Consider the following 230,686-nt stretch of genomic DNA (forward strand, 5'->3'; position numbering starts at 1 on the left):
CGGGTCAGGCGGCGGCCGAACAGGGCGAACAGCGAGAGCGAGGTCAGGGCCAGGGCCGCGCCGCCGGCGGCCGCGGCCCATGGGGACAGGCCGGGGTCCCACAGGTGCGGGGCCAGTGCCGGGGCCATGAAGGCCACCGTCACCCCGGCCAGGCTCCACCAGGTGAAGCGGCGCAGGCCCCCGGTCCCGGGTCCGTCGTCGGCAGTGTCCACCGGGCCATTGTCGCAGCGGGCCCGGGGCCGCGGCAGGGGGCGCATGACGGATGTCATGCCGGGAGGTGACGCGCGCACGCCGACGCCGGTGGTCCGGCACTACCGGGCGGGGCCCGCCGGGAGGAGTCTGGAGACACGACGGAAGATACCCCCTCCGGGTACCGGGGGGTGACGCAGAGGAGACCTCCCGTGAACGCGTACGAGACCGCACCCGAACCGAACGACACCCGGACCGCCGGGCCCGGGCCCCGGGCCGACCGGTCCGGGGAGGGCGGCCCGCGCCGGGCCGGGCGCTTCCTGCTCGCCCGCTGGCCCACCGCGGTGGCGCTGCTCTCCGCGGCCGTCCTCGGCGGCGGAGGGGGAGGGGAGGCCGACGCCGCGTACGGCTACGCCGAGATCCTCCCGCTGCTGCCCCTGGTCTACCTGCTCATGGCCAAGGTGGGGGAGAAGTACCGGTACCTCACCTGGCCCCTGGTCCTCGCCTCCTTCGTGGTGGTCACGGTCCTGCGGGCCACCGAGATCGCCGCGCCCTCCACGGTCTTCACCGCGCTGGCCCTGCTGGTCCTGGTCTGGTCGGCCCTGGACGGGCACCTGTTCCGCCCCGGCACGTACCGGATCCAGGCGCTGGGCATGCTGTTCTTCGGCGGGCTGGGACTGGTCGGCCTGGCGGTCGACCCCGAGGCCGCCCGCTACCTGATCGCGGCGGGCTGGCTCCTGCACGGGATCTGGGACTTCTACCACCTGTGGAAGGACCGCGCGGTGTCCCGCTCCTTCGCCGAGTGGTGCGGCGTGGTCGACGTCTGGGTCGCCGCCGAGCTGGTCTTCCGCCTCTGAACCGCACCGCCCCGCGCTCCGCGCCCGCCCCGGGCGCGGAGCGCCGTGCGCCCGGAGGGTGCGGCTACGCTCGCGGACATGCGCCTGACCGCCTTCACCGACGTGTCCCTGCGCCTGGTCATGCGGCTCGCCGTGGCCGGGGAGGGCGAGCTCCTCACCACGCGCGCCGTCGCGGACATGACCTCGGTGCCCTACACCCACATGGCCAAGGCGGTGGCGCGCCTGTCCGAGCTGGGCGTGGTGGAGGCCCGCCGGGGCCGGGGCGGCGGCCTGCGGCTCACCGCACGGGGGCGGCGGACCCCGGTCGGCGCGATCGTCCGCGAACTGGAGGGCGCGGGGGACCTTGCCGGGTGCGAGGACGACCCGCCCTGCCCGCTGCGCGCCGCCTGCCGCCTGCGCGGCGCCCTGCACCGGGCCCGCGAGGCGTTCTACGCCTCCCTCGACGAGGTGACGGTGGAGTCCCTGGTGTCGTCCCCGGCCCGGGAGACCCTGGTCCTGCTGCGCCCGGAAGCGCCCGATCGGGACGCCTCCGGAATGTGACCGAGCTCTCCGCGGACCCCCGCCGCGGACCTTTCCCGGCCCCGCCGGGGACCCGCGCCCCACCGCCCGCGGGACCGAAGACCCTGGCCCCGGCGCCGCCCGCCGGGCACCCGGCCCCGCCCGGGGCCCCGCCCGGCCGGGCCCCGGCGGAGGGGGTCGCGGAGCCGCTCTTAATGTGCATTTCAGATGCAAATTAACGAGTGCGAGGAGGTCGCATGCTCTCCGCCGAGTCCGCCGCCACGGTCCGGGCCACCCTGCCCGTCGTCGCGGAACACCTGGACGCCGTCACCGCCCGCTTCTACGACACCATGCTGGGCGAACACCCCGAACTCCTGGACGGCCTCTTCAACCGCGGCAACCAGGCATCGGGCGAGCAGCGCCGCGCCCTGGCCGGGGCCGTGGCCGCCTTCGCCTCCGCCCTGCTCGCCCACCCCGGCGAGCGCCCCGACGCCCTGCTCGGCCGGATCGCCCACAAGCACGCCTCCCTCGGCGTCACCGAGGACCAGTACACCGTCGTCCACAAGTACCTGTTCGGCGCCATCGCCCACGTGCTCGGCGAGGCGGCCACCCCCGAGGTGGTCGCCGCCTGGGACGAGGTCTACTGGCTCATGGCCGGCGCCCTCATCGCCCTGGAGGCGCGCCTGTACGCCGACGCCGGGCACGCCACGGGCCGCGACGTGTGGCGCCCCTGGACCGTCACCGAGCGCAGCGAGCAGACCCCCGACACCGTCAGCCTCACCCTCGAACCCGGGGACGGCGCCGGGGCCCCGCCCGCCCCGCTCCCCGGCCAGTACGTCAGCGTCCGGGTGCGCATGCCCGACGGCGTCCGCCAGGCCCGCCAGTACACCCTCACCGGCTGGGACGGCACCCGCCGCCGCATCACCGTCAAGCGCCTGCGCGCCGGGTCGGCCCCCGCCGGGGAGGTCTCCACCCTCCTGCACGGGACCGCCCGCCCCGGCGACACCCTCATGGTGTCCGCCCCGGCCGGCGACGTGGTCCTGCCCGGCGGCGACCACCCGCTGCTGTTCGCCTCCGCCGGGATCGGCTGCACCCCCGTGGTCGCCCTGCTGCGCGGCCTGGCCGAACGCGGCGACACCCGGCCCGTCCTGGTCCTGCACGCCGACCGCTCGCCCGGGGACCACGCCCACCGCGACGAGGTCGCCGCCCTGGTCGACGCGCTGCCCGGCGCCCGTGCCCTCACCTGGTACGAGACCGGCGGCGGCGACCGCACCGGCCGGATGGACCTGTCCGGGGTGGACGTCCCCGAGGGGGTGGAGGCGTTCCTGTGCGGCCCCCTGCCGTTCATGCGCGGGGTGCGGGCCCGGCTGCTGGACGCCGGGGTCCCCGCCCGGCGTGTCCGCTACGAGGTGTTCGGCCCCGACCTGTGGCAGGGCACCGCCTGACCGCGGCCCGGTGCGGGGCGGTGCGGGACGCCGTACTGTGACGGGATGCAGGACGACTCCCCCCGCCCCGTGTTCATCGGCCGCGACCGCCAGCTCGCCGCCCTGGTCGAGGACGCCCACCGCGTCCGGTCCGAGGGCGCCCGTGCCCTGCTGGTCTGCGGCGACGCCGGGATCGGCAAGACCCGGCTCGTCGACGAGTACCGGGACCGGACGCCGCTGGGCCGCACCGCCGTCGGCGGCTGCCTCGAACTCGGCGGCGACGGCATCCCCTTCGCGCCCTTCACCGCGCTGCTGCGGGACCTGTCCCGCGACGGCGGCGCCGGGCCGGTGCCCGGGGCCGGCCCGGTCCCGGAGGCCGACGGCACCGGCCGGGCGCGGCTGTTCGAGTCCGTCCTCACCTTCCTGGAGGAGCGGGCGCGCGGGGACGGACTCCTCGTCGTCGTGGAGGACCTGCACTGGGCGGACGCCTCCACCCGCGACCTGCTGGTGTTCCTGATGAGCAACCTGGGGGAGGCCCCGGTCCACCTGGTGGCCACCGTGCGCACCGACGACCTGCACCGCACCCACCCGCTGCGCCGCCTGCTGCCCCAGGTCGAACGGCTGCCCCGGGTCTCGCGCCTGGACCTCGAACCGTTCAGCCGGGACGAGGTCGCCGCCCAGGCCACCGCCCTGCGCGGCGCCCCGCCCGCCGACCCCGACCTGCTGCACGAGCGCAGCGGCGGCAACCCCCTGTTCGTGGAGGCGTTCCTGGACGGACCGGGCGGTCCGCTGCCCGACGGGCCCCGCGAGCTGCTGACCTCCGCCGTCGACCGGCTGCCCGACGACGCCCGCCGGGTGGTCGGGCTGATCGCCGCCGCCGGGGACCGCATCGGCCACACCCTCCTGTCCGCGGTGGCCCGCCGGGCCGGGACCGGCGAGGAGGCCCTGGACGCCGCGCTGCGCCCGGCCGTGGACGCGCGGGTGCTGCGCGCCACGGCGGAGGGGTACGTCTTCCGGCACGCCCTGCTCGCCGAGGCCGTCTACACCGACCTGCTGCCCGGCGAGCGCATCCGCGCGCACCGGCGCTACGCCGAAGCGCTCCAGCGGGGGGTGCCGGGACTGGACGAGGCCGGCACCGCCCTGCAACTGGCCCACCACGCTCACGCCGCCGGGGACCAGCCGCTGGCCCTGTCCACCGCCTGGGCCGCGGCCCGGCACGCCGCCGACGCGGCCGCCCACCCCGAGCGGCTGGTCCTGCTCGAACGGGTCCTGGAACTGTGGGACCTCGTCCCCGACGCCGCCGAACGGGTGGGCGCGCCCCGCGCCGAGGTGCTGCGCCTGGCCGCCGCCGTGTGCCTGCTGGCCGGGTCGCTGCGCCGCGCGGTGGACTACGCCACCGAGGGCCTGGAGGAGCTGGGGGTCACCGGCCACCACGACCCGGGCGTCAAGGAGCCCCCGCCGCACCGCGCGCTCATCGCGGGTCTGCGCTACGTCCGCGCCTACGCCTACAAGGACCTGGGCAGCGACGGGGCGCTGGAGGACCTGGCCGACGCGTTCGTGGTGATGGAGAGGGGCGACCCCCACCAGGCCGCGGCCGGGGCGCTGCTGGCGTCCACGTTCATGGTGCGCGGCCACCCCACCCGGGCCCGCCACTCCGCGGAGAGGGCGCTGCGCACGGCCCGCGAGGCCGGCGACCGGGGCAGCGAGGCCGACGTGCTCGTCACCCTGGGCAGCCTGACCGCGCAGGAGGACCCGGACAGGGCTCTGCGGCTGCTCACGGAGGGCATCGCCCTCGCCCGCGCGACCGGGTACGTCCATGCGGAGCTGCGGGGGTGGATCAACCTCTCGGGGGTCCTCTCCGCGGAGGGGAGGGCGGCGGAGTCCTACGACACCGCGCGGCGCGGCCTGGAGCGCACCGGGGAGCTGGGGCTGGCGCGCACCCAGGGCCCGGCGTTCCGCCTGAGCATGGGGTTGAGCCGCTTCTACCAGCTGCGGGTGGAGGAGTGCGAGCGGCTGCTGGACCCGTCAGCGGGCGACCGGCTGATCCGGGCCCGGACGTGGACGCTGATCCAGCAGCTCGCCTTCTACCGGCAGGACGCCGCGGGCGCGGACAGGGCCTTGGAGGAGTTCCGCCGCCTGCTGCCCGAGGAGAGCAGTTCCCCGCCGGAGTACACGCCCATCCGCTTCACGGAGATGATGCGCACGGCGGTCGAGGGGCGGTTCGACACGGCGGCCGATATCGCCCGGCGCCTCCTGGACGAAGGCGACCGGGACGCCCCCCACCTGGACGGCCGGTACATGAGCAATCTCTCCTCCGTGGCCGAGGTGGCGGACATGATGCGCGACGAGCCGGAATGGCGGGAACGGGCGGCCGACCTGACCGCGGTCCTGCGCGAGGCCGCCGCCGCGCTGCCCCGGGACATGACGCACCCGGTGGACCGGCTGGTCCGCGACCAGGTCGCGGCCCAGTCCTCGCAGGACGCGGCCGCGGCCTCGCGGACCCTGGAGGGGCTGCTGCCGCAGGTGCGCGAGCACCGCTTCCACCGTGTGCACCTGCTGCTGGCGGCGGCGCGCGCCGCGGCCCGGGCGGGGGAGCCGGAGCGGGCCGCCGCACACCTGGAGGAGGTGGAGGGGGCCGCCCGGGAGAGCGGCCTGACCCTGTTCGCGGAGCTCGCCGACCGGATCCGCCGCGCACACGGCCTGCCCCGGCCGCGCACGCGGGCCGCGGGGGAGGCCCCGGCGGGGCTGACACAGCGGGAGGCGGAGGTGCTGCGCCTGGCGGCCCTGGGGATGACCAACCGGCAGATCGGGGAGAAGCTGTTCATCTCGGCCAAGACGGTGAGCGTCCACATGTCCAACCTCATGGGCAAGCTCGGGGTGGCCAACCGCGGCGCGGCCGCCGCGAAGGCCCGGGACCTGAACCTGGGCTGATGTCCGATATGTGATCTATGTCGTAAAGGTGGGGGTCGTTTCGCGGCCCGGGCATACTGGCGCCATGGCCCCCACTCCCACGGCGTTCATCGGACGCGGCCCCGACCTGGCACACCTGCTGGCCGAGGGGGACCTCGCCGCCCGCGGGGACGCCCGGGCCACCCTGGTCCTCGGGGACGCCGGGGTCGGCAAGACCCGCCTGCTGGAGGAGTACCTGCGGCGCACGCCCCTGCCCCGCGCGGCGGTCGGCGCCTGCCTGGAGACCAGCGGCGGCACCGTCGCCTTCGCCCCCTTCACCGCCGCCCTGCGCCACCTGGTCCGCGAGGTCCCGCCCTCCCCGGCCCGGGCCGGGGCGCTCGCCCGGCTGCTCCCCGAACTCGGGACCGCCGCCGCGCCCGACGAGGACCGCACCCGGCTGTTCGAGGCCGTCCTGTCCTACCTGGAGGACACCGCCGCCGACGGCGGCGGCCTGGCCCTGGTGGTCGAGGACCTGCACTGGGCCGACGCCTCCACCCGAGACCTCCTGCTCTTCCTGGTGCGCAACCTCGGCCCCGCCCCGGTCCACCTGCTGGCCACCGTCCGCACCGACGACCTGCACCGCGCCCACCCCCTGCGCCGCCTCCTGCCCGACCTGGAGCGCCCGGCCCGGGTCACCCGGCTGGACCTGGGTCCCTTCGGCCGCGAGGAGGTCGCCGCCCAGGCGGCCGCCCTGCGCGGCGGCGCCCGCCCCGAGCCGCGCGCGCTGGACCTGCTCTGCGAGCGCAGCGGCGGAAACCCCCTGTTCGTGGAGGCCCTGGTGTCGTCCCCGGACGACGGGCTCCCCGACACCTCACGCGACCTGCTGCTGCGCGCCGTCGACCGCCTCCCCGACACCGACCGCGCGGTGCTGGGCCTGGCCGCGCTGTCGGGGGTCCGCGTGCACCACGCGCTGCTGGCGGCGGTGGCCGGCGACCTCTCCGAGGACGAGCTGGACGGGGTGCTGCGCCGGGCCGTCGACGCCCGGGTGCTGAGCGTGGTGGGGGAGGACTACCGGTTCCGGCACGCGCTGCTGGCCGAGGCGGTGCGCGAGGACCTGCTGCCGGGGCGGCGGGTGCGCGGCCACCGCCGCTACGTGACCGCACTGGAGGCGGGGGTGCCGGGCCTGGCCGAACCGGAGCGGGTGCTGCGCCTGGCCCACCACGCCGACGCGGTGCACGACCACCCCCGCGCCTTCGCCGCCCTGTGGGCGGCGGCCGGGCACGCGGCGGACGCGTTCGCCCACCCCGAGCACCTGGCCGCGGTGGAGCGGCTGCTGGAGCTGTGGGAACTGCTGCCCGACCCGGAGGCCGCGGCCGCCCCGCTGGGCGTCACGCGCGCACGGCTGCTGCTGGACGCGGCCCGGGCGGCCGTGCAGATCGGCGGCTCCTCCCACGAAGCGCTGCGCTACACCGCCGAGGGGGCGGAGCAGTCCGCGGACCCCGTCTCCCGGGCGGGCTTCCTGCTGCTGCGGTCCCAGGCCCTCAAGGCGCTGCACCGCCGGAACGAGGGCCTGGAGGTACTGGACGAGGCGTCCGTGCTGCTGCCCCGGGGGCACCCGGACCACATCGCGGTCAGCGGCGCCCGGGCGGCGCTGCTCTACCTCGTGGGCCGGGACGCGGAGGCGCGGCGGGCCGCCCGGGACGTCCTGGACCGGGCGCGCGCGGCGGGGGACCGGCGCAGCGAGGCCGAGGCCCTCATCACCCTGGGCAGCACGCTGGAGGTGGGGCGCGCGGACGGCTCGCTGCCCCTGCTCACCGGGGGGATGGGGCTGGCGCGGGAACTGGGGATGGTCGACGCCGAGCTGCGGGCCCGGAACAACATCGCGGTCCACCACCTGTACCGGCTGGAGTGGCACGAGTGCCTGCGGGCGGAGCGGGAGTTCCTGGACCGGTGCGCGGAACTGGGGGTCCTCCGGACCCGCGGGCCCGTCCCCGAGACGGAGAAGGCGGGGGCGCTCCTGGACCTGGGGAGGATGCGCGAGGCCGAGGAGGTGCTGGCCGGGTCCTCCGGGGGCCGGCTCGACGAGGGGACCCGCCGGTTCGTGCTCGCCGAGATCCGGCTGGCCCAGCGGGACACCGCGGGGGCGCGGGAGCACTGGGAGCAGGCGGTCGAGGCGGTCCGGGACACCGACGCCCACCTGTTCGCGGCGGTGGACCAGGTGGGGGTCCGGGTGCTGACCGCGGAGGGGGACCTGGAGGGCGCGCTGGAGACGGCGTACCGGATGGTCGAGCGTGAGGAGGGAGGGCGGCCGACGCAGTCGTCGCTGAACGGGCCGGGGCCGCTGGCCGGACTGGTGCGCGCGCTGCGGCGGGCCGGCCGGGCCGGGGAGGCGGAGGAGCTGGCCGGGCGGGTCGGGGTGTACCTGCGTCCGTCGCAGTGGTGGTCCACCCCGTACGGGGAGCTGCGGCGCGCCCAGGCGCTGGCGCGTCTGACGGCCGACCCCGCCGGGTCCCTGGGGCACTGGGAACGGGCGCTGGAGATGGTGAGAGGCAGGGGTCTCCACGCGGAGGAGTTCCTGCTGCTGGAGGAGGCCTGCCGGGCCGCCGCCGAGGCGGGGGAGGGCGCCCGGGCCCGGGAGCTGTTCGGTCGGCTGGAGGAGGCCGTGGGGCTGCTGGACACCGACGCCCCGCTGCGCGAGCGGTACGTGGAACCGCTGCGCGCGGTGGCCGGGGAGCCGCGCCTCCCGGCGGGGCTGACGCCCCGGGAGGCCGAGGTGCTGGTGCGGGCGGCCGCGGGGCTCAGCAACACCGAGATCGGGGAGAAGCTGTTCATCTCGGCCAAGACGGTGAGCGTGCACATGTCCAACCTGATGGGCAAGCTCGGCGTGACCAACCGCCACGCGGCCGGGGCGCGGGCCCGGGAGCTGGGGCTCATTCCTCCCGCAGGGTGACCACGACCTTGCCGCGGGCGTGGCCCCCGGAGACGTGGGCGAGCGCGTCGGCGGCCTCCTCGAACGGGTGGGTGCGCTCGACCCGGACGCGCAGGCCGCCCCCGGCGATCCGGGCCAGCAGGTCCCCGACGTCCTCCCGGGCCGTCCGGGCCAGGAACGGGCGCAGGCGCTGCCGGGTGAAGGGCGAGGCCAGGGACGCGGCGGCGTTGCGCCACAGCGGGCCCATCATCCGTGTCCCGTTGCCCGAGGACAGCACCAGCGTGCCGTCGGGGGCGAGCGCGCCGCGCAGCTCGCGCAGGGTGCGGTTCCCGGCCAGGTCGATGACGGCGTCGTAGGGCCCGGTGCGGGTGAAGTCCTCGGCCGCGTAGTCGATCGCGCGGGCGCCGAGCGAGCGCACGAACCCGCTGCCGCCGGCGCTGCACACCCCGGTGACCTCGGCCCCCGCGGCCGCGGCCAGCTGCACGGCGAAGGAGCCCACGCCGCCCGCCGCGCCGTTGACGAGCACGCGGTCGCCGGGCCCCACTCCGCCGTCGCGCACCGCCTGGAGGGCGGTCACCCCGGCCAGCGGGACGGCGGCGGCGTCGTGCAGCGACACGGTGTCGGGCACGCGCGCCGCCCGTGACGCCTTGACGCAGGCGTACTCGGCGAGCGACCCCTCGCCCTCGCCGGCCACGCGGTCGCCGGGGCCGAGGCCTCGGACCCCGGGTCCGACGGCGTCGACCACGCCCGCCAGGTCCCGTCCCCGGATCCGCTGCCGCGGCCGGGACGGGCCGAACGCGAGGCGGCCCACGACGGGCTCGCCGCGCATGATGTACACGTCGGCGGCGTTCAGCGCCGCGGCGTGGACCCGGACGCGCACCTCGCCCTCACCGGGTTCGGGCACGGGGGCCTCGGCGAACGCGAGGACGTCGCGGGCCTCGCCGTAGGCGGTCTGTACGAGTGCTCGCATCAGGTCGGACATCGTCATTCCACCGTTCGCAGGATCTGCTCGATCGAGGCGGCGCGGGCGCGCAGTTCGGCGACGTCCGCGGCGGTGCGCTGCTGGGCGTCGAGGGTGGTGGCGGCCAGTTCCTCGTAGCGGGCCACCAGGCTCCGGAGTTCGTCGGCGCGGGCGGCGCCGATGGTGGTCTTGCGGGACTCCTGGCGGCCGGCCTCGATCGCGATGCCGATGAAGGTGGCGATCGTGAGCAGGCCGAGGATGAGGATCACGGTGGGCCAGTCCATTACTGCTTCTCCTTGACGGTGAGGCTCGCGGCCGCGGCGGCGATCAGTTCCGGGGTGAGGTGCAGGTCCAGGTCGGCGAGCTCGAAGTACTTCATGGCCTTGCCGTCGTCGGACAGCTCCAGGCTGCCGACGACCACTCCGGCCGCTTCGAGGCGCTGCAGGTGCATGTGGAGCAGCGGTCGGCTGATGCCGATGACGCGCGCGAGGCTGCTGACGTAGTCGCGGCCGCCCCGGAGCGTCGCGATGATCCGCAGGCGTACCGGGTTGGCGAGTGCGGCGAACAGTTCGACGAGCTCGTCACCGGTGGGTTCGCGCTGTGTCATGACTTCCCTATACGTGTAAGAAATTTCTTACATATGAAAGATAAGGCCGCCCTGCCCGCCGGCACAAGCCCCCGGCGGCGGCCGGCGCACTCACACGGCCCGGCGGCCTCGGGGCCGGAGCGGGGGCGGCCGCCCCCTCACGGCACCCGGCGGCCGGGCGGCTCCCAGACCGGGCCGGGCGGGACCGTGCGGCGGGCGGCGAGGTGGCGGCGGAGCAGGTCCAGGGCCGGGTGCGGGTCCCCGGTGCGGAACAGCAGCGAGTGCGGGTACACCGGCACCGGGTCGGCCAGCGGGATGCGGCGCAGACCGCAGGAGTCGGGCCACACGTACCGGTCCCCGGCGCACACCAGCGTCGCCACGGTCGCCGACTCCGCGATGGCGTCCAACAGGGCGTCGCTGCCGAAGTCCGGGCCCCTGGCGTCGATGCCCAGGCCGAACTCCTCCGCCAGGGCGTCGTAGTAGTCGGCCCACTCGGTGCCCGGGCGGATGCCGGGGATCCGGATCCGGTACCCGGCCAGATCCGCCGGGCGCAGCATCCCCGCCCCGGCCAGCGGGTGGCGCGGCCCCGTCAGCAACTGGAGGGGGTCGTCCAGGGCCCGTTCGGCGGTGACGCCCGCGGGCGGGTCGGCGACGGCGCGGAACGTGGCGTCGATCCGCCCGGCCAGGAGTTCCGTGACGGCGGCCCCGGCGCCGGCGTTCGGCAGCGAGACCACGTCCAGCCCGGTGTCCGGGTGGTCGAGGTGGAACCGGTGCAGGGCCGCGCCCGGGGCGATGCGCCGGCTCAGCACGTCCACCCGCAGCGCCCGCCTTCCCGGTCGTACGGAGGCCGCCGCGTGCTCCACGGCGCGCAGCACCCCGCGGGCGTGCGGGAGGAAGGCGCGGCCCTCCGGGGTGAGCCGGGCGCCGCCCGCGGTGCGGGTGAACAGCACCGCGCCCAGGGAGCGCTCGAGGTTCGCGACCCGTTTGGAGGCGGCCTGCTGGGTGACGCGCAGGTCGGCGGCGGCGTCCTGGAACCGCCCCGTCTCGGCGACGGCGACGAAGGTGCGCACGGCCTCGATGTCCATGCCCGCATCGTAGGGGGCCACAACGCGCGGTTGTGGACCGCACGTCCCGCCGTTGTTGGATCACGGGCGGGCCGGTCTGCTCTGATCTCTCCGTCAGCGGGCGGCCGTCGGAAGGGATCGGATGTCGCGGCAGGGGCCGGGAGGCGCGTTCGGGTGGCTGTGGGCGGGGTTCGCCGTGTCCACGGCCGGCACCTGGCTGGCGTTCGGGGCGTTCCCCCTGATCGCGGTCACGGTGCTGAGGGCGGGACCGGCGCAGGTGTCGGCTCTGGCCGCCGCGGGGACCGCGGCGGGGGCGCTGCTGGCGCTGCCGCTGGGGCCGTGGGCGGAACGGCGGCGCAAGAGGCCGGTCATGATCGGGGCCGACGCCGTCAGGTGCGCCGCGCTGCTGTCGGTCCCGGCCGCCTACTGGTGCGGCCTGCTGACGTACACGCAGCTGCTCGTGGTGTCGGTGGTCACCGCGGCGGCCGGGATCACGTTCACCTCGGTCGGCGGCGCCCACCTCAAACAGATCGTGCGGCCCGAGCACCTGGTGGTGGCGCACGGCCGGTTCGAGGCGACGACCTGGACCGCGACGACGGTCGGGCCGGTGGCGGGCGGAGCGGCCGTCGGGCTGCTGGGACCGGTGGCCACGGTGGCCGCGAACGCCCTCGGGTTCCTGGCGTCGGCGCTGGCGGTCGCGGCGATCCGGGACCGGGAGGAGCCGCCCGCGCGTCCGGAGCCCGCGCGGGCCGCGGACCTGGTCCGGGGATGGCGGTTCGTCCACGCCGACCCCGTGCTGCGGCCGCTGTTCCGGAACACGGTGGCGGTGAACGCGCTGATCATGGCCACCGAGCCGCTGCTGGCGGTGCTGTTGCTGGGAGAACTCGGCTGGTCGGCCTGGCAGTACGGGCTGGCGCTGGGCCTGCCGTGCCTGGGCGGGCTCTGCGGGGCGCGGCTCGCCCCGCGGCTGGAGGCGCGCTACGGGCGCCGCCGGGTACTGCGGGCCGCCGGGACGCTGCGGGCGGTGTGGCCGCTCGGGCTGGTCCCGGTGGTGCCGGGCCCGGCCGGGATGGTGCTGGTCATCGCGGTTCAGGCGGCGATGATCACCTGCATCGGGGTGTTCAACCCGCTGTTCGCCGCCGAGCGCCTGCGGCGCGTCCCGGCGGAGCGGGCGGCCCGGGTCCTGGTGGCCTGGAACGTGACGAGGGCCGTGGTGGTCGCCGCCGTGACCGCGCTGTGGGGCCTGCTCGCGGCGGTGACGGGCGCGCGGTCCGCGATCGCCGCCGCCGGGGTGCTGCTGCTCCTCACCCCGCTCCTGTTGAGCGCGGGTGCCCGTGCGCCCGGCCGGCGGGCGGCGGGAGGACCAGGGGCATGAGGACGACCCGCACGCGCCCGCCCCGCCCGCTGTTCGCGCTGTACACCGCCCTCCTGCCGGCCGGTGCCGCGCTCGCCGTGTGGTGGGCGGCCCGGACCTCCCCGGAAGAGGCGCGCGACCGGGGGATCACCGCAGGAGGCGGACTACGCGATCACCCTGCCGCCGCTGCCGGAGTGGTCCGTGCCCGTCACCGGGGGCGCCGCCCTCACCGCCCTCCTCAAGCACTGACGGTGCCCCGGACAGGGCGCGGGCCCCGGCCGGGCGGCCGGGGCCCGCGGTGTCCTGGGCCTACAGGGTGGGCAGGTAGCGCTGGAGCTCGTACGGGGTCACCTGGCGGCGGTAGTCGTGCCACTCCGCCTTCTTGTTGCGCAGGAAGAAGTCGAAGACGTGCTCGCCCAGCGTCTCGGCGACCAGCTCGCTGTTCTCCATCAGGCGCAGCGCCTCGTCCAGGCTCTGCGGCAGCGGCCGGATCCCCAGCGCCCGGCGCTCGGCGTCGGTGAGCGCCCACACGTCGTCCTCGGCGCCCGGGGGCAGCTCGTACCCCTCCTCGATGCCCTTCAGGCCCGCGGCCAGGATCACCGCGTACGCCAGGTACGGGTTGCAGGCCGTGTCCAGGGACCGGATCTCGATCCGGCTGGAGTTCGACTTGCCCGGCTTGTACATGGGCACCCGCACCAGCGCCGACCGGTTGTTGTGGCCCCAGCAGATGTACGCGGGCGCCTCGCCGCCCATGCCCGCCGAGGCGGCGGGGTCGTCCCACAGCCGCTTGTAGGAGTTCACCCACTGGTTGGTGACGGCGGTGATCTCGTCGGCGTGCCGCAGCAGGCCCGCGATGAACCCGCGCCCGACCTTGGACAGCTGGTACTCGGCGCCGGGCTCGTAGAACGCGTTGCGGTCGCCCTCGAACAGCGACAGGTGGGTGTGCATGCCCGACCCCGGGTACTGGGTGAAGGGCTTGGGCATGAACGTCGCGTACACGTCCTGCTCCATCGCCACCTCCTTCATCACGAGCCGGAAGGTCATGATGTTGTCGGCGGTGGTCAGCGCGTCCGCGTACCGCAGGTCGATCTCCTGCTGGCCGGGCCCGCCCTCGTGGTGGCTGAACTCCACCGAGATGCCCATGGCCTCGAGCATGTTGATGGCGTTGCGCCGGAAGTCGTGCGCGCTGTTGTGCGGGGTGTGGTCGAAGTAGCCGCCGGAGTCGTTGGGCACGGGCAGCTCGCCCAGCTCGGGCATCTTCTTGAGCAGGTAGAACTCGATCTCGGGGTGCGTGTAGAACGTGAACCCGAGGTCGGAGGCCTTGCCGAGCTGGCGCTTGAGGACGTGCCGGGGGTCGGCGGAGGACGGCGAGCCGTCGGGCATGAGGATGTCGCAGTACATGCGCGCGGTGCCGTGCGGCTCGTTGCGCCAGGGCAGCACCTGGAACGTGGACGGGTCGGGCTGGGCCAGCATGTCGGCCTCGTACACGCGGGCGAAGCCCTCGATGGCGGAGCCGTCGAACCCGATGCCCTCGGAGAAGGCCGCCTCGAGCTCGGCGGGTGCCACGGCGACCGACTTGAGGTACCCGAGCACGTCGGTGAACCACAGCCGTACGAACCGGATGTCGCGCTCCTCCAACGTGCGGAGCACGAATTCCTGCTGTCGATTCACGATCAACCTTCCTCGATGACGGTCGGCCCTGGTCGGGTGTCCCGGGCCCAGTCTGCCGTGTGCATATTTCCGGGGTATTTCCGCGCCCGTCCCGACGGCCGTCCGGTTCGTCCCCCTGTCGCTCCTCTTCCTCGCATTATGGTCGGTGACGGCGCGTTGCGGGGACTCCCGCACGGGCGCGGCCGGGAACCCTCCGGCTAGGCTCGTGGTCGTGGCACAGCTGAGAATCGCACTCGCCCAGGTCAACCCGACGGTCGGTGACCTGGAGGGCAATCTGAGGATCGTCGTGGACTCCGCGCGGGAGGCCCGGGACCGGGGGGCGCACCTGCTCGCCCTGCCGGAGATGGTGGTCACCGGCTACCCGGTGGAGGACCTGGCCCTGCGCAACTCCTTCGTGTCGGCCTCGGTCAAGGCCGTGCACCGCCTGGCCGGGGAGCTGGCGGAGCAGGGGCTGGGCGACCTGCCGGTGGTGGTGGGCTTCCTGTCCCGCCGGGAGGGGCCCGGGGCCCGGTACGGCCAGCCCGCGGGCGCGCCGCAGAACTCGGTGGCGGTCCTGCACGGGGGCGCGGTGGTGGTCACCTCCGCCAAGCACCACCTGCCGAACTACGGGGTGTTCGACGAGTTCCGCAACTTCGTGCCGGGCGACACCTTCCCGGTGGTGCGGGTGCGCGGCGTCGACGTGGGCATCGCGGTGTGCGAGGACCTGTGGCAGGAGGGCGGCCCGGTGACGGCGGCCCGCGCGGCCGGGGTGGGGCTGCTGCTGTCGCTCAACGGGTCCCCCTACGAGCGGCACAAGGACGACGTGCGCCTGGAGCTGTGCCAGAGGCGCGCCCGGGAGATCGGCGCGGCGCTGGCCTACGTGAACATGGTGGGCGGCCAGGACGAGCTGGTCTTCGAGGGCGACTCGCTGGTGGTGGACGCCGAGGGCGAGCTGGTGGCGCGCGCCCCCCAGTTCACCGAGACGCTGCTGGTGGCGGACCTCGACCTGCCCCTCGGCTCCGCACCCGGCACGGGCTCCGACACCGCGCCCCATACGGGCTCCGACACCGCCTCCGGCGCCGACCCGGCCCCCGGCGGGGTCGTGGACGGCCTGGCCATCGTGCGCCGCACCGTCTCAAGCACCCCGGTCGAGCCCTACGAACCCCTGGAGAACGTGGTCACCCCGCGCCCGGACCCCCTCTCCGACGTGGGCGAGGTCTACCGGGCCCTGGTCACGGGCCTGCGCGACTACGTGGCCAAGAACGGCTTCGCCTCGGTCCTGGTGGCGATCTCCGGGGGCATCGACTCCGCGCTCACCGCCACCATCGCCGTCGACGCGGTCGGCGCCGACCGGGTGCACGGGGTGCTGCTGCCCAGCGGGCACTCCAGCGGCCACTCGGTCACCGACGCCGAGGAGCTGGCCCGGCGCCAGGGCTTCGCGGCCCGCACGATCGCGATCGCGCCGGTGGTGGACGCCTTCGAGGCGGCCACCGCCGCCGCGGACGCGCCGCTGGACGGGCTGTCGGCGGAGAACCTCCAGGCGCGGGTGCGCGGCACCCTCGTGATGGCGCTGTCCAACCAGGAGGGCCACCTGGTGCTGGCCACCGGCAACAAGAGCGAGGCGGCCACCGGGTACTCGACGCTGTACGGCGACTCGGTGGGCGGGTTCGCGCCCATCAAGGACTGCTGGAAGACGCTGGTGTGGGAGCTGTCCCGGTGGCGCAACGCCGAGGCGGTCCGGGCGGGAGAGGTGCCGCCGATCCCGGAGAACTCGATCGAGAAGCCGCCCAGCGCGGAGCTGCGCCCGGACCAGCTCGACACCGACTCGCTGCCCGACTACGAGCTGCTGGACGCGGTCCTGGACGCCTACATCGGCACCGACAAGGGCGAGGCGGAGCTGGTCTTCGCCGGCTACGACCCGGACCTGGTGCGGCGGGTGATCCGGCTGGTGGACCGGGCCGAGTACAAGCGCCGCCAGTCGGCGCCGGGCACCAAGATCAGCGCCCGCAACCTGGGCCGGGACCGGCGGCTGCCGATCACTAACCGCTGGACGGTCTGACCCCGGCCCGGCCCGGGGTCAGACCGCCGCGGTCCGGTCGCCTCAGCCCAGCCGGCCCAGGGCCTGGCGGCCCAGCTCGCCCATGAGCCCCACCTCGACGCTGCGGTCCGCGCCCTCCCCGCCGCCGGGGCCGGGCGTGAAGGCGCGCACCACGGTGACGTGCACCTCCCCCTGGCGGGCCAGCAGGGTCGCCAGGAAGGCGCCGTCCCGTTCCGCCAGGGCCAGGCGGCTCTGTTCACCGGCGTTGGAGCTCTGGTCCCAGTGGACGCCCTCCTCGCCGCCCCGGACACGGGCGAACTCCTCGTCGAAGCGGTGCCGTGCCCGGTCGGCGTCCTCCCAGGCGGTGTAGGACACGGACAGGCCGTGGAGGCCGCCGTCCGGGCTCAGGGCGCTCCAGGAGCAGCCGCGCTCACCGGGGACGCCGGAGGACGCCGCGTGCCCCAGCCCGGCCAGGGTCTCCTCGGTCAGAGCGGTGCAGGGCTCGTCGGGGAGCGTGTACGGTCCCGGGCCGAGGTCGAGCCGGCTCGCCTGCTCCGGTCCCGCGTAGGCGAGCAGGTCGGCCGAGGGGGCGCCCTGGGCCGGGGAGGGGGAGACCGCGTCGGTGGGGGATCCGGCGCCGGCCGGGGCGGCGGGCCCGGTCCCGGGGCCGGAGCCCAGGATGAGGGCCCCGGCTGCGAACAAGAGGGCGACGGCGGCCGCGGACACGACCGCGGTCTTCCGGGTGCGGACACGTCGGGCGGGCACGGCAGAGGTGGGCATGGGGGATACCTCGTCGGTGGGGGAGCGCCTGGCATCGTGGTCTTCCCGCCACCCTATGCCGCCTCCCGGGCCCGGCTCCAGACCGGTTCCGGGCCCGGGGCCGGGGCTACCCCAGGCCGAGTTCGCGCAGCCGGGCGCCGGCGGTGGCGCGGTTGGGCACGCCCAGCTTGGCGAGGATGTTGGACACGTGGACGCTGGCCGTCTTGGCGGAGATGAACAGCTCCTCGGCGATGCGGGCGTTGGTGCTCCCGGCGGCGAGCAGCCGGGCGACCTCCAGTTCGCGGGCGGTCAGCCCGGCGGGGGCGGGGGCGGGCGCCCCGCCGGCGGGTCCGACACCGAGCCGGCGGGCCAGGTCGGCGGCGGAGGCGGCCAGCGGGACGGCCCCGTGCCGGTCGGCGGCCTCGTAGGCCGCGCGCACCAGCTCCCGGGCCCGGTCGCGCTCCCCGGCCGCCACGGCGGCGCGGGCGGCGCGCAGCCGGGCGGAGGCCAGGTGGAGGGGCATGGGGGTGGCCTCCCAGGCGGCCACCGCCTTCTCCCACAGGCCGAGGCGGTCGGCGGGGCCGCTGCCGTCGAGGTCGGCGGCGTAGGCCAGGATCCGGGCGCGGTGGGCGCGCTGCGGGGTGCCGGTGACGGCCATGGCCCCCATGACCTTCACCGCCATGGCCATGACGCGGCGGGCCCGGTCACCCCCTGCACCGCCGTCCCCCGCGCCGTTCCCGGCGGTGCCGGCCCCGGCCGCCCGCGCGGCGGCCTCGGCCATCACGTCGACCAGCGGCCAGGTGTAGCCGCGCGAGGCCTCCAGCTCCAGCTGCTCCAGGGCCTGCTCGGACAGGGCCAGGACGGCGTCCACCGAGCCCTCCGCCAGGCCCGTCTCCAGCTTGGCCAGCAGGTCCAGCTGGATGATGTTCATGCGCTGCGCGCCGGGGACGCGCTCGCCCGGCGCCCAGCGGGAGACCCGCCGGGCGGTCTCCAGGTCGCCGGTGGCGGCGGCGCTGCGGGCCAGCACCGCGTCCACGTAGGAGCGGTCCTTGACGGGGCCGCGGGTGCGCAGGATCATCTCGCAGATCTCGCGGGCCTCGGCCAGGTTGCCCAGCTCGAAGTGGATCTCGGCGCGGTTCTGGTGGTTGAACGTCTTGTGGACCGACGCCCAGCCCATCTCCTCGTGGCGGGCCAGGGACTCCTCCAGCACTCGCAGCCCCTCCTCGTGGCGGCCCAGCTCGCGCAGGAAGTGCCCGAGGTTCCCGGCGCCGCGCGCCTCCAGGGAGGGTTCGGACACCTCGGCGGCGATCCTCATGGCCTCCTCGATGAGCGGGCGGCCGCGCTCCAGGTCGCCCTCGCCGATGTGGAGGCTGCCCAGGGTGATGCGGGCGTCGGCGGCCGCGCACCGGTCGGTCGGGTCGGTGGTCTCGGCCAGGGCGATCGCCTTCTCGGCCAGCTCGCGCGCCGAGTGCCCGGTCTCGCGCAGGTCGCGCAGCCGCTCCTGGTCGGGCGGGACGAGGCGGTCGGCGCGGTGGCGCAGGCTCTCGCGGGCCAGGACGGACAGCAGGGACGCGTAGCCCGGCATGTGGGGCGGGTGCAGGTCCAGGGCGGCCACCAGGTCGTCGATGCCGCCGCCGCAGGTGGTCAGGGAGCGGGCCAGGCCGCGGCGGCGCAGCAGGGTGGCCTTGACGGCGCGGGTGTGGTCGTCGGCGGGGTCCTCGGGGAGGGTGGCCAGGGCCTCGTCGGCGAGTTCGAGGGCGCGGCGGCCGCGCCCGGCGTCCACGGCGGCGCCGGCGGCGCGGGAGACGACCTCGGCCCAGGTGTGGTCCTGGACCCGTTCCCGGGCGTCGGGCACCTGGTCCCACAGGGACAGGACACGCTCCAGCATGTCGAGCTCCTCGCTGGAGGCGAGGGTGTCCCCGGCGCGGACGGCGGCCCACCAGGCGGCCTGCAGCGCCCGGGGCAGCTCGCGGGCGGCCATGTAGTGGTGGGCCTCCTCCGAGGCGCGCCGCTCGTAGGGGAACAGGTCGGGCCGCTCGTCGATGAGCAGGGCGAAGCGCAGGTGCAGGCGGGTGTGCGGGCCGGGCAGGAGCTCGCCGTGCACGGCGTCGCGCAGCAGGGCGTGCCGGAACCGGTAGCCCTCGCCGTCGACCTTGAGGACGTTGGCGTCGACCAGGGCGTGCAGGGCAGCCTCGAGGTCGCCGTCGGGCAGGCCGGCGGCCTGGCGCAGCACCTCGTGGTCGATGCCGCCGGAGACGGCGCCCACGGAGGCCGTGCGCAGGACGGAGCGAGCGGTGTCGTCGAACCCCTGGAGGGGCTCCAGGAGCAGGTCGCGGAACCGGTCGGGGACGTCGCCGTGCCCGGCGGGGGCGTCGGCCAGGGACTCTACGAACAGGGGCACGCCCTCGGTGCGGCGGTAGAGCTCGTCCAGCTCGTGCGGGGGCAGCGGTCGGCCGCCGCGCAGGGCGGCGGCGTGCTCGCCGGTCTCGGCGAGGGTGAGCGGGGCCAGCCGCAGGGACTCCACGCCCGGGACGCGTTCGAGTTCGGGCAGCAGGCGGCGCAGCGGGTGGGCGCGGTGCAGGTCGTCGCTGCGGTAGGTGGCGATGATCTGCACACCGGGCAGTTCGAGGTTGCGGATGAGGAAGACGAGCAGGTCGCGGCTGGCGCTGTCGGCCCAGTGCAGGTCCTCCAGGACGAAGGTCACGCCCTCGTCCCCGGCGCTGTGGTAGAGCAGGCGCAGCACCTGTTCGAAGAGGATGCCGCGGTTCTCGGGCTCGTGGAAGGCGCCCCGGCCGCCGGTGCGGTTGGCGGAGAGTTCGCCCAGCTCGGGCAGGAGGCGGGCGAGTTCGCCGGTGCCGCCGGGGGCGGCCGCCGCGAAGAGCTCGGGCCCGCGCTCGCGCAGGAGCCGGCGCAGGATCGCGGTGAAGGGGGCGTAGGCGAGGCCGTCGCCGCCCAGTTGCAGGCAGGCGCCGACGTACACGGCTCCCGGGGGGAGGGTGGCGGCGAACTCGCTGATGAGGCGGCTCTTGCCGACTCCCGCGTCGCCGCCCAGGAGGATCATGCCGGGGCCTGTGGTGCGGGTGCGACGGGCGTGGTCGCGCAGGGCTCCGAGTTCGGCCTCGCGGCCGATGAACACGGGACCGTTGTCGACAAGAAGGGGCATACCGCTCATTATGCCGACCCCGGGTGTCGGTCCGATGGGAATTTCCGGTCGTGGCGGCGGGGCAGGGGACCGGTCGGTGCCGGCCGGGCCCGGCCGGGCGGCCCGTCAGGCCGCCCGGCCGAAGCGCTCGGCCCTGCGTTCGTCCCGCTCGCGTCGGCGCGCCTCGGCGCGCTGCTCCCGGGCCTCCTTGCGCAGCTGCGCGGAGCGCAGGCGCTCCTCGGTCATCGCGCGGGCGGTGGCGTTGAGCAGTTCGGGGTTCATGCTGTGCTCCTCGAAGCGGTGTGTCGTGCCGGTGTCCCTCACCGACGACTCCACGATCCCGCTGAGAACCCCGCCCCCACATCGGGAGAACACCCAGTCCCGAGCACCGTCCCGGGCGGCGGGGCAGGCCCCGTCTAAGACATCCGGGCCCGGACCGGGCGCCCGGCGGCCCCGGCCTAAGACGTCCCGCCCCGGTCCTGAGACCTCTCCCGCGATCTCCGGGGACAGGGCTCAGACCAGGCCCAGGTCGCGGGCGCGGGCGCCGGCCGCGGCCCGGTTGGGGGCGCCGAGCTTGGCGAGGATGTTGGAGACGTGCACGCTGGCCGTCTTGGGGGAGATGAACAGCTCCGCGGCGATCTGCGCGTTGGTGCCCCCGGCGGCCAGCAGCCGCAGGACCTCGGCCTCGCGCGGGGTCAGCCCGGCGGGCGCGGCCCGGTCCGGGGCGGTGAACCCGGCCCGGCGGCCCAGGTCGGCGGCCTCCCGCGCCAGGGGCTCGGCCCCGCTCGCGGCGGCGGCCGGGCTCACCGGCTCCCACCAGGCGCGGGCCCGCTCCGGGTCGCGCACGGCCAGGGCGGCGCGTGCGGCGCGCAGGCGGGCCGCGGCCAGGTTCAGCACCAGCGGGGTGGCCTCCCAGGCGGCCACCGCCGCCGCCCACCGCTCCAGGACCTCCCGCGGGTCGGCGGTCCCCTCGGCCAGCCGGGCCGCGGTCGAGGCCCGGAACGCCTCCTGAACCGGGCCGTGCACGGGCATCTCCAGGAGTTCCTCCACCCGGGTGCGCGCGGGGTCGCCGGGCCCTGCGCCGGAGCGGCGCACCGCTTCGGCGGCCAGCTCGGTGATCACCCACCCGTACCCGGCCGACCCGGCGAACCCGGGGCGCTCCAGGACCTGCACGGCGTAGGCGCGGGCGGTCTCGGCGTCGCCCTCGGCCAGGAGGAGGTCCAGCCAGGCGGAGGCCGCCTGCTGGGCCTGGTCCACGCGCTCCAGGCTCAGCACGGAGGCGCGGTCGAGCGAGGCGATGCCCGTCTTCCCCAGCTCCCCCCGGGCCGTCCCGGAGCGGGCGGCCTCCAGGTCGCCCTGGGCGATGGCGGCCCGGGACGCCGGGACCAGGAGGAACACCCGGTGTGTGGGGGAGGGGCTGTGGCCCAGCGCCCGGACGGCGATGGCGCGCGCCCCGGCCAGGTCCCCCATCTCGTAGTGGAGCTCGGCGAGGTTCTGCGAGGTGAAGCCGCCGTGCACCCATCCGGAGCCCCTGTGGCCGGGGGCCGCCAGGAAGTCCTCCAGGAGTTCCAGGGCGCGGGTGTGGTGCCCCTGTTCGCGCAGGTAGTGGGAGAGGTTGTTGACGCCTCGGGCCTCCATCATCGGGTCGCCGATGCGGCGGCTCAGCTCGATGGACCGCTTCAGGTAGGGGCGGCCCCGGCCCTCCTCCCCCTGGGCCATGAGGACCGAGCCCAGGGTGACCAGGGCGGCGGCCAGGGCGCTGTCGTCGCCGACCCGCTCGGCCGCGGTGATGGCCTCCGTCGCCAGCTCCTCGGCGGAGCGGTCCAGCGGACCGCGGCCGTCGGCGCGGACCATGGTCTCGCGGGCCAGGATCGACAGCATGCGCGCGTACCCGGGCATGTGCGGCGGGTGCAGCCGCAGCGCCTCGGCCAGGTCGTCCTCGGCGCCCGGGTCCACACACTGGCTGCGGGCCTGCCCGCGGCGGCGCAGCAGCAGCGCCCGCAGCTCCAGCCCGGCGTCGTCCGCGGGCTCCTCGGGGACCGCGGCCAGGGCCTCGTCGCACAGCTCCCACGCCATGCGGGGGTGTCCGCCCTCCAGGGCGGACAGGGCGGCCTCGGCCAGCACCGCGGGGCGTTCGCGCCCGCCCAGCAGCGCGGCGGCGTCGGGCACCCGGTCCCACAGCTCCAGGACGCGGCGGAGCATCGCCAGCCGCTCCCCGTGGGCCAGGGTCTCCCCGGCGCGCTCGGCCGCGGCCCAGGCGGCGGTCACCGCGCGCGGCAGGTCGTGGGCGGCCTGGAAGTGGTGGGCCAGCTCGGCGGCGCGGCGCTCGGGCGGGACCGTCCCCGGGTGGTCCCCGACGATGCGGGCCAGCAGCAGGTGCAGCCGGGTGCGGGTGCCGGGCAGCAGGGACTCGTGGACGGCCTCGCGCAGCAGCGCGTGCCGGAACCGGTAGCCGTCGCCGTCCACGTGCAGCAGCCGGGCGTCGATCAGGGTGTGCAGGGCGATCTCCAGGTCCCGGTCGCCCAGGTCGGAGGCGTGGCGCAGTGCCTCGTGGGAGACGGTGCCGGAGACCGCGCCGACGGCCGACAGGCGCAGCACGGACAGCGCGGCGTCGTCCAGCCGGTCCACGGGGGCCAGCAGCAGGTCGCGGAAGGCGTCGGGCACGCCGCTGGGCCGGAGCGGGGAGGCGGCCAGGGCCTCCACGTACAGCGGGATGCCGTCGCTGCGCCGGTACAGGTCGTCGAGTTCGGCGGGCGCGGGGGAGCGGCCGGTGAGGGCGCGCACGTGCTCGTCCACCTCGGCGCGGGTGAGCGGCTCCAGCTCCAGCCGGGTCACCGAGGGCAGGCGCTCCAGCTCGGGGAGCAGGCGGCGCAGGGGGTGGGTGCGGTGCAGGTCGTCGCTGCGGTAGGTGGCGACGATCTGCACGCCGGGCGGATCGAGGTTGCGGATGAGGTAGACGAGCAGGTCGCGGCTGGCGCTGTCGGCCCAGTGCAGGTCCTCCAGAACCAGGGTCAGGCCCTCCTCGCCCGCGACGGTCCGCAGCAGGTGCAGGACCAGACCGAACAGCAGGCCCCGGTCCCGGTGCCCGCCCTCGGGGACCGGTCCCAGCTCGGGGAGCAGGCGGGCGAGCTCGCCCGCCCGCCCCCCGGCGGCGAAGGGCTCCGGTCCGCGTTCGCGCAGGAGCTGGCGCAGGGCGGCGGTGAAGGGCGCGTAGGCCAGGCCGTCCACGCCCAGCTCCAGGCAGCCGCCGACCAGCACGGTCCCCGGCCGCCGCGTCCGGGCGAACTCGGCGACCAGCCGGGACTTGCCGATCCCGGCGTCCCCGCCCAGCAGCAGCGCCCCGGAGCGCTCGGTGCGGCAGAGGTCGGCGTGCTCGGTGAGCGCCGCCAGCGGGGCGGCCCGGCCGACGAGCACCGGAGCGGTTCCAGGGAGTAGGGGCATGGGCGCCATTATCCCCAACGGCGCCGTGTCCGGGGCGCCCCGCGGGGGCCGGGCGGCGGCGGGCTCAGGCGGCACGGGCGTAGGCCCGGGGGCCGTCGTCGCGGCGGGGCCACCAGCGGCGGCGGGCGCGGCGTTCGGCGCGGGCCTTCCGGCGCGCCGCGGCGCGGTGCCCCAGGCGGCGGACGTCCTCCTCGGTCAGGGGCGGATGGTGGGCCAGGAACAGGGCTTCGTGGTACACGTTCTCCTCCTCGCGGCGGGGCCGGGTGCCCCGCCCTCCTTCCTCACTCCACGATCGGTCTGAGGAGGCGGGGCGCGCATCGGGAGAAATCCCCGTTCGGGGTGGAGTATCGGGGTCTTAGGGGGTCTTAGACGCCCGTGGCGCCTTGTCCGGGTCCGGGACCCCCGGGCACCCGGTCCGGGACCCCGGACCGGCGTGTCACACATGGTGATCCCGCATGCGCGCATAGTTGTCTTGGGTGGTGTCGTGACCGCACGGACGGAAGGCGCGGATGATGGACGGGATCGGGGGCGGCCTGCGCGGCCGCCGACTGGCGGCCGGGGCGGCCGCCCTGATGGGCGCCGGCCTGGTGGTGTCGGCGCCTGCGGCGCTCGCCGACGCGGGCGGGGACGTGCGCACCGCTCCGTCGGCCGAGGAGTCCCCGGAGGCCTTCGTCGGGCTGTCCCTGGCGGTGGAGGGGGAGGCGCCGCTGCCCGGGCACGAGGCGGTGCTGCGGGCGACGGTGGCCAACGGCGACTCCGGCGAGGCGGTGAGCGGCGCGCAGCTCGCCCAGCACGTCCCCGACGACCTGGAGGTCCTGGAGGTGGGCGCCGGCGGGGTGCTGGAGGACGGCATCGTCAACTGGCGGGTGGACGTGCCCGCCGGGGGCGAGCGGGACTACACGGTCCGGGTCCGGGTTGCCGAGGACGTCCAGGGGGCGGAGCGGCTGATGAGCACGGCCTGCCTGCTGCTGGACCGGAACGCCGACCCGACGGCGTGCGCCAGCGACACGGTCGTGGTGGCCTCTCCGACGGTGCTGTCGCGGGTGACGGAGACGGTGGACGGCGCGCTGTTGGCGCGGGTGGCGGGGGCGGCATTGCTGGTGGGGCTGGGGTGGCTGGTGTGGCGGCGCCGGGTGGCGTGAAGTCCACCCGATCGTTACGTCAGGGTGTCAGGAAAAATCCCACCAGTACTACACGCGGTAGTAGTCTAGGGCCATGGCAATCCTCTACTCCGCGCTCGTCTTCCTTCACATGATCGGCCTCGCGGGCATCATCGCGGGCTTCCTCATGCAGCTCATGACCGACAACCCCAAGTCGACCAAGGTCCTGCTGCACAGCTCCCTGCTCCAGCTCGTCACCGGCCTGCTCCTGGTGGGCGTGGCCGAGATGGGCGACCTGGGCGACCTGAACCACATCAAGATCGGCGTCAAGCTGCTCATCGCACTGGCCGTCGTGGTGGTGGGCGTGCTCAACCTGCGCAAGCCCGCCAAGAACCTGGCGATCATCGCCGGCGTGCTCGCCATCGTCAACATCGGCGTCGCCGTCTTCTGGGGATAGGACCCCGCCGGTCCCCGACCGGCGTCGGCGCGGAGCCCGTGAACCGCGCCGGCGCCGGTTTTTCTTTACCCGTGGCGCAAGATCTTGCGCGAGCGCCACCGGTGATCCGACGTGGCGGAACGCGATCGCCGCCGGTCCCGACCGCTGGAGGGGACCGCGTCCCATTTCGACGCGCGGGTAGCGCTCTATTCACAAAGCCGTAACGGGCCGGTAGTGTGCTCGGCATCACGCAATTTCTTGCATTTCACGCAAGAGGATGCGCGACCCCCCGCAAGCGACACTGGAGCGCCGATGCACCGACGCACCCCCCTGAAAGCGGCCGCCGCCGCGGCCCTGCTCCTCCTCCCCCTGACCGCCCTCCCCGCGTCCGCGGCACCCCTGCCGGCCCCGGCGGAGGCCGCGGCCGCCCGGACCACTCCCGACGACGAGGCCCTCGTCCAGCTCTTCCAGTGGAACTGGGACTCCGTCGCCGCCGAGTGCGAGGACTTCCTCGGACCCAACGGCTTCTCCGGGGTCCAGGTGTCCCCGCCCCAGGAGCACGTCGTCATCCCCTTCGCGGAAGGCGGCAACCACCCCTGGTGGCAGGACTACCAGCCCGTCTCCTACCGGCTCGACAACACCCGGCGCGGCACCGCCGAGGAGTTCGCCGCCATGGTCCGGACCTGCCGCGACAACGGCGTGCGCGTCTACGTCGACGCCGTGGTCAACCACATGACCGGCGACGGCGACGGCGTCGGCAGCGCGGGCACCTCCTGGGCCAAGTACGACCACCCCGACCTCTTCGGCGACGGCACCGCCTCCTACGGGTACGACGACTTCGGTCCCTGCTACGAGGAGATCGCGAACTGGAACGACAAGGAGGAGGTCCAGAACTGCCAGCTGGTGGGCCTGGCCGACCTCGACACCGCCGACCCGCGGGTGCGCGACCACATCAAGCGCTACCTCAACGGCCTCGTCGACCTGGGTGTGGGCGGCTTCCGCGTGGACGCCGCCAAGCACGTCCCCGAAGCGCACATCGCCGACATCTTCGGGAACCTGAACACGGTGCCCGGGTTCGGCGGCACCCCCCGCGTCTTCTACGAGGTCTACGGCGACGCCACCGTCCCCTACACCGCCTACGCCCCCTACGGCGAGGTCACCAACTTCGACTACCAGCGCGACGTGGCCGGGAAGTTCAAGGACGGGAACATCGCCGGGCTGGCGCACATGCCGGACTACGGCGGGCTGACCTCGGAGCAGGCCACCGTCTTCATCGACAACCACGACACCCAGCGCTACCACCCGACCCTCACCTACAAGGACGGGGACCGCTACCACCTGGCGGCCGCGTTCATGCTGGCCCACCCCTACGGCACCCCCGTGGTGACCTCCGGGTACGACTTCGGCGACAACGTCACCGAGGGCCCGCCCAGCACCGGGTACGCCGAGGGCAACCCGGCGGGCTGGATCACCGAGGACACCGACTGCTCCACCGGCGCATGGGTCTGCTCCCACCGCCACCCCACCGTCGCGGGCATGGCCGCCTTCCGCGCCTCCGCCGGCGACACCGCGCTGGTCCAGCGCGCCACCGACGGGAACGGACGCCTCGCCTTCGACCGCGGGGCGCGCGGCTTCGCCGCCTTCAACGCCACCGGCGACACCTGGCGGCTGACCTCCGACACCTCCCTGCCCGACGGCACCTACGACAACGCCGCGGGCGGCGGCACCGCCACCGTCTCCGGCGGCCGCGTCACCGTCGAGGTGCCCGCGAACGGGGCCGTGGCCCTGCACGTCGACGGCGAGTGCGAGGACGACTGCGGCGGCCCCGACCCGGGCACCGGGGACACCCTGCGGGCGGTCGTCCACACCGTCTGGGGACAGGAGGTGTACGTGGTGGGATCCACTCCCGGGCTCGGGTCCTGGGACCCCTCCCGGGGCGTGAAGCTGTCCACCGACGCCGCCGCCTACCCCACCTGGTCCGGCACGGTCGACATCGGAGCCGGCACCGAATGGAAGCTCGTCAAGGTCGACGGCTCCGGCAACGTGGAATGGGAGACGGGGTCCAACCGGGTCGGCCCCGCCGCCACCGTCACCTGGAACCACCGGTGACCGCCTGACCGGACCCGCCCCGAACGGCGCCCCCGTGCCTCACTCCTCCGGCACGGGGGCGCCCGCGTTCCGCTCGGAGGCGTCGGAGACCGGGTGCGGGCAGGGCTCTCCCGGCTCCACCGCCAGCTCGTAGTGCCACAGCTCGTTGGCGTAGGTCTGGCACAGCCCGTACTCGTGCCCGAACCGGGAGAACCAGTCCGCGGCGTTGGTGTACCCGATGTCCACCGCGTCCCCGCTGACGTGGGTGGACTCCTCGGGCGAGGCCACCCACCGGCCCGCCTCCTCCTCGCCGCCGTGCTCGCGCAGCGCCTCCTCCCACAGGTGCTCCTGGTAGCGCTCGCTGCGCCAGCCGCCGGTCACGATCACCACGTCGATCCCCGCGTCCAGGGCGTCCGCCGCGGCCTCCCGGACCGCCGCCAGCAGCTCAGGGTCCAGGTTGGCCAGCGCCGGGACGTCGGCGTCGACCTCCAACCCCTCGCCCACCGGCACGAACCCGTCCTCCTCGGTCAGCGGCTCGGAGCCGAACGACAGCCGGCCTGTCGCGGCGCCCCCGCCGCCGGCCTCCTGGGACGCGCAGCCCCCCGACACCAGCACGGCCGCCACGGCCGCGGTCACCGCCCAGCGGCGCACTGCGTTCAACGAACTCCCCCTCGTCCGGAGCCGGGCCCGGTGCCCGGCCTGCGGGGGCCACACCATCAAGGGGGGAGTTGCGTCCGTGTTGAGTGTTCGCGCAACACTTGCGCAACCCAACACTTCCGCAACAGGCGCGCTCCTAGACTCGGGGCCGAGCGGGCCCGGGGAGCCCGCCGGGAAGAGGGGGCGGAACCGTATGCGCGTACTGGTCGTCGAGGACGAGCCCTACATGGCCGAGGCCCTCCAGGCGGGCCTGCGGCAGGAGGCCATCGCCGCCGACATCGCCCTGGACGGGGACCAGGCGCTGGAACGCGTCGCCGTCAACGACTACGACGCGGTCGTCCTGGACCGGGACATCCCCGGCGTGCACGGCGACGAGGTGTGCGCCGTCCTGGTCCGCGACCACCCCGGCACCCGGATCCTCATGCTCACCGCCGCCGGACGGCTGCGCGACAAGGTCGACGGGTTCTCCCTGGGCGCCGACGACTACCTCACCAAGCCGTTCGCCCTGGAGGAACTGGTGGTGCGCCTGCGCGCCCTGGCCCGGCGCCCGACCACCGCCGTCGACCCGGTGCTGCGGGTCGGCGACCTGCGCCTGGACCCCTACCGGCGGGAGGCCCACCGGGGGGCCCGCCCGCTGCGGCTGCCCCGCAAGCAGTTCGCCGTCCTCGAACTGCTCATGCGCGCCGACGGGGCCGTGGTCACCGCCGAGACCCTGCTGGAGAAGGTGTGGGACGAGCACGCCGACCCCTTCACCAGCGCGCCCCGGGTCGCGGTCTCCCACCTGCGCAAGGCCCTGGGCGCCCCCGACCCCGTCGTCACCGTCCCCGGTGTCGGCTACCGCCTGGTCGACCCCGGGCGGGAGCGGTGAACCGGGCCCCGCTGCGGCGGCCGGGACTGCCGGTCAGCGCCCGCCTGCGCCTCACCCTGGGGTACGCCGCCTTCCTGGTCGTGTCCGGGATGGCGGTCCTGGCCGGGGTGTACATCGTCGTCCGCTACATCCCCGACTACCCGCTGACCACCTCCGACCCCAGCGTGACCCACGTCAACATCACCTCCCGGGGGCAGATCGTGGACGCCCTGGTGGACGTGTCCCTGGGGGTACTGCTCGCGCTGGCCGCCATCGGCCTGACCGGGGGCTGGTTCCTGGCGGGGTGGGTGCTCAGGCCCCTGCACCGCATCGACGCCGCGGTCCGCACCGTCGCCGCCGGCAGGCTGGACCACCGCATCCGCCTGACCGGTCCCGACGACGAGTTCCGGCGGCTGGCGGACGCCTTCGACCACATGCTCGACCGGCTCCAGGACGCCTTCGCCGTGCAGGAGCGGTTCGCCGCCAACGCCTCCCACGAACTGCGCACCCCGCTGGCGATCACCGCCACCATGCTCGACGTGGCCCGCCGCGAACCCGGGCACGACCCGGTCTTCGACCGGCTGACCGAGGTCAACGCCCGCGCGGTCGGCATCACCGAGGCGCTGCTGCGGCTGGCCGACGTGGACGCCGTCACCGCGGCCGCCGAACCCCTGGACCTGGCCGACCCGGTCCGCCGCGCCGTCGCCGAGGCCCGGGAGGAGGCCGGGCGGCGCGGCGTCGACCTGCGCCTGGACGCCGCGCCCGCACCGGTGACCGGGGACGCCGAGCTGCTGCTGCGGCTGGCCGACAACCTCGTGCGCAACGCCCTGCGCCACAACGTGGAGGACGGCACCGCCACCGTCTCCGTCGGCCGCGCCCCGGACGGGTCCGCCGTGCTGCGCACCGGGAACACCGGCCCCGTGCTGGCCCCGGAGACCGTCGCCCGGCTCACCGAGCCGTTCCTGCGCGGCGAGGGCCGCACCCGGCGCGGCGGCGAGGGCTACGGGCTGGGCCTGGCCCTGGTCTCCCGGGTCGTGGCCGTCCACGGCGGGACCCTGGACCTCGCCCCCCGCCCCGGCGGAGGCCTCACCGTCACCGTCACCCTTCCCGGCCGGTAACTAGGCCGTGCTCTTTCGAACCTCCGCCGCGCTTCGGACCGCCGGGCGCCTCGCGAACCCCGGCACAGGAGAGCGTTCGAGAACAGGCCCTAGTCGTCGTAGAAGACGCGCTCCATCACGGCCCGCGCCCGGCGGGTCGTGCGCAGGTACGCCTCCGTCAGCTGCTCGGCGGGCCCCGCCCACAGGCCCTCCTCGTCCTGGGCGCTGCGGCAGCCCATGGCGGTGGCCAGCGCCGCCCGCACCCGCAGATCGGTGGGGAGCGAGTCGCCGCCCCGGCCGCGCACCAGCATCACCATGCCGCGCACCCGCGAGGCCAGCCGCCAGGCCTGCTCCAGGACGGCGCCGTCGTCGGCGGTCAGGAAGCCGTGGGCGACCGCCGCCCCCAGCGCCTCCAGGGTGCCGGTGGTGCGCAGGTCCGGGTAATCGTGGGCATGGCGCAGCTGGGTCAGCTGGGCCACCCACTCCACGTCCGACAGCCCGCCCCGGCCCAGCTTGGTGTGCAGGGTCGGGTCGGCGCCGCGCGGCAGCCGCTCGGCCTCCATGCGCGCCTTGAGCTTGCGGATCTCCAGCACCGACGCGGAGTCGATCCCGCCCGCCGGATAGCGGATCGGGTCGATGAGCGCGGTGAACGCGGCCCGCAGCTCCGGGTCGCCGGCCACCGGCCGGGCCCGCAGCAGCGCCTGGCTCTCCCACACCTGCGACCAGCGGCCGTAGTAGGCGGCGTAGGAGTCCAGGGTGCGCACCACCGGGCCGCTCCTGCCCTCGGGCCGCAGGTCGGTGTCGACCTTCAGCGGCGGCTCGGCCGCGGGCATCTCCAGCAGCCGCGCCAGCTCCCGGACGACCGCCATCGCCTGCCGGGTGGCCGCGGTGGTGTCCACGCCGGGCAGCGGGGCGTGCACGTACATGACGTCGGCGTCGCTGGCGTAGGTCAGCTCACCGCCCCCGAACCGGCCCATCGCGACCACGCACACCCGGGTCAGCTCCTCGCCGTCGGCCTCCAGCACCCGGGCGGTGGCCACCCGCAGGGCGGCGTCGATGGTCACCGCGGAGATGTCGGTGAGGGCCGCGCCCACCTCCCGGACGTCGGAGACCTCCAACAGGTCGGCGGCGGCGGTGCGCAGCAGCTCGCGGCGGCGCAGCGCCCGCACCGCCGACACCGACTCCTCGGCGGTGGCGTAGCGGCGCAGCGCCGCGTCGGCCTCGGCGGCCAGCGACCCGGGGTCGCGGCGCACCAGGTCGGCGTCGTCGGCGAGCACCTTGATCGCGTCGGGGGCGCGCAGCAGCAGGTCGGTGACGTAGCGGCTGGTGCCCAGCAGCCACGCCATGCGCTCGGCGACCCGGACGTCGTCGCGCAGCAGCCTCAGGTACCACGGGGTGGTGCCCAGCGAGTCGCTGACCTGGCGGAACCCCAGCAGCCCCGCGTCGGGGTCGGGGGCGTCGGAGAACCAGCCCAGCATCACCGGGAGCAGGGTGCGCTGTATGGCCGCGCGCCGGGACACGCCCGAGGTCAGCGACTCCAGGTGGCGCAGCGCCCCGGCCGGGTCGGCGAACCCCAGCGCCTCCAGCCGGTCGCGGGCCTGCTCGGGGGACAGGCGCACCTCCCCGCCGGGCAGCTTGGCGACGGCGTTCAGCAGCGGCCGGTAGAACAGCTTCTCGTGCAGGCGCCGCACCTCGGCGGCGACCTTGCGGCGGGCCTCGGTCAGCTCCCGCACCGGGTCGGCGACGAAGCCCAGGGCCCGGCCCAGCCGCCGCAGCTCCGCCTGCCCGTCGGCGGTCGCGCCGTCGGGCATCAGGTGGGTGCGGCGCAGCCGCTCCAGCTGCAGCAGGTGCTCCAGCCGGCGCAGGAACCGGTAGGCGTCGGCGAGCCCGGCGGCGTCCTGGCGGCCCACGTACCCGTGCTCGGACAGGGCGGCCAGCGCCACCAGGGTGGTGCCCGACCGCAGCCGGTCGTCGGCCCGGCCGTGGACCAACTGGAGCAGCTGCACGGAGAACTCGATGTCGCGCAGCCCGCCCGGGCCCAGCTTGAGCTCCCGGTCGGCCTGCCCGGCGGGGATGTGCTCCAGCACCCGGCGGCGCATCGCCTGCACGTCCTCGACGAAGTCCTTGCGCGCGGACGCCTGCCACACCATGGGCGTGATGACGTCCATGTAGGCGCGGCCCAGCTCCGCGTCCCCGGCGATCGGCCGCGCCTTGAGCAGGGCCTGGAACTCCCAGGTCTTGGCCCAGCGCTCGTAGTAGGCGCGGTGCCCCGACAGCGGGCGCACCAGCGGGCCGTTCCTGCCCTCCGGGCGCAGCGCCGGGTCCACCTCCCACAGGGTGCCCTCGGCGTCGGTCTCGACGGGCACCCGCATCATGGCGGTGGCCAGCCGGGTCGCCGAACGCATCGCCGCCTGCTCGTCCGCCGGCTCCCCGTCCCCGGGGTCCCCGGCGGGCTCGGCCACGAACACCACGTCCACGTCGCTGACGTAGTTGAGCTCGCGGCCCCCGCACTTGCCCATGCCGATGACGGCCAGGCGGCAGCGGGCGGCGTCCTCGGGGTGCTCGGCGCGGGCCACCGCCAGCGCGCCGTCCAGCAGGGCGGCGGCCAGGTCGGCCAGCTCGGCGGCCACCGCGTCCACGGTGACCAGCCCCGTCAGGTCGCGGCCGGCCAGCCGCAGCACCCGGCGCCGGTAGGCGACGCGCAGCACGTGGCGCAGCTCGGCGGCGGAACGGGTGCCGGAGAGGTCGGCGGCCGGGGCGGGGGAGTGGGGGTCGGCGCCCACGGTGTGCAGCAGCCCCCGGCGCAGCTCCTCCGGCTCGGGGGTGCGGGCGGCGTCGGCGCCGCGCAGCTCCCGCCAGTCGCCGGGGTGGCGCACCAGGTGGTCGGTGAGGGCGCCGCCGGTGCCCAGCACCCGGCACAGCCGCTCCCGCAGGTCGGAGTCCTCGCGCAGGGCGTCGCGCAGGACGTCCGGGTCGGGGTCGCTCTCCAGGACCCGGATGAGCCCCAGCAGGGCTTGGTCGGGATCGGGGGCCGCCGCCAGGGAGTCGATCACGGCCGTGTCGGCGGAGGAGTCCAGCCCCGCCCCCGTCAGCAGCCGCAGGGCCCGCGGGCTGTCACTGAAGCCGCGCCGTGCGAGCGAGCCTGCCGTCATGGTGTCTGTTCCGTCCCTTGCCACGCGTCAACGGTAGCCGCACGGCCCCGGGACGGCCGCACGGTGAGGGCCGGAACACCTCCACGCGCCCCCGTCGCCGGGTTCGCCCGGGGATGGTCCGGAACCGGGTCGGGGCCGGTATCCGAACGGATACCGGCCCCGGGCGGGGAGGCGTGCCCGCGCGGGCGCGCCTCCCCGGGGAGCTGCGCTACGGCCTAGATGTCGTAGTAGAGCTCGAACTCGCGCGGGTGGGGGCGCAGGCGCAGGGAGTCGATCTCCTCGGTGCGCTTGAAGTCCACGTAGGTCTCCAGGAGGTCCTTCGTGAACACGCCGCCCTCCAGGAGGAACTCGTGGTCCTCCTCGACCGCGTTGAGCGCGTCGTCCAGCGAGGCCGGGACCGTCTTGATGGCCTTGGCCTCGGCCGGGGGCAGCTCGTAGAGGTCCTTGTCCACGGGCTCCGGCGGCTCGATCTTGTTCTTGATGCCGTCGATGCCGGCCATGAGCATGGCGGAGAAGGCCAGGTACGGGTTGGCCGACGGGTCCGGCACGCGGAACTCGATGCGCTTGGCCTTGGGGTTGGAGCCGGTCAGCGGCAGGCGGATGCACGCGGAGCGGTTGCGCTGGCTGTAGACCAGGTTGATCGGGGCCTCGTAGCCGGGCACCAGGCGGTGGTAGGAGTTCACCGTCGGGTTGGTGAAGGCGAGCAGCGCCGGGGCGTGCTTGAGCAGGCCGCCGATGTAGTAGCGGGCCGTGTCGGACAGCTGGCCGTAGCCGGACTCGTCGAAGAACAGCGGCTCGCCGTCCTTCCACAGGCTCTGGTGGCAGTGCATGCCGGAGCCGTTGTCGCCGAACAGCGGCTTGGGCATGAAGGTCGCCGTCTTGCCCGCGTTGTTGGCGACGTTCTTGACGATGTACTTGTACAGCTGCACGCGGTCGGCCTGCTGGAGCAGCGTGCCGAACTTGATGCCGATCTCGGCCTGGCCGGCGGTGCCGACCTCGTGGTGCTGGAGCTCGACCTCGATGCCCGCCTCGATGAGGGTGCGGACCATGTCCGAGCGCAGGTCGCTGTAGTGGTCGACCGGCTCGACGGGGAAGTAGCCGCCCTTGTAGCGGGGACGGTAGCCGCGGTTGCCGCCCTCGAGGGCCGAACCGGTGTTCCAGGCGCCCTCGATGGAGTCGATCTCGTAGAAGCCGGTGTTGGACCGGGTCTCGAACTTGACGTCGTCGAAGATGTAGAACTCGGCCTCGGGGCCGAAGAAGGCGGTGTCGGCGACACCGGAGCCGCGCAGGAACGCCTCGGCCTTGCGGGCGACGTTGCGCGGGTCGCGGCTGTACGACTCCAGGGTGAGGGGGTCGTGGACGAAGAACGTCATGTTCAGCGTCTTGTACTTGCGGAACGGGTCCAGCACGCCGGTGCTCAGGTCGGGGAGCAGCAGCATGTCGGACTCGTGGATGGCCTGGAAACCGCGGATCGACGAGCCGTCGAACATCTGACCGTCGGTGAACGTCGAGGCGTCGACGTTCTCGGTCGGGAGGGTAACGTGGTTCACGCCTCCGAACAGGTCCGTGAAACGGACGTCGAGGAACTTGACGTCCTCGTCCCGGATGAAAGCGAGCACCTCGTCGACGCTGCTGAACAAAACGAACCTCCGTGCAGGTGGCTGAGACGACCGGATCCGCGGGCCGCCCCATCGCGGACGCGGCGGATCGACGCGGTGTCTCCCGGCTTCGCTGACGAAGCTAGGAGCGCGGGATTTCCATGCCGTGTCTCCATTGTTTCCTGCATGTTACGGACTCCGGTGTTTTCGCAGACCATACCGCCTGACCCGGTGATTCCTGTGTGTACAGGGCGAAAACGGAACGCCGGGAGGCCCGGATGTGGTCCGTGCCACGGCGCCGCCGGGCCCGGGGCGGCCCCGTGCGGGCGACCCGGGACGAGGCCGCGCGCGACGGTGGATACCGTGGAGGCATGAGCGAGGACAGGGCCGTGACCGAGGACGACTTCCGCTACCGCGGCAACCGGCTGGGCCTGCCCGAACACGGACCCGACTCGGTGCCCGGCGTGGGCCGCCGCCTGGCCGGCCTGCTGCTGGACTGGCTGCTCGCGCTGCTCATCTCCGCCGGGCTGTACTCGGCCGGGGCCATCGGCGCGGGGGTCGCCGACGAGCAGCAGGCCACCACCCTGGTCAGCAACACCGCCCTCGTGGTGTTCGCCGCCATGAACATCGTGCTGCTCAGCCTGTTCGGCACCTCGGTCGGCCGCCGCCTGGTCGGCGTGCGGATCAAGGCCACCGGCGAGCGCTCCTGGCCGTGGTTCGCCTCCATGGCCGTGCGCACCCTCCTGCTGTGCCTGGTCATCCCGGCCGTCATCTACGACCGCGACACCCGCGGCCTGCACGACCGCGCCGCGGGCACCGTGGCCGTCCGCATCTGAGCACCCGGGCCCCGGCCCGGATGACGACGGGATCAACAGGCCCTCCGGTGCTGTTAGCATCCGATTCTCGGTCACACCGTCCCGGGACTGTGTGATCCCCTCATCGGACGCCCGGCGTCCCCTCCCTCCCGGGTCTCACCGCACCCCTCGAAGGTTCGCCATGGCTGGAAAACGCTCCGCCCCACGCCCCGCCGGCTTCCTGGACGCCGTGCGCCTGTCCACGGGGCAGTGGGTCGCCTGCGCGGTCACCGCGCTGTCGATCGTGGGGAGCCTGGGCGGCTACCTCTGGTACCAGGGCATCGCCAACAACATCACGACCGCCCAGGTCGACACCGACGAGTGGGACCGGCCCACCAGCGTCGAGGGCGTCATGAACCTCCTGGTCATCGGGTCGGACGTGCGCTCGGGGGAGAACGCGAACTACGGCGAGGCCGAGGGCGAGCGCCCCGACATGATGCTCATCGCCAGCATCAACGTCGACCGCGGCGCCGTCACCATGGTCAACCTGCCCCGCGACCTGGTCGTGGACCTGCCCGGCTGCGAGGCGGTCGAGGGCTACGAGGGGATGGCCCCGCAGAGCGGCATGATCAACTCGGCGATGACCTTCGGCGGCGTGGGTTGTCAGTGGAACGCCGTCGAGCAGGTCACCGGGGTCCACCTGGACCACTTCGTCATGATGGACTTCACCGGGTTCAAGGACATGGTCGACGCCGTCGGCGGCGTGCAGATGTGCATCCCCGCCCCGATCGACGACCCCAAGGCCCACCTGACCCTGGAGGCCGGGGAACAGACCCTGGACGGCGAGCAGTCGCTGGGGTACGTGCGCTCCCGCTACGGCCAGGGCGACGGCAGCGACCTGTCCCGCATCGAGCGCCAGCAGCAGTTCATGGGCGCCATGCTGCGCCAGGTCCTCAGCAGCGAGGTGATGACCAGCCCCCTGGCCATCACCAACTTCCTCAACGCGGTCACCGAATCGGTCACCGCCGACGACGGTTTCACCGTCGACACGATGACCGACATCGCGATCTCCATGCGCGAGGTGGACCTGAACAGGATCCAGTTCGTCACCGTGCCCAACGGCCAGCACCCGGCCGACCCCAACCGCCTGGCGCTGAGCCAGCCCGCCGCCTCCGAGCTCTTCACGGCCATCAACTCCGGCGCCGACCTCTCCGGGGGCGCGGAGGAGGAAGAGGACGAGGGCGAGGGGGACGAGGGGGCCGACGACGCCGAGAGCGGCCCGACCCCGGCCGACATCTCCCTGGACGTGCTCAACGGCACCGGGATCGAGGGCCTGGCCGGCCAGGTCGCCGAGCGGCTGACCACCGACGGGTACACGGTGAACGCCACCGGCAACCCCCAGGTCCGCGTCCCCGCGGTCACCACCGTCTACTACGCGCCCGGCCAGGAGGCCGCCGCCGAGCTGCTGGCGGGGTCGCTGGAGACCGCGGTCACCGAGGAGGCCGCCGGGCTCACCGGCACCCTCGAACTGGTCCTCGGCCCGGACTGGACCGGGTTCAAGGGCGACGAGGAGGAGGCCGCGCCGGAGATCTCGGTCACCGAGGACCTGGGCGGGATCACCGCGGAGGAGAAGCCCGAGAGCGCCTGCTGATCCCCAGGGGGGACATTCCGGTCGAAGGGGTTCGTTACCCTTACTTGACCGAAACCCGGCCTTCGGCGTACCGTGCGGTAGCGTTCGGCCGTGATCCCGTCGTGACCCCCGGGCCCGCCCGGGAGAACGGCCTCCCCCTTCCCTTGTCCCTGAACGGATCGCAGGTGCCCTCTTGGCTCCCAGACACGTGTCCAGAACGGCGAAGTCCACGGCGAAGGCGTGGATGTCCCCGGGTCAGTGGGCGGCCTGCGGGCTGACGGGCGTCGTCATCGCGGCCAGCCTGGTCGGCTACGCGGGCTACCGCGACGCCCTGGCGGTGCAGACCGAGGACATCAACACCGACGCCTGGGGCGACCGCCCGGCGCAGGTGGACGGGATCCACAACATCCTGCTGCTGGCCACCGACGAGCGGGCCGGGGAGGACGCCGAGTACAGCGTCGCCAACGGGATCCGCCCGGACGTCCTGGTGCTGGTCAACATCGACGTCGACAAGGGCGGGGTGACCATGGTCAACATGCCCCGCGACCTCATGGTCACCATGCCGGGCTGCGACCCCGTCGAGGACAAGCCCGGCATCACCGCCGGGACGGTGGACCAGCTCAACCACGCCATGTTCTACGGCGGGATGGACTGCCAGGGCAAGACCATCGAGAACATCACCGGCGTCCACCTGGAGCACATGGTCCTCGTCGACTTCGCCGGGTTCCAGGCCATCGTCGACTCCATCGGCGGGATCGACATGTGCATCCCCGAGCCGCTCCAGGACCCCAAGGCCAAGCTCGACCTGCCCGCCGGGGAGCAGACCCTGGACGGCACCCAGGCGCTCGCCCTGGCCCGCTCCCGGGACACCACGGAGAACGGCAGCGACCTGGACCGGATCAAGCGCCAGCAGCAGATGATCGGCGCGATCCTGCGCAAGGTCACCACCGGCGAGGTCATGACCAGCCCCGCCACCCTCTACGACTTCTTCGGCTCGGTCACCGACAGCATGACCACCGACAGCGAGTTCAGCGTCGACGAGATGGCCGAGCTCGCCATCGCCATGCGCGGGGTGGACCTGGGGCGGATGAACATGGTGACGGTCCCGGTCGAGGACTACAACGACGCCAAGGTCCAGCTAATGGAGCCCCAGGCGTCCGAGCTGTTCGCGGCGGTCGCCGCGGGCGAGGCGACCAGGCCCGAGGAGGAGAAGCCGGAGGAGGCGGCCGAGGAGGCCCCCGAGGAGTCCGTCTCGCCCTCCGACGTCTCGGTGTACATCGTCAACAACCAGGGCACCCAGGGGCTGGCCGGACAGGTGGAGCCGCTGCTGACCGGGCTGGGCTTCACCGTCACCGGCTCGGGCAACCCCACCACCCGGGCCCCGCAGCAGACCACGGTCTACCACGCCCCGGGCGAGCAGGCGCAGGCGCAGGCCGTGGCCGACGCGCTGGTCAGCGGGGCGCAGATCGAGGAGGCCGCGGACCTGTCCGGCTCGGTCGAGCTGGTCATGGGCACCGACTGGCAGGGCGTCGCCCTGGAGGGCGCCGAGGGCGGCGGCGAGTCCGGCGGGGAGTCCGCGGACGACCCGCTGGCGGGTCTGAGCGGCACCTCCGCCGACCAGTCCGTCGACTGCGGCTAGGCCCGCACACCACGCACACAGGGCCCCGGGAGCGCCGAACGCGCCCCGGGGCCCTCGCCGTTCCATCCGTTCGGCACACCGGGGCTTATCGTTTATCGTTAATATCGAAAAACGATAAGGAGGGAAGGCATGTCGAAGAGGACCCCCTTTCGGTGGAGCCGTGCCGACGGTTTCGTGGCTCGGTTCATCCTCGTCATGGCCATCGGCGTCACTCTGTTCACGACCGTGTTCGCCCTGGTGTGGATCACACCGCTGCTGCCCGCCGACGGCTCCGTGCCCGCGAACACCATCACGGTCCCGTCCCCCGACGGCGCCCCGGAGTCGGCGCCCCCCGCGGTCCCGGCCGGGCCCGAGTACGGGATCGAGTCGGAGCAGGGCATGGTGATCACGTTCCACGACCCCACGACGGTGCAGCGGCTGCTGCTGGTCCTGCCCGGCCTGCTGGCCCAGGCGGCCGCCCTCCTGGTGATGGTCAACCTGCTGCGCATCGTCCGGAGCCTGGACCTCGGCGATCCCTTCGTCCCCGCCAACGCCCTCCGGCTGCGCGTCATCGCCCTGACCGTCCTGGCCGGAACGCTGCTGGTCCCGGCCGCGGAGAAGGTCGGGGAAGGGCTCCTGCGCGGCCAGGCCCTGGGCGTCGACGGCTTCGAGATCTCCTACGTTCTCATCGGGGAGGGCGGGATCTCCTTCACGATGGTCTTCGTGTCCCTGCTCCTACTGGGGCTGGCCGAGGTGTTCCGGCGCGGCACACGGATGCGCGACGACGTGCGGGGACTGGTCTGATGCCGCCGGAGGAGGACGAGGGCGCGGACATCGTCGTCCGCTTGGACGAGGTGCTCGCCGCGCGCGGGATCACCCTCACCGAACTGGCCGCCCGGGTCGGGATCACCGTGGTCAACCTGTCGGTGCTCAAGAACGGCCGGGCCCGGGCCATCCGGTTCAGCACGCTGGCGGCCCTGTGCCGGGAGCTGGACTGCCGCCCCGGCGACCTCATCGACTACGCGCCCGCAGCGGACCGGTCCTGAACGATGGGAAGGGGGCGCGCACCGGACGGATCCGGTGCGCGCCCCCTCGTCGCGTGGCGAAAGGCGCCGGGGCGGTCAGCCGCCGCTCTGGCCGCGCAGGCCCCGGGGCATCTTGGCGTTCTTGGGCATCGGGCCCTTGGGCATCTGCATCTTGGCGGGCAGCGCGCGCAGCCGGTAGTTGAGCTGCGTGACGTCCTTCTTGTCCAGGGTGCGCGGCAGCCTGACCAGCGTGCGCTGGAGCTTGGCCAGCGGGACCTGGTCCTCGCCGTTGCCCACCTTGTAGTCGTAGATGGGGGTGTCCAGGGCCACCCGGGACACGCGCTTCTTCTCCGAGGCGATGAGCGACTTCAGGCGGTGCGGGTCGCCCTCGCCGACCAGGATGACGCCGGGGCGGCCCACCACCCGGTGCACCACGTCCTGCTGGCGGTTGGCGTTGACCGCGAACTCGGTCGTCCAGTTGCCGCGCATGTTGTCCAGGATCGCCGCGCCGGCGCCGATCTGGCCGTCGAGGATCTGGTACTGCACGCGCTGGGCCGAACGGGTGAAGATGATGAAACCGGTCAGCAGCGCGATCGGCAGGCCGGTCAGCGGCCACAGGATCCAGGAACCGGTCCAGATGCCGATGGCGACGAACACCGCGAGGATGAGGACCGCGACGCCGGCGGCCAGCGGGATACTGCGCGGGCTCTGGCGGTGGACGACCTTGGCGACCATGCCGATCTGCTTGAGCCGGCCGGGCTCCTTCTTGTCCTTGCCCTGGGCGGGTGCTGTGCTCTCGGAACCCTTTTTCGCCATCGTGCTCTCAGGCAGCGGGCGCCGACGGACCGTCGGCGGGGACGGAGATCCCGAAGCTGCCTTGCCTCCTTCTACCTACGCGGTCGACTCGTGCGGCGCCCTTCGGCGCCACCTGCCGGGGCGCCCTGTCGGACCCCCAGGATATGCGGCGGGACCCGGGTGCGCGGAACGGTGGCCCGGAGGCCACCGTTCCAGCTTGGTCACGACTCGGGCGGAAAGCCCGTTATGTACTACTTGGTCAGGGCGGCGGCCTCGGCGTCACGCTTCTCGCGCGCCTGCTGGTAGAGGCGTCCGGCCCGGTAGGACGAACGCACCAGCGGCCCCGACATGACACCGGCGAAGCCGATCTCCTCGGCCTCCTCGCCCAGCTCCACGAACTCCTGCGGCTTCACCCAGCGGTCGATCGGGTGGTGCAGCTTGGAGGGGCGCAGGTACTGGGTGATGGTCAGCAGGTCGCAGCCGGCCTCGTGCAGGTCGCGCATGGCCTCGCTGATCTCCTCCCGGGTCTCGCCCATGCCCAGGATGAGGTTCGACTTGGTGACCAGGCCGTCCTCGCGGGCCTTGGTGATGACCTCCAGGGAGCGCTCGTAGCGGAAGCCCGGGCGGATGCGCTTGAAGATGCGCGGCACCGTCTCCACGTTGTGCGCCAGCACCTCGGGGCGGGACCCGAAGACCTCGGCCAGCTGGTCGGGGTCGGCGTTGAAGTCCGGGATGAGCAGCTCGACGCCGGTGTCCGGGTTCAGCTCGTGGATCTTGCGCACCGTCTCGGCGTAGAGCCAGGCGCCGCCGTCCTCCAGGTCGTCGCGGGCGACACCGGTGATGGTGGCGTAGCGCAGCCCCATCGTCTTGACCGAGTTGGCGACCTTGGTCGGCTCCATGCGGTCCAGCGCGGTGGGCTTGCCCGTGGCGATCTGGCAGAAGTCGCAGCGGCGGGTGCACTGGTCGCCGCCGATGAGGAAGGTGGCCTCGCGGTCCTCCCAGCACTCGTAGATGTTGGGGCAGCCCGCCTCCTGGCACACCGTGTGCAGGCCCTCGGTCTTGACCAGTGAGCGCAGCTCGGAGTACTCCGGCCCCATGTGCGCCTTGATCTTGATCCACGGCGGCTTCTTCTCGATGGGGGTCTCGCTGTTGCGCGCCTCGACGCGCAGCAGGCGGCGGCCCTCAGGAGCGATGGTCAACGTGAACCCGTTCCCTTCTGTGCCCCGCGGACCCGGACGCCCTGGTGAGGGCGGGGCCGTGCGGGGGCCGGCTCATGGTGTGGTGTGTCATCCCCGGGCGGCGACGGGCTCGGACAGCAGTCCGGGGCCGTCGATGTGGCTGTACTGGTGCGCGCCCAGGACGTCCGCCAGGTGGCGCTCCATCAGCGGTCGCACCTCGGCGACCGGGACGTCGCGCCCGGTTTCGGCGGTGAGCGAGGTGACCCCGGCGTCGGAGATGCCGCAGGGGACGATCCGGTCGAACCACGACATGTCATTGTTGCAGTTCAGGGCGAGCCCGTGCATGCCGACCCCGCGGGCGATGCGGCAGCCGATCGCCGCGATCTTGCGTTCGATGAGCCCGCGGTCGGGGTCGGCGTCCAGCCACACCCCCGTGCGCCCCTCCACACGCCTGCCGACGAGGCCGTACTCCGCGATGGTGCGGATGATGGCCTCCTCCAGCATGCGGACGTAGGCGATCACGTCGATGGGGTCCGGGAGCCGCACGATGGGGTACACCGTGAGCTGCCCGGGGCCGTGCCAGGTGATCTTGCCCCCCCGGTCGATGTCCACGACCGGCGCTCCGGGGTCTGTGATGGGACGATCCGACCTCCCGGTGCGCTTGCCCGCCGTGTACACGGGTTCGTGCTCCAGGAGGAGGACGGTGTCGGCCACCTCGTCGGCGACGCGGCGCTCGTGGAGCCGCTTCTGCAGGTCCCAGCCCTGATGGTAGGGGACGGGGGTGGCGCCGAGCCATGCGTAAACGAGATCACTCACACATTCACTCTACGCCCCGGCGGAAGGCAGCGGTCGGGCCAGGATGTCGGATAGCGCACTGTCGATGGTGGGAAGTGTGAAGGAATAACCTTCCTTGATCAGGCGTTCGGGCCGCCCCCGCAGATCGAGCAGGGCCGTCTCCTCCGCGTAGTCCCCCAGGGTGGCGCGCAGCGCCGTCGCCGGGACCCGCAGCACCGCCGGGCGGTCCAGGGCGCGGGCCAGGGCCTCGGTGAAGGCGGCGTTGCTCACCGGCTCGGGCGCGCACAGGTTGACCGGCCCGGTGACGTCGGGCCGCTCCAGCAGGAACCGGATCGCCCCGATGGCGTCGCGCATCGCGATCCACGTCATGTACTGGGCCCCCGAGCCGATCCGGCCGCCCAGCCCCGCCCGGTACAGCGGCAGCACCGAGCGCAGGTAGCCGCCGGAGCGGTCCAGCACCACCGCCATCCGCAGGTGCGCGGTGGAGATCCCGGCCCCGGCGGCCTCGGCGGCCGCCGCCTCCCAGTCGCGGCACACCTGCGCCAGGAAGCCGGTGCCCGCCGGGTCGGCCTCGGTCACTACCCGGCCCCCGGTGTCGCCGTAGAACTGCATGCCGGAGGCGGCCAGCAGCCGCGGGGGAGGGGCGTCCATACCGGTCAGCGCCCGCGTCAGGGTGCGGGTGCCGCGCACCCGGGCCCGCCGGATCGCCTCCCGCCGCCCCCGGGGCCACGGCGCATGGCTCAGCGGCGCCCCCGCCAGGTGCACCACCGCGTCGGCGCCGTGCAGCGCAACGGTGTCCACCCGCCCCTGTTCGGGACGCCACTCGGCCTCCTCCAACCGCGACCGGTAGACCGGCCGGGGCGCGTGCCGCACCATCCGCACGACCCGGTGCCCGTCGGCGAGGAGCGCCTCGACCAGCACCGCCCCGACGAGTCCCGAACTGCCCGTGATCGCCACTTTCATGCTCAGGTGTCTACCCGGCGCGGGAGCGAGTACCGGGGCCGGGGTGCCCTTGTGGGGGCCGCCCCGATTTTTTCCCGGGGATTTTCGCCAAAGTCCTGCGCGCGGGGCCCCGGGTCTTCTACTTTGAACGTGGGACATGGAACTCCGCGTCAACGCGGGGCTACCGTGGGCGACGCGCTGTCGGGCTGGCTGTCGCGTCCACCCAACAGACCTTTGATGATGGGGATCATCAGGGGATGGTGATTGGTGGGGTAGAAAGACGGGGCGGCACCGCGAGGTGCCGCCCCGTCCACCGTTCCCGGCCCGTGCTCTCGCGCCCGGCGGGCTCAGGCCGGGTAGGGCCGGTGTCGGCGCGCCTCGCGCAGGGCCAGGGCCCACCAGGACAGCTCGTCCAGCAGGAGCTTCGCCGCGGCGTCGGCGCCCGCCATCTCCGGGCCGGGGAGCCCGTCCGGGCCGAAGAGCGCGCCCGCGTTGTGCAGGCTCACCGTGTCGCGGATCGTCGCCACGTGCAACTCGGAGAAGACCGTGCGCAGCTGCTCGATCGCGCGCAGGCCGCCGGACATCCCGCCGTAGGAGACGAACCCCGCGGCCTTGCCGAACCACTCCCGGCGGGCCGAGTCGATCGCGCTCTTGAGCGGGCCCGGATAGCCGTGGTTGTACTCGGGGGTGACCACCACGTACCCGTCGGCGGCCGCCACCCGGGGGCCGAAGTCCGCCAGCGGGGCGCCGTGCCCGTGACCGTACCGCTCGTCGGCGGGCAGGTCGGCCACGTCCAGGACGTCGACGTCCAGGTCCGGTCGGCCCAGGGCCAGGTCCACGAACCAGCGGGAGACCGCCGGCCCCGTGCGTCCGTTCCGGTTCGAGCCCAGGATCACCGCGATCCGCAGGTTGTCCATGTGTCAGGTCCTTGTGCCGTGCTGGTCGGTGCACCAACGCTAAAACCTCAACCGCTGTAGAGGTCAAGCGGATGTGAACTTTCACGCCGGAGGGCCGGGCACCGTGCGGTGCCCGGCCCTCCGGGGCGGATCGGCGGACGGCTAGGACAGGCCCAGCTCGCCCTCGAAGTCGCCCTCCTCCAGGCGGTCCTTGACCGCCGTGAGGAAGCGGCCCGCGTCGGCGCCGTCGATCAGCCGGTGGTCCACGGCCAGGGACAGGTACACCATCGAGCGCACGGCGATGACCTCGCCGCCCATGGCCGGGTCCTCGACCACGACCGGGCGCTTGACGACCGCGCCGGTGCCCAGGATCGCGACCTGCGGCTGGTTGATGATCGGGGTGCCGAACAGCGCCCCGGTGCCGCCGGTCTCGGCGATGGTGAACGTGCCGCCGCCCAGCTCGTCCGGGCCCAGCCGGCCGGTGTGGGCCCGCTCGCTCAGGTCGGAGATGGTGCCGGCCAGGCCGCTCAGCCCGAGCTTGCCCGCGTCCTTGACGACCGGGACCAGCAGGCCGCGCTCGGTGTCCACCGACACGCCCAGGTTCTCGACGTCGTGGTAGGTCACCTCCTGCTTGTCCGCGTCGATGAACGCGTTGAGCTTGGGGTGGGCGCGCAGCGCCTCCACCGTCGCCAGCGCGAAGAACGCGAAGAAGTCCGGAGCCGTTCCGCCGTTCTCGGCGGCCCGCTCGCGCAGGCGCGCGATCTTGGTGACGTCCACCTCGGCGACCTGGGTGGTCGTCGCCGAGACGTGCAGGGACTCCACCATGCTGTCGGCGATGTACTTGCGCAGCCGGGTGAGCTTCTCGGTGCGCCCGCGCAGCGCCGTGTCGGCGCCCTGCTTGCGCGGGGCCGAGGACGGAGCGGTCGGGGCGGCGGCGCGCGCGGCGGCGGCCTTCTGCTCCTCGGCGGCCTTGAGCACGTCCTGCTTGCGGATGCGCCCGCCCACGCCGGTGCCCCGGACGCGGCTCAGGTCCACGCGGTGCTCGGCGGCGAGCTTGCGCACCAGCGGGGTCACGTAGCCCTCGGTGCCGGTGTCGGTCCCCGACGGGCCGGTGCTGCTCAGGGTGCCGATGTCCACCGACGGGGTGTCGGTGGAGGCCGGAGCGGGCGCCGGGGCGGCGGGCTCGGGGGCCGGCTCGGCCGCCGCGGGCTCGGCGGCCTTCGCCGGGGCCGGTTCCGGGGCGGCGGGGGCCGCGGGGGCGGCAGCGGCGCCGGCACCGCCGATGACGGCGATCCGGGCGCCGATCTCCACGGTCTCGTCCTCCTGGACGAGGATCTGCGTGAGCACGCCGGCCACCGGGGAGGGGATCTCGGTGTCCACCTTGTCGGTGGAGACCTCGAGGAGCGGCTCGTCCACCTCGACGGTGTCGCCGACGCTCTTGAGCCACTGGGTGACGGTCCCCTCGGTGACGCTCTCACCCAGGGCGGGCATGGTCACCGGGGTCTCAGGGCCCTCCGCGGCGGGGGCGGCGGGCTCCGGGGCCTCGGCGGCCGACCGCGCCTGCTCCTGCCGGGGCTCGGGCTCCGGCTCCGGGGCCGGCTCGGGCTCCGGGGCGGCGGCCGGCTCCGGACGCGCCTCCTCGGCGGCCGGGGCGGCCGGCGCGGCGGAGTCCTCGCCCGCTTCGCCGATGACGGCGATCTCCGCGCCGATCTCCACGGTCTCGTCCTCCTGGACGAGGATCTGCGTGAGCACGCCCGCTACCGGGGAGGGGATCTCGGTGTCCACCTTGTCGGTGGAGACCTCAAGGAGCGGCTCGTCTACCTCGACGGTGTCGCCCACGTTCTTCAGCCACTGGGTCACAGTCCCCTCGGTGACGCTCTCACCCAGGGCGGGCATGGAAACGGATGTCGGCATGGGTTCCTCGTTGGATATGGGCGCGGTGTCCTGCCCGATCCCGGTGATGGGCAGCGCGGATGTACGGCGGCGGGGGCGGGCCCGCCGGGCCCGCCCCCGGTGCGGTCAGTCGTGGACGTGGAGCGGCTTGCCCGCCAGCGCGAGGTGCGCCTCGCCCAGCGCCTCCGACTGGCTCGGGTGCGGGTGGATGAGCTGGGCCACCTCGGAGGGCAGCGCCTCCCAGTTGTAGATGAGCTGGCCCTCGGCGATCAGCTCGCCGACGCGGCTGCCCACCATGTGGACGCCCAGCACGGGACCGTCCTTCTCGGCGATGACCTTGACGGCGCCCTGGGTCTGGAGGATCTGGCTCTTGCCGTTGCCCGCCAGGTTGTAGTTCATCTCGACGACCTCAAGGCCGCGCTCCTTGGCGGCCTTGGTGGTCAGGCCGACCGAGGCGACCTCGGGCTCGCAGTAGGTGACGCGGGGGACGCCGTCGTAGTCGATCGGGGCCGGGTTGAGGCCCGCGAGGTGCTCGGCGACGAAGATGCCCTCGGCGAAGCCGACGTGGGCCAGCTGCAGGGTCGGGATGAGGTCGCCGACGGCGTAGATGTTCCCGACGCCGGTGTGCAGGTTCTCGTCCACGGTGACGAAGCCGCGGTCCAGGGAGATGCCCTGCTCCTCGTAGCCCAGGCCGGCGGAGACGGGGCCGCGGCCGATGGCGACCAGCAGCACCTCAGCCTCCAGGGTCTTGCCGCCCTGGAGGGTGACGGTGACCCCGGAGTCGGTGGTCTTGACCGACTCGAAGGGGGTGCCCAGCTCGTACTTGATGCCGCGCTTGCGGAAGGCGCGCTCCAGCAGCTTGGAGCTGGACTCCTCCTCGACCGGCACCAGGTGCGGCAGGGCCTCGACGATGGTGACCTCGGCGCCGTAGGAGCGCCACACGCTGGCGAACTCCACGCCGATGACACCGCCGCCCAGGACCACCACGGAGCCGGGGACGCGGTCCAGGCCCAGGGCCTGGTCGCTGGTCATGACCTTCTCGCCGTCGATCTCCAGGCCCAGGGTCTTGGGCTGGGAGCCGGTGGCCAGCAGGACGGCCCTGCCCTTGTAGACGGCGTCGCCGACGGTGACCTCGTCCTTGCCGGTGAGGCGGCCCTCGCCCTCGACGACGGTGATCTTGCGGGACTTGATCAGACCGGTGAGGCCCTTGTGCAGGCCGTTGATCACCTTGTCCTTGTACTTGTGCACGGCCTCGATGTCGATGCCCTCGAAGGTGGCCTTGACACCGAAGTTCTCGCTCTCCTTGGCGGAGTCGGCGACCTCGGCCGAGTGCAGGAGGGCCTTGGTGGGGATGCAGCCGCGGTGCAGGCAGGTGCCCCCGAGCTTGTCCTTCTCGATCAGCACGACGTTCATGTCGAGCTCCGCGGCGCGCAGTGCCGCCGCGTATCCGCCGCTGCCGCCGCCAAGGACGACGAGGTCGAAGGTGCCGCCGCTCTCACTCACGGGAACGAACTCCTTGTTGTGGTGGCTGGTGATTGCCGGTGGTTTCCGCGGCTCGGGGGGAGGGGACCGCGGTCGGGGCGGTCGGCGCGGGCTCAGGGAGCGCCGGCCGCCCCGGGGTCGGGCTATTCGGCGTAGGACTCCGCGATGCGGACCAGGGTCCGGGTGCCGGAGCCGGTACCGCCCTTGGGCGTGTACCCGTGCGGGCCGCCCTGGTTGAAGGAGGGGCCGGCGATGTCGAGGTGCGCCCACTTGACGCCCTCGCCGATGAACTCCTTGAGGAAGACGCCGGCGGACAGCATGCCGCCCCAGCGCTCGCCCGCCACGTTGGCGATGTCGGCGACCGCGGAGTCCAGCCCCGCGCGCAGCTCGGCGGGCAGGGGCATCGGCCAGGCGGCCTCGCCCTCGGCGCCGGCCGCCGCGACGACCTGCTCGCGCACCTCGTCGTCGTTGGCCATGACCGCGAACACGCGGGTGCCGAGCGCGACCAGCTGGGCGCCGGTCAGCGTGGCGATGTCGACGACCAGGTCGGGGCCGTCCTCCTGGGCGCGGACCAGGGCGTCCGCCATGACCAGGCGGCCCTCGGCGTCGGTGTTGAGGACCTCGACGGTCTTGCCGCCGTAGATGGTCAGCACGTCGGAGGGGCGCTGGGCGGTGCCGCTGGGCATGTTCTCGGCGACGGCCAGGTAGCCGACGACGTTGACCTTCAGGCCCAGGGCGGAGACGGCCCGCAGGGCGGCGAGCACGGAGGCGGCGCCGGCCATGTCGGACTTCATCCAGTCCATGGCGGTGGCGGGCTTGAGGGACAGGCCGCCGGAGTCGAAGGTGATGCCCTTGCCGATGAAGGCGACCGTGCGGGTGGCCTCCGGGTGGGTGTGGGCCAGGCGGACCAGGCGCGGCGGGTTGGCCGAGCCCTGGCCGACGCCGGTCAGGCCGCCGTAGCCGCCCTCGGCGAGGGCCTGCTCGTCGAGCACCTCGATGTCCAGGCCGGCCTGCGCGGCGATCTCCTGGGCGGTCGCGGCCAGGTCCTCGGGGACCAGGTCGGAGGGGGCGGTGTTGACCAGGTCGCGGGTCAGCTCGACCGCGTCGGCCAGGACGGCGGCGCGCTCGACCGCGGCCTGCGCGCCCTCGGCGCCGCTCGCCAGCAGCAGCGCGGGGGCGGCCTTCTTCCCGGCCTTCTCGCCGGTGCGGTAGCGGTCGAAGGAGTAGGCGCCCAGCCGGGCGCCCAGGGCGACGGCCCCGGCCTCTTCGGCGGTGCCGGCCGGCAGGGCCAGCGCCACGCGGCCCGCGCCCTCGGGGCGGGCGGCCAGGGCGCGCAGCGCGGCGCCCGCGGCGCGGGCGAGGGTGTCGGCGTCGACCGGGCCGTCGGCGGGCCTGTCACCGAGGCCGACGGCGACGATCACCGGGGCGGCGACGGCCCCGAGGGAGGGAAGGGTGTGCACCTCCTCTGCGGCGCCGCTCGCTCCCAGGAGCGACAGGGTCTGGGCGAGGCCGCCGGAGAAGGCGGCGTCGACGTCATGAGCGCCCGACGCGGGCTCCGGGGCGTCGCCCCCGGAGTGGTAACCGACGACGAGGGCGTCGGCGTCGAGCGAACTGGGGGACTCCGTGTGTACTGACAACGTCGTGCTCACACCCACGATGCTAGTCGCCCCGTGCTCCGGTCGGTGACGTGGCGCTCCGGCCCCTGAGGGGGCGCTGCGCGGGGGAGCGGAGGGCGGGGCCGGTCGGGGGTCGGCCCCGGGCCGACCGGCCGGGGAGGGCGTCCCTGGCCGCCGGTGGGGGCCGTCACAGCCGGGCGGCGGGCGGGCGGCGCGTTCCCCGGCGTGGTGGGCGGTGAAACGTGGTGTGAAAAAATGTGATGATGGCTACATCGGGTGCGCGTTGATATTACCGATCGGTAGAAAACGCCTGGTGGCCGCGCGGTCCCGGGTTCACAGCCACGCGGCCGCGCCGGTGAGCACCACCAGGGCCACCGTGGCCGCCGTCTCCGCCAGCGCCCCCAGCACGTCCCCGGTCACGCCGCCCAGCCGGCGCACCGCCCGCCGCCTCAGCAGGGCCGCCCCCGCCAGTCCCGCGACGAATGCCACGGCGCAGGCCGCCGCGAACGCCGGTCCCCGGACCAGCCCCAGCGCGCACACCGCGAGCGCGCACGCGGTCGCCGCCGCCGCGCCCGCCACCGGCACCGTCCCGGCCACCAGCGCGCCCAGCCCCTCCGGACGCGCCGCGGGCACCCCCGGCGTGCACGCCCACGTGATCGCCGTCCGGCCCGCGGCCCCCGCCGCCACCGCCCCGGCCAGCGCCGCCCACGGGGACACCTCCGCCAGCCGGCCCAGCGCCAGCACCTGCGCGCCCAGCACGACGATCAGGGTGATCACACCGAACGGGCCGATGTCGGAGCGGCGCATCACCTCCAGCGCGCCCGCGGCCGGCCGGGCGCTGCCCAGCCCGTCGGCCAGGTCCGCCAGCCCGTCCAGGTGCAGCCCCCGGGTGAACAGCGCCCCGGCGCCCACACCGAGCAGCGCCGCCAGTGCCGGGGGCAGCCCCGCCGCCGTCCCGGCCGCGGCCAGCGCCCCGGTCAGGGCGCCCGCCGCCGCCCCCAGCGCGGGGGCCCACAGCATCGCCCACCGGGCGGCCGCCCGGTCCACCCGCTCCACCCGGACCGGGACCACGGTGAACGTCCCCACCGCCAGACGCGCGCCCGCGCCGGCGGTACCGCTCACGGAAGCTCCAGCACGCGTCCGGCCGTGACCAGGACGACCTCCTCGGACTCGGCCGCCACCCACTGGTTCAGCCGCCCCAGGTGGTCGCGGAACAGCCGCCCCGACCGGGTCGCGGGCACCACGCCCGAGCCCACCTCGTTGGTCACCGCCACCGCGTAGGCCTGGGTGGCCCGCCACGCCTCCAGCAGGTCGTGCACCTCGGCCTCGACCCGCTCCTCGGCGTCCGGCGCCGGCTCCTCGTCCCACAGCCCGTGCTCGTCCATGACCGCCGTCAGCCAGGTGCCCAGGCAGTCGATGAGCACCGCGCCCCGCGCCCGCTTGAGCAGCGACGGCAGGTCGCGGGTCTCCTCGGTCTCCCACCACCACGGCCGGCGGGCGGTGTGCCGGGCCACCCGTTCGGCCCACTCCGGGTCGCGCGCGGGGTCGGCGGGCTCGCCGGTGGCCACATAGGACACCTTCGGCTCGGTGAGAAGCCGCAGCTCGGCCTCGACCGACTTGCCCGAGCGGGCGCCGCCGGTGATGAGCACCCGGTGCGGGCCGTGCGGTCGCGACTGCGGCCAGACCGCCGGCGGGCACGACATGACGTGGCCGTCGCCGGGGGCGAACGCGCCCCACAGCCGGGCCCGGCGGGCGAACTCCGCGGGGGAGCGGACCCGGTGGTCGCCGCCGACCGCGACCACGGCCGTGGTCACACCGATCACCCCGCTACGCCGCAGCTCACCGATGGTCTCCGGACGCTGGGCGGCGTCCACGATGACCATGTCCACCTGCTGGGGCGGCGCCGACGCGAACCCCGAACCGGGCGGGACCGCCTCCACCGGGGGCACCGCGGGCAGTGTCGCGGGCCCGGAGCGGGCGTAGAGCAGCCGCCCGCCGCCGGGGCTCGCCACCAGGATGCCGTCGGGGGTGGGCGTCACCGAGTAGTCCGGGGGCACCGGGCCCACCGCGCCGCTCTCGCGGAGCCGGAACCGGTCGTCGACGGTCACGCGCAGCGGCAGCCGGCGGTCGGCCTGGGCCTGGTTGCACGAGGCGCAGGTGCACTGCGGGGCGGGCCATCCGGCGTGGCCGGCCGTCCCCGGGAATCGGATTCGCACCTGAAGAAGTAAACCGCATGCTCCACCAAGCCTTGGTTAAGCTCGGGACTGGATCGCGGTGACCCGTAGACCGCGACCTATCGGGACGAAAGGGCGGTCGACGATGGCGTGGACCTGGCGGTACCGCGAGGCCGACGGGGCGGACCCGCTGGCAGGTGACCTCCCCGCGGAGTCGTTCACCTCGCGCGGCGACGCGGAGAGCTGGCTCGGCGAGAACTGGGGCGAGCTCACCGAGGGCGGAGTGGACCGGGTCGTCCTGCTGGAGGACGGCAGGGAGGTCTACACGATGTCCCTGGAACCCGCCGAATGACCGACGGGCCCCGGCCCCTTCCGGGGGCCGGGGCCCTGTTCTCCCCGGGCCCTCCCGCGCCGGCGGGGTCCGCGGGCGCCGGAGGGCGCCGGGCGCGGACCGCGGCGGAGCGAGGGTCCGGGAACACCGCTTAGGCGCGGATGTCCTCCGGGCTGCGGGTGAGCGCCGGGTCGCGGTCGACGCTGTCGCCGAGGATCTCGTCGATCCGGGCCAGCAGCTCCGCGTCCAGCTTCACGCCGGCCGCCTGGACGTTGTCCCGCACCTGCTCGGGCCGGGTGGCGCCGACGATGGCGGTGGAGACGTTGTCGTTCTGCAGGACCCAGGCCACGGCCAGCTGGGGCAGGGTCAGACCCGCCTCGGCGGCCAGCGGGGCCAGCTTCTGCACCCGCTCCAGCAGCTCCTGGTCGCCGACCCGGTCGGCGATGAAGTGCTTGCTGTTGGGGTCGGTGGCCCGGGTGTTCTCCGGCAGCGGCGCGCCCGGCTTGTACTTGCCGGTGAGGATGCCGCCCGCGATGGGCGACCAGACGACCTGGCCCAGCCCCTCGCGGCGGGACACCGGGACGACCTCGGACTCGATGACCCGCCACAACATGTTGTACTGCGGCTGGTTGGAGACGATGCGGTCGAACCCGGACTCGTCGGCGATCTTCAGGGCCCGCTCGATCTGCTCGGCGTTCCACTCCGAGACGCCCACGTACAGGACCTTGCCCTGGCGGACCAGGTCCTCGAAGGCCCGCAGGGTCTCCTCCAGCGGGGCCCCGTGGTCGAACCGGTGGGCCTGGTACAGGTCCAGGTAGTCGGTGCCCAGGCGGCGCAGGGTGTCCTCCACGCCGCGGATGATGTGCTTGCGCGACAGGCCCCGGTCGTTCTTGCCCGGGCCCATCGGCCAGTAGACCTTGGAGAAGATCTCCAGGCCGTCGCGGCGCTCGCCCTTGAGCGCCCGGCCGAGGACCTCCTCGGCCTTGCCGCGGGCGTAGACGTCCGCGGTGTCGAACGTGGTGATGCCGGCGTCCAGGGCGGCGCGGACGCAGGCGACGGCCGCGTCCTCCTCGACCTGGGAGCCGTGGGTGATCCAGTTGCCGTAGGCGATCTCGCTGACGGCGAGACCGCTCTTGCCGAGATGGCGGAATTCCATGGCGGGCACTCTAGCCGGGTACCGGGTCCTTCCGCGAGGGCGGCCCCGGCGGCCGTGGGAACGCTCCCACCGGCCTCCGCGGAGAACTCGGGGAAAGATCGGGGAAGCCCCGGGGCGGTCCCGGGGAAAGACGGGGGAGAAGGTCGGGGGCCGGTGCGCGCACGCGCACCGGCCCCGGGTGTCCGTGGGGGGCGCGGGCCCCGTCCCGGGTCCGCGCTAGTGCGGGACCGGGACCTCGCCGACCTTGACCTTCGGCTTGGGCAGCCGCAGCCGGCGGAACTGGATCTGGCGCATGACCGCGTACCAGCCGATGCCTCGCAGCATGTCGTCGTCCGGGTAGTGCTCGGCGGCCTCCCGCTTGACCCGGCGCGAGGTGAAGACGCCCTCGATGATGAGCGACACCATCATCAGCGGCCAGGCCACGTACGCCACACCGACCTGGAAGATCGGGCTGGGCACCATGATCAGCAGGATGATGACGATCGACAGCGGCAGGAAGAACTCGCTGAGCGTGCGGCGGGAGTCCACCAGGTCACGGGCGTAGCGGCGGGCCGGGCCCAGGTCGGCGGGACGGTAGAACCGGGCCTCGTCGGCGGGAACGCCCTTGAGGCCGCCGGAACTCACCTTGCTGACGCCTCGTTTACGTTCGGAGCGGGCGCGGTGGATCTCGTAGGCCTCCTTGCGGGTCTCCGGAGCCTTGACCAGCTTGCGCGGGTTCGACTCGGATTCCTTGCGCTTGGGGGTGGGCACACCCTTCTTAGGGGTATATCCCTTAGGTTGGGTGGCCTCAGAGGCCTCGGGGCTGGCGGATTCGGTGGTCTTCGAATCCGTGTCTGCGGAAGCGGAGCGACGTCGGAACACACCCTCAGGGTAGCCGGTCACAGCTTTATGGCGACCGCGGGTCAGACCGCGTAGGGTTGGGCGAAGCGCCCGCTGGGAACAGCCGATGTACGCACCGAGAAGGGGACGGCCACGCCGATGAGCGTGTTTCAGCGACTTTCCATGATCTTCAAGTCCAAGGCCAACAAGGCCCTGGACTCGGTCGAGGATCCCAGGGAGACCCTCGACTACTCGTACCAGAAGCAGCTCGAACTGCTGCAGAAGGTCCGGCGCGGCGTGGCCGATGTCGCGACCTCCCGCAAGCGGGTCGAGCTCCAGATCCAGCAGCTCGAGCAGCAGTCCTCCAAGCTGGAGAACCAGGGCCGGGCGGCCCTGACCCAGGGCCGGGAGGACCTCGCCCGCGAGGCCCTGACCCGCCGCTCCGGTCTCGCCCAGCAGATCGACGGCCTGCGCGAGCAGCACGCCAACCTCCAGGGCGAGGAGCAGAAGCTCACCCTGGCGGCCCAGCGCCTCCAGGCCAAGGTGGACGCCTTCCGTACCCGCAAGGAGACGATCAAGGCGACCTACACCGCGGCCCAGGCCCAGACGCAGATCAGCGAGGCCTTCACCGGCATCTCCGAGGAGATGGGCGACGTCGGCCTGGCGATCCAGCGCGCCGAGGACAAGACCGCCCAGATGCAGGCCCGGGCCGGGGCCGTCGACGAGCTGCTCGCCTCCGGCGCGCTCGACGACGTCACCGGGTCCGGCCCGCGCGACGACATCCAGGCCGAGCTGGACCGCATGGCCAGCTCCAGCGGTGTCGAGGCCGAGCTGGAGCGCATGAAGCTCGAGCTGGGCGGCGGCGGGTCCTCCTCCACCCCGCAGATCGAGGGCGGCAACAGCGGCTCGGGACGGGGTGAGGGCGCGTGATCGTCCGCATCATGGGCGAGGGCCAGGTGGACCTCACCGACGCCGACCTCGACCTGCTCAACTCGTTCGACTCCGCCCTGGAGACGGCGATCGAGAAGGGTGACGAGGCCGCCTTCCGCAAGGCGCTGCACGACCTGCTCGACAAGGTGCGCGAGCACGGGACGCCGCTGGCCGCCGACGCGCTGGAGCCCTCGCAGTTCATCCTGCCGCACGCCGACGCCGGCATGGACGAGGTCCGCCAGATGCTGCAGGACGACGGCCTGATCCCGGGCTAGGGCCGCTTCCCGGGTCCGGGCCGTTTCGCCGGTCTCCGCCACCACCGTCCTCGGCGGGGCCGGCTCGGTGCCTGCGCATGCTGTTCCGGAGCCGCCGCGACCTCCCGGTCGCGGCGGCTCCGGCGTGTTCACGTGCGGTTTTCACCCCTTTCTCACCTTCGCGAACTAGACTCCGAGGCGTCCGGACCAGTGGGAGGGGCGCAGCGCATGGCGGGTTCCAAGTTCACTCCTGACCGAGGCCTGACCGGCCGGATGGCCCTCACCATGTTCCTGTTGGTCCTGGTGTACGTCGCCTTCGTCGTGGGGCTGGTCGCCGTCGGGCTGAACATCTGGCTGGTCCTGGTCATCGTCCTCGCGTTCGCGCTGTTCAGCTACTTCTCCTCGGACCGGATCGCCATGTTCGCGATGGGAGCCAAGGAGGTCTCCCCCCAGCAGGCGCCCGAGCTGCACGCGCTCATCGACCGGCTGTGCGCCATGGCCGACATGCCCAAGCCCCGGGTGGGCGTCGCCGACACCGACGTGCCCAACGCCTTCGCCACCGGGCACAGCCGCAGGACCGCCGTCGTCTGCGTGACCACCGGTCTGATGCGCCGCCTGGACGGGCCGGAGCTGGAGGCGGTGCTGGCCCACGAGCTGTCCCACATCGCCCACCGCGACGTCACGGTCATGACCGTGGCCGGCTTCCTGGGCATCGTGGCCGGGTTCCTCACCCAGGCCGGGCTGCGCTTCGCCGCCTTCTCCGGGGCGAGCCGGGGGAACAACAACGGCCCGGCCCCGGCGGTGGTCGCCCTGCTGGTGGTGCTGGTCAGCGCCGTCGCGTGGGCGCTGAGCTTCCTGCTGACCCGGGCGCTGTCGCGCTACCGGGAGCTGGCGGCCGACCGGGCCGCCGCCTACCTCACCGGGCGCCCCTCGGTCCTGGGCAGCGCCCTGACCAAGATCACCGGCGACATGGCGCGGATCCCCAGCCGGGACCTGCGCCAGGTGGAGCCGTTCAACGCCTTCTTCTTCGCCCCGGCGTTCACCAAGGGGTTCAGCCTCAACAGCCTGATCGCCACCCATCCGCCGGTGGAGCGGCGCCTGGCGCAGCTCTCCGACATCTCCCGGCAGCTGGGCCGGGGCGCCTGAGATCCGTTCCCGCCGAGGAGGCAGTGTGAGTTTCTGGAGAGCCCTGCTGGGCCGGTCCGAGCCCGTCCGTCCCGACCTGGACGCCCTCTTCGGGCTGCCGTCGGCGGCGGTCACCCTGCGCGCGGCGGCCGGCTTCCGCCCCACCGGGACGGGGTCGGTCGCCTTCCGGCCAACGGAGGGGGCGGCCTTCGCCGACCTGGAGAAGGACATCACCGCGCTGCTGGAGGCCGGGGACGGGCCGCCGGTCGGCCAGGTCGCCGACGAGTACGGCTACACGTGGCTGGTGGTGCGCTCCGACCACCCGCCGACGGAGCAGGGCGAGGTCACCGACCCCGACATCACGGGGCTGGTCACCTCGCTGCACGCGGTCAACTCCACCCTGGAGGAGAACGGCTACGGGCCCTCGCTGCTGTGCTCGCTGGTGGGCTTCACCGACGGGCGGCGCTCGCTGGGCCTGGTCTACCTGTACAAGCGCGGGACCTTCTACCCGTTCGCGCCGCTGCCGGGGCAGCGCCGTGACAACGCCCTGGAGCTCCAGGCCGAGGCGGCCATCGGCGGGGACCTGCCGCTGGAGTCCGACCGGTCGCGCTGGTTCCCGGTGTACGGCGCACCCGGCCTCTGATTTCCGTATCTCGGAAACAAAAGTCCGGGATATGAATTTTTCTGGCGCCGAACCCTGGTGCGGAGCCGCGTGACCCAGCACACTGAACACGTGCACATCGTGATCGCACCGGACAAGTTCGCCGGAACCCTCAGCGCCCTGGAGGCCGCCCGCGCCGTCGCCGACGGCTGGCGGTCCGTCGACCCCTCCGCCCGCATCGACCTGGTCCCGCTCTCCGACGGCGGGCCCGGCTTCGTCGAGGTCCTGCACACCGCCCTGGGCGGGACCCTGCGCGAGGCCTCCGTCACCGGCCCCCTGGGCGAGCCCGTCACCGCCCGCTACCTGCTCGTCGGCGACACCGCCTACGTGGAGAGCGCCCAGGCCTGCGGCCTGCACCTGGTCCCCGCCGGCCGGCGCGACCCCGCCCGGACCACCAGCGCCGGGGTCGGCGAACTGCTCGCCCTCGCCGTCGCCGACGGGGCCGGCACGGTCGTCGTCGGCCTGGGCGGCAGCTCCACCAACGACGCCGGGGCCGGGCTGCTCGCCGCCCTGGGCGCGACCCCCGCCGCCGACCTCGCCCGCGGCGGCGGGGCACTGGCCGACATCGACAAGGTGGACGTCGCCCCGGCCCGGGAGGCCGTCGCCGGGGTGCGCCTGGTCGCCGCCACCGACGTCGACAACCCCCTGCTCGGACTGCACGGGGCCAGCGCGGTCTTCGGCCCCCAGAAGGGCGCGGACCCCGCCCTGGTCCAGCGCCTGGACCTGGCCCTGACCGCCTTCGCCGACCGGGCCGACTCCGAGGGCGCGGCCCGCTCCGAGCCCGGCGCCGGCGCGGCCGGCGGCCTGGGCTTCGCCCTGCTGCTGCTCGGCGGCGCCGTGGAGTCGGGCATCGGCCTGGTCCTGGACGCCGTCGGCCTGGCCGGGCGGCTGGCCTCGGCGGACCTCGTCGTCACGGGGGAGGGGTCCTTCGACTCCCAGTCCCTGCGCGGCAAGCTGCCCCACGGCGTCGCCCGCCTGGCGGGGGAGCACGCCGTCCCCTGCGTGGTCACCGCCGGGCGGGTGGCGGTCGGCCGGGCCGAGGCGGCCGCCGCGGGCATCACCGAGACCTACTCCCTGGTCGAGTCCGCCGGCTCGGTGGCCGCCGCGATGGAGCACCCCGCCCGGGAGTTGCGGGACCTGGCGGCCTCGGTCGCCCGCCGCTGGAGCCGCTGAGCACCGCCGTCCGGTCCCGCCGTCCGGTGTGGCGGCGGAGCCGGATGGGTACCCTGGTGGAACACGCGCAAGTCAGCCCGTACCGGACCCCGCGACCGGGGCCGGGAGGGCCGGACGGACACGGCGGCGGCGCGTCGGAATGCGGCGCCGGGTCCGGGTGTTGGCACCCGTTGAAGAGGACATCCGTCCCGGCGGCGGGCGTCAGACCGGGGCCGCGGGCGCAAGCGGGCCGCAACCCCTTTCCACGAGGAGCTTTACACGATGACGGTTCAGAGCGAGACCACCGAGGGGATCATCCTCACGGAGGGTGCGTCCAGCAAGGTCCGGGCGCTTCTCGAGCAGGAGGGCCGGGACGACCTGCGCCTCCGCGTCGCGGTCCAGCCGGGCGGCTGCTCCGGGCTTCGCTACCAGCTCTACTTCGACGAGCGCGAGCTCGACGGCGACATCGTCACCGACTTCGGCGGCGTCGAGGTCGTGACCGACCGGATGAGCTCCCCCTACCTCGTCGGAGCCACGATCGACTTCGTCGACACCATCGAGAAGCAGGGCTTCACCATCGACAACCCCAACGCCACCGGTTCCTGCGCCTGCGGCGACTCCTTCAACTAGGGCGCGCGGCCCCGGGACGAGCCGGGGACGCCGACGGCCACCGACGGGAGGGCGGACCTGATCCGCCCTCCCGTCGCCGTGTGTGGGGCCGAACACGGGTCGGTACCCTGGGTCAGTCCGAAAGGGCGCCGTGAGCGCGCCCGGAGCAGTGTCCGGCCCCGGGCCGGCGCGTCCCGACCAAGGAGACCTCGTCCCGTGCGTATCGCGGTTGCCGGATCCATCGCCACCGATCACCTGATGTCCTTCGAGGGGCGGTTCGCGGAGCAGATCATCCCCGAGCAGATCCAGCAGTTGTCCCTCTCCTTCCTCATCGACGAGCTGGACGTCCGGCGCGGCGGCGTCGCCGCCAACATCTGCTTCGGACTGGGCGGGTTCGGACTGTCCCCCGTCCTGGTCGGCGCGGCCGGCGCCGACTTCGAGGACTACCGCGCCTGGCTGGACCGCCACGGCGTGGACACCTCCCACGTCTACATCTCCGAGCTGCGGCACACCGCTCGGTTCATCTGCACCACCGACCGCGACCAGAACCAGATCGCGTCGTTCTACGCGGGCGCCATGGCCGAGGCCCGCAACATCGAGCTCCAGCCGATCGCGGACCGCCTGGGCGGCCTGGACCTGGTCCTGGTCGGCGCCGACGACCCGGCCGCGATGGTCCGCCACAGCGAGGAGTGCCGCACCCGGGGCATCGCCTTCGCGGCCGACCCCTCCCAGCAGCTCGCCCGCATGGAGGGCCCGCAGGTGCGCACCCTCATCGAGGGCGCCGCCTTCCTGTTCACCAACGAGTACGAGAAGGCCCTCGCCGAGCAGAAGACCGGCTGGTCCGACGCCGAGATCCTGGCCCGGGTCGGCACCCGCATCACCACCCTGGGCGCCAAGGGCGCCCGGATCGACAGCGCGGGCGAGCCGAGCGTCCACGTGCCCGCCGCCGTCGTCGGCGACCTGGTCGACCCGACCGGCATGGGCGACGCCTTCCGCGCCGGGTTCCTGGCCGCCCACTCCTGGGGCCTGTCCCTGGAGCGCGCGGCCCAGGTGGGCAACGCCACCGCGGTGCACTGCCTGGAGGTCGACGGCCCGCAGGAGTACACGCTCACCGGCGCCTCGCTGCTGGACCGCCTGGAGCGCTCCTACGGCGCGGAGGTCGCCGCCGAGGTCCGCCCGTTCGTCTAGGGTCCCCGGACCCCGTAGAGTAGACAGTCGTGACCCCGCGTCCCGTGCGTTCGCATGCCCGGGACGCGACCGCACGGCTCCCGTCGTCCTTCTTCGGCGGGTCCGCCGTGCCCGCCGGTGCGCTGAAACGCGTGCCGGTGCAGAGCCCGAACCGTCCGCGCGGGGTCACCGCGACGGTGGGGAACCCGCTCCGCTCGCGCCGCCAGGCGCACGGGGCCCGGGCGTGCCCGCACGCCTCCCAGTTCTAGGTCAGCCTTACCTGGGATTCCCCGCATTCCATGTGAAAGGACATTGCATGCGCTACACCGGACCCAAGGTGCGGTTGTCGCGGCGCGCCGGAATGCCGCTGACCCGTAAGGCGGTCAGCTACTTCGAGAAGCGCCCCTACCCGCCCGGTGAGCACGGCCGCCGCGTTCGCCGCAACAGCAGCGACTTCGCCGTCCGCCAGGCCGAGAAGCAGAAGGTGCGCTGGTACTACGACCTGACCGAGAAGCAGCTGGTCAGGATCTACGAGAACGCCAAGAAGCGCCCCGGCCGCACCGGTGAGGAGATGCTGGCCGAGCTGGAGCTGCGCCTGGCCACCGTGGTTCTGCGCGCCGGCTTCGCCGCGTCGATCTACGCCGCCCGCCAGTTCATCAACCACGGCCACATCACCGTGGACGGCAAGAAGGTCGACATCCCGTCGTACCAGGTCAAGCCGGGCCAGATCATCGAGGTCCGGGAGAAGTCCCGGTCCATGGTGCCGTTCGTCGAGGCCGCCGAGGGCGTCCACGCCGACGACAAGATCGCCGGGTTCCTGGCGGTCAGCCACAAGGACCTGCGCATCGCGGTCGTCGACCGCCCCAAGCGCGAGCAGATCCCGGTGCCCTTCGACGAGCAGCTCGTCGTCGAGTTCTACGCCCGCTAGCGGGCCGGCGTCCCCGCGGCGCCGCCGGAGCGAGGATCGGCCGTACGGACCCCCGGGTCCGTGCGGCCTTTCTCGTGCCCCGCACCCCCCGGGATTCGGTGTGCCCGAATCGTTACCCAACCGGAGCCGGAATCCGGAACGGTTCAGTACATGCGCCGGATGTGAAAAGCGCTACCCCGCGCGAGGGGCACCTCCGCGACGAACTCGTGCATCTTCATCCGGCACCAGGCGGGGATGTCCGCCTTGGCGGCGGGATCGTCCGCGGTGACCGCGATGACCCCGCCGATGGGCACTTCGTGCATGCGCTGCGCCACCCAGATGATGGGGATCGGGCACTTGCGGCCCACCGCTTCCACGGTCACCGACGCCGTGATCGCCCCGGGCAGCGGCCGTCCCTCGGACACGGGAACCCCCTGTGCGTTGTCGTTCCGTGTCCCAATCTTGACCCCTCCCGCCCGGTAAGGCGAACCCGGTTAAGGGTGCCGTAAACCCAGCGATACGCTCACCTTGTTCTCTCCCCGTGGGACGCCGGAGATCGGACGCACCCGCTGTGGACGCGGGCGCCGCCCGACACCCGGACGGGTGCCCCGGCCGCCTCACGGGGGAGGGGCCCGGGGGAACGCCGGGCCGTGCCTCGCCGACGCCGGAGGGGATCACCCCCGGCGCGCGGACGGGCCCGGCTCCGCGGACCACCGAGCGTCCCGTATCACGGGCCTTCGGCAACACGCTGACCAGGCAAGCCCATGAACGGGACCCTGGGCGGTTCGCGATAATGTTTCCCCCTGACAAGCTTTGGATACTTAGGCCGCCCGTGGAAGTCCACGGGCTACACCGCTGGGAAGGCAATCCGTGAGTCCGACCCGCCAAGAAAATCGGCGCTCCACTCTGCGCCGATGGGCACCACGCGGCGCCGCGCTCGCCGTGCTGGGGCTGGCCGCGACCGGCTGCGCGTCGAACGAGCTCACTCGTTTGGGCATGCCGGAGCCGATCACCGAGCAGGCCGAGCGTGTTCTCTCGCTCTGGCAGGGTTCCTGGGTGGCGGCGTTCGCGGTCGGCATTCTCGTGTGGGGGCTGATGATCTGGTCGATCATCTTCCACCGCAAGCGCTCTGAGCAGCTGCCGCCCCAGGTGCGCTACAACATGCCCATCGAGGCGCTCTACACCGTTCTGCCGATCGTCGTCATCGCGGTGCTGTTCTACTTCACCGCGCGCGACCAGAGCTACCTGCTGGACACCGAGCAGGAGGCGGACGTCCACGTCGAGGTCGTCGCGTTCCAGTGGGCGTGGCAGTTCAACTACCTGGACGCCCCCAAGGACGAGGGCGGCGAGGTGCTGTTCTCCGAGGTGGGCACGCCCAACCCGGACGGCACCGCCGACCCCTCCACGCAGTCCACGCTGGTGCTGCCGGAGAACGCGGTCGTGCACTTCGACCTGTACTCCCCGGACGTCATCCACTCGTTCTGGATCCCGGCGTTCGGTTTCAAGATGGACGTCGTCCCGGGCCGCGACAACGCGTTCCAGGTGAACCTCAACGACGGCACCGCCGGCGAGTACATCGGCCGCTGCGCCGAGCTGTGCGGTGTGGACCACACCCGCATGCTCTTCAACGTCGAGGTCCTGCCCGAGGACGAGTACGAGGCCTGGGCCGCCGAGCAGGAGCGGGCCGCGGCCGCCGATGAGACCGAGGCCGCCGAGGCCCCCGACACCCCGGACTCGGGTGAGGGCTCCGGCGCCGAGGGCTCCAACGCGGAGGGCACGGGCTCCGGTGCCGACGAGGCCGAGGAGACCAACGAGTAATGAGCACGACCACCACCCCCACGCACAGCGCCACGCAGGGGCTGCCGGGCCGCAAGGGCTCGATGATCGTCAACTGGCTGACGTCGACCGACCACAAGATCATCGGGTACATGTACCTGATCACCTCGTTCGGCTTCTTCCTCTTCGGCGGGGTCCTGGCGCTCCTCATGCGCGCCGAGCTGTTCCTCCCGGGCATGCAGGTCATGTCCAACGAGCAGTTCAACCAGATGTTCACCATGCACGGCACGATCATGCTGCTGATGTTCGCGACCCCGCTGTTCGTCGGGTTCTCGAACATCATCATGCCGCTGCAGATCGGCGCCCCCGACGTGGCGTTCCCCCGGATGAACCTGTTCGGGTACTACCTGTTCCTGTTCGGCAGCCTCATCGCCATCAGCGGGTTCATCACCCCGGGCGGCGCCGCCAGCTTCGGCTGGTTCGCCTACACCCCGCTGTCCGACGCGGTCCGCTCGCCGGGCCTGGGCGGCGACCTGTGGATCCTGGGCCTGGCCGTCTCCGGTCTGGGCACCATCCTCAGCGCGGTCAACTTCATCACCACCGGCCTGTGCATGCGCGCGCCCGGTATGACGATGTTCCGCATGCCGATCTTCACCTGGAACACCCTGCTCACCAGCGTCCTGGTGCTCATCGCGTTCCCGGTCCTGACCGCGGCCCTGATCGCCCTGGGCGCCGACCGCATGGTCGGCACGCAGGTCTACAACGCCGAGCACGGCGGTGCCATCCTGTGGCAGCACCTGTTCTGGTTCTTCGGCCACCCCGAGGTGTACATCATCGCGCTGCCGTTCTTCGGCATCGCGACGGAGATCCTGCCGGTGTTCAGCCGCAAGCCGATCTTCGGCTACAAGAGCCTCGTGGCCGCGACGATCGCCATCGCGGGCCTGTCCGTCACCGTGTGGGCCCACCACATGTTCCCGACGGGCGCGGTCCTGCTGCCGTTCTTCTCGTTCATGACGTTCCTCATCGCGGTCCCGACCGGTGTGAAGTTCTTCAACTGGATCGGCACGATGTGGCGCGGCCAGCTCACCTTCGAGACGCCGATGCTCTTCACCATCGGCTTCCTGGTGACCTTCCTCTTCGGCGGTCTCACCGGTGTGCTGCTGGCCTCCCCGCCGATCGACTTCCACGTCACGGACTCCTACTTCGTGGTGGCGCACTTCCACTACGTGGTGTTCGGCACCGTGGTGTTCGCGATGTTCGCGGGCTTCTACTTCTGGTGGCCCAAGTTCACCGGCAAGATGCTCAACGAGCCGCTGGGCAAGTTCCACTTCTGGCTGCTGTTCCTCGGCTTCCACGGCACGTTCCTGGTCCAGCACTGGCTGGGCGCCATGGGCTTCCCGCGCCGCTACGCCGACTACCTGCCCGGTGACGGGTTCACCGAGCTGAACCAGATCTCGTCGGTGTCCTCGTTCGTCCTGGCCGCCTCGACGCTGATCTTCTTCTGGAACATCTACATCACCGCGAAGAAGGCGCCCAAGGTCGAGGTCGACGACCCGTGGGGCTACGGCTGCTCGCTGGAGTGGGCGACCTCCTGCCCGCCGCCGCGGCACAACTTCACGTCGCTGCCGCGGATCCGGTCCGAGCGCCCCGCGTTCGACCTCAACCACCCGCACGCCGCCGCCCCGGGCGCGGTCCCCGTCGGCGCCACGAAGGAGTAGGGGCTCATGAAGACACAGGCCTATCTGTTCATGGGCGTCTCGACCTTCTTCGGTCTGGCGGCCGCCCTGTACATCTACTGGTCCTGGCAGGACACCGGGGCCATCGAGTGGACCGGTACGACGGCGCTGGTCGTCTCCATCGGCTTCGGCTGGATGGTCGGCTACTGGCTCTGGCAGGCGGCCCGCCGCAGCGAGCACTTCCACGGCCTCCCCGCGGAGGAGCGGCTCGACGGCGAGATCGCCGAGAACGCCGGCGAGTACGGCTTCTTCAGCCCGCACAGCTGGTGGCCGATGTTCGTGGCCATGGCCGTGGCGTTCACCGCGGTGGGCGTGGCCATCGGCTGGTGGATGGTGATCATCGGCGGCTTCGCCATCATCCTCACCGCCATCGGCTGGGTCTTCGAGTACTACCGCAAGGAGTTCCAGCACTAGCCGGAACGCCTGGCACCCGCCCCGGCGGCGACCGCACGGTCGCCGCCGGGGCTTTTCCGTGCCCGGACACTGCGGCGCGGCGGGTGGTCGAGGCGCATGAGTGGCAAATGCCGGGATTTCCCCCATGTCCGTTGTAACCTCTTAATCACTTAACGTGACATCTGGGGGTTCTGTCATGAACCGACGAGTCCGGCTCGCGGGGCGCCTGGCCACCGGCACGGTCGCGGTGGCCCTGGCGGCCACGGCCTGCACGGCCGCGGAAGAGGAGCCGAAGGAGGCGCCCGGCCCGCGGATCTCCATCAGCCCGGCCCCGGGGGAGGCCGGGATCGCGCCCAACACACCGGTGCGGGTCTCCGTGGAGGGCGGGGTCCTCACCGACGTCACCGTCGAACAGGTCGACCGGGAGCAGTGGGCCGCGGCGGAGGCGGGGCGGACGGACGGGCGGGGCCCCGCGCGGGCACCGGTCACCGGAACGCTCTCGGAGGACGGCTCGGCCTGGGTCAGCGACTGGAACCTGGCCCCCGGCGGGGTCGTCTCCGTCTACGCCACCGCCCGGGACGACGGCGGCGAGCGCACCGAGGTCGTCTCCACGTTCGGCACCCACGCGGTGGCCGGGGAGGACCGCCTGGCCGAGCCCTTCGTGCTGCCGCAGGACGGGCAGACCGTCGGGGTGGGCATGCCCGTCGTCGTCACCTTCGAGGAGCCGGTGGAGAACCGCGAGCAGGTCGAGAACTCCATGCACGTGACCTCGGAGGAGGCCACCGAGGGGGCCTGGAACTGGCCGAACGAGACCACCGCGGTGTTCCGGCCGAAGAAGTACTGGGAACCGCACCAGAAGGTCACCGTCGACCTGCGGCTGACCGGTGTGGAGGCCTCCGAGGGGGTGTTCGGCACCGAGGACCGGCGCATCGGGTTCGAGGTGGGCCGCGAGCTCATCGCCACCATGCACGTCCCCGAGCACCGGATGCACGTGGAGGTGGACGGGGAGCGCGTCCGCTCCATCCCGGTCAGCAACGGCAAGGGGGAGCGGCACTTCAACACCACCACGTCCGGGATCCACGTCCTGATGGAGAAGTACAGCAGGCTGGTGATGGACTCGGCGACCGTCGGCATCCCGGCGGGATCGCCCGGCTACTACCGGGTCGAGGCCGACTGGGCGGTGCGCACCTCCAACAGCGGCGAGTTCACCCACGCCGCGCCCTGGAACGGGAGCATCGGCTACGCGAACCGGTCCAACGGCTGCACCAACATGTCGGTCTCCGACGCCCGCTGGTTCCACGACAACACCCTGATGGGCGACGTGCTGGAGACCACCGGCACCGCGCGGGAGCTGGAGTGGGACAACGGCTGGGGGTTCTACCAGCGCTCCTGGGAGCAGTGGCTGGAGCACAGCGAGACGGGCGAGCCGCAGGCGACCGACTCCGACGGCCCGCCCGGCGGCGTCCACGGAGAGGGCCTGTGAGGTCCCCTAGGCCGTCAGAAGACCTGTGAGGCGTGCGCGGGCGCGGTCCCAGGACCACTCCCGCTCCACCCACTCCCGGCCGCGTGCGCCCATCCGGGCGGCGCGGTCGGGGTCGCGCAGGAGCCGGACGAGCGCCCGGGCGGCGGGACCGGGGAGGGAGCCGTCGACGACGTGCCCGGTCTCCCCGGGCAGGACCGCGTCCGGGGCGCCCCCGGAGTCGCCCGCTACCACCGGCAGCCCGGTGGCCGACGCCTCCAGGTAGACGATCCCCAGGCCCTCCACGTCCAGGCCGCCCCGCCGGGTGCGGCAGGGCATCGCGAACACGTCCCCGGCGTCGTAGTGGGCGGGCAGCTCCGCGGCGGGGACCGGGCCGGTGAACACCACCGAGTCCAGGCCGGCGGCCGCCGACCGCAGCCGCCCGGCGTAGGGGCCGTCGCCGACGATCAGCAGCGCCGCGTCGGGCACGTCGGCCAGCACCCGGGGCCAGGCGCGCAGCAGCGTGTCCTGGCCCTTGCGGGGCACCAGCCGGGAGACGCACACCACGACCGGGCGGCCGCCCAGCCCGTGCCGCGCGCGGACCTGCTCCCCGCCCGCGCCGGGGTGGAACCGGCCGGTGTCCACCCCCGGCGCGACCCGCCGCATCCGTGCCGCGGCGGGAGCGGACAGGGCGCGGGCCAGGCGCCGCCGGGAGTACTCGCCCAGGTAGGTGACGGTGTCGGTGGTGTCGCCGATGCGGCGCAGCGCCTCGCGCGCCCCCGGCACCAGCGCCCACCCCGTCTCGTGCCCGTGGGTCAGCGCCACCTGGCGGCCCACGGCCTCCCGCAGGGGCCCGGCGGCCAGCCCCAGCGGTGCCGCCGCCCCGTACAGCACCGAGTCGCAGTCCTCCAGCCGGGCGATGGCGGCCGCCCGCCGCACCACCCGGGGCGAGGGGAGCAGCACCTTCGCGGCGTCGCGCACGACGGGGAACGGCAGCCGCAGGTCGAAGCCGGGGTCGGCGGCGCCGTCCGCGGTGGAGGGGGAGGACGTGTACACGACGACGTCGGGCAGGCGCAGCGCCACCTCGTGGACGAAGGCCTCGATGCCCCCGGCCCGGGGCGGGAAGTCGTTGGTGATGATCAGCGTTCGCGGCACGCCACGAGCGTAGCGGCCCCCGCGGCACGGAGCCCCGCACCGAAATGCCGGTGCGGGGCCCGAAGGAGCGGAGCGGGTCCGCAGGGCGCGCCCTACGGGCGGACGGCCGCGACGAAGTTGGACCGGTAGTAGTCGTTGAGGGCGACCTCGCCGATGGGCTTGCCCGAGGTCGAGGCATGCACCATCATGCCGTTGCCCGCGTACAGGCCCACGTGGCTCGGGCTGGAGCCGTAGAAGAACAGCAGGTCGCCGGGCTGCTTGTTCTCCCAGGAGACCCGCTGGCCCGCGTTGACCTGGTCGTAGGTGGTGCGCGGCAGGCTCACGCCCGCCTGCGCCCAGGCGGCCTGGGTCAGGCCGGAGCAGTCGTAGCCGTTGGGGCCGGTGCCGCCCCACACGTAGGGCTTGCCGATCTGGGCGTAGGCGAAGTCCAGGGCGACCCGGGCGTTGCCCGAGGCCGGACCGGTGTAGCTGGAGCCGCCCCCGCCGGAGCCCCCGGTGGAGCCGCCGGTGTTGGCGGTGTTGGAGGTGGCCGCGGCCCGCTCCTCCTCGGTCAGCTCGCCGAGCAGGGCCTCCTGCTCCTCCATCTTCTCCTCGGCCGCCTCGGTGGCCTCCTCGGCCTCCTTGAGGGCCTCGGCGGCCTCCTCCTCGGTCTCCTCGGCCTCGGCCTCCAGCGTTTCCAGCTCCTCCAGTTCCTCGAGGTACCGGTCGAGGCTGGCGTTGTGCTGCTCGGAGAGGTAGGTCAGGTCGGCCTGGTGGAACATCGCCTCCTCGGGGGCGCCCGAGCCGATCAGCTGGGTGGGGGAGGTGAAGTCCGTGCCGGTGTAGGCGAGGTTGGCCAGGGTGCGCACGCCGCGGCCCAGCTTCTCCACCCGCTCCTGGGCCTCCTCGAGGTCCTCTCGGATGTCCTCGAGCTTCTCCTCGGCGACCTCGTGGTCCTCCTTCGCCTCGTTGTAGGTCGCGTTGAGCTCGGCGAACTCCTCTTCGAGGCGTTCGATCTCCTCGCGGACCTCATCGGCGGTCGGCTCGGCGTACGCGACCGACGCGGGCAGCAGGAACGCTCCGCAGGACAGGACGGCAACGACCGATATGCGGCGCGATACGGACACGGTGGGAAACACCTTCCTCAAGGGAGGCGCCGACCGGAACAGGGGCTTCCGGGGTGCGGTGCGGGGGACCGGACCGGCGCGGTGAAGGGGCCGAAAGACGTTCGGCGTTGAACACTAGTGCATCCCCGGGGCGCTCTCAACCTTTTCGTGATGTTCAGAACCATGGCCGGATATGGCCGAAAAGGGGGCGTAAGAAACCGCGGCGAGAGCGGACACGACGGCCCTTCACCCGGGAACGCCGCGAGGCCGCCCCCCGTGGAAGGGGACGGCCTCGGCGGGACCGGGAGTGCGTCAGGGGCGCACGGCGAACTCGAACACGCCGCCCCAGTAGGCGGCCAGTCCGACCACCTCGATGTTGCGGCCGGTGCGCGGGGCGTGCACCATCTGCCCGCCGCCCGCGTACAGGCCGTTGTGGCTCAGCCCGGTGAAGAACATGATGTCGCCCGGCTGGAGGGCGTTGATGTCGTAGATGCGGTTGCCCACCTCGGCCTGCGAGTACGTGGTCCGGGGCAGGTCCACGCCGCCGGCGCGCCAGGAGGCCTGCACCAGGCCGGAGCAGTCGTAGCCGTTGGGGCCGGTGCCGCCGTAGATGTAGGGCTTGCCGATCTGGGCGTAGGCGAAGTCCAGCGCGGCGCCCGCGCTGCCCGAGGCGCCGCCCGTGTAGGACTGGCCGCCGGAGTCGTTGGCGCCCTCGGTGGAGGCGTCGGCGTCGGGGAACTCGGCGAGCAGCTCCTCCTGCGCCTCGATCTTCTCCTCCACCTCCTTCTTGGCCTCCTCGGCCTCCTCCAGCGCCTCCTCGGCCTCCTTCAGAGCCTCCTCGGACTCGTCCTTGAGGGAGAACAGGCGCTCGGCGGACTCGCCGAACTCGTCCAGCTGGGTCTGGTGGGTCTCGGAGAGGTAGGTGAGGTCGGCGTTCTGCTCCAGCAGCCCCTCGGGGCCGTCGGAGGTCAGGATGTTGGTGATCGAGTCCAGGTCGCCGGACTGGTAGGTCGCGTTGGCGAGCTTCTGGACCTTCTCCTTGAGGGCCTCGTAGTTCTCCTGCTCGTCCCCGACCTGCTCCTCGAGTTCCTCGTACCGGGCCTCGGCGACCTCGTGGTCCTCCTTGGCCTGGTTGTACTCCTCGACCGCGGTGGAGGCCTCCTCGTTGAGGCGCTCGATCTCCTCCTCGACCTCTTCGCGGGTGGGGTCCGCGTGGGCGGTGCCGGGGACGAGGAGGGAGCTTGCGACGACCGCTCCGATTCCGGTCGAGGCAGCGATGCGGCGAGCCGTACGCCGACCACCGGTGTTCTTCATGGCGGGCCACGCTCCTTGGGGTGTGAGAAGTCCGCACGGGGGTGCTGGGGAGAACACGTACAAGGGGAGCACCCGCGTCCGGGACGCGGGCACCGGGCGTGAGTGTGCGGGACCCACCGGGGACACACGGGTGGTGTTCTATCCGGTAGAGCACTCACGTTCCCGGTAGAACCTAGCGGACCGTACGGCACGGCTCAACCACACGGTCGAACACATGGCGAGGATCTCAGGGGGGCACGGAAGCGGATGCGGTGCCCCGGGCACCGCACCCGCGTCAGCCGTGCGACTCCAACCTGCGCAGGAAGATGGGCGAGGAGATCGCCCGCGCCCCGGCCCGGCGCACCGCGCCCACGATCTCCCGGTCGGAGGTGACCACGGCGATCGGCCGCCCGGGCGGCTCGGCCCGCACCAGGCGCACGATCAGCTCGTCCGCCGTCTCCCCGGGCGCGCTGAACAGCAGCCGCACCCGGCGGGTCTGGGCCACCGCCGGCGGGGCGTCCACGTCGGCCCCGTCGAAGACACAGGTGATCTCCGCCTTGGTGCGGCTGGCCAGCCCCTCCAGGGAGGACAGCAGCCGGGTGCGCTGGTCGGCCAGGGGCAGGGTCCCGTAGCCGGTCTTGGTGACGTTGTAGCCGTCCACCAGCAGGTGCACGCGCGGCACCGTCAGCAGGTGTTCGAGCAGGCCGGGGTCGTCGTCGGGCAGCCCGCCCAGCGACACCCGGCGGCGCTCGTCCGCCTCGGCCGCCACCAGGTCGGCGGGGGAGTCCACCGCGGCCGGCAGCGCGAGCTCGCGCCGCAGCCCGTGGGAGGCGTCGACCAGCACGTCCAGCAGCACGCGCAGCCGCGCCTCGTCGGCGTTGCGGCCCGCCCGCACGGCCCGCCGCGCGTTCTCCACCTGCGCCTCCGCCGCCGACAGCCGGGACTTCAGCCGCCGGTTCTCCGACTCCAGGGCGCCGACCCGGCCGGTGGCCTCCGCGGCGCGCTCGTCGGCCTGGAGCGCCGCCTGCTCGGCACGGGCCGCCGCCTCCCGGGCACGGCGGCGTTCGGTGTGCACCTTCTGGCGCAGCTCCGAGATCTCGGCCTTGTGCTCCTTGAGCTGGGCGCGCAGCCGGTCCGTCTCGACCCGGTGCTCCTCGCGGGCCTGGGCCAGACGGCGGTTCACCTCCTCCAGGGCCTCGGCGGCCTCGTCGGCCTCCTTGGCCCCGGCCTCACGGTCCAGCTCGCGGTGGACGCCCTCGACGATGTCGGCCCACCCCGGCGGCCGCAGCAGGTACGCGCAGGCCCCCACCGCCACGGGGTCGGCGGCCGGGGGCACCACACCCGAGCGCAGCCCCTCGGCCAGCTCGGGCCACACCTGCTCGACCCGCTCGGCCACCAGGGACCGGAACTCCGGGTCGGTCTCCAGCTGTGCGGCGATCTGCGGCCCGGCCAGCCGGGCCCGGCGGCGCGGCTCGAACTTGGCCACCCGCCGCAGCGGGGCGGGCAGCTCGGCGGCGCGCATGCCGCCCAGCACGTCGGACCCGTAGTCGATGACCCGGGAGCGCACGGCCTCGGGCAGGGGGCGCAGCAGCCGCTCCCCGTCCTCCCCGCGGCCGTGCGCGGGGGCCGCCCCGTTCCCGGAGTCGCCGGCCTCCGGGCGGGTGCTCATGCCCGACCCGTCGGGCTCTCCGCCGAAGTGTCGGAGACCGACCGGTCGGCGTCGGGGCGGGCGATGGTCTCGATGCGGTCCGTGGCCCCGCACCAGCGGCACTTCACCTGCTCGATCGTCTCGGACAGCACGGTGCGCTCCTCCACCCGCCCCTCACCGGACAGGTCCAGGTGCACGAAGTCCTGGGAGCGGACCGTGCGCGTCACGTCGAACCGCGTGAGGTTGCCGCATCCGGTGCACCGCCACCGCTCATTGTCACCCGGCATCGCGATCCCCACGGTTCCTCCTCTTGATCGGGTAAGTGCGGGACTTACGTCCCGACACCCACATCTTTCCACGTCGGGTGGCCCGGACCGGAGGGCGGCCGTGTTCGGTCGTCGCCTCCGATTACCCTGACCGGGTGATTCGACGGTCCGCGGCGCCCACGGGCGTGCAACTCGACATCGGCGACATCGGCACTCCGCTGGGCGCCGTGTCCTTCGTCGTGCTGGACTTGGAGACGACCGGCACCAGCGCCACGAACTCCCGGATCACCGAGGTCGGCGCGGTGCGGGTGCGCGGCGGGCGGGTGGAGGAGGAGTTCACCACACTGGTGGACCCCGGTGTGCTCATCCCCGCCGAGATCACCCTGCTGACCGGCATCACCCAGTCCATGGTGGCCACCGCGCCGCCCCTGGAGGAGGTGCTGCCGCGGGTGCTGGCCCTCCTCACCGCGCAGGAGCACACCGCCCTGGTCGCCCACAACGCCCCCTTCGACGTCGGGTTCCTCAAGGCTGCCTGCGAGCGCCACGGCGCGACCTGGCCGGACCCGCCGGTGGTGGACACCCTGCGCCTGGCCCGCGCCGTCCTGCCCCAGGGGCAGACCCGCAACCACCGGCTGGGCACCCTGGCGGCGTTCTTCGGCTCACCGGTCACCCCCAACCACCGGGCCCTGGACGACGCCCGCGCCACCGTCACCGTCCTCACCGGGCTCATCGACCGCCTCACCCCGCTGGGGGTGGGCAGCCTTGAGGAGCTGCGCGCGGTCACCAAACCGCCCACCAAGGCCCAGCGCGCCAAGCGGCACCTGGCCGAGGGGCTGCCCGAGCGCCCCGGGGTGTACGTGTTCACCGACGCGCGCGGCGCCGACCTGTACGTGGGCAAGAGCAACAACCTGCGCCGCCGGGTCGCCTCCTACTTCACCGCCGCCGAGAACCGCCAGCGAATCCGGGAGATGGCCGGGGTGGCGGCGGGCGTCACCCCCATCGTGTGCGCCACCGACCTGGAGGCGTCGGTGCGCGAGCTGCGCATCATCGCCGAGCGCAAACCCCCCTACAACCGGCGCTCGCGCAACCCCGAACGGGTCCGCTGGGTCACCCTGACCGCCGAGCCCTACCCCCGCCTGTCGGTGGTGACCACCGTCAAGGACGACGGCGCCCCCTACATCGGCCCCTACGCGTCGGCCCACGAGGCCGAGCGGGCCAAGGAGGCGCTGCTGCACGCCCTGCCGCTGCGCCGGTGCACGCACCGGCTCACCCCCGGCGGCACCGGCGGGGTCGTCCCCTGCGTGCTCGCCCAGATGGGCCGCTGCGGCGCGCCCTGCGACGGCACCGAGCCCCTGGACGCCTACCTGGAGCACGCCGCGGCCGCCCGCACCGCCATGACCGGCGACCCCGGCGCCGTCGTGGCCGCCCACACCGAGCGCATCGCCGAACTCTCCGCCGACCTGCGCTACGAGGAGGCCGCGGCGCTGCGGGACCGGCTCGCCGCGTTCCTGCGCGGCGCCCGCCGCGCCCAGCGCATGGCCGCCCTCGCCGCCGTCCCCCACCTGGTCGCGACCCGGCGCGGCCCCACCGGGTGGGACACCTGCGTGGTCCGCCACGGGCGGCTGGCCGCCAGCGCCGTGCTGGAGCCCGGCACCGACCCCGCGGCGTTCCTGCGCGCCCTGGCCGCCACCGCCGAGACCGTCGAGCCGGCCGTCCCCCCGCAGTCCGCCGCCCTGCCCGGCGAGACCGAGCTGATCCTGGCCTGGCTGGACGACCCCGCGACGCGCCTGGTGGAGATCGACGGGGAGTGGACATGCCCGCTGCGGTCGGCCGAGGCGCACACGGAGATGACACACTGGGCGCATGGCCGCGCTACCGCTCAATGACGACCACCCGGTCCGCCGCACCCCCGTCGTCGCCTACCTGCTGATCGCGGCCAACGTGCTGGCCTACCTGATGTCGCCGCAGGCGACCACGGCGGTCTGGTACCCGGCCGACATGGTCGAGCGCTTCTGCTCGATCCAGGACTACTTCATGCGCTGGGGCGCGGTCCCCGCCGAGATGTTCGGGCACACCGACCTGGCCGACCCGGTCGTCCCCCAGTGCGGGAGCATCGAGGGCAAACAGGTGTGGCTGTCGGTGTTCGCCTCCATGTTCGTCCACTCCGGCGCCGCCCACCTGGTGGGCAACATGGTCTACCTGTTCGTGTTCGGGCCGGTGGTGGAGGACCGGATCGGGCGGCTGCGGTTCCTGGCGCTGTACGCGGTCACCGGCCTGGCCGCCGCCTACGGCTTCGCCCTGGGCGACCCGCAGGGCATGATCCCCATGGTCGGCGCCTCCGGCGCGATCTCCGGGGTGCTCGGCGCCTACCTGGTCGTGCAGTTCCGCAGCCGGGTCACCACCCTGGTGTTCGGGGTGGTCCCCATGCGCCTGCCCGGGTGGGCGCTGGTGGGCAGCTACTTCGTCCTTCAGTATCTTCTCTACGTCACCACATCGAACGCCCCCGGTGCGGGCTCCGGCGTCGCCTACGCGGCGCACGTGTACGGATTCGTGGCCGGGGTGGTCGTGGGATGGGTGGTCTACCGGCTGCGATGGCGCTCCGGGACGCGGCTCTCCGACGTCTACTAGCCGTGCGCGGCCCCGGGACCTCCGCCCGCGCCGACACCGCCCAGGAGGCACAGTGATCACCGCGATCGTCATGATCAAGGCCGACGTCCACCGCATCCCCGAGGTCGCCGAGGCCATCGCCGAGATCGACGGGGTGAGCGAGGTCTACTCGGTCACCGGCGGGGTCGACCTCATCGCCATGGTGCGGGTCCGCCGCCACGAGGACCTCGCCGAGGTCATCCCCGGGCGGGTCAACAAGGTGCCCGGCGTGCTCTCCTCCGACACCCACATCTCCTTCCAGACCTACTCCAAGCACGACCTGGAGTCCGCGTTCGCCATCGGCTGGTAGCCGCACGCGAAGGGGCGGGCGCCGCGCGGCGCCCGCCCCTTCGCGCTCTCCGGCGGGACCCCTCGGGACCCGCCGGACGCGCCCTAGAGGTCCTTGGCCAGCTCCTGGCTGGTCTCCACCCAGGTCGCCAGGGTCCGCTCGGCGGCACCGCCGTCGATCGCGGCCTCCGCCCGCTCGTACCCCGCGCGCACCGCGTCCACCAGCGGCCCCTCGACCCCGTCGACGGCGGCCAGCGCCGCGCCGGCGTTCAGCAGGACCGCGTCGCGCACCGGGCCGGGGCGGCCCGCCAGCAGGTCGCGCACCGCGCGGGCGTTGAACTCCACGTCGCCGCCGCGCAGCGCGTCCGGCGCGGACCGGGGGATGCCCAGGTCGGCCGGGTCCAGCGTCTCGCGCCGGGCGGCCCCGTCGCGCACCACCCACACGGTGGAGGTGGTCGTGGTGGTCAGCTCGTCCAGGCCGTCGTCGCCGCGGAACACCAGCGCCGACGCGCCCCGCCCGGCGAACACCCCGGCCATCACCTCGCACATGCGCTCGTCGAACACGCCGATGGCGGCCGCCGTCGTCTGCGCCGGGTTGGTGAGCGGGCCCAGGAAGTTGAACACCGTCGGCACCGCCAGCTCGCGGCGCGGCTTGGCGGTGAACCGGAACGAGGGGTGGAAGACCGGGGCGAAGCAGAACGCGATGCCCGCCTCCTGCGCCACCCGCACGGTCAGCTCCGGCGGCAGGTCCAGGACCACGCCCAGCCGCTCCAGCACGTCCGCCGTCCCGCAGGAGGAGGACGCGGCGCGGTTGCCGTGCTTGACCACGCGGGCCCCGGCCGCCGCGGCGACGATCGCCGCCATCGTCGACACGTTCACGGTGTGCGCCCGGTCGCCGCCGGTGCCGACGATGTCCAGGGTGGGGCCGGGCACCTCGATGCGGACGGCGTTGTCGAGCATGCCCCGGGCCAGGCCGGTCACCTCCGACACGCTCTCGCCCTTGGCGCGCAGCGCGATCGCGAAGCCCGCGATCTGCGCGTCGGTCGCCGAGCCCGACATGATCTCGTTCATCGCCCACGCCGTGTCGGCGGAGCTGAGGGTGGTCCCGCCCAGCAGGGCGGTGATGAGGTTGGCCCAGGTCCGCTCGGTGACGGCGGAGTTCTCTCGGGGCTCGGCGGCGGGGACGTTCATTTCGACTCCAGGGTGACAAGGGCGTGGGGCCGCACGGGCGCGGCGCGGTCACGACCGCGCCGCGGCCCTTCTCAGTGCAGCGGGGGACGGGGGAGGGCGCCGCCACGCCATCGCCCGGTGTCGGCGCCGTGGTTCAGGGCACCGCCCACCGCGCGGCGACGGCGCATGCTCCCCTCGCCGTTGTCACTCGTCACGGAGGTCACCCGCTGAGCGCGGTGAGCCGGCGGCGCATCAGCTCCGCCAGCGAGCCGGCCAGCGCGACCGGGTCGATCGGGTGGCTGACCACCTGCTCCGCCTGCGACCAGGTCGCCAGCCAGCCGTCGTCGCGGCGGCCCACCAGCAGCAGCACCGGCGGGCACCGGTAGATCTCGTCCTTGACCTGGCGGCACAGGCCCATGCCGCCGACGGGGGCGGCCTCGCCGTCGAAGATCGCCACGTCGATGCGCTCGGAGGGGTCGGTCTCCTCCAGCTTGCGCAGCACCATCGGCGCCGTGGCGCACTCGACGAGCTCCACCCTGGGCACGTCCGCGGCCGGTCGGCGGCCGATCGCCAGGCGCACCTGCTCGCGGGTGTCGGCCTTGTCGCTGTAGACCAGCACGCGCATCCGGGCACCCGTGTCCGTACCGCTGTCCACCATCGCGCAACCGTCCCATCGCTTCGGACCAGGGCCGCCGCCGTGGGGGGTGCGGCCGAGGCGTTCGTAGGCTGTGTGCCTCTGACTCTATTGCCTTGGGGTCCCGGTGCCCAGGAGTTCCGGATCCGCCGGTGCGGGGCTGAGACCTTCGACACCACAGGATGCCAGTACCTCCCCGGGGTGCGCTAACCGGCCTCGCGGCGGGCGTTGTGCAACGGTGACCGTTTCGTTGTCCCGCCGTTGGACGAAGGGGATTGAAGGGGCATCCAGGGGGGTACGGAACGCCTTCGGTGCCCGAGGATCGCGTCCGGGGCCGGACGCGGGCGCGTCGGAGGGCCGCAGGGACGGGCCGAGGCGGTACAGTAACGCCCGAGTCACGGTGAAACCCCTGCCCGGAGGCCGCGAGACGGTCGATACCGGTACCGATCCGCCTCCTTACGGGGGGTCGAGTACGGACCTTCGCGAGATGCCGTAATAATGCTCCCGTGGCGACAGCAACCGCGAAACCAAAAACAGCACCGACACCAGCCCATGGTGCGGCAAAGCGTCCTGACCTGGTGAGCGTTGGCACCATCGTGTGGTTGGCCAACGAGCTCATGTTCTTCGCTGCGCTGTTCGCGATGTACTTCACCATCCGATCGGTGATCAACGGCAACCCCGACCTGGGGGCCTGGCCCGACACGCACCTCAACGTGCCGTGGGCCTCGACGATCACCGTGGTCCTCGTGGCTTCCAGCTTCACCGCTCAGGCAGGCGTCTGGGCCGCCGAGCGCGGTGACGTGAAGAAGCTGCGCATGTGGTTCTTCATCACGTTCTTCATGGGCCTGTTCTTCGTTCTGGGGCAGGCGTACGAGTACTACGAACTCATCGCGCACGAGGGCCTCACCCTGCAGTCCAGCCCCTACGGGTCGATGTTCTACCTGACCACGGGCTTCCACGGACTCCACGTCATCGGTGGTCTGATCGCGTTCCTCATCATGCTGGGACGTACGTACGCAGCGAAGCGCTTCACTCACCAGCAGGCGACCAGTGCGATCGTCGTGTCCTACTACTGGCACTTCGTCGACGTGGTCTGGATCGCTTTGTTCTTCACCATCTACTTCATCCAGTAACCCGAAACGGGGAAACCGTGAAATGGATTACCGCGCGGCGACGGCATCCCCTTGCGGGGTATGTCGTCGTCATCCTCGCGCTAGCCCTGTTCGGGGTGGGGTACGCCGCAGTGGCCCCCACCTCCGACCAGGCGCAGGCGCAGACCCTCGCCGCTGACGCCCCGTCCCCCGAGGACGTGGACGTCGCCGAGGGCAAGACCATCTTCGACCAGACCTGCGCCTCGTGCCACGGCCTGGACGGTTCGGGCGGCGAGTTCGGCCCGGACCTGCGCGACGTTGGTCCCGCGGCGATCGACTTCCAGGTCAGCACCGGCCGCATGCCGTCCATGAACCCGGACGCGCAGATGCCGCGCAAGCCGATGGTCATGACCGAGCAGGAACTGGCCAACCTGATCGCCTACTACAACGAGTCGATCCGCAACGGCGGCAACGGCGCCGAGATCCCGTACGACGTTCCCGACGTCGCCCCGGACTTCGCCGACTTCGAGCCGCTCCGCAGCGACTTCGACAGCGATGAGGCCTACCACGAGGCCGTCGAGGAGGCCGAGGCCGAGTACCAGGCGGCCCTCGAGGAGTACGAGGCCGAGTACGACGACTACATCTCCGGTGCCGATGACACCGAGATGGGCATGCGCCTGTACCTGACCAACTGCGCCCACTGCCACGGCTGGTCCGGCGGCGGCGGCGCGCTCACCGACGGCCGGTGGGCGCCCGAGATCCACGACTCGACTCCGCGTGAGATCTACGAGGCCATGGTCAGCGGCCCCGGCGCCATGCCGATGTTCAGCGACGGCGTCCTCGCGCCGGAGGAGAAGCAGGAGCTCATCTCCTACGTCAAGACCCTCCAGGCCGAACCGAACGCCGGTGGCATTTTCGACCTCCAGCGGGTCGGCCAGGTCGCCGAAGGCCTGATCGGGTGGGTCGTCGGGCTCGCCCTGATCGTCGCCTGCGCGATCTGGATCACCGCGAAGCAGCGTGCCCATGACTGAGAACAACACCAACAACAACGGTGACGAGACGCCCGAGCGCGTCGTCGGCACCCCCACGGACGACAGGCCCGTCGTGACCGACGGTCCCCGTCCCGAGGAAGAGCACGCCGGCCCGTACCCGGCGTCGGAGACCCACTTCAGCTCCGAGGAGCAGCAGCGGGCCGGAGAGAGGGTCGCCTCCCTCTGGTTCGTCCTCGCCTTCCTGGGCGGGATGGGGTTCCTGGTCTCCTACTTCCTGTTCACCCCCGGCGAGATCGCCGACCCGCAGCTGGGCCAGTACTCGAACATGCTCCTGGGCGGCACGCTCACCCTCGCCATGTTCGGCATCGGCGCGGGCATGACGGTGTGGGCCCGCAAGGTCATGCCGCACTACGAGGTCTCCTCGCCCTACGACGAGCTGCCCTCCAGCGACCAGGAGAAGGGGTCCTTCAGCGACTTCTTCATGCGGGGCGCCGACGAGAGCGGGTTCACCAAGCGCCCGCTCATGCGCCGCACCCTCATCCTGGCGATGGTGCCGCTGGGCCTGGCCCCGCTCGTGCTGCTGCGCGACACCGGCCCGCTGCCCGGCGACAAGCTGAAGAACACGCCGTGGGAGAACGGCCGCCGCATGTACGTCGAGGGCACGCACCGCTACGTGCGCGCCGAGGACTTCGAGAACGACCCGTACGGGATGATCTCCGCCCTCCCCGCCGTCGACGACGACCACTACCCGCACGGGATCAGCCTCAACGACTCCGCCAAGTCCGTCATCCTGCTCATCAAGATGCCGGCCGAGGACTGGAAGCCGAGCATGGAGGACGAGATCGAGGTCGACGGGGAGGTGGCCCCGCGTCTGAATTGGACGCACAATGGGATCATCGCCTACTCGAAGATCTGCACCCACGTGGGCTGCCCGGCCGCGCTGTACGAGCGCACGACGCACCGCATCCTGTGCCCGTGCCACCAGTCCACGTTCGACGCGTCGGACGCCGCCAAGGTCGTCTTCGGCCCGGCCCACCGGCCGCTGCCGCAGCTTCCCATCGGCGTCGACGATGAGGGCTACCTCATCGCGCGGGGCGACTTCACCGAGCCGCCCGGTCCGACGTTCTGGGATTACGCGAAGGACTAGTCGATGAGCAAGACCACCCAAGCACCCAAGGCGCTGCGCGGCGTCGGCAACTTCATCGACGACCGCTTCCACGTCGCCAAGATGGGCGAGAAGAACCTGCGCAAGGTCTTCCCGAACCACTGGTCGTTCATGCTGGGCGAGATCGCGCTGTACTCGTTCATCATCCTGCTCGTCACCGGTGTCTTCCTCACGCTCTGGTTCAAGCCGAGCATGATCGAGGTCGTCTACGACGGGCCCTACGAGCGCCTCAACGGCGTCGTCATGTCGGAGGCGTACGCCTCGACGCTGCACATCGACTTCGCGGTGCGCGGCGGGTTCCTGGTCCGCCAGATCCACCACTGGGCCGCGCTGATCTTCGTGGCCTCGCTCGTCGTGCACATGCTCCGCGTGTTCTTCACCGGGGCGTTCCGCAAGCCGCGCGAGATCAACTGGATCATCGGCGTCGTGATCTTCACCCTGGCGATGCTCGAGGGCCTCTTCGGCTACTCGCTGCCGGACGACCTGCCCTCGGGCATGGGCGTTCGCATCCTCCAGGGCGTGATGCTGGCGCTGCCGCTGGTCGGCACGTACATCTCGATGTTCCTGTTCGGCGGGGAGTTCCCCGGCGAGGACATCATCACGCGCCTGTACATGCTGCACGTGCTGGCGATCCCGGCGCTCCTGCTGGGGCTCATCGTCGCGCACTTCATGATCCTGTGGCACCAGAAGCACACCCAGTACCCCGGACCGGGGCGTACGGACAAGACCGTGGTGGGAACCCCGATGTTCCCCGGCTTCGCGGTCAAGGCCGGCGGGTTCTTCTTCTTCACCTTCGCGGTGATCGCGGGTCTGAGCGCGTTCGTGCAGATCAACCCGATCCACCTGTTCGGGCCCTTCACCCCGACGTCCATCACCTCCGGGCTCCAGCCCGACTGGTACATGGGCTTCATGGAGGGTTCGCTGCGCATCTTCCCGAACTGGTTCGACTTCCAGATCTTCGGCTACGCCGTCCCCATCGGCGTGCTGGTGCCCGGACTCGTCATCCCGGGCATCATCTTCGGCGGTCTGGGCGCCTGGCCGTTCCTGGAGCAGTGGATCACCGGCGATAAGCGGGCGCACAACGTGGCCGACCGGCCGCGCAACGCCCCGGTCCGCACCGCCGTGGGCGCCGCGGGCATCACGTTCTACGGGATCCTGTGGCTCGCCGGGTCGAACGACATCATCTCGGAGACGTTCTCGATCAGCCTCTACGTGACCACGTACATCTTCCGTGTACTGGCCATCGTCGGGCCGATCATCGCCTTCATCGTCGCCAAGCGCATCTGCCTGGGCCTGCAGCGCCGTGACCGGGAGAGCCTGGAGCACGGGTACGAGAGCGGCATCATCCAGCAGCTGCCCAGCGGTGAGTTCATCGAGGTGCACAAGCGCAACTCGGAGGAGACCACGGAGGTCCTGGCCAGCAAGCCGGAGATCACCTCCACGGCCCTCACCGAGCCCGAGACCGACGACAAGGGCGTCAAGAACCCCGCGTCGCGCAAGGCCAAGGGCCGCCTCCGCCGCGCCCTCGCCGAGTGGTACACCAAGGACAACGTGTCCCTGGACGGGGTGGAGCCGCACAGCGGCCACCACCTCCACCACTCCGACGAGGTCGTGAAGGAGCACGCTTCCCACCACTGACCGAGGTGAAGCCCCACAGGGACCCGGCCGACGGCCGGGTCCCTGCGTTTTCGGGGGGTGCCCGCCGGGGGTCCTCAGGGCCCCGTTGCGGGGCCTTCGCTGTAGAGGGGTGGGGCGGGGGGCACCGTCCGGTGCCGCAGCCACGGCCGGCGGGCGCTCTGGGACCCGCACCCCGGTCCGAGGGGGCCCTCATGCCTTTTCAACGCTGCGGTGGGTGGCGGGTCGGTCTGTATGGGGCCGAGGCACGACCGGAGGGCACATCATCTCCTTCGACCCCAGGGGGCGCGCGTATCTGCGGGCCCCGGCCGCAGGGGGTCGTCCACCCACCTGGAAACCTCAGCCACAGCCGGAGGGCGTGGCTGGGCCCCCGCCACAGGGGGTTGTCCACCCGATCGGGCCCCTGAGCCACAGCCGGAGGGCGTCGCTGCTTCCTCCGCCATAGGGGGTGAGGGCCGCAGGAGGCTTCCCGCCCCGGCCCCAGGGGGTTGGGGTAGAGCGGTACTCGGCCCGGGCCCCGGGGGGTGAAGCGGACTGTGAGGTTTCCAGGACGTGCACCATCTGGGAAGGGCGGTCTGTGGTCGCAGCCACAGGTGACTGGTTTCCAAGAGCCCGATCGCCTGTGAAGGTACAGTCGCGGAGCGTGGATCCGTCCCCGCGCAGTCGGTGCCCGGCAGAGCGCCGGGCGGTTGCGTTGGGCGCACACCGTGGGTGGTGGGGGTGCGCTTTCCGGGGACGGGTCCGCGCGAGGTGCGCACACCCGCACCGCCTGGAAAGGTTGGGGGCGCCGGTGGCGGTGAGGGGGCTCCACGCTGTTGCCTACTCCCGCGCGTGACCGCGGTACCGGTCAGTGCCGGGGGTGAAAGCCGCGCGCACCCGCAGCCCCGAGCCATAGGGGGTGTGGGGAGGAGGAACCGCGACCCCCCGCTCCAGGGGGTGTCGCCGCACGTTTCCGCGACCTCAGCCCCAGCCCGGGTGCAAGACCGCGCAGCTCAACCCACGGGGGTGAAGGCCGCGCGTACCCGCGGCATCAGCCAGAGGGGGGTTAGGGAGGAAGAATCGGAAGCCCCGCCACAGGGGGTGAAACGCGCACGTGTCCGCGACCCCCGCCCAGGCACGGAGGAGAGACCGCGCACCTTCACCCCCGCCGTGGCCGGGGTCGCGGTCCTGTGTCCGGGCTGTGGCCGAGGCTGCGGGCACGTACCGCTTTCACCCCCTGCGGCGAGGGTCGCGGGTGCGCGCGGCGACACCCCCTGGGGGTGGAGGTCGCGGTCCTGTGTCCGGGCTGGGGCCGAGGGCGCGGGTACGTACCGCTTTCACCCCCTGGGGCGGGGTCGCGGGCCCTCCTTCCCACACCCCCTGGGGCGGAGGTGCGCGGTCTGGTGTCCGGGCTGAGGCTGATGCCGCGGGTACGTGCGGCGACACCCCCTGGGGCGGGGGTCGCGGTCTTTCCTCCCTAACCCCCCTCTGGCTGTTGCCGCGGGAACGCGCGGCTTTCACCCCCTACGGCCAGGGTCGCGGTCCTGTGCCCGGTCTGGGGCTGAGGTCGCGGGTACGTGCGGGTTTCACCCCCGCTCCCGTCCGTACCGCGGTCATCCGCGGGAGTAGGCAACAGCGTGGAGCGCCCCCACCGCCGCCGGCGCCCACAACCTTTCCAGGCGGTGCGGGTGTGCGCACCTCGCGCGGACCCGTCCCCGGAAAGCGCACCCCCACCACCCACCATGTGCGCCCAACGAAACCGCCCGGCGCTCTGCCGAGCACCGACTGCGCGGGGACGGATCCACGCTCCGCGGCTGTGCCTTCACAAGCGATCGGGCTTTTGGAAACCAGTCACCTGTGGCTGCGACCACAGACCGCCGTTCCCAGATGGCGGACGTCTTGGAAACCTCACAGTCCGTTTCACCCCCTGGGGCCGAGGCCCCGGTCGGGTGCACCAACCCCCCTGGGGCCGGGGCGGGAAGCCGCCTGCGGCCCTCACCCCCTGGGGCGGGGGCCCAGCGATGCCCTCCGGCTGTGGCTCGGGGCCTCGGTGGGGTGGGAAACCCCCTGCGGTGGGGGCCCAGCGATGCCCTCCGGCAGTGGTCAAGGGCCCCGGTCAGGCGGGAAACCCCCTGGGGCGGAGGCGCTGCGATGCCCTCCGGCTGTGGTTGAGGGCCCCGGTCAGGCGGGAAACCCCCTGTGGCCGGGGCCGACAGGTACGTGCGGCCCTCACCCCCGTGTGTCCGGGGCGGTGGGAACGCCCACCCCCACCCCCTGGGGTCGAAGGAGATGATCCGCCCTCCGACCGTGGCTCGGCCCCCAACAGACACCCGCCACCCACCACAGCGTTGAAAGAGCATGGGACACCCCTCGGGCCGCAGCGGGAAGCCACCTGCGTCCCTCACCCCCCTGGGGCGGGGGCCCAGCGGTGCCCTCCGGCTGTGGCTCAGGTTCCCGGTCGGGTGGGAAACCCCTCTGGGCGGGGGCGCTGCGATGCCTTCCGGCTGTGGCTGGGGTTCCGAGGAGGGTGGCCAACCCCCGGTGGCCGAGGCCGGCAGGTACGTGCGGCCCTCACCCCCGTGTGGCTGGGGCGGAGGGAACGCCCACCCCCACCCCCTGGGGTCGAAGGAGATGATGCGCCCTCCGGTCGCGGCTCGGCCCCCGACAGGCCGACCCGCCACCCATCACAGCGTTGAAAGAACACGGGGACACCCCCAGACCGCGGCGGGAGACGCCTGCGGCCTCCGCCCCGATCCCGGCCGCGGGTGGGGCCGGTGGGATCGGTGTCCGGTATGTCGGGGGTTTCGGCAGGCCCGAAAAAACCGGTCCCCCTCGAAGAGGAGGACCGGCCAGTGAGGGGTGGAGATCAGCCCGCGTAGATCTCCTCGATCTCCTTGCTCCACTCCTTGTTCACCACGTGGCGCTTGACCTTCAGGGAGGCGGTCATCTGGCCGCTCTCCTCGGTGAAGTCGCTGGGCAGGATCTTGAACTTCTTGATCGCCTCGGCCTTGGACACCGCCTGGTTGGCGTGGTCGACCGCCTCCTGGATGGCCGCGACCAGGTCCGGGTCCTCGGTGAGCTCCGGGATGCCGCCGGTCTTCTTGTTGGCGGCCTTCCACTGCTCGAAGGACTCGGGGTCGATCGTCACCAGCGCGGCGATGAACTTGCGGTTGTCGCCGACCACCATGCACTGGCTGACCAGGGCGTGGGCGCGGATGCGGTCCTCGAGCACCGCCGGGGCGACGTTCTTGCCGCCCGCGGTGACGATGATCTCCTTCTTGCGCCCGGTGATGCTGAGGAAGCCGTCGTCGTCCAGCGACCCCAGGTCGCCGGTCCGGTAGAAGCCGTCCTCGGTGAACGCCTCCTGGGAGGCCTTCTCGTTGTTCCAGTAGCCCACCATGATGTGGTCGCCCTTGAGGAGGATCTCCCCGTCCTCGGCGATGCGGATGGTGGTGCCCGGCATCGGCTGGCCGACGGTGCCGATCTTGTTGAACTCCGGGCTGTTCACGGAGGTCGGGGCGGTGGTCTCGGTGAGGCCGTAGCCCTCGATGATGGTGAACCCGATGCCGCGGAAGAAGTGGCCCAGCCGCGCGCCCAGCGCGGAGCCGCCGGAGACCGCGTACTCGGCGTTGCCGCCCAGCGCCGCCAGGAGCTTGCCGTAGACCAGCTTGGCGAACAGGGCGTGCTTGAGCTTGAGCGTGAGGGGGATGCGCCCGGTGGCCAGCGCCTGGCTGTAGGCGATGGCGGTGTCGGCGGCCGCGGCGAAGATCTTGCCCTTGCCCTCGGCCGTGGCCTTCTGCTCGGCCTTGGTGTACACCTTTTCGAACACGCGCGGCACGGCCAGCAGGAAGGTCGGCTTGAACACCGAGAACTGCTCGATGAGGTCGGGCCCGGTGGAGGGGTAGTGGCCCAGGGTGGCCTTGGCCTCGATGACCATCACCTGCACGAAGCGGGCGAACACGTGCGCCAGCGGCAGGAAGAGCAGGGTGGAGGGGTTCTCCCGGCCGCGCAGGACCCGCTTGGCGGGGCCCTCGAGGGCGCTGTGCGCGATGAAGAGGAAGTTCCGGTGCGTCAGCTGGCAGCCCTTGGGGCGCCCGGTGGTGCCGGAGGTGTAGATGAGGGTGGCGAGGTCGTCGGCCTTGACCGCGGTGCGGCGCTCCTCCAGGTCCTCGTCGGAGACCCCGGACCCGGTGTCGCGCAGCTCGGCGAACTCGGGGCCGTCGAAGCGCCAGATCTCCTTGAGCTCGGGGGCCTTGTCGCGGACGGAGGTGATGCGCTCCGCGTGGGCCTGGCTCTCGACGAACACGGCCTTGGCGGCCGAGTCGGAGAGGATCCACTCGATCTGCTCGGCGGAGGAGGTCTCGTAGATGGGGACGGTGACGGCGCCGACGGACCAGATCGCGTAGTCGACGACGGTCCACTCGTAACGGGTGCGCGACAGCAGGGCGACGCGGTCGCCGTGCCCGATGCCGGCGTTGATCAGGGCCTTGGCGTAGGCGGCGATGTCGCCGTGCAGCTCCGCGACGGTGACGTCGCGCCACTGGCCGGACTCCTGCTGGCGGGCGGCGACGGCGCTCGGCTCACCGGCCGCGCGCGCGTAGAGCGTGTCGGTCAGCCGCGCGTCATCGGAGATCTCGGCTTTCGCGGGAGAGCTGTATTCGCGCACGTGATGCTCCTGGACGTGTACGGGTTCTGGATGTTCAAGGACGTGACGACCGTAACAACACCATGCTACTCGTGAGTAGAACGGGTTGCCGTTCGGTATCCAACAGTGATCCCCCGTTGGGCGGGTCGTATGTACGCGGGTGCGGCCTGTGACGTCCGGTGAGCGTGCAGGTCAGGAACCCGTTACGCACGCGAACTATACGCTCGGGTCGTGCTTTGCGCACATCAGTGATCGTTCGCGTCGTGTGTCCGTTTCATTTCTCGGTGTGGAACATCGGGGCTCCCCTGATCCTTCCCTGATCCCTCCCGGGGCACCCGGCGCGGCGCCCCCGGGGCGGTTAACGTGAAGCGAGAACCGGCCTGTCGAGGAGGACCTGATGGCGGAGAACACCGGCGACATCATCGATGACGCCCTGAGGATCGTTGACGGCCTGCAGCGCAGACTGCTGATCGCCGGGGTCAAGCGCGGTGTCGGCGCGGTCACCTCCCCGCCGCCCAAGGGCGACGTGTGGGAGGAGGCCATCCGCCTGGAGGCCGAGCCCGAGCCGCGCCCCCTCGTGGAGGAGGTCCTGGGCATCGTGCGGGAGTCGGCCCCGGAGATCGCCGGGCACCTGGGGCGCGCGGGCCTGGGCATGGTGGGTGCGCTGGGGAGGACGCTGGGGGCGCTGGAGCGCTCCCTGGAGCGCGAGCGGCGCGCCTCCGAGCACGCCCCGGACACCTCCGCGCCCTGGCGTGCCGAGGAGCGCCCCGAGGGGGAGGGGCGCCAGGTCACCTCGTAGCACAGCCGGGGTGTCCACAGCGGTCCGAGCCTGGTTTAATCGAATGGTTTACACCATTTGAAAAGACCCATGCCATGGGCCTGGCTACTTATGTCAGAGTTCGGGCGTAAGTGAGAAGGAGCCGCCCCTCATGCTGACCATCGGAGTGGACATCGGCGGGACCAAGGTCGCCGCCGGGGTGGTCGACCACGACGGGCGGATCCTGGACCGCGTCAAGTACCCCACCCCCGCCAACGACCCCCGCGGGCTGGCCGACGTCGTCGCCAAGGCCGTGGACGAGCTGCGCGGCCGCCACGGCGAGGTCCAGGCCGTCGGGGTCGGCGTGGCCGGGTTCGTCGACGAGGACCGCGCCACCGTGCAGGTCGCCGTCAACCTGGGCCTGCGCGACGACCCCCTCAAGGAGCGCGTCCAGGAGAGGGCGGGCCTCCCCGTCGTCATCGAGAACGACGCCAACGCCGCGGCCTGGGCCGAGGCCCGCTTCGGCGCCGGCCGGGGCAGCGACCACCTCGTCTGCGTCACCCTGGGCACCGGCATCGGCGGCGGCCTGGTCATGGGCGGCCGGCTGCACCGCGGGCGCTTCGGCGTGGCGGCCGAGGTCGGCCACTACCGGGTCGTCCCGCACGGGCGCCGCTGCGCCTGCGGCAACCACGGCTGCTGGGAGCAGTACGCGAGCGGCCGCGCCCTGGTCGCGGCCGGACAGGACCTGGCCCGGACCGACCCGGCGGCCGGCCGGCGGATGCTGGAGCTGGCGGGCGGCGTCGTGGAGCACATCGAGGGCCACGTGATCACCGAGGCGGCCGGAGAGGGCGACGAGGGCGCGCTCTCCTGCTTCCGCACCATCGGCGAGTGGGCCGGCGTGGGCCTGGCCGACCTGGCGGCCATCCTGGACCCGGAGTGCTTCGTGCTGGGCGGGGGCGTGTCCGACGCCGGCGAGTTCATCCTGGAGCCCATCCGCGACTCCTACGCCCGCCACGTCTCCGGGCGCCCGGGCCGCCGGCTGGCCGAGGTGCGCCTGGCGGAGCTGGGCGGCGAGGCGGGCATCGTCGGCGCGGGCGACCTGGCCCGCCACTGACCCCCGGGACACCGACCCCCGGGAACGGCGAAGGCCCCGGTGCGCGCACCGGGGCCTTCGCCGTGGTCTATTCGGCGGGGGAGTCCCCTGCGGCCTTCGCGGCCTTCTTCTCCGCCCGGCGGGCCCGGCGCTCCTCCTTGCGGCGCTCCTTCTCGGCCCGGCGGCGCTCCCTGCTGTCGGCGCTCTGCTCCTTGCGGGCCTCGCGCGCCTCCTCCTCGAGCTCGGCCTTGACCGCCTGCGCGTAGCGGTCCACGTACTCCTGGCCGGACAGCTCCATGAGCGCGTACATGATCTCGTCGGTGACGGCGCGCAGGACCCGCTGGTCCTTCTCCATGCCGTAGTACCGCGAGAAGTCCAGGGCCTTGCCGAACTTCACCACCGGGCGGATGCCCAGCTTGGGGACGGTGCGCCCGGGGGGCATGATCTTGTCGGCGTTGATCATCGCCATCGGCACCACCGGGACCCGCGCCTCCAGCGCGATGCGCGCCACGCCGGTGCGGCCCCGGTACAGGCGGCCGTCGGGGGAGCGGGTGCCCTCGGGGTAGATGCCCAGCAGGTCGCCGCGCTTGAGCACCTTCAGCCCGGTGCGCAGCGCCGCCTCGCTGGCCTTGCCGCCGGAGCGGTCGATGGGGATCTGGCCCACGCCGGAGAAGAACGCCCGGCTGGCCAGCCCCTTGACCCCGGTCCCGGTGAAGTACTCCGCCTTGGCCAGGAACGTGATCTTGCGCGGCAGCGGCAGCGGCCCGAAGAAATGGTCGGAGAACGACAGGTGGTTGCCCACCATGAGGGCGGGCCCGCGGCGCGGCACGTTCTCCACGCCCTCGGCGCGGGGCTGCCACAGCACGGCCAGGATCGGCCCCAGGATCGCCTTGACCACCCAGTAGAACATCTCTTCGGATCACCCCTGCACACGCGGGGAGCTCCGGGCAGGGTCTGCCGCGATCCGCTGTCCCGCTCGGCCAGCACTGCGATGAGGATACTCAGTTCGTGCCACGTGATGCGCGACACCCCTCTTTGGGGACGAGAGCGGAACATGGGTGCCCACCCATGACAAACGGTCCGCGGAACGGTTAGCCTCACGCCTGTGAAGCCGGGGTGACCGCCGCGGCACCGTCGTCCTGTCACGCGCGCCGCGGCGCCGTACGCATCCCTGGGGGAAGTCCGTGAGACCGACCGAAGACACCGCGCTGATCCCCGGGGCGGAGCCCTTCAGCCACCACGGCTCCGGTGTGGGCGTCCTGCTGTGCCACGGGTTCACCGGCTCCCCCCGCTCCATGCGCCCCTGGGCCGACCACCTGGCCGCGGCGGGCCTGAGCGTGGAGCTGCCCCTGCTGCCGGGCCACGGCACCGTCTGGACCGACATGGCCCTCACCACCAGCGACGACTGGTACGCCGAGGTCGAACGGGCGCTGCTGGAGCTGTCCTCGCGCTGCTCCGAGGTCTTCGTCATGGGCCTGTCCATGGGCGGCGCACTCTCCCTGCGCCTGGCCCAGGAGCACCCGGACCTGGTGCGCGGCCTGGTCCTGGTCAACCCCTCGCTGGCGGTCGAGGACCCGCGGCTGCCGCTCATCGCGCCGTTCCGCACCCTGGCGGCCAGGTTCCTGCCCTACACCCCCGGCCTGGAGAGCGACATCGCCAAGGACGACGTCGGCGCCGGTGAGGGGGGCTACGACCGGGTCCCCACCGCGGCCGCCGCGACACTCCCGAAGCTGTGGCGCGCGGTTCAGGAGGGCATGTCCGGTTTGCGCGCGCCGATTCTGGCCTACCGGAGTCCCCAGGACCACGTTGTCGGACCGCGCAGTCTGCGTATCCTCGCTAGGAGAGCGGTCAACACCCGGCTGACGATCCACCTGCTCCACGACAGCTATCACGTGGCGACCCTCGACCATGACGCCGCCGACATCTTCGACGGAAGCCTCGCCTTCGTGCGGGCCCACGCCAGAAGCGGGGAAGGAGCCGACCGATGACGCAACGTCGGGGTAACGGCCTGCTCGCCGACGCCTACGTGCCCCTGATCCTGCTCGCGCCCACGCACGCCGACCTGATGCTGGAGGCGCTGCGGCGCAGCGGTATCGCGGCCTACGCGGTGCCGCTGGCGGAGGACGTCCTGGAGCCCCCCGGGGGCGACGGGGACGATCCGCCCACCGACCACCTGTACGTGGACGCCGAGGAGCGCGTCGCGGCCGAGCGGGTCCTGGGCACCGAACTGCCGGAACTGGGGGTGCGCGCGGTCCCCGAGGCCGAGGAGCGCCGCGAGGAGGCCGACGCCGACGACCAGGAGGCCGCCGTCGGCGGGGACCTGCTGGACGGCCCGCCCGGGAACGTCGACCCGGACGCCCCTCCGGCGCGCTCCGCCGACGAGGACGCGGTGTGGAACGACCTCGTCGCCCGCTTCTACGACGACGACGCTCCGTCCTCCCGCGGCGCCCGGTGGCCCGACGCCGAGAACGCCGGTCCCCCCGCGCCCCGCGGGAGGACGGAGACGCCGACGCCGGGGGACATCCTCGCCGGCGACCCCGACGACGAGGACGACGACGAGGAGGCGCTGCGCCGCGCCGAGGACGAGCTGGAGGGCCACTACGAGCCGCCGCCCCCGCCGCCGCTGCTCCAGGGCGACCGGCTGGGCATCGCGGCCTGGTTCGGCCTGCTGGGCGGACCGGTCCTGGTGTTCGGCGCGGCCTTCCTGGGGCTGACCCTGCCCAACTGGCTGATGTTCATGGCGGTGGTGGCGTTCCTGGCCGGGTTCGTCATCCTCATCCTGCGCATGACCGACGGCAGGCCGCCGGGTGACAACGGTCCCGACAACGGGGCGGTGGTCTGAGCCCTGGGCTTCGACATCCCCCTGTGGCGCGGCATCTCGCTGTTCCGCGCCGCGGCCCTGGTCTATTCGCTGCTGCTGCTCGTCCAGCACCACGAGCACCTGACCCGCCCCTGGCTGGGCTGGACGGTCCTGGTCGCCATGGCGGCCTGGACGGTGGTCGCCTCCTCCGCCTACGCCCGCCCGGAGCTGCGCACCGGGCGGCTGCTCCTGACCGACCTGGCGGTGGCCTTCGCCTGCCTGTTCGCCACCGCCCTGGCCGCCACGCCCTTCTACCTCACCCAGGCGCCGCCGCTGAGCGGCTACTGGTTCGCCGGGGCGGCGCTGGCCGCCGGGGTCGTCTGGGGGCGCCGGGGCGCGGGCGCCGTGGCCGTGCTCTACGGCGTCGCCGACATCACCCTGCGGGTCGTCATGGGCGCCCCCATCACCCCGGCCACGGCGCGTGGCGTGGTCCTGCTCCTGCTGGCCGGGCTGGCGGTCGGCTACATGGCGCGCGTGGCCGGGCAGGCAGAGGAGAGGTTCGCCCGGGCGGTGGCCCTGGAGGCGCGCCTGCGCGAGCGCGAGCAGCTGGCCCGCTCCATCCACGACTCGGTGCTGCAGGTGCTGACCCTGGTGAGCCGCCGCGGCGCGGAGGCCGGGGGAGAGGCCGCCGAGCTCGGACGCCTGGCCGGGGAGCAGGAGGTCCGGCTGCGCGCCATGATCACCGACGGGCTCACCGACCTCACCGGGGTCCCGCCCGGGCCGGGGGCGGCGCGGTCCGCCGCGGCGCCGGGCCCGGCGGACGCGGGGGCCGGCGCCGACCCCGAGGTCGACCTGCGCGATCCCCTGCGCCGCCTGGAGTCGGTGCGGGTGTCGGTGTCGGCCCCGGCCACCCCGGTGCCGCTGCCCGGCGCCGTCGCGGCCGAGCTGCTCGCCGCGGTCGAGGCGGCGCTGGCCAACGTCGTGCTCCACTGCCCGCCCGGGACCCGCGCCTGGATCCTCGTGGAGGACGAGGAGGACGCCGTCACCGTCACGGTCCGCGACGAGGGCCCGGGCATCCCGGAGGGGCGCCTGGAGGAGGCGGGCCGGGAAGGGCGGCTGGGCGTCGCCCAGTCCGTGCGCGGGCGGCTGCGGGATCTGGGCGGCACGGTCGAGGTCTTCTCCGCCCCGGGCCAGGGCACCGAGGTGGAGATGCGCCTGCCCCGCTGACCCCGGGGGCCGGGCCCGCCGGGTGCGCGGGCCGCCAGAGGGGCGGGAGGTCAGAGGGGCGGGCCCTGGCCCGGCTCCTCCTGGTGGAAGAAGCGCTGCTCGCGCCACGCCTCGGCCAGGTTGTGGTAGCCGCGCTCCTCCCAGAACCCGCGCCGGTCGGCGGTCATGTACTCCACCGCCCGCAGCCACTTCACGCTCTTCCAGCCGTACAGGTGCGGCACCACCAGCCGCAGCGGGTGGCCGTTCTCCGCGGGCAGCGGGGCGCCGTCCCGGTGGGTGGCCAGCAGCACGTCCTCGCGCAGGAAGTCGTCCAGGCGCAGGTTCGCGCTGTACCCGTACTCGCCCCACGCCATCACGTGCGTCACCTCGGGCGCGGGCGGCGCGGCCTCCACCAGGTCCAGGGCGCGCACCCCCGACCAGCGCACACCGGGGATGCTGAACCGCATCACGCAGTGGAAGTCGCTCACGCGGTCGGTGCGGGGCAGGCGGGAGAACTCCTGCCAGGTCCACCGGTACGACCCCAGGTCCTCGGTCGCCCCCATGACCCGGAAGTCCCACTTCTGCGGGCGGAAGGCGGGCACCGGACCGTAGTGCAGGGCCCGGTGTCCGGTGGTGCGCGCCGCCTGCCCGGGCGGCAGCCGCCGGTCGCCGTGGTCGTCCAGGTCCTCCGCTGACTCGGACACTCGGCCTCCTGTTCCTCTCGTCCGATCGCCATCCTGCCAGGCGGCGACGAGAGGTAGGTCACGCGCCCCCGTCGTGCGACGATGCCGCGACCGTGCGCTATAGTCACAGCCATGCAGCGGAACTTCTGGCGCTTTTATGGCTACCGGCCCTACACCCCGGTCGCCTGTAAAGCGCTGCGCTGACACAGACGACAGGAGCCCCGGGCCGGTAGCGGCCCGGGGCTCTTTGTGTTCCGGCACCGCGCACCGGGCCACGGCTCTCCCGCACCACATCCAACGACAGGCAGGGAAACCCACATGGTCATCGTGATGGCGCCGGGCGCCACCTCGGACGACATCGACTCGATCGTCGAACTGGTCGCCTCCTCCGGCGGCGAGGCCTACGTCACCCGCGGCGTCAGCCGCACCATCATCGGCCTCGTCGGCGACGTGGAGCGCTTCCAGGACCTGGGGCTGGCCGCCAAGCCCGGCGTCGCCGACGTCCTGCGCATCTCCGCCCCCTACAAGCTGGTCAGCCGGGAGAACCACGACAGCCGCAGCGTCGTCAGCGTCCGCGGGGTGCCGATCGGCGGCGACAACGTCACCGTCATCGCGGGCCCGTGCGCGGTGGAGACCCCCGAGCAGACCCTGGCCGCGGCCCGGATGGCGCTGGAGGCCGGCGCGTCCCTGCTGCGCGGCGGCGCCTACAAGCCCCGCACCTCGCCGTACGCCTTCCAGGGGCTGGGCGAGGCCGGCCTGAGGATCCTCGCCGACGTCCGCGAGGAGACCGGGATGCCGATCGTCACGGAGGTCGTGGACGCCGCCGACGTCGAGCTGGTCGCCTCCTACGCCGACATGCTCCAGATCGGCACCCGCAACATGCAGAACTTCGCCCTGCTCCAGGCGGCGGGCGCCGCGGGCAAGCCGGTGCTGCTCAAGCGCGGCATGAGCGCCACCATCGAGGAGTGGCTGATGGCCGCCGAGTACATCGCCCAGCAGGGCAACCTCGACATCGTCCTGTGCGAGCGCGGCATCCGCACCTTCGAGAAGGCCACCCGCAACACCCTGGACATCAGCGCGGTCCCGGTCGCGCAGAACCTGTCCCACCTGCCGGTGATCGTCGACCCGTCCCACTCCGGCGGCAAGCGCTCGCTGGTGCTGCCGCTGTCGCGGGCCGCCGTCGCGGTCGGCGCCGACGGCGTCATCGTCGACGTCCACCCGCACCCGGAGACCGCCCTGTGCGACGGCCCGCAGGCCCTGGTCCAGGAGGACCTGGCCGAGCTGCGCGACCTCGCCGGGACCCTGGCGGCGCTCACCGGGCGCACGCTCACCCCGGCGCCCGGCCACGAGCTCGCCGGGCTCTGAGACCCCGCGGCCACGACGACGGGGCCGTGCGCGGACCGTGGACCCACGATCCGCGCACGGCCCCGTCGTGTCGGGCCGTCCGGGCCCGCCGGGAGCGTCAGACCCTGACCGCCGCGGCCTTGGCGGGCTCCAGCCGGGCCGGGGCGGCCTCGCCCAGGAAGCTGGGCTTGTGCACCTGGGCGGTGGTCACCAGGTACTCGGCCAGCTCCTCGGCGTCCAGGCGCTTCTCGATCTGGCGCAGGTCGGGGATCTTGGCCGCCGTCTCCACCTGGCGCGGGGTCAGCATGGTGCAGCAGTCCTCGTCGGGCAGCTCCGAGATGGACAGGGTCCCGATCCGGCGGGCCTGGTCCATGATCTCTGTCTTGTCCATGCCGATCAGCGGGCGCAGGATGGGCAGGTCCACCGCGTCGTCCAGCGCCGTGAGGTTGGTCATGGTCTGGCTGGAGACCTGTCCCAGCGCGTCGCCGGTGATCAGGCACTCGGCCTTCAGGTCGTCGGCGAGCACCTCGGCGGTCTTGAGCATGAGCCGCCGCTGGGCGACGATCTGGAGCCGCTCGATCCCGGAGCTCTTGAGCTGCTGCTGGGCCTTGCCGAAGGGGATCACGAACAGGCGCGAGCCCACCTGGTAGCGGTCCAGCTGGCGGACCAGGCTGTAGGCCTTGTAGATCGACTCCGGGCCGGTGAACGGCATCCCGGAGAAGTGCAGGAAGTCCACCTTGAGTCCGCGCCGGATCATCCGGTGCGCCGCCACCGGCGAGTCGATGCCGCCCGACATCAGGACCAGGCCGCGGCCGCTCATCCCGGCGGGCAGCCCGCCCTGCCCGGGGACGCCGTCGGTGAAGACGAACGCCTCGTCCTTGTCCACCTCGACGTACAGGGTGTTGTCGGGGCGCTTGAGGTTCACGGGGTAGCCGTGCGCCTTGATGATCTCCGAGCCCAGGTACCCGGCCAGCTCGGAGGAGGTCATCTCGAAGCGCTTGTCGCGGCGGCGGGCGCGCACCGCGAAGGTGCCCTCGCGGCCCTCCATGGAGCGCACGGCCACGTCGGTGACCGCGGCCAGGTCCTTGGGCACCCGGCGCACCAGGTGCACCCAGACGACGCCCATGACGTTGGCCATGCGGTCGGCGATCTCGGCGACCTCGAGGTCGGAGGCGCCGGGCTTGCGCACGATGATCACGCCGGAGCCGCGCTGGGAGACGCGGATCTCGCCCAGGTCGCGCACGGACGAGCGGATGTTGTTGTGCAGGCGGCGCTCGAACAGCTTGCGGTTGGAGCCCTTGAGGACGATCTCGCCGAGCTTCATGAGCACGCAGAGTTCGCCCAGCCCGTCCCCGGCTCCTCCGACGGGGACCGGCGCGGACTCAAGCGACGCGGACATGGGTGCTACCTCCGGATAGACATGCGTGGGTGCCCGGTTGCCGTGATCGGACCGGCGGTGGCGGGAAACCGGGATCGCCCATCGCCGTACTTCTACCAGTATCGAACATCTCCGCCACCGCTCCATCCAAATTTCGGTCCGGACGGAAGACGACGCACCCGGTTGACCACCGTGCGTATCCGCCGGGGGAAACCTAGGATCGCGGCATGGCCTTGTTCGTCCACCTCACCCCCGCCGCGAACACCGTGCGCCTGCGCCGCTCGGGGGTCCGTGCGGCAGGCCGCGGCCGCGGCCGGGGACGCGGCGTGTACTGCTTCCCGGTACTGCCCTGCTACACGCTCACCCACCAGTGGCTGCGGGAACTCGCACGTGACGACGACCACCGGCGGTTCGTCGCGGTGCACATCCGGCTGGACGACGACCAGCCGGTGACCGTCGGGCACTACGCGAACCGGCCGCTGCGGGTCACCGCGGGGGAGGCGGTGCGGATCGTGCGGGCCCTGCCGGACCCGCGGGGCTGGGAGGTCTTCGTCCCCCGCACCGTCACGGTGCGTGAGATCCACCGGGTGCGCGGAGTGGCCCCGGACGCGGGCCGGCACCCGGAGGGCGCCTTCGACTGCCCCTGCGCCGTCCGGCTCGGCGAGCCCGTGCTCTCCTGAGGCGCCCCGAACGCGGCCGCCCCCTCCCGGGAGCCGTGGGAGGGGGCGGTGCGCGGCGGGCCCCTCAGGGGCCCGCGGGGGAGCGTGTTCCGCCGCTCCCCGAGAACTCCGGCCCGGCGCCTGTTCTCTTGAACGCCCTCCTGCGCCGCCGGGGGTTCGCGAGGCGCCCGGAGGGGCGGAGGTCCCCGCTCTCAAGGGGCGCCGGGCACGAACCGAAGCGGAGCGGAGGTCCGAGAGAACACGGCCTAGCCGAAGAAGACCTCGGCCTCGGCGTAGCGCTCGACGGGGACCGTCTTGAGGGTGTCGGTCGCCTCGGCCAGGTCCACCCGGACGATGTCGGTGCCCTGGAGGCCGACCATCTTGCCGAACGCCTTGTCGTACACGGCCTCGATGGCGTTGACGCCCAGGCGGGTGGCGAGCACGCGGTCGAACGCGGTCGGGGTGCCGCCGCGCTGCACGTGGCCCAGGACCACCGAGCGGGCCTCCTTGCCGGTGCGCCGCTCGATCTCGTCGGCGAGGGTCTGGCCGATGCCGCCCAGGCGCACGTGGCCGAAGGAGTCCTTCTCGCCGGTGGCCAGCTCCATCTGGCCCTCCTTGGGGTGCGCGCCCTCGGCGACCACGATGATCGGCGCGTACTGGGTGCGGAAGCGGCTCTCGACGTGCGCGACGACCTCGTCGATGTCGAAGGGGCGCTCGGGGATGAGGATGACGTTGGCGCCCGCGGCCATGCCCGAGTGCAGGGCGATCCAGCCGGCGTGGCGGCCCATGACCTCCACGACCAGGGCGCGGTGGTGCGACTCGGCGGTGGTGTGCAGGCGGTCGATCGCCTCCATGGCGATGTTGACGGCCGTGTCGAACCCGAATGTGTAGTCCGTGGCGTTGAGGTCGTTGTCGATGGTCTTGGGCACGCCCACCACGTTGACGCCGCGGTCGTGGAGCTGGCGGGCCACGCCCAGGGTGTCCTCGCCGCCGATGGCGACCAGGGCGTCGACGCCCAGGCCGGCCATGTTGTCCTTGACGCGCTCGACGCCGCCCTCGATCTTCATGAGGTTGGTGCGGGAGGAGCCCAGGATGGTGCCGCCGCGCGGGAGGATGCCGCGCACCGCCTCGACGTCCAGGGGCATGGTGTCGCCCTCCAGGGGGCCGCGCCAGCCGTCCCGGAAACCGACGAACTCGTAGCCGTAGTCCTTGATGCCCTTGCGGACCACGGCCCGGATGACCGCGTTCAGACCAGGGCAGTCGCCGCCACCGGTCAGCACCCCGACGCGCATACGAATCTCCTCGACGTTGTGGGTTCCACGGCGCTTGGCGCCATATGGTCTAGACCATAGTGGTACGGGCGATCCCAGGCCAACCCGGGCCGGTGAACACCGTCCGAACTCCGCCGCGGTCCGCCCGGAACGGGCCTCCTGTACCGGTTCGCGCCGTCCGGAGGGGCCCGCCGAGCGGTCCTTTCGGGGCCCGTTCCCCGCCCCGCGCCGGGTCAGTCGTCGAGGCCGCGGTCGATGGCGTAGCGCACCAGCTCGACCCGGTTGTGCAGGTGCAGTTTGGTGAGGGTGTTCTGCACGTGGTTCTGCACCGTGCGGTGGGCGATCGACAGCCGCTCCGCGATCTGCTTGTAGGCCAGCCCCTTGGCGACCAGGCGCAGCACCTCGGTCTCGCGCGGGGTCAGCGCCGGGGCGCCGTCGTCGGCGTCGCGCTCGCGCGAGGACGAGAGCCTGCGGTACTCGCCCAGCACCAGCCCGGCCAGGCCCGCGGTGTAGACGGCCTCGCCCCGGTGCACCCGCCGCACCGCGTCCAGGAGCTCGTCGCGGCCCGCCGACTTGACCAGGTAGCCGGTGGCCCCGGCCTTCACGGCGGCCAGCACGTCGTCCCCGGCCCCGCTCGCCGACAGCACCAGCACCCGGGGCGGCTCGGCCAGGGCCGTCAGCCCCGCCGTCAGCTCGACCCCCGTCATGTCCGGCAGGTGCAGGTCGACGATGGCCAGGGTGGGCCGGGCCGCGGGGGCGATCCGCAGCGCCTTCGCGCCGTCGCCCGCCGTACCGACCACGGTCAGCCCGGCCTCGTCGAGGTCGCGCGCGACCGCGTCGCGCCACATGGGGTGGTCGTCCACGACCAGGACCCGGATGTCCTCACTGCTCTCCATGGCGGTGACCCTATCCCGCCCCGGTCCGCGGCGCCCCCGCGCGTCCGCACCCGGCCGGGGCCCGGGACACGGGAGGGGCGGCGCTCCGGCGCGCCGCCCCTCCCGCCTCACCCGTACCGGGTCAGTCGTCGTCCTCGCCCTCGAACGCGAAGGGGGTCGCGGTGATCGTGATCTCGGTGCCCTCGGGCGCCTTGCCGGTGTGCGACTGCTCCGCGACGATCCGGCCGCCCAGGATGCGCTCCACCTTCACCTTGAACCCGGCGTCCTCCAGCTCCTCCTTGGCGTCGCGGACGCTCATGCCCACGACGTCGGGGATCTCCACCCCCGGCGGGCCGGTGGAGACGGTCAGCTCGACCACGCTGCCCGCGCTCAGGGTGGCGCCGGTGTCGGGGTTCTGGCTGATCACCAGGCCCTCGTCGACGCTGTCGCTCTCGACCTCGACGATGTTCACCGTCAGGCCCAGGTCCGTCAGCGTCCGCTCGGCGTCCTCGACCTTCTGCCCGGCCACCGGCGGGACGTCGATGCCGCGGCTCACCTCGAAGGTGACGGTCGACTCCCGGTCGGCGACCTGCCCGGGCTCCGGGTCGGTGGAGATGACCTGGCCCGGCGGGACGTCCTCGGCGTCGACGACGTTCTGCTCCAGGTTCTCCGGGGCGAACCCCAGCTCCTCCATCTCCTTGAGCGCGTTGGAGATGTCCTCGCCCTTGAAGTCGGGCATCTCGACCTCGCGCGGCCCCTTGGACAGGCTGATGGTCACCTCGTCGCCGGGGGAGAGCCGCTCGCCGGCCTCGGGGTCCACCGCGCCGACGGTTCCCGCGGTCTCGTCGCTGTAGACGGCCTCGTCGGCCACCAGGCACTTCAGGCCCGCGTCGCGCACGGCGGCGCAGGCGGCCTCCTGCTCGGCGCCGACGACCTCGGGCACCTCCTCGAACCGCCCGACCAGGAACCACCACCCGGCGACGAACACGATCAGGGCCAGGGCCGCGGCGCCCGCGCCCAGCAGCACCCCGCGGCGCCGGCCCGGGGGACCGTCCCCGGGGTAGTCGTCCGCGTAGTCGTCGTCATCGTCGTAGGGGGCGCCCGGGCCCATCTCCACGATCATGGTGGCGTTCTCGGTCCCGGGCCCGGCCCCGCCCGCGATGAGCTGCGGGGCGGTGACGGCCGCCGTCGCGGCGGCCGCCGGGGCGACCGGGGGCAGCGGGCCGCCCGTCTCCGGGGTCTGCGGCAGCCGGTGCAGCACCTCCAGCACCTTGGCCAGGAACTGCCCGGCGTTGCCCGGCCGGTAGCGGGGGTCGCGCTCGGTGGCCTTGGTGACCAGGGCGTCCACCTCCGGCGGCAGGCCCGGCAGGAAGTGCGAGGGACGCGGGACGTCCTCGTTGACGTGCTGGTAGGCGATCGCGATGGGCGTCTCGCCGGTGTGCGGCTGGCTGCCGGTGAGCAGTTCGTAGAGCATGATCCCGGCCGCGTACACGTCGGTGCGCGCGTCGGCGGTGCCCCGCTCGATCTGCTCCGGCGCCAGGTAGGCGGCGGTGCCCATGAGCGTCCCGGTGCGGGTCAGGCCCTGGGTGGACTGCTCCACCGCGCGCGCCAGGCCGAAGTCGGCGACCTTGATCCGGCCGTCCTCGGTGATGAGCACGTTCTCGGGCTTGATGTCGCGGTGCACCATGCCGGCCTGGTGGGCGGCGCCCAGCGCGGCCAGCACCGGCGCCATCACCTGGAGCGCGTCGCGGGCGGACAGCCGCCCCCGCTCCTTGAGCAGGGCGCGCAGGGTGCGCCCCGGCACGTACTCCATCGCCAGGAACACGTGCCCCCGGTCCTCGCCCTGGTCGAAGACCTGGACGACGTTGGGGTGGGAGAGCTTGGCGACGGAGTGCGCCTCGTTGATGAAGCGCTGGACGAAGGTGGGGTCCTGGGCCAGCGAAGGGTGCATGACCTTCAACGCCAGCCGGCGGTCCAGCCTCAGGTCGTGGGCGACGTAGACGGTCGCCATCCCGCCTCCGGCGATCCTGGACTCTACGAAGTAGCGTTGGTCCAGAGTGGCGCCCACGAGCGGGTCGGAAGTCGTCATGTCCACGGCGGAGTAGTGTCCTTGCTGCGGGGAGCGCGGGCTGTCGCGGTCGGTGGCGCGTACCCGACACCGGGTGTCGAACCGACACGATAGCGGAAGCCCGTCCCGGGTCTGCCCCGCGGTTCACGGCCGCGCCGCCCCTGCTCCACGGGGGGTGGGACGCGCGGTCCTGGGTCGTCCTGGGGTGCGCCGGGCCCCGCTTCCGGGCGGTGCGCACCCCTCTTCACGGTAGGGGATGGGGGCAACGCCGCGGTGCCGCCGCACCGGCGGCCTTCCCGATGGCCACCGGTCAGTGCTCTGAACAGCGATGACGCCGTGTGCGGCCGGGTCGGTGCGGTGCGCTCCGGCCTGAGCCGGACCGCCGGTCGGTGACCGCGTCCCCCGTGTATCTTCGTCGCTCGCCGAGCGCATTCGGTTCCGGATCGCTCGCATGATCACGGAAGGGACCCGGTCCCCACGTGTTCGAGGTCTCTTCCGGCGGGCCCCGCCTCCGCCGGAGGCGGGGCCCGCGCGCCGGGGTTCCGCTCAGTCGGCGGCCGGGGAGGAGGCGCGGGCGTGCCGCCGCACGGGGATGCGCCCCGCCAGCCGGGCGGCGCGCCCGGCGCGGACCGCGTCGCGCATCGCCCGGGCCATGAGCACCGGGTCCTCGGCGCGGGTCACCGCGCTGGCCAGCAGCACCGCGTCGCAGCCCAGCTCCATGGCCAGGGCGGCGTCGCTGGCGGTGCCGATCCCGGCGTCCACGATCACGGGGACCCCGGCCTGCTCCACGATCAGCTCCAGGTTGTGCGGGTTGCGGATGCCCAGCCCCGAGCCGATCGGCGCGGCCAGCGGCATCACCGCCGCGCAGCCGACCTGCTCCAGCCGGCGGGCCAGCACCGGGTCGTCGTTGGTGTAGGGCAGCACGGTGAACCCCTCGTCCACCAGCCGCTCGGCGGCCTCCAGCAGCTCCACCGGGTCGGGCAGCAGCGTGTGCTCGTCCGCCACGACCTCCAGCTTCACCCAGTCGGTGTCCAGCGCCTCCCGGCCCAGCCGGGCGGTGCGCACCGCGTCGGCCGCGGTGAAGCACCCGGCGGTGTTGGGCAGCGGGCGGATCCCGTTGCGCTCCAGCACGTCCCAGACCGAGCCGCGGGCGCCCGGGGTGACCCGGCGCATGGCCACGGTGGTCAGCTCGGTGCCGGAGACGGTCAGGGCCTCCTCCAGGACCTCCAGCGAGGGCGCGCCGCCGGTGCCGGTGATGAGCCGGGACCCGAAGGAGACCCCGGCGATGACCAGGGGGTCGTCGATGTGCTCGGTCACGGTCAGCCCCCCTGGACGGCGGTGAGGACGTCGACGCGGTCGCCCGCGCCCAGCCGGGTCCCGGCCCAGGCGGCGCGGCGCACCACCTCGTCGTTGACGGCGACGGCGATGCCGCCGGGGATGGCGCCGCCGTCGGCGGCGGTCAGGTCGCGCACGATCTCCTCGACCGTGGTGGTGTCGGCGGCCTCGCGGCGGTCGCCGTTGACGATCAGCTCCACAACTCTCACTTCCACGTCGTCTCGCCTGCGCGGTCGGCGGCGAACCGCTCCGCGTACTCGGGCAGGGTCCCGGTGGCCAGGGCACGGGCCATGACCTCGCCGGTGACCGGGGTCAGCAGCACCCCGTGCCGGAAGTGCCCCCCGGCCAGGTGCAGGCCGGGGACCCGGGTGGGGCCCAGCAGGGGTTCGTTGTCCGGGGAGCCGGGGCGCAGGCCCACGCAGGTCTCGGTGACCTCCAGCTCGGTCACGCCGGGGACCAGCTCGCGGGCGTCCCGGAGCACCTGCCACAGCCCGCCCGCGGTCAGGGAGGTGTCGTAGCCCAGCTCCTCCTGGGTGGCGCCGATGACGATCTCGCCGTCGGCGCGCGGCACCAGGTAGACGGGGAAGCCCCGGACCAGGCCGCGCACCGTCCGCTCCACGAGGGGCGGCTCCCCGGCGGGCACCCGCGTGCGCAGCAGCTGCCCCTTGACCGGGCGCAGCGGCGGCACGACGGGCTCGGGCAGGTCGATCCGGTCGCTCCAGCACCCGGCGGCGACCACCACCTGGTCGGCGGGCAGCTCCCGGCCGTCGTCCAGGACCGCGCCCAGTCGGGCGCCCCCGGCGCCGGGCGAGCGCACGGCCGTGACACGCCCGCGGACCTCCGCGGCCCCGGCGCGCTCCCCGGCCACCGCCAGGGCGCGCAGCAGCAGGCGCGGGTCCACCGAGTGGTCCTGTGGGGCGAGCACGCCACCGCGCACCGCGGGGGCCAGCATCGGCTCCAGCCGCCGGCACTCCCGACCGCTCAGGCGCTCGGTCTCCACCCCCAGGCGCTTCTGGAGGTCGTGCAGGCGGTCCAGGACCGCCATGTCGTCGGCGTCGAAGCCGACCAGCAGTGTTCCGGTGGTGCGGTAGCCGACGCCGAGCCCGCTCGCGGCCTCCAGTTCGGCGACGAAGTCCGGGTACAGGGAGGCCGACCGGATGCCGAACTCCATGAGGGGCTCCTCGCCGAACACCGCCTCGGTGGCCGGCGTGAGCATGCCCGCCGCGACGGTGGACGCGGCCCGGGCGCCGGCCGGGTCGGTGACGGGGTCGGGTTCGACCAGGGTGACCCGGTGTCCGTCCTGTGCCGCCCGCCAGGCGGTCACGCGGCCGGCCAGGCCGCCGCCGACCACGACGACGCCGTGGCCGCCCTCCGGCCCCCCAGAGGTAGGACGAATCGTGTCGGGGCGCCGTTCGGTCTCAGGGGTGCGCACGGTGCTGCCTCCGCTCCCTTCGCCGGCATGATCCGGATCAGGTTCGTGCGGTCGGGGGCGGCAGCCCCCCTCTCAGCCGGGTCCACCCGGCTCCCGCGGGACGTCTGTGTTCGCCCCACATACTACGGCCCCCGGATCCGGGGGCCGGAGCCGGTGTCCGCGGCGTGCGTGGTGTCCGCGGGACCGGGCCTGTGGCAGATTGGTGGGGTGACATCTAGCGATACCAATCTCGACACCCTGGTCGGCGAGTGGCTGACCCTCAAGGAGGCGGCCGCGCCTCTGGGCGTGAGCCCGAACCGCATCAAGACGCTCATCCGCGAGAACCGGCTCATGGGCGTGGTCCGCGGCGGCGAACTCTCGATCCCGGCCGCCTTCGTCGACGGTGACGACCTCGTGAAGGGGCTGCCCGGTACCCTGGTCCTGCTCAGCGACGCGGGCTACTCCACGGAGGAGGCGCTGCGCTGGCTCTTCACACCGGACGACACGCTGCCCGGGACCCCGATCCAGGCGATGCGCGAGAACCGGGGCACCGAGGTGCGCCGCCGCGCCCAGAGCCTGGCCTTCTGACGCCCCTGCCGGGGTGGGCGCGCCCGCGTCGCCCGCCCCCTTGGGCCCGCCGGGGCCAGGGCCTAGGCTGGTGGGCGTGAGGACCAGCCACGGAACCAGCCTGCGCAAGCGCCTGGACGCATCCCTTCTGTACCTGTGCACCGACGCCCGCCGCGAGCGCGGCGATCTCGCCGAGTTCGCCGACGCCGCGCTGTCCGGGGGAGTGGACATCGTCCAGCTCCGGGACAAGGGCCTGGAGGCGCGCGAGGAGCTCGCGGCCCTGGAGGTGCTGCGGGAGGCGTGCGAACGCCACGGCGCCCTGCTCGCGGTCAACGACCGCGCCGACATCGCCCGCGCGGTGCGCGCCGACGTGCTCCACCTGGGGCAGCGCGACCTGCCGGTGCCCATGGCCCGCGACGTCATCGGGGCCGATCCGCTGATCGGGCGCTCCAACAACGACATCGACACCGCCCGGGCCTGTGCCGAGGAGCCGGGCAGCGACTACTTCTGCGTGGGCCCGGTCTGGGCCACGCCCACCAAGCCGGGCCGCCCGGCGGCCGGGACCGGACTGGTGGAGCGGGCGGCCGCCCTGGGCACCGACCGCCCCTGGTTCGCGATCGGCGGCATCGACCTCGACAACGTCGACCGGGTCCTGGACGCCGGCGCACGCCGGATCGTGGTGGTGCGCGCCGTCACCGAGGCCGAGGACCCGGCGGCCGCGGCCGCGGCCCTGCGCGACCGCGTCGCGGCCCGGCAGGGCTGAGAGCGGGCGGCCCCGATCCCACCGGACCGGGGCCGCCGCCGTACCCGGAGGAGTCAGCGCCGCCCGGCGGCCCGCCGGAACAGCCACCCGGTGAGCGCGGCCCCCGCCAGGCCCAGGCCCGCCAGCCACAGCAGTGCGGCGGCGGCGTGGTCGCCGGGCGCGGTGCCCGAGGTGAGCGCGCGCAGGGTCTCGGTCACCGGTGTGACGGGCTGGTGCGCGGCCACCCCGTGCAGGAACCCCGGCAGCCCCTCCAGCGGAACGAACGCCGTGGACAGGTAGGGCGGGAACAGGGCGACGAACGCGAACGTGGCGGCGGTGTCGGGGCCGCCGGAGGCCAGTCCCCAGGCGGCGGCCAGCACGGTCAGCACCGTGATGTACCCGGCCAGCAGCGCGGCGGCGCCCAGCCACTCCAGGGGACCGGCCTGCGGACGGAAGCCCAGGGCCACCGCCACCGCCAGGACGACCGCCGTGGACAGCAGGTTGCGCAGCACGCTCGCCGCCACGTGGCCGGTGATGACGGCCGAGGCCCGAACCGGCATGGTCCGCAGCCGCCGCACCACCCCCTTGGACAGGTCGGCGTGCACGGCCGTCGCGGTCATCGCCGCCCCGAAGCCGGCGCACAGCAGCATCACGCCCGGGGTGACGTACTCCACGTAGGGACCGCCCGCCATGTCCTGCACGGCGGTCCCGAAGACGGTGACGAACAGCAGCATGATCGCGACCGGGGCCACCACCGCGGTGACGGTCCCGTCGGGGTTGCGCAGGGAGTGGACCAGGCCGCGCCCGGTCATGACCCGTTCGGCGCGCAGGAGGCTCACGGTCGTCCGCCCCCGTCCCCGGTCAGGGCGAGGAACACGTCGTCCATGCCGGGCGTGCGCACCTCCACGCGGGCGACGGCGATCCCGGCCCGGTGCCGTTCGTCGAGCACGCGCCGCAGCCGGTCGGCGGTGCCGTCGCCGGGGACCCGTTCGGTGCCGCCGTCGGCCAGGGAGAGCTCGATCCACTCCCCGCCCACACGGCGCTTGAGCTCCGCGGCCGTCCCCTCCGCGACGATCCGGCCGCGGTCGAGCACGGCGATCCGGTCGGCCAGCACGTCGGCCTCCTCCAGGTACTGGGTGGTGAGCAGGACGGTGGTCCCGTCGGCGGCCAGGTCGCCGACCGTGCGCCACAGGGCCCGCCTGCTGCGGGTGTCCATGCCGGTGGTGGGCTCGTCCAGGAACACGACCGAGGGCGAGCCGGTCAGGCCCGCCGCCAGGTCCAGGCGCCGCCGCATGCCGCCGGAGTACTCGGCGACCCTCCGGTCGGCCGCGCCGACCAGGTCGAAGCGCTCCAGCAGTTCCGCCGCCCGGTCCCGGGCGGCGCGGCGCCCCGCGCCCAGCAGCCGGGCGACCATGACCAGGTTCTCCCGGCCGGTGAGCTCCTCGTCGACGGTCGCGTACTGGCCCGTGGCGCTGATCTCGCGGCGCACCCGCCGGGCCCTGCGCACCACGTCCAGGCCGAGCACCTCGGCGGTGCCCGCGTCGGGGCGGACCAGGGTGGTCAGCACGTCGATCAGGGTGGTCTTGCCCGCCCCGTTGGGCCCCAGCAGCGCGAAGACGCCTCCCGCGGGCACCTCTAGGTCGACGCCGACGAGGACCTCGTGTCCGCCATAGCTCTTGTGCAGGCCCCGGACGGCGATGGCGGGCGCCGCTCCGGGGGGATGTGCCTTGTCCATGCCGTACAGAGTAACCCTTACGCAGTACCATTGCGCAACCCCTACGCAGTAAAAGGCCGGGTGCGGCCGCGCCCGGCACGGGCCGTCACTACGCTGGGGGCATGCCAGAACAGGAGACCGACCCGGCCCTCGTGATCCCCAAAGCCCTGCTGTCCGCCTGGGGGGCGCACCCCGTCAGCCGCAAGGGCCCCCGGCCCAGCCTGACGGTCGGGCGGATCGTGGAGGTGGCCGTGGGACTCGGCGACCGGCACGGCCCCGGGGCCATCACCATGAGCCGCACCGCCGCCGAGCTGGGGGTGGGCACGATGTCCCTGTACCGCTACGTCGAGTCCCGCGCCGACCTGCTCCTGCTGGCGGTCGACGCCGCGCTGGGCTCCCCGCCCCCTCCGGCGGGCGCCACCTGGCGCGAGCGCACCGCCGAACTTGCCCGGGGGCTGCGCCGGGTCTACCGCGCCCACCCCTGGGCCGCCGAGGTCCCCGTCACCGCCGAGCCCCTGGCGCCCTCGTTCGTCCGGTGGACGGAGGAGGGGCTGGCCGCGCTGGAGGAGACCGGCCTGGACGTGTCCGACCGCGCGCAGATCCTCATCCTGCTGTGGACCTACGCCCGGGCGGAGGGGGAGCTGGCCGGCGACCAGGCCAGGGTCCGCGCGAGCGAGGAGATGGACGCCGCCACGGCCCACCGGGCCTTCGGCCACCGGTTGCGCACCCTCGTCCCCGAGGACGCCTTCCCGCGTGTGCGCGAACTGCTGGCCGCCGACCTGCTGTCCCCGGAGCGGGCCGCGCGGGCGGACGACCCGGCGCAGGACGAGGCGGAGTTCGACCTGGCCGTCGGGCTCATCCTCGACGGTGTGGCGGCCCGCGCCGCCCGCCGCGGGGACTGAGCCCGCAGCGGAGGGACGGGGACGAAGGGTCCGGGTTCAGGGGGTCAGCAGCACCTTGCCCAGGACCCGGCGCTCCTCCAGGGCCCGGTGGGCCTCGTCGGCCCTCTCCAGGGGCAGGGCCAGGCCGATGTGCGGGACCAGCTCCCCGGCCCGGGCCAGTTCCAGGGCCCGGGTCAGGTCGTCCGTGCCGCCCTCGACCTCGGACTTGATGTCGAACAGCCCGAAGACCCGGACCTTGTGCTCGCGGGCCCGGGCGGGCTCGATCTCCGCGAACCGGCCCCCGGCCGACCCGTAGTTGATGTACGTCCCGCCCTCGGCGACCGTGGTGAAGGCGGCCTCGCCCAGGGACGACCCGGCCCCGTCCAGGGCCGCGTCCACCCCGCCCCCGCTCAGCTCCAGCACCCGGTCGGCCCAGCCGGTCAGGGAGTAGTCGACCGCCTCGTGCGCGCCCAGTCGGCGCGCCAGGTCGAGCTTGGCCCCGCCCCGGGCGGCGGCGATCACCCGCGCCCCGGCCCGGCGGGCCAGCTGTACCGAGAGGCTGCCGGCGCCCCCGGCCGCCGCGGTCACCAGCACCGTCTGCCCGGCCCGGTACCCGGCGGTCCGGGCCAGCGCCAGCGCGGTGGGGCCGTCGTGCAGCAGGGCCAGCGCGTCGCGCGGGTCGACCCCCTCGGGGACCCGGACCAGGCCGTCGGCGGGGACCACGGCCCGTTCGGCGTACCCGCCGACGGGGAGCCTGCCGCCCTCTCTGTTCTCCTCCCCGGTGTCGGCCACCACGCGGACCCCGACCCAGGCGGGGTCCACGTCCGGCCCGACCCGGGTCACCGTCCCGGCGACCCCGGTCCCGGGGGTGTACGGGGGGACGACGGGGAAGTGGTCGCGTCCCCAGCCCGAGCGGACCAGGACCTCCAGGTACATCACGTTGGCGGCCCCGACCGCGATCTCCGCGGTGCCGGGCCCGACCTCGGGCTCGGGGACCTCCCGGGCCACCAGTACCTCGGGCCCGCCGAACCGTTCGACTCGTACCGCACGCATGGGACTTCCCTCCGGTGTCCGTCCGCCGCGCTCCGTGCGCGACACCGTCCACCCTCCAACCTCAACAAATATTGAGGTCAAGGCCCGCGCAGCGGGAGCGCGGGCACGGGAATACACCGGCGGGCCCCGGGGGAGGGGCCGGAGCGGCTCAGACGGACACGTGCGACAGGGCGCTCGGATGGCGGCGCAGGAAGCCCTCGATCGACCGGGCCGGGTGCCCGGTCAGCTCCGGCACCGCCGACGACACCGTGTCCAGCTCCCCGGCGGCGATCGCCTCGTAGGAGGACACCCACCCCTCCAGCTCCCAGTCGGGCGCGCCGGTGGCCTTGCGGGACAGCAGCGCCTCCTCCCGGGTCTCGGGCACGTACCGGATGGTCCGGCCGGTCAGCGTGCTCAACCGCTCCACGGTGGCCCCCAGCGACAGGGCCTCCGGGCCGGTCAGGTCGTAGGCCGCGTTCTCGGCGGCCGCCGCGACCGCCGGGTCGGTCAGCACCGCCGCGGCGGCGTCCGCGATGTCGTCGCGGGCCACCCAGGCCACCCGCCCGTCCCCGGCCGGGCCGCGCACCACACCGTCATCGTCCACCCAGTGCGGCAGCAGGTCCAGGTACAGCGAGGGTCTCAGGAAGGTGTACGCCACCCCCGTCGACCGGATGTGCGCCTCGGTGAAGAAGTGCGTCCGCGCGAACGTGAACGTCGAGGCGGGCCCGGCCCGCAGGAACGACAGGTAGACGATGCGCGAGACCCCCGCCGCGACCGCCGCGTCCACCGCGCTCAGGTGCACGTCGATCCGGTCCTGCGACTCCGTCGCCGAGACCAGGAACAGCGTGTCCACCCCCCGGCAGGCCCGCTCGAACCCGGCGGTGTCCTCATAGGCCGCCATCGCCGCGCTGCTGCCGGGGTACTCGGGTGCGCGGTTGATGTCGCGTACGATGAGCCGCTGCGCCCGCCCCAGCCGCGCGATGCGGGCGGCCACCCGCCCGCCCACCGCCCCGGTCGCCCCGGTCACCCCTATGGTGTGGTTTGTCATGTGATCGTCGCCCATGACACCCCATCCTGAACGACGAGGGCGCGCCGGGCACTCACCGGCGCGCCCGTTTTTGCGCGCCCGGATCAGGGAGTGGCGTGCTCTTGGTCCTCGGCCCCGGGCGGCCGCCCCTGGGCCTGCACGGCCTTCCCCGCGGCGCGCCGGTAGGAGAGCCTGCGCAGCAGCACCTCGGCCGGTCCCCGCCTGCCCGCCCGCTCCATCAGGTAGGCGGCCACCACCGTGGCCAGCCACACCCCGACGGCGTACAGGAACATCGTCCACGAGGTCAGGTACGCGCCCAGGCCCAGGCCCCAGGCGGCCAGCACCGGCGCGCACAGCACCGACTGGGCCAGGTAGGAGGACAGGGACCGCTTGCCGGTGGCCGTGATCGCGGTCGGCACGACGCCGTGGTCGCGCCCGCGGCGCCGGAGGGAGTGTGCGATCAGGGTGATGAGCGCGACGTAGCCCAGGCCGCCGAACAGGCCGGAGAACATGTGCGGCACCGCGAGCATAGAGCCCTGCGCCTCGTTCACCTCCCACAGGCCCACCTGCGCGAGCGCGTCGGGCAGAGCGCCCAGCCAGGCGATCGGGATGCCCAGCGCGGCGGTCCACCGCAGCAGGGCCAGGTGGCGCTCCGGCTCCTCCAGGACCCGGCGGCGCGCCGCCCAGAACGCCAGCAGGATCATGGTCGGCACCACCAGGCCCAGCAGGCCCTGCGCGACGCTGATCAGCGGCCACACGGTGAGGCGGCCCAGGGCGGCGGCGAGGATCGAGGCCTCCCCGGCGCTGTCGGCCATCCCGTCCATCCCGCCGGACGCGGCGGCCCCGCCCTCAGGGGCGAAGACGATGCCCACGACGCTGAACGCGGTCAGCAGGCCGAGCAGGCCGATGAACACGCCGGCCCACACCAGCAGGGTGGCGTCCTTGCGGCGCAGGAACAGCCAGGCCAGGACCAGCCCGGCCAGGCCGTAGGCGCCCAGCACGTCGCCGAACCACAGCAGCAGCGCGTGGAAGAAGCCGAACACCAGGAGCCACAGGTTGCGCCGCCGCAGCAGGGCGTTCACGTCGGCGGGGGAGGATCCGGCGGCCTCCTGGCGCATCGCCAGCTGCACCATGCCGTAGCCGAACAGGAAGGCGAACATCGGGTAGCTGCGGCCGTCCACCACCACGATGGTGAAGAACTGTGCGACCGCGTCGAGCGCGCCCTGGGGCTCGGGGTGCGCGTTCAGGCCGCCCATGGGGACCGCCCACAGGTACCAGACGGTGTTGGCCAAGGCGATGAACAGAAGCATGAAGCCGCGGGCCAGGTCGGGGGCGAGCGCTCGCTCGCCCGCTCCGACCGGACCTCTCGCGGCGGTGTGCCGAGACATTGGGGACGCCCCTCCGGTCGCGATATATCTCCTATCGATTCAACCGGAGGGGACAGTCGGGCACAATGTACTTTCGATGTGCGAACGGCCCTGAAATCCCCCTTAGGGGGAGATCCGTACCCGCGCTCAGTGCGTGCGCCGGGTGGCCGCCGCCACCAGCGCGCGCAGCGGCTCCCGCGCGGAGGCGTCCAGCTCCGGGCTCTCCAGCGCGGCCAGCGCCTCCCCGGCGTAGCGCTCGACGAGCTCCTCGCACGCGGCCAGCGCCCCGGACGACTCGATCAGCCCGCACATCCACTCCACGGACTCCACCGACAGCCCCGGCGCGCCCAGCAGGGCAGAGAACCGCGCGCCGTCGGCCTCCCCGGCGCGGGCCAGGGTCTCGGCGACCACCAGGGTCCGCTTGCCCTCGCGCAGGTCGTCCCCGGCCGGCTTGCCGGTGGTCGTGGGGTCGCCGAACACGCCCAGCACGTCGTCGCGCAGCTGGAAGGCCACCCCCAGCGGCAGGCCGTAGGCGGTGTACACGGCCTCCAGCTCCGGCAGCCGCCCGGCCAGCGCTGCGCCCAGGTGCAGCGGGCGCTCGATCGTGTACTTGGCGGACTTGTAGCGCATGACCCGCAGTGCCGCCTCGCGGGTGCCGGTGCCGCGCACCTGCTCCAGAGTGTCCAGGTACTGCCCGGCCATCACCTCGGTGCGCATCGCGTCGAAGGGGCGCCGGCCCAGCGCCAGGGTGTCCTGGCCGAACCCGCTGGCCTGGTACATCTCGTCGGACCAGGCCAGGCACAGGTCGCCGATCAGGATGGCGGCCCCCCGCCCGAAGCCCTCGCTGTCGCCGCTCCAGCCGTGGTCGGCGTGCAGTTTCGCCAGCCGCTTGTGGGTGGCGGGCAGGCCGCGCCGGGTGTCGCTGTTGTCGATGACGTCGTCGTGGACGAGCGCGCACGCCTGGAGGAACTCCAGGGCCGCCGCGGCCCGCACGATCCGCCCGTCCCCGGCCGCGCCCCCGGCGCCGCGCCAGCCCCAGTAGCAGAAGGTGGGCCGCAGGCGCTTGCCCCCGGCGAGCATGGCCTCCAGCGCGTCCATGGCCGGGCCCAGCTCCTCCCCGATCTCCAGCAGGGCGGCGCGGTGGTCGGCGCAGAACGCGGCGAGCTCCCGGTCCGCGTCGGCGCGGATCACGGAGGCGGGAGAGACGGATGGGGAAGTGGAAGCGGCCATGAACAGCACATTAGCGGCTCACCCCGGCGTTCCCGCCCCGGTCCCGCACATCCGCCCCCTTCCACAGGGCCACCAGGACGAACGACACCGTCACCAGCAGCGCCCAGGCGCCCAGTTTGGCCGGGTGGACCAGCGCCCACACCTGTGCCTGGTGGGGGTAGCGCCAGGCGTCGAACAGCGTCGCGATGTTCTCCGCCACCCACAGGAACACGCCGATCAGCAGGAACGACAGCGCCAGCGGCATGCGCAGCCGCTGCGGCCCCACGGTGAAGTGCACCCGGGTCCCCCAGGTCGCCGCGACCAGCAGCACCGCCAGCGGGACCCGCAGGTCCGGCAGCCAGTGGTGCGTCAGGAAGTTCGCGTAGACCGCCACGGCCACCGCCGTCACGGCCCAGGGCCGGTAGTTCTCCAGCCCCAGGTCCAGCAGCCGCCAGGCGCGCACGATGTAGGAGCCCACCGCCGCGTACATGAAGCCGCTGTACAGCGGCACCCCCCACACCACGGTCCACGCCTGCTCGGGGTAGGACCACGACCCCATGTGCACCTTGAACAGCTCGAACGCCAGCCCCACCACGTGGAAGCCCGCGATCGCGGCGATCTCCCGACCGCTCTCCAGCCGCAGCGCCCAGAACAGCGCGGTCAGTCCCACCGCGTAGACCAGCAGCGCGTCGTAGCGGGGCACGGGCAGCGGCACGACCGCCGACAGCGCGAACCCCGCGAACATGCACACCGCGAACGCGCAGGCGCGGGCCTGGAGCACACCGAAGCGGACGAGCTGGACCAGGGGGAGGGGGAGGGAGGAGAAGGTCACACGGGGTGGATGCCGCGCGGGCCCCGTCCGGTTCGCCCCGCCCGCGCGTGCGGCGTCCGGCCGGGTCCCGACCGGGCCCCGACCCGCGGGACTCGTCCTCTGTTCCCGGGAGGGCGCTTGCGTAAGGTGGTAGGCATGCTGGCAGCACCGACGCGCCCCGTGGCGCCCCGAACCCCCGCTCCCCGAGCGCGGCACCTCCGTGACCTGCTCCACACGGGCGAGCCGCTGTTCTCCTTCGAGTTCTTCCCGCCCCGGACGCCGGAGGCCCAGGAGAAGCTCTGGCTGGCCATCCGCCAGCTGGAGGCCCTGGGGCCCGACTTCGTCTCGGTCACCTACGGCGCGGGCGGCAGCACCCGCGGGATGACCGTGGAGACCACCGAGCGCATCTCCGCCGACACCACGCTGCTCCCGGTCGCCCACATGACCCTGGTCGACCACTCCGTCGCCGAGCTGCGCCACCTCATCGGCCGCCTGGCCGACGCCGGCGTGTCCAACATGCTCGCGGTGCGCGGCGACCCGCCCGGCGACCCCTCCGGCCCCTGGAACAGCCACCCCGAGGGCCTGACCTACTCCGAGGAGCTGGTCCGGCTCATCAAGGAGAGCGGCGACTTCTGCGTGGGCGTGGCCGCGTTCCCGTACAAGCACCCCCGCTCGGCCGACGTGGAGACCGACACCGACCACTTCGTGCGCAAGTGCGAGGCGGGCGCCGACTACGCCATCACGCAGATGTTCTTCGACCCCGAGGACTACCTGCGCCTGCGCGACCGGGTGGCGGCCCGCGGCTGCGACATCCCGATCATCCCCGAGGTCTTCCCGGTGGTGCGCACCTCGTTCATCCCGCGCTCGGAGAAGCTCTCGGGCGCGCCCTTCCCGGCCGACCTGGCCGAGAAGTTCGCCTCCTACGGCGACGACGCCGCGGCGGTGCGGGCGTTCGGGATCGAGTACGCCAAGAAGATGTGCGAGCGGCTGCTGGACGAGGGCGCGCCCGGCATCCACTTCATCACCTCGAACCAGTCCACCGCCACCAGGGAGATCTACCGGGAGGTGTCGGGGCGCCTGAGCCGGTGAGCGGCAGCGGCGCCGCCATGATCGAGAAGGGGCGGTCGGGGCTGCCGGGGAAGGAGAAGTCCTCCAGCACCTCGACGAACCCGCAGGAGCGGTACAGGTGGCGCGCCGCCGTGGGCCCGGTCCGGGTGGACAGCACCGCGGTGCGTTCGGGCCGTCCTTCGCACAGGGCGTGCAGGACGGCCCGGCCGATGCCGCGGTTCTGCGCCTCGGGGCGGACGTGCACCTCGGCGATCTCGAAGGGGTCGGACAGCCAGCGGCGCACCCCGGCCCGGCCGTCCGCGGCGCGCATCCCGGCGGCGACGGTGTCGTGCCACCACTGGCCGCGCACGCCGTGGAAGGCGTAGGCGAAGCCGACCGGGCGGTCCTCCAGCAGCGCGACGATCGAACGGAACCCCGGGTAACGGGCGTGGGCGTTCATGACGGAGGCCCGTCCCGGCAGCTGCTCGGGCGGGGGCTCCATGGCCGCCTCGTACACCTGGAGGAGGGCGGGAACGGCGTGCGCGAAGGCGGCGGGGGCCAGCTCGCGCAGCTCGACATCGGCTACCACGGCTTCACCCTAGTCTCCGGAGGGCCCCCGGCGCCGGTGTTCGGCGCGGCCGGTACCGGCACCGGGCGCGGCCGCCCGGGGTCCTTGACGGGCCGCCGGGGTTGGGGTTGACTACAGTCGTGTCGAACGAGAGTTCGATCAAGGCCGCCGGGGAGACCCGGTGGCGGCGGCGCGGCCGGATCGGGGAGGGGAAGCCCCGTGTCCGGCCGCGCCGTTCGCCGTTGCCGGGGCGGGACCCCGGGAACGACGAGGACCGGCCCGCCCCCGGTGCCGGGGGCGGGCCGGTCCTGCGACGAGCCGGTGCGATCCGTGTCGGAGCGGTCAGAAGGAGTCGACGGCGCGACGGGCCTCCGGGTCGAGGATGCCCCAGTTGATGAGCTCCTCGGTCAGGTCGCCGGGCGACTTGTCGTAGATGACGGCGAGCGAGCGCAGGTCCTCGTGGCGGATGGACAGCACGCGGCCGTTGTAGTCGCCGCGCTGGCTCTGGATGGTGGCCACGTAGCGGGACAGCGGGCCGGCCTTCTCCTGCGGCAGCTGCTGCATGCGCTCCAGGTCGATGACCAGCTTGGGCGTCGGGCCCAGGGGGGCGGGGGCGGCGCCGCCGGGCAGCAGCTCCGACATCGGCACCCCGTAGAAGTCGGCCAGCTCGGCCAGCTTCTGCACGGTGACGGCGCGGTCGCCGCGCTCGTAGGAGCCCACCACGACGGCCTTCCAGCGTCCGTGGGACTTCTCCTCCACCCCGTGAAGGGACAGGCCCTGCTGGGTGCGGATGGCACGCAGTCGCGCGCCGAGGGACTTGGCGTATTCGGATGGCATCTTCTTGTCGCTCCCGGCCGTGACAGTGGCTGGCGTGGTGGGGGAGGCGCCCGCGGGGCCCGGCGGCGGTACCGCCGGAGGTCACGGGGTGCAACCCCACCCGGTAATGGTTACAGACAGTGACGGTAGGGGGGTCTGCCCCCCAGGTCAAGCTGTTGGTGTGAAACGCGACTAATCGGTGGCCAAACCGTGCGTAAGTGAGACTCCTCTCATGTCAGGACCGATCGTGATGAGTGGTGCATCACGGCGATGCGAAAAGCCCGTTCTTTCAGGGGGTTTCGCATTTGTCGGCCATGTGAGGTGTGTACGTAGCGTAGTCGTCGCATCGCTCGCCGGGCTCGTCATCCCGTTTGTCTGTGTGACGAGAGTCACATTGGCTCGCGTTGTCTCCGGACCCGCCCCCGGTCACCGCGGGCTCCGCTGATAGCGTTGGCCCGATCGACATCCTTTAACGACCTGTTCAGCGAGGCAGGGAAGGGGGTCACTACTTTGCGTGCGCAAAAACCCACGGCAAGTGACACAGGTGGCGGTGCGGCGCCACCGGAGGTGCCCGAGGGCACCCGGGCCGTCCTCGACGGCAGCGAGATCAACCGCGCACTGACCCGCATCGCCCACGAGGTGCTGGAGCGCACCAAGGGCGGGCACGGCGTCACCCTCCTCGGAATCCCCTCGCGCGGCGTGCCCCTGGCCGCCCGCCTGGCCGAGCGCATCGAACGCGTCGAGAACCTGGCCGTCCCCCACGGCTCCCTCGACATCACCATGTACCGCGACGACCTGCGCACCGCCCCGCCCCGGGCGCTGGGCCGCACCGAGATCCCCGCCGGCGGCCTGGACGACCGCGTGGTCGTCCTCGTCGACGACGTCCTCTTCTCCGGCCGCACCGTCCGCGCCGCCCTGGACGCGCTCAACGACCTGGGCCGCCCCCGCGCCGTCCAGCTCGCCGTCCTCGTCGACCGCGGCCACCGCGAGCTGCCGATCCGCGCCGACTACGTGGGCAAGAACCTGCCCACCTCGCTGCGCGAGAGCGTCACCGTCCGGCTCGCCGAGACCGACGGCCACGACGCGGTCCTCCTCGGGCCGTCCCGTCCCAAGAGAACCACCGGCACCGAGGGGAAGGACTCCTGATGCGCCACCTGCTCTCCACCGGGGACCTCACCCGCGACGAGGCCGTCCTCATCCTGGACACCGCCGCCGAGCTGGCCCAGGTCGGCGACCGCTCCGTCAAGAAGCTCCCCACCCTGCGCGGCCGCACCGTGGTCAACCTCTTCTACGAGGACTCCACCCGCACCCGCACCTCCTTCGAGATCGCGGCCAAGCGCCTGTCCGCCGACGTCGTCAACTTCTCCGCCAAGGGCTCCAGCGTCTCCAAGGGCGAGAGCCTCAAGGACACCGCCCTCACCCTCCAGGCCATGGGCGCCGACGGCGTCGTCATCCGCCACAGCGCCTCCGGCGCCGCCCACCGCCTGGCGAACTGGGTGGACGGGTCGGTCCTCAACGCGGGCGACGGCACCCACGAGCACCCCACCCAGGCACTGCTCGACGCCTACACCATGCGCGCCCGCCTGGGCCGCCTGGAGGGGCTGCGCGTCGCCGTCGTCGGCGACATCCTGCACAGCCGGGTGGCCCGCTCCAACGTCCTGCTGCTCACCACCCTGGGCGCCCACGTCACGCTGGTCGCCCCGCCCACGCTGCTGCCGGTCTCGGTGCACACCTGGCCCTGCGAGGTCTCCTACGACCTCGACGACGTCCTGCCCAAGTCCGACGTCGTCATGATGCTGCGGGTGCAGGCCGAGCGCATGCAGGCCTCCTTCTTCCCCTCCGTGCGCGAGTACAGCCGCGGCTACGGCATGGACGGCGCCCGCCTGGCCCGCATGCCCGAGGACTCCATCGTCATGCACCCCGGCCCGATGGTCCGCGGCATGGAGATCTCCGCCGAGGTCGCCGACTCCCCGCGCTGCACCGTGGTCGAGCAGGTCGCCAACGGCGTGAGCCTGCGCATGGCCGTGCTCTACCTGCTGCTCGGCGGCTCCTGAACCACCCGGCGCGCCCGCTCCGGCGCGCCCGGCGCGGCCTCCGGCGGACCACCGCCGCCCGCGCCCGCGCACTTCTCCACGAACGACCACTGAGGAACGAAACCGCGATGCCCGACACCCACGGACCGCACCTGATCCGCGGTGCCCGCCCGCTCGGCGGCGACCCCGTCGACATCCTGCTCGCCGACGGCCGGATCGCCGAGACCGGAACCGACCTGACCGCCCCCGAGGGCGCCGAGGTCGTGGACGGCACCGGGCTGATCGCCCTGCCCGGCCTGGTGGACCTGCACACCCACCTGCGCGAGCCCGGGCGCGAGGACGCCGAGACCGTCGAGACCGGCTCCCGCTCCGCCGCCATGGGCGGCTACACCGCCGTGCACGCCATGGCCAACACCGACCCCGTCGCCGACACCGCCGGAGTCGTCGAGCAGGTCTGGCGGCTGGGCCGCGAGGCCGGATACTGCGACGTGCGCCCCGTCGGCGCCGTCACCGTCGGCCTGGCCGGGGAGCGCCTCTCCGAGATCGGCGCCATGGCCAGGTCCGCCGCCGCCGTCCGGGTCTTCTCCGACGACGGCATCTGCGTCTCCGACGCCCTGCTCATGCGCCGGGCCCTGGAGTACGTCAAGGCCTTCGACGGCGTCGTCGCCCAGCACGCCCAGGAGCCCCGCCTGACCGAGGGCGCCCAGATGAACGAGGGCCGCGTCTCCGACCGCCTCGGCCTGCCGGGCTGGCCGGCCGTCGCGGAGGAGGCGATCATCGCCCGGGACTGCCTGCTCGCCCAGCACGTCGGCTCGCGCCTGCACGTGTGCCACGTCTCCACCAAGGGCTCGGTCGACATCATCCGCTGGGCCAAGGCCCGCGGCTGCGACGTCACCGCCGAGGTCACACCGCACCACCTGCTGCTCACCGACGAGCTGGTGGAGAACTACGACCCGGTCTACAAGGTCAACCCGCCGCTGCGCACCGCCGAGGACGTGCAGGCGCTGCGCGAGGGCCTGGCCGACGGGACGATCGACATCGTCGCCACCGACCACGCCCCCCACCCCAGGGAGGCCAAGGAGACCGAGTGGTCCACGGCCGCCATGGGTATGGTCGGCCTCGAGACCGCGCTGGCGGTCGTGCAGCGGACGATGGTCGACACCGGTCTGCTGACCTGGGCCGACGTCGCCGACCGCATGTCCGCGGCGCCCGCCCGCATCGGCCGGGTCGCCGACCACGGCCGCGGCCTGGCGCCCGGCGAGCCCGCCAACGTGGTCCTCTACGACCCCGCCGCGCCCTACGAGGCGGACGGCACGGCCATGGTCACCAAGAGCAGCAACACGCCCTTCCGGGGCATGACCCTGCCCGGCCGGGTGCGCGCCACGTTCCTGCGCGGCGTCCCCACGGTCCTCGCGGGGGAGATCCAGTGAACAACGCAGTGAGCAGCGCCCGGGCCGTACCCGGCGCGGCAGAGGGGGGAAACGTGTCAGAGGCAACCGGCGGACCGGCGATCCTGGTCCTGGAGGACGGCAGGGTCTTCCACGGCCGATCCTTCGGCGCGACCGGGGAGACCTTCGGGGAGATCGTCTTCAACACCGGGATGACCGGCTACCAGGAGACCCTCACCGACCCCTCCTACCACCGCCAGATCGTCGCGATGACCGCGCCGCACATCGGCAACACCGGCGTCAACGACGACGACCCCGAGTCCGGCCGCATCTGGGTCGCCGGGTACGTCGTCCGCGAACCCGCCCGCATCCCCTCCAACTGGCGCGCCCAGCGCACCCTGGACGAGGAGCTGCGCCGCCAGGGCGTCGTCGGCATCGCCATGACCGGCACCCGCGCCCTCACCCGCCACCTGCGCGACAAGGGCGCCATGCGCGCCGCCGTCAGCAGCGTCGAGACCGACCCCCGGGCCCTGCTGGCCCGTGTCCTGGAGCAGCCCCGCATGGCCGGGGCCGACCTGGCCGGCGAGGTCAGCACCGACGCGCCCTACGAGGTCCTGCCGCCCGAGGGCGTCGAGACCCGCTTCCACGTCGCCGCCGTCGACCTGGGCATCAAGGCCATGACCCCGCAGCGCCTCGCCGAGCGCGGCTGCAAGGTGACCGTGCTGCCCGCCACCGCCACCGCCGAGGACCTCCTCGCCCTGGACCCGGACGGCGTGTTCTTCAGCAACGGCCCCGGCGACCCCGCCACCGCGGACGGCCCCGTCGCCGCCATGCGCGGGGTCCTCGACGCGGGCAGGCCCCTGTTCGGGATCTGCTTCGGCAACCAGATCCTCGGCCGCGCCCTGGGCCTGGGCACCTACAAGCTGCCCTTCGGCCACCGCGGGGTGAACCAGCCGGTCATCGACACCGCCACCGGCAAGGTCTCCATCACCAGCCAGAACCACGGGTTCGCCGTGGACGCGCCGCTCGAGGGCACCTTCGAGACCCCCTACGGGCGCGCGCAGGTCAGCCACATCGGCCTCAACGACCAGGTGGTCGAGGGCCTGCGGCTGCTGGACCGCCCCGTGTTCAGCGTCCAGTTCCACCCGGAGGCCGCCGCAGGCCCCCACGACGCCGCCGGGCTCTTCGACGAGTTCGTCGACCTGATGTCCGCCGCCCAGCCCACCGCGGCTGCCGAGAAGTAAGGAAGACAAGAGCATGCCGCGCCGTAGTGACCTCTCCTCCGTCCTCGTGATCGGATCCGGTCCCATCGTCATCGGGCAGGCGGCCGAGTTCGACTACTCGGGCACCCAGGCCTGCCGGATCCTGCGGGCCGAGGGCCTGCGGGTCATCCTGGTCAACTCCAACCCGGCCACGATCATGACCGACCCGGAGATCGCCGACGCCACCTACGTCGAGCCGATCACCACCGAGATGATCGAGAAGATCATCGCCAAGGAGCGCCCCGACGCCCTGCTGCCCACCCTGGGCGGGCAGACCGCGCTCAACGCCGCCGTCGCCCTGCACGAGGCCGGGATCCTCGACAAGTACGGCGTCGAGCTCATCGGCGCCAACATCGCCGCCATCCAGTCCGGCGAGGACCGCGAGAGCTTCAAGCGCATCGTCGAGCGCATCGGCGGCGAGTCCGCCCGCTCCAGCATCTGCCACACCCTCGACGAGTGCCTGGCCGCCGCGGACGAACTGGGCTACCCGGTCGTCGTGCGCCCGTCCTTCACCATGGGCGGCGCCGGCTCGGGCTTCGCCCACGACGAGGCCGAGCTGCGCCGCATCGCGGGCCAGGGCCTGGCGCTCTCCCCGACCACCGAGGTGCTCCTGGAGGAGTCCATCCTCGGCTGGAAGGAGTACGAGCTGGAGCTGATGCGCGACACCAACGACAACGTCGTGGTCGTCTGCTCCATCGAGAACCTCGACCCCATGGGCGTGCACACCGGCGACTCCATCACCGTCGCCCCCGCCATGACCCTCACCGACCGCGAGTACCAGAAGCTCCGCGACATCGGCATCGCGGTCATCCGCGAGGTCGGCGTGGACACCGGCGGCTGCAACATCCAGTTCGCCGTGCACCCCACCACCGGCCGGGTCATCGTCATCGAGATGAACCCCCGGGTCTCGCGCTCCTCGGCGCTGGCCTCCAAGGCCACCGGCTTCCCGATCGCCAAGATCGCCGCCAAGCTCGCCGTCGGCTACACCCTCGACGAGATCCCCAACGACATCACCAGGAAGACCCCGGCCAGCTTCGAGCCCACGCTCGACTACGTGGTCGTCAAGGCCCCCCGGTTCGCGTTCGAGAAGTTCCCCGGCGCGGACCCCGGGCTCACCACCACCATGAAGTCGGTGGGCGAGGCCATGGCCATCGGCCGCTCCTTCCCCGAGGCCCTCCAGAAGGCCATGCGCTCCCTGGAGAAGCCCGGCGTCGGCTTCACCTGGGCGGGCACGCCCGGCGACAAGGACGAACTGGTCCGCGCCGCCGCCACTCCGACCGAGTTCCGGCTGCGCCAGGTCCAGCAGGCCTTCCGCGCCGGGGCCACCGTCGAGGAGCTGTACGAGTCCACGCGCATCGACCCCTGGTTCCTGGACCAGATGCTGCGCCTGGAGGAGACCGCCCGCGCCCTGGCCGCCGCGCCCAAGCTCGACGCCGGCGTCCTGCGCGCCGCCAAGGAGATCGGCTTCTCCGACGTCCAGATCGGCGAGATCACCGGCAAGAGCGAGGACGTGGTCCGCGAGCTGCGCAACGCCCTGGGCATCCACCCCGTCTACCTGACCGTGGACACCTGCGCCGCCGAGTTCGAGGCCACCACGCCGTACCTGTACTCCAGCTACGACGAGGAGACCGAGGTCCCCGTCGGCGACAAGCCCAAGATCATCATCCTGGGCTCGGGACCCAACCGCATCGGCCAGGGCGTGGAGTTCGACTACTCCTGCGTCCACGCCTCCTTCGCGCTGTCCGACGCCGGGTACGAGACCGTGATGGTCAACTGCAACCCCGAGACCGTCTCCACCGACTACGACACCAGCGACCGGCTCTACTTCGAGCCGCTCACCCTGGAGGACGTGCTGGAGGTCGTCCGGGCCGAGCAGCTCGCCGGGCCCGTCGTCGGCGTCATCGTGCAGCTGGGCGGCCAGACCCCGCTGGGCCTGGCCCGCCGCCTCAAGGACGCCGGGGTGCCCATCATCGGTACCAGCCCCGAGGCCATCGACCTGGCCGAGGACCGCGGCGAGTTCGGCAAGGTCCTGAGCGAGGCGGGGCTGCCCGCGCCCAAGTACGGCACCGCCTACTCCTTCGCCGAGGCCAAGGCCGTCGCCGACGAGATCGGCTACCCGGTCATGGTCCGCCCCTCCTACGTGCTGGGCGGCCGCGGCATGGAGATCGTCTACAACGAGACGATGCTCGCCGACTACATCGAGCGCAACGCCCAGGTCAGCCCCGAGCACCCGGTGCTGGTCGACCGCTTCCTCGACGACGCCATCGAGATCGACGTCGACGCCCTCTACGACGGCACCGACCTGTACCTCGGCGGCGTCATGGAGCACATCGAGGAGGCCGGCATCCACTCCGGCGACTCCGCCTGCTCCCTGCCCTCCATCACCCTGGGCAAGGAGGACATCGAGCGGATCCGCTACTCCACCGAGGCCATCGCCCGCGGCACCGGGGTGCGCGGCCTGATCAACGTCCAGTACGCGCTCGCCTCCGGCGTGCTCAACGTCCTGGAGGCCAACCCGCGCGCCTCGCGCACCGTGCCGTTCGTCTCCAAGGCCACCGCCGTGCCGCTGGCCAAGGCCGCCGCCCGCGTCATGGCCGGCGCCACCATCGCCGAGCTGCGCGCCGAGGGCATGCTGCCCGCCACCGGCGACGGCGGCGACCTGCCCGTGGACGCCCCGGTGTCGGTCAAGGAGGCGGTGCTGCCCTTCAACCGCTTCATCGACAAGCAGGGCGAGGGCGTCGACACGATCCTGGGTCCGGAGATGCGCTCCACCGGCGAGGTCATGGGTCTGGACGTGGAGTTCGGCGCGGCCTACGCCAAGTCGCAGCTGGCCGTCACCGGGGACCTGCCCGTCAGCGGCCGGGTGTTCGTGTCGGTGGCCAACCGCGACAAGCGCTCGATGATCTTCCCGGTCAAGCGCCTGGCCGACCTGGGCTTCGAGATCCTCGCCACCGAGGGCACCGCCGTGGTCCTGCGCCGCAACGGCGTCCGCGCCACCGTGGTGCGCAAGCACAGCGAGGGCCCCGGGCCCGAGGGCGAGAAGACCATCGTCCAGCTCATCCACGACGGGGGGGTCGACCTCATCGTCAACACCCCGTTCGGCGGGGCGGGCCAGGCCGGACCGCGCCTGGACGGGTACGAGATCCGCACCGCGGCCGTGGTGCGCGCCGTCCCCAGCGTCACCACGGTGCAGGGGCTGGCCGCGGCGGTCCAGGCGATCGAGGCCCGGGTGCGCGGCGACGTCGGGGTGCGCTCCCTCCAGGAGCACGCCCGGGCGCTCACCGCGGGCCGGTAGCGGTCCTTCGCCCGGCCCCGGAGCACCGGCGGCCGCCGCACCGGTACGGCCCTAGGCTGTAGGGAACCGGACGGCACGGGCGCCGCGGTGGGCACACCGCGGCGCCCCCAGGCACCAGGCGCGAGAGAGGCCACACCCAGACGATGAGCGACTACGGACCGGTGCAGGTCAGGTGCCCCGTGCTGAACGTGCGCAGGGTGGACGCCTACTACGCCATCACCGTCGTCGCCCCCGGGATCGCCGAGCGGTTCCGCTCGGGCCAGTTCGTGTCGGTGGCGGTGGGCGGCGACCACTCCAGCACGCTGCTGCGGCGCCCCTTCGCCATCCACGACGTCAAACCCGACTACGGCGGCACCGTCGAGTTCCTGTTCGCGGTGCGCGGCACCGGCACGGCCTGGCTGGCCGAGCGGCGCTCCCGCGACCTGCTGGACGTCGTCGGGCCGCTGGGGCGGCCCTTCCCGCTGCCCCGTGACCCGGTCAACTGCGTCCTGGTCGGCGGCGGCTCGGGCAGCGCCCCGCTGTTCCCGCTGGCGCAGTCGCTGCGCCGCCGGGGCTGCCGGGTGGACTTCGTGCTGGGCGGGGCCTCCGCCGACCGGGTGTTCAGCGCCATCACGGCCCGCCGGATCGCCGAGACCGCCGTCTTCACCACCGACGACGGCTCCTTCGGGACCCGCGGCCGGGTCACCGACGTCCTGGGCCGGGTCATCGAGGAGTGCCGCTCCGACGTGGTCTACGCCTGCGGCCCCATGCCGATGCTGCGCGCGGTCACCGCCGTCGCCGGCACCCACGGCATCCCCGTGCAGGTGTCGGTCGAGGAGACCATGGCCTGCGGCACCGGGATCTGCATGACCTGCGTGATCCCGGTGGTGGGGGAGGACGGCATCACCCGCATGGTCCGCTCCTGCGTGGACGGCCCGGTGTTCCGCGGCGAGCAGGTGCGCTTCGACGACGTGGGCACCATCCCCTTCGACGCGCTGGGCGCGCCCGGCTGGAAGGGCGCCGGGGCCTCGCGGCCCGCGGAGTCGGCCCGCGACATCGCCTGACCGTCCGGACGCGCCCGCCGACCCCACACCACCGACCGGGAAAGACACGGTGAACACAGACCTGAGAGTCCGGTTGGGCGCCCTGGAGCTGCCCAACCCGGTGGTGACCGCCGCCGGGTGCGCCGGTTCGGGCCGGGAGCTGGCCCAGTTCTTCGACATCGCCGAGATCGGCGCCGTCACCACCAAGTCCGTGATGCTGGAACCGCACGCCGGGCGCCCGGCGCCGCGCATGGCCGAGACGCCCAGCGGCATGCTCAGCACCACGGGGATGCAGGGACCCGGCGTGGACGTGTTCCTCCAGCGCGACCTGCCGTGGCTGCTGTCCCGGGGCGGGCGGGCCATCGTCTCCGTCGCCGGCTCGGGCACCGCCGAGTTCGGCGAGCTCGCCCGGCGGATCTCCGCGGAGCCCGGCGTGGACGCGATCGAGGTCAACCTGTCGTGCCCGGACCCGGCCGACCCGGACGGGCGGCGGTTCGCCGACGACGCCGCGCGCGCGGCCGCCGTGGTGAGCACCGTGCGGTCGCACGCCCGGTCGGACCTGCCGGTGCTGGCCAAGCTCGCCGCGGACGTGCCCGACGTGGTGGCCCTGGCGACCGCCTGCGTCGAGGCCCGAGCGGACGGCCTGTCGATGATCAACACCGTGCGCGGCATGGCCGTGGACCCGCGGACGCTGCGCCCCGCGGTGGCCGGGGGCATCGGCGGGCTGTCGGGCCCGGCCGTCAGGCCGCTGGCGGTGGGCTGCGTGTACCGGGTCCACGAGGCGCTGCCGGAGGTGCCGATCATCGGGATGGGCGGGGTGCGCACCGGCGCGGACGTCGTGGAGTTCATGGCGGCCGGCGCCAGCGCGGTCGCGGTGGGCACGGTCAACTTCTCCGACCCCTCGGCGTGCGTGCGGGTGCTGCGCGAGTTCACCGAGGCGCTGGAGTCCAGGGGCGTCCCCCGGGCCGCGGATCTGGTGGGCGCCGCCCACCGCCCCGGAACCGGGGTGTGAGGGGCCCGCCCGGCCCGCGCATGCCCTGACCGGCCTGAACGGCGCTGAGGTGGCGCTGTGCGACCGAACGCCTGCGTCCCGGTGCGGATGGGCCGGAACCCGGGCAAAGGCCGCCTACGGCCGCTTGGGCGGTCGTTACGGCGAAGTGACCCTCATCGGGCGCATGAAGCGCTCGGTTCTGGGAACCGCACACCATGTCGGTGTGCACAGGACGGTGAACGTGCATTCGCAATCACGTTCGTAAGAACGCGGCGAATGCGACGCATCGGCCACGGGGCCGATGGCACACGAAAGGGAGTAATCGATGACCGCGCCTTCCGCGCCCATCGCAGTCGCGATCGACGCCAAGGAGATCGAGACCGCTGCGACCTGGGCTTCGGCGGTCGCCCCCCACGTCAGCACGGTCAAGGTGGGGCTGGAGCTCTACCTGCGCTACGGCCCCGAGGTCGTCAGCGCGGTGCGCGGCGCCAGCGGGGTCGGTGTCTTCCTCGACCTCAAGCTCCACGACATCCCGGCGACGGTGGCGGGGGCGGCGCGCAGTGTCGCCGGGCTCAAGCCCGCCATCCTGACCGTGCACGCCGGGGGAGGGGCGGACATGGTCCGGGCCGCGGTGGAGGCCGCCCCGGACACCGAGATCGCCGCCGTGACGGTGCTCACCTCGATGGACGAGAAGGACCTGGAGCAGGTGGGGCTGCTCGGGCCGGCTCGCGACGCGGTGCGCCGGCTGGCGGTGCTGGCGGTGGGCGCCGGGGCCCGTGCCCTGGTCTGCTCGCCCCAGGAGGTGGCCCTCGTGCGCGCCGAAGTGGGCCCGGACATCACCCTCATCACGCCGGGCGTTCGCCCGGCGGGGGCGGACAGGGGTGACCAGTCGCGGGTGGCGACCCCGGAGGAGGCCATCGCGGCGGGGGCGGACCTTCTGGTCATCGGCCGCCCCATCACCCGGGCGCCGGACCCCGGTGCGGCGGCGGCCTCCATCGCGGAGGCCGTACGCCGTGCCGGGGGCCGCGTCTGACGCCCGGAGGAGGCCGGATTCGGTCACAGAGGGTCACTGATTCGGTATGTCCCAAATGCGGAATCCGCAGCTGAGAGTGACCCGGCTCACCCCTCTGTGACCTGCGCAGGTGGCATGCTTTATGACCCGGCCAATCGGGACCAAAGTCCCGATTTTCATCTCTTAGAGCAATTGAGTCGCTACTCTGGGTAGTTAGTTCGATGAAATAGCCGCTGAAAGGGCACTTTACGTTGCCTAACAGGGGTCAGACCTACTAACTTGCGCAGGCGTCCGCCCTCTACAAACGAGTAGAAATCCGAGGTGACCCGGCGTGGCCCTTCCTCCCCTCACACCCGAGCAGCGCAGCGCGGCTCTCGAGAAGGCCGCCAAGGCCAGAAAAGAGCGCGCTGAGGTCAAGAACAAGCTGAAGAACGGCGGCATCTCGCTGTCCAAGGTGCTCGCCGACGGGCTCAAGGACGACGTCATCGGCAAGATGAAGGTCTCGGCCCTGCTCGAGTCCCTCCCCGGCGTGGGCAAGGTCCGCGCCAAGCAGATCATGGAGCGGCTCAACATCGCCGAGTCCCGCCGCGTCCGCGGCCTGGGCACCAACCAGCGCGCGGCCCTCGAGGCCGAGTTCGGCGACCTCACCAAGTAACACCGCGTCCGCGGACCCCGGGCCGCCGCGTCCCCCACAGACGCGGCGGGCCGGACCGCACGCGGCGACCACCCCCGGGTGGACCCGCACCGGGCCGTGACCACGGTCGACCCCTCTCGGGGGGCGCACCGCGGTCACGGCCCGGTGGTATAAATGAAGCTTCCCGCGCCCGAACGCGAGGATGAACCCCGCACGCACCCGCCGCCCGCGCGGTGGGCGATCCCGGGCCCGGAGCGGCCCCGTCGCCGAGCGCCCCAGAGCGCGCCGCGGGCGGCCGCCCAAGGCCCGAAGGGAAGCCCGCGAGAGCCATGCCCAACCCAGGAGAACAACGGCTGATCGTCCTGTCCGGACCCTCGGGTGTGGGCAAGAGCACGGTCGTGGCCGAGCTGCGCCGGGCCCACCCCGACGTCTGGCTCTCCGTGTCGGCCACCACGCGCGCGCCCCGGCCGGGCGAGGTCGACGGGGTGCAGTACCACTTCGTCGACGACGCCGAGTTCGACCGCCTCATCGCCGACGGCGAGCTCCTGGAGTGGGCGAGGTTCGCGGGCAACCGCTACGGGACCCCGCGCCGCCCCGTCGAGGAGCGCCTGGCCGCCGGACTGCCGGTGCTGCTGGAGATCGAGCTCCAGGGCGCCCGCCAGATCCGCGAGACCATGCCCGAGGCCCTGCACGTCTTCCTGGCCCCGCCCTCCTGGGAGGAGCTGGTGCGCCGCCTCACCGGGCGCGGCACCGAGTCCGAGGAGGTCGTCCAGCGCCGGCTGGAGGCCGCCAAGGTCGAACTCGCCGCCGAGAAGGAGTTCGACACCACACTCGTCAACACGTCCGTCCAGGACGTGTGCGGCGAACTGCTAGCGTTGATCACCGCTTCCGAGGTGTGATAACGGCGCCGGGACCCCCGGTCCCGCGTACCCTGTACACCGCGGCGCACCGCGCCTCGCATCCGACCGTTCCCTGGGGGTAATCGAAAGTGGCTGGAACCGAGCCCGTCGCCGAAGGCATCACCAACCCGCCGATCGACGATCTGCTCGATCTGGTGGACAGCAAGTACAGCCTGGTCACCATGGCCTCCAAGCGGGCCCGCCAGATCAACGCGTACTACGCCCAGCTGGGCGAGGGCCTGCTGGAGTACGTGGGTCCCCTCGTGGAGACCCAGGTCCAGGAGAAGTCCCTGTCCATCGCCCTGCGCGAGATCAAGTCCGGGCTCCTCACCGCGGAGCCCTACGAGGGCACCTGAGACACGGCCTGGTAGAACTCCTGTCTGTGAGTGACACAGGAAGCAAACCCCAGGTCGTCCTCGGCGTCGGCGGCGGCATCGCCGCCTACAAGGTGTGCGAGCTGCTCCGCCGACTGACCGAGTCGGGCCACGAGGTCCGGGTCGTGCCCACGGACGAGGCCCTGCGCTTCGTCGGTGAGCCCACCTGGGCCGCCCTCTCGGGCAACCCCGTGGCCACCGGTGTCTGGGACGCCGTGCACGAGGTCCCGCACGTCCGCATCGGGCAGTCCGCGGACCTCGTCCTCGTCGCCCCGGCCACCGCCAACATCCTGGCCAAGGCGGCCGCCGGCCTCGCCGACGACCTGCTGACCAACACCCTGCTCACCGCCCGGTGCCCGGTGGTGTTCGCACCCGCGATGCACACCGAGATGTGGGAGCACCCGGCCACGCAGGCCAACGTGGCCACCCTGCGCTCGCGCGGCGCCGTCGTCCTGGACCCGGCCGTGGGCCGCCTCACCGGGGCCGACACCGGCCGCGGGCGGCTGCCCGAGCCGGCGGAGCTCTTCGAGGCCGCCCGGCGGGTGCTGAGCCGGGGGGCCGCCGCGCCCGACCTGGCCGGGGTCCGCGTCGTGATCTCGGCGGGCGGCACGCGCGAGGCCATCGACCCGGTCCGGTTCATCGGCAACCACTCCTCGGGCAAGCAGGGCTACGCCCTGGCGCGCACCGCCGCCGCCCGGGGCGCCGACGTCACCCTGGTCGCCGCCAACGTCGCCCTGCCCGACCCGGCCGGGGTGCGCGTGGTCCCGGTGACCTCGGCGGTGGAGCTGGCCGAGGCCGTGGGGGCCGAGCGGGCCGGCGCCGACGTCATCGTGATGAGCGCCGCGGTCGCCGACTTCCGGCCCGCGGCCAGCGTCGCCTCCAAGATCAAGAAGTCCGGCGCCGCGCCCGCCCCCATCGAGCTGGTCGAGAACCCCGACGTGCTGGCGGGCCTGGTGGTCTCCCGGGACCGGGAGGGCACCGCGCAGGTCATCGTGGGGTTCGCCGCCGAGACCGACGACGTCATCGCCAACGGCCGTGCCAAACTGGCCAGGAAGGGCTGCGACCTGCTCGTGGTCAACCAGGTCGGCGGCGGTCGCGCCTTCGGTACGGAGGACAACCAGGCCGTGGTCCTGGGGGCCGACGGCAGCGCCGTGGAGATCCCCCGCGGGCCCAAGGAGGACCTCGCCGACCGGGTGTGGGACCTGGTCGGGGAACGCCTTCCGAGGTGACGCACCGGCACGGGGGACTGGATTTCCCACCACCTGGTACGCCACACTTCGTTCGGGCGTCCGCGATCGGCGAGATCGGCGGGGGTGTGCCCCTCCCCACCGGCCCCGTTACAGTGGACCGATAACCAACCGCAACGGTCGGTATTGACCGTCCCGGCAGGCAGTCGGGCCGGGACGTGCCCACCGCCACATGTCAGCCAGCAGCCGCTGCAAGGAGTCACGCAACCGTGTCCCGCCGCCTTTTCACCTCCGAGTCGGTCACCGAGGGCCATCCCGACAAGATGGCCGACCAGATCAGTGACGCGATCCTCGACGCGATGCTCACCCACGACCCGGCCAGCCGTGTCGCAGTCGAGACGTTGATCACCACAGGTCAGGTCCACATCGCGGGTGAGGTCACCACTCAGACCTACGTCGACATCCCCGCCATCGTGCGCGAGACGATCCTCCGGATCGGGTACGACTCGTCCGCCAAGGGGTTCGACGGTGACTCCTGCGGGGTCAACGTCTCCATCGACGCCCAGTCCCCCGACATCGCCCAGGGTGTCGACACCGCCTACGAGGCGCGTGTCGAGCACGAGGACGACGCCCTCAACCGCCAGGGCGCGGGCGACCAGGGCCTGATGTTCGGCTACGCCAACCGGGAGACCCCGGAGCTGATGCCGCTGCCGATCAAGCTGGCCCACTCGCTGGCCGAGCGCCTGTCCGAGGTCCGCCGCAACGGCACCGTGCCCTACCTGCGCCCGGACGGCAAGACCCAGGTCACCGTCGAGTACGACGGCCAGACCCCGGTCCGCCTGGACACGGTCGTGGTCTCCAGCCAGCACTCCGCGGACATCAGCCTGGAGGAGCTGCTCACCCCGGACATCCGCGAGCACGTCATCCAGCCGGTGGTGGAGGAGTTCGGCCTGGCGTCCGACGACTACCGCCTGCTGGTCAACCCGACCGGCCGCTTCGAGATCGGCGGCCCGATGGGCGACGCGGGCCTGACCGGCCGCAAGATCATCGTCGACACCTACGGCGGCTACGCCCGCCACGGCGGCGGCGCCTTCTCCGGCAAGGACCCGTCGAAGGTCGACCGCTCGGCCGCCTACGCGATGCGCTGGGTCGCCAAGAACATCGTCGCGGCCGAGCTGGCCGAGCGGGCCGAGGTCCAGGTCGCCTACGCCATCGGCAAGGCGCACCCGGTCGGCGTGTTCATCGAGACCTTCGGCACCGAGAAGGTCGCCCCGGACCTGATCGAGAAGGCCGTCAAGGAGGTCTTCGACCTGCGTCCGGCCGCGATCGTGCGCGACCTCGACCTGCTGCGCCCGATCTACTCCAAGACCGCCGCCTACGGCCACTTCGGCCGTGAGCTGCCGGAGTTCACCTGGGAGAGCACCGACCGCGCCGCGGCCCTGCGCTCCTTCGTGGGCGCCTGAGCGCCGACGCACCCACCGTGAGGGGGCGGACGACCGGGAGGTCGTCCGCCCCCTCACTGCATGGCGCACGCACAAAAAGAACACTCCGTGTTATCAAGTAAATACACATAGTAATGTGCTGTACACGGAGGAAGCACCATGGCCGTAGCTGCGGCGATGGCGGCGCTGGGCCTGGCGGCCCTCGTCGCCCTACCGGGAGCCCCGGAGCCGGACCCGTCGGAGTCCCGGGAAGTGGTCCCCGGCGCCGAGACCCTGCACGTGTCGCTCCAGAAGACCACCGAACACGAGAGACTGTCGCCGGGGGACCGGGTGGAGTACACGATCGGGGTCCGCAACTCCGGCTCCCGGGCCGTGGCCGCGGCCGAGGTCGTCCACCACCTGCCCCCGACGATGCGCTACGTCACCGGGACGGAGGGCGCCGAGGTGGACGGCCGACGCGTCGTCTGGAGCCGGCCCCTGGAGGCGGGCGAACGGGCCTCGTTCACCGTCACCGGCGAACTGGCCGCCCTCCCCGAGGGGGCGGGGCGCCCGGTCGCCACGGCCTGCCTGCGTTCCGGCGCGAACGGGGTGCTCGTCTCCTGCGCGGCGCAGGAGCACGAGGTGCGCAGGCCGCTCGCCCCCCTGTGGGCCGTGGCCACCGCGGCGGCCGGGCTGCTCGCCCTGGCCGGCGGGGTCGCCGCGTTCCGCCTGCGCGCCCGCGCGTCCGCGCCCGCGCCGTCCGAGCCCGCGGTACCCGCGGCGTCCGGACCCGAGCCGTCCGAACCGGTACCGTCCGAACCCGCGGAGCACACCCCCGGGACGGAGCCCGGCACCGAGACCCTCTCCGGGGCCACCGTCCACCGGCTGGACGCCCACCGCTAGGGCCCGCTCCCGAACACCCCCCTGCGCTGCCGGGGGTCCGCGAGGTTCCCGGCGGGCTTGCCGGAGGCTCCGGAGGAGCGCTCCGGGGAACGCGGACCGCAACGAAGGGGCCGAGGGCCCCAGGGGCGCCGGGCGCGGTGGCGGAGCCGGGCGGCCCGCGGGGAGAGCACCGCCGGGTACGGAAAGGGCGGGTCCCGCGTCCCCTCGGACACGGGACCCGCCCCTACATGCCGGGACCGGGCGTCAGCTCAGGTCGCCGAGCGCCTTCTCCGCCTCGGCCAGCCACGCGCGGCGGGCCTCCAGCGCCTCCTCGGCCTCCCTGACGCGGCGGGCGTCGTTGTTCGCCCGCGCCTTCTCCAGCTTCTTCTCCAGGTCGGCGATCGCGGTGGACAGCTGCGCCACCGTGTCACGCGCCCGGGCCTGGGCCTCGGGGTTCTTGCGCTCCCACTCCGACTCCTCGGCGCGGCGCACCTCGTCCTCGATCTGGCGGAAGGAGCCCTCGAGCCGGTCGCGCGCGTCGCGCGGCAGCTCCCCGGCCTCCTCCCAGGCCTCCTGGAAGTCGCGCAGCCGGGCGCGGGCCCGGCGCGGGTCCGAGATCAGGCCGCGGATCTCGGTCTGCGCCTCGGCCAGGATCTTCTCCTTGGCGTCGGCGTTGACCCGCAGCTCCGCGTCCCGCTCGGCGAAGACCGCGTTGCGGGCGTCGAAGAACGTGTCCTGGGCGGCCTTGAACCGGGCCCACAGACGGTCCTCGCTGGCCCGGTCGGCGCGGCCGGTCCGCTTCCACTGCTGCATCAGGTCGCGGTAGGCGCGGGCGGTCTCGCCCCACTCGGTGGACCCGGACAGGGCCTCCGCCTCGGCGACGATGCGCTCCTTCTCGGCCCGCACCGACTCCCGCTCGTGGTCCAGGTTGGCGAAGTATGCCTTGCGCCGCTTGGAGAAGGAGTTGCGCGCCGCCGACATGCGCTTCCACAGCGCCTGCTCGGTCGGGCGGTCGGCCCGGGGGGCCTTCTTCCACTCCTCGATCAGCTGGAGCATCCGCTCGCCGCCGGACTTCCAGTGCGTGGTCTCGACCGCGACCCGCTCCGCCTCGGCGACGATGCGCTCCTTGACCTCCCGCGCCTCGCCGCGCGCCCGCTCCTGGGCCTGCTTCTGCTCGACCTTGCGGGTCTCGGCGCGCCCGGCCAGGGCGTCCAGCCGGCGGGTGAGGGCGTCGAGGTCGCCGACGGCGTGCGCCTCCTGTACGGCCGAGCGCAGCTTGTCGATGTTCGACATCGCGGCGGCGGCGGACAGGTCGGTGGTGTTGAGCCGCTTCTCCAGCAGCTCAACCTCGGTGACCAGGGAGTCGTACTTGCGGCGGAAGAAGGCCAGGGCCTCCTCCGGCTCCCCGGCCTGCCACGATCCGACGACCCGCTCGCCTTCGCTCGTGCGCACGTAGACCGTGCCGTCGTCGTCTACGCGGCCCCAAGGGTCCGTGGTCACCGTGTCCTCCTGCTGTCATGAACCCGCGGAGAGCGGGTTCTGGTCGTCGCGGTGTCCCTCGCCGATCCGTGATGGAAACCACTGTGCTGACCACGGTATCCATCCGATTCGATGATGACGGCGCGCCGTGTCTCATCCGTCCGGGCGGGCATTTCCGGCGCCCGCCGTCGGTGTCCCCCGTCGTGCCGGACCGGAGCCGAGAACCGACGGCCCGCTTTCCCGGAAGAGGCGCAGGTCGGGGCCCGGTGCACATGGGACGGTGCCCAATATGGCATTACCACGCGCTTTGGCAAAGAGTCCGGGCGTGTGCGGTGATCGAATGGTGATCAAAAGAGCGCACAGGTGTGCTCTTCCGGTCGCCCGGGCCCCGTTCACGTCGGTAGGCTCTGGTAATACCCGCGGGCGGCCCTTCCACGAGCCGCGGCCTCCCGCACCACCCGACCGAGGAACAGGACGCCACCCGCCGTGCTCATCGCCGCACTACCCACCGGACCCCTCGCCGCGAACTGCTACGTCCCGGCGGCGGCTCCGAACGGCGAGTGCGTGGTCGTCGATCCCGGCCAGGACGCGGCCGAGCCCGTCGCCAAGGTCCTGGCCGAGCACCGGCTGACGCCCGTCGCGGTCCTGCTCACCCACGGGCACTTCGACCACGTGTGGTCGGCCGCCGAGATCGCCGACGCCCACGGCGTCCCGGTGTACGTGCACGCGGCCGACCGCGGCCTGTTCACCGATCCGGGCCGGGGCGTGGACGCCGCCTTCGCCGCGCAGCTGACCGCCCTGCTGGGCCCGGGCCCCTACCGCGAGCCCGCCCGCGTGGTGGAGGTCTCCGACGGCGAGGTCCTGTCCCTGGCGGGCGTGGAGTACACGGTCTCCCATACCCCCGGCCACACCCCCGGGTCGGTGGTCTACACCACCCGCAGCGACGACGGCGTCCCGGTGATGTTCGCCGGCGACCTGGTGTTCGCGGGCTCCATCGGCCGCACCGACTTCCCCGGCGGAGACCCGGCCGCGATGGCGCGCAGCCTCGCCGGCGCCGTGCTGGGCGCGCCGGACGACACCCGCGTCCTGCCGGGCCACGGCCCGGCTACCACCGTGGGCCGCGAGCGCGCCACCAATCCCTACCTGCGCGATATCGCCGGTTGACCCCGTTCGCGCGGAACCGCCGGCCGACCCGCCGCCCGTGACCGGGCCGGTGCGCCCCGGGGCGCACCGTGCCCCGGCGCGGGTCGGGCAGACTTGACACGTACTCGAAGACGCCGAAGGAGAAGTTCGTTGATACGCACGCATGAAGCAGGTGCGTTGCGCGCCGGGAACGCCGGGGAGAGCGTCGTGCTCGCCGGCTGGGTGGCGCGCCGCCGCGACCACGGTGGCGTGGTCTTCCTCGACCTGCGCGAGGCCTCCGGTGTGGTCCAGGTCGTCGTCCGCGAGGACGACCTCGCCCACGACCTGCGCGCGGAGTACTGCATCAAGGTCACCGGCTCGGTCCGGGTCCGCCCCGAGGGCAACGAGAACCCCGACATCCCGACCGGCGCGGTCGAGGTCGTCGCCGACGAGATCGAGGTGCTCAGCGAGGCCGCCCCGCTGCCCTTCCAGCTCGACAGCGCCTCCGACGTGGCCGAGGAGACCCGGCTGCGCTACCGCTACCTGGACATCCGGCGCTCGGAGATGGCCGAGAACCTGCGCATCCGCTCCAAGGCGACCTACATCGCCCACGAGACCATGCGCGACCTGGGGTTCACCTACATCGAGACCCCGTACATGACGCGCTCCACGCCGGAGGGCGCCCGCGACTTCCTGGTCCCGGTCCGCCTCCAGCCGGGCCACTGGTACGCCCTCCCGCAGTCGCCGCAGCTGTTCAAGCAGCTGCTCATGGTCGGCGGCATGGAGCGCTACTACCAGCTCACCCGCTGCTTCCGCGACGAGGACCTGCGCGCCGACCGCCAGCCGGAGTTCACCCAGATCGACCTGGAGATGAGCTTCGTCGACGAGGAGGACATCTTCGCCGTCGGCGAGCAGCTGTTCACTCGGCTGCTGCGCGAGGTGCGCGGGATCGAGCTGCCCGAGCGCTTCCCGCGGATGCGCTTCGCCGAGGCGATGGACCGGTTCGGCTCCGACAAGCCCGACCTGCGCTTCGGCCAGGAGCTGGTCGAGATGACCGACTACTTCGCCGACACCACCTTCCGGGTGTTCCAGGCCCCGTACGTGGGCGCCGTGGTCATGCCCGGCGGCGCGTCCCAGACCCGCAAGGAGCTGGACGCCTGGCAGGACTGGGCGCGCTCGCGCGGCGCCAAGGGCCTGGCCTACGTCCTGGTCCAGGAGGACGGCACCCTGGGCGGCCCGGTGGCCAAGAACCTGTCGGACGCCGAGCGGGAGGGCCTGGCCGCCAAGGTCGGCGCCGCCCCGGGCGACGCGGTGTTCTTCGCCGCGGGCAAGCGGTTCGAGGCCCAGGAGCTGCTGGGCGCGGCCCGCCTGGAGATCGGCCGCCGCTGCGACCTGATCGACGCGTCCCGCTGGGAGATCCTCTGGATCACCGACATGCCGCTGTTCGAGGAGGCCGACGAGGAGGGCTCCTGGAAGCCGGTGCACCACCCGTTCACCGCCCCGGCCGTCGAGGACGAGGACGACTTCCAGGACCACCCGGGCACGACGAACTCGCGCGCCTTCGACCTGGTGCTCAACGGCTACGAGCTGGTCTCCGGCTCGATCCGTATCCACCGGGCCGAGATGCAGCAGCGCGTCTTCGACACGATCGGCCTGAGCAAGGAGGAGGCCGAGTCCAAGTTCGGCTTCCTGCTGGAGGCGTTCAAGTTCGGCCCGCCGCCGCACGGCGGCCTGGCCGTGGGCTGGGACCGGATCATCATGCTGCTCGCCGGGCAGCCGACGATCCGCGAGGTCATCGCGTTCCCCAAGACCGCCTCCGGCGGCGACCCGCTGACCGGCGCCCCGACGCCGATCACCGCGGAGCAGCGCGCCGAGGCCGGGGTGGACGTCGACCCGGAGGCCGAGGAGGCCTGAACCGGGTGACCGGGTCCGCGGGGGCGGTGCGCGTCGGCGCACCGCCCCCGCGGCTTTCACCGGACACGCCGCGCCCCCGTCCGGGTTGTGCCGCCGTCCGGACCGCACCGGGCACAGCCCGGAACGGTCCGCTCGGAGGGACCGCGTCCGACCTGCGCCTTCGCGCGGGATTCGGCGCCCGGGGGAGGGCCGGTGCCCGCGGCCCCGACCGGCCGCGCTCTCCGCGTTCCGGCGATACTTTCGGGAACTCCATAAAACGGTCCTAGGTGACCTATGTGAAGGAATTCCTCGGTTCTCCTGGAAAAACCTGGCCGAACATGGCCTCGTGTGACTCCTGTGGATGCGCCCGGCCGTGACATCCCCTACGGTTGTGGGCGAATCACCCTTCCCCCCACCAAGCACCGGCGTCCTCGGGAGTGGTCGCGTGGTACGACGGGGGCCTCGTCGCACCGGTGGGCGGAAATGGTGGTGAAGTGCCTTCTGTGCCACCGAGTCACGCGAGCGTAACGATTTGTGCACCGGGGTCGGCCCCTGCCGGCCCGTGGGCCCGCGTGCGCCGAACACCCCCATGCCGGTGGGCCGCACCGACCCGTGCCGCACGAGGTCGCGCGGGTGGCGCGGACGGGCGGGGGAGCCGACCGCCCTCGGAGCGCTCCCCGGAGACAGCCCCACCCCCGACACTAGAATGAGCCGAATCGGAATGTCCGCAGGGGGTGACCGTGCCCGGGCACGGCTGTGACGTCCGAGACGACATGAGGATTGAGTCCGTGAACGAAGAACGTGCTGCAGGTGGTGGTTCGCAGGGCGCGCTCGCCGGGGCGTTCCTTCACGCGCCCGAACCCATGGTGCTCACCGCGGCCGACGGCTCGATCCGCCATGCCAACCACGCCTTCCTCGCCCTCGTCGACCGCGCGGCCGACGACCTGGCGGGCCGCCGCTGGTACGACCTGCTCGCCGGGGACGACGGCCGCGCCGCCCGCTTCCACCACGAGTCCCTGGCCCACCGCACCTCCCCGAACGGCCGCCCGCGCCGCCGCCTGCGGGTCTCCGTCACCTCGAAGGCCGACCGCCTGGCCGAGGCCGAGGTACTGCCGGTGGACGGAGGCGACGCCGTGGTGCTCGTGCACGTGCTGTCCACCGAGGAGACCGACCTGCGGGTCATCGGCGAGCTGCGCACCGACAACTCCGACTCCGTCCTGTGGAGCCTGGACCTGGGCAGCGGCCGCCTGCACGAGCTCTTCGGCCCCACCCCGCTCGGTTCGCTGCTGGCCGGGGAGGACCGCGAGCTGGACCGCATCCTGGAACGCGTCCACCCCGACGACATCGCCCGGGTCCGCGACGCCATGGCCGCCTCCTTCGCCGGACGCGACTACGAGCAGCGCTTCCGGGTCTTCGACCGCCTCGGCGACGAGCGCTCCCTGCACGTGCGCGCCCGGTTCGTGCCGGGCGAGCCCGACCGCCTCGTCGGCATCGTCGACGACGTCACCGAGCACGTCCAGCTGGTGCGCCGCCTGGCCGACCGCCGCCGCACCGAGGCCGAGCACGGCCGCCTGGTCACCGAGCTGTCGTCCAAGCTCGTCTCGGCCACCACCGTCGACAAGGTCATGGACCTGCTCAGCGAGGAGTTCCTGCCGATCTTCGGCGGCTACAAGGCGGTGGCCCTGTACGTGGAGGACGGGGTGCTGCGCACCTCGCCCGGCGCCCGCGGTCGCGGCAACGCCGGCCTTATCGACGGCCGCAGCGCCTACGACACCGACTTCCCCATGGGCGCGGTGGTCCAGGACCGCCAGCCCCGCTTCTTCGAGAGCCGCGCCGAGGTCGTCAGCCGCTTCCCGGCCGCCGTCGACCTCATGCGCCACAACGACTCCAAGTCCCAGGCCTGGGCGACCGTGCCGATCTTCGGCGACGGCAAGGTCTCCCTGGGCGTCTGGCAGATGGTGTGGGACCGCCCCCACCACGCCAGCCGCGACGAGCGCGCCCTCATGCTCACCTTCGCCGGGCTGGCCGGCCAGGCGCTTCAGCGCATCAAGGCTCAGCAGGCCGAGCTGGAGCTGGCCGACGCCGTGCAGCGGCGCATGCTGCCCCGCCAGGTCGCCAGCTTCCCCGACCTGGACATCGCCACCAAGTACCTGCCCTCCCGAGCGGACTGGCGCATCTGCGGCGACTTCTACGATGTCGTCGAACTGCCCGGGGGCCGCGTCGGCCTGCTGGTCGGCGACGTCCAGGGCCACGGTGTGGAGGCGGCCGCCGCCATGGGCCAGATCCGCGCCGCCTTCCGCGCCTACGCCAGCAACCAGTCCGACCCCGGAGTCGTCCTGGGCGAGACCAACCGGCTGCTCACCGACACCGGCGAGATCGTCTTCGCCACCTGTGGCTACCTGGTGCTGGAACGGGCCACCGGAGCCATGCAGGCCGCCTGGGCCGGGCAGCCCCCGGCCATCCTGGCCGGACCCGACGGCTACGAGCTGTGGGAGCCCGAGACCGGGCCGCCGCTGGGCGTGCTGCCCGACACGGCCTACCCCGTCACCACCCGCGTCCTGGACCCGGGCACCACCCTCCTGCTGTGCACGGACGGGCTGGTGGAGAGCGCCGACGTGCTCATGGAGGCCGGCCTGGACAAGGTCGGCGCCGCCCTGGTCGAGCACTGCGAGGACCCCGAGGGTGCCGCCCGCGCCCTGGCCGAGATGGCCCCCGCCGGACGCGGCGACGACATCGCCCTGCTCGTCGCCCGCATGCGCCGCCCGGCCGCCTGAGGCCCCGCCCGGGCCGACGGGCCACGAGCCGTACCGGCCGCGAACGTCGCCGCCACCGCCTACCCTGGACGGGTGTCTGCAACTCTGTTCGACGATGCCGGGTCCGAGGCGGCCAAAGGACAGGAGCCGCTGGCCGTGCGCATGCGGCCCCGCACCCTCGACGAGGTGGTGGGCCAGGGCCACCTGCTGGGCGAGGGCAGCCCGCTGCGCCGCCTGGTCGAGGACGACGCGCCCATGTCCGTGTTCCTGTGGGGCCCGCCCGGGACGGGCAAGACCACCCTGGCCACCGTGGTCAGCAAGGCCACCAAGCGCCGGTTCGTGGAGCTGTCCGCGGTCAGCGCCGGTGTGAAGGACGTGCGCGCGGTCATCGAGGAGGCCCGCCGCCGGATGGGCATGAACGGCACCCGCACCCTGCTGTTCGTCGACGAGGTCCACCGGTTCAACAAGACCCAGCAGGACGCGCTGCTGCCCGCCGTGGAGAACCGGTGGGTCAGCTTCATCGGCGCCACCACCGAGAACCCCTTCTTCTCCGTGGTCGGCCCGCTGCTGTCCCGCTCCCTGCTGCTCACCCTGGAGCCCCTGGACGACGCCGACGTGCACGCCCTGCTGGAGCGGGCGCTCACCGACGAGCGCGGCCTGGACGGGCGCTACACGCTCACCGGCGAGGCCGCCGACGACCTGGTCCGGCTGGCCGGCGGTGACGGCCGCCGCTCCCTCACCTACCTGGAGGCCGCGGCCCTGGTGGCCGGGCCGCCCGCCGCCGAGCCGGTCGAGATCACCGCCGCCCACCTCGAACGGGCCGTGGACCGCCACGCCGTGCGCTACGACCGCTCCGGGGACCAGCACTACGACGTCGTCAGCGCGTTCATCAAGAGCATGCGCGGCAGCGACCCCGACGCCGCCCTGCACTACCTGGCCCGCATGATCGAGGCGGGGGAGGACCCCCGGTTCATCGCCCGGCGCATCGTCGTGCACGCCAGCGAGGACGTCGGCATGGCCGACCCCACCGCGCTCCAGACGGCCGTCGCCGCCGCCCAGGCCGTCGAGCTGATCGGCATGCCCGAGGCGCGCATCAACCTGGCCCAGGCCGTCATCCACATCAGCGTCGCGCCCAAGTCCAACGCGGTGATCACCGCCATCGGAGAGGCCATCGCCGACGTCCGCGCCGGACGGGCCGGGCCGGTCCCGCTCCACCTGCGCGACGGCCACTCCCGGGGCTCCAAGGAGCTGGGCCACGGCAAGGGCTACCGCTACGCCCACGACCACCCCGGCGGCGTCGCCCCCCAGGTGCACGCCCCCGAGGGCCTGGTGGGCCGCGAGTACTACCGCCCCACCGAGCACGGCGCCGAACGCCGCGTCTCGGAGGTGCTGGGTCGCATCAAGGAGGTCCTGCGCGGCGGCCGGCCCGACGCGCAGGGCCCCCGGCCCGACGCTAGTCGGTGAACAGCTCGGTGACCTGAACGATCTCCCGGGGCCCGCCCTCGGCGGGCTCCTCCTCGGAGAAGGTGACCTCCACGATCACCACCGGCCCCCACGACAGGTAGTCGATGAAGTCGCGGCCGGTCAGCTCCCAGGTCCCGCGCCCCTCCTCGTCCAGGAACACGTGGTCGGGGGCGGCGCAGAACTTGGCGCACAGCACCTCGGCCTCGGGGTCGATCACGGCGGAGGCCGGCTCCCCGGCCTCCTCCCACTGCGCGGCCCAGTCCTGGTGGGTGGGCACGCCCTGGCCGCGCTGCGGCTCGTCGTCGCGGTCCACCGGGGTGTAGACCCAGGGCCCCTCCACGACGTTCTCCTGCTCGGCGGGATCGAACCGCACCACCAGCGTCCGGGGCGCCTCCTCCGGGGAGGGCGAGGGGGAGGCCTCCTGTTCGGTGCCGGCCACCAGCGCCTCGTCGTCGGAGGACCCCGCCAGCCGGACCACGCCCCACACGCCCGCGCCGACCAGCACCGCGGCGAGCACGCCGGCGCCCACCAGGATCGGCGCCCGCCGGGGGAGCCGCCGGGGCGGGCGCCCCTCCAGGCGGATCACCCGGGGCACCCGCTGGGCCGGTTCGACCGCACGCCACTCGCGCTCCATCAGGGCGGCGACCTCGTCGCGGTCGGGCGGTCCGGACCCCTCGCGGCCGTTCTCCCTCTGCCAGACGGCCAGGACCGAGCCGATCACCTCGTTCAGGCTCGGCCGTGCGTCCGGATCGGGGTCCAGGGAGCGGGACACCAGCGGCACCAGCCCCTTGGGCAGCCCGGTCAGGTTGTGCTCCCCGGCCGCGGCGCGTCCGGCGATCTCCTCCGGTTCGCCGGGGCCGAACGGCAGCCGCCCGGTGCCCGCGTAGGCGGTGACCGCACCCCAGGCGAACACGTCGGCGGCGGGGGAGGCCGCCGCGCCCCGGTAGCGTTCCGGGCTCATCCAGGTGGCGCCTGAGCCGGCCGTGTGCGCGTCGGCGACCGCGCAGTCCATGATGTGCGGCCCGTGCGACTCCAGCAGCACCCGCTCGTGGTTGAGCGACCCGTGTGCGACGCCCCGGGCGTGCAGCGCGGACAGCCCCTCGGCCAGGCCCACGGCCAGCGCCAGCAGCTTTCCGGTGCCCAGGCCCCCGCGCTTGGTGATGAAGTGCGAGAGCCGCTGGCCCTCCATGTACGGCATCGCCAGCCACGGCCGGTCGGCCCGGCCGTCGAACGCCAGCGGCACCACCACCCGCGCCGGGTCCACCTGCGACAGCGCGGTCAGCCGCCGCACCAGCGCCTCGCGCTCGGGGCCCGGGGCCGGGGCCTTGACGACCTTCACCGCGACCAGCCGCTCGCCCGCGGTCGGAGAGGCCGCGTCCACCGCGGCGTAGACCGTTCCGGACGCCCCCTGCCCCAGCCGTCCGAGGACGAGGTAGGGGCCTATCCGCGTCGGGTCGTCCGGATACAGCGGGGGCAGGTGCTCCGGTACCAGCACGGAGATCTCTCGGGGAGAACGAGGGCTCATGGGTGTCCTGTCGCGATGCTTCTGGGCCGACGGGGCGGCGGAGTGTCCGGACATCGTAGTGAAGATCCCGATCCACGATCATTCTCCCGAAAACGGGGAGTGGAGTCGACGCCCGCGTCCCGCATCGGCCACCGCCCGGAGGCCGGTCGGCCCGCGCACGGCGAGGCCCCCGCACACCGGTCGGCCCGACGCGATATGGTCGGCCGGAACCCGCCGGTTCGGACGCCCCCACCCCGGAGCGCGGCCGACGGCGGGCGGCCCCCGACGCCACTCCGGCGCACGCGCGGGGGCAGGTGTCGCACACGGACCCTCGGAAACAGACCCTCAGAAGTAGCCCCTATCCGCCTTACGGAGCCCGCATGCTTACCGGAGGAGAGGTCGCCGCGCTCGTCGCCGCGGTGGTCTGGGCGGTGCTGGCCACGTTCATCTGCGTGGCGCTCGTCAAACTGATCAAGCTCATCAACGCCGCGACCACGGTCGTCTCGGAACTGGGTGACCGCACCCCGCCCCTGATGGACGACGTCGCCGCCACCGTCGAACGCGCCAACACCTCGTTGGAGCGCGTGGAGGAGATCACCGCCAACGCCCAGGCCACCACCGAGGACGTGGCCACCATGACCGCGCTCACCCGCTCGGTGGTCACCGGTCCGCTCGTCAAGGCGGCCTCGCTGTCCTACGGCGTCCGCCGGGTCCTGGGCCAGCGCCGCGCCCTGGCGGTCGTGCGCGGCCGCCGCCGGAAGGAGAACCGGTGATCCGGCGACTGCTCTACCTCGCCGCGGGGGCCGCCCTGGGCGGCTACGCCGTGCACCGCGTCCACCAGGCCCGGCGGGCCCTGACCCCCGGCGGCATCGCCGAGCGGGTCGAGGACCGGGTCGGCGAGTACAAGGGCGCGCTGCGCGAACTGAACGAGGACCTGGCCGAGGCCGTCCGCGAGCAGGAGGAGGAGCTGCTGCGCACCTACGCGCCCCGCCGCTCCCGCGCCCTGCCCCCCGCCGGCCGCCGCGCCCTGCCCGGGGACTGACCGGTGCCGGGGGACCGGCCCCTCCACCGCGCCCGTCCCCGCCCGGGGCCCCGGCCCCCGTGCCGGGGCCGCGGCACCGCCCGGTCACCCCGCCGGCTCCGCGCCCGGGCGGCCGACCGCCCCCGCGTGCGCCGGGCGGGAGCCGGCCCCTCCCGCCGCGCCCGTTCCCGCCCGGGGCTCCCGTGCCGCGGGCGGGCGCGTCCGCCCTCCGTGCCGTGCCGGGGGCTGCGGCGCCGCCCGGCCCCGCGCCTTCCGCCGGTCGGGCGCCCGACCTCCCCAGGGAGGCGTCGGCGGCGATCACCCGGCGAGGGCCCGCCGACCCGGCGCCTCCCGGTGCCCGACGGCGATAGCCTTGGAACAACCGAGGTCCCCGCGTTGTCGTCGACAGGACGGGTCCCGGGTCGGCCGCCCCCGCAGGGGCCGGCCGCGCAGGCGAAAACCACAGGCATCCGCGTGGTCGTCCCCCCTACGATGGGGCGACCGACCGACCACGCGCAACCAGGTCCCGGGCAGGGACGGGCCCGCCGAGGGCGGCGGAGCCGAGCACAGGAGGGCATCAATGGAGACGGCAGAGATCGCGCGCCGCTTCCTCAGTTTCTTCGAGAAGAACGGACACACCGTGGTGCCCTCGGCAAGCCTCATCGCCGAGGACCCCACGCTGCTGCTGGTGCCCGCAGGCATGGTCCCCTTCAAGCCCTACTTCCTGGGCCAGCGCACTCCGCCGTACGAGACCGCCACCAGCGTCCAGAAGTGCATCCGCACCAAGGACATCGAGGAGGTGGGCAAGACCTCCCGGCACGCCACCTTCTTCCAGATGCTCGGCAACTTCTCCTTCGGCGCCTACTTCAAGGAGCAGGCGATCCCGCTGGCGTGGGAGCTGGTCACCGGCCCGGTGGCCGAGGGCGGCTTCGGCATCGATCCCGAGAAGCTCTGGGTCACCGTCTACCTCGACGACGACGAGGCCGAGGCGATCTGGCGCGACAAGGTGGGCGTGCGCCCCGAGCGCATCCAGCGCATGGGGATGGAGGAGAACTACTGGTCGATGGGCGTCCCCGGACCCTGCGGCCCCTGCTCCGAGATCTTCTACGACCGCGGCCCCGAGTACGGCGCCGAGGGCGGCCCCGAGGCGGACGAGAACCGCTACATCGAGATCTGGAACCTCGTCTTCATGCAGTACGAGCGGGGCGAGGGCGGCGACAAGTCCGGCTTCCCGATCCTCGGCGAGCTGCCCAAGAAGAACATCGACACCGGGATGGGCCTGGAGCGCCTGGCCGCGGTCCTCCAGGGCGTCGACAACATCTACGAGACCGACATCATCGGCCGCGTCCTGAACCGCGCCGCCGAACTGGCCGGGGTCCGCTACGGCGACGACCACGAGCAGGACGTCCTGCTGCGCGTGGTCGCCGACCACGTCCGCAGCGCCGTCATGCTGGTCGGCGACGGCGTCAAGCCGGGCAACGAGAAGGCGGGCTACGTCCTGCGCCGCATCCTGCGCCGCTCGATCCGCAACATGCGCCTGCTCTCGGGCACCGACACCGGCCACATGCACGACCTCACCGCTGTCAGCATCGACGCGATGAAGGACATCTACCCCGACCTGCTCGACAAGGCCGACGTCATCCACGGTGTCATCGACACCGAGGAGAAGAACTTCGCCGACACCCTGCGCGCGGGCACCGCCCTGTTCTCCCGGGCGGCCGAGCGCACCCGGCACGCGGGCGGCACCGTCTTCTCCGGCTCCGACGCCTTCCAGCTCCACGACACCTACGGCTTCCCCATCGACCTCACCCTGGAGATGGCGGCCGAGCAGGGCCTGACCGTGGACGAGGCGTCCTTCCGCGAGCTCATGCAGCGGCAGAAGGACACCGCCAAGGCCGACGCCAAGTCCAAGAAGCTCGGCAACGCGGACATCTCCCTGTACGCGCAGCTGCTCGAGGGCGCGGGCACCACCGACTTCCTGGGCTACACCGACGCCCAGAGCGAGTCGACGGTCAAGGGCATCGTGGTCGGCGGGGTCTCCTCGCCCGCCGCGCGCCAGGGGGAGAAGGTCGAGATCGTCCTGGACCGCACCCCGTTCTACGCGGAGAGCGGCGGCCAGCTGGCCGACACCGGCACGCTCACCGTCGAGGGCCGCGGGATCGTCGACGTCGAGGACGTGCAGAAGCCCCTGCCGGGCCTGTTCGTCCACCGGGGCACAGTCCGGTCGGGCGAGATCACCGTGGACGACACCGTGCACGCGGCGATCGACGGCGGCCGCCGGCACGCCATCGAGCGCTCCCACTCGGCCACCCACCTCATCCACTCGGCGCTGCGCAACGCGCTGGGCCCCTCGGCGGGCCAGGCCGGCTCGGAGAACAGCCCGGGCCGCCTGCGCTTCGACTTCACCGCCGACAACGCCCTGGGCGAGTCCCGGCTGGCCGAGGTCGAGGAGGAGGTCAACACCGTCCTGGCCGGCGACATCGCGGTGCGCACCGAGGAGAAGAGCCTGGACGAGGCCCTCAAGATGGGCGCCCTGGCCATGTTCGGCGAGAAGTACGGCGACCGCGTCCGGGTCGTGGAGATGAGCGACTACTCCGTCGAGCTGTGCGGCGGCACCCACGTGCCCTCCACCGCGCGGCTGGGCATCGTCAAGCTCCTGGGCGAGTCCTCCATCGGCTCCGGCGTGCGCCGGGTCGAGGCGGCGGTCGGCGTGGACGCGTTCAAGCGCCTGTCCAAGGAGTCGGCGCTGGTCGGCCGCCTGTCCGAGCAGCTCAAGGCCCCGCGCGAGGAACTGCCCGAGCGCATCGACGCCGTGATCTCCCGGCTGCGCGCCGCGGAGAAGGAGATCGAGAAGCTGCGCGCGGCGCAGGTCCTGCAGGCCGCCGGCTCCATCGCGGAGCGGGCCCGCCGCCACGGGCCGGCGCTGGTCGTGGCCGAGCAGGCCCCCGAGGGCACCGGCGGCGACGACCTGCGCACCCTGGCCGCGGACGTGCGCGGCCGCCTGGGCGAGGCCGAGCCCGCCGTGGTGGCGCTGACGGCCGTGCCCAAGGACCGCCCGGTCGTGGTCATCGCGGTCAACAAGGCGGCGCAGAAGGCCGGGATCAAGGCCGGCGACCTGGTGGGCGTGGCGGCCCGCGCGCTCGGCGGCGGTGGCGGCGGCAAGCCCGACATGGCCCAGGGCGGCGGCACCGACGCGACCAAGGTCGACGAGGCCCTCCGCGCCGTGGAGGCCCGTATCGCCGGCGCCTAGCGCCTGTTCCTCCGGGCCTCCGCTCCGCTGCGGGCCGTCCGTCGGAACCCCCGACGGACGGCCCGGCGGCCGCGGCACCGCCGCCCCGCCCGGCGCCCTCCGAGGGCGGGAGCCCTCGGCCCCGTCTGCGCCTCGCGGTCCCCGGCGGTGCAGGAGGGCATCCGGGAACGGGCTTTGGGCGCCCCGTGCCGCCGGGGCGGCGGCCCTCGTTCGGCCGCCGCTCCCGGCGTGGTCTTCGCAACACGGGCGTGGTGACACAGCGTGACATACAGTGCCGGGTAGTATCACGACCTGTGACGATCCGGGCGAACGCGGTCGTCCGCGCTCCCGGCTCCGGCCGTGTGGGCGCGATCGGACGCCATGACGGGGGATTCGCGTGACTTACACTCGGATGCGGCCTCCACGGCCGTCCCGCATCCCGCGCAGCGGTGGACCGAGCGCCCGGACCGTGAGCCGGCACCCACTCCGCGTGACCCGGGCTGCGTACGGTCATCGAATCGGGCATACTGTGGCGCGTCACAGCCGATCAAACGGCCGTCTGCGCGGACTTTCCCCGCGATCCACCTGACGAACAGGACCACCGTGTCGAGGATTCTCCCATCGCGGTGCCGTACCCGTACCGGGACGGCCCGCCCCTGCCGCCTTCCCCGAACCGGGGGGCGCTCCTCGTGAGGAACGGTGTCCGCCTGGCCGTCGACCCCGGCAACGCCCGCATCGGTGTGGCCGTCAGCGACCCCTCCGGTACGCTCGCCAGCCCCCTGGAGACGGTGCCGCGCGGCAGGGGCGACAAGAACCGTATCGCCCTGCTGGTCCTGGAGAAGGAGGCACGGGAGGTCATCGTGGGTTACCCTGCCTCTCTGTCAGGAGAGGAGGGGCCGGCCGCCCGGTCGGCCCGGGAGTTCGCGGCGTCACTGGCCGGACTCCTGCACCCCGTCCCCGTCCGTCTGGTCGACGAACGCCTCACCACGGTGACCGCGCAGGGACACCTGCTCTCCGGAGCCTCCTTCAGTAAGAAGGGCGCCAAGGGCGGACGCGCCCGCCGGTCGGTCATCGACCAGGCGGCGGCCACGGTCCTCCTTCAGAGCGCCTTGGACCAGGAACGGTCGACAGGCCGGCCCCCGGGCGAGATCGTCCGCTCCAGCCAGGGAGAATCATGAACGACAGGGATGACTACCCCGAAAATCCCTATCGTGGACGCGCCGACCGCGACAGCGGTCGCGACTACGACCCGCGCGGCGGCCCCGCGCGCGGCCGACGCGCCCGCCCGGAGGCCTCTCCGTGGGCCGACTCCGAGGCGTCCGGCCCCCGGCACACGGGGCCCTCGACCGGCGAGTTCCGGACCCCCCGCTACGCTCCCCGGCCCGACCAGGAGTACGACCCGCTGAACCCGGGCCGCTCCGACCGCGACCAGGAGCCCGCGGCGCCGCAGCGCCGCGGCGGTGCCGCCGACGCGCTGCGCGGCGGCCGTGCGGCCCGCTCCGGTGCCCGTCGCTCGCGCGACGCCGCCCCCGACACCGGGGGCGGCCGCCCGCCGCCGACACCACCCAGGACGCCCTGGCCGCGTTGGCCGGCCTGGGCTCGCCCGCGGCGCCCGCCCCCGCCGAGGAGGAGCCGCCGCGCCGCGCCCGCCGCGAGCGCACCGAGCCCGACCCCGCTCCGCCCGCGGCCGGGGAGGAGGCGCCGCGCGCCTCCCGCCGCGGCCGCCGAGCCGCCGCCGAGGAGCCCCCGCGCCGCGGGCGCGGGGGCCGCAAGCGCGGTCGCCGGGACGAGGAGCCCGGCTTCCTGGACGGCCTGCCCGAGGACACCGGGGCGTTCGACGCCGTCCCCTTCCCCGGCGTGAACAGCTCCGCCGACACCGGGGCGTTCGCAGCCCTGTCCGAAGAGGACCTGCGTCCGCGCGGCGCCCGAGGCGACGGGTCCCCCGACTCCGGTTCCTTCGACTCCACCCCGCGCCGCGGCCGCCGCCACCGCGGGGTCCCCGCCGAGGAGGCCGCCGAGCCCGCCGAGGACACGGGCCGCACCCGCTCCGGCCGACGCCGCCGCGGCCCGGTGGAGGAACCGCCCGCGGAGTCCGGCGCGTTCATCGCCGACGCCCCGCCCCGGGGCCGCCGCGCCCGCCGGGCACAGGCGCCGCAGGACACGGGAGCCCACGACACGGGCTCCTACGACACCGGTTCCTACGACACGGGCTCCTACGACACCGGGTCCTTCGACACCGGCCCGCGCGACACGGACCCCCGCGACACGGGGTCCCACGAGAGCGCGCCGTTCCGGGACGCCCCCGACGATGACGACGCCTTCGCCGCCCCGGCGCAGGAGGCCCCCCGCCGCTCCCGGCGCCGCCGGGGCGCGGCGGCCGACGAGGCGCCCGAGCCCGAGGAGGCCGGCGAGTCCGAGGACGCCGGGTACGGCGCCCCGGCCGACGACGACGAGGAGCCCCCGCCCGGCGCGGCCGGGGCCGCGGCCGACGCGGCGGCGCCCGCCGCGGGGGCCGCCGGCGCGGCCGCCGCGAGGAGGAGCCCGCGGAGGAGCCGGAGGCGTCCGAGGAGGCCGGGTCCGAAGAGGACGACCACGACGACTACGAAGAGCCGGCCCTGGCCGACATCGCCGCCGCCTACGGGGGCGGCCGCAGCAGCCGCAAGAAGGCCAAGGAGCTCAAACGCGCCCGCCTGGCCCAGCAGCAGCGCACGCCGGAGGGCCGCCGGGCCAAACGGCGCGGCAAGGGCATGATGATCCTGCTCGTCCTGGCGCTCATCGCCGTCATCGGCGGCGGCGGGTTCTTCGTGATGCGCACCTACGTCTTCCCGCCGGACTTCGACGGCGCGGGCGAGGGCGAGGTCGTCTATGTGATCGAGGAGAACCAGAGCGGCCTCGCCGTCGGCCAGGGCCTGACCGACCTGGGCGTGGTGGCCAGCCCGCGGGCGTTCACCAACGCCCTGGAGGACCTGTCCGAGGAGGAGCGGGGCCAGGGCCTGGTCCCGGGCAGCTACTCCCTGGCCCTGGGCATGAGCGCCGACAACGCGGTGCGGGCCCTGCTGGACCCCGCCAACCGCCTCGGCGGCCGGGTCACGGTCAACGAGGGCCTGCGCAACGAGCAGGCCATGGAGGAGCTGTCCGAGGCGACCGGCGTCCCCTACGAGGAGTTCGAGGCGGCCCACTCCCGGCCCGACGAACTGGGCCTGCCCGAGTACGCCGAGGGCGAGGCCGCCGGGTACCTGTTCCCCTCGACCTACATGTTCGACCCCGGCACCGACGCCCAGACCATGCTCAAGACCATGGTCCAGCAGTTCCACGCGACGGCCGAGAAGGTGCGGCTGGAGGAGAGGGCTGCCGAACTGGGCCTGACCCCCGACGAGGTCATGGCCGTCGCCTCCATCGTCCAGGCCGAGAGCGGCAGCAAGGAGGACATGCCCAAGGTCTCCCGGGTGATCTACAACCGCCTGGAGATCGACATGAACCTGGGCATGGACAGCACCTGCTTCTACGCCATCGGCGAGTACGGCATCGCGCTGAACAACGACCAGCTGGCCGCGTGCGCCGCGGACACCAGCGGGTTCGACACCTACCACAAGCCCGGCCTGCCGCCGGGGCCGTTCGTCGCCCCCGGCGAGGACGCCATCATGGCGGCGCTGGAGCCGGCGGAGGGGCCGTGGCTGTACTTCGTGGCCACGGACCCGGAGAACGGCGTCACCGAGTTCACCGACAGCGAGGCCGAGTTCGAGCTGCTCAAGCAGGAGTTCATGGAGAACTGGAGCGGCGGCTGATGCGCGCTGCGGTCCTGGGCTCGCCGGTCGCCCACTCCCTCTCCCCGGTCCTGCACACCGCCGCCTACGCGGCGATGGGCCTGGACGACTGGTCCTACGGGCTGCACGAGTGCGGCGAGGAGGGGCTGGCCCCCTTCCTCGCCGGGCTCGGCCCGGACTGGGCCGGGCTCTCCCTGACCATGCCGCTCAAGCGGCGGGCGCTGGAGCTGGCAGACCGGGCCGAGGACCTGGCCGTCCGCGTCGGCGGGGCCAACACCCTGGTCCGCGAGGGCGACGGCTGGGCCGCCCACAACACCGACGTCGAGGGCATCGTCACCGCCCTGGCCGAGGCCGGGGTGGACGCCCCCCGCAGTGCCACCGTCCTGGGCGCCGGGGCCACCGCGGCCTCGGCCCTGGCCGCCCTGCGCGGGCTCGGGCTCACCGCCCCGGTCACGGTCCTGGCCCGGGACACCTCCCGGGCCGAGGAGGTGGTCGCCGCCGCCGGGCGCCTGGGGCACCCGGTGGAGGTGGCCCCCCTGGCCGAGGCCGAGCGCCACCTCGGCGTCGACCTCGTCGTCTCGTCGCTGCCCTCGGGCGCGGCCGACGGCCTGGCCGGACCGCTGGCCGAGAGCGGCGCGGACCTGTTCGACGTGGTGTACTCCCCCTGGCCCACCGCCGCGGCCCGCCGGGTCGCGGAACGGGGCGGCCGGGTCGTAGGCGGCTTCCCCATGCTGCTGCACCAGGCGGTGGCCCAGGTGCGCCTGATGACGGGCCGGGAACGGGTCCCGGTCGAGGCGATGCGCGCCGCGGGGGAGGCCGAACTGGCCCGCCGCGCCGCCTCCTGAGCGGCGCGGACCGGGCGGGTCCGCCCGACTGGTAGTATGAGATATCGACTTGGTCCGGTGTGCCTGTCACACTGGAACCGCAAGCGGAGATGATCCTCCCACCCGTCGGGTCACGCCCGGGCGGGTCCACCGAGTCGGCCCGATGCGTCGCCGTCGCGACGGGGCTCCGTGTACGCGGAGTCCGTCCGATACGCGCGTCGCCGTGCCGTCCACCGGATCGACCCCGCTTGCACACGCTGGCGGGGTTTTCGCTTTTCCAGGGAGACCCCGACGCGGTCGGTCCACCCGCCGGAGACGGGCGGGCCGATCCAGCAGGCCGCACCAATCAGGGGCGGCCGGTCCCAGGTAATCCGAGAAAGCTAGGGAGGGGTCTCATCAGCGCCGAGCCCCGCATCAATGACCGCATCCGGGTGCCCGAGGTCCGTCTCGTCGGACCCAACGGTGAACAGGTCGGAATCGTCTCCGTGCAGGACGCCCTGCGCCTCGCCCAGGAGTCGGACCTCGACCTCGTCGAGGTAGCGCCGACCGCGCGCCCGCCGGTCGCCAAGCTGATGGACTACGGCAAGTTCAAGTACGAGTCAGCGGTCAAGGCCCGCGAAGCCCGTAAGAACCAGTCGAACACGATCATCAAGGAGATCAAGCTCCGCCCGAAGATCGACCCGCACGACTACGAGACCAAGAAGGGTCACGTGGTGCGGTTCCTCAAGAGCGGGGACAAGGTCAAGGTGACGATCATGTTCCGTGGTCGTGAGCAGTCCCGTCCGGAGCTGGGCCGCCGCCTGCTGGCGCGGCTCGCCGAGGACGTCCAGGACCTTGGCACGGTGGAGTCGCAGCCCAAGCAGGACGGCCGCAACATGGTCATGGTGATCGGCCCGCACAAGCGGCGGTCCGAGCACAAGGCCGAGGCCCGCGCGGCCGCGGCGGGGGACAAGTCCCGCCGCGAACAGCCCGACGCACAGGCCTAGCGGCTCCGGGGAAGTCCCCCACCGCCCGGCCGCCGGAAGGGACCGGGTGGTGGGGTGGGCTGTGCGCGGACATCCGAACGCGTCACGGCCGGCGTCCAGGGACCCCGCCACAGTGACGGAAGCAGTGGCGGAACAACCGTGTCGCCCGCGCCCCGCGCGCGGACCGACACGCCGACGGAGTAGGAGACGACGGCGACATGCCGAAGAACAAGACCCACAGTGGGGCCAAGGACCGCTTCAAGGTCACCGGCTCTGGCAAGATCATGCGCCGCCGTGCCAACAAGAACCACATCCTTGAGCACAAGACCTCCAAGCGCAAGCGCAAGCTGAGCAACGAGGCCGTGCTCGCCCCCGCGGACGCGAAGTTCATCAAGAAGCTTCTCGGCAAGTAGTCCGCGAACCTTCCCCTCCCACCGGAAGCGCCCCCGCGCCCCAGCGGCGCGGTGACGGCCGCCGGGTGGGATCGACCAGAAGCGAATCCGGTCGCCGGACTCCTCGGAGTCGGGCCGGTCGGCGCGCCCCGCGCGCCGGAACACACAAGAGGGAGTCACAGTGGCACGCGTGAAGCGGGCTCTCAACGCCAAGAAGAAGCGCAAGGTCGTCCTCGACCGGGCGAGCGGCTACCGCGGTCAGCGTTCGCGCCTGTACCGCAAGGCCAAGGAGCAGATGCTCCACTCGATGACCTACGCCTACCGCGACCGCAAGGACCGCAAGGGCCAGTTCCGTCGTCTGTGGATCCAGCGGATCAACGCGGCCTCCCGCGCCAACGGCCTCACCTACAACCGCTTCATGCAGGGCCTGAAGCTGGCCGGCATCGAGGTCGACCGCCGTATGCTCGCCGAGCTGGCCGTCAACGACGAGGCCGCGTTCGCGACCCTGGTGGAGACCGCCAAGAAGGCCCTTCCGGCCGAGGCCGCGGCCTGACCGGTTCCACACGGAGTCTGACGGGTAGAGCGATGGCGAGCCACGAGTTCACGAGTGTCCGGTCACCCAGGATCAAGGGGGTTCGGCGGCTCGCCAAACGCACCTTCCGCCAGCGCGAGCGGCGCTTCCTCGCCGAGGGGCCGCAGGCCGTGCGCGAAGCGCTGGCCGCGGCCGGCGGTGCCGGGCGGTCCCCCTATGGCGGGACCGCCCCCGGCGTGGTCGAGGTGTACGCCACGACCGAGGCCATGCAGCGCCATCTGGACCTGATGGACGCCGCCCACACGGCGGGCGTCCCGGTCCACCGGGTCAGCCTCGACGTCATGACGGAGCTGGCCCAGACCGTCACCCCGCAGGGCGTCATCGCCGTCTGCGAGTTCGTCGACGTCCCCCTGGACGGGGTCGGCGACGTGCGCCTGGCGGCGGTCCTGTCCCACGTCCGCGACCCGGGCAACGCGGGTACGGTGCTGCGCACCGCCGACGCCGCCGGGGCCGACGTGGTCATCTTCACCGACGCCTCCGTGGACCCCTACAACGGCAAGTGCGTGCGGGCCTCCGCCGGGAGCCTGTTCCACCTGCCCATCGTGGTGGGCGTCCCGGTGGCGCGGGCGGTCGACTTCCTGCGCGAGCGCGGCGCCCGGGTCTGGGCCGCCGACGGCGGCGGGCCGCGGGACCTGCACGAGGTCGCCGACGGCGGGGACCTGGACGGTCCGGTCGGCTGGGTCTTCGGTAACGAGGCCTGGGGCCTGCCGGAGGAGACCGTCCGCCTGACGGACGGCGCGGTCAGCGTCCCCATCTACGGCGGGGCCGAGAGCCTGAATCTGGCCACGGCCGCGGCCGTGTGCCTCTACACCACCGCGCGCCAGCAGCGGCGCTCCTGAGGGCCGGCGGGGATTTCCGGCGCCGACGCGCCACTCGCATTGGCAAATGCACGTGCACGGGGTGTCGGTGCCGATAGGGTCTGAGCGGGATCACGGTGGCGCCCCCCGATGCGCCACCCGCCCCGACGTGGGCGGAGATCCCTGTTCAAGAGGCGTACCGGACGGACGTGCCGGGTAGATCTGCGGTGGTGGTCGCGGATGCCGGCGCCATCGGTCGGCGGCACGCAGGCGCGGATGCCCTGCGTCCGTGGACCTACAAGGGGAGCGGGGAGAGGCGTGGGCAGCGGCCGGCAGGTGGATCACCCGGTGGAGGACGGAGAGGGTGCACACCCCTCCGACACCCCCCCGGACGACGGCACCGGAGGCGACCCGACCCCCGCACCGCTGTGGGACGTGGACGACACCGTCACCGGCCACGCCCCGCTGCACGCCGACGACCTGCCCGACGGCGTCGTCGTCGCCGACGCCCGCGGCCGCGTCATCCTCTACAACGCCCAGGCCGCCCAGCTCACCGGCATCCCCGCCGCTGACGCCCTGCGGCGCGACTTCCGCGCCGCCCTGCCGCTGGTCGGCGCGGACGGCAACGACTGGTGGGAGGCCAGCGACCCCTACGGGGGGGACCGCGGCCGCACCCGCCAGACCGAGCGCGCCCTGTACCTGCCCGACGACCGCGAGATCCTCGTCGCCGCCCGCTACGTGCGCGCCCGCCCCGGCGGCGACCTCGTCCGCCTGGTCGTCACCCTGCGCGACGCCTCCACACGCGCCGAGCGCAGCCGCGCCGACCTCGTCTCCGAGGTCGCCCACGAGCTGCGCTCCCCGCTGACCAGCGTCAAGGGCTTCACCTCCACGCTGCTCACCAAGTGGGAACGGCTCACCGACAAGCAGAAGCTGTTCATGCTGGAGACCGTCAACGCCGACGCCGACCGCGTCACCCGGCTCATCCACGACCTGCTCGACGTCTCCCGCATCGAGTCCGGCCGCATCGAGGTCCGCCGCCAGGTCGTCGACGTCACCGAGGTGGTGCGCCGGGTCGTCGCCGGCCGCGTCGCCTCCGGCGAGTCGGAGGAGCGCTTCCGGGTCGAGACGCGCGAAGGCCTCCCGCAGATGTGGCTGGACCCCGACAAGCTCGAACAGATCCTCTCCAACCTCGTGGAAAACGGGGTGCGGCACGGCGCTGGTACTGTCAGTATCGTGATCGAGCCGTGTGAGGGAGGAGCAGCGGTGTCGGTGCGCGACGAAGGCCAGGGCATAGCGCCCGAGACCATTCCGCGCGTCTTCCGCCAGTTCTGGCGCAGCAAGCGCCGGAGCGGGACCGGCCTCGGGCTGTTCATCGTCAAGGGCCTCGTCGAGGCCCACGGCGGCACGATCACCGTCGGACGCGCCCCCAGCGGCGGTGCCGAGTTCCGATTTACCATGCCCGCCGGGACGCCCGAGTTCGTCTGAAGCCCTTCAGACCCTCCGACGCCCCCGGTGGGCTCCACGGCGTGCCCGGGACCGGTGAGTGGACCCTTCCCTGCGCGCCCGACATCCCTGAGCCTTCCCTGTCGGCCCCGTCCGCCCCACGGCGGACCGTGACCACCGCACGCCTCCCTCCTGCACGGGGACGCGGCGGTGAGGTGACCAACCATGTCTGCACCGAACAATTCCTTCGACCCGGTCGAGGTGACCCCCCTGCACCCCGACGAGGTCGCCCGCATGCGCGAGGAGGCTCTGGCCGCCATCGCAGCGGCGAAGGACCTCGCCGAACTCAAGGAGGTCCGTCTCGCCCACGCCGGCGACCGGTCCCCGCTGGCCCTGGCCAACCGTGAGATCGGGGCGCTGCCCCCGGCGGCCAAGGCCGACGCGGGCAAGCGCGTCGGCGGCGCCCGCCGCGACGTCGGCCAGGCCCTCAAGGAGCGCCAGACCGCCCTGGAGGCCGAGCGCGACGAGCGCGTCCTGGTCGAGGAGCGGGTCGACGTCACCCTGCCCTGGGACCGGGCCCCGCGCGGCGCCCGCCACCCGCTGACCACCGTCGCCGAGCGCATGGCCGACGTGTTCGTCGGCATGGGCTTCGAGATCGCGGAGGGCCCCGAGGTCGAGGCGGAGTGGTTCAACTTCGACGCCCTCAACTTCCAGCCCGACCACCCGGCCCGCACCATGCAGGACACCTACTTCGTCGAGGGCCCCGGCGGCGGGGACTCCGGCATGGTCATGCGCACCCACACCTCGCCGGTGCAGGTCCGCGCGCTGCTCTCGCGCGAGCTGCCCGTGTACGTGGTCGCGCCGGGCAAGACCTTCCGCACCGACGAGCTCGACGCCACCCACAGCCCGGTCTTCCACCAGCTGGAGGGCCTGGTCGTGGACAAGGGCATCACGATGGCGCACCTGCGCGGCGCCATCGACGCCTTCGTCGGGTCCATGTTCGGGGAGGGCCTGCGCACCCGCTTCCGCGCCTCCTACTTCCCCTTCACCGAGCCGTCGGCCGAGGTGGACATGGAGTGCTTCGTGTGCCGCGGCGCGTCGGTGGGCGACCCCGACAACCCGTGCCGCACCTGCTCCAGCGAGGGCTGGATCGAGCTCGGCGGCTGCGGCGTGGTCAACCCGCGCGTGCTCGTCGCCGCCGGGGTCGACCCCGAGGTCTACAGCGGCTGGGCCTTCGGCCTGGGAATCGAACGGACACTGATGTTCGCGCACGGCGTGCGCGACATGCACGACATGGTCGAGGGCGACATCCGCTTCACCTCGGCGTTCGGGAGTGAGAACTGATGCGCGTCCCCCTTTCCTGGCTGCGGGAGTACGTCGACCTGCCGGCCGACGTCACCGCACGCGACCTGGCCTCGCGGCTCACGCTGGCCGGGCTCGAGGTCGAGACCGTCGACACCCTGGGCGCCGACCTGACCGGCCCCGTCGTCTACGGGCGCGTCCTGGAGATCGAGGAGCTCACCGGGTTCAAGAAGCCCATCCGCTACTGCCGGGTGGACGTCGGGTCGGCCAACGGCACCGGCGAGCCCCAGCAGATCATCTGCGGCGCCCGCAACTTCGCCGAGGGCGACCTCGTCGTCGTCTCGCTGCCCGGTGCCGAGCTGCCCGGCGGCTTCAGGATCGGCGCCCGCAAGACCTACGGCCGGATGTCCGAGGGCATGATCTGCTCGGCCACCGAGCTGGGCCTGTGGGAGGACCACAGCGGCATCGTCGTCCTCCCCGAGGGCTTCGGCGAGGTCGGCGAGGACGCCATCGGCCCGCTCGGCCTGCGCGAGGACGTCATCGACATCGCCGTGACGCCCGACCGCGGCTACGCGCTGTCGATCCGCGGCGTGGCCCGCGACACCGCCTCCCTGTACGGCGTCGCGTTCCACGACCCCGCCGACGTCGCCGTGCCCGCCCCCGCGGGCGAGGGCCACCCGGCCGCCATCGCCGACGACTCCCTGTGCGACAGCCTCGTCCTGCGCGGCGCCACCGGCTTCGACCCCGACGCGCCCAGCCCGCTGTGGATGAAGCGGCGCCTGCACCAGTGCGGGGTGCGCCCCGTCTCCCTGGCCGTCGACATCACCAACTACGTGATGCTCGAGCTCGGCCAGCCGCTGCACGCCTGGGACCGCGACCGCCTCACCGGCACCGTCACCGTGCGCGCCGCCGAGGCGGGGGAGAAGCTGGAGACCCTGGACCACGTCCAGCGCTCCCTGGACACCGACGACATCGTCATCGCCGACGGGTCCGGCGCCCAGGCGATCGCCGGGGTCATGGGCGGTGTGGACACCGAGATCGGCCTGTCCTCCACCTCGGTCCTGATCGAGGCCGCCCACTTCGACGAGATGCACATCGCCCGGGCCTCGCGCCGCCACCAGCTCTCCTCGGAGGCCTCCCGCCGCTTCGAGCGCGGCGTGGACTCCGGCCTCCAGCTCGCCGCCGCCACCCGCGCCGTCGGGCTGCTGGCCGAGCTGGGCGGGGCGACCGTCGAGGACGCCTACACCCATCTGGACCGGGTCGCCCCGCGCGCGCCCATCACGGTGCGGGCCGGACACGCCTCCTCGGTCTCCGGGGTCGACTACCCGGCCGGCACCACCGAGAAGTGGCTGACGGCCATCGGCTGCGAGGTGGCCGCGGACGGGGACGTCCTGACCGTCACCCCGCCGTCCTGGCGGCCCGACCTCACCGACCCCAACGACCTGGCCGAGGAGGTCATCCGGTTCGAGGGCTACGAGAACATCCCCTCGATCCGGCCGCGCGGCTCGGGCCGCGGCCTCACCGAGGGCCAGCGGCTGCGCCGCGCCGTCGGCCGGGCCCTGGCCGACGCCGGGTACAACGAGGTGCTGTCCTACCCGTTCACCGGTGAGCGCGACCTCGACGGGCTCCAGCTGCCCGCCGACGACGCCCGCAGGGTCGCCCTTCGCCTGGCCAACCCGCTCAACGACGAGGAGCCGCTGCTGCGGACCACGCTGCTGCCGGGCCTGTTCAAGGCGCTGGCCCGCAACGTGGGGCGCGGTTTCACCGACGTGGCCCTCTTCGAGACGGGCCTGGTGTACCGGCCCGAGCGGGGCGCGACCCGCGCCCCGCTCCTGCCGGTGGACCGCGGACCGAGCGCGGAGGAGCTGGCGCTGATCGACGCCGCCCTGCCCGCCCAGCCGCGCCGGATCGGCGTCGTCATCACCGGCGACGCCGAGCGCGCCGGCTGGTGGGGCGGGGGCCGAGCGGCCACCTGGGCCGACGCGATCCAGGCCGCCCGCGAGGTCGCCCGGGTCGCCGGGGTGGAGCTGGAGGCGGAGGCCGACGCCCACGCCCCCTGGCACCCGGGCCGCTGCGCCGCACTGTACGTGCGGGTCGGGGGCGAGCGCGTGCTCGTCGGCCACGCCGGGGAGCTGCACCCGCGCACCGTCAAGGCGTTCGGGCTGCCCGAGCGCACCGCGGCGATGGAGCTGGAGCTGGACCACCTCGAGCGGGCCCGCACCCCGGTCGTCGCCCCGGAGGTCTCCACCTACCCGGTGGCGGTCCAGGACGTGGCCCTGGTCGTGGACGAGTCCGTCCCGGTCGGCGAGATCGGCGCCGCGCTGGCGGCGGGCGCCGGGGAGCTGCTGGAGAGCGTGCGCCTGTTCGACGTCTACACCGGCGAGCAGGTGGGCGAGGGCCGCAAGTCGGTGGCCTTCACCCTGCGCTTCCGCGCCGCCGACCGCACGCTGACGGCGGAGGAGGCGGGCGCCGCCCGCGACGCCGCCGTGGCCGCGGCGGCCGAGCGCACCGGCGCCGCGCTGCGCGCCTGACACGCCGCGCCGGCGCACCGCGCCACCGCGAGGGGCCGCCCCGTCCACCGACGGGGCGGCCCCTCCCGCGTTCCCCGGGCCCGTGCCCTCAGGGGCCCGTGTTTCCCGGAGATGGCCGCCGGAAGGCGGAACGCTCTCCGGGGGAGGGGACGCGAAGAACTTTTTTCGGCCCTGTTCTCCCAGCGTGTCATGGGTTTTCCGGACCATGTGCCGGGGTAGCCGGAATGACCCCGGTGTTTCGGGGCATGAAAGTTCGTTTCGTCTCTTGCTGTGAGGCGTCCCCCACATTTAGCCTGCAAGCACCCGCCCCTCCCAGGGCGCCCGGGGGCGGGGACCGCAGTATTCCCGGCAGCGCGTCGTCGTTCGCGCACGTCCACGGTTCGGAGGTCGCCCTATGACCGAAACGGCTCTCCCGTTCGTTCCCGCCGCCCCGCAGGTGCGGGAGCCCGGCCGCCTCTGGCACACCTTCTGCGATATGAACACGGTCCGCAAGGGCCCCGAGTTCACGGTGGCGCGCGCCGAGGGCGTGTGGCTCTGGGACGAGGCCGGCGACCGGTACCTCGACGGCACGGCCAGCCTCTGGTACTGCAACGTCGGCCACGGCCGCCCCGAGATCGCCGAGGCCGTCCACCGTCAGATGCTGACCCTGGACGCCTACACCGTCTACGGGGACTTCTCCAACGCCCCCGCGGCGCGGCTCAGCGAGCGGCTGGCCGCGCACGCCCCGGTCGACGACCCGCGGGTGATCCTCACCTGCGGGGGAGGGGAGTCCATCGACACCGCGGCCAAGCTGGCCCGCCGCTTCCACGCCGTCACCGGGGCCCCGGAGCGGGTCCACCTGATCAGCCGCACCGGCGGCTACCACGGCCTGCACGGGTTCGGCACCAGCGTGATCGGCATGGAGCGGTTCCGCACCGGTTACGGGCCGCTGGTCGAGGACGTGTCGGTGGTCCCGCACGACTCCGCGGCCGCCCTGGAGGCGGAGATCCTGCGGGTGGGCCCCGGGCGGGTGGCCGCCTTCTTCGCCGAGCCCGTCATCGGGGCGGGCGGGGTGTACGCGCCGCCGCCGGACTACTTCACCGAGGTGGCCCGCATCTGCGAGCGGTACGGCGTGCTGTTCATCGTCGACAGCGTGATCTGCGCGTTCGCCCGGCTGGGCGACTGGTTCGGGATCGAGCGCTTCGGGGTGCGGCCCGACATGATCGTCTTCGCCAAGGGCGTCTCCAGCGGCTACCTGCCGCTGGGCGGCGTGGTGGTGAGCGGCCGGGTGGCCGATCCGTTCTGGTACCGGGAGGGCCACCCCTTCCTGCACGGCACCACCTACGCCGGGCACCCGACGGCCTGTGCCGCGGCCATGGCCAACCTGGACATCCTGGAGCGGGAGGACCTGTTCACGGTGTCCCTGGAGGTGGAGCGGCAGCTGGACGGGGCCCTGCGCTCCCTGGCCGACCACCCGCTGGTCGCGCAGGTCCGCTCGGGCACCGGGGTGATGGCCGCGGTGGAGCTCACCGAGGAGGCGCTGGCCGGGCGGGGGATCACCACGGCGGAGGTGTTCGCCGAGGCGCGTGCGCGCGGGGTGATCCTGCGGCCGGTCCCGACGGCGCTGCTCATCTCGCCGCCGCTGACCATCACCTGGGAGCAGATCGACCACCTGGTCTCCACCCTGGCCGGCGCCCTGGACGCGGTGGCCGCCCGCCACTGAGGCCGGGCCTTGAGGGCCGCCTCCCGCGGAACACCGCGGTGGGCGGCCCTCGGTCGGCCGGGGCGCGGTCCCGGCCGCCGGGGAGTCGGCCGGGTGAAATATTTTCCTTGGAAAAGACTTTCCCGTGCGCCCATCATCCGGTATTGTTTCTCGGGAAGATACTTCTTGAGGGGGCGGACCATGACCGCACGGCCGACCGAGGACACCGCGACGCTCACCGACGACGACCTCATCACCGCCTGGGGCCTGCTGCACGAGGCCATGAACGGCGTCCACCCCAGGCTGCTGCGCGGTATCACCCCCGACGGCAAGGACATGGCCGGGCCCTGGTTCGAGGTCCTCATACGCCTGCAGCGCACCCCCGGGCACCGGCTCCCGATGAGCCGCCTGGCCCGCGAGGTCAGCCTCAGCACCGGCGGCTTCACCAAGCTCGCCGACCGGCTCGAACGCGAGGGGTACCTCAAGCGCGAGAACTGCTCGTCCGACCGGCGCGTGGTCTACGCGACCCTCACCCCCCAGGGAGTGGAGTTCATCGGCCAGGTGCGGGTCAAGCACGTCGAGCGTCTGCGCGAGCACGTCCTGGGGCCGTTGGGCGAGGAGGGCGTGCGCACCCTGTCCGCGGTCGCGCGCACGCTCCGTGACAGCACGGTCTGACCCCGGATCACCCGTCGGAAACGCTCGGTAGTCGATTCCCCGGTCGGAATGTCGTCGTGTCCGTACGAAAGTACGGAAAACGTCCCACCGGCCTTCGTTCCCGTGTAGGTTGGCGGATGTTCGAGGACTCCGGGGGAGGGGTCCCAACGGTAAGGCCCCGGGGGGAATCATGGGACTGTTCACCACTGCCGCGCAGCTGAGGCCGATCCCCCGGTCCCCCCGCTTCGCCAACGGTTCCGTCTCCTTCTGGTTCCGTGACATCGGCCTTCCCGAGCGCAGGGACCCCCTGCCGGGCACCGCCGACTACGACGTCTGCGTCGTCGGCGCGGGGTACACGGGGCTGTGGACCGCCTACTACCTCAAGAAGGCGCAGCCCGACCTGCGCATCGCGGTGGTCGAGCGCGAGTTCGCCGGCTTCGGCGCCTCCGGCCGTAACGGAGGGTGGCTGTCGGCGGAGTTCGCGGGCTCCCGCGAGCGCTACGCGCAGTCACACGGAAAGAGCGCGTTCATCGCCCTGCAACGCGCGATGATGAGCACCGTCGACGAGGTCATCTCCGCCGCGGCCGCCGAGGGCATCGACGCCGACATCGTCAAGGGCGGCATGCGCCTGGTCGCCACCAACGCCGCCCAGCGGGACCGGCTGGCCGAGGACATCGAGTACCTCCAGGAGTGGGGGTACTGGCCCGACGACATCCACATGCTCCCCGAGGGGCACGCCCCCTCCCTGGCCGTCGCCGACGCGGTCGCCTGCGCCTACTCCCCGCACGCCGCGCGCGTGCAGCCCGCCAAGCTGGTCACCGGCCTGGCCAGGGCGGTCGAGGCGCTGGGGGTGACCATCTTCGAGGGCACCGCCGTGGAGGAGATCCGCCCCCGCCGGGGCGTGGCCCGCCCGGCCGTGGTCACCGACCACGGCACCGTCTACGCCGACCACGTCGTGCGCGCCACCGAGGGCTTCACCTCCACCCTGCGCGGCCAGCGCCGCGAATGGCTGCCGATGAACTCCTCGATGATCGTCACCGAGCCCGTTCCGGCCCAGGTGTGGGACAAGATCGGCTGGGAGGGCCGCGACGTCCTGGGCGACACCGCGCACGCCTACGTCTACGCCCAGCGCACCGCCGACGACCGCATCGCCATCGGCGGCCGGGGCGTGCCCTACCGCTTCGGGTCGGCCCAGGACAAGGACGGCGCCACCCAGCCCCAGGCCATCGCCGAGCTGTGGCGCGCGCTCACCCGCATGTTCCCGGACGTGGCGGAGGTGCCCGTCGAGCACGCCTGGTCCGGCGTCCTGGGCGTGCCCCGCGACTGGTGCCCCAGCGTGCACATGGACACCGAGACCGGCATCGGCTGGGCCGGGGGCTACGTCGGCAGCGGCGTGGCCACCAGCAACCTGGCCGGGCGCACCCTGCGCGACCTCATCCTGGGTCGGGACACCGAGCTCACCCGGCTGCCCTGGGTGGGCCACCAGGTGCGCGGCTGGGAGCCCGAGCCGCTGCGCTGGGTCGGCACGCAGGTCATCTACGGGCTCTACCGCACCGCCGACCGCCGCGAGTCCAAGACCTCCGAGGAGAAGGCCCACACCTCCCGCCTCGCTGGCATCGCCGGGCGCATCGCCGGCCGCTGACCGGACACCGCCGTACCGGGGCCGGTGTGAGCGTGCTCGCACCGGCCTTCCTCCGATCCGGCTTGCATAAATTTGCAGCAGTGTGCATGATAGTTCAGTCATTGAGAGTGAGGGGAGCACCATGGGTTACAACGCGGCGGTCGCCGGGGCCAGTGGATACGCCGGAGGCGAGGTGCTCCGCCTGCTGATCGGCCACCCCGACATCGAGATCGGCGCCGTCACCGCCGCCAAGAACGCCGGGACGCCGCTCATCCGGCACCAGCCGCACCTGCTCCCGCTGGCCGACCGCGTCCTGGCCCCCACCGACGTCGACTCCCTGCGCGGCCACGACCTCGTGTTCCTGGCCCTGCCGCACGGCCAGTCCGCCGACATCGCCCGGCAGCTCGGCGAGGACGTCCTCGTCATCGACTGCGGCGCCGACTTCCGGCTCGTGGACTCCTCCTCCTGGGAACGCTTCTACGGCACCCCCCACGCCGGGACCTGGCCCTACGGCCTGCCCGAGCTGCCCGGACAGCGCGAGCGCCTCACCGGCGCCAAGCGCGTCGCCGTCCCCGGCTGCCACGTCACCGTCGCCACCCTCGCGCTCTTCCCCGGCCTGGCCGAGCAGCTCGTCGAACCCGACCTCACCGTCGTCGCCGTCACCGGCACCTCCGGCGCGGGCAAGGCCCCCAAGCCGAACCTCATCGGCAGCGAGGTCATGGGCGCCCTCACCCCCTACGGCGTCGGCGGCGCCCACCGCCACAACCCCGAGATCGTCCAGAACCTCACCGCGGTCACCGGCGAACCCGTCAAGCTGTCCTTCACCCCCGTCCTGGCCCCCCTGCCGCGCGGCATCCTCGCCACCTGCACCGCCCCCCTCAAGCCCGGCACCACCGCGGAGCAGGTCCGCGCCGCCTACGAGACCGCCTACGCCGACGAGCCCTTCGTCCACCTCCTGCCCGAGGGGACCTGGCCCAGCACCGCCATGACGCTCGCCGCCAACACCACCCTCGTCCAGGTCACCGTGGACCCCGACGCCGGACGCATGGTCGCCGTCGCCGCCCTGGACAACCTCACCAAGGGCACCGCGGGCGGCGCGATCCAGAGCGCCAACCTCGCCCTGGGCCTGCCCGAGACCACCGGCCTCCCGCTCGCCGCCGTGGCCCCCTGACCACCGGAAAGCTGGAAAGGCACAACGTGAGCGTCACCGCACCCCTGGGCTTCCGGGCCGCGGGAGTCAGCGCGGGCATCGCCGTCCCCGGCGTACGCGACGTCGCCGTCCTCGTCAACGACGGCCCCTCCCGGGCGGCCGGGGCGGTCTTCGGCTCCGGCGCCGACCGCTCGGCCCCCGCCCTGTGGTCCCGCCAGGTCCTGGCCGGCGGCCGGGTCCGCGCCGCCGTCCTCAACTCCGGCTGCGCCAACGTCGACACCGTCCCCCTCGGCTTCCAGGACGTCCACGCCCTGGCCGAGCACACCGCGGCCGCCGTCGACGACTCCGCGGCCGAGATCGCCCTGTGCGCCGCCGGACCCGTCGGCACCCGCCCGCCCCTGGACCGGCTCACCGGCGGCGTCACCGCCGCCGTCGCCGAACTCTCCCGCTCCGGCGGGCTGACCGCCGCCGACGCCGTCCGCACCACCGACACCGTCGTCAAGATCGTCTTCCGGCGCGGGGACGGCTACACCGTCGGCGCCATGGCCAAGGGACCGGACCCCTCCCTGTCCAGCGGCCTGTACATCGTCACCACCGACGCCGACCTGACCGCCGACCGGTGCCGCGCCCTCATCGCCGACGCCGCCGCCAAGACCCTCCCCCCGTTCACCGGACCGGCCGACACCGCCCTGCTCATGGCCAGCGGGGCCGCCGGCACCACCCCCGACGAGGAGGCCTTCGCGGCCCTGCTCGCCGACGTGTGCGCCGACCTGGCCGCCCAGATCGACGCCGACCCCGCCACCACGGAGCACGAGGACCGGACATGATCTCCCGAGCCACCGACAGCGCCGCCACCGGCGACGACCGAGCCCAGGCCATCGACAAGGCCGCCAACCTCATCGAGGCGCTGCCCTGGCTGTCCCGCTTCCACGGCCGCACCGTCGTGGTCAAGTACGGCGGCAACGCCATGATCAACGAGGAACTGCGCGTCCGCTTCGCCGAATCGGTCGTCTTCCTCTACTACGCCGGACTGCGCCCCGTCGTCGTCCACGGCGGCGGCCCCCAGATCAGCGCCATGCTCGAACGCTCCGGGGTGGAGTCCACCTTCACCGCCGGGCTGCGCGTCACCACCGACGAGGCCATGGACATCGTCCGCATGGTCCTCACCGGCCAGGTCAACCGCGAGATCGTCGGCCTGATCAACCGGCACGGCCCCTTCGCCGTCGGCATGTCCGGCGAGGACGCCAACCTGCTGGTCGCCGAACGCAAGAGCGTCACGGTGGACGGCCGGGAGGTCGACCTCGGCCGCGTCGGCGAGGTCACCGAGGTCAACGCGGGCGCCGTCGCCGCCCTGCTGGCCGACGGCCGCATCCCCGTCGTCTCCAGCGTCGCCCGCGCCGACGACGGCGGCGTCTACAACGTCAACGCCGACACCGCCGCCTCCGAGATCGCCGTCGCCCTGGGCGCCAGCAAGCTCATCATGCTCACCGACGTCGAAGGCCTCTACGCCGACTACCCGGCCAACACCGAGCTGGTCAGCCGCCTCAACGTCGACGAGCTCCGCGCCCTGCTCCCCACGCTCTCCTCCGGCATGCTCCCCAAGATGGAGGCCTGCCTCACCGCCGTCGAGGGCGGTGTGCCCCAGGCCCACATCATCGACGGCCGCGTCCCGCACTCCCTCCTCCTGGAGGTCTTCACCGACCAGGGCGTCGGCACGATGGTCGCCGACGAGGAACTGGAGGCGGCCCTGCTCGCCGGAGACCGCCCGCGCCCCTGGCGCCCCCACGACACCCGCACCGACCACACCGACGGAGGCAGGCCATGACCGGCTCCGAACTGCGCGAACGCTTCTCGGCCTCGCTCATGCCCAACTACGGCGTCCCGCCGATCGCCCTCACCCTGGGACGCGGCTGCGAGGTCTACGACGCCGACGGGCGCCAGTACCTCGACCTCATCGCGGGCATCGCCGTCTCCTCCCTGGGGCACGGCCACCCCGCCCTGGTCAAGGCCGTGGCCCACCAGGCGGCCACCATCGCCCACACCAGCAACCTCTTCATCAACGAGCGCGAGATCGAGCTGGCGGAGCGGCTCGTCTCCCTGCTCGGCGGCGACGCCAAGGTGTACTTCTCCAACTCCGGCACCGAGGCCAACGAGGCCGCCCTCAAGCTGGTCAAGCGCGCCGCCGGCCCGGGCCGCCACTACTTCGTCGCCGCGGGGAAGGGCTTCCACGGCCGCACCTCCGGCTCCCTCGCCCTGACCGGCAAGGACTCCATCCGCGAGCCCTTCGGGCCGTTCGGCATGGACGTGCGCTTCGTCCCCCACGGCGACCTCGACGCCCTGCGCGAGGCCGTCGACACCGGCTGCACCGCCGTGTTCGTCGAACCCACCCAGGGCGAGGCCGGCGTCGTCCCCGCCCCCGAGGGCTACCTCGCCGGGGTCCGCGAGATCTGCGACGCCACCGGCACGGCCTTCGTTCTGGACGAGATCCAGAGCGGCATCGGCCGCACCGGAGCCTGGTTCGCGCACCAGGAGGCCGGGGTGCGCCCCGACGTCCTCACCCTCGCCAAGGGACTGGGCGGCGGCCTGCCCATCGGCGCCTGCGTCGGCTTCGGCCGCTACGCCGACGCCTTCCACAAGGGCGACCACGGCTCCACCTTCGGCGGCAACCCCATCGCCTGCGCCGCGGCCCTGGCCGTCCTGGACACCATCGAGAAGGAGGGCCTGCTCGCCCACACCGCCGTCATGGGGGACCTGCTCGCCGAGCAGCTCGACGCCATCGACCACCCCCTGCTCGCCGGGCAGCGCGGCTCGGGCCTGTGGCGGGCCCTGACCCTGACCGGGCCGCACGCCGCCCACGTCCAGGAACAGGCAGCGGTCCGCGGCTTCCTGGTCAACGCGGTCGCCCCCGACGCCATCCGGCTCGCCCCGCCGCTGGTCATCACACCCGAGCAGATCGGGGTCTTCATCGAGGCCCTGCCCACCATCCTCGACGCCGCCGAGGCCGCCACCAAGGAGAAGCAGTCATGACCCGGCACTTCCTTCGCGACGACGACCTGAGCCCGGCCGAGCAGGCCCGGGTGCTGGACCTCGCCGACGCCATGAAGAAGGACCGCTTCGCCCACCGGCCCCTGGCCGGCCCGCGCACCGTGGCCCTCCTCTTCGACAAGCCCTCCACCCGCACCCGCCTGTCCTTCAGCGTCGGCGTCGCCGACCTCGGCGGCGCCCCGCTGGTCCTGGACTCGGGCAGCACCCAGATGGGCCGCGGCGAACCCCTCGCCGACACCGCCCGCGTCCTGCAGCGCCAGGTGGCCGCCGTCGTCTGGCGGACCTTCGCCCAGGCCGACCTGGAGACCCTGGCCGCCGACATCACCGTCCCGGTGGTCAACGCCCTCACCGACGAGTTCCACCCCTGCCAGATCCTGGCCGACCTCCAGACGGTCCGCGAGCACAAGGGCGCCCTGGCCGGGCTCACCCTGGCCTACCTGGGCGACGGCGCCAACAACATGGCGCACTCCTACCTGCTGGGCGGCGCCACCGCGGGGCTCCACGTCCGCGTCGCCGCCCCCGACGGCTACCACCCCGACCCGCGGGTCCTGGCCCGCGCGGCCGAGATCGCCCGCACCACCGGTGGGTCGGTCTCCGTCACCACCGACCCCCGCGAGGCCGCCGCCGGGGCCGACGTCCTGGCCACCGACACCTGGGTCTCCATGGGCCAGGAGGCCGAGGCCGCCGACCGCGAGGCGCCCTTCCGCCCCTACATCGTCGACGAGGACCTCCTGTCCGCCGCCGACCCCGGGGCGATCGTCCTGCACTGCCTGCCCGCCTACCGCGGCAAGGAGATCTCCGCGGGCGTCATCGACGGGCCGCAGAGCGTCGTCTGGGACGAGGCCGAGAACCGGCGCCACGCCCAGAAGGCCCTGCTGGCCTTCCTGCTGGAGCACACCGACGCCGAAGGGGACGTGCGACGATGACCGTCGACGGGGGCGCCACCGCACCGATGACCAAGGCGGCGCGGCACGCCCGCATCACCGAGGTCCTCACCCGCGAGGACATCCGCTCCCAGGGCGAGCTGGCCAAACGGCTCGCCGAGACGGGCGTCCTGGTCACCCAGGCCACCCTCTCCCGCGACCTGGACGAACTCGGCGCGGTCAAGCTCCGCACCGCCGCCGGGCACCTCGCCTACGTCCTGCCGGGGGAGGGGGGCGAACGCCTCCAGCGCACCCGCCCCGACACCCTGGACCTGTCCCAGGCTTCCGGCGCCCGGCTCACCCGGCTGGCCGAGGACCTGCTGGTGTCGGCGGAGGCGTCCGCCAACATGGTCATCGTCCGCACCCCGCCGGGCGCCGCGCAGTTCCTGGCCTCGGCCATCGACCACACCGACTTCCACGCCATCCTGGGGACGATCGCCGGAGACGACACCATCCTGGTCATCTCCCGCGACCCCCAGGGCGGCGAGGAGCTGGCCGCCGCGCTGCTGCGGCTGGCCGACCGCAGGCCGTAGCGGCGCCCGCGCGCCGCCGGCGGCCCGCGGACCGCACCCGAACCACGTTGAGGAGAACCACACCATGGCCGACCAGCCCGAGGCGCTGCGCCTGTGGGGAGGCCGCTTCGAGGGCGGACCGGACCAGGCCCTGGCCCGGCTGTCGCTGAGCACCCACTTCGACTGGCGGCTCGCCCGCCACGACATCGCCGGATCGCGCGCCCACGCCCGGGCGCTGCACCGCGCCGGACTGCTCACCGGGGACGAGCTCGACCGCATGATCGCCGGCCTCGACCGGCTGGAGGCCGACGTCGCCTCGGGCGCCTTCACTCCCGTCCTGGAGGACGAGGACGTGCACACCGCCCTGGAGCGCGGCTTCATCGAGCGGGTCGGCGCCGAGCTGGGCGGACGCCTGCGCGCCGGGCGCTCCCGCAACGACCAGATCGCCACCCTCGTCCGCATGTACCTGCGGGAGGAGGCCCGGGCGATCGCCGCCGGGCTGCTGGAGCTGGTCAACGCCCTGGCCGACCAGGCCGCCGCCCACCCCGGCGCGGCCATGCCCGGCCGCACCCACCTGCAGCACGCCCAGCCGGTGCTGCTGGCCCACCACCTCATGGCGCACGCCTGGCCGCTGGTGCGCGACATCGAGCGCCTGCGCGACTGGGACCGCCGCGCCGCCGTGTCCGCCTACGGCTCCGGCGCGCTGGCCGGGTCCTCCCTGGGCCTGGACCCCGAGGCCGTCGCCGCCGAGCTGGGCTTCCCCGCCTCGGTGGAGAACTCCATCGACGGCACCGCCTCCCGCGACGTCGTCGCCGAGTTCGCGTTCGTCACCGCCATGATCGGCGTGGACCTGTCCCGGCTGTCGGAGGAGGTCATCCTCTGGGCGACCAAGGAGTTCTCCTTCGTCACCCTCGACGACGCCTTCTCCACCGGGTCGTCGATCATGCCCCAGAAGAAGAACCCGGACGTGGCCGAGCTGGCCCGCGGCAAGGCGGGCCGCCTCATCGGCGACCTCGCCGGGCTGCTCGCGACCCTCAAGGGCCTGCCCCTCGCCTACAACCGCGACCTCCAGGAGGACAAGGAGCCGGTGTTCGACGCCGTCGACACCCTCCACCTGCTGCTGCCCGCGATGACCGGCATGGTCGCGACCCTGACCTTCCACACCGACCGGATGGCCGAGCTGGCCCCGCAGGGCTTCTCGCTGGCCACCGACATCGCCGAGTGGCTGGTCCGCGAGCGGGTGCCGTTCCGCGACGCCCACGAGATCGCCGGGACCTGCGTGCGGGTGTGCGAGGAGCGCGGCATCGACCTGCCCGACCTGTCCGACGACGACTTCGCCGCGATCTCCCCGCACCTGACCCCCGCGGTGCGCGAGGTGCTGGCGGTGGAGGGCTCCCTGGCCTCGCGCGCCGGCCGGGGCGGCACCGCGCCCGTCCGCGTCGCGGAACAGCTCGAACGGCTCCGCGCCGCCGTCGAGGAGAACCGCAAGGCCTTCTCCTAGACCGCGTTCTTTGGACTGTTCCTGCGGGGCCTCCAGAACCCCGCCGGCGCCTCGCGAACCCCCCATGGCACAGGAGGGCGTTCAAGGACAGGTCCTAGTCCATTCCAGCGGTCCACACGGCAGGGCGTCCCGAGACCTCGGGGCGCCCTGCCGCGCTTCCCCCTCCCGGCACGGGGCGGGTGCCGGGGCGGCCCACGGGCGCCGAACGCGCGGCGGGCACCCGGACCCGGGCGTATTTCGCCGTTTCCCCGGCGGCCCGTCCGACGGTGCGATAGCGTCCGAAGTCCGCGGGTGCCGCTGAGTGCCCTCTCCGGTGCACACGGTGATGATCCGCGTCGGAACCACGCCGACCGGTGCCCGCGGTCAGTCCGCTGGAGGAGCGCAATGGGAAGACCGGGAGGCCGAGGCCGCGGCATCCGGGCGCAGCTCAACAGGATCGTGCTGATCCCGAGCATCACCTTCCTGGCCCTGTTCGTCCTGCTCAGCATGGCGACGCTGGCCCAGGCCGTCTCGCTGCGCTCGGCGGTGGCCGAGGGCCGGGCGGGCATCCACCTGGTCACCGCGCTCACCCGGCTACAGGAGGAGCGCCGCCTGGCCGCCGAGTACCTGGCCGACCCCGGGTCCGGGAGCCGCCGGGCGCTGGCCGACCGCGCCCGCCTCACCGACGAGGCCGTCGATACCGTCCGCGGCCTCGACGGCTCCCTGGGAGACCGGGACGACCCCGGCACCCCCGCCCTCACCGAGGACCTCCTGGCCTCCTTCGACGCCGTCGCCGCGGCCCGCACCGCCGCCCTGGCCGACCCCCCGGCCGCCGGCGCCGACACCCTGGAGGCCTACACCTCGGCGATCCACCGGGGCATCCGCCTGTACTCCGGCACCATCCGCTCCCTGGACGACGGCGGCGCCTCCGCCGAGGCCGCCGCCACCACCGACCTGCTCTGGGCCCAGGAGTCCTTCAGCCACGCCGACGCCCTGGTCGCCGCCGTGGCCGTCCGCGGCGACCTCACCCGGGACGAGCAGACGCGGATCACCGCCCTGCTCCACGACGCCCGCCTGCGCCTGGACACCGTCCACCCCGGGGACGACGCCGGGGCGCCCACCCCCGCGGCCGTCACGCGGAGCGGCCCCTGGCAGCGGCTCCTGGAGATCGGCGCGGCCATCGGCTCCCACGAGGCGCCCGCCTCCCTCGACCCGGTCACCGCCGAGATCGTCCGCGACACCTCGCCGCCCGCCGGGCTGGCCGACTGGCGGGCCGAGGCCGACCGGGTCAACGCCGAACTGGCCGACCTCACCGCCCGCCGGGCCGGCGACGTGGTCACCGCCACCGAGGCCGCCAGCGCCTGGATGCTCAGCCTCGCCCTGGGCGGCGGCATCACCTCCCTGTTCGCGGGCACCGTCGCCTACGGTGTGGCCGCCCGCTCCGCCGGACGCCTCACCCGCCGGCTGGCCCGGCTGCGCGCCGAGACCCTGGGCGTCGCCCGCGTCGACCTGCCCCGCATCGTGCGCCGCCTGGAGGCCGGGGAGAGCGTCGACCCCGACGCCGAGATCAAGCAGCTCGACCACGGCGACGACGAGGTCGGCCAGGTCGCCGACGCCTTCAACATCGCCCAGCGCACCGCCGTCGCCGCCACCGTCAAACAGGCCGAGCTGAGGTCGGGGGTCAACCGGGTCTTCCTGGGCATCGCCCACCGCAACCAGTCGCTCGTGCAGCGCCAGCTCCAGCTGCTGGACCGGATCGAGCGCGAGGAGGACGACCCCGACCTGCTGGAGAGCATCTTCCGGCTCGACCACCTGGCCACCCGCGGCCGCCGCCACGCCGAGAACCTCATCATCCTCGGCGGCGCCCGGCCCGGGCGGCGCTGGCGCCGGCCGATCCCGCTGATCGACATCCTGCGGGGCGCCGTGTCGGAGACCGAGGAGTACGCCCGGGTCCACGTCACCGCCGTGCCCGAGCTCTCCCTGGCCGGCGCCGCCGTCGCCGACGTCATCCACCTCCTCGCCGAACTGGTGGAGAACGCCACCGCCTACTCGCCCCCGCACACCGACGTCACCATCTCCGCCGAGACCGTGCCCAAGGGCGTGGCCGTCGAGATCGAGGACCGCGGCCTGGGCATGACCGAGGACGCCCTGACCCGCGCCAACACCACCCTCAGCGAGGCGCCCGAGTTCGACGTCATGGCGCCGGGCACCGACGCCCGCCTGGGCCTGTTCGTGGTCGCCCGGCTGGCCGTCAAGCACGACGTCCAGGTGGAGCTGCGGCCCTCGCCCTACGGCGGCACCCGCGCCGTCGTGCTCCTGCCCGGAGCGCTGTTCACCGCCGCCGGGGCGGCGCCCGACCACTCCCGGCCCGCCGCGCGCCGCGTCCAGCACGCCCCGGCCCAGGAGGGGGCGGACGCCGGGACCGCGGTCGGCGTCCTGGTCGCCGACGACGGGGCCGCACCGCCCCGGCCCCGGCTGCGCCCGGTGCCCCCGCCCGACGGGCACGGGGACGGCGCCGGGCACCGCGCCCCGGTCCTGCGCAGCGTCCCCGACCTGCCGGCCCCGGACGGGCCGCACGACGGCACACCCGCGGACGGCGGCCCCTCCCGCACCGCCGACCGCGCGGCGGCCGGCGGAGACCGCCCCGACCTGCCCCGGCGCAGGCGGCAGGCCAGCCTCGCCCCCCAGCTCAGACATTCGCCCGCACCGGAACCGGGGGAGGAGCAGGCCCCGCCGCCGAGCGCCCGCAGCCCGGAGGAGGCCCGCCGGATGATGGACGCCTTCAGCGCGGGCACCCGCCGGGGCCGCGCCGCGGACGTCGACGGGGACGGGCGGCAGTACGACAGCCATGTCGGTGGCAGCACCGACGACCACACGGGAGAGAACGACTGAGATGGTGGGCAAGAGCAACGCCGTGGACAACCTCGACTGGCTCCTGGACGACCTGGCCGACCGGGTCGTGGGGGCCGCGCACGCGATCGTGCTGTCGGCCGACGGACTCCTCCTGGGCCGGTCCCGGGACCTGCCTCCCGAGGACGCCGAACACCTGTCGGCCCTGGCCTCCGCCTTCCAGAGCCTGGCCCGCGGCACCGGCCGCCACTTCGGCGGCGGCGACGTCCGCCAGACCGTGGTGGAGATGGAGCGTTCCTACCTCTTCGTGACCGCCGCCGGGGCCGGGGCCTGCCTGGCGGTGCTGGCCACCGAGGACGCCGACGTGGGCCTGGTCGCCTACGAGATGAACCTGCGGGTCAAGCGGGTGGGCCAGTTCCTCACCGCCGCGCCCCGCCGGCCCGGCGAGCTCACCGCCACCGGGGGTGCCGGCTCATGACCGCGCAGGAGGAACGCCGGAGCCCGGCCTCCCGCCGCACCTCCCCGCCCTGGCACCCCGGGCGCGGGCACCCCACGTCCGAGGGCCCCGCCGAGGGGCTGTCCCCCGGCGGCGCCGTGGAGGGGGCCCTGGTCCGCCCCTACACGCTGACCCGCGGCCGGGTCCGGCCCACCGCCGCGGGCCCCCGGCTCGACCTCATCACCATCGTGGTGGCCGCCCGCGACCGGCGCGAGCGGCCGCTGGAACCCGAGCGCCGGGCCATCCTCGAGCTGTGCCGCAGGCCCATCTCGGTGGCCGAGGTCTCCGCCCGGCTCGACATCCCCCTCACCGTGGTCAGGGTGCTGCTGGGCGACCTGCTCGCCGACGGCGACATCCGCACCCGGGCGGCGACGCCCATCTCCCAGCTCCCCGAGAAGAAAGTGCTGCAGGCGGTACTCGATGGCATCCGCAGACTCTGAGACCAGGCCGGGGGAGGCCGAGGCGATCCCCCAGGCGGTCAAGATCATCATCGCCGGCGGCTTCGGCGCCGGGAAGACCACCATGGTGGCCTCGGTCAGCGAGATCACCCCGTTGAGCACGGAGGAGGTGATGACCGAGGCCAGCTACGGGATCGACGACCTCGGGGGAGTGGAGGACAAGACCACCACCACCGTCGCCCTGGACTTCGGCCGCATCACCGTCAACCCCGACGTCGTCCTCTACCTGTTCGGCACGCCCGGGCAGGACCGCTTCTGGTTCATGTGGGACGAGCTCGCCGAGGGCGCCCTGGGCGCGGTGGTCCTGGCCGACACCCGCCGCCTGGAGACCTGTTTCCACGCGGTGGACTTCTTCGAGCGCCGCGGCGTGCCCTTCGTGGTGGCGGTCAACCGCTTCGAGGGCGCCGAGGACTACGATCCCGAGGAGGTGCGCAGGGCCCTGGACGTGGACGCCTCGGTGCCCGTCGTCCTCGCCGACGCCCGCGACCGCGCCTCCTGCCGGGACGTGCTGGTCGCCCTGGTCACCCATGTCATCCACGGCCGCAGGCCGGCCCTGAGCGGGTGAGCCCGCCGGGGTGGTACCCCGCCCCGCCGGCGGGGGAACGGTCCGGTGTACGTTCGGGAGACACACCCGTGGATATGCCCTGGAACGCTACAATGGCGCGTCAGTGACAACGCTCCGACCGGGCGATCCGTCCGCCTCTCATCCTGAATCCTGGTATGCGAAACTCAGATCGACTCCCCCCACGCGAACTGCCCAAGCGGCGGTCCGGCCGCCATCGGAACCCGCTGTCCTTCGACGACTGGTTCGGGACCCCGACCCTGATCATGGCGGTCCCCGGCACCGCGGAGCGGGCCCGGGGCGTCGACGGTGAGTCCATCGGCGCCCGCATGGCCGACCTGGTGCGCGCCTACCGGCCCGAGGTGACGATCCGCCACGGGCACCTGGAAGGCGACGAGGAGACCCTCGCCGAGGCGCTGTCCGGCCTCCAGGGCGACGGCGAGCGGCCGCTGACCGGCGTGGTCGTCCCCCTGGTCACCGCCCCGCACGCCGGGGTCTCGGCCGCCATCGACGCCGCCGTGCGCGCCTCCGGCGCCGACGTGCGCGTCAGCGAGGGCCTGGGCCCGCACCCGATGCTCGCCGAGGTCCTGCACCTGCGGCTGGCCGAGAGCGGCTATGTGCGGGCCGACCGCATGCGCCTGATCAGCGTCGTGGCCCGCGACACCGGTATGGCCGACGGAGTGGTGGTCGGCGCGGTCGGCGGCGAGGCCGCCGTGGCCGCGGCCGGGGTGACCGCCGTCCTGCTGGCCGCCCGCCTGGGGCTGACCGTGCTGCCCGCCGACCTGGAGAACGAGGCGGCCCTGGAGCAGGCCATCGGGCAGCTGCGCCAGGGCGGCTGCCGTCGCCCGGTCATCGCCCCCAGCGCCCTGGGCCCGGAGCTGCGTGCGGACCTGTCGGCCACCGCGGAGCGGTTCGGCGCGCGCCTGGGCGCCCCGCTGGGCGCCGACGGCCTGCTCGGCAAGATCGCCGCGCTGCGCTACGCCGAGATCCTCAACTCGCTGGGCGTGGAGCAGCCGCCGACCGCCGACCAGCTGCCCGCCCCGGTCGGCTCGCGCCACCGCCCGGAGGCCTGAGCACGGCGACACGCCGTGGGATGAGGCGTGTTCACGGGGCCGTCCGCTTCGGCGGGCGGCCCCGCCGCCGTTCACAGGCGCCTCGACCTGGAGCTTCGAGGGCGTTCGGGAAGGTCGTCACGGGTCTTCCGTATCTCCGAAGACAACTCGTAGTAATCATTTGACAGCGTTCCGCCATGATTTTTCGATAGCCTCGGCACGACCGAAAGCCGCCGAGGCCCCCCGGCCCGGCACCCGCACAGGCTGGAGGGGCCATGCGCAGAACCCGCGTCAAAGCGTCCACGATCCGTGGGCAGCTCAACCGCATCGTGCTCGTGCCGAGCCTGTGCTTCCTGGCCCTGTGGCTGATCGTCGCCGCCGTCGGCACCGTGCAGGCCGTCCGGCTCATGGGCGCCGTCGTCCAGGCCCGCGAGGGCACGGAGGTCTTCGCCACCGCCGTTCTGGAGCTGCGCTCCGAGCGCCGCATGGGCCTGGTCCACCTGGGTCGCCTCGAAGCGGGGGAGGCCGTCGACACCGAGGCCCTGCGCGAGCAGCGCTCCCGCACCGACGCCGCCGTCGCCGACGCCGTCGGCTTCGCCGGGCGCCTGGAGGCCACCCGCGACGACGAGGTCCGCCGCAGCGCCGACGCGTTCACCGAGGCCGCCCAGACCCTGCCGGCCCTGCGCACCGCCCTGGACGACGGCTCCGCCGTCCAGGAGCAGATCCTGGTCGGCTACGCGGAGGTCCTCGACGGCGCCACCGCCGTCACCACCGCCCTGGTGCACACCACCGACGGCGGGGAGAACCTCACCGACGCCGTCCTGACCAGCGAGCTCCTGCGTGCCGCCGCCGAGTACTCCACCGCCGACGCCCTCCTGGCCGGGGTCACCGCCCGCGGCACGATGGGCTATGAGGAGACCGCCCACTTCACCTACCTCACCGCCTCCTACCGCGACACCCTGGCCGAGGCCGCCCCCCTGCTCTCACCGGCCGTGGGCGCCCGGCAGGAGGAGATGGCGGCCGACCCGGCCTGGATCCGGGCCGAGGACATCAGCCGCAGGGTCGTCACCCGCTCCCCGGCGACCGCCGCCGACGACCCCGGGCAGGGCCCGTCCCCGGAGTGGAGCACCGCCGTCGACGTCGACGGCGCCGACTGGGACGAGTCCTCCGGCGCCTCCGTCGCCCTGATCGACGAGCTGGCCCGCGCCCAGGCCGACCGGACCGTGGACCTGGCCTGGAGGGCCTCCCTCGCTCAGGTGTCCTTCGGGGTGGCGGCCGCCCTGGTCAGCCTGGCCGGCGGCGCCATCGCCCTGGCCACCGTCCGCCGCTCCTCCCGGCGCCTCACCGACCGGCTCGCCCTGCTGCGCGAACGCGTCATGGAGCGCGACGACGACCTGCCCGACATCGTCGAGCGGGCCCAGCGCGGGGACCGGGTGGACGCCCACGAGGAGCTGCCCCCGCTGGACGAGTTCGGCGACGACGAGATCGGCCAGGTCGCCGAGGCGTTCGACAGCGCCCAGCTCACCGCCGTCGAGGCGGCCGTGCGGCAGGCGGAGATCCGCCGCGGCGCCAACAAGGCGTTCCTGGGCATCGCCTTCCGCAACCAGAACCTCGTCCAGCGCCAGCTGCGGCTGCTCGATGAGATCGAGTACGACGAACAGGACCCCGAGGCCCTCGGCCGGCTGTTCCGGCTCGACCACCTCACCACTCGGGCCCGCCGGTACGCCGACAACCTCATCATCCTCGGCGGGGGCCAGTCCGCCCGCCGCTGGCGCCAGCCGCGCCCCCTCGTGGACGTGCTGCGCGCCGCCATCGCCGAGACCGAGGACTTCGAACGGGTCCGGCTGACCTCGGCGCCCCGCATGCTCATGCACGGCCAGGCCGTCGCCGACATCGTGCACCTGCTGGCCGAGCTGATCGAGAACGCCACCCAGTTCTCCCCGGCGGGCACCCCGGTGGACGTGGGCTGCGGCCCCTGCCCGGAGGGACTGCTGGTGGAGGTCGAGGACCGCGGCCTGGGCATGTCCGAGCACGGGTACGAGCAGGCCCGCCGCACCCTGGCGCGGCCGCCTGAGTTCGACGTGATGGCGCTGCCCGACGACCCCAGGCTGGGACTGTTCGTGGTGGCCCGCCTGGCCGAACGCCACGGCGTGCGGGTGTGGCTGGAGCCCTCGCCGTACGGGGGCACCCGGGCGATCACCCTCGTTCCCAAGTCCCTGCTGGAGCCCGCCGACGCCCCGCCGGCCGCCGGCCCGCGCGGCGTGGTCCCGGCCGCGGCGGCTCCCCCCGAGGGGGACGTGCGCCGGGCGTTCGGCCTGTCGGAGGCCCGGGCCGGGTCCGCCCCCGCGGGCGTGCGCCCCGAACGCGAGCCGGAACGCTGGGCCGCCCCGGAGGATGGGCCCGACCTGCGGCCGGTCGCCGCCGAGGGCCCCGACACCGGCGACCCCGGCACCGCCGACCCCGCGGAGCCGGACCCCCGCACCGGAACGCCCCCCGAGCGCGTCGGGCCCTCGGGCGCCCCGAACCCGTACACCGAACCGCCCCGGCCCACCGGGCCCCTGGCGGCCTTCGCCGACGACGGCCCCGCGGAACCGGGGGGCCCGCGCCCCGAACCGGTCCGGGACACCGGTCCCCGCGCGGTCCCCGGCCCCGGAACCGGCCGGCCGGCCCTCCACTCGGGCGCGATCCCGGTCACCGGACCCCGGGCCGCCTCCGGCGGCGGGGAGACGGGCCCGCAACGGCTCCCGGGCACCGGCGCGCAGGCGGCCCCCGGCGACGGGGCCGGCGTTCACACGGGTCCGGTCCGGAGCGTCGGACCCCGGGCCGCCGCGGGCGACGCCCCGGGCGGGCCCGGCCCGGACGCCGACCGTGTCCGGACCACCGGCCCGCAGGCACCGGCCGACCCCCGCCCGCCGGCCGGGGAGCCCCCGCGCGGGCCGCACCCGGCCGACGCCCCGGGCGAGATCGACCTGTTCGCCGAACCACCCGCCTTCGACGACGTGCCCGCCGGCGAGCGGCGGCCGCGGTACCCCGCGGACCCCCGCCCCGGCGGCCCGGGCCCGGACGCCGACCGGCAGTGGGACGTGCGCTGGGGGGACAGCGGCCCGCAGGAGGTGCTCGGTGACCTCCGTCGGCACCACGCCGAACCGCGGCACCGCACCGATCCCTTCCGCGCCACCGGACCCGGGGCGGCGCCCGGAGCCCCGGGCGGGTACCCGGGCGACCCCACCGAACCCCTGCCCCACCTGACGGCGGAGCACCGCCGCCCCGACCCGGCCCCGCCGCGCCCCGGCACGGCGCCCGAGAACGGTCGCCCGGCCCCCCGCCGCGACCTGCCCCCGGGGTTCACCGGCCCCCGCCCCGTCGGCCCCGACCACGGCCGCCCGGCCGGCCCGTGGCCGGACGGCGCACCGACCGCGCCCTTCCCGACCCCGGACGGCCGGCCCGCCGACGGGGACCCGCGCGGCGCCCCCGACGACCGCGCCGAGGGCCCCCGGCGCTCCCGTCGGGCCCCCGACGGCCCCCCGGACCCGGAACGGGCGCCCCTGCCCAAACGCCCCGCGCCCCGCGAGCGGGACGTCCCCCGAGTACCGGCCCCCACACCACCGGGAGGACACAGTGAGCCATGACGGACGCCGGGCCCTGGCCCGGCACGAAGGGGAAGGCGCGGACCTCGACCCCGACGGCGGGGCCGACCCGGACCGGGCCGAGGAGCGGTTCCTGCGCCCGTTCGCCGTGGCCGCAGGGGACCCGGACGGAACCGGCCCGGGTCCGGGTCCCGAGACGCTGGACCTGCTCACCCTGGTGGTCGCCGCGCGCACCCCGGGGCGCCGGGAATGGCTGCGCCCGGAGCGCGAGGCCATCCTCCGCCATGCCCTGCGGGCCCGCACCGTCGTCGAGCTGGCCGCCGAGGTCAACCTCCCCGTCGGCCAGGTCAGGGAGATGGCCGCCCGCATGATCGCGGACGGCTCCCTGCAACGGTGCGGCCCCTCCCGCCCGCTGGCCCGCAAGGACATCCTGCACGCCGTCCTCGTCGGCCTGCGCTCCCTGTAACGCCCGCACCCGCGGCGACGGGCCCGGACCGGTCCTCCACCGGTGCGCGCCCTCTCCGCGGCCCGGCCCCGGCCATCCCGGCCCCGGTCGCCCTCTGCCCGTGCGCGCCCTCCGCGGACCGGCGGCCCCGCGGCGTCCGGCCCCGGCCACGACCGGTCTTCCGCCCATGCGCGCCCTCCGCTGGCCGGCCCCGGCCGCCCCGGCCGCGGCCGGCCCTCTGCCCGTGCGCGCTTCCTCCGCTGTCCGGTGGCGTCCGGCCCGGACCGGCTCTCCATCGGTGTGCGCCCTCTCCGCGGCCCGGTGCCGACCGGCCCCGGCCATCCCGGCCACGGCCATCCCGGCCACGGCCGCTCCGGCCACGGTCGGCCCTCTGCCCACGCGCGCCCTTTCCCTGGACCGGCGGCCCAGCGGTATCCGGCCCCAACCGCTCCGGATGCGACCGGCCCTCCGCTCGTGCGCGCTTCCTCCGCCGACCGGCGCCGGCCCGGTCCCGACCGGTCCCGGCCCCCGGGCACGAGCGGCCCTCCGCCTGCGTGCGCCTTCTCGACGGATCGGCGGCGACCGAACTCAGAAGGGAGCGGCCATGACCGCCCTGGACACGACCGTTCCCGCCCGCCCCGGGCACGACCGTCCCCGGGGTGGAGCCGTCCCCGCCCCCGTTCCCATCCCCGTCCCCGGCCGGTTCCCGTTCCCCCGGACGGCACCCCGATGTCCCCCGCCCGTCCCCCGACGTCCCCCACCCCGCCGGATTGACCCGGGCGCGAGCGGGAAGGGGACCGAACCGGGTGGCGGCGCGTGTCGCAACGGAGTTATCCACAGGTTCCGGAACACGCTGGTCCCGACCTCGTGAGCGGCCCAGCATGAAAGGGAGCCGGACGGTCCGGGAAGGTCCCGCACCGCGCCGGTCGGAGGTCCCATGTCCTTCATCCGCCCGCTCGCGGCGTTCCTCGCCGCGGTGTTCACGCTCGCGCTCACGACGGCCGCCGCCGTCACCGACCTACGAGGGGGAGAGTTGGACGGCTTCAGCATCGGACATCTGCCAGTGGCGATCGACGACCGGACCTCGGTCTCCGACTTCGAGTACGAGTGGGGGGACGTCGCCTTCTCCAGCAGGGTGTGGGAACGCCCCCGGGAGGGGGGAGGCGCCGAGGTGGTGCTCCAGGTCCTGGTCCTGCGCGGGGACGGGCTCACCGACCTGGACGCGCTGCGGGCCTTCCTCGCCGAGTACCACGAGCGCGACCCCGACGAGTGGGAACTCACCCCGTTCGACAACGGCGGGGTCCCGGCGCTGCACGGTGAGACCGAGGCCTTCTGGACCCCGGGAACGGGCGTCGCGGTGGAGGTCCGCGACGCCTTCGGGATCCTCGGTCCCGAAGAACTGCTGGCCACCGCCCGGGGGATCACCCTCGCCGACCCCCGCTGAGAAGGGAGCGGCCCGGCGCGCCGCGGACGTCCTCCGCGGTACGCCGGGCCGGGCCCGACTCCGGAGCCGCCCCGCGGGCGGCGCCGGGGCGGCGGCTCAGCAGCCGTCCAGCACCCCGCGCAGCGCGGCCTCCTCGTCGGTGTCCACGCTCAGGTCCCACACGTGCTTGACCTCGATCCACGCGGCCGCGTACTCGCAGTGCACGGACTCCAGTGGGGGCATCCAGTCGGCGGGGTCGGCGTCGCCCTTGGACCGGTTGGTCGTGGCGCTGACCGCCCACAGCTGCGGCGACGACTCCAGGTCGTTGGCGAACCGCTCCCGCTCCTCGGTGGTCCACGCGTGGGCCCCCGAGCGCCAGCCCTCCTTCAGCGGCACCATGTGGTCGATGTCGAGGTCCTGGGGGTCGGTGAAGGTCTCGCCGTCGTAGGCGCTGTACCAGGACCCGGAGACCGCGCGGCAGTCCTCGTTCATCTCCACGTTCTCGCCGGAGCGCTCCAGCACCGTCTGCCGGGTGTCGCACCCGTCCTGGCTGCTCCAGTGGGGGAACATCGCGCGGTCGTATCCGGGCGGGTCGTTCTCCGCCTCGACGGTCAGCTCGTCCAGCATGGTCCGGGCCTGCTCGACGGACACGTCCCCGGAGGGGGAGGAGGGGGCGCCGTCCCGAGGGGCGCCGGTGTCCTCCTCCAGGCCCAGGTCGATGATCCCGAGCTGGTACAGGACGAACGCTGCGACGACGATCGCGCCGACGACGGCGGAGATGATCCCGCCCAGCTTCGACGACGACTTCTTATCGGCCATGAGGGAACTCCACGGGCTGGTGAACGGGGAGCGCCGCCGTGGAGCGGCGCCGACCTCCAGCTTGTCGCATTCCGGGGCCGGTCGGGAACATTCGGCGACGCCGCCCCCGATCCGGACGACCGGAACGGGGACCGCCGAGCGGTCCGCCGCCCCCTGGTGCCCATGGGACGGGAGGGGCTCAGGAGGCGACGAGGTCGAACACGAACGATCCGGCCAGGAGCAGCCCCACACCCGCGCTGTACACCCACGCACGTCCCCGGTGGTCCGGCAGGTCCCGCAGCGTGCGCCACCCGTACAGCAGCGCCCCGGCCGCCACCAGCGCGCCCTCCACCACGGCCGCCGCCACGGGGGCCTCCCACAGGCCCAGGCCCAGCAGCGGCGGTCCGGAACCGCCGGGCAGCAGCGGCATGTCGGGCCGGTGCACCAGCAGGTCGAGCAGCCAGTGCGAGAACACCACCCCGCCCAGCACCCACCCGGCATCGGGCCCCCACCGCCCCCGCAGGAACACATGCACCAGCAGCCCCACGACCACCGCGAACACCACGTTCGACACCAGGGCGTGCGAGAACGGCGCCGTGATGAGCAGCGACCCGTACCCGCTCAGCCCGGGGGCGGCGGGCGCCATGGACTCCGCGCCCAGCGCGGCCAGTGGCGCGAACACCAGGTCGGGGACCTGTGAGGCCACCAGCAGCGCCGCCATCGGTATCTCCGGCCGCCACGCCTTGACGATCCCGGCCACCCCGAAGTGTCCCGCCAGCATCAGTCCGCCCTCCGCCCGCGGGCCGCCCCGCCGTCGTCCCCGTTCCCGGGCCAGTCCCGGTAAGCGCGCACAAAGCCCTCCACCAGCAGCGCGAAGCTCTCGTCCACGTCCTCGGGCAGGCCGAACCCGCCCTGCACCTCCAGGTCCACGAAGCCGTGGAGCGCGCTGCGCAGCGCCCGGACCGCGTGCACCGACCGGTCCTCGGTGATCCCGAACCCGCGCAGCACCGCCGCCAGCACCGCGACCGGATCGGTGTCCAGCTTCACGTCGGGAGCGGCCATCCGGGGGAGCCGCTGCAGGTGGACGTAGCGCCCGGGGTGCGCGTGGGCGTAGGCGCGGTAGGCGTCGGCGCAGGCACGCAGCGCGTCCGGCCCGGAGCGGCCCACCGCCGCCCGCTGGACGGCCTCGCCGATCTCGTTCGCGGCCAGCACCGCTATCCCGCTCCGCAGCCCCGGCAGGCCCTCCACGTGCTTGTACAGGCTGGGCACGGCCACGCCGAACCGCTTGGCCACCGCGGCCAGGGACAACGCCTCCCAGCCCTGCTCGTCCACCAGCCGGGCGGCCTCGGCGACCACCAGCTCGGGTGTGAGTCCGGCCCTAGGCATCGGCGCGCACCTGCGCGATCAGCTCCTCCAGCACCGGCACGACCAGGTCGGGCCGCTGGCTCTGGGGGTAGTGGCCGCACTCGGGCAGCATCACCACCCGGCCGCCGACGACCGAGCCCACCCAGGCGGCCTCCGCCGCCGGGTCCGCCCAGTCGGGGTCCAGCTCGCCGCCGACGACCACGGCCCGGGCGCGCAGGCCCTCCGCGGCCAGGACCTCCTCGTTCGGCGCGTTCACGGTGTCGCGCACCGCGCGGAACCGGTCGGCGGGGCGCAGCATCGCCAGGACCCGGTCCAGCTGCTCCCGGTGCCCCTGCGGCGTGCGGCCCTTGTGCAGGCCGTCGTAGAAGCCGGTCAGCAGCCGCGGTCCCCAGGGGCGCAGCAGCATCAGCCGCAGGGCGGCCCGCATGAACACGTTCGGCTTCCCGGCGCGCAGGAAGGCGGCCATGGGAACGATGCCGGCCACCAGGTCGGGGCGCTCCAGTGCGGCGATGGTCACGGCGGCGCCGCCCATCGAGGTGCCGACCATGACGACGTCCCGCCCGCCCAGCTCCTCGGCCAGCGCGATGGCGTCCGTGGCCGCGGCCCGGTTGGTGTGGTCGTCGAAGGTCGCGTCGCTGTCCCCGTGCCCGCGCAGGTCCATGACGGCGACCCGGTGCCCGGCCGCGGCCAGGGCCTCGCCCACGAACCGGAAGGACGCGCGGTGGTCGAACATCCCGGGCACGCAGACCACCAGGGTGCCGTCGGTGTGGTCCGCCCCGTACAGGTCGTACGCGATCCGCCCCTGGGGCCGGGTGAGGTGTCGCACGGTCCGCTCTCCACTGCTCAAGCTCATCTCCATAGCCATGAAGCTAAGGGCATTAGCTTCGGGTGTCAAGAGCCCCTAGTGAAGGGGAACCGGGAGCCGTGCGGACGCCCGCGGCCGCGGAACCGATAGCGTGACGGTGGAGCGCAGGTCAGGGGCGGCGGAGGGGAAAAGAGGGTGTGCCCCCTCCGGGCCCGACCTACACTGCAAGGCAGATCGGGCCCCGGCCCGCCTACGAATCAGAGAGCAAGCACAGTGACCGACATCATCGACGAACTCCAGTGGCGCGGCCTCATCGCGCAGACGACCGACCTTGACGCACTCCGCAAGGCGCTCGCCGATGGTCCGATCACCCTGTATTGCGGCTTCGACCCGACGGCGGGGAGCCTGCACGTCGGCCACCTCACCCAGATCCTCACCCTGGCCCGCTTCCAGCAGGCGGGCCACCGGCCCATCGCCCTGGTCGGCGGCGGGACGGGCATGATCGGCGACCCCAAGCCGAACGCCGAGCGCCAGCTCAACTCCGTGGAGACCGTGCTCGGCTGGGTGGAGGCGCTGCGCGGCCAGCTGTCCGCCTTCCTGCGGTTCGCCCCGGAGGGGGAGACCCCGGGGGCGACCGACGCGATCCTGGCCAACAACGCCGAATGGCTGTCGGGGATCAATGCCATCGAGTTCCTGCGCGACGTGGGCAAGCACTTCAGCGTCAACCAGATGCTCGCCCGCGAGACCGTCAAGAGCCGCCTCGACGGCGAGGGGATGAGCTACACCGAGTTCAGCTACGTGCTGCTGCAGTCCTACGACTTCGTGCAGCTGTACCGGCGCTTCGGGTGCACGCTCCAGACCGGCGGCTCCGACCAGTGGGGCAACATCACCGCGGGCCTGGACCTCGTCCGCCGGATCGACGGCAACGAGCCCCACGGCCAGGCGCACGCCCTGACCACCAACCTGCTCACCAAGGCGGACGGCACCAAGTTCGGCAAGACCGAGACCGGCACGGTGTGGCTGGACCCGGAGCTGACCTCGCCGTACGCGTTCTACCAGTTCTGGTTCAACGCCGACGACCGCGACGTGGCCCGCTACCTCAAGGTGTTCAGCTTCCGCTCGCAGGAGGAGATCGCCGAGCTGGAGCGCCAGACGCAGGAGCGCCCGCAGGCCCGCGCCGCCCAGCGCGCCCTGGCGGAGGAGCTCACGACCCTGGTGCACGGCGCGGACGAGTGCCGCAAGGTCATCGACGCCAGCCTGGCCCTCTTCGGCCGCGCCGAGCTCTCCGAGCTCGACGCGCGCACCCTGGAGGCGGCCCTGGCCGAGGTGCCCAAGGCCGAGGTGTCCGGCCCGGTGGCCGATCTGCCGGGGGTCGCGGACCTGTTCGCCCAGAGCGGCCTGACCCCGAGCAAGTCCGCGGCCCGCCGCGCCATCCAGGAGGGCGGTGCCTACGTGAACAACACCAAGGTCACCGACGTGGAGGCGCGCCTGACCGAGGACGACGTCCTCCAGGGGCGGTTCGTGGTGCTGCGCAAGGGCAAGCGCAACATCGGCGGAGTCGTCCTGACCGGCTGAGCCGCGGGACCCACGGGGCCGGCGCCTTCGGGCGTCGGCCCTTCGTGTTGCGGGGAAGGCGGAAAATTTGCCCCGGTATGAGGGTTTCGAGGGGAATCTCCCGGGGAGAACGACTGTTGTCCGATGAACAACGGCCCACGTGAGTGGACGGCTCCCGGTGTGGGGAGCGGCCCGAGGCACGAGGCCCCCAGGACCCAGAGACGCAACCGCGCCCCACGGGCGCCAGGTCCCCGGTTCGACACCCGACCCGGGCCACGGTTTGACGTCCTCGGTACACCTCCCTATACTCGAAAGAGCCGCTGCGGGACGGCGAGCGCCCAGAGGGCGTCTTCGGCCCCGGACCGCGTCGAAGCGGCACCTCCTCTTCACTCCGACCAGAGCGTCACGGGCATGCGCCCGCAGGCGGTAGGCTTCGGAGGCGGCCCTGAAAAGGGCGGCGAAGGAAAACAGGAATTCTTCACTCCTGGTCGGTCCATTCCGGACCACGCCGATTTGGCGAGGAACGGGAACACTGATAAAGTGAAGACACAACAAAGCGGAAACGCAGACGCCTTCCACGGAAGAGCACACGGGACCTGAGGTTCCGGGCTTGTACGGGAAGGGCGGTTGCTTCTTGAGAACTCAACAGCGCGTGTTCGATTTTTACAGCCAAGTTTGTTTTGGCCCCGTCACACGAGAATCGGTGAGATTCGAGTGTGCGAGGTTCCTTTGATTGAGCCAGACATGGTTCGGTCAGGATTTCTTCTAGGTTTCCGAGCCCATCGCGGCTTGGTGCACGACCTTTATGGAGAGTTTGATCCTGGCTCAGGACGAACGCTGGCGGCGTGCTTAACACATGCAAGTCGAGCGGTAAGGCCCTTCGGGGTACACGAGCGGCGAACGGGTGAGTAACACGTGAGCAACCTGCCCCTGACTCCGGGATAAGCGGTGGAAACGCCGTCTAATACCGGATACGACCCTCCTCCGCATGGTGGGGGGTGGAAAGTTCTTCGGTCGGGGATGGGCTCGCGGCCTATCAGCTTGTTGGTGGGGTAACGGCCTACCAAGGCGATTACGGGTAGCCGGCCTGAGAGGGCGACCGGCCACACTGGGACTGAGACACGGCCCAGACTCCTGCGGGAGGCAGCAGTGGGGAATATTGCGCAATGGGCGAAAGCCTGACGCAGCGACGCCGCGTGGGGGATGACGGCCTTCGGGTTGTAAACCTCTTTTACCACTCACGCAGGCCCCGGGTTCTCCCGGGGTTGACGGTAGGTGGGGAATAAGGACCGGCTAACTACGTGCCAGCAGCCGCGGTAATACGTAGGGTCCGAGCGTTGTCCGGAATTATTGGGCGTAAAGAGCTCGTAGGCGGCGTGTCGCGTCTGCTGTGAAAGACCGGGGCTTAACCCCGGTTCTGCAGTGGATACGGGCATGCTAGAGGTAGGTAGGGGAGACTGGAATTCCTGGTGTAGCGGTGAAATGCGCAGATATCAGGAGGAACACCGGTGGCGAAGGCGGGTCTCTGGGCCTTACCTGACGCTGAGGAGCGAAAGCATGGGGAGCGAACAGGATTAGATACCCTGGTAGTCCATGCCGTAAACGTTGGGCGCTAGGTGTGGGGACTTTCCACGGTTTCCGCGCCGTAGCTAACGCATTAAGCGCCCCGCCTGGGGAGTACGGCCGCAAGGCTAAAACTCAAAGGAATTGACGGGGGCCCGCACAAGCGGCGGAGCATGTTGCTTAATTCGACGCAACGCGAAGAACCTTACCAAGGTTTGACATCACCCGTGGACCTGTAGAGATACAGGGTCATTTGGTTGGCGGGTGACAGGTGGTGCATGGCTGTCGTCAGCTCGTGTCGTGAGATGTTGGGTTAAGTCCCGCAACGAGCGCAACCCTTGTTCCATGTTGCCAGCACGTAATGGTGGGGACTCATGGGAGACTGCCGGGGTCAACTCGGAGGAAGGTGGGGACGACGTCAAGTCATCATGCCCCTTATGTCTTGGGCTGCAAACATGCTACAATGGCCGGTACAATGGGCGTGCGATACCGTGAGGTGGAGCGAATCCCTAAAAGCCGGTCTCAGTTCGGATTGGGGTCTGCAACTCGACCCCATGAAGGTGGAGTCGCTAGTAATCGCGGATCAGCAACGCCGCGGTGAATACGTTCCCGGGCCTTGTACACACCGCCCGTCACGTCATGAAAGTCGGCAACACCCGAAACTTGTGGCCTAACCCTTCGGGGAGGGAGTGAGTGAAGGTGGGGCTGGCGATTGGGACGAAGTCGTAACAAGGTAGCCGTACCGGAAGGTGCGGCTGGATCACCTCCTTTCTAAGGAGTCTTTCAAGGCCAACACTTTTCCGATGGTTGGCCGGACTCGAAAGTGGACCCGTTCTCCTCTCTTTGAGGAAGCAGCGGGATGGCTGTAGAACTCATATCGAACTTCCTCCTGGGGGTCCTAGAAGCCTCGGGGGGCGCGCTGTTGGGTGTCTGAGGAAGCAACCCTCGCCTTGGCCTGGTTTCGGGCCAGCGGGTCGGTTGGTTCCCGCGGACCGCCTCTGAGAACTCTCAGAGTCCCTGGTCTGGTGCATCGTTCTTCGTTCGCGAGGTCGGTGTTCCGTGTGTACCGGGTGGCCGAGTGGTGTTGGGGTATGCGGTTGGTGTTTTGATTTGTGAATAGTGTGCGCGAGCATCTTGTTATCTGTAGTGGCCAAGTGATAGTGGCATACGGTGGATGCCTTGGCACCAGGCGCCGATGAAGGACGTGGGAGGCCGCGATAGGCCACGGGGAGCTGTCAACCGAGCTGTGATCCGTGGGTGTCCGAATGGGGGAACCCAGCCCGAGTTGTGTCGGGTTGCCGCCGCCTGAATGTATAGGGCGGTTGGTGGTGACGCGGGGAAGTGAAACATCTCAGTACCCGTAGGAAGAGTAAACAACAGTGATTCTCCTAGTAGTGGTGAGCGAACGGGGAAGAGGCTAAACCGTGCGCGTGTGATAGACGGCAGTCGTTGCGTGTGCGGGGTTGTGGGGCGTGTCTTTTCGGGTCTGCCGGCCCGGAGCACTTGAGATCAGAGCTAGCTGAAACCGTTGGGAAGCGGTACCGGAGTGGGTGAGAGTCCCGTAGGTGAAGGTTCTGGTCGGGTGTTGACGCTGTCCCCGAGTAGCGCGGAGCCCGAGGAATTCCGTGTGAATCTGGCAGGACCACCTGCTAAGCCAAAATACGTCCTGGTGACCGATAGTGCACTAGTACCGTGAGGGAAAGGTGAAAAGTGCCCCGGTGAGGGGTCGTGAAATAGTACCTGAAACCGTGTGCTGTCAAGCCGTCAGAGCTGGGTCTTGTATCTGGTGATGGCGTGCCTTTTGAAGAATGAGCCTGCGAGTCATGGTGTGTGGCGAGGTTAACCCGGGTGGGGTAGCCGTAGGGAAACCGAGTCTGAATAGGGCGATTTGAGTCGCATGCTGTGGACCCGAAGCGGAGTGATCTACCCATGTCCAGGGTGAAGCGGGGGTAAGACCTCGTGGAGGCCCGAACCCACCAGGGTTGAAAACCTGGGGGATGAGGTGTGGGTAGGGGTGAAAGGCCAATCAAACTCCGTGATAGCTGGTTCTCCCCGAAATGCATTTAGGTGCAGCGTTGCGTGTTTCTTGCCGGAGGTAGAGCTACTGTTTGGCTGATGGGCCCGACAAGGTTACTGACGTCAGACAAACTCCGAATGCCGGTGAAGTGAAGCGTGGCAGTGAGACTGCGGGGGATAAGCTTCGTAGTCGAGAGGGAAACAGCCCAGATCATCAGCTAAGGCCCCTAAGCGTGTGCTAAGTGGGAAAGGTTGTGGAGTTGCTGAGACAACCAGGAGGTTGGCTTAGAAGCAGCCATCCTTTAAAGAGTGCGTAATAGCTCACTGGTCAAGTGGTTCTGCGCCGATAATGTAGCGGGGCTTAAGCACACCGCCGAAGCTGTGAAGCTCCACCTTTGGGGTGGGGTTGGTAGGGGAGCGTCGTGCGTTCGGTGAAGCCGCCGAGTGATCGTGTGGTGGAGGGCGTGCGAGTGAGAATGCAGGCATGAGTAGCGAAAGCAACGTGAGAAACGTTGCCGCCGATTGACTAAGGGTTCCTGGGGCAGGTTAATCCGCCCAGGGTGAGTCTGGACCTAAGGCGAGGCCGACAGGCGTAGTCGATGGATAACGGGTTGATATTCCCGTACCCGTGCACGAGCGCCCAGTATCGAATCAGGTGATGCTAACCACGCCGGCCGGCTTTCTGTCCTTCGGGACGGGTTGCTGTGCTGGTCTGGGATCCGAGCTTGTAGTAGGTAAGTGATGGGGTGACGCAGGAGGGTAGCTCTACCCGGCGGTGGTTGTCCGGGGGTAAGCGTGTAGGCCGGGGGGTTGGCAAATCCGCCCCCCATAAATGGCTGAGACGTGATGCGGAGCCGTTTTTGGCGAAGTGAGTGATCCCATGCTGTCGAGAAAAGCCTCTAGCGAGTTCGTGAGCGGCCAGTACCCTAAACCGACGCAGGTGGTCAGGTAGAGAATACCGAGGCGTTCGGGTGAACCATGGTTAAGGAACTCGGCAAATTGTCCCCGTAACTTTGGGAGAAGGGGAGCCCTGTCTGGTGAGAGCCCTTGCGGCTGGAGCTGGGTGGGGTCGCAGATAGCGGGGGGAAGCGACTGTTTATTAAAAACACAGGTCCGTGCGAAGTCGTAAGACGCTGTATACGGACTGACGCCTGCCCGGTGCTGGAACGTTAAGAGGACCGGTTAACGGGGTTCGCCCTGTGAAGCTGGGAATCCAAGCGCCAGTAAACGGCGGTGGTAACTATAACCATCCTAAGGTAGCGAAATTCCTTGTCGGGTAAGTTCCGACCTGCACGAATGGCGTAACGACTTCCCCACTGTCTCAACCATGGGCCCGGTGAAATTGCACTACGAGTAAAGATGCTCGTTTCGCGCAGCAGGACGGAAAGACCCCGGGACCTTCACTATAGCTTGACATTGGTGTTTGGGATGGTTTGTGTAGGATAGGTGGGAGCCGGTGAAACTGCCACGCTAGTGGTGGTGGAGGCGTTGGTGAAATACCACTCTGACTGTTTCGGGCATCTAACCTTGGGCCGTGATCCGGTTCGGGGACAGTGTCTGGTGGGTAGTTTAACTGGGGCGGTTGCCTCCCAAAGAGTAACGGAGGCGCCCAAAGGTTCCCTCAGCCTGGTTGGTAATCAGGTGTTGAGTGTAAGTGCACAAGGGAGCTTGACTGTGAGACGGACGTGTCGAGCAGGAGCGAAAGCTGGGACTAGTGATCCGGCACCGGCGTGTGGAAGCGGTGTCGCTCAACGGCTAAAAGGTACCCCGGGGATAACAGGCTGATCTTCCCCAAGAGTCCATATCGACGGGATGGTTTGGCACCTCGATGTCGGCTCGTCGCATCCTGGGGCTGGAGTTGGTCCCAAGGGTTGGGCTGTTCGCCCATTAAAGCGGCACGCGAGCTGGGTTTAGAACGTCGTGAGACAGTTCGGTCCCTATCCGCTGTGCGCGTTGGAGACTTGAGAAGGGCTGTCCCTAGTACGAGAGGACCGGGACGGACGAACCTCTGGTGTGCCAGTTGTCCTGCCAAGGGCATGGCTGGTTGGCTACGTTCGGGAGGGATAACCGCTGAAAGCATCTAAGCGGGAAGCTTGCTTCGAGATGAGGTCTCCTGCCTCCTTTGAGAGGGTAAGGCTCCCTAGAGACGATGGGGTTGATAGGCCGGGTGTGGAAGCCCTGTGAGGGGTGGAGCTGACCGGTACTAATAGGCCGAGGGCTTGTCCGCTGCAGATAATTGGGTGCTCGCGCATACGTTTCACATAACTGGTGGAATCTGGTTTTCCTGGTGCTGTGCCCTGGTGGGTGTGGTGTTGGGTGATAGGTTTCCGTGGTGGTTATGGTGGGAGGGTCACACCCGGTTACTTTCCGAACCCGGTCGTTAAGTCTCCTTGCGCTGATGGTACTGCCCTGTGGTGGGGTGGGAGAGTAGGTTGCCGCCACGGTTTTCTTCGGGTTGAGAGCCCCTGCCTTCGGGTGGGGGCTTTCCCTGTTTTCGGGGTGCGGGTGTTTGTGTGTGGGGGGTCGTCCTCGGGGCGGCCCCCCTTTTTTGTGTTCTAGGGGCCTTGGTCGCAGGGGTGGCGGCCGCAGCGGTCTTTCTGCTTGTTCCCTTTTCAATGCTGTGTGGGGTGGGGGTGGGTCTGTCCGGGGTCTCGGGGGTTGCCGGAGGGAGCATCGTCTCCTTCGGCTGCAAGAGGTCGGGGCGGGTGTTTCCTCTGTCCCGGACACCGAGGGGTTTCTGCCTGTCCTGGAGGCCTTGGCCACAGCCGGAGGGCGTCACGCGGCCCGGGCCACAAGGGGTGTCGGTAGAGCGGGACTCGGCCGGACTCCAGGGGGTTTTGGTAGAGCGGGACTCAACCGCAGCCCAAGGGGGTGAGGCGGACTGTGAGGTTTTTCCAGGTCGGTCACCATCTGGGAAGGGCGGTCTGTGGGCGCTCTCTCAGAAGTGTTGTGCTCCACCGATCACCGTTTGGGAAGGTACAGACCCGGGCCGGGCGTCGATCCGTCCCCGCGTACGAGGCCCGGCAGACCGCCGGGCGGGTGCGTTGAGTGCACGTCCGGGGTGGTGGGGGTTGGTTCAGGGGACGGGTCGGCGCCAGGCGGCACGCTCAGCCACAGGTCCAGGGAAAGAACGCTCCGACTGGAAACAGGCTGTTGCTCAGACCTCGCTTGTCACCCCAGCCGCCCGCCGTAGTAACCCCTGTCGGCATTGCCCTCCCCGACCCCTCGGGGGGTGAAGGCAGAGCATTCACGCAGCCCTGGCCCGCGAGGGTCAGGGGAGGAGGGACCGCCGGCCTTCACCCCTCTGTGGCGGAGGTCCCGGTACCTGTCGCCCTCGCCCATCCCGGTACCTGTCGCCTTCACCCCTTGGAGCGAGGTTGCGGTTCTTCTTCCGGGCCGAGGCCGAGGCCGCGGGTACCTGCGGCTGTCACCCGTTGGGGTGCGGATGGAGGTTTCTCCTCCCGACGCCCCCTGGAGCCGGGGAGGGCGGACGGGTCCCGGCTACTCGGACGCGGCGGTGTAGTAGAAGGGCTCGTCATCGTCCCCGTGGTATTCGGGCTCCAGCCGGTCGGACAGGTCGACCTCCACCCCGGACCCGTCGAACGCGGCCCGCACCCGCTCCTCCATCTCCTCACTCAGGTAGTGGTGGTGCAGATCGAGCTTGCGCAGACCAGCGAAGGCCGTGGCCCGGTCCACGAGCACCTGACCGCCCCGGTCCGTGAGGACGCCCAGCGACAGGTCGAGCACATCCAGGCGCTTGAGCACGGGTGCGTCGGCCAGTGCCGGAAGCCACCCGTCCAGCGTCTCGGCGTTGCGCACACCCAGGTACCGCAGTCGGGGAAACACCTCACCCGAGAGCACCGACTCCAGGTCCGACGGCCAGGTGTCACAGCCGTAGTCCGACATCCCCAGCCACAGCTCCAGGTGCTCTAGCGCGGGCAGCCCCGACGACGCCACCTGACGCGCGACCCGGCCCGGCAGGCCCCCGGTCTCCAGCGTCAGGGAACGCAGCGAGGCGTGCGAGGGGATGTGCAGCCCGAGCTCGCCGTCTATGCCGTCGGCGCCCTTCACAGCCAGCTCCTCCAGCCGGGGGAAGGCCGCCACGAGCGGGGCCAGGTCGGGCTGGTCGATCCAAGACAGCTCGCACTCCGAGCCGTCGATGTCGCCGAAGAAGAGCGCACGCAGGTTCGGCAACGCGTGGGCGTGCTCGGTCAGCAGGCGTGCGATCTGGTACTGGCCTCCGGCGGCGGCCTCCCAGTCGCCGATGACCAGTGCACCCACCTGTTCGGTGTCCACCACGGACAGGAAACGGGCGAGGTGCTCCTCGCACGCCTCTCTGTCGTACCGCAGCCGCCAGGCCACGGAGCCGGGAGCGTGCGGATCCCCGCCCCGTTCGCGTGCACGGATGATCCGCTCCTCGTCCGTGCCACTGGCAGGGAACTCGACCACGGGCAGACCCGCGAACTCGGTCAAGTCAGGCATGGAAAATCCCTTCAGGGGGTGGAATGTCCCCCGTACCTAGCAGCTCCGGAGGACAGACGAAGCGCGGTGACTCTGGTACTCCAGTTGGACTTCCGGTTTGTCATGATTTCTGAACTGCTTGTCTGCGGTAGTGGCAACGTCGAGCGTGTCCTTGAAAGGACTCCTTCCAGCGGCGCCCGGCCACCGCTACCAACCGCGACAGCGGCACCGCCTCGGGGGCGTAGCAGTGGAAGAACGCCAGCTCACCATTGGTGCGGTTGCGGCGCATCAGCACCGACCGCGCCCCGTACTCATCACAGCGATCGTCAATGAGAGCCCAGTGGTAAAGCCGCTCTCCCTTGGCCCCGGCCCCAGCAGAGCGCTTTTGCCGGGCCTGTTCGGGAACCAGGGCGGCCAACTCCTTGACCGCGATCGCCCCGCGCGGATTGGGAGAGGGTGTCGGTAGCGGCCATCTCCATCACGTACCCGGCCCGTTGTTTCTCCTGGTAGGAGCGCAAGTGCGGGTTGCGGCCATCGGTCCGGCCGGTCCGGGGTGCAGGTCGCGGTCCTTCCTCCGGTCTGTGGTCGGGGCCGCGGTTATGTACGGCCGTCACCCCCTGGGGCGGAAGTGGCGGTCTCTCCTGCCCACACCTCCTGGGGCCGAAGGAGATGGTCCGCTCTCCGGTAGTGCCTCGGCCCCCAACAGACACACCCGCCACCCACCACAGCGTTGAAAGAACATAGGGGCACCCCCGGGCCAAGGCAGAAGGACACCTCTGGCCCTTCTCTCCTCCTTTCCCCGGAGGGGCGAAGGCCCCACAGCGCCCTCCGCTATGACCGGCCACCCCGGTCGGGCGAACACCCCCTCATGCCCGGCAGGGAGGAGCCACCGCGCCCCACACCTGTGGCGGCAGAGCCCGCGTGCCGGCGGAGGCGGTCCTCCAACTGGGCGGGTGTGGGTTCCACGTGTGTGCGCCAGGCCGCGTTCGGGTCCCTGTGGGTCGCCACCCACAGGGACCCCGTCCAGGCGACCCTGTGCGTACCTCCCCAGGTGGAGCGGAGCCGTTCGAGCACGATCTCCGGTGCTTCCCACCTCCACCCGACAAGGTCCTCGTGCTCGCCGGAATGACCGGCCTCCAGGACACAGGTGCGGCGGAGGCCGGAGCTGTTCAGGCTGGTCTGCTCGCACAGCGGCGGCATCATCGGCCACCTTCCGGGGTTCGACGCGGTTGTGGGGTGTAGGCGATCGGATGTGTCTCGACCTGTGTGTCGAGCAGGGCGAGGGCCTGGATCGGATCACCCGTGGCCTGCACGTGGTCCACCGCCGCGCATACCGCGGTGATGCGGTGTCCGAGCAGGGCTTGGCGGGCGGCCTCGTCCGCCGGGGTCGTTCCCGGCGGCAGGGTCAAGGCGTCGCCTATCGCCTCGAACAGGTCCGCGATCCGGATGTCACCGACGGACATTCACTTCACCTTCCGCTCGAGGTAGGCGCGCACCGCGAGCGAGAGCGGGGCCATGTCCCTTCCCGGGTGGGATACGTAGGTCCGCACCCGGGACGCGCGCCACCGCGCTCGGAGCCGTTGTGATGGCTTGGCGGCCGGAGTAGGAGGGGGAAGGGAGCCGGACGTGTCGGCCGAGGAGGAGCCCCTGGTCGCGGCCACGTTCGGGATTCGCTTCGGGAACCGGTGGCTGTACTCCTCCAATGACAGGTGCCGCCGGGGCTCGGGCCGGTGGTGGCGGCCGTGCCCCGGCACCAGGGCCAGGGGGCGCCCTTCGAGGGGCAGGGTCCACCCGGCCTGGCCCGGCCGCAGCGGGATCACCCGGCCCATCCCCGGGGACTTTCGGCGCTTCGACCGAGCCGGGCCCGACCCCGGCTCCGGATCCGGGCTCGGCGTGGTCCTCGGTGGGAGCGGCACCGGTCCGGTGCGATCAGGGGAGAACTCCGATGACAGCAGGTCGCCGAACCGACTGACCCGGTGGTGGAGTGCGAAGGCGGTTCCAGCGGTGGTGTTCGTGCTCCGATCCGCACGGGAGGCCGCGTTCGCCTCGGACGCGAGTCGGTGCACGGTGATCAGTTCGCCTGTTCGCAGGTGGCGCGTCCGTGGCCGTTCCTCTGTCGGGGCCGGCGCCTCCCGGTCGCCCCCTGGAGGGCCGTGCCACCCGGCGATACACTTCATTGCGTCTCTCCTCGGTGAGTTCGATATCCGGTAGGGATTCCGCCCTGGGACCGCAGCAAACGGTCGCCAGGGCTTTTGCCTGTGAGAGGCGTCCTACGGAAATCAATATCCCCGGCGCAGGCCCCTCGCGGAAGAACTACGGGAGAACCGTCGCTTATAGGAGAATCCGGTAGCGAGAGTTGTGGATCTGTAGTTGACTTGTTGTATGCCGCAGAATCCCCATAAGCAATGGATCTCATTCGGCCAGGAAATACGACGAAACCGCCTTGAACTGGGCATTTCTCAGGCGGAGCTGGGCAAGCGCATCCAGGTGAGCGGCGCCATGGTCGGGCACCTGGAAAGGGCGATACGTGTAGCGACACGGGATCAAGTGGACGCCCTGGAAGCCGTCTTCGCTACAGAGGGAAGCCTGCTCAGGCGGTGGTCCTCCGCTATCAAGAGCAGAAGTGTGCCGGACTGGTTCCAGAACGCCCTGGCGAGTGAAGGTCGGGCCGAGCAGACCTTCCAGTACCAGTCGATCCTCGTTCCAGGGCTGCTTCAGATCCCCTCCTACGCCGAGGCCCTGGTGCGTGCGTGGCAGCCTCAGGCCTCGGATGAGGAGGTCGACCAGATCGTCCAGACCCGCACGAGGCGGCTGGCGGCCCTACTCCCTCGAAAGGCGGCGCTATGGTTCGTGGTGGACGAAGTAGTGGTCACGCATCCGGTAGGGTCGCTCACCGTTATGGCCGATCAGTTGGAGCACATCGCTGAGCTGGCGGATCGGAGGAGCATCCGCTTCCAGGTCCTGCCGCAGCGGTTGCTGCACCCGGGCATCTGCCCTCCGTTCCGCCTCATGTTCCTGCGTGAGGAACAGGCGGTCGTGTTCGTAGAACACGCCTTGGGTGACGTGGCGCGGAGTGGCACGCAGGATGTGGCCCATATGCGGACGTTGTTCGGAGCAATGCAAGCGGATGCGCTTCCTCCCTCGGACTCCATTGAGCGAATTCGTGAGATCAGGAAGGATCTGATGGCGTGAAGCATCAGGACTGGCACAAGTCCAGCTACAGCGGGGCCCAGGGTGACTGTGTCGAGGTGCCGGAAGGTTCCATCACGTCCGTGCGTGACACCCGGCACCGGGAGCTCGGCCACCTGGAGTTCGCCGCTGTGGAGTGGGTCGCGGCCGTCGGAGCGCTCGCGGAGAAGTGACCCCGGAACGTGAACCGGCCCCGTCGAACGACCTCCGGCGGGACCGGACCGGGGTGCGCCCGCTGGCCCGGGCGGGCGCTTCGGGCGGCCGGCGGGAGCTGGTATTTCCCGCCGGGCTGGGACTTTGAGCACAGCGAATTCGTGAGATCAGGAAGGATCTGATGGCGTGAAGCATCAGGACTGGCACAAATCAACCTATAGCGGAGGAAATGGCGGAGACTGTGTCGAGGTCTCGGAAGGTTCCACCACGGCCGTGCGCGACACCCGGCACCAGGAGCTCGGCCACCTCGAGTTCGCCGCTGTGGAGTGGGTCGCGGCCGTCGGAGCGCTCGCGGAGAAGTGACCCCGGAACGTGAACCGGCCCCGTCGAACGACCTCCGGCGGGGCCGGGCCGGCGGGCACACCCCGGCGCGGGCGGGCGCTTAGGGCGGCCCGCGGGAGCTGGTATTTCCCGCTGGGCTGGGACTTTGAGCACTGGGACTTTGGCGGCCCGCATCTGCTCCATGACGTAAGCTGGAGGGCACGAGTACTTGACGCGCTGCTACTGCTCAGTGGCAGCGCTTTTGACTGTTGACGGACGGGTTGGATGACTGAGGACAGCCGATCGGGAGACCGCCAGGACTCCGGAGCGAACGAGCACAGTGGTGACCGCTCCGGCGCGTCTTACGGTCGGGGACGTGGTGACGACTCCCGCTCCCGTTCCGGCTACCGGGGTGACCGTGGCCGTGATGACCGCAGCGGTGGTTTCCGCGGCGGGGACCGGGACCGTGGTGGTTACCGGGGCCGCGACGACCGCGGCGGTTACAGAGGCGACCGCGACCGGCGCGATGACCGCGGCGGGTACCGCGGTGGCGACGACCGCGGCGGTTACAGAGGCGACCGCGACCGGCGCGATGACCGCGGCGGGTACCGCGGTGGCGACGACCGTGGCGGATACCGTGGCGGCGACCGCCGTGAGGGCGGATACCGCGGCCGCGACGACCGCCGTGACGACCGCGGTGGTTACCGCGGCGGAGATGACCGTGGCGGCTACCGGGGTGACCGCGACCGGCGCGATGACCGTGGCGGCTACCGGGGTGACCGCGACCGGCGCGATGACCGTGGCGGCTACCGGGGTGACCGCGACCGGCGCGATGACCGTGGCGGCTACCGGGGCGACCGCGACCGCCGTGACGACCGCGGGGTCCACCGGGGCGGTGACGACCGTGGTGGTTACCGCGGTGGTGACCGTCGTGAGGGTGGTTTCCGGGACGACCGTGGCGGCTACCACGGCGGTGACCGGGATCGGCGTGACGACCGTGGTGGTTACCGTGGCGGCGAGGACCGCGGCGGATACCGGGGTGACCGCGACCGGCGCGATGACCGCGGCGGATACCGCGGTGGCGATGACCGCGGCGGCTTCCGCGGTGGTGACCGCCGTGAGGGCGGGTACCGCGGCCGCGACGACCGCCGTGACGACCGTGGTGGTTACCGTGGCGGCGAGGACCGCGGCGGCTTCCGCGGAGACCGCGACCGGCGCGATGACCGCGGCGGATACCGCGGTGGCGACCGGCGGGGCGGCGGGTACCGAGGTGGCCGCCGGGACGACCGGGGCGGGTACCGCGGGCGCGACGACCGTCGCGGTCCCCGTGAGGACCGCGACCCCGCGGACATCGCTCCCCAGCTTCCCGAAGAGGCGACCTACGACCAGCTCGACGCCGACACCAGGCGCGACCTCAGCTCGCTGCCCAAGTCCCTGGCGGAACTGGTCGGCAAGCACATCGTGGCGGCCGGCCTCCTCGTGGACGAGGACCCCGAGCGCGCCTACGCCCACGCCGCCTACGCCCGGCGCAAGGCGTCCCGGGTCCCCGGTGTCCGGGAGGCCTCCGGTGTCGCCGCCTACACGGTGGGCAAGTGGCAGGAGGCCCTCTCCGACCTGCGTGCCGCGCGCCGCATGAGCGGCCGTGACAACTTCCTGGCGATCATGGCCGACTGCGAGCGCGGCCTGGGCCGACCCGAGCGGGCTCTGGAGATCACCGGGGACCCGGCCGGCGAGCAGCTGGACGCCGCCGAGCGCATCGAGCTGCGCATCGTGGCCGCCGGTGCCCGGCGGGACATGGGCGACATCAAGGGCGCCCTGGCCGAGCTCCAGGTTCCCGAACTGAAGGAGCGCCGCGCCCGGCCGTGGATCGCGCGCCTGTTCTACGCCTACGCCGACGTCCTGGAGGAGCTGGGCCGTGAGGAGGACGCCCGCGAGTACTTCTCGCGCGCCTCCGCCGTGGACAGCGACGGGGTGACCGACGCCGATGAGCGCCTGGCCGTGCTGGAGGGTGTCGAGCTGGTCGACGTCGACCCGGAGGACGGCATCATCTGGACCGACGCCGAGGAGCAGGACTTCGAGGAACAGGACTTCGCGGAGCCGCAGGCCCCGCGGGAGGCCCGTCCGGCCGAGCCCGCCCTCGAAGATGAGGACGGGGCCGAGTACGACTCCCGGGACGGCGAGCCTGAGGACTTCGAGGACGAGGACGACTCCCGTGATGCCGACGAGCCCGAGGACGGGCCCGCCGACGAATCCGACGCCGAGTCCGAGGCAGTGAAGGACGACGGGGCCGACGCCCCGCGGGACCGGGAGCGCGACTGACCCCGGATCCCCTGGCGCCGCCGGGCGGTCGTGGACCGCTCGGCGGCGCCGTCGTGCGCCTGGGGGCCCTTCCCCCGGCGTACGACTCCGTGGTGTGCCTGACCCACCGGGGCGGCCGAGCGCTGATGGTGCGCAACCGGCGGCGCGCGTGGGAGTTCCCCGGCGGGCACGCCGAGGCCGGGGAGGGCGTCGTGGACACCGCCCGGCGGGAGGCGGCTGAGGAGGCCGGGGCGACCCTGGGCGCGGTGGAGGTCGCCGGGTACTACGTGCTCGCCGACGGGCACGTCACGGTCGTCACCCACGCCCCCGTCCTGGAGACGGTCCCTCTCAGCGGCGAGTTCGAGACGGTCGAGGTGCGGGAGTTCGACGTCCTGCCCCCGGAGGAGAGCCTGTCGTGGGCCGACGGCCTCTACGCCCACCTGCTGCGGGTACTGGACCTGCCCGGCGCCCGCCCCTGAGGGGGCCGGTCAGGCGACGGGTTTGACGTAGCCGGTCTCCTTGCCCAGCAGCGCGTAGCCGAGCCGGGCGTTGATGGCCAGCATGGGCGCATTGTTCTCGTGGTTTCCGGTGGCGGCGTGGGTGAACCCCTGTTCGCGCGCCCGCAGCAGGGCGACATGCTTGGCGTATCCGGCCAGCCCGCGCCCCCGGTACTCGCGCAGGGTCCCCGTCATCGACGACTCCATGCGGCTCCTGCGGTCGGAGCCGTAGCAGGTGATGCCCGCGGGGGTGCCCTCGTGCAGGAAGACCAGGCTCAGGTCGAGGTCGGTGAGCGGGTGGTTCCAGGGCCCGTTCACCCAGTCCTCGAAGGTCATGAAGCCGACGCTCGGCACGGCACCGGGTTCGTCCTCGCTGGCCAGCCGGTCGAGCTCGTAGACCGGCCGGGGGTCGTCGGCGTACTCCCGGAACGTCCGCAGTTCCACGCCCGCGGGCGGTTCCGGCGCCGGGGGCAGCAGGGACAGGTCCAGGCCCAGGATGTGGTGGGTCTCCTCCTCCGCGTACCCCTGGTCGAGGGCGACCTCGTGGAGCACCGGTCCGCCCGCCTGGACCGGCTCCTCGGCGACCTCGGTGCGCAGGGTGCGGGCGCCCCGTTCCACCAGGGACTCCTCGGAGGCGGTGAGGAGGCGGGCGGCCAGGTCGCCGCCGCGGTACCGCTCCGCGACCGCGGTGAGGAAGGTCAGGCCGTGCGGGTCGCGGCCCTCCGGGCGGGTGAGCAGGGAGCGGGTGAACCCCACGATCCCGCCGTCGCCGTCGGTCGCCACGAGCGGGAGGTCCGTCGAATGGGGGGTGGGGTTCGCCATGCGCCAGCGCACGGCCTTCTCCGTGAGGACACGGTAGGGGTGGTGGGCGCGCAGGAACGGGAGGACGGCGGGGACGTCCTCGGTTTCCATCGGCCGGATCTGGAGCGTCATGCGGTGAGCCTAGGTGGCCCGGGTCACCCCCGCACATGGTTTTCCGGGCCTTTCCGCGCTCCCCGTCGGAGCCGGCCCGGGCCCCCTCTGCAGGTGTGAACGCGTCCGTGAACGCGCCACCGTTCTTTGTGGCTTCTCCCGCCCCGGCCCGTGACGTGCCGTCACCCGTCCGGGTGCCACGGTGCCGGGGCCGTGTGAGGGAGAGGGGCTGACTTCCAGGGCCCGCCCCTCCCGTCGCCGTGCCAGGGCCGGGGCGCTCAGCCCTGTTCTTCGCGTTCCTTGCGCTCGGCCTCGGCGCGTTCCTGTTCGAGCCGGTCGAGCCAGTGCACGATGCCCGACACGTTGGCCTCGGCGCCGCTGAGGATGTCCAGGACGGCGGCGGACTCCGGGGAGGCGTCCGGGGGCAGCGGCTTGTACCGGCTGACGACCTTGTCGCGCACCATGGCGATGGCGTGGTCGAGGTCGCCGGCCGAACCGTGCGACTCGCGGACCGTCTCCACCCACAGGTGCAGCTCGGACCGGGCGCGGTCGATGGTCTCGGCGACCGTGTCGACCGCTCCGAAGTGGGAGAACATCAGGCGCTGGGCGTCGATGTCGGAGAACAGCCGCAGGGTGCTCAGGCACGCCTGCATGTCGAAGTCCGGCGGCGGGGTGGCCGGGCGGACGTCGCCGGTGAGCTGGTTGTAGACGCCTAGGGCGTCGCCGACGTACAGGTCGCCGGTGAGGGTGTCGACCAGGCCCATGTGGTGCTTGGCGTGCCCGGGGGCGTAGTGGGTGACGAGCCTGCGGCCGCCGCCCAGGTCGATCTCGCCGGTTTCGGCGACGGAGCGGATGCGCCGCGCCTCGGTGGGGTGCATCTGCCCGAACAGGGTGTCGAGGCGGTCGCCCCAGACCATGGCGGCGCTGCGCATGAGGCGGCTGGGGTCGGCGAGGTGGCGGGCGCCGCGCTCGTGGACGACGATCTCGGCGTTGGGGAAGAGGGCGGCCATGTCGCCGGTGCCGCCCGCGTGGTCGAGGTGGATGTGGGTGACGACGATGGTGGCCAGGTCGGCGGGGGCCAGGCCCATGGCGGTGACGGCGTCGTGCAGGACCCGGGCCGAACCGGCGGTGCCGACCTCGACGATGCAGGGACGCTCGGAACGGATGAGGTAGCTGGACACGATGCCCGGATATCCGGCGAGCATCGTGTCGATGGCGAAGATGTCGTCGCCCAGGGGGGTGACCCCCTCGGGCAGGCGGCTCACGTCCACGTCGTCGTGCACGGCAGGCACCCCTGTTCCCTGTGGTCGTCGTGGGTTCCGGGAGGAACCGCATCCGAATCCGACTCTAGGACACGGGGGCGGTGTGCGTCTTGACCGGGGGCGGGATCATCGGACGACACCGTTCCGGAGGTTGTCCACAGGCGGGGCGAAGCCCTTTCGCCGCCGGTCGGCCCCGGTGATCCTGAAGGTGGGGGCACACGTGCCGGCCGTCGTGCCGCCCGCTGGTCCACGCCGGTGTCACAGGGTCTTCGGGAAGAAGGACGACGCATGCGGGAGAACGGTCTGCGGAGCGCGGGGCGGGGCGCACGGGCGGCGCAGGGCACGGACCCGGGGGAGGACCCCGGCCGGGACGGCGGGCACCGCAACGAGGTGCTGCTGGTGGGGCGCATCACCGCCGAGCCGGTGTTCCGGGAGATGGCGAACGGGAACCGCCTGGCCAGCTGGCGGATGTGCATGGCCAGGCCCCCGCGCGAGGGGGTGTCGGGGCGCCGCTCCGACGCGGTCTACTGTGTCGGCTTCGACCCCGGGCTGCATCCGGAGCTGGTGGAGTGGCGGCTGGGCGACGTCGTCCGGGTGACGGGGGCGCTGCGCCGCCGGTTCTGGCACGGGCGGGCGGAGGAGCGCAGTACGTGCGAGGTGGAGGCGCGGACCGTGGCTCTGGTGCGCCGCTCGCGGCCGGCCGACGGGGACCTCCCCGCCGCCGCGTTCCCGCGCGCGACGGAGGAAGGGGCCGGGCGATGACCGCCCGCGCGGCGCGCCGCCCGGTGCGTCTCCTCGGAGCGGTGCTCGCACGGGTCCTCGCCGTCCTGGTGCGCCCCCTGGCCCGCGCCGCGGCCGGTTCCTGGGGCCGAGCCGGATCCGGGGCGCCGGGTGCGGCGCCGGTCCGGCGCGGACCCGGTGTGCCCAGTACGGAAGCGGACCGCCTCCCCGGGGCGGGGCCGGGTGCGGTAGGTGCCCGGCCCGGAGGCGGGGTTCCGTGTGCGGCCGCGGCCCGCGTCCGCGGGCCCGGGACGGGAGCGGTCCGTGCGACGGGGGCCCCGTTCGGCGCGCCGACCCGGTACGGCGGGCGGGGGTGCGCGAGGGTGCCGCGGAGGTCGCCGTACGGGGAGGCGTTCAGGCCCGGGTGGGCGGTGCCCCGGCCCGGTTCACCAGCCCAGGGCGGCCAGGGCGGTGCGTGCGGCCGGGCCGGCCGGGTCCACCGCCGGGTTCGCCCACACGGCCTCGCACAGGGCGCGCAGGCCGTCGAGGCGGTCGCCGGAGCCCTCCAGGAGCGGGCCGTCGGGGGTGTGGGTCGCCGTCCAGCCCCCGCAGCGGGTACCGCCGTGGAAGGCGTCGACGCCCGGGTGGGTGTCGTTCATGCCCGACACGTCCCAGGACAGGTAGTTGGGCCGCCGGTGCTCCGGGGCGGCGAGCAGGTCCAGCGGGGTGGTCACCCCCGACAGCACCAGCAGGCCCGCGGCGCCGTGCACGATCGCGCCCTCGATGTCGGTGTCCAGGCGGTCGCCGACGATGAGCGGGTCGCGGGCCCCCGTGCGCCGGATGCCCTCCTCGTGGAGGGGGCGCATGGGCTTGCCCGCGATGATCGGCTCCACTCCCGTGGCGTGCGCGATCACCCGGACGAAGGACCCGTTGGCCGGGGTGACGCCCCATTCGGTGGGGGCGGTGGCGTCGGCGTTGCTGGCGACGTAGAGGGCGCCGCGCGACACCGCCAGCGTGCCCTGGTCGAGGAGGTCCCGGGTCACGGAGCGGGAGTAGCCCTGCACCACGGCGACCACGGAGTCGGTGGCGATGGTGACCGGGACGAGTCCCATGCGGCGCACCGCCTGGCGCAGCCCGGTGTCGCCGACCACCAGGACCTCCGAGCCGGCCGGGTGGCGTTCGGCGACCAGCCGGGCGGCCGCCTCGGCGGAGGTCACCACGTCCTGCGGGGTGGCGTTGATGCCCAGGTGGGTGAGGTGTTCGGCGATGCGGGCCGGGGTGCGTCCGGCGTTGTTGGTCACGTAGGCCACCCGCGCCCCCGCGGCCCGTGCCTTGTCGATCGCCTCGGGGGCGGCCGGCACCGCGCTCGGGCCGATGTAGACGACCCCGTCCAGGTCCAGGAGCATCGCGTCGTGGATGGTGCTCAGGGGGCGCTCGGCGGCGAGCAGGGGCATGGCGGACCCGTTCCTTGCGGCGGTGGCGGACGCCCTCCAGGGTATGACGCGGCCCTCGGCCGGTGGGGCCGCGGGCCTCCCCACCCGGTGTGCCGTCCGTCGCAGCGCCCCGGACCGGCCCCACCCCGGAGACCCCGCCCCGGCGGCCCGCCGGGATGTCGCGCCTGTACCGGCCTGGCAGGGGGCTGTCGGCTGGAGGGCGGGGCGTCTTCAGGGCGGCGGGGGCGTGCCGGGGCGGGGGGTCAGGCGGTGGGGCGGTGGGCGGTGAGCCAGGAGGTGGCGAAGGCGACGGCGTCGGAGACGGGGAAGAGGCGTGCGGTGGTCAAGCCGACCGGGCCCGTGGTGACGGCCCCGGTGGCCTCGAACGCCTCGCCCAGGGCGGGGAAGTCGTCGGAGTCCAGGGCGGTGTCGGTGAAGGCGGCCCAGGCGCGGCCGCCGTCGGGGGTGGCGATCGCGCAGCCCACCGGTTCGGTGCGGGGCGCGGGCACCCGGTACTCGGCGAGGTGGAAGGCGGTGCAGGAGTCGTAGCCGGTGCCCAGCAGCAGGACGCGGGCGTCCAGCAGGCGGCCCAGCGGCGACTCGTCGCCCAGGCGGCAGGTGAGGGGGTGGTGGTCCAGCAGGGCGTGGGCGCGCGGGCCCACGGCGGCGAAGGAGGTCTGCGGGTGCGGGCTGCGCACGGCCCCCGGGAGGGTGCGCACCAGCTCGGGGATCCGCCCCATGTGCGCGCTGGGGGTGGCGTGCGGGTCGAAGCCCGGCGTGTGGTCGCGGATGGTCGGCCACCAGGACTCGGGCACCGGCGGGTTGCGCCACTGGGACGGGTCGCTGTTGTCCATCGTCTGGGTGGGCACCACGAGGGTGCCGGTGGGCCCCAGGGTGTCCAGGAGCGCCTGGACGACGGCCTGGGCGCCGCCGCACACCCAGCCCAGGGCGGAGAGGGAGGAGTGGAGCAGGACGGTCTCCCCGGGGCGCAACCCCAGGCCGGCCAGGTCGCGGGCGAGGGAGACGCGGGTGCGCGGCGCGTCCTGCGCGGGTTCGGGCGCGGCGGTCATAGGGCGGGTCTCCTCCTCGGGGTGGGGTGTACCGCAGGGTGGGTGTGCGGTCGGCACCGTGGTGCGCGGAGCGGGCCGGCCGGGAGCATGGCGCCATGGTGATGAGAACGATGTCGGCGGCGGCTCTGGCGGTGGCGGCGGTCCTGTCGTGGGCGGCGCCCGCGGCGGCCGCGCCCGTGGATGGTCTCACGGCCGATGCGGTGGACGCACGGGTGGAGGCCTACCTGGAGGACGCGCCGCTGCCCGGGGTGGCGGTCGCGGTGACGCGGGGGAGCGAGGTGGTGCGGGCGGCCGGGTACGGGGTCGATTCCCGCGGGGAGCCGGTGGGGGCCGACACCCCGATGGGGATGGCGTCGGTGAGCAAGGCGTTCACCGCCCTCGTGGTGGCGTCGCTGGTGGAGGAGGGGAGGCTGGACCTGGACGACCCCGTGGTCGAGCACCTGCCGGAGTTCGCGGTGGACGACCCGCGCGGTGCGCGGATCACGGTGCGGCAGCTGCTCACGCACACCTCCGGCATGTCCGACCGCGGGTTCCGGGAGAAGAGCGAGCCGACCCCGGCGGACCTGGAGGGCGCGGTGGCGCGGCTGGCCGGCGCCGGGATGGTGGCCGACCCCGGGGCCGAGCGCAACTACCACAACCCGAACTACCACATCGCGGCCCGCCTGGTGGAGGTGGTGGAGGGCGAGCCGTTCGCGGACGTGCTGCGCGAGCGGGTGCTGCTCCCCCTGGGGATGGCCGACACGGTCACGGTGGACACCGCGCGGGACGTGTTCGAGGCCGGGGTCGCCCCCGGGCACGTGGCGGTGCTGGGCGGCGCCCGGGCCCTGCCGGAGCCGCAGGGCTACTTCAACGGCAGCGGTGGCATGGTGTCCACGGCCGGCGACATGGCGCGGTGGCTGGTCGCCCAGAACACCGGCGGCCGTACCGCCGACGGGGGCGCGGGGGTGCCCGCGGACGCGGTGGCGCTGACGCACGCCGCCGCGGGCGGCACGGGCCCGGCGGCCGACTCCGGCCTGGGCTGGCAGGTGGAGGAGACCGGCGGGGGCGCGCCACTGCTGGTGCACGGCGGTATCCAGTTCACCTACACCGCCCACCAGGCCCTGCTGCCGGAGAGCGGGGTGGGGATCGCGGTGATGGCCAACACCGGCCTGGGCGCGGGCGACGCCTCCGCCCTGCTGTGGAACCTGGTGGCCCTGGCCGAGGGGGAGGGGCCGACCGGCTCCTCGGCGCCGTGGCTGCTGGCATTGGACCTGGTGTGCGTCGCCGCGGTGGCGGCCGTGGCCGCCGGGGCGGTGCGCGGGGTGCGCCGTGCCGGGGTGTGGGTGCGGGACGGTCGCCGGTGGCGGCGCGTGCTCGGGGCGGTGGGGTCGGCCGCGGTGGTGGCCGCGGCCCTGGCCCCGCACCGGCTGATCTCGCCGCTGGCGGGAGGTCGCGACGCCACGTGGGTGCAGACCCTGTACACGGTGCCGTCCGTGGTGGTGTTGCTGGTCGCGGCGGCGGTGGCGCTCGCCGTGGTGTGGGCGGTGCGCCTGCGGGCCCTGGCGGCGCACCGCGGACAGGACCCGCAGCGGGAGCTCAGCGGTACCGGGGCGACGGCTCGACCAGGCGCATGACCAGCCCGGTGCGCGGCTTGGGCCCGAACGAGGTGGACTTGCGCGGGGTGAGCTCGCCCTGCCCGGCGATGTCGTAGACCAGGTGGACGTCCAGGGCGGGCACGATCACAGCGGTGCCCTTCTCGTGGTGGGCGGCGGCCACCGCCTCGCCGGGGTCGTCGTGGACCATGCGCACCGCCTCCTCGGGGACGCCCCACAGCGGCAGCAGGACCTCGTGCAGGGCCGCGGTGGGCAGGCGCCGCCACTGCTCGGAGCGGCCGGGCATGGCCCGGGCCAGGGTGTCGCCGTCGAAGCCGTGCACCAGGTGGGCCCCGCCGTCGGGGGAGGCCAGCACCAGCGCGGGGCCCTCCACCCCCTCGTACACACGGGGGGACACCCCGTCCACGGCCTCGACCGCGGCGACGGAGCGGGCGGCCGCGACGGCCTCCTCCGGGTGCAGGCCCGGCAGGACCCGGTGGATGGCGCCCAGGCGGGGCGGGTGGGTGTCGCTGTCCACGAGCAGGGCCAGCCCGTACCGCCAGCCGGGGTCGCCGTGGGCGGCGTGCAGACGGCGGTAGGCGGCGTAGCGGTGGTGGCCGTCGGCGATGAGCGCGGACCGGCCGGCCAGGTCGGCGGCCACCCGGGCGTGGTCGGCGGGGTCGGTGACCGCCCACAGGCGGTGCTCGGAGCCGTCGCGGGTGCGGGCCTCCACCAGGGGCGGGTCGGCGACGGCCTCGGTGACGGCGGAGGCGGCGCCGCCCGCGCCGCGGTACAGCAGGAAGATGGGTTCGAGGTTGGCCCGGGCCACCCCCATGAGGGTGAACCGGTCGTGCACGGGCGCGTCGGCGACGTCCTCGTGGGGCAGGACCGCGGATTCGGACCCCTCGTCGGGCAGGCGCAGGTTGCCGATCAGCCCGCGCTGGCGGCGGCCGTCCGCGGTGACCTGCTCGTACACGTACAGGGCCGGGCGGGGGTCGGGGGAGAGCACGCCGGTGGCGACCCAGTCGTGCAGCAGCGCGGCGGCGGCGCGGTACCGGCGGGGGATCGCCCCTTCGGTGCCGTCGGCGCTGGCGCGGCTGAGCTCGAAGGGCAGGGTGACCCGGGCGGCGTTGTGCGGGTCGGACCGTTGCAGGGCCCGCGCCTCCTCGGCGTCGGGAACGTCGTAGGGCGGGGCCAGCAGACGGGCGAGGTCGAATCCCCCGTCGATGAACCGGTCGAGGTCTCCGTCGGTGTAGCGCAGACCGCGGAAGGGTTCCAGCCCGAGAGGTTGGCGTGGCATCCCAGCAAGGTACCGCCCGGTCACAGGAGTTTGCGCATGCGCAGCAGGTCGCCCATGCTGGCGTCGACCCTGACCCGGCGGGTCAGGAGGGCGCGGGCCGGGTCCAGCCGCCCGTCGGCGAGGTCGACGAGGTCGTCGCTGCCGACGGTGATGTGCACCTGGGCCCGGGGCGCCGGAGCCTCTTGGGGGCGGTGGGTGATGTCGCTGAGGCCGTCGGCGGTCAGCCGCATGTCGAACACGGTGCCCAGGTCGGGGACGAGCACGCTGACGGAGCGCTCGACGATGACCCGGCGGCGTTCGGCCTCGGGTTCGGCGAGGATCCGCTCGTTGAGCTTCGCGATGCCCTCCAGGCATGCGTCGATGCTGTTCATGGGCACATGATGCCGCATGCGGCCCGGGGCGCCGGGGCGGCGTCGCCGTCCGGGCAAAGGGACGAAGGGGACGACCTCCCGGTTTCGCGTGGCAGGGGCCGTGCCGCCCGGGTAGCGTTGTGCGCGCAACCCCCCGCCCACGGTGCCCTTCCGTTTTCCGGTGCCGTTCCCCCTTCCGGTGTTCTGTCCGTCAAGGAGTACGCGAATCATGGTCGTCGACGCGGTGCGCACGTATCTGGATGCCGCCAGTGGTCTCACCGAGCTGTCCCGCAAGGAGGCGGTGGCCGCGGCCAAGGTCCTGCTGCGGGCGGGCGGGGCGGGCGCGCCGGCGGCGGAGCAGGAGCCGGGCGGCACGCCGCCGCGGGTGGGGCGGACCATCCAGGCGCTGGCGGGGGAGCTGCTGGAGACCAGCCGGGCCAACCGGGAGGCGCTGGCGGAGCTGGTGCGCTCGGAGGTGGAGCACCGCCTGGAGCGGATGGACGTGGTGCCGCGCTCCGAGCACGAGCGCCTGGTGCGCCGCGTGGCGGAGCTGGAGCGGCGGCTGGCGGCCCGGTCGGGCCGGGAGCGGGTGCCCTCGGTCCCGGCGGTGGAGGTGCGGGCCGTGGAGGTCGAGGAGGTGCCCGCGGCCGCCGTCGCCGCGGTGGCGACCGCCGTGGCGGACCCCGCCCCGGACGGGGCCGCCGGACAGGACGCCCCCGAGGCCCCCGAGGCCCCCGTGGACGCCGAGTCCCCCGATGGGGCCGCGGCGGCCGAGCCCGCCCGGGAGGACGGCGCGGACGGGGACGCGGAGGAGGCCGGGAAGAAGCCCGCCGCCAAGGCCGGGGCGGCCAAGCCCGCGGCCAAGGGCGGCCGGGCGCGGGCGGGCGCGGCCAAGCGCACCACCAAGTCCCGCAGCGCCACCAAGAAGTAGGGCCGCCCAGAAGTCGGGGCCGCCGCGGACCGTCGATACCGGAGGGGCGATGAATCCCAAGGAACAGGCCGAGGAGCTGGCCGCCCGGACCCTGGAGGGCACCCGGGAGCGCCTGGAGGGGCTGTCGGGCCTGCCCACCGCCGAGCACGTGGAGGTCTTCGACTCCCTGCACCGCGAGCTGTCCGCGGTGCTGGGGGCCCTGGACCAGGGGCCGGCGCCGCAGTCGCCGGTATCCTAGGTGATCATGGCGAAACGTACTCGGCTCGACGCGGAACTGGTCCGCCGCGGGCACGCACGCTCACGCGGCCACGCGGCCGAGATCATCGAGGGGGGCCTGGTCAAGGTGGCCGGGATCGTGGCCTCCAAGCCGGCCACCCAGGTCGGACAGGACCAGCCCATCGTGGTGCGCACTCCTTCCGACGAGCCCCCCTATGTGTCCCGCGGGGCGCACAAGCTCATCGGGGCCCTCGACGCGTTCTCCCTGGACGTGGCCGACCGGCGCGCCCTGGACGCGGGCGCCTCCACCGGCGGGTTCACCGACGTGCTGCTGCGCCGGGGCGCGGCCCACGTGACCGCCGTGGACGTGGGCTACGGCCAGCTGGCGTGGTCGCTGCGCAGCAACGACCGGGTGCGGGTCATGGAGCGGGTCAACGTCCGCGAGCTCACCCCGGAGATGGTCGGCGAGCCGCGCCCGGACCTGGTGGTGGGCGACCTGTCGTTCATCTCCCTGAAGCTGGTGCTGGGGCCGCTGCGGGACGCGGTCGCCCCCGGGGCCGACTTCGCCATGATGGTCAAGCCCCAGTTCGAGGTCGGCAAGGACCGGGTGGGCGCGGGCGGTGTGGTGCGCGAGCCCGAGCTGCGCGCCGGGGCCGTGGCCGACGTGGCCGCCCACGCCCTCACCCTGGGCCTGGGCACGGTCGACGTGGCGGCCAGCCCGCTGCCCGGTCCCTCGGGCAACGTCGAGTACTTCCTGTGGCTGCGCTCGGGCGCCCCGGCGCTGGACGCGGCCCGGCTGGAGCGGGCGGTGGCGGAGGGGCCGGCCTAGGGCGTGGCACCCTGTCGCACGGGTCCGGTAACGTGACCCGGCCGGGTGGGCGCACAGGCCCCCCGGCCCGCATTCGAACTCCCCTTCGGGGAGTGGACGTAAGGGGACGACGATGACCAGGACCGGCGGACGCAGTGTTCTCCTGCTGGCCCACACCGGTCGGCCCGCGGCGGTGCGCAGCGCACGGCTGGTCCACGAGAGCCTCAGCAGCGCCGGGCTGACCGTGCGCATGCTCAAGGACGAGGTGGACGAGCTCGCCGAGGCGGGCTGTGTCCTGTCCCCGATCGAGGTCGTCGAACCGGAGTCCGCGGCCGAGGGCGTGGAGCTGGTCATGGTGCTGGGCGGCGACGGCACGCTGCTGCGGGCGGCCGAGCTGGCCCGGCCCGCGGGCGCCCCGCTGCTGGGCGTGAACCTGGGGCACGTCGGGTTCCTGGCCGAGGCCGAGCGCGAGGACCTGGGCGCGACCGTCCGCAGCGTCGTGGAGCACAACTACGACGTCGAGGAGCGGATGACCCTGGACGTGGCCGTGTTCAACGGCGGCCGTGCCGACGGGGTCCCCTCGGTGCGCACGTGGGCGCTCAACGACGCCACGCTGGAGAAGGGCGAGTCGCGGCGGATCGTCGAGGCGGTCCTGGAGGTCGACGGCCGCCCGCTGTCGCGGTGGGCGTGCGACGGGGTGGTGTGCGCCACACCGACGGGGTCGACGGCGCACGCCTTCTCCGCGGGCGGCCCGGTGGTGTGGCCGGATGTCGAAGCCCTGCTGGTGGTGCCGTTGAGCGCGCACGCGCTGTTCGCCCGGCCGCTGGTGGTGGGCCCGCGGGCGACGGTGGCGCTGGAGGTGCTGCCGGACACGGCGCCGGGCGTGCTCTGGTGCGATGGACGGCGTATGGTCGAATTGCCCGCCGGGGCACGGATCGAGATCACCCGTGCCGATACGCCGGTCCGGTTGGCCCGGCTGCACCGGGCGCCGTTCACCGACCGGCTGGTGGCCAAGTTCGGCCTCCCCGTGGCGGGGTGGCGCGGCCGCCGGGAACAGGGCCGCTGACCGCGTGCGCACCCGCGCGGGTGCGCCGTCCGGGAGGCGCGGGAGAACGTCAAGACAGTGTGGCCGACGATCAGGAGAGGGTTCGGTGCTCGAAGAAGTCCGCATCCAGGGACTCGGGGTCATCGACGACGCCGTGTTGGAGTTGTCACCGGGGTTGACGGTCGTCACCGGTGAGACCGGCGCGGGTAAGACCATGGTCGTCACCGGGCTGGGACTGCTCTTCGGTGGTCGCGCCGACCCCCAGCGGGTCCGGCCCGGCGCCGACCGGGCGCTGGTCGAGGGCCGGCTGACGGTCCCGCGCGAGGGCCGGGTGGCCGAGCGGGTCTCGGAGGCCGGCGGCGAGCTCGACGACGACGTGCTGATCGTGGCGCGCACCGTGTCCGCCGAGGGCCGCTCCCGGGCGACGCTGGGCGGCCGGTCGGCGCCGGTGAGCCTGCTGGCGTACCTGGCCGACGACCTGGTGGCCGTGCACGGCCAGTCCGACCAGCAGCGGCTGCTGCGCACCGACCGCCAGCGCGCGTCGCTGGACCGGTTCGCGGGCGAGGAGCTGGGCAAGGCCCTGAAGCAGTACGCGGCGGCCCACCGGCGGCACCGCGAGGTGTCGGAGGAGCTGACGGAGCTGACCGAGCGGGCGCGCGAGCGCGCCCAGGAGGCGGACATGCTCCGGTTCGGGGTGGAGGAGATCGCCGCGGCCCAGCCGGTCTCGGGCGAGGACGCCGAGCTGCTGGCGGAGGAGACCCGGCTGGCGCACGCCGACGGGCTCCGGGTGGCGGCCACCACCGCGCACGAGGCGCTGGTGGGCGACCCGGCCTCCGACGTGGAGGTGGACGTGTCGGCGCTGCTGTCGGCGGCCCGCCAGGCGGTGGCGGCGGTGCGCGAGCACGACCCGGAGCTGGCGGCGATCGGCGAGCGGCTGGACGAGGCGTCCTACATCCTGACCGACGCGGCCACGGAGCTGGCCTCCTACGCCGAGTCGGTGGACGCCGACCCGGCCCGGCTGGCGCACGTGCAGGAGCGGCGGGCGCTGCTCACCTCGCTCTCGCGCAAGTACGGCGAGACCGCGGACGACATCCTGGCCTGGGCCGAGGACGCGGCCAAGCGGCTGGCGTCCCTGGAGGGCGACGACGAGCGCATCGAGGAGCTGCGGGCCGAGGCCGAGGAGCTGTACGGGCGGATGGACCACTGGGCGGGCGAGCTCACCCGGATCCGCACCGAGGCGGCCGAGCGGTTCGGCGCGGCGGTCACCGAGGAGCTGACCGCCCTGGCGATGCCGCACGCGCGGGTGAGCGTGCGGATCACCACGGGGCAGGACTTCGGGTCCCACGGGCGCGACGAGGTGGAGCTGCTGCTGGCACCGCACCCCAGCGCCCGGCCGCTGCCGCTGCACAAGGGCGCCTCGGGCGGTGAGCTGTCCCGGGTGATGCTGGCGATCGAGGTCGTGTTCGCGGGCGCCGACCCGGTGCCGACCTTCGTGTTCGACGAGGTCGACGCAGGTGTGGGCGGCAAGGCCGCGGTCGAGATCGGCCGCCGCCTGGCACGCCTGGCGCGCCGGTCCCAGGTCATCGTGGTCACCCACCTGCCGCAGGTGGCGGCGTTCGCCGACGCCCACCTGGTGGTCGAGAAGTCCACCGACGGGCTGGTCACCGAGAGCGGTGTGCTGCGCCTGGACCGGGGCGGCCGGGTGCGCGAGCTGTCGCGGATGCTCGCGGGTCTGGAGGATTCCGAGCTGGGCCGGGCGCACGCCGAGGAACTGCTGGTCAACGCCGATCCGGAGCGCGCCTACCCGGCGGCCTGAGGACGTCCCCGGCGGGTCCGCCGTGACATGTGATGGGTGAGTCGCCCCGAGACGGGTAGGGGCCGGGGTGCGGCGCCATGGGCGCCGATGACCGAACACGCCGACCACCACGCTGTTATGACTCTGCGTAGGCGAGTTCTGACAGTATGCCAGCGATGAAGGTATCGGACGCGCTCAGCGCCACAGTCATGCGGTTCCGCCGGACCCGGGCGGACTCTCCCTCCGGGCTGGTCGCTCCCGTGCGCTCGGACCGGCGCACCAAGAACCTGACCAAGCGCCTGCGCCCCGGCGACATCGCGGTCATCGACCACGTCGACCTGGACCGCGTCAGCGCCGAGGCGCTGGTCGGGTGCGGGGTGTCGGCGGTCCTCAACGTCGCCCGGAGCATCTCGGGCCGCTATCCCAACCAGGGCCCGGAACTCATCACCCAGGCGGGCATCCCGCTGGTCGACGACGTCGACCCCGAGGTGTTCACCCGGGTCCGCGACGGCGAACCTCTGCGCCTGGAGGGCGGGGTGCTCTACCGGGGCGGGGAACCCGTCGCCAAGGGGACCGTGCAGACCCCCGAGACGGTCGCCGCCGCCATGGCCGAGGCCCGCGCCGGGCTGGCCACCCAGCTGGAGGCGTTCGCGGCCAACACCATGGCCTACCTCCAGCACGAGCGCGACCTGCTGCTGGACGGCATCGGCATCCCCGAGATCTCCACGGAGATGGAGGGCCGCCACGTCCTGATCGTCGTGCGCGGCTACCACTACCGGGAGGACATCGCCGCGCTGCGGCCCTACATCCGCGAGTTCCGGCCGGTGATCATCGCCGTGGACGGCGGGGCCGACGCGGTCATGGAGGGCGGCTACCGGCCCGACATCATCGTCGGGGACTTCGACTCGGTCTCGGACCGGGCACTGGCCAGCGGCGCCGAGCTGGTCGTGCACGCCTACCGGGACGGGCGGGCCCCCGGGCTCCAGCGCCTGACCGACCTGGGCTACCCGGCCGTGGTCTTCCCCGCGACCGGCACCAGCGAGGACGTGGCGATGATGCTCGCCGACGGTGCCGGGGCCTCCCTCATCGTGGCGGTGGGCACGCACGCCACCCTGGAGGAGTTCCTCGACAAGGGGCGGTCGGGGATGGCCAGCACCTTCCTCACCCGGCTCCGGGTGGGCGGCAAGCTCGTGGACGCCAAGGGCGTGAGCCGCCTGTACCGTTCGCGGATCTCCCCCTGGGCGCTGCTCGGGCTGGTCGCGGCCAGCCTGCTGACCATCGTGGTCGCCGCCTACAGCTCACCGGCCGGGCAGGTCTACCTCACGTTCCTCGCGGCGCGCTGGGACGCCTTCTCCTACTGGCTGACGGGGCTGTTCACGTGATCGATTTCCGCTACCACCTGGTGTCCATCATCGCGGTGTTCCTGGCGCTGACGGTGGGGCTCGTCCTGGGCACCACCATGCTCCAGGACCCGCTGCTCGACACGTTGCAGGACGAGACCGCCGAGCTGCGGGGCCAGACCGAGGACCTGCGCGCCGAGCGCGACGTCGCCGACCGGGTCAACGCCGGAGCCGACGAGCTCGCCGACGCCGCCGCCGGGGACCTGCTGGAGGACCGGCTGCGGGGCCTGGACGTGGTGCTGGTGCAGGCGCCGGGCGCCGACGCCGACACGGCGGCCTCGCTGGAGGACCGCGTGAAGGAGGCGGGCGGCTCGGTCTCCGGGCGGATCGAGGTCCGCTCGGAGTTCGTCGACCCGAGCAACACCGCGTTCGTCGACGAGCTGGCGCTCCAGGTCTCCGCCGACCCGGCATCCCTGGAGGGCGTGGGGACCTATGAGAAGGCGGGCACCGAGATCGGCCGGGCCCTGGCCCGCTCCTCCGAGCGCGACGGCGACGGGGAGGACCGGGAGGAAGGCGGCCGGAACGGCGGGCACGACCCGGCCGCCGCGCTGGAGACGTTCGTCGAGGGCGGGCTGATCTCGGTGCACGGGGAGCCCGCGGGCGGGACCGACGCGGTGGTGGTGGTCGCCCCGTCCTCGGCCGAGCAGGCCGGGCGCGAGGACCGGGAGGCCGAGAACACGGTGCTGGCGTCGTTCTCCTCGGCCCTGCACGACCGGGTCGAGGGGCTGGTGCTGGCGGGGGACGTGCCGTCCTCGCGCGGGGACGGGATGCTCGCCCGGGCCCGGGCCTCGGAGGCGGGTTTCGCGACCGTGGACATGGCGGGCCGCCCGATGGGCGACATCGTGGCGGTGCTGGCGCTGGCCGAGGACGTCGACGGCGACGGCGCCGCCTACGGGGTGGGCGAGGGGGTGCGCGGGTTCATGCCGGACCCGCTGCCCGAGCCCCGGGCGTCGGCCTCGCCTTCGCCGTCCCCGTCGCCGGACACCGACGAGGCCCGCAGGGCCGCCCGGGGGGAGGAGTGATGGACCCGTCCTTCCAGCGCCCGGGCGCCGGCCGCCGCCGGAACCCCGTCTCCGCGTCCGCCGTGCAGGGGCTGGTCGGCGCCGCGGTCGCGGCGGCGGCCGCCCGTACCGCCTACACCCTGCTCACCCGTGCCGCCGCCGACCGCGACGGCGCCGCGGAGTCCCCTCCGGCGGCGGAACCCGCTCCGGCCGCGGAGACCGCTCCGGCCGGGGGACCCGGCCCGGCCGCGTGGTGGCGGACCAACTTTCGGGGGCGGCGGGTGACCCTCCAGGAGGGTCCGGCCCTGGCCTCGGGTGTGTGCGCGGCGAGCCTGCTCACGCCCGGCCTGGACCCCCGGGTGCGGGCCGCGACGGCGCTGGCCGCCGCCGGGGCGGCCGCGTTCGGCGCCTACGACGACCTGGCCGGATCCGCCGACGCCCGCGGGCTGCGCGGCCACCTGGGCGCCCTGGCCCGGGGGCGGGTGACCACCGGGGCGGTGAAGATGGCGGGTATCGGCGCCACCGGCCTGGCCGCCGCCGCCCTGCTGCGCCGCGGCCCCCTCGACACCCTCGTGGACGGGGCGCTCATCGCCGCGGGCGCCAACCTGGTGAACCTCTTCGACCTGCGCCCGGGCCGCGCCGTCAAACTCGGCCTGCTGGCCGCCCTGCCCGGGCTGGCCTCCCCGGCGGCCCCGGTGCTGGCGCCCACCGTCGGCGCCTGCGCGGCCCTGCTCCCCGACGACCTCGCCGAGCGCTCCATGCTCGGCGACGCCGGAGCCAACGCCCTGGGCGCCGCCCTGGGCGCGGCGGCGGCCGCCCGCGCCCCCCGCCCGGTGCGGCTGGCGCTGCTGGGCGGGGTCGTGGCCCTGACCCTGGCCAGCGAGGTCACGAGTTTCTCCAGGGTCATCGACCGGGTGCCGCCGCTGCGGGCACTGGACCGCTGGGGGCGGTGCGCGTGAGGGGCCCGGGGTGTCCCGCCTCGCCGCCGGGGTGACGCAGGGGGTCGGCCGGGCCGCGCTGCTCATCGCGGCGGTCACCGTCGGCGCCCGGGTGGCGGGGTTCGGGCGCACGGTGGTCTTCTCCCAGACGGTGGGCGACACCTGCCTGGGCACGGCCTACATCACCGCCAACCAGCTGCCCGCGGTGCTGTTCGAGATCGTCATCGGCGGGGCGCTGACCGCGGTGGTGGTCCCGGTGCTGGCGGCCGCGGCCGGGCGGGGCGAGCGGGAGCAGGTGGAGCACACGGCGTCGGCGCTGCTGACCTGGGTGCTGCTGCTGTCGGTGCCGCTGGCCGGGCTGATCGCGCTGTCCGCCCCCTACGCGATGGCGCTGATGCTGGGAGCGGGCGCGGGCTGCGACCCCGGGGTGCTGGCCGCGCTGTCGGTGCGGATGCTGCTGGTGTTCGCCCCGCAGGTGGTGTTCTACGGGCTGGCGGCGGTGCTGTACGGGGTGCTGCAGGCGCACCGGCGGTTCCTGTCCCCGGCGGCGGCGCCGCTGGTGTCGAGCGTGGTGGTCATCTGCTCCTACCTGCTGTTCGTTCCGCTGGGCGGCGCTCACCGGCAGGACCCGGCCGGGCTGCCCCTGGGGGCGGAGCTGGTGCTGTCGCTGGGGACGACGGCCGGAGTGGTGGCCCTGTTCCTGACGGTGCTGGGCCCGGCGCTGCGGCTGGGGCTGCGCTGGCGTCCTCGGCTGGTCTTCCCGCCCGGTGTGGGCCGGCGGGTGCGGTCCCTCGCGGCGGCGTCCCTGGTGCCGCTGGTGGCGATGCAGGCGTGCCTGCTGCTGTCGGTGGCGCTGGCCAACCGCGGCGGCGGGGCGGGCGGATCGGTGCTGTACTCCTACGCGTGGGCGCTGTTCACCCTGCCCTACGGGGTGATCGCGGTCCCCATCGCCACCAGCGCCTTCACCGCGCTGGCGGTGGCGCACGCCGACCGCGACCGGGGCGCGTACGCGGAGCTGGTGGCGGGGCCCGCGCGGGCCACCGCGGTGCTGACCGCCGCGGTGGGCACCGCCCTGGCGGCCGCGGCGGCGCCGGTGGCCGAGGTGTTCGCCCGCAACGACCCGGTGGCGTTGGAACGGGCCCTGGCGGCCTACGCGCCCGGTGTGGTGGGGTTCGGACTGGTGGCGCTGTTCAGCCGGGCGCTGTACGCCTCCCACCACGGCAGGCCCGCGGCGGCCGCCCAGACCCTGGGCTGGCTGCTGGTGATGGCGTGCTCGGCGGTGTCGGTGGCGCTGGTGCCGCCCGGGTGGGCGATCGCCGCCCTGGGCTGGTCGACGACACTGGGACTGACGTGCGCGGCGCTGGCCTGCGCGGTGGCCGTGGGGCGGGTGCACGGCCCGGCGGCGCTGGCCGGGGCGGGGCGGTCGCTCGCGGCGGTGGCGGCGGGCGGTGCGCTGGGCTGGGCGGCGGGCCGGCCGGTGGCCTCGGCGCTGGCGGGCGGCGGGGTGTGGTCCTCGGCTGGGGCGGCCCTGGCGTCGGGTGTGCTGGCGGTGGTGGTGTTCGCCCTGGTGGCGGCCGTGGTGGACCGGCCGTCGGCGCGGGCGGCCCTGGATCGGGTCCGGAGCGTGTTCGAACGCAGGAGGGGGAGCCGGTGAACGGCAGGATCGCGTTGGTGCTGGGGACCAGTACCGGTGGGGCGGGCAGGCATGTGCGGTCCCTGGGCGAGGGGCTGGTGCGGCGGGGGTACCGGGTGGCGGTGGTCGGCCCGGCCTCGGCCGAGCGGGAGTTCGCGTTCACCGACGCCGGGATGCGGTTCGCGCCGGTGCGGATCGGGGCGGCCCCCTCGGTCGCCGATCCCGCGACGGTCCTGCGGCTGCGGTCGGTGCTCGGCGGCGCCGACGTGGTGCACGCCCACGGGATGCGGGCCGGCGCGCTGTGCGCCCTGGCGGGGGCACGCCCCCTGGTGGTGACGGCGCACAACGCCCCGCCGCCGGTGGACGGCCTGAAGGCGGCCGCCTACCCGGTGCTGGAGAGGATCGTGGCGCTGCGCGCCGACGTGGTGCTGGGGGTGTCGGGGGACCTGGTGCGGCGGCTGGAGCGGGTGGGGGCGCGCGACGCCCGTCCGGCGGTGGTGGCGGCGCCCGACACCGGCCCCCCGGTCAAGGGCCGGGAGGCGACCCGGTCGGACCTGGCGGTGCTGCCCGAGCGGCCGCTGCTGCTGACCATCGCCCGGCTGGCCGAGCAGAAGGGCCTGGACATGCTGCTGGAGGCGGCCCCGCGGATCGCCGCCCGGCACCCGGAGCCGGTCATCGCGATCGCGGGGGACGGGCCGCTGTGGGGGACCCTGCACGACACCGCCGCGGAGCTGGGGGCCGACGTGCGGATGCTGGGGCACCGCACGGACGTGGCCGACCTGCTGGCGGCCGCCGACGTGTTCTGCCTGACCAGCCAGTGGGAGGGGCCGTCGCTGGTGATCATGGAGGCGCTGCGGGCGGGGCTGCCGGTGGTGTCCACCCGCGTGGGCGGCATCCCGGACCTGTACTCGGGGACGGTGCTCATGGTGCCGCCGGGCGACCCGCAGGCGTTCGCGGCGGCGGTGGGGCGGGTGCTGGACGATCCGGCCCTCGCCGCGGACCTGCGGGCGCGGTCCGCCGCGGCGGCGCGGTCGCTGCCCGGCGAGGAGGACGCGGTGGCGGCGGCGTGCGCGGTGTACAAGTCGGTACTGGGGCGGTGACACGGGAAAAGCGGCACGGGAAAAGTCGGTGACGCGGGAAAAGGGAATGTCAGGGGCGTTTTGTGCCTTATATACCCGGATCCCCTGTTCGTTCGCCGGATATCCGCCAGGAGCGGATGATGTGTCCTGGGGGTCGTGCTACTTCGTCCTCCGCGCTACTTCTGCGGAGAGGGCGGATGTGGCATCGTGGTCACAGGCCGGGCGTGCACGGTCACATCGTGCGGCCGGTATCCTGGCCTGGCATGTGAGGGGAGTATCCCTGTCGCGGCGGTGTCGTCATCACGGAACACAAGGGCGTGTTCCCGGTACCGTCGGTTCGTCCTGGATTCCGAGGCGAGCGGGAGAGACCTCCGGCGGTTCGACGTGCGTGCAAACAGCCCGCGCGCACTGACCGGAGGAGTTAACGACAGTGAACGTACCCTTGTGGGTCTGGGTCGCCACGATCGGCGCCATGATCGCGATCCTGGTCATCGACCTCGCCATCGTGGACCACCCGTGGAGCAAGAAGAAGGGCCCCCAGGAGTTCGGGGTCAAGCAGGCGGCCTGGTGGGCCGCCTTCTACATCGGCATCGCCATCATCTTCGGCTTCGGTGTGTGGTACTACGGCGGTGCGACCGCCGGCGCGGAGTACTTCGCCGGGTTCGTCACCGAGAAGAGCCTGAGCGTCGACAACCTCTTCGTCTTCTACCTGCTGATGGGCTCCTTCGCGGTGCCCAAGAAGTACCAGCACGAGGTGCTGCTCATCGGCATCGTCATCGCGCTGATCATGCGCGGTATCTTCATCATCCTCGGCGCCCAGGTCATCAACGCCTGGAGCGAGGTCTTCTACCTGTTCGGCGCCTTCCTCATCTACACCGGGTACAAGATCGTCCGGGACCACATGAAGGGCGACGAGGAGGAGAAGGACTTCACCCAGACGCCGGTCGTGCGCCTGGTCAAGCGGTTCTGGCCGGTCACCGACGGCTACCACGGCGCGCACCTGACGGTGAAGCTCGACGGCAAGCGCCACATCACCCCGATGCTGCTGGTCATCCTGGCCATCGGCGTCATCGACCTGGTCTTCGCGGTCGACTCGATCCCGGCGATCTTCGGCCTCACCCAGGACGCCTACATCGTCTTCACCGCCAACGCGTTCGCCCTGCTGGGCCTGCGCCAGCTGTACTTCCTGCTGGCCGGCCTGATGGACCGCCTGTCCTACATCAGCTGGGGCCTGTCGGCGATCATGGTGTTCATCGGCATCAAGATGATTCTGCACGCGCTGCACGAGAACGGCGTGCACGTCCCGGAGATCAGCACCTCCCTGTCCCTGACGGTGATCATCGGCGTCATGGTGATCACGATCGTCGGCAGCCTGATCAAGTCCGCGGCCGACAAGCGCAACGCCCCTCCCGCCGTCGAGGAGGAGGGCGAGAGGGACTCCGCGGCCGACCGCTCCTGACGGCCGTCCCGCGCTCCCGCCCGGGGGCGGTCCCGTTCACCGGGACCGCCCCCGGTTCTTTTTCCCCGGGCCGCGCGAAAACCCGGACGTCGAACACACGTTCGTCTATAGTGGACCCCGTATCGGCGTCGGGGCATCAGGACACGGCACTTCTCCGTTGCGGAAGATTCCGTCGGCGGGGGTCGTTAGTCTTGACGGACGGGGAGGCCCACGCCCTCCCCACCCCCCTTCAGCGGCCCGGATCCGGGGCCGGGGCGGTCGTCCGGGGGACCCGACCGCCGAACACACGAACCGCGCACGGCAGGCCGACGCCCGACCGGTGCCCTGTGTGCCACAGCCGAAGGATGTCTGACTCGATGGTCGAACAACTGGTAGTCCGGGGTGCCCGGGAGCACAACCTCAAGGACGTGTCGCTGGACCTGCCCCGCGACGCCATGATCGTGTTCACCGGCCTGTCCGGTTCGGGCAAGTCCTCGCTGGCCTTCGACACGATCTTCGCCGAGGGGCAGCGCCGCTACGTCGAATCCCTGTCGGCGTACGCCCGCCAGTTCCTGGGCCAGATGGACAAGCCCGACGTGGACTTCATCGAGGGGCTGTCCCCGGCGGTGTCCATCGACCAGAAGTCCACCAGCCGCAACCCCCGCTCCACCGTCGGCACCATCACCGAGGTGTACGACTACCTGCGGCTGCTGTGGGCGCGCATCGGCGTCCCGCACTGCCCGCAGTGCCGCCGGGAGATCTCCCGGCAGAGCCCGCAGCAGATCGTGGACCGGGTGCTGGAGATGACCGAGGGCACCCGCTTCCAGGTGCTGGCCCCGGTGGTGCGCGGCCGCAAGGGCGAGTACCTCGAACTGTTCAAGGACCTGCAGTCCAAGGGGTACACCCGCGCGGTCGTGGACGGCCGGCCGGTGCGCCTGGACGAGGCGCCCAAGCTGGGCCGCTACGACAAGCACGACATCTCGGTGATCGTGGACCGGCTCTCCGTCAAGGAGTCCTCCCGCGGGCGGCTGACCGACTCGGTGGAGACCGCGCTCAAGCTGGCCGGCGGGACCATCGTGCTGGACTTCGTCGACCTGGCCGAGGACGACCCCGAGCGCGAGAAGGTCTTCTCCGAGCACCTGTACTGCCCCTACGACGACCTGTCCTTCGAGCAGCTGGAGCCGCGCTCCTTCTCCTTCAACGCCCCCTACGGCGCCTGCCCGGAGTGCTCGGGCCTGGGCACCCGCATGGAGGTCGACCCGGAGCTGATCGTCCCCGACCCGGCCAAGACCCTGGCCGAGGGCGCCCTGGCCCCCTGGTCGGGCGGCCCCAACGGCGGGTACTGGGAGCGGCTGCTCACCGCCCTGGGCGAGTCGGTCGGGTTCGTCCTGGACACCCCCTGGGAGAAGCTGCCCAAGCGCGCCCGCAAGGCGATCCTGGAGGGGCACGACACCCAGGTCCACGTCAGCTACCGCACCAAGTACAACCGCGAGCGGTCCTACTACACCGACTTCGAGGGCGTCGTCCCCTGGGTCAAGCGCCGCTACACCGAGACCGAGAGCGACTACGGCCGCGAGCGCCTCGAGGGCTACATGCGCAGCGTGCCCTGCCCCGCCTGCGAGGGGACCCGGCTCAAGCCGGTGGTGCTCGCGGTGACCGTGGGCGGGCGGTCCATCGCCGAGGTGGCGTCGATGTCGCTGGCCGAGAGCGCCCGCTTCCTGGCCGACCTGCGGCTGTCGGACCGCGACGCGGTCATCGCCGCCCAGGTCCTCAAGGAGATCAACGCCCGGCTGGGCTTCCTGCTGGACGTGGGCCTGGACTACCTCAGCCTGGCCCGCTCCTCCGGCTCGCTCTCGGGCGGCGAGGCCCAGCGCATCCGGCTGGCCACCCAGATCGGCTCGGGCCTGGTGGGCGTGCTCTACGTGCTGGACGAGCCCTCCATCGGCCTGCACCAGCGCGACAACGCCCGCCTGCTGGAGACCCTCCAGCGGCTGCGCGACATCGGCAACACGCTCATCGTCGTGGAACACGACGAGGACACCATCCGCGCCGCCGACTGGGTGGTCGACATCGGCCCGGGCGCGGGCGAGCACGGCGGCCACGTGGTGGTGTCGGGCATCGTGGACGAGCTGCTCACCAACGAGGCGTCGCTCACCGGCGACTACCTGTCCGGGCGCCGCTCCATCGACCTGCCGGCGGTGCGCCGCCCGCTCACCAAGGGGCACGAGCTGGTCGTCAAGGGCGCCCGCGAGAACAACCTGCGCGACATCGACGTGGCCTTCCCGCTGGGGGTGTTCACCGCCGTCACCGGGGTGTCGGGCTCGGGCAAGTCCACGCTGGTCAACGAGATCCTGTACAAGGCGCTGGCCAAGGAGCTCAACGGGGCGCGCGACGTCCCGGGCCGGCACGTGCGGGTCAACGGCCTGAACAAGGTCGACAAGGTCGTGCACGTGGACCAGAGCCCCATCGGGCGCACCCCGAGGTCCAACCCGGCCACCTACTCGGGGGTCTTCGACCACATCCGCAAGCTGTTCGCGCAGACCACCGACGCCAAGACGCGCGGCTACCAGCCGGGCCGGTTCTCGTTCAACGTCAAGGGCGGGCGCTGCGAGGCCTGCTCCGGCGACGGCACGCTCAAGATCGAGATGCAGTTCCTGCCGGACGTGTACGTGCCCTGCGAGGTGTGCCACGGCGCCCGCTACAACCGGGAGACGCTCCAGGTCAAGTACAAGGGCAGGAACATCGCCGAGGTCCTGGACATGCCGATCTCGGAGGCGCTGGAGTTCTTCGAGCCGGTCAACGCCATCCGCCGCCACCTGCAGACCCTCACCGACGTGGGGCTGGGGTACGTGCGCCTGGGCCAGCCCGCCACCACCCTGTCGGGCGGCGAGGCGCAGCGGGTCAAGCTCGCCGCCGAGCTGCAGCGCCGCTCCACCGGCCGCACCGTGTACGTGCTGGACGAGCCCACCACGGGCCTGCACTTCGAGGACATCCGCAAGCTGCTGGGGGTGCTCAACCGGCTCACCGACTCCGGCAACACGGTGATCGTCATCGAGCACAACCTGGACGTCATCAAGACCGCCGACCACATCATCGACATGGGCCCCGAGGGCGGCTCCGGCGGCGGCACCCTGGTCGCCCAGGGCACCCCCGAGGAGGTCGCGGCGGTCGCCGAGTCCTACACCGGGCGGTTCCTCGCCAAGCTGCTCTGAGCCGCACCCGCGGGTGCGCGGCCCGTCCCCGGGCCCTTCCTCCGGGGGCGGGCCGCCGTCGTCCCCGGCCGGGGGGCTTTGGCGGGGCCCGGGGCGAAGCACTCCGGACCGCCTACTACAGTGCGTCGTAGGTTTGGACGCGCAGGTGAGGAGCGGTTCGTCGTGGCGGTCGAGAAGACGTGCGGATGCGGGGTGAGCAGGCGGCGCCTGCTCGGGACGGCCGGGGCGGTCGCGGCCGTCGGGGCCGTCACCGCGGTGAGCGCCTGCGGCGGGGAGCCCCCCAAGCCGCAGGACGCCCGGCGGGGCCAGGTGGTCGGCCAGACCACCGACGTCCCCGAGGGCGGCGGCGCCGTCTTCAGCCACAGCAAGCTGGTGGTCACCCAGCCCGAGGCCGGTGACTACCGGGCCTTCGCCGCCTCCTGCACCCACGGCGGCTGCACCGTCCAGCAGGTGGAGGACGGCGTCATCCGCTGCCTGTGCCACGGCAGCGAGTTCGACTACGCCACCGGCGAGGTCGTGACGGGCCCCGCGCAGGTGGCCCTGGAGGAGTTCACGGTCACCGTCGACGGCACCGACATCATCCTGGACTGAGCGCCGCGGCGCCCAACGCGGAACGCCCGGGACCGACACGGTCCCGGGCGTTCCGCACGTTCACACAAGGGGTCAGGCGTCCTCGGGGACTTCCTCCCGGCTGCCCGGGGCGTCGCGCTCCGCGCGCCGGATCGCGGCGGAGGCGGCCGCGGCGCGGAAGGCGTCCTCGTCCTCGGCGGCCACGACCTCGGTGCGGTTGCGCGGCAGCGACTGCGGGTAGTGCTCGACCAGCCAGCCGATGAGGTGCTCGCGGATCTCGCAGGCGATGTTCCACTGGTCGCCGGTGTTGGCGGCGGTCGCCACGACGCGCACCATCACCTCGCCGTTCTCGGTGATGTCCACCACCTGGCAGGACCAGCTGCGCCCGTCCCAGTACTCGCTGGCGGTGATGAGGCGGCCCGCCTCCTCGCGCAGCTCGGCGATCGGGACCTCCCAGTCCAGCGGCATCATCACCTTGGCGGTGATCGCCGTGCCCGACTTGGTCCAGTTCTCGAAGCTGGTCGTGGTGAAGTTCGCGACCGGGACCACCAGCCGGCGCTCGTCCCAGATCTTGATGGTGACGTTGACCAGGGACAGCTCCTCGACCCGGCCCCACTCGCCCTCGACCACGACGACGTCGCCGATGCGCAGGGCGTCGCTGAACGCCAGCTGCAATCCGGCGAACAGGTTGCCCAGGGTGGACTGGGCGGCCACACCGGCGACGATGCCGATGATGCCCGCGGAGGCCAGCAGCCCGGCGCCCAGCGCCTGCACCTGCGGGAAGGTGAACAGGATCGCGGAGACCGCCACGACCACGATGATCGAGGTGACGACCCGGCGCAGCAGCCGCACCTGCGTCTGCAGGCGGCGCGCCTTGCGGTCGGCGTCCCCGTTGGCGTGGGACAGGCGGGCCAGGATGGTGTCGGTGACGGCGTAGGCGAGGCTGATGCCCAGGGCGGTCAGCGACCCGATCATCAGGATCACCATGCCGTGCCGGAGCGTGCCGTAGGTGGACCAGCCCACGTCGGTGATGCTGGGCATGCCCAGGTTGGCGCCCACCACCGCGCCCGCCGCGTACCCGGAGTAGCGGGTCCTGATCACCAGGAAGTTCGCGATGCTCCACATCTTGGCGAGCTTGTGCTTGAGCACCCAGCGCGCGGCGAACACCAGTGCCAGGGAGATGGCCACGGCGATGCCGAGGGCGATCCAGGCCCAATATTCGTCGATGTCCACGACGCGAGGCCCCCTTGTCGTTCATGTCGGAAAGGGTCGATCTACCCGCCCAACCTAGAGCATGCGGATACCCGATCGTGACGTTCGGGCGACCTGATCGTGGTGCTCGTGACGCGGCTCTCGTCCCCGGCGGGGGACGCCCGGGGCGCGAGTGGCCGGATGTCACCGCCGCACACCAGAATGGGGGCATGCCTGCGACACCTCACCTGCGTCCCGCGCCCGGCTCCATCCCGACCTCCCCGGGGGTCTACCGCTTCCGGGACGGTGCGGGCCGGGTCATCTACGTCGGCAAGGCCAAGAACCTGCGCTCGCGGCTGTCGTCGTACTTCCGGGACTTCGCGGGGCTGCACCCGCGCACCCAGCAGATGGTCTCCACCGCCGCCGACGTGGACTGGACGATCGTGGGCACCGAGGTGGAGGCGCTCCAGCTGGAGTACTCCTGGATCAAGGAGTACGACCCGCGGTTCAACGTCAAGTACCGCGACGACAAGAGCTACCCCTACCTGGCGGTGACCCTCGACGAGGAGTTCCCGCGCGTCCAGGTGATGCGCGGGGCCAAGCGCAAGGGGGTGCGCTACTTCGGCCCGTACTCGCACGCCTGGGCGATCCGCGAGACCGTGGACCTGCTGCTGCGGGTGTTCCCGGTGCGGACCTGCTCGGCGGGGGTGTTCCGGGGGGCCCGCACCAGCGGCCGCCCCTGCCTGCTGGGGTACATCGGCAAGTGCACGGCGCCGTGCACCGGGAAGATCTCCCCGGAGGACCACCGCGCCCTGGCCGACGACTTCTGCTCCTTCCTGGCCGGGGACACCGGCCGCTTCATCCGCCGCCTGGAGGGCGAGATGAGGGCCGCGGCCCAGGAGATGGAGTACGAGCGGGCGGCCCGGCTGCGCGACGACATCGAGGCCCTGCGCGCCGCGCTGGAGAAGCAGGCGGTGGTGCTGCCCGACTCCACCGACTGCGACGTGATCGCCCTGGCCGACGACCAGCTGGAGGCGGCCGTGCAGATCTTCCACGTGCGCGGCGGGCGCATCCGCGGCCAGCGCGGCTACGTGGTGGACAAGGTGGACGACGCGGGCCCCGCCGAGCTGATGGCGACGTTCCTGGGCCAGCTGTACGGCTCCGCCGAGGGCACCGAGGAGGGCGAGGGGACCGGCACCGCGGTTCCGCGCGAGGTGCTGGTCTCCCACGAGCCTGCCGACCCTGAGGCGGTGGCCGGCTGGCTGGCCGGGCACCGGGGCGCCAACGTGGACCTGCGGGTCCCCCGGCGCGGGGACAAGCGGGCGCTGATGGAGACCGTGGAGAAGAACGCCGCGGAGGCGCTGGCCCGGCACAAGACCCACCGGGCCGGGGACCTGAGCACCCGGAGCCGCGCCCTCAACGAGCTCCAGGAGGCACTGGAGCTCCAGGAGGCGCCGCTGCGCATCGAGTGCTTCGACATCTCCAACCTCCAGGGCGAGCACGTGGTCGCGTCCATGGTGGTGTTCGAGGACGGCCTGGCCCGCAAGTCCGAGTACCGGCGCTTCTCGGTGCGCGGCAGCGGCGAGGGCGGCGCCGAGCAGCACGACGTCGCGGCGATGTACGAGGTGGTCAAGCGCCGGTTCCGGCGCTACCTGGAGGAGAGCGCCCGCAGCGGCGAGGTCGCCCGGATGGGGGAGACCGGCGGCGACTCCGCCGCACAGGACGGTCACGTGATCGACGACGAGCCGAAACCCGGGAAGTTCGCCTACCCCCCTAACCTGGTGGTGGTGGACGGGGCGCGCCCCCAGGCGCAGGCCGCGCGCCGTGCCCTGGACGAGCTGGGCATCGACGACATCGCCGTCTGCGGTCTGGCCAAGCGCTTGGAGGAGGTGTGGTTGCCCGACGACGAGGACCCGGTCATCCTGCCGCGCACCAGCGAGGGCCTGTACCTGCTGCAGCGGGTGCGCGACGAGGCGCACCGGTTCGCCATCGCCTACCACCGCCAGAAGCGGGCCAAGGCGCTCACCGGGAGCGCCCTGGACGAGCTGCCCGGCCTGGGCCCGGCCCGCCGCACCGCCCTGATCAAGGCATTCGGTTCGGTCAAGCGGCTGGCGGGGGCCACGGTCGAGGAGATCGCCGCGGTGCCGGGCATCGGGCCCAAGCTGGCCGAGTCCGTGCACGCGCACCTTTCCGGGAGCCCTGCGGGACGGGAGACCGACGGGGCACCGGTACCGAACAGCACTGACGGGGGAGGAGACACATGACGGTCGAACTGGGCGGGGAGCTGCCGCCCGAGGTGGTCATCGTCACCGGGATGTCCGGTGCGGGCCGGAGCACGGCGGCCAGGGCGCTGGAGGACCTGGACTGGTTCGTGGTGGACAATCTGCCGCCGGGCCTGCTGCCGACGATGATCGAGCTGGCGGGGCGCACCCACGGCGCGGTGCCGCGGGTGGCGGTGGTCGTGGACGTGCGGTCGCTGGCGTTCACCGAGGACCTGCTGTCCACGGTGGAGGAGCTGCGCAAGCGCGACATCACGGCGCGGGTGCTGTACCTGGAGGCGGGCGACGACGCCCTGGTGCGCCGGTTCGAGGGCGTGCGCAGGCCCCACCCCCTGCAGGGCGACGGCCGGCTGACCGACGGCATCGCCCGCGAGCGCGAGACCCTGCGCGCCGTCCGCGGCGAGGCCGACCTGGTCATCGACACCTCCCAGCTCAACGTGCACCAGCTCAAGGCGCGGGTGATCGGGTTCTTCGGGGAGAGCGACGAGGCGCGTCCGCGCGCCAACGTGGTCTCCTTCGGGTTCAAGCACGGGCTGCCGGTGGACGCCGACCTGGTGCTGGACTGCCGGTTCCTGCCCAACCCCCACTGGATCCCGGAGCTGCGGCCGATGAACGGCCGCGACGAGCCGGTGCGCGACTACGTGCTGTCCCAGGACGGGGCCAAGGAGATGCTGGAGGCCTACAGCGAGGTCCTCAAGCTCACCATCGAGGGCTACCAGCGCGAGGGCAAGCACTACATGACGCTGGCGGTGGGCTGTACGGGCGGCAAGCACCGCAGCGTGGCCATGGCCGAGCAGTTCGCGGAGCGGCTGCGCACCCAGGGCGTGGAGGTCCACGTGGTGCACCGGGACGTGGGACGGGAGTGAGCGGGGGCCGGGTCAACCGAATCGCCAAGCGGGCCGTCTTCCCTTACATTGACTCGGTCACCGTCGGTGCCGATACCCCGCGGGGCGGGGGCTCCGGCGGTTCGGGGACGTCGGGCGCGTCCGCCGTCCTCGGCGGGGCGGCCCGTCGCTGCACACGGGTACGAGGGGCAGGCCACGACCATGGCGAACAGCACCGCACCGGACGGGGACGGAACACGTCCGCCCCGGGTGGTCGCGTTGGGCGGCGGGCACGGCCTGTACTCGTCCCTGTCGGCCCTGAGGCGGGTGACCACCGACGTGACCGCGGTGGTGACGGTCGCCGACGACGGCGGCTCCAGCGGGCGGCTGCGCCGCGAGCTGGGGGTGCTGCCCCCGGGAGACCTGCGGATGGCGCTGGCCGCGCTGTGCGGTGACGACGAGTGGGGCCACACCTGGAGCAACGTGATCCAGCACCGGTTCCGCTCCGAGGGCGAGCTGCACGGCCACGCCGTGGGCAACCTGCTGATCGTGGCGCTGTGGGAGCTGCTGGGCGACTCCGTGGCCGGGCTGGACTGGGTGGGCCAGCTGCTGGGCGCCCACGGCCGGGTGCTGCCGATGTCGTCGGTGCCGCTGGACATCTCCGCCGAGGTGGTGGGCGCCGACGCCGGGCGCCCCGACGAGGTGACGACGATCCGTGGCCAGGTGGCGTGCGCGAGCACCGGCGGCCGGGTGCGCTCCGTCTCGCTGATCCCGGCGGAGCCCCCGGCGGAGCCGCAGGCCGTCAAGGCGGTGCGCGAGGCGGACTGGGTGGTGTTCGGCCCCGGGTCGTGGTTCACCAGCGTGCTGCCGCACCTGCTGGTGCCGGACCTGGCGCACGCCCTGGTCACCACGCGGGCCCGGCGGGTGGTGGCGCTCAACCTGTCCCCGCAGCGGGGGGAGACCGACGACTTCCGGCCCGAGACCTACCTGGAGGTGCTGCGCGAGCACGCCCCGAAGCTGGGCGTGGACGTGGTGCTGGCCGACCGGGGGACGGTGGAGGAGGCCGAGCCGCTGGCCGCGGCCGCGCGGGACCTGGGCGGGCGGTTGGAGCTGGCCGACCTGGCGATGGGCGACGGCAGCCCCCGGCACGACCCGGAGCTGCTGGCGCGGGCCTTCGAGCGGATCCTGAACGACTGACGGGTTCCCCCTGGCGGCCCCCGGGGAACACCGCCGCCATGGGCTACGACATCACCGTGGAACGGGTCTACGACGAGGTGCGCGGGGACCGGCCGCCGGGTGCGCTGTTCCTGGTCGACCGGCTCTGGCCGCGCGGGGTCCGCAAGAGCGCGCTGGAGGGCGTGCCGTGGGTCAAGGAGGCGGGTCCCAGCTCGGAGCTGCGCACCTGGTTCGGCCACGACCCGGCCAGGTTCGAGGAGTTCGCCCGCCGCTACCGGGCGGAGCTGGCCGACCGGCCCCGGGCGCTGGAGCCGATCCTGGAGGCCGCGCGGCGGGGGCCGGTGACGCTGCTGTACTCGGCGCGCGATGAGGAGCACAATCAGGCGGTGGTGCTGCGCGACCACCTGCTGGAGCTGTTGTCATCGCAGGTCGGGGGCAATTGACCGCACACCGCCACGAACCCCGTGCCCCGCGGCGCAGACGGCGCCGTCGTGGGGGCAACACGCCGTTCAAGGGTCGGCACCGGGCGTCTCGTAACGTAGTCTCCTCGGAGAAAGTCGCTCGTGGCGGGGCCGCGGCGGCATCGCCGGTGTACGGGCGCGCGGCACCGGTCAAGGTCGTTTCAAGGGGAGGATCGCAGCGATGGCGATGACCGGCGTGGTGAAGGATGAACTGAGCCGTCTGGCCATTCTGAAGCCATGCTGCCGCAAGGCGGAGGTGTCCACCATCCTGCGGTTCACCGGGGGCCTGCACCTGGTGGGCGGCCGGATCGTGATCGAGGCCGAGCTGGACACCGGTGCCGCCGCGCGCCGCCTGCGCAAGGACATCTCCGAGGTGTTCGGACACGAGTCCGAGGTGGTCGTGCTCTCCCCGAGCGGCCTGCGCAAGGGCAACCGGTACGTGGTGCGGGTGATCAAGGAGGGCGAGTCGCTGGCCCGGCAGACGGGGCTGGTCGACAACAACGGGCGCCCGGTGCGCGGCCTGCCCCGGCACGTGGTGGCGGGCGGGGCCTGCGACGCCGAGTCGGCGTGGCGGGGCGCCTTCATCGCGCACGGCTCTCTCACCGAGCCCGGCCGGTCGATGTCGCTGGAGGTGACCTGCCCGGGCCCGGAGGCGGCGCTGGCGCTGGTCGGCGCGGCGCGTCGGCTGAAGGTGCACGCCAAGGCGCGCGAGGTGCGCGGGGTGGACCGCGTGGTGGTCCGCGACGGCGACTCCATCGGCGCGCTGCTGACCCTGCTGGGCGCCCACCAGAGTGTTCTGGCCTGGGAGGAGCGCCGGATGCGCCGGGAGGTGCGGGCGACCGCGAACCGGCTGGCGAACTTCGACGACGCGAACCTGCGGCGCAGCGCCCGGGCGGCCGTGGCGGCCGGGGCGCGGGTGGAGCGGGCGCTGGAGATCCTGGGCGAGGACGCCCCCGAGCACCTGGTGGCGGCGGGCAAGCTGCGCCTGGCGCACAAGCAGGCGTCCCTGGAGGAGCTGGGCCAGCTGTCGGTGCCGCCGCTGACCAAGGACGCCATCGCCGGGCGCATCCGCAGGCTGCTGGCCATGGCCGACAAGCGTGCGGCCGACCTGGGCATCGAGGGGACCGAGGCGAACCTCACTCCGGACATGCTGGTGCCCTGACCTGGGGCGCCGCCGTCCGGGCCGCAGCGCGCGCGTAACACCGATGTTCGGCT

The 230,686-nt window shown here is 73.1% G+C and carries 193 protein-coding genes, 3 rRNA genes and 1 riboswitch (1 of these 197 cut by a window edge); of the genes, 126 read left to right on the forward strand and 70 right to left on the reverse strand.

Annotated features, from left to right (window positions below):
• On the reverse strand, positions 1-212 hold the 5' portion of the coding sequence (locus tag K1J57_RS18620; RefSeq protein ID WP_220559833.1) for a sensor histidine kinase. 931 nt of this gene lie to the left of the window's left edge; 212 of the gene's 1,143 nt are visible here — the first part of the coding sequence; it begins with the start codon at positions 210-212; its stop codon lies off the left edge, out of view.
• A 189-nt stretch (positions 213-401) separates the two neighbouring features.
• On the opposite strand from K1J57_RS18620, the gene K1J57_RS18625 reads away from it, so the two are divergent.
• From K1J57_RS18625 to K1J57_RS34005, 5 genes are all read left to right on the forward strand, one after another.
• Complete coding sequence (locus K1J57_RS18625; protein WP_220559834.1) at positions 402-1,046, forward strand: hypothetical protein; 645 nt, start codon at positions 402-404, stop codon at positions 1,044-1,046.
• A 78-nt stretch (positions 1,047-1,124) separates the two neighbouring features.
• Positions 1,125-1,586 carry an Rrf2 family transcriptional regulator gene (locus tag K1J57_RS18630; protein WP_220559835.1) on the forward strand — a complete coding sequence of 154 codons (462 nt, stop codon included), beginning with the start codon at positions 1,125-1,127 and terminating at the stop codon, positions 1,584-1,586.
• A gap of 215 nt (positions 1,587-1,801) precedes the next feature.
• Positions 1,802-2,989 carry a globin domain-containing protein gene (locus K1J57_RS18635; RefSeq protein WP_220559836.1) on the forward strand — a complete coding sequence of 396 codons (1,188 nt, stop codon included), beginning with the start codon at positions 1,802-1,804 and terminating at the stop codon, positions 2,987-2,989.
• A gap of 45 nt (positions 2,990-3,034) precedes the next feature.
• On the forward strand, positions 3,035-5,899 hold the full coding sequence (locus K1J57_RS18640; RefSeq protein WP_220559838.1) for an AAA family ATPase: 2,865 nt from the start codon (positions 3,035-3,037) through the stop codon (positions 5,897-5,899).
• Between the two features lie 64 nt (positions 5,900-5,963).
• Positions 5,964-8,807 (forward strand): helix-turn-helix transcriptional regulator, encoded by a 2,844-nt coding sequence (locus tag K1J57_RS34005; protein WP_220559839.1) that lies wholly within the window; start codon positions 5,964-5,966, stop codon positions 8,805-8,807.
• Here K1J57_RS34005 and K1J57_RS18650 read toward each other — a convergent pair.
• From K1J57_RS18650 to K1J57_RS18665, 4 genes are all read right to left on the reverse strand, one after another.
• Positions 8,788-9,756, reverse strand: coding sequence for an NAD(P)-dependent alcohol dehydrogenase (locus K1J57_RS18650; protein WP_220559840.1), 969 nt, complete (start codon positions 9,754-9,756; stop codon positions 8,788-8,790). The genes K1J57_RS34005 and K1J57_RS18650 overlap by 20 nt on opposite strands.
• Before the next feature lie 14 nt (positions 9,757-9,770).
• Positions 9,771-10,031, reverse strand: a complete 261-nt coding sequence (locus K1J57_RS18655; RefSeq protein ID WP_220559841.1) for a hypothetical protein — start codon at positions 10,029-10,031, stop codon at positions 9,771-9,773.
• Positions 10,031-10,354: a winged helix-turn-helix domain-containing protein gene (locus tag K1J57_RS18660; RefSeq protein ID WP_220559842.1), complete on the reverse strand. Its 324-nt coding sequence runs from the start codon at positions 10,352-10,354 to the stop codon at positions 10,031-10,033. The genes K1J57_RS18655 and K1J57_RS18660 overlap by 1 nt, the downstream gene beginning before the upstream one ends.
• Before the next feature lie 137 nt (positions 10,355-10,491).
• A complete protein-coding gene (locus K1J57_RS18665; RefSeq protein WP_220559843.1) occupies positions 10,492-11,418 on the reverse strand; it encodes a LysR family transcriptional regulator in 927 nt (308 codons plus the stop codon).
• Between the two features lie 121 nt (positions 11,419-11,539).
• Here K1J57_RS18665 and K1J57_RS18670 point away from each other — a divergent pair, with 121 nt between their 5' ends.
• Positions 11,540-12,772 (forward strand): MFS transporter, encoded by a 1,233-nt coding sequence (locus tag K1J57_RS18670; RefSeq protein ID WP_220559844.1) that lies wholly within the window; start codon positions 11,540-11,542, stop codon positions 12,770-12,772.
• A 288-nt stretch (positions 12,773-13,060) separates the two neighbouring features.
• Here K1J57_RS18670 and K1J57_RS18675 read toward each other — a convergent pair whose 3' ends face one another.
• The gene (locus K1J57_RS18675; protein WP_220559845.1) at positions 13,061-14,422 is read right to left on the reverse strand and encodes a glutamine synthetase family protein; all 1,362 of its coding nucleotides are present in this window, start codon (positions 14,420-14,422) and stop codon (positions 13,061-13,063) included.
• Between the two features lie 211 nt (positions 14,423-14,633).
• On the opposite strand from K1J57_RS18675, the gene K1J57_RS18680 reads away from it, so the two are divergent.
• Complete coding sequence (locus tag K1J57_RS18680; protein ID WP_220559846.1) at positions 14,634-16,460, forward strand: NAD+ synthase; 1,827 nt, start codon at positions 14,634-14,636, stop codon at positions 16,458-16,460.
• Between the two features lie 42 nt (positions 16,461-16,502).
• On the opposite strand, the gene K1J57_RS18685 is transcribed toward K1J57_RS18680, so the two are convergent.
• The 5 genes from K1J57_RS18685 to K1J57_RS18705 all read right to left on the reverse strand — a co-directional run bounded on the left by K1J57_RS18685 (position 16,503) and on the right by K1J57_RS18705 (position 24,019).
• Positions 16,503-17,219 carry a DUF3558 domain-containing protein gene (locus K1J57_RS18685; RefSeq protein WP_220559848.1) on the reverse strand — a complete coding sequence of 239 codons (717 nt, stop codon included), beginning with the start codon at positions 17,217-17,219 and terminating at the stop codon, positions 16,503-16,505.
• Between the two features lie 106 nt (positions 17,220-17,325).
• Positions 17,326-20,370: an AAA family ATPase gene (locus K1J57_RS18690; RefSeq protein ID WP_220559849.1), complete on the reverse strand. Its 3,045-nt coding sequence runs from the start codon at positions 20,368-20,370 to the stop codon at positions 17,326-17,328.
• Between the two features lie 96 nt (positions 20,371-20,466).
• The gene (locus K1J57_RS18695; RefSeq protein ID WP_220559850.1) at positions 20,467-20,622 is read right to left on the reverse strand and encodes a hypothetical protein; all 156 of its coding nucleotides are present in this window, start codon (positions 20,620-20,622) and stop codon (positions 20,467-20,469) included.
• Positions 20,623-20,853: 231 nt separating this feature from the next.
• On the reverse strand, positions 20,854-23,781 hold the full coding sequence (locus tag K1J57_RS18700) for an AAA family ATPase (RefSeq protein WP_338151205.1): 2,928 nt from the start codon (positions 23,779-23,781) through the stop codon (positions 20,854-20,856).
• A gap of 64 nt (positions 23,782-23,845) precedes the next feature.
• Entirely contained in the window at positions 23,846-24,019 is a 174-nt protein-coding gene (locus K1J57_RS18705; RefSeq protein WP_220559852.1) for a hypothetical protein, read from the reverse strand.
• Positions 24,020-24,290: 271 nt separating this feature from the next.
• Here K1J57_RS18705 and K1J57_RS18710 point away from each other — a divergent pair, with 271 nt between their 5' ends.
• The 3 genes from K1J57_RS18710 to K1J57_RS18720 all read left to right on the forward strand — a co-directional run bounded on the left by K1J57_RS18710 (position 24,291) and on the right by K1J57_RS18720 (position 27,426).
• The gene (locus K1J57_RS18710; RefSeq protein ID WP_220559853.1) at positions 24,291-24,923 is read left to right on the forward strand and encodes a hypothetical protein; all 633 of its coding nucleotides are present in this window, start codon (positions 24,291-24,293) and stop codon (positions 24,921-24,923) included.
• Positions 24,924-24,996: 73 nt separating this feature from the next.
• The gene (locus K1J57_RS18715) at positions 24,997-25,338 is read left to right on the forward strand and encodes a hypothetical protein (protein ID WP_220559854.1); all 342 of its coding nucleotides are present in this window, start codon (positions 24,997-24,999) and stop codon (positions 25,336-25,338) included.
• 291 nt (positions 25,339-25,629) lie between these two features.
• A complete protein-coding gene (locus K1J57_RS18720; protein WP_220559855.1) occupies positions 25,630-27,426 on the forward strand; it encodes a carbohydrate-binding module family 20 domain-containing protein in 1,797 nt (598 codons plus the stop codon).
• 39 nt (positions 27,427-27,465) lie between these two features.
• Here the strand turns inward: K1J57_RS18720 and K1J57_RS18725 are convergent, their stop codons facing one another.
• The gene (locus tag K1J57_RS18725; RefSeq protein WP_338151219.1) at positions 27,466-28,056 is read right to left on the reverse strand and encodes a M15 family metallopeptidase; all 591 of its coding nucleotides are present in this window, start codon (positions 28,054-28,056) and stop codon (positions 27,466-27,468) included.
• A 199-nt stretch (positions 28,057-28,255) separates the two neighbouring features.
• On the opposite strand from K1J57_RS18725, the gene K1J57_RS18730 reads away from it, so the two are divergent.
• Positions 28,256-28,930, forward strand: a complete 675-nt coding sequence (locus K1J57_RS18730; protein ID WP_220559856.1) for a response regulator transcription factor — start codon at positions 28,256-28,258, stop codon at positions 28,928-28,930.
• Positions 28,927-30,027, forward strand: coding sequence for a HAMP domain-containing sensor histidine kinase (locus K1J57_RS18735; protein ID WP_220559858.1), 1,101 nt, complete (start codon positions 28,927-28,929; stop codon positions 30,025-30,027). The genes K1J57_RS18730 and K1J57_RS18735 overlap by 4 nt, the downstream gene beginning before the upstream one ends.
• A gap of 89 nt (positions 30,028-30,116) precedes the next feature.
• Here K1J57_RS18735 and K1J57_RS18740 read toward each other — a convergent pair whose 3' ends face one another.
• Positions 30,117-33,158: a bifunctional [glutamine synthetase] adenylyltransferase/[glutamine synthetase]-adenylyl-L-tyrosine phosphorylase gene (locus K1J57_RS18740; RefSeq protein WP_220559859.1), complete on the reverse strand. Its 3,042-nt coding sequence runs from the start codon at positions 33,156-33,158 to the stop codon at positions 30,117-30,119.
• A 215-nt stretch (positions 33,159-33,373) separates the two neighbouring features.
• Complete coding sequence (gene glnA / locus K1J57_RS18745; protein ID WP_220559860.1) at positions 33,374-34,798, reverse strand: type I glutamate--ammonia ligase; 1,425 nt, start codon at positions 34,796-34,798, stop codon at positions 33,374-33,376.
• A 329-nt stretch (positions 34,799-35,127) separates the two neighbouring features.
• Between glnA and K1J57_RS18750 the strand changes: the two genes are divergently transcribed.
• The 5 genes from K1J57_RS18750 to K1J57_RS18770 all read left to right on the forward strand — a co-directional run bounded on the left by K1J57_RS18750 (position 35,128) and on the right by K1J57_RS18770 (position 39,844).
• A complete protein-coding gene (locus K1J57_RS18750) occupies positions 35,128-35,592 on the forward strand; it encodes an RDD family protein (RefSeq protein WP_220559861.1) in 465 nt (154 codons plus the stop codon).
• 160 nt (positions 35,593-35,752) lie between these two features.
• Entirely contained in the window at positions 35,753-37,201 is a 1,449-nt protein-coding gene (locus K1J57_RS18755) for an LCP family protein (protein ID WP_220559862.1), read from the forward strand.
• 223 nt (positions 37,202-37,424) lie between these two features.
• On the forward strand, positions 37,425-38,819 hold the full coding sequence (locus tag K1J57_RS18760) for an LCP family protein (protein ID WP_220559863.1): 1,395 nt from the start codon (positions 37,425-37,427) through the stop codon (positions 38,817-38,819).
• Positions 38,820-38,948: 129 nt separating this feature from the next.
• Positions 38,949-39,602, forward strand: coding sequence for a DUF2975 domain-containing protein (locus K1J57_RS18765; RefSeq protein WP_220559864.1), 654 nt, complete (start codon positions 38,949-38,951; stop codon positions 39,600-39,602).
• Entirely contained in the window at positions 39,602-39,844 is a 243-nt protein-coding gene (locus K1J57_RS18770) for a helix-turn-helix transcriptional regulator (RefSeq protein WP_220559865.1), read from the forward strand. Before K1J57_RS18765 ends, K1J57_RS18770 begins: the two co-directional genes overlap by 1 nt.
• Before the next feature lie 75 nt (positions 39,845-39,919).
• On the opposite strand, the gene K1J57_RS18775 is transcribed toward K1J57_RS18770, so the two are convergent.
• The 10 genes from K1J57_RS18775 to K1J57_RS18820 all read right to left on the reverse strand — a co-directional run bounded on the left by K1J57_RS18775 (position 39,920) and on the right by K1J57_RS18820 (position 51,528).
• The gene (locus K1J57_RS18775; protein WP_220559866.1) at positions 39,920-40,639 is read right to left on the reverse strand and encodes a DUF4191 domain-containing protein; all 720 of its coding nucleotides are present in this window, start codon (positions 40,637-40,639) and stop codon (positions 39,920-39,922) included.
• A gap of 230 nt (positions 40,640-40,869) precedes the next feature.
• Entirely contained in the window at positions 40,870-41,817 is a 948-nt protein-coding gene (gene lipA / locus K1J57_RS18780; RefSeq protein ID WP_220559868.1) for a lipoyl synthase, read from the reverse strand.
• A gap of 87 nt (positions 41,818-41,904) precedes the next feature.
• Complete coding sequence (gene lipB, locus K1J57_RS18785) at positions 41,905-42,612, reverse strand: lipoyl(octanoyl) transferase LipB (RefSeq protein WP_220559869.1); 708 nt, start codon at positions 42,610-42,612, stop codon at positions 41,905-41,907.
• Between the two features lie 9 nt (positions 42,613-42,621).
• Positions 42,622-43,554: a TIGR01777 family oxidoreductase gene (locus K1J57_RS18790; protein WP_220559870.1), complete on the reverse strand. Its 933-nt coding sequence runs from the start codon at positions 43,552-43,554 to the stop codon at positions 42,622-42,624.
• A gap of 326 nt (positions 43,555-43,880) precedes the next feature.
• Positions 43,881-44,450, reverse strand: coding sequence for an NADPH-dependent FMN reductase (locus K1J57_RS18795; RefSeq protein WP_220559871.1), 570 nt, complete (start codon positions 44,448-44,450; stop codon positions 43,881-43,883).
• A gap of 141 nt (positions 44,451-44,591) precedes the next feature.
• Positions 44,592-46,325 (reverse strand): 2-oxoglutarate dehydrogenase, E2 component, dihydrolipoamide succinyltransferase, encoded by a 1,734-nt coding sequence (gene sucB, locus K1J57_RS18800; protein ID WP_255647201.1) that lies wholly within the window; start codon positions 46,323-46,325, stop codon positions 44,592-44,594.
• A gap of 123 nt (positions 46,326-46,448) precedes the next feature.
• Positions 46,449-47,825 carry a dihydrolipoyl dehydrogenase gene (lpdA, locus tag K1J57_RS18805; protein ID WP_220559873.1) on the reverse strand — a complete coding sequence of 459 codons (1,377 nt, stop codon included), beginning with the start codon at positions 47,823-47,825 and terminating at the stop codon, positions 46,449-46,451.
• Between the two features lie 122 nt (positions 47,826-47,947).
• Positions 47,948-49,453 (reverse strand): leucyl aminopeptidase, encoded by a 1,506-nt coding sequence (locus tag K1J57_RS18810; protein WP_220559874.1) that lies wholly within the window; start codon positions 49,451-49,453, stop codon positions 47,948-47,950.
• 300 nt (positions 49,454-49,753) lie between these two features.
• On the reverse strand, positions 49,754-50,542 hold the full coding sequence (locus tag K1J57_RS18815; RefSeq protein WP_220559875.1) for an adenosylcobinamide-GDP ribazoletransferase: 789 nt from the start codon (positions 50,540-50,542) through the stop codon (positions 49,754-49,756).
• On the reverse strand, positions 50,539-51,528 hold the full coding sequence (locus tag K1J57_RS18820; RefSeq protein WP_220565639.1) for a bifunctional adenosylcobinamide kinase/adenosylcobinamide-phosphate guanylyltransferase: 990 nt from the start codon (positions 51,526-51,528) through the stop codon (positions 50,539-50,541). Before K1J57_RS18820 ends, K1J57_RS18815 begins: the two co-directional genes overlap by 4 nt.
• Positions 51,529-51,739: 211 nt before the next feature.
• On the opposite strand from K1J57_RS18820, the gene K1J57_RS18825 reads away from it, so the two are divergent.
• Positions 51,740-51,946: a hypothetical protein gene (locus K1J57_RS18825; RefSeq protein WP_220559876.1), complete on the forward strand. Its 207-nt coding sequence runs from the start codon at positions 51,740-51,742 to the stop codon at positions 51,944-51,946.
• A 130-nt stretch (positions 51,947-52,076) separates the two neighbouring features.
• On the opposite strand, the gene K1J57_RS18830 is transcribed toward K1J57_RS18825, so the two are convergent.
• Both K1J57_RS18830 and K1J57_RS18835 read right to left on the reverse strand, forming a co-directional pair.
• Positions 52,077-53,081 carry an aldo/keto reductase family protein gene (locus tag K1J57_RS18830; RefSeq protein ID WP_220559877.1) on the reverse strand — a complete coding sequence of 335 codons (1,005 nt, stop codon included), beginning with the start codon at positions 53,079-53,081 and terminating at the stop codon, positions 52,077-52,079.
• A gap of 216 nt (positions 53,082-53,297) precedes the next feature.
• Positions 53,298-53,963: a DUF3043 domain-containing protein gene (locus K1J57_RS18835; RefSeq protein WP_220559879.1), complete on the reverse strand. Its 666-nt coding sequence runs from the start codon at positions 53,961-53,963 to the stop codon at positions 53,298-53,300.
• Between the two features lie 120 nt (positions 53,964-54,083).
• On the opposite strand from K1J57_RS18835, the gene K1J57_RS18840 reads away from it, so the two are divergent.
• The 8 genes from K1J57_RS18840 (at position 54,084) to rpsD (ending at position 60,726) form a co-directional block, all read left to right on the forward strand.
• The gene (locus tag K1J57_RS18840) at positions 54,084-54,830 is read left to right on the forward strand and encodes a PspA/IM30 family protein (protein ID WP_255646422.1); all 747 of its coding nucleotides are present in this window, start codon (positions 54,084-54,086) and stop codon (positions 54,828-54,830) included.
• A complete protein-coding gene (locus K1J57_RS18845) occupies positions 54,827-55,105 on the forward strand; it encodes a hypothetical protein (protein WP_220559881.1) in 279 nt (92 codons plus the stop codon). Before K1J57_RS18840 ends, K1J57_RS18845 begins: the two co-directional genes overlap by 4 nt.
• Positions 55,106-55,312: 207 nt before the next feature.
• Positions 55,313-56,230 carry a zinc metalloprotease HtpX gene (htpX, locus tag K1J57_RS18850; protein ID WP_220559882.1) on the forward strand — a complete coding sequence of 306 codons (918 nt, stop codon included), beginning with the start codon at positions 55,313-55,315 and terminating at the stop codon, positions 56,228-56,230.
• Between the two features lie 25 nt (positions 56,231-56,255).
• Complete coding sequence (locus K1J57_RS18855) at positions 56,256-56,852, forward strand: hypothetical protein (protein WP_220559883.1); 597 nt, start codon at positions 56,256-56,258, stop codon at positions 56,850-56,852.
• A 90-nt stretch (positions 56,853-56,942) separates the two neighbouring features.
• A complete protein-coding gene (locus K1J57_RS18860) occupies positions 56,943-58,043 on the forward strand; it encodes a glycerate kinase (protein ID WP_220565640.1) in 1,101 nt (366 codons plus the stop codon).
• Positions 58,044-58,304: 261 nt separating this feature from the next.
• Positions 58,305-58,652 (forward strand): iron-sulfur cluster assembly accessory protein, encoded by a 348-nt coding sequence (locus K1J57_RS18865; protein ID WP_220559884.1) that lies wholly within the window; start codon positions 58,305-58,307, stop codon positions 58,650-58,652.
• A 195-nt stretch (positions 58,653-58,847) separates the two neighbouring features.
• Positions 58,848-59,819: a carbohydrate kinase family protein gene (locus K1J57_RS18870; RefSeq protein ID WP_220559885.1), complete on the forward strand. Its 972-nt coding sequence runs from the start codon at positions 58,848-58,850 to the stop codon at positions 59,817-59,819.
• A 295-nt stretch (positions 59,820-60,114) separates the two neighbouring features.
• Positions 60,115-60,726, forward strand: a complete 612-nt coding sequence (rpsD, locus tag K1J57_RS18875) for a 30S ribosomal protein S4 (RefSeq protein ID WP_220559886.1) — start codon at positions 60,115-60,117, stop codon at positions 60,724-60,726.
• 143 nt (positions 60,727-60,869) lie between these two features.
• On the opposite strand, the gene K1J57_RS18880 is transcribed toward rpsD, so the two are convergent.
• Positions 60,870-61,130: a sulfurtransferase TusA family protein gene (locus K1J57_RS18880; protein ID WP_255646423.1), complete on the reverse strand. Its 261-nt coding sequence runs from the start codon at positions 61,128-61,130 to the stop codon at positions 60,870-60,872.
• A gap of 571 nt (positions 61,131-61,701) precedes the next feature.
• On the opposite strand from K1J57_RS18880, the gene coxB reads away from it, so the two are divergent.
• The 4 genes from coxB to K1J57_RS18900 all read left to right on the forward strand — a co-directional run bounded on the left by coxB (position 61,702) and on the right by K1J57_RS18900 (position 66,093).
• Positions 61,702-62,523 carry a cytochrome c oxidase subunit II gene (gene coxB / locus K1J57_RS18885; protein ID WP_220559887.1) on the forward strand — a complete coding sequence of 274 codons (822 nt, stop codon included), beginning with the start codon at positions 61,702-61,704 and terminating at the stop codon, positions 62,521-62,523.
• Complete coding sequence (gene ctaD / locus K1J57_RS18890) at positions 62,523-64,199, forward strand: cytochrome c oxidase subunit I (protein ID WP_220559889.1); 1,677 nt, start codon at positions 62,523-62,525, stop codon at positions 64,197-64,199. Before coxB ends, ctaD begins: the two co-directional genes overlap by 1 nt.
• A gap of 6 nt (positions 64,200-64,205) precedes the next feature.
• The gene (locus K1J57_RS18895; protein WP_220559890.1) at positions 64,206-64,631 is read left to right on the forward strand and encodes a cytochrome c oxidase subunit 4; all 426 of its coding nucleotides are present in this window, start codon (positions 64,206-64,208) and stop codon (positions 64,629-64,631) included.
• Positions 64,632-64,806: 175 nt separating this feature from the next.
• A complete protein-coding gene (locus K1J57_RS18900; RefSeq protein ID WP_220559891.1) occupies positions 64,807-66,093 on the forward strand; it encodes an Ig-like domain-containing protein in 1,287 nt (428 codons plus the stop codon).
• Between the two features lie 6 nt (positions 66,094-66,099).
• On the opposite strand, the gene K1J57_RS18905 is transcribed toward K1J57_RS18900, so the two are convergent.
• The 5 genes from K1J57_RS18905 to K1J57_RS18925 all read right to left on the reverse strand — a co-directional run bounded on the left by K1J57_RS18905 (position 66,100) and on the right by K1J57_RS18925 (position 71,549).
• Positions 66,100-67,224 (reverse strand): glycosyltransferase family 4 protein, encoded by a 1,125-nt coding sequence (locus tag K1J57_RS18905; protein WP_220559892.1) that lies wholly within the window; start codon positions 67,222-67,224, stop codon positions 66,100-66,102.
• Positions 67,225-67,316: 92 nt separating this feature from the next.
• Positions 67,317-68,330, reverse strand: coding sequence for a C40 family peptidase (locus tag K1J57_RS18910; protein WP_255646424.1), 1,014 nt, complete (start codon positions 68,328-68,330; stop codon positions 67,317-67,319).
• 291 nt (positions 68,331-68,621) lie between these two features.
• On the reverse strand, positions 68,622-69,623 hold the full coding sequence (locus K1J57_RS18915; protein ID WP_220559894.1) for an NlpC/P60 family protein: 1,002 nt from the start codon (positions 69,621-69,623) through the stop codon (positions 68,622-68,624).
• Positions 69,624-69,897: 274 nt separating this feature from the next.
• On the reverse strand, positions 69,898-71,271 hold the full coding sequence (locus K1J57_RS18920; RefSeq protein WP_220559895.1) for an NYN domain-containing protein: 1,374 nt from the start codon (positions 71,269-71,271) through the stop codon (positions 69,898-69,900).
• The gene (locus K1J57_RS18925; protein WP_220559896.1) at positions 71,268-71,549 is read right to left on the reverse strand and encodes a hypothetical protein; all 282 of its coding nucleotides are present in this window, start codon (positions 71,547-71,549) and stop codon (positions 71,268-71,270) included. Before K1J57_RS18925 ends, K1J57_RS18920 begins: the two co-directional genes overlap by 4 nt.
• 125 nt (positions 71,550-71,674) lie before the next feature.
• Here K1J57_RS18925 and K1J57_RS18930 point away from each other — a divergent pair, with 125 nt between their 5' ends.
• The 3 genes from K1J57_RS18930 to K1J57_RS18940 are packed head-to-tail and all read left to right on the forward strand — an operon-like array spanning position 71,675 to position 74,472.
• Positions 71,675-73,402: a DEDD exonuclease domain-containing protein gene (locus K1J57_RS18930; protein ID WP_220565642.1), complete on the forward strand. Its 1,728-nt coding sequence runs from the start codon at positions 71,675-71,677 to the stop codon at positions 73,400-73,402.
• Complete coding sequence (locus K1J57_RS18935) at positions 73,380-74,144, forward strand: rhomboid family intramembrane serine protease (RefSeq protein ID WP_220559898.1); 765 nt, start codon at positions 73,380-73,382, stop codon at positions 74,142-74,144. The genes K1J57_RS18930 and K1J57_RS18935 overlap by 23 nt, the downstream gene beginning before the upstream one ends.
• A 52-nt stretch (positions 74,145-74,196) precedes the next feature.
• The gene (locus K1J57_RS18940) at positions 74,197-74,472 is read left to right on the forward strand and encodes an Lrp/AsnC family transcriptional regulator (RefSeq protein WP_220559899.1); all 276 of its coding nucleotides are present in this window, start codon (positions 74,197-74,199) and stop codon (positions 74,470-74,472) included.
• An 83-nt stretch (positions 74,473-74,555) separates the two neighbouring features.
• On the opposite strand, the gene trpD is transcribed toward K1J57_RS18940, so the two are convergent.
• The gene (trpD, locus tag K1J57_RS18945) at positions 74,556-75,641 is read right to left on the reverse strand and encodes an anthranilate phosphoribosyltransferase (protein ID WP_220559900.1); all 1,086 of its coding nucleotides are present in this window, start codon (positions 75,639-75,641) and stop codon (positions 74,556-74,558) included.
• Between the two features lie 199 nt (positions 75,642-75,840).
• On the reverse strand, positions 75,841-76,278 hold the full coding sequence (locus tag K1J57_RS18950; protein WP_220559901.1) for a hypothetical protein: 438 nt from the start codon (positions 76,276-76,278) through the stop codon (positions 75,841-75,843).
• 593 nt (positions 76,279-76,871) lie between these two features.
• On the opposite strand from K1J57_RS18950, the gene K1J57_RS18955 reads away from it, so the two are divergent.
• The 4 genes from K1J57_RS18955 to K1J57_RS18970 all read left to right on the forward strand — a co-directional run bounded on the left by K1J57_RS18955 (position 76,872) and on the right by K1J57_RS18970 (position 81,140).
• On the forward strand, positions 76,872-77,387 hold the full coding sequence (locus tag K1J57_RS18955) for a heme-copper oxidase subunit III (RefSeq protein ID WP_255647203.1): 516 nt from the start codon (positions 76,872-76,874) through the stop codon (positions 77,385-77,387).
• A 95-nt stretch (positions 77,388-77,482) separates the two neighbouring features.
• A complete protein-coding gene (locus tag K1J57_RS18960; protein WP_255646425.1) occupies positions 77,483-78,376 on the forward strand; it encodes a cytochrome c in 894 nt (297 codons plus the stop codon).
• Complete coding sequence (locus K1J57_RS18965) at positions 78,369-79,484, forward strand: ubiquinol-cytochrome c reductase iron-sulfur subunit (protein WP_220559904.1); 1,116 nt, start codon at positions 78,369-78,371, stop codon at positions 79,482-79,484. The genes K1J57_RS18960 and K1J57_RS18965 overlap by 8 nt, the downstream gene beginning before the upstream one ends.
• A gap of 3 nt (positions 79,485-79,487) precedes the next feature.
• On the forward strand, positions 79,488-81,140 hold the full coding sequence (locus K1J57_RS18970) for a cytochrome bc complex cytochrome b subunit (RefSeq protein WP_220559905.1): 1,653 nt from the start codon (positions 79,488-79,490) through the stop codon (positions 81,138-81,140).
• Between the two features lie 2,842 nt (positions 81,141-83,982).
• On the opposite strand, the gene K1J57_RS18975 is transcribed toward K1J57_RS18970, so the two are convergent.
• A complete protein-coding gene (locus K1J57_RS18975) occupies positions 83,983-85,782 on the reverse strand; it encodes a long-chain fatty acid--CoA ligase (protein WP_220559906.1) in 1,800 nt (599 codons plus the stop codon).
• A gap of 376 nt (positions 85,783-86,158) precedes the next feature.
• Between K1J57_RS18975 and K1J57_RS18980 the strand changes: the two genes are divergently transcribed.
• Together K1J57_RS18980 and K1J57_RS18985 are read left to right on the forward strand one after the other, a co-directional pair.
• A complete protein-coding gene (locus tag K1J57_RS18980; protein WP_220559907.1) occupies positions 86,159-86,560 on the forward strand; it encodes a hypothetical protein in 402 nt (133 codons plus the stop codon).
• A 130-nt stretch (positions 86,561-86,690) separates the two neighbouring features.
• Positions 86,691-87,632 carry an ROK family glucokinase gene (locus K1J57_RS18985; protein ID WP_220559909.1) on the forward strand — a complete coding sequence of 314 codons (942 nt, stop codon included), beginning with the start codon at positions 86,691-86,693 and terminating at the stop codon, positions 87,630-87,632.
• A 67-nt stretch (positions 87,633-87,699) separates the two neighbouring features.
• Here K1J57_RS18985 and K1J57_RS18990 read toward each other — a convergent pair whose 3' ends face one another.
• Positions 87,700-88,521 (reverse strand): 1-acyl-sn-glycerol-3-phosphate acyltransferase, encoded by an 822-nt coding sequence (locus K1J57_RS18990; RefSeq protein WP_220559910.1) that lies wholly within the window; start codon positions 88,519-88,521, stop codon positions 87,700-87,702.
• A 274-nt stretch (positions 88,522-88,795) separates the two neighbouring features.
• Here K1J57_RS18990 and K1J57_RS18995 point away from each other — a divergent pair, with 274 nt between their 5' ends.
• From K1J57_RS18995 to macS, 3 genes are read left to right on the forward strand one after another with little or no spacing between them, the layout of a single operon-like run.
• Complete coding sequence (locus K1J57_RS18995) at positions 88,796-89,599, forward strand: carboxylesterase (protein ID WP_220559911.1); 804 nt, start codon at positions 88,796-88,798, stop codon at positions 89,597-89,599.
• Entirely contained in the window at positions 89,596-90,453 is an 858-nt protein-coding gene (locus tag K1J57_RS19000) for a hypothetical protein (RefSeq protein WP_220559912.1), read from the forward strand. The genes K1J57_RS18995 and K1J57_RS19000 overlap by 4 nt, the downstream gene beginning before the upstream one ends.
• A 57-nt stretch (positions 90,454-90,510) precedes the next feature.
• Positions 90,511-91,638: a MacS family sensor histidine kinase gene (gene macS / locus K1J57_RS19005; protein ID WP_370634682.1), complete on the forward strand. Its 1,128-nt coding sequence runs from the start codon at positions 90,511-90,513 to the stop codon at positions 91,636-91,638.
• Positions 91,639-91,688: 50 nt separating this feature from the next.
• Here the strand turns inward: macS and K1J57_RS19010 are convergent, their stop codons facing one another.
• Entirely contained in the window at positions 91,689-92,234 is a 546-nt protein-coding gene (locus tag K1J57_RS19010) for a molybdopterin-dependent oxidoreductase (RefSeq protein WP_370634683.1), read from the reverse strand.
• A 384-nt stretch (positions 92,235-92,618) separates the two neighbouring features.
• Between K1J57_RS19010 and aroF the strand changes: the two genes are divergently transcribed.
• On the forward strand, positions 92,619-93,665 hold the full coding sequence (aroF, locus tag K1J57_RS19015; RefSeq protein ID WP_220559914.1) for a 3-deoxy-7-phosphoheptulonate synthase: 1,047 nt from the start codon (positions 92,619-92,621) through the stop codon (positions 93,663-93,665).
• 97 nt (positions 93,666-93,762) lie between these two features.
• On the opposite strand, the gene thiI is transcribed toward aroF, so the two are convergent.
• Positions 93,763-95,043 (reverse strand): tRNA uracil 4-sulfurtransferase ThiI, encoded by a 1,281-nt coding sequence (thiI, locus tag K1J57_RS19020; protein WP_220559915.1) that lies wholly within the window; start codon positions 95,041-95,043, stop codon positions 93,763-93,765.
• A gap of 206 nt (positions 95,044-95,249) precedes the next feature.
• Between thiI and K1J57_RS19025 the strand changes: the two genes are divergently transcribed.
• A complete protein-coding gene (locus tag K1J57_RS19025; RefSeq protein WP_220559916.1) occupies positions 95,250-95,702 on the forward strand; it encodes a hypothetical protein in 453 nt (150 codons plus the stop codon).
• Positions 95,703-95,947: 245 nt separating this feature from the next.
• Here the strand turns inward: K1J57_RS19025 and K1J57_RS19030 are convergent, their stop codons facing one another.
• The 6 genes from K1J57_RS19030 to thiO all read right to left on the reverse strand — a co-directional run bounded on the left by K1J57_RS19030 (position 95,948) and on the right by thiO (position 102,626).
• Positions 95,948-96,973, reverse strand: a complete 1,026-nt coding sequence (locus K1J57_RS19030) for a 6-phosphofructokinase (RefSeq protein ID WP_220559917.1) — start codon at positions 96,971-96,973, stop codon at positions 95,948-95,950.
• Positions 96,974-97,185: 212 nt separating this feature from the next.
• On the reverse strand, positions 97,186-97,848 hold the full coding sequence (locus K1J57_RS19035; protein WP_220559918.1) for a response regulator transcription factor: 663 nt from the start codon (positions 97,846-97,848) through the stop codon (positions 97,186-97,188).
• A 121-nt stretch (positions 97,849-97,969) separates the two neighbouring features.
• Positions 97,970-99,922 carry a Stk1 family PASTA domain-containing Ser/Thr kinase gene (pknB, locus tag K1J57_RS19040; RefSeq protein WP_220559920.1) on the reverse strand — a complete coding sequence of 651 codons (1,953 nt, stop codon included), beginning with the start codon at positions 99,920-99,922 and terminating at the stop codon, positions 97,970-97,972.
• 519 nt (positions 99,923-100,441) lie between these two features.
• A complete protein-coding gene (locus tag K1J57_RS19045) occupies positions 100,442-101,200 on the reverse strand; it encodes a thiazole synthase (protein ID WP_220565644.1) in 759 nt (252 codons plus the stop codon).
• 14 nt (positions 101,201-101,214) lie between these two features.
• Positions 101,215-101,430 carry a sulfur carrier protein ThiS gene (gene thiS / locus K1J57_RS19050; protein WP_220565645.1) on the reverse strand — a complete coding sequence of 72 codons (216 nt, stop codon included), beginning with the start codon at positions 101,428-101,430 and terminating at the stop codon, positions 101,215-101,217.
• 5 nt (positions 101,431-101,435) lie between these two features.
• On the reverse strand, positions 101,436-102,626 hold the full coding sequence (gene thiO, locus K1J57_RS19055; RefSeq protein WP_220565646.1) for a glycine oxidase ThiO: 1,191 nt from the start codon (positions 102,624-102,626) through the stop codon (positions 101,436-101,438).
• 33 nt (positions 102,627-102,659) lie between these two features.
• Positions 102,660-102,769, reverse strand: a riboswitch (TPP riboswitch).
• Positions 102,770-102,869: 100 nt separating this feature from the next.
• Between thiO and K1J57_RS19060 the strand changes: the two genes are divergently transcribed.
• Entirely contained in the window at positions 102,870-103,229 is a 360-nt protein-coding gene (locus K1J57_RS19060) for an Rv2175c family DNA-binding protein (protein ID WP_220559921.1), read from the forward strand.
• Positions 103,230-103,305: 76 nt separating this feature from the next.
• Entirely contained in the window at positions 103,306-103,971 is a 666-nt protein-coding gene (gene thiE, locus K1J57_RS19065; RefSeq protein WP_220559922.1) for a thiamine phosphate synthase, read from the forward strand.
• A gap of 53 nt (positions 103,972-104,024) precedes the next feature.
• Here thiE and K1J57_RS19070 read toward each other — a convergent pair whose 3' ends face one another.
• A complete protein-coding gene (locus tag K1J57_RS19070) occupies positions 104,025-104,789 on the reverse strand; it encodes an ABC transporter permease (RefSeq protein ID WP_220559923.1) in 765 nt (254 codons plus the stop codon).
• On the reverse strand, positions 104,786-105,685 hold the full coding sequence (locus tag K1J57_RS19075; protein ID WP_220559924.1) for an ATP-binding cassette domain-containing protein: 900 nt from the start codon (positions 105,683-105,685) through the stop codon (positions 104,786-104,788). Before K1J57_RS19075 ends, K1J57_RS19070 begins: the two co-directional genes overlap by 4 nt.
• Before the next feature lie 101 nt (positions 105,686-105,786).
• Here K1J57_RS19075 and K1J57_RS19080 point away from each other — a divergent pair, with 101 nt between their 5' ends.
• Positions 105,787-106,566 carry a TetR/AcrR family transcriptional regulator C-terminal domain-containing protein gene (locus K1J57_RS19080; protein ID WP_220559925.1) on the forward strand — a complete coding sequence of 260 codons (780 nt, stop codon included), beginning with the start codon at positions 105,787-105,789 and terminating at the stop codon, positions 106,564-106,566.
• A gap of 36 nt (positions 106,567-106,602) precedes the next feature.
• On the opposite strand, the gene K1J57_RS19085 is transcribed toward K1J57_RS19080, so the two are convergent.
• The 5 genes from K1J57_RS19085 to K1J57_RS19105 form a co-directional block, all read right to left on the reverse strand.
• On the reverse strand, positions 106,603-107,598 hold the full coding sequence (locus K1J57_RS19085; RefSeq protein WP_220559926.1) for a zinc-binding dehydrogenase: 996 nt from the start codon (positions 107,596-107,598) through the stop codon (positions 106,603-106,605).
• Positions 107,599-107,746: 148 nt separating this feature from the next.
• Positions 107,747-108,640: an NAD(P)H-binding protein gene (locus tag K1J57_RS19090; protein WP_220559928.1), complete on the reverse strand. Its 894-nt coding sequence runs from the start codon at positions 108,638-108,640 to the stop codon at positions 107,747-107,749.
• A gap of 68 nt (positions 108,641-108,708) precedes the next feature.
• Positions 108,709-109,992, reverse strand: coding sequence for a DUF418 domain-containing protein (locus K1J57_RS19095; RefSeq protein ID WP_220559929.1), 1,284 nt, complete (start codon positions 109,990-109,992; stop codon positions 108,709-108,711).
• Between the two features lie 126 nt (positions 109,993-110,118).
• A complete protein-coding gene (locus K1J57_RS19100; RefSeq protein ID WP_220559930.1) occupies positions 110,119-111,201 on the reverse strand; it encodes a polyprenyl synthetase family protein in 1,083 nt (360 codons plus the stop codon).
• A gap of 10 nt (positions 111,202-111,211) precedes the next feature.
• Positions 111,212-112,012, reverse strand: a complete 801-nt coding sequence (locus K1J57_RS19105; RefSeq protein ID WP_255646426.1) for a DUF817 domain-containing protein — start codon at positions 112,010-112,012, stop codon at positions 111,212-111,214.
• 135 nt (positions 112,013-112,147) lie between these two features.
• Between K1J57_RS19105 and metF the strand changes: the two genes are divergently transcribed.
• Entirely contained in the window at positions 112,148-113,080 is a 933-nt protein-coding gene (gene metF / locus K1J57_RS19110; protein ID WP_220559931.1) for a methylenetetrahydrofolate reductase [NAD(P)H], read from the forward strand.
• Here the strand turns inward: metF and K1J57_RS19115 are convergent.
• Positions 113,013-113,627 (reverse strand): GNAT family N-acetyltransferase, encoded by a 615-nt coding sequence (locus K1J57_RS19115; RefSeq protein WP_220559932.1) that lies wholly within the window; start codon positions 113,625-113,627, stop codon positions 113,013-113,015. The genes metF and K1J57_RS19115 overlap by 68 nt on opposite strands.
• Positions 113,628-113,948: 321 nt before the next feature.
• Positions 113,949-114,443, reverse strand: a complete 495-nt coding sequence (locus tag K1J57_RS19120) for a transcriptional regulator (RefSeq protein WP_220559933.1) — start codon at positions 114,441-114,443, stop codon at positions 113,949-113,951.
• 546 nt (positions 114,444-114,989) lie between these two features.
• Between K1J57_RS19120 and pyrR the strand changes: the two genes are divergently transcribed.
• The 14 genes from pyrR (at position 114,990) to K1J57_RS19190 (ending at position 130,843) form a co-directional block, all read left to right on the forward strand.
• Positions 114,990-115,568, forward strand: a complete 579-nt coding sequence (pyrR, locus tag K1J57_RS19125; RefSeq protein ID WP_220559934.1) for a bifunctional pyr operon transcriptional regulator/uracil phosphoribosyltransferase PyrR — start codon at positions 114,990-114,992, stop codon at positions 115,566-115,568.
• Positions 115,568-116,476, forward strand: a complete 909-nt coding sequence (locus tag K1J57_RS19130; RefSeq protein ID WP_220559935.1) for an aspartate carbamoyltransferase catalytic subunit — start codon at positions 115,568-115,570, stop codon at positions 116,474-116,476. The genes pyrR and K1J57_RS19130 overlap by 1 nt, the downstream gene beginning before the upstream one ends.
• Positions 116,477-116,583: 107 nt before the next feature.
• Positions 116,584-117,885 carry a dihydroorotase gene (locus K1J57_RS19135; RefSeq protein WP_220559936.1) on the forward strand — a complete coding sequence of 434 codons (1,302 nt, stop codon included), beginning with the start codon at positions 116,584-116,586 and terminating at the stop codon, positions 117,883-117,885.
• A gap of 53 nt (positions 117,886-117,938) precedes the next feature.
• Positions 117,939-119,087: a glutamine-hydrolyzing carbamoyl-phosphate synthase small subunit gene (gene carA / locus K1J57_RS19140; RefSeq protein WP_220559937.1), complete on the forward strand. Its 1,149-nt coding sequence runs from the start codon at positions 117,939-117,941 to the stop codon at positions 119,085-119,087.
• A gap of 13 nt (positions 119,088-119,100) precedes the next feature.
• A complete protein-coding gene (gene carB / locus K1J57_RS19145; RefSeq protein WP_220559938.1) occupies positions 119,101-122,400 on the forward strand; it encodes a carbamoyl-phosphate synthase large subunit in 3,300 nt (1,099 codons plus the stop codon).
• Positions 122,401-122,543: 143 nt separating this feature from the next.
• On the forward strand, positions 122,544-123,443 hold the full coding sequence (locus tag K1J57_RS19150) for a dihydroorotate dehydrogenase electron transfer subunit (RefSeq protein ID WP_220559939.1): 900 nt from the start codon (positions 122,544-122,546) through the stop codon (positions 123,441-123,443).
• Positions 123,444-123,492: 49 nt separating this feature from the next.
• On the forward strand, positions 123,493-124,434 hold the full coding sequence (locus K1J57_RS19155) for a dihydroorotate dehydrogenase (protein WP_220559940.1): 942 nt from the start codon (positions 123,493-123,495) through the stop codon (positions 124,432-124,434).
• Between the two features lie 304 nt (positions 124,435-124,738).
• A complete protein-coding gene (pyrF, locus tag K1J57_RS19160; RefSeq protein WP_220559941.1) occupies positions 124,739-125,446 on the forward strand; it encodes an orotidine-5'-phosphate decarboxylase in 708 nt (235 codons plus the stop codon).
• Positions 125,447-125,756: 310 nt separating this feature from the next.
• Positions 125,757-126,080 (forward strand): integration host factor, actinobacterial type, encoded by a 324-nt coding sequence (gene mihF, locus K1J57_RS19165; RefSeq protein WP_073384130.1) that lies wholly within the window; start codon positions 125,757-125,759, stop codon positions 126,078-126,080.
• A gap of 308 nt (positions 126,081-126,388) precedes the next feature.
• The gene (gene gmk / locus K1J57_RS19170; protein ID WP_220559942.1) at positions 126,389-126,958 is read left to right on the forward strand and encodes a guanylate kinase; all 570 of its coding nucleotides are present in this window, start codon (positions 126,389-126,391) and stop codon (positions 126,956-126,958) included.
• An 89-nt stretch (positions 126,959-127,047) separates the two neighbouring features.
• Complete coding sequence (gene rpoZ, locus K1J57_RS19175; protein WP_073384132.1) at positions 127,048-127,314, forward strand: DNA-directed RNA polymerase subunit omega; 267 nt, start codon at positions 127,048-127,050, stop codon at positions 127,312-127,314.
• Positions 127,315-127,340: 26 nt separating this feature from the next.
• Positions 127,341-128,561, forward strand: coding sequence for a bifunctional phosphopantothenoylcysteine decarboxylase/phosphopantothenate--cysteine ligase CoaBC (gene coaBC, locus K1J57_RS19180; protein WP_220559943.1), 1,221 nt, complete (start codon positions 127,341-127,343; stop codon positions 128,559-128,561).
• A 227-nt stretch (positions 128,562-128,788) separates the two neighbouring features.
• Positions 128,789-129,982: a methionine adenosyltransferase gene (gene metK / locus K1J57_RS19185; protein WP_220559944.1), complete on the forward strand. Its 1,194-nt coding sequence runs from the start codon at positions 128,789-128,791 to the stop codon at positions 129,980-129,982.
• Positions 129,983-130,120: 138 nt separating this feature from the next.
• Positions 130,121-130,843: a hypothetical protein gene (locus K1J57_RS19190; protein ID WP_255646427.1), complete on the forward strand. Its 723-nt coding sequence runs from the start codon at positions 130,121-130,123 to the stop codon at positions 130,841-130,843.
• Between the two features lie 243 nt (positions 130,844-131,086).
• Here the strand turns inward: K1J57_RS19190 and K1J57_RS19195 are convergent, their stop codons facing one another.
• Positions 131,087-132,322, reverse strand: coding sequence for a DUF349 domain-containing protein (locus tag K1J57_RS19195; RefSeq protein WP_220559946.1), 1,236 nt, complete (start codon positions 132,320-132,322; stop codon positions 131,087-131,089).
• Positions 132,323-132,787: 465 nt separating this feature from the next.
• Here K1J57_RS19195 and K1J57_RS19200 point away from each other — a divergent pair, with 465 nt between their 5' ends.
• From K1J57_RS19200 to K1J57_RS19215, 4 genes are all read left to right on the forward strand, one after another.
• Positions 132,788-133,465 carry an MBL fold metallo-hydrolase gene (locus tag K1J57_RS19200; protein ID WP_220559947.1) on the forward strand — a complete coding sequence of 226 codons (678 nt, stop codon included), beginning with the start codon at positions 132,788-132,790 and terminating at the stop codon, positions 133,463-133,465.
• Between the two features lie 129 nt (positions 133,466-133,594).
• Positions 133,595-135,337, forward strand: coding sequence for an aspartate--tRNA ligase (gene aspS / locus K1J57_RS19205; protein ID WP_220559948.1), 1,743 nt, complete (start codon positions 133,595-133,597; stop codon positions 135,335-135,337).
• An 842-nt stretch (positions 135,338-136,179) separates the two neighbouring features.
• Positions 136,180-138,090 (forward strand): SpoIIE family protein phosphatase, encoded by a 1,911-nt coding sequence (locus tag K1J57_RS19210; protein ID WP_370634684.1) that lies wholly within the window; start codon positions 136,180-136,182, stop codon positions 138,088-138,090.
• A 72-nt stretch (positions 138,091-138,162) separates the two neighbouring features.
• Positions 138,163-139,533, forward strand: a complete 1,371-nt coding sequence (locus tag K1J57_RS19215; protein WP_220559950.1) for a replication-associated recombination protein A — start codon at positions 138,163-138,165, stop codon at positions 139,531-139,533.
• Here K1J57_RS19215 and K1J57_RS19220 read toward each other — a convergent pair.
• Entirely contained in the window at positions 139,523-141,058 is a 1,536-nt protein-coding gene (locus K1J57_RS19220; protein ID WP_220559951.1) for a serine/threonine-protein kinase, read from the reverse strand. The genes K1J57_RS19215 and K1J57_RS19220 overlap by 11 nt on opposite strands.
• A gap of 359 nt (positions 141,059-141,417) precedes the next feature.
• On the opposite strand from K1J57_RS19220, the gene K1J57_RS19225 reads away from it, so the two are divergent.
• From K1J57_RS19225 to K1J57_RS19375, 31 genes are all read left to right on the forward strand, one after another.
• A complete protein-coding gene (locus K1J57_RS19225; RefSeq protein ID WP_220559952.1) occupies positions 141,418-141,810 on the forward strand; it encodes a DUF948 domain-containing protein in 393 nt (130 codons plus the stop codon).
• The gene (locus tag K1J57_RS19230; RefSeq protein WP_220559953.1) at positions 141,807-142,079 is read left to right on the forward strand and encodes a hypothetical protein; all 273 of its coding nucleotides are present in this window, start codon (positions 141,807-141,809) and stop codon (positions 142,077-142,079) included. Before K1J57_RS19225 ends, K1J57_RS19230 begins: the two co-directional genes overlap by 4 nt.
• A gap of 559 nt (positions 142,080-142,638) precedes the next feature.
• Entirely contained in the window at positions 142,639-145,308 is a 2,670-nt protein-coding gene (alaS, locus tag K1J57_RS19235) for an alanine--tRNA ligase (RefSeq protein ID WP_220559954.1), read from the forward strand.
• A 668-nt stretch (positions 145,309-145,976) separates the two neighbouring features.
• Positions 145,977-146,465, forward strand: coding sequence for a Holliday junction resolvase RuvX (gene ruvX / locus K1J57_RS19240; RefSeq protein WP_220559955.1), 489 nt, complete (start codon positions 145,977-145,979; stop codon positions 146,463-146,465).
• 1,569 nt (positions 146,466-148,034) lie between these two features.
• Positions 148,035-149,072: an endolytic transglycosylase MltG gene (mltG, locus tag K1J57_RS33540; RefSeq protein ID WP_255646429.1), complete on the forward strand. Its 1,038-nt coding sequence runs from the start codon at positions 148,035-148,037 to the stop codon at positions 149,070-149,072.
• Positions 149,072-149,896 carry a shikimate dehydrogenase gene (locus K1J57_RS19250; RefSeq protein WP_220559956.1) on the forward strand — a complete coding sequence of 275 codons (825 nt, stop codon included), beginning with the start codon at positions 149,072-149,074 and terminating at the stop codon, positions 149,894-149,896. The genes mltG and K1J57_RS19250 overlap by 1 nt, the downstream gene beginning before the upstream one ends.
• A gap of 410 nt (positions 149,897-150,306) precedes the next feature.
• On the forward strand, positions 150,307-150,861 hold the full coding sequence (infC, locus tag K1J57_RS19255; RefSeq protein WP_255646430.1) for a translation initiation factor IF-3: 555 nt from the start codon (positions 150,307-150,309) through the stop codon (positions 150,859-150,861).
• Positions 150,862-151,058: 197 nt separating this feature from the next.
• The gene (gene rpmI, locus K1J57_RS19260; RefSeq protein WP_073384074.1) at positions 151,059-151,253 is read left to right on the forward strand and encodes a 50S ribosomal protein L35; all 195 of its coding nucleotides are present in this window, start codon (positions 151,059-151,061) and stop codon (positions 151,251-151,253) included.
• Positions 151,254-151,413: 160 nt separating this feature from the next.
• Complete coding sequence (gene rplT, locus K1J57_RS19265) at positions 151,414-151,785, forward strand: 50S ribosomal protein L20 (RefSeq protein WP_220559957.1); 372 nt, start codon at positions 151,414-151,416, stop codon at positions 151,783-151,785.
• A 32-nt stretch (positions 151,786-151,817) separates the two neighbouring features.
• Positions 151,818-152,663: an RNA methyltransferase gene (locus tag K1J57_RS19270; protein ID WP_220559958.1), complete on the forward strand. Its 846-nt coding sequence runs from the start codon at positions 151,818-151,820 to the stop codon at positions 152,661-152,663.
• Between the two features lie 276 nt (positions 152,664-152,939).
• Positions 152,940-154,106 (forward strand): cell wall metabolism sensor histidine kinase WalK, encoded by a 1,167-nt coding sequence (locus K1J57_RS19275; protein WP_220559959.1) that lies wholly within the window; start codon positions 152,940-152,942, stop codon positions 154,104-154,106.
• 183 nt (positions 154,107-154,289) lie between these two features.
• Positions 154,290-155,408: a phenylalanine--tRNA ligase subunit alpha gene (pheS, locus tag K1J57_RS19280; RefSeq protein WP_220559960.1), complete on the forward strand. Its 1,119-nt coding sequence runs from the start codon at positions 154,290-154,292 to the stop codon at positions 155,406-155,408.
• Entirely contained in the window at positions 155,408-157,897 is a 2,490-nt protein-coding gene (gene pheT, locus K1J57_RS19285) for a phenylalanine--tRNA ligase subunit beta (protein ID WP_220559961.1), read from the forward strand. The genes pheS and pheT overlap by 1 nt, the downstream gene beginning before the upstream one ends.
• A 475-nt stretch (positions 157,898-158,372) precedes the next feature.
• The gene (locus K1J57_RS19290; RefSeq protein ID WP_220565650.1) at positions 158,373-159,599 is read left to right on the forward strand and encodes an aspartate aminotransferase family protein; all 1,227 of its coding nucleotides are present in this window, start codon (positions 158,373-158,375) and stop codon (positions 159,597-159,599) included.
• Between the two features lie 180 nt (positions 159,600-159,779).
• Positions 159,780-160,253, forward strand: a complete 474-nt coding sequence (locus K1J57_RS19295) for a MarR family winged helix-turn-helix transcriptional regulator (RefSeq protein WP_220559962.1) — start codon at positions 159,780-159,782, stop codon at positions 160,251-160,253.
• Positions 160,254-160,422: 169 nt separating this feature from the next.
• Positions 160,423-161,874 carry an FAD-binding oxidoreductase gene (locus K1J57_RS19300; RefSeq protein WP_220559963.1) on the forward strand — a complete coding sequence of 484 codons (1,452 nt, stop codon included), beginning with the start codon at positions 160,423-160,425 and terminating at the stop codon, positions 161,872-161,874.
• 121 nt (positions 161,875-161,995) lie between these two features.
• Positions 161,996-163,024 carry an N-acetyl-gamma-glutamyl-phosphate reductase gene (gene argC / locus K1J57_RS19305; protein WP_220559964.1) on the forward strand — a complete coding sequence of 343 codons (1,029 nt, stop codon included), beginning with the start codon at positions 161,996-161,998 and terminating at the stop codon, positions 163,022-163,024.
• Positions 163,025-163,050: 26 nt separating this feature from the next.
• The gene (locus K1J57_RS19310; RefSeq protein WP_220559965.1) at positions 163,051-163,830 is read left to right on the forward strand and encodes a bifunctional ornithine acetyltransferase/N-acetylglutamate synthase; all 780 of its coding nucleotides are present in this window, start codon (positions 163,051-163,053) and stop codon (positions 163,828-163,830) included.
• Positions 163,827-164,828: an acetylglutamate kinase gene (gene argB, locus K1J57_RS19315; RefSeq protein ID WP_220559966.1), complete on the forward strand. Its 1,002-nt coding sequence runs from the start codon at positions 163,827-163,829 to the stop codon at positions 164,826-164,828. Before K1J57_RS19310 ends, argB begins: the two co-directional genes overlap by 4 nt.
• Positions 164,825-166,030, forward strand: coding sequence for an acetylornithine transaminase (locus K1J57_RS19320; protein WP_220559967.1), 1,206 nt, complete (start codon positions 164,825-164,827; stop codon positions 166,028-166,030). Before argB ends, K1J57_RS19320 begins: the two co-directional genes overlap by 4 nt.
• Positions 166,027-166,974, forward strand: a complete 948-nt coding sequence (gene argF, locus K1J57_RS19325) for an ornithine carbamoyltransferase (RefSeq protein WP_220559968.1) — start codon at positions 166,027-166,029, stop codon at positions 166,972-166,974. Before K1J57_RS19320 ends, argF begins: the two co-directional genes overlap by 4 nt.
• Entirely contained in the window at positions 166,971-167,504 is a 534-nt protein-coding gene (locus K1J57_RS19330; RefSeq protein ID WP_220559969.1) for an arginine repressor, read from the forward strand. Before argF ends, K1J57_RS19330 begins: the two co-directional genes overlap by 4 nt.
• Before the next feature lie 64 nt (positions 167,505-167,568).
• The gene (gene argH / locus K1J57_RS19335) at positions 167,569-168,984 is read left to right on the forward strand and encodes an argininosuccinate lyase (protein WP_220559971.1); all 1,416 of its coding nucleotides are present in this window, start codon (positions 167,569-167,571) and stop codon (positions 168,982-168,984) included.
• Between the two features lie 384 nt (positions 168,985-169,368).
• The gene (locus K1J57_RS19340) at positions 169,369-171,855 is read left to right on the forward strand and encodes a nitrate- and nitrite sensing domain-containing protein (protein ID WP_220559972.1); all 2,487 of its coding nucleotides are present in this window, start codon (positions 169,369-169,371) and stop codon (positions 171,853-171,855) included.
• A gap of 1 nt (position 171,856) precedes the next feature.
• On the forward strand, positions 171,857-172,291 hold the full coding sequence (locus K1J57_RS19345) for a roadblock/LC7 domain-containing protein (protein WP_220559973.1): 435 nt from the start codon (positions 171,857-171,859) through the stop codon (positions 172,289-172,291).
• Positions 172,288-172,749 carry a DUF742 domain-containing protein gene (locus tag K1J57_RS19350; RefSeq protein WP_220559974.1) on the forward strand — a complete coding sequence of 154 codons (462 nt, stop codon included), beginning with the start codon at positions 172,288-172,290 and terminating at the stop codon, positions 172,747-172,749. Before K1J57_RS19345 ends, K1J57_RS19350 begins: the two co-directional genes overlap by 4 nt.
• Positions 172,730-173,332: an ATP/GTP-binding protein gene (locus K1J57_RS19355; RefSeq protein WP_220559975.1), complete on the forward strand. Its 603-nt coding sequence runs from the start codon at positions 172,730-172,732 to the stop codon at positions 173,330-173,332. Before K1J57_RS19350 ends, K1J57_RS19355 begins: the two co-directional genes overlap by 20 nt.
• A gap of 155 nt (positions 173,333-173,487) precedes the next feature.
• Complete coding sequence (locus tag K1J57_RS19360; protein WP_220559976.1) at positions 173,488-174,402, forward strand: sirohydrochlorin chelatase; 915 nt, start codon at positions 173,488-173,490, stop codon at positions 174,400-174,402.
• A 254-nt stretch (positions 174,403-174,656) separates the two neighbouring features.
• Entirely contained in the window at positions 174,657-178,010 is a 3,354-nt protein-coding gene (locus tag K1J57_RS19365; RefSeq protein ID WP_255646431.1) for a nitrate- and nitrite sensing domain-containing protein, read from the forward strand.
• On the forward strand, positions 178,000-178,434 hold the full coding sequence (locus K1J57_RS19370) for a DUF742 domain-containing protein (RefSeq protein ID WP_220559977.1): 435 nt from the start codon (positions 178,000-178,002) through the stop codon (positions 178,432-178,434). The genes K1J57_RS19365 and K1J57_RS19370 overlap by 11 nt, the downstream gene beginning before the upstream one ends.
• A gap of 1,012 nt (positions 178,435-179,446) precedes the next feature.
• Positions 179,447-179,857 carry a hypothetical protein gene (locus tag K1J57_RS19375; protein ID WP_220565651.1) on the forward strand — a complete coding sequence of 137 codons (411 nt, stop codon included), beginning with the start codon at positions 179,447-179,449 and terminating at the stop codon, positions 179,855-179,857.
• A 96-nt stretch (positions 179,858-179,953) separates the two neighbouring features.
• Here K1J57_RS19375 and K1J57_RS19380 read toward each other — a convergent pair whose 3' ends face one another.
• The 4 genes from K1J57_RS19380 to K1J57_RS19395 form a co-directional block, all read right to left on the reverse strand.
• A complete protein-coding gene (locus K1J57_RS19380; protein ID WP_220559979.1) occupies positions 179,954-180,655 on the reverse strand; it encodes an HNH endonuclease family protein in 702 nt (233 codons plus the stop codon).
• Between the two features lie 178 nt (positions 180,656-180,833).
• Positions 180,834-181,415: a permease gene (locus K1J57_RS19385; RefSeq protein ID WP_220559980.1), complete on the reverse strand. Its 582-nt coding sequence runs from the start codon at positions 181,413-181,415 to the stop codon at positions 180,834-180,836.
• Positions 181,415-182,020 carry a TetR/AcrR family transcriptional regulator gene (locus tag K1J57_RS19390; protein WP_220559981.1) on the reverse strand — a complete coding sequence of 202 codons (606 nt, stop codon included), beginning with the start codon at positions 182,018-182,020 and terminating at the stop codon, positions 181,415-181,417. The genes K1J57_RS19385 and K1J57_RS19390 overlap by 1 nt, the downstream gene beginning before the upstream one ends.
• A complete protein-coding gene (locus tag K1J57_RS19395) occupies positions 182,013-182,825 on the reverse strand; it encodes an alpha/beta fold hydrolase (RefSeq protein ID WP_220565652.1) in 813 nt (270 codons plus the stop codon). Before K1J57_RS19395 ends, K1J57_RS19390 begins: the two co-directional genes overlap by 8 nt.
• Before the next feature lie 252 nt (positions 182,826-183,077).
• Here K1J57_RS19395 and tyrS point away from each other — a divergent pair, with 252 nt between their 5' ends.
• The 4 genes from tyrS to rrf all read left to right on the forward strand — a co-directional run bounded on the left by tyrS (position 183,078) and on the right by rrf (position 190,381).
• Positions 183,078-184,379, forward strand: a complete 1,302-nt coding sequence (gene tyrS / locus K1J57_RS19400) for a tyrosine--tRNA ligase (RefSeq protein WP_220559982.1) — start codon at positions 183,078-183,080, stop codon at positions 184,377-184,379.
• Positions 184,380-185,160: 781 nt separating this feature from the next.
• Positions 185,161-186,692 (forward strand): 16S ribosomal RNA (locus tag K1J57_RS19405).
• A gap of 376 nt (positions 186,693-187,068) precedes the next feature.
• Positions 187,069-190,165: ribosomal RNA gene (locus K1J57_RS19410) — 23S ribosomal RNA — on the forward strand.
• A 100-nt stretch (positions 190,166-190,265) separates the two neighbouring features.
• Positions 190,266-190,381 (forward strand): 5S ribosomal RNA (gene rrf, locus K1J57_RS19415).
• The 16S, 23S and 5S rRNA genes sit together here, the layout of an rRNA operon.
• A 1,057-nt stretch (positions 190,382-191,438) precedes the next feature.
• On the opposite strand, the gene K1J57_RS19420 is transcribed toward rrf, so the two are convergent.
• The 3 genes from K1J57_RS19420 to K1J57_RS19430 all read right to left on the reverse strand — a co-directional run bounded on the left by K1J57_RS19420 (position 191,439) and on the right by K1J57_RS19430 (position 193,861).
• Complete coding sequence (locus tag K1J57_RS19420; protein ID WP_220559983.1) at positions 191,439-192,419, reverse strand: STM4015 family protein; 981 nt, start codon at positions 192,417-192,419, stop codon at positions 191,439-191,441.
• Positions 192,420-192,519: 100 nt separating this feature from the next.
• Complete coding sequence (locus tag K1J57_RS19425) at positions 192,520-192,816, reverse strand: hypothetical protein (RefSeq protein ID WP_255646433.1); 297 nt, start codon at positions 192,814-192,816, stop codon at positions 192,520-192,522.
• Between the two features lie 781 nt (positions 192,817-193,597).
• A complete protein-coding gene (locus K1J57_RS19430) occupies positions 193,598-193,861 on the reverse strand; it encodes a hypothetical protein (protein WP_220559984.1) in 264 nt (87 codons plus the stop codon).
• A 919-nt stretch (positions 193,862-194,780) separates the two neighbouring features.
• Between K1J57_RS19430 and K1J57_RS19435 the strand changes: the two genes are divergently transcribed.
• From K1J57_RS19435 to K1J57_RS19445, 3 genes are all read left to right on the forward strand, one after another.
• Complete coding sequence (locus K1J57_RS19435) at positions 194,781-195,590, forward strand: helix-turn-helix transcriptional regulator (protein ID WP_220559985.1); 810 nt, start codon at positions 194,781-194,783, stop codon at positions 195,588-195,590.
• Positions 195,587-195,760: a DUF397 domain-containing protein gene (locus tag K1J57_RS19440; RefSeq protein WP_220559986.1), complete on the forward strand. Its 174-nt coding sequence runs from the start codon at positions 195,587-195,589 to the stop codon at positions 195,758-195,760. The genes K1J57_RS19435 and K1J57_RS19440 overlap by 4 nt, the downstream gene beginning before the upstream one ends.
• 166 nt (positions 195,761-195,926) lie before the next feature.
• Positions 195,927-196,103: a DUF397 domain-containing protein gene (locus tag K1J57_RS19445; RefSeq protein WP_220559987.1), complete on the forward strand. Its 177-nt coding sequence runs from the start codon at positions 195,927-195,929 to the stop codon at positions 196,101-196,103.
• Between the two features lie 198 nt (positions 196,104-196,301).
• Here K1J57_RS19445 and K1J57_RS19450 read toward each other — a convergent pair whose 3' ends face one another.
• Positions 196,302-197,573, reverse strand: a complete 1,272-nt coding sequence (locus K1J57_RS19450) for a hypothetical protein (RefSeq protein ID WP_220565934.1) — start codon at positions 197,571-197,573, stop codon at positions 196,302-196,304.
• On the opposite strand from K1J57_RS19450, the gene K1J57_RS19455 reads away from it, so the two are divergent.
• Positions 197,541-198,380, forward strand: a complete 840-nt coding sequence (locus K1J57_RS19455) for a hypothetical protein (protein WP_255646434.1) — start codon at positions 197,541-197,543, stop codon at positions 198,378-198,380. The genes K1J57_RS19450 and K1J57_RS19455 overlap by 33 nt on opposite strands.
• Before the next feature lie 53 nt (positions 198,381-198,433).
• Entirely contained in the window at positions 198,434-198,838 is a 405-nt protein-coding gene (locus K1J57_RS19460) for an NUDIX domain-containing protein (RefSeq protein ID WP_220559989.1), read from the forward strand.
• Between the two features lie 9 nt (positions 198,839-198,847).
• Here the strand turns inward: K1J57_RS19460 and K1J57_RS34010 are convergent, their stop codons facing one another.
• Both K1J57_RS34010 and K1J57_RS19470 read right to left on the reverse strand, forming a co-directional pair.
• On the reverse strand, positions 198,848-199,789 hold the full coding sequence (locus tag K1J57_RS34010) for a GNAT family N-acetyltransferase (RefSeq protein ID WP_220559991.1): 942 nt from the start codon (positions 199,787-199,789) through the stop codon (positions 198,848-198,850).
• A gap of 257 nt (positions 199,790-200,046) precedes the next feature.
• Positions 200,047-201,051: an MBL fold metallo-hydrolase gene (locus K1J57_RS19470; protein WP_220565653.1), complete on the reverse strand. Its 1,005-nt coding sequence runs from the start codon at positions 201,049-201,051 to the stop codon at positions 200,047-200,049.
• Positions 201,052-201,318: 267 nt separating this feature from the next.
• Here K1J57_RS19470 and K1J57_RS19475 point away from each other — a divergent pair, with 267 nt between their 5' ends.
• Positions 201,319-201,792 carry a single-stranded DNA-binding protein gene (locus tag K1J57_RS19475; protein WP_220559993.1) on the forward strand — a complete coding sequence of 158 codons (474 nt, stop codon included), beginning with the start codon at positions 201,319-201,321 and terminating at the stop codon, positions 201,790-201,792.
• 404 nt (positions 201,793-202,196) lie between these two features.
• On the opposite strand, the gene K1J57_RS19480 is transcribed toward K1J57_RS19475, so the two are convergent.
• Together K1J57_RS19480 and K1J57_RS19485 are read right to left on the reverse strand one after the other, a co-directional pair.
• The gene (locus K1J57_RS19480) at positions 202,197-203,204 is read right to left on the reverse strand and encodes an HAD-IIA family hydrolase (protein WP_220559994.1); all 1,008 of its coding nucleotides are present in this window, start codon (positions 203,202-203,204) and stop codon (positions 202,197-202,199) included.
• A gap of 242 nt (positions 203,205-203,446) precedes the next feature.
• Entirely contained in the window at positions 203,447-204,253 is an 807-nt protein-coding gene (locus tag K1J57_RS19485) for an aminoglycoside N(3)-acetyltransferase (protein ID WP_220559995.1), read from the reverse strand.
• A gap of 95 nt (positions 204,254-204,348) precedes the next feature.
• On the opposite strand from K1J57_RS19485, the gene K1J57_RS19490 reads away from it, so the two are divergent.
• On the forward strand, positions 204,349-205,866 hold the full coding sequence (locus K1J57_RS19490; RefSeq protein WP_220559996.1) for a serine hydrolase: 1,518 nt from the start codon (positions 204,349-204,351) through the stop codon (positions 205,864-205,866).
• Here K1J57_RS19490 and K1J57_RS19495 read toward each other — a convergent pair.
• Entirely contained in the window at positions 205,829-207,124 is a 1,296-nt protein-coding gene (locus K1J57_RS19495) for a DUF1015 domain-containing protein (protein ID WP_220559997.1), read from the reverse strand. The genes K1J57_RS19490 and K1J57_RS19495 overlap by 38 nt on opposite strands.
• 20 nt (positions 207,125-207,144) lie before the next feature.
• Positions 207,145-207,495: an SCP2 sterol-binding domain-containing protein gene (locus K1J57_RS19500; protein WP_220559998.1), complete on the reverse strand. Its 351-nt coding sequence runs from the start codon at positions 207,493-207,495 to the stop codon at positions 207,145-207,147.
• Between the two features lie 208 nt (positions 207,496-207,703).
• Between K1J57_RS19500 and K1J57_RS19505 the strand changes: the two genes are divergently transcribed.
• From K1J57_RS19505 to K1J57_RS19565, 13 genes are all read left to right on the forward strand, one after another.
• A complete protein-coding gene (locus tag K1J57_RS19505) occupies positions 207,704-208,405 on the forward strand; it encodes a membrane fusogenic activity family protein (RefSeq protein WP_220559999.1) in 702 nt (233 codons plus the stop codon).
• Positions 208,406-208,454: 49 nt separating this feature from the next.
• Positions 208,455-208,643, forward strand: coding sequence for a hypothetical protein (locus tag K1J57_RS19510; RefSeq protein ID WP_220560000.1), 189 nt, complete (start codon positions 208,455-208,457; stop codon positions 208,641-208,643).
• A gap of 6 nt (positions 208,644-208,649) precedes the next feature.
• Positions 208,650-209,450, forward strand: coding sequence for a TlyA family RNA methyltransferase (locus K1J57_RS19515; RefSeq protein WP_220560001.1), 801 nt, complete (start codon positions 208,650-208,652; stop codon positions 209,448-209,450).
• Between the two features lie 112 nt (positions 209,451-209,562).
• Positions 209,563-210,495, forward strand: coding sequence for an NAD kinase (locus K1J57_RS19520; RefSeq protein WP_220560002.1), 933 nt, complete (start codon positions 209,563-209,565; stop codon positions 210,493-210,495).
• 85 nt (positions 210,496-210,580) lie between these two features.
• Complete coding sequence (gene recN, locus K1J57_RS19525) at positions 210,581-212,290, forward strand: DNA repair protein RecN (RefSeq protein WP_220560004.1); 1,710 nt, start codon at positions 210,581-210,583, stop codon at positions 212,288-212,290.
• A 188-nt stretch (positions 212,291-212,478) separates the two neighbouring features.
• Positions 212,479-213,651: a putative cytokinetic ring protein SteA gene (steA, locus tag K1J57_RS19530; protein ID WP_220565654.1), complete on the forward strand. Its 1,173-nt coding sequence runs from the start codon at positions 212,479-212,481 to the stop codon at positions 213,649-213,651.
• The gene (locus tag K1J57_RS19535; protein WP_220560005.1) at positions 213,648-214,691 is read left to right on the forward strand and encodes a copper transporter; all 1,044 of its coding nucleotides are present in this window, start codon (positions 213,648-213,650) and stop codon (positions 214,689-214,691) included. The genes steA and K1J57_RS19535 overlap by 4 nt, the downstream gene beginning before the upstream one ends.
• Complete coding sequence (locus K1J57_RS19540; RefSeq protein WP_220560006.1) at positions 214,691-215,629, forward strand: hypothetical protein; 939 nt, start codon at positions 214,691-214,693, stop codon at positions 215,627-215,629. Before K1J57_RS19535 ends, K1J57_RS19540 begins: the two co-directional genes overlap by 1 nt.
• A 10-nt stretch (positions 215,630-215,639) precedes the next feature.
• A complete protein-coding gene (gene murJ / locus K1J57_RS19545) occupies positions 215,640-217,262 on the forward strand; it encodes a murein biosynthesis integral membrane protein MurJ (RefSeq protein ID WP_220560007.1) in 1,623 nt (540 codons plus the stop codon).
• Positions 217,259-218,341, forward strand: coding sequence for a glycosyltransferase family 4 protein (locus K1J57_RS19550; protein ID WP_220560008.1), 1,083 nt, complete (start codon positions 217,259-217,261; stop codon positions 218,339-218,341). Before murJ ends, K1J57_RS19550 begins: the two co-directional genes overlap by 4 nt.
• Before the next feature lie 409 nt (positions 218,342-218,750).
• Positions 218,751-219,779 carry a TerC family protein gene (locus K1J57_RS19555; protein WP_220560009.1) on the forward strand — a complete coding sequence of 343 codons (1,029 nt, stop codon included), beginning with the start codon at positions 218,751-218,753 and terminating at the stop codon, positions 219,777-219,779.
• Between the two features lie 356 nt (positions 219,780-220,135).
• Positions 220,136-222,970, forward strand: a complete 2,835-nt coding sequence (gene uvrA, locus K1J57_RS19560; RefSeq protein ID WP_220560010.1) for an excinuclease ABC subunit UvrA — start codon at positions 220,136-220,138, stop codon at positions 222,968-222,970.
• Between the two features lie 192 nt (positions 222,971-223,162).
• Positions 223,163-223,561 carry a Rieske (2Fe-2S) protein gene (locus tag K1J57_RS19565; protein ID WP_220565655.1) on the forward strand — a complete coding sequence of 133 codons (399 nt, stop codon included), beginning with the start codon at positions 223,163-223,165 and terminating at the stop codon, positions 223,559-223,561.
• Positions 223,562-223,633: 72 nt separating this feature from the next.
• Here K1J57_RS19565 and K1J57_RS19570 read toward each other — a convergent pair whose 3' ends face one another.
• Entirely contained in the window at positions 223,634-224,773 is a 1,140-nt protein-coding gene (locus tag K1J57_RS19570) for a mechanosensitive ion channel family protein (protein ID WP_255646435.1), read from the reverse strand.
• A 188-nt stretch (positions 224,774-224,961) separates the two neighbouring features.
• On the opposite strand from K1J57_RS19570, the gene uvrC reads away from it, so the two are divergent.
• From uvrC to whiA, 5 genes are all read left to right on the forward strand, one after another.
• Positions 224,962-226,995 (forward strand): excinuclease ABC subunit UvrC, encoded by a 2,034-nt coding sequence (gene uvrC / locus K1J57_RS19575; protein WP_220560011.1) that lies wholly within the window; start codon positions 224,962-224,964, stop codon positions 226,993-226,995.
• Positions 226,992-227,876: an RNase adapter RapZ gene (rapZ, locus tag K1J57_RS19580; RefSeq protein ID WP_220560012.1), complete on the forward strand. Its 885-nt coding sequence runs from the start codon at positions 226,992-226,994 to the stop codon at positions 227,874-227,876. Before uvrC ends, rapZ begins: the two co-directional genes overlap by 4 nt.
• Before the next feature lie 180 nt (positions 227,877-228,056).
• Entirely contained in the window at positions 228,057-229,031 is a 975-nt protein-coding gene (gene yvcK, locus K1J57_RS19585; RefSeq protein WP_220560014.1) for a uridine diphosphate-N-acetylglucosamine-binding protein YvcK, read from the forward strand.
• Positions 229,032-229,069: 38 nt separating this feature from the next.
• Positions 229,070-229,453: a DUF488 domain-containing protein gene (locus K1J57_RS19590; RefSeq protein WP_220560015.1), complete on the forward strand. Its 384-nt coding sequence runs from the start codon at positions 229,070-229,072 to the stop codon at positions 229,451-229,453.
• A 199-nt stretch (positions 229,454-229,652) separates the two neighbouring features.
• The gene (gene whiA / locus K1J57_RS19595; protein WP_220560016.1) at positions 229,653-230,633 is read left to right on the forward strand and encodes a DNA-binding protein WhiA; all 981 of its coding nucleotides are present in this window, start codon (positions 229,653-229,655) and stop codon (positions 230,631-230,633) included.
• The last annotated feature ends 53 nt before the right edge of the window (positions 230,634-230,686 follow it).

This window comes from Nocardiopsis sp. MT53 (assembly GCF_019598965.1).
Taxonomy (GTDB): Bacteria; Actinomycetota; Actinomycetes; order Streptosporangiales; family Streptosporangiaceae; genus Nocardiopsis; species Nocardiopsis changdeensis.

What these genes read in the sequence shown, in the direction of transcription:
- K1J57_RS18630 (WP_220559835.1), top strand. Translation starts at nt 1,125, where the DNA reads ATGCGCCTGACCGCCTTCACCGACGTGTCCCTGCGCCTGGTCATGCGG.
- K1J57_RS18635 (WP_220559836.1), top strand. Translation starts at nt 1,802, where the DNA reads ATGCTCTCCGCCGAGTCCGCCGCCACGGTCCGGGCCACCCTGCCCGTC.
- K1J57_RS18640 (WP_220559838.1), top strand. Translation starts at nt 3,035, where the DNA reads ATGCAGGACGACTCCCCCCGCCCCGTGTTCATCGGCCGCGACCGCCAG.
- K1J57_RS34005 (WP_220559839.1), top strand. Translation starts at nt 5,964, where the DNA reads ATGGCCCCCACTCCCACGGCGTTCATCGGACGCGGCCCCGACCTGGCA.
- K1J57_RS18650 (WP_220559840.1), bottom strand. Translation starts at nt 9,756, where the DNA reads ATGCGAGCACTCGTACAGACCGCCTACGGCGAGGCCCGCGACGTCCTC.
- K1J57_RS18655 (WP_220559841.1), bottom strand. Translation starts at nt 10,031, where the DNA reads ATGGACTGGCCCACCGTGATCCTCATCCTCGGCCTGCTCACGATCGCC.
- K1J57_RS18660 (WP_220559842.1), bottom strand. Translation starts at nt 10,354, where the DNA reads ATGACACAGCGCGAACCCACCGGTGACGAGCTCGTCGAACTGTTCGCC.
- K1J57_RS18665 (WP_220559843.1), bottom strand. Translation starts at nt 11,418, where the DNA reads ATGGACATCGAGGCCGTGCGCACCTTCGTCGCCGTCGCCGAGACGGGG.
- K1J57_RS18670 (WP_220559844.1), top strand. Translation starts at nt 11,540, where the DNA reads ATGTCGCGGCAGGGGCCGGGAGGCGCGTTCGGGTGGCTGTGGGCGGGG.
- K1J57_RS18685 (WP_220559848.1), bottom strand. Translation starts at nt 17,219, where the DNA reads ATGCCCACCTCTGCCGTGCCCGCCCGACGTGTCCGCACCCGGAAGACC.
- K1J57_RS18690 (WP_220559849.1), bottom strand. Translation starts at nt 20,370, where the DNA reads ATGAGCGGTATGCCCCTTCTTGTCGACAACGGTCCCGTGTTCATCGGC.
- K1J57_RS18695 (WP_220559850.1), bottom strand. Translation starts at nt 20,622, where the DNA reads ATGAACCCCGAACTGCTCAACGCCACCGCCCGCGCGATGACCGAGGAG.
- K1J57_RS18700 (WP_338151205.1), bottom strand. Translation starts at nt 23,781, where the DNA reads ATGCCCCTACTCCCTGGAACCGCTCCGGTGCTCGTCGGCCGGGCCGCC.
- K1J57_RS18710 (WP_220559853.1), top strand. Translation starts at nt 24,291, where the DNA reads ATGATGGACGGGATCGGGGGCGGCCTGCGCGGCCGCCGACTGGCGGCC.
- K1J57_RS18715 (WP_220559854.1), top strand. Translation starts at nt 24,997, where the DNA reads ATGGCAATCCTCTACTCCGCGCTCGTCTTCCTTCACATGATCGGCCTC.
- K1J57_RS18720 (WP_220559855.1), top strand. Translation starts at nt 25,630, where the DNA reads ATGCACCGACGCACCCCCCTGAAAGCGGCCGCCGCCGCGGCCCTGCTC.
- K1J57_RS18730 (WP_220559856.1), top strand. Translation starts at nt 28,256, where the DNA reads ATGCGCGTACTGGTCGTCGAGGACGAGCCCTACATGGCCGAGGCCCTC.
- K1J57_RS18740 (WP_220559859.1), bottom strand. Translation starts at nt 33,158, where the DNA reads ATGACGGCAGGCTCGCTCGCACGGCGCGGCTTCAGTGACAGCCCGCGG.
- K1J57_RS18750 (WP_220559861.1), top strand. Translation starts at nt 35,128, where the DNA reads ATGAGCGAGGACAGGGCCGTGACCGAGGACGACTTCCGCTACCGCGGC.
- K1J57_RS18755 (WP_220559862.1), top strand. Translation starts at nt 35,753, where the DNA reads ATGGCTGGAAAACGCTCCGCCCCACGCCCCGCCGGCTTCCTGGACGCC.
- K1J57_RS18760 (WP_220559863.1), top strand. Translation starts at nt 37,425, where the DNA reads ATGTCCCCGGGTCAGTGGGCGGCCTGCGGGCTGACGGGCGTCGTCATC.
- K1J57_RS18765 (WP_220559864.1), top strand. Translation starts at nt 38,949, where the DNA reads ATGTCGAAGAGGACCCCCTTTCGGTGGAGCCGTGCCGACGGTTTCGTG.
- K1J57_RS18770 (WP_220559865.1), top strand. Translation starts at nt 39,602, where the DNA reads ATGCCGCCGGAGGAGGACGAGGGCGCGGACATCGTCGTCCGCTTGGAC.
- K1J57_RS18775 (WP_220559866.1), bottom strand. Translation starts at nt 40,639, where the DNA reads ATGGCGAAAAAGGGTTCCGAGAGCACAGCACCCGCCCAGGGCAAGGAC.
- K1J57_RS18790 (WP_220559870.1), bottom strand. Translation starts at nt 43,554, where the DNA reads ATGAAAGTGGCGATCACGGGCAGTTCGGGACTCGTCGGGGCGGTGCTG.
- K1J57_RS18795 (WP_220559871.1), bottom strand. Translation starts at nt 44,450, where the DNA reads ATGGACAACCTGCGGATCGCGGTGATCCTGGGCTCGAACCGGAACGGA.
- sucB (WP_255647201.1), bottom strand. Translation starts at nt 46,325, where the DNA reads ATGCCCGCCCTGGGTGAGAGCGTCACCGAGGGGACTGTGACCCAGTGG.
- K1J57_RS18825 (WP_220559876.1), top strand. Translation starts at nt 51,740, where the DNA reads ATGGCGTGGACCTGGCGGTACCGCGAGGCCGACGGGGCGGACCCGCTG.
- K1J57_RS18830 (WP_220559877.1), bottom strand. Translation starts at nt 53,081, where the DNA reads ATGGAATTCCGCCATCTCGGCAAGAGCGGTCTCGCCGTCAGCGAGATC.
- K1J57_RS18840 (WP_255646422.1), top strand. Translation starts at nt 54,084, where the DNA reads ATGATCTTCAAGTCCAAGGCCAACAAGGCCCTGGACTCGGTCGAGGAT.
- htpX (WP_220559882.1), top strand. Translation starts at nt 55,313, where the DNA reads ATGGCGGGTTCCAAGTTCACTCCTGACCGAGGCCTGACCGGCCGGATG.
- K1J57_RS18865 (WP_220559884.1), top strand. Translation starts at nt 58,305, where the DNA reads ATGACGGTTCAGAGCGAGACCACCGAGGGGATCATCCTCACGGAGGGT.
- rpsD (WP_220559886.1), top strand. Translation starts at nt 60,115, where the DNA reads ATGCGCTACACCGGACCCAAGGTGCGGTTGTCGCGGCGCGCCGGAATG.
- coxB (WP_220559887.1), top strand. Translation starts at nt 61,702, where the DNA reads ATGCCGGAGCCGATCACCGAGCAGGCCGAGCGTGTTCTCTCGCTCTGG.
- ctaD (WP_220559889.1), top strand. Translation starts at nt 62,523, where the DNA reads ATGAGCACGACCACCACCCCCACGCACAGCGCCACGCAGGGGCTGCCG.
- K1J57_RS18895 (WP_220559890.1), top strand. Translation starts at nt 64,206, where the DNA reads ATGAAGACACAGGCCTATCTGTTCATGGGCGTCTCGACCTTCTTCGGT.
- K1J57_RS18900 (WP_220559891.1), top strand. Translation starts at nt 64,807, where the DNA reads ATGAACCGACGAGTCCGGCTCGCGGGGCGCCTGGCCACCGGCACGGTC.
- K1J57_RS18915 (WP_220559894.1), bottom strand. Translation starts at nt 69,623, where the DNA reads ATGAAGAACACCGGTGGTCGGCGTACGGCTCGCCGCATCGCTGCCTCG.
- K1J57_RS18920 (WP_220559895.1), bottom strand. Translation starts at nt 71,271, where the DNA reads ATGAGCACCCGCCCGGAGGCCGGCGACTCCGGGAACGGGGCGGCCCCC.
- K1J57_RS18935 (WP_220559898.1), top strand. Translation starts at nt 73,380, where the DNA reads ATGGCCGCGCTACCGCTCAATGACGACCACCCGGTCCGCCGCACCCCC.
- trpD (WP_220559900.1), bottom strand. Translation starts at nt 75,641, where the DNA reads ATGAACGTCCCCGCCGCCGAGCCCCGAGAGAACTCCGCCGTCACCGAG.
- K1J57_RS18950 (WP_220559901.1), bottom strand. Translation starts at nt 76,278, where the DNA reads ATGGTGGACAGCGGTACGGACACGGGTGCCCGGATGCGCGTGCTGGTC.
- K1J57_RS18955 (WP_255647203.1), top strand. Translation starts at nt 76,872, where the DNA reads ATGTTCTTCGCTGCGCTGTTCGCGATGTACTTCACCATCCGATCGGTG.
- K1J57_RS18965 (WP_220559904.1), top strand. Translation starts at nt 78,369, where the DNA reads ATGACTGAGAACAACACCAACAACAACGGTGACGAGACGCCCGAGCGC.
- K1J57_RS18970 (WP_220559905.1), top strand. Translation starts at nt 79,488, where the DNA reads ATGAGCAAGACCACCCAAGCACCCAAGGCGCTGCGCGGCGTCGGCAAC.
- K1J57_RS18980 (WP_220559907.1), top strand. Translation starts at nt 86,159, where the DNA reads ATGGCGGAGAACACCGGCGACATCATCGATGACGCCCTGAGGATCGTT.
- K1J57_RS18985 (WP_220559909.1), top strand. Translation starts at nt 86,691, where the DNA reads ATGCTGACCATCGGAGTGGACATCGGCGGGACCAAGGTCGCCGCCGGG.
- K1J57_RS18990 (WP_220559910.1), bottom strand. Translation starts at nt 88,521, where the DNA reads ATGTTCTACTGGGTGGTCAAGGCGATCCTGGGGCCGATCCTGGCCGTG.
- K1J57_RS19000 (WP_220559912.1), top strand. Translation starts at nt 89,596, where the DNA reads ATGACGCAACGTCGGGGTAACGGCCTGCTCGCCGACGCCTACGTGCCC.
- aroF (WP_220559914.1), top strand. Translation starts at nt 92,619, where the DNA reads ATGGTCATCGTGATGGCGCCGGGCGCCACCTCGGACGACATCGACTCG.
- thiI (WP_220559915.1), bottom strand. Translation starts at nt 95,043, where the DNA reads ATGTCCGCGTCGCTTGAGTCCGCGCCGGTCCCCGTCGGAGGAGCCGGG.
- K1J57_RS19025 (WP_220559916.1), top strand. Translation starts at nt 95,250, where the DNA reads ATGGCCTTGTTCGTCCACCTCACCCCCGCCGCGAACACCGTGCGCCTG.
- K1J57_RS19030 (WP_220559917.1), bottom strand. Translation starts at nt 96,973, where the DNA reads ATGCGCGTCGGGGTGCTGACCGGTGGCGGCGACTGCCCTGGTCTGAAC.
- K1J57_RS19035 (WP_220559918.1), bottom strand. Translation starts at nt 97,848, where the DNA reads ATGGAGAGCAGTGAGGACATCCGGGTCCTGGTCGTGGACGACCACCCC.
- K1J57_RS19075 (WP_220559924.1), bottom strand. Translation starts at nt 105,685, where the DNA reads ATGGACAAGGCACATCCCCCCGGAGCGGCGCCCGCCATCGCCGTCCGG.
- K1J57_RS19080 (WP_220559925.1), top strand. Translation starts at nt 105,787, where the DNA reads ATGCCAGAACAGGAGACCGACCCGGCCCTCGTGATCCCCAAAGCCCTG.
- K1J57_RS19085 (WP_220559926.1), bottom strand. Translation starts at nt 107,598, where the DNA reads ATGCGTGCGGTACGAGTCGAACGGTTCGGCGGGCCCGAGGTACTGGTG.
- K1J57_RS19090 (WP_220559928.1), bottom strand. Translation starts at nt 108,640, where the DNA reads ATGGGCGACGATCACATGACAAACCACACCATAGGGGTGACCGGGGCG.
- K1J57_RS19095 (WP_220559929.1), bottom strand. Translation starts at nt 109,992, where the DNA reads ATGTCTCGGCACACCGCCGCGAGAGGTCCGGTCGGAGCGGGCGAGCGA.
- K1J57_RS19100 (WP_220559930.1), bottom strand. Translation starts at nt 111,201, where the DNA reads ATGGCCGCTTCCACTTCCCCATCCGTCTCTCCCGCCTCCGTGATCCGC.
- metF (WP_220559931.1), top strand. Translation starts at nt 112,148, where the DNA reads ATGCTGGCAGCACCGACGCGCCCCGTGGCGCCCCGAACCCCCGCTCCC.
- K1J57_RS19120 (WP_220559933.1), bottom strand. Translation starts at nt 114,443, where the DNA reads ATGCCATCCGAATACGCCAAGTCCCTCGGCGCGCGACTGCGTGCCATC.
- K1J57_RS19130 (WP_220559935.1), top strand. Translation starts at nt 115,568, where the DNA reads ATGCGCCACCTGCTCTCCACCGGGGACCTCACCCGCGACGAGGCCGTC.
- K1J57_RS19135 (WP_220559936.1), top strand. Translation starts at nt 116,584, where the DNA reads ATGCCCGACACCCACGGACCGCACCTGATCCGCGGTGCCCGCCCGCTC.
- carB (WP_220559938.1), top strand. Translation starts at nt 119,101, where the DNA reads ATGCCGCGCCGTAGTGACCTCTCCTCCGTCCTCGTGATCGGATCCGGT.
- K1J57_RS19150 (WP_220559939.1), top strand. Translation starts at nt 122,544, where the DNA reads ATGAGCGACTACGGACCGGTGCAGGTCAGGTGCCCCGTGCTGAACGTG.
- pyrF (WP_220559941.1), top strand. Translation starts at nt 124,739, where the DNA reads ATGACCGCGCCTTCCGCGCCCATCGCAGTCGCGATCGACGCCAAGGAG.
- gmk (WP_220559942.1), top strand. Translation starts at nt 126,389, where the DNA reads ATGCCCAACCCAGGAGAACAACGGCTGATCGTCCTGTCCGGACCCTCG.
- K1J57_RS19190 (WP_255646427.1), top strand. Translation starts at nt 130,121, where the DNA reads ATGGCCGTAGCTGCGGCGATGGCGGCGCTGGGCCTGGCGGCCCTCGTC.
- K1J57_RS19210 (WP_370634684.1), top strand. Translation starts at nt 136,180, where the DNA reads ATGGTGCTCACCGCGGCCGACGGCTCGATCCGCCATGCCAACCACGCC.
- K1J57_RS19220 (WP_220559951.1), bottom strand. Translation starts at nt 141,058, where the DNA reads ATGAGCCCTCGTTCTCCCCGAGAGATCTCCGTGCTGGTACCGGAGCAC.
- K1J57_RS19225 (WP_220559952.1), top strand. Translation starts at nt 141,418, where the DNA reads ATGCTTACCGGAGGAGAGGTCGCCGCGCTCGTCGCCGCGGTGGTCTGG.
- alaS (WP_220559954.1), top strand. Translation starts at nt 142,639, where the DNA reads ATGGAGACGGCAGAGATCGCGCGCCGCTTCCTCAGTTTCTTCGAGAAG.
- mltG (WP_255646429.1), top strand. Translation starts at nt 148,035, where the DNA reads ATGATGATCCTGCTCGTCCTGGCGCTCATCGCCGTCATCGGCGGCGGC.
- K1J57_RS19250 (WP_220559956.1), top strand. Translation starts at nt 149,072, where the DNA reads ATGCGCGCTGCGGTCCTGGGCTCGCCGGTCGCCCACTCCCTCTCCCCG.
- rpmI (WP_073384074.1), top strand. Translation starts at nt 151,059, where the DNA reads ATGCCGAAGAACAAGACCCACAGTGGGGCCAAGGACCGCTTCAAGGTC.
- K1J57_RS19270 (WP_220559958.1), top strand. Translation starts at nt 151,818, where the DNA reads ATGGCGAGCCACGAGTTCACGAGTGTCCGGTCACCCAGGATCAAGGGG.
- pheS (WP_220559960.1), top strand. Translation starts at nt 154,290, where the DNA reads ATGTCTGCACCGAACAATTCCTTCGACCCGGTCGAGGTGACCCCCCTG.
- pheT (WP_220559961.1), top strand. Translation starts at nt 155,408, where the DNA reads ATGCGCGTCCCCCTTTCCTGGCTGCGGGAGTACGTCGACCTGCCGGCC.
- K1J57_RS19290 (WP_220565650.1), top strand. Translation starts at nt 158,373, where the DNA reads ATGAACACGGTCCGCAAGGGCCCCGAGTTCACGGTGGCGCGCGCCGAG.
- K1J57_RS19295 (WP_220559962.1), top strand. Translation starts at nt 159,780, where the DNA reads ATGACCGCACGGCCGACCGAGGACACCGCGACGCTCACCGACGACGAC.
- K1J57_RS19300 (WP_220559963.1), top strand. Translation starts at nt 160,423, where the DNA reads ATGGGACTGTTCACCACTGCCGCGCAGCTGAGGCCGATCCCCCGGTCC.
- argC (WP_220559964.1), top strand. Translation starts at nt 161,996, where the DNA reads ATGGGTTACAACGCGGCGGTCGCCGGGGCCAGTGGATACGCCGGAGGC.
- argB (WP_220559966.1), top strand. Translation starts at nt 163,827, where the DNA reads ATGATCTCCCGAGCCACCGACAGCGCCGCCACCGGCGACGACCGAGCC.
- K1J57_RS19320 (WP_220559967.1), top strand. Translation starts at nt 164,825, where the DNA reads ATGACCGGCTCCGAACTGCGCGAACGCTTCTCGGCCTCGCTCATGCCC.
- argF (WP_220559968.1), top strand. Translation starts at nt 166,027, where the DNA reads ATGACCCGGCACTTCCTTCGCGACGACGACCTGAGCCCGGCCGAGCAG.
- K1J57_RS19330 (WP_220559969.1), top strand. Translation starts at nt 166,971, where the DNA reads ATGACCGTCGACGGGGGCGCCACCGCACCGATGACCAAGGCGGCGCGG.
- argH (WP_220559971.1), top strand. Translation starts at nt 167,569, where the DNA reads ATGGCCGACCAGCCCGAGGCGCTGCGCCTGTGGGGAGGCCGCTTCGAG.
- K1J57_RS19340 (WP_220559972.1), top strand. Translation starts at nt 169,369, where the DNA reads ATGGGAAGACCGGGAGGCCGAGGCCGCGGCATCCGGGCGCAGCTCAAC.
- K1J57_RS19345 (WP_220559973.1), top strand. Translation starts at nt 171,857, where the DNA reads ATGGTGGGCAAGAGCAACGCCGTGGACAACCTCGACTGGCTCCTGGAC.
- K1J57_RS19350 (WP_220559974.1), top strand. Translation starts at nt 172,288, where the DNA reads ATGACCGCGCAGGAGGAACGCCGGAGCCCGGCCTCCCGCCGCACCTCC.
- K1J57_RS19355 (WP_220559975.1), top strand. Translation starts at nt 172,730, where the DNA reads ATGGCATCCGCAGACTCTGAGACCAGGCCGGGGGAGGCCGAGGCGATC.
- K1J57_RS19360 (WP_220559976.1), top strand. Translation starts at nt 173,488, where the DNA reads ATGCGAAACTCAGATCGACTCCCCCCACGCGAACTGCCCAAGCGGCGG.
- K1J57_RS19365 (WP_255646431.1), top strand. Translation starts at nt 174,657, where the DNA reads ATGCGCAGAACCCGCGTCAAAGCGTCCACGATCCGTGGGCAGCTCAAC.
- K1J57_RS19380 (WP_220559979.1), bottom strand. Translation starts at nt 180,655, where the DNA reads ATGGCCGATAAGAAGTCGTCGTCGAAGCTGGGCGGGATCATCTCCGCC.
- K1J57_RS19385 (WP_220559980.1), bottom strand. Translation starts at nt 181,415, where the DNA reads ATGCTGGCGGGACACTTCGGGGTGGCCGGGATCGTCAAGGCGTGGCGG.
- K1J57_RS19390 (WP_220559981.1), bottom strand. Translation starts at nt 182,020, where the DNA reads ATGCCTAGGGCCGGACTCACACCCGAGCTGGTGGTCGCCGAGGCCGCC.
- K1J57_RS19420 (WP_220559983.1), bottom strand. Translation starts at nt 192,419, where the DNA reads ATGCCTGACTTGACCGAGTTCGCGGGTCTGCCCGTGGTCGAGTTCCCT.
- K1J57_RS19430 (WP_220559984.1), bottom strand. Translation starts at nt 193,861, where the DNA reads ATGTCCGTCGGTGACATCCGGATCGCGGACCTGTTCGAGGCGATAGGC.
- K1J57_RS19435 (WP_220559985.1), top strand. Translation starts at nt 194,781, where the DNA reads ATGCCGCAGAATCCCCATAAGCAATGGATCTCATTCGGCCAGGAAATA.
- K1J57_RS34010 (WP_220559991.1), bottom strand. Translation starts at nt 199,789, where the DNA reads ATGACGCTCCAGATCCGGCCGATGGAAACCGAGGACGTCCCCGCCGTC.
- K1J57_RS19475 (WP_220559993.1), top strand. Translation starts at nt 201,319, where the DNA reads ATGCGGGAGAACGGTCTGCGGAGCGCGGGGCGGGGCGCACGGGCGGCG.
- K1J57_RS19480 (WP_220559994.1), bottom strand. Translation starts at nt 203,204, where the DNA reads ATGCCCCTGCTCGCCGCCGAGCGCCCCCTGAGCACCATCCACGACGCG.
- K1J57_RS19485 (WP_220559995.1), bottom strand. Translation starts at nt 204,253, where the DNA reads ATGACCGCCGCGCCCGAACCCGCGCAGGACGCGCCGCGCACCCGCGTC.
- K1J57_RS19490 (WP_220559996.1), top strand. Translation starts at nt 204,349, where the DNA reads ATGGTGATGAGAACGATGTCGGCGGCGGCTCTGGCGGTGGCGGCGGTC.
- K1J57_RS19495 (WP_220559997.1), bottom strand. Translation starts at nt 207,124, where the DNA reads ATGCCACGCCAACCTCTCGGGCTGGAACCCTTCCGCGGTCTGCGCTAC.
- K1J57_RS19500 (WP_220559998.1), bottom strand. Translation starts at nt 207,495, where the DNA reads ATGAACAGCATCGACGCATGCCTGGAGGGCATCGCGAAGCTCAACGAG.
- K1J57_RS19505 (WP_220559999.1), top strand. Translation starts at nt 207,704, where the DNA reads ATGGTCGTCGACGCGGTGCGCACGTATCTGGATGCCGCCAGTGGTCTC.
- K1J57_RS19510 (WP_220560000.1), top strand. Translation starts at nt 208,455, where the DNA reads ATGAATCCCAAGGAACAGGCCGAGGAGCTGGCCGCCCGGACCCTGGAG.
- K1J57_RS19515 (WP_220560001.1), top strand. Translation starts at nt 208,650, where the DNA reads ATGGCGAAACGTACTCGGCTCGACGCGGAACTGGTCCGCCGCGGGCAC.
- K1J57_RS19520 (WP_220560002.1), top strand. Translation starts at nt 209,563, where the DNA reads ATGACCAGGACCGGCGGACGCAGTGTTCTCCTGCTGGCCCACACCGGT.
- steA (WP_220565654.1), top strand. Translation starts at nt 212,479, where the DNA reads ATGCGGTTCCGCCGGACCCGGGCGGACTCTCCCTCCGGGCTGGTCGCT.
- K1J57_RS19540 (WP_220560006.1), top strand. Translation starts at nt 214,691, where the DNA reads ATGGACCCGTCCTTCCAGCGCCCGGGCGCCGGCCGCCGCCGGAACCCC.
- uvrA (WP_220560010.1), top strand. Translation starts at nt 220,136, where the DNA reads ATGGTCGAACAACTGGTAGTCCGGGGTGCCCGGGAGCACAACCTCAAG.
- uvrC (WP_220560011.1), top strand. Translation starts at nt 224,962, where the DNA reads ATGCCTGCGACACCTCACCTGCGTCCCGCGCCCGGCTCCATCCCGACC.
- rapZ (WP_220560012.1), top strand. Translation starts at nt 226,992, where the DNA reads ATGACGGTCGAACTGGGCGGGGAGCTGCCGCCCGAGGTGGTCATCGTC.
- yvcK (WP_220560014.1), top strand. Translation starts at nt 228,057, where the DNA reads ATGGCGAACAGCACCGCACCGGACGGGGACGGAACACGTCCGCCCCGG.
- K1J57_RS19590 (WP_220560015.1), top strand. Translation starts at nt 229,070, where the DNA reads ATGGGCTACGACATCACCGTGGAACGGGTCTACGACGAGGTGCGCGGG.
- whiA (WP_220560016.1), top strand. Translation starts at nt 229,653, where the DNA reads ATGGCGATGACCGGCGTGGTGAAGGATGAACTGAGCCGTCTGGCCATT.